At 62.6% G+C, this 228,823-nt stretch carries 201 protein-coding genes, 1 tRNA gene, 1 other RNA gene and 8 pseudogenes (2 of these 211 only partly in view); 106 read left to right on the top strand and 105 right to left on the bottom strand.

The annotated features are described in order from the left end of the window. Together AC0L2P_RS03855 and AC0L2P_RS03850 are read left to right on the top strand one after the other, a co-directional pair. A protein-coding gene (locus AC0L2P_RS03855; RefSeq protein ID WP_473499918.1) for a TIGR02186 family protein crosses the window boundary here: on the top strand, positions 1-190 show its final stretch. The gene continues 602 nt to the left of window position 1, outside the view; only the last 190 of its 792 coding nucleotides appear in the window; its start codon lies off the left edge, out of view; its stop codon occupies positions 188-190. Between the two features lie 103 nt (positions 191-293). Continuing rightward, positions 294-1,550, top strand: coding sequence for an Hsp70 family protein (locus tag AC0L2P_RS03850; RefSeq protein WP_473499917.1), 1,257 nt, complete (start codon positions 294-296; stop codon positions 1,548-1,550). Between the two features lie 5 nt (positions 1,551-1,555). Here the strand turns inward: AC0L2P_RS03850 and AC0L2P_RS03845 are convergent, their stop codons facing one another. Beyond that, positions 1,556-2,458: a LysR substrate-binding domain-containing protein gene (locus AC0L2P_RS03845; protein ID WP_473499916.1), complete on the bottom strand. Its 903-nt coding sequence runs from the start codon at positions 2,456-2,458 to the stop codon at positions 1,556-1,558. A gap of 280 nt (positions 2,459-2,738) precedes the next feature. Between AC0L2P_RS03845 and AC0L2P_RS03840 the strand changes: the two genes are divergently transcribed. From AC0L2P_RS03840 to AC0L2P_RS03830, 3 genes are read left to right on the top strand one after another with little or no spacing between them, the layout of a single operon-like run. Further along, positions 2,739-5,669 carry a molybdopterin oxidoreductase family protein gene (locus tag AC0L2P_RS03840; RefSeq protein ID WP_473499915.1) on the top strand — a complete coding sequence of 977 codons (2,931 nt, stop codon included), beginning with the start codon at positions 2,739-2,741 and terminating at the stop codon, positions 5,667-5,669. Then, positions 5,666-6,400, top strand: a complete 735-nt coding sequence (locus AC0L2P_RS03835) for a 4Fe-4S dicluster domain-containing protein (protein WP_473499914.1) — start codon at positions 5,666-5,668, stop codon at positions 6,398-6,400. The genes AC0L2P_RS03840 and AC0L2P_RS03835 overlap by 4 nt, the downstream gene beginning before the upstream one ends. 11 nt (positions 6,401-6,411) lie before the next feature. Then, complete coding sequence (locus AC0L2P_RS03830; protein ID WP_473499913.1) at positions 6,412-7,347, top strand: dimethyl sulfoxide reductase anchor subunit family protein; 936 nt, start codon at positions 6,412-6,414, stop codon at positions 7,345-7,347. Positions 7,348-7,349: 2 nt separating this feature from the next. Here AC0L2P_RS03830 and pdeM read toward each other — a convergent pair whose 3' ends face one another. From pdeM to AC0L2P_RS03805, 5 genes are all read right to left on the bottom strand, one after another. Beyond that, positions 7,350-8,066, bottom strand: a complete 717-nt coding sequence (gene pdeM / locus AC0L2P_RS03825) for a ligase-associated DNA damage response endonuclease PdeM (protein ID WP_473499912.1) — start codon at positions 8,064-8,066, stop codon at positions 7,350-7,352. Next, entirely contained in the window at positions 8,063-10,585 is a 2,523-nt protein-coding gene (locus tag AC0L2P_RS03820; protein ID WP_473499911.1) for a ligase-associated DNA damage response DEXH box helicase, read from the bottom strand. The genes pdeM and AC0L2P_RS03820 overlap by 4 nt, the downstream gene beginning before the upstream one ends. A 67-nt stretch (positions 10,586-10,652) precedes the next feature. Further along, entirely contained in the window at positions 10,653-11,564 is a 912-nt protein-coding gene (locus AC0L2P_RS03815) for a C40 family peptidase (protein WP_473499910.1), read from the bottom strand. Next, the gene (locus AC0L2P_RS03810; protein ID WP_473499909.1) at positions 11,527-11,877 is read right to left on the bottom strand and encodes a MarR family winged helix-turn-helix transcriptional regulator; all 351 of its coding nucleotides are present in this window, start codon (positions 11,875-11,877) and stop codon (positions 11,527-11,529) included. The genes AC0L2P_RS03815 and AC0L2P_RS03810 overlap by 38 nt, the downstream gene beginning before the upstream one ends. A 69-nt stretch (positions 11,878-11,946) precedes the next feature. After that, the gene (locus tag AC0L2P_RS03805) at positions 11,947-13,311 is read right to left on the bottom strand and encodes a leucyl aminopeptidase family protein (protein ID WP_473499908.1); all 1,365 of its coding nucleotides are present in this window, start codon (positions 13,309-13,311) and stop codon (positions 11,947-11,949) included. A gap of 121 nt (positions 13,312-13,432) precedes the next feature. On the opposite strand from AC0L2P_RS03805, the gene AC0L2P_RS03800 reads away from it, so the two are divergent. Next, positions 13,433-14,254 (top strand): tetratricopeptide repeat protein, encoded by an 822-nt coding sequence (locus AC0L2P_RS03800; RefSeq protein ID WP_473499980.1) that lies wholly within the window; start codon positions 13,433-13,435, stop codon positions 14,252-14,254. A gap of 114 nt (positions 14,255-14,368) precedes the next feature. Here the strand turns inward: AC0L2P_RS03800 and AC0L2P_RS03795 are convergent, their stop codons facing one another. From AC0L2P_RS03795 to AC0L2P_RS03755, 9 genes are all read right to left on the bottom strand, one after another. After that, positions 14,369-15,385: a type II secretion system F family protein gene (locus AC0L2P_RS03795; protein WP_473499907.1), complete on the bottom strand. Its 1,017-nt coding sequence runs from the start codon at positions 15,383-15,385 to the stop codon at positions 14,369-14,371. A 9-nt stretch (positions 15,386-15,394) separates the two neighbouring features. Continuing rightward, complete coding sequence (locus AC0L2P_RS03790) at positions 15,395-16,408, bottom strand: type II secretion system F family protein (RefSeq protein ID WP_473499906.1); 1,014 nt, start codon at positions 16,406-16,408, stop codon at positions 15,395-15,397. A gap of 29 nt (positions 16,409-16,437) precedes the next feature. After that, complete coding sequence (locus AC0L2P_RS03785; RefSeq protein WP_473499905.1) at positions 16,438-17,946, bottom strand: CpaF family protein; 1,509 nt, start codon at positions 17,944-17,946, stop codon at positions 16,438-16,440. 29 nt (positions 17,947-17,975) lie between these two features. After that, the gene (locus AC0L2P_RS03780) at positions 17,976-19,259 is read right to left on the bottom strand and encodes a CpaE/TadZ family protein (RefSeq protein WP_473499904.1); all 1,284 of its coding nucleotides are present in this window, start codon (positions 19,257-19,259) and stop codon (positions 17,976-17,978) included. 55 nt (positions 19,260-19,314) lie between these two features. Continuing rightward, entirely contained in the window at positions 19,315-20,049 is a 735-nt protein-coding gene (locus AC0L2P_RS03775; RefSeq protein WP_473499903.1) for a CpaD family pilus assembly protein, read from the bottom strand. 14 nt (positions 20,050-20,063) lie between these two features. Beyond that, positions 20,064-21,593, bottom strand: coding sequence for a type II and III secretion system protein family protein (locus tag AC0L2P_RS03770; protein WP_473499902.1), 1,530 nt, complete (start codon positions 21,591-21,593; stop codon positions 20,064-20,066). Further along, on the bottom strand, positions 21,590-22,405 hold the full coding sequence (gene cpaB, locus AC0L2P_RS03765; RefSeq protein ID WP_473499901.1) for a Flp pilus assembly protein CpaB: 816 nt from the start codon (positions 22,403-22,405) through the stop codon (positions 21,590-21,592). Before cpaB ends, AC0L2P_RS03770 begins: the two co-directional genes overlap by 4 nt. A gap of 190 nt (positions 22,406-22,595) precedes the next feature. Next, entirely contained in the window at positions 22,596-23,114 is a 519-nt protein-coding gene (locus AC0L2P_RS03760) for an A24 family peptidase (protein WP_473499900.1), read from the bottom strand. Between the two features lie 154 nt (positions 23,115-23,268). Then, positions 23,269-23,448, bottom strand: coding sequence for a Flp family type IVb pilin (locus AC0L2P_RS03755; RefSeq protein ID WP_473499899.1), 180 nt, complete (start codon positions 23,446-23,448; stop codon positions 23,269-23,271). 333 nt (positions 23,449-23,781) lie between these two features. Here AC0L2P_RS03755 and AC0L2P_RS03750 point away from each other — a divergent pair, with 333 nt between their 5' ends. The 12 genes and pseudogenes from AC0L2P_RS03750 (at position 23,782) to AC0L2P_RS03695 (ending at position 35,285) form a co-directional block, all read left to right on the top strand. Continuing rightward, complete coding sequence (locus AC0L2P_RS03750; RefSeq protein WP_473499898.1) at positions 23,782-24,204, top strand: pilus assembly protein N-terminal domain-containing protein; 423 nt, start codon at positions 23,782-23,784, stop codon at positions 24,202-24,204. 155 nt (positions 24,205-24,359) lie between these two features. Then, positions 24,360-24,920, top strand: coding sequence for a TadE/TadG family type IV pilus assembly protein (locus tag AC0L2P_RS03745; RefSeq protein ID WP_473499897.1), 561 nt, complete (start codon positions 24,360-24,362; stop codon positions 24,918-24,920). A 30-nt stretch (positions 24,921-24,950) separates the two neighbouring features. Then, positions 24,951-25,562 carry a TadE/TadG family type IV pilus assembly protein gene (locus AC0L2P_RS03740; RefSeq protein WP_473499896.1) on the top strand — a complete coding sequence of 204 codons (612 nt, stop codon included), beginning with the start codon at positions 24,951-24,953 and terminating at the stop codon, positions 25,560-25,562. A 185-nt stretch (positions 25,563-25,747) separates the two neighbouring features. Then, positions 25,748-26,989 (top strand): phosphopentomutase, encoded by a 1,242-nt coding sequence (locus AC0L2P_RS03735; protein ID WP_473499895.1) that lies wholly within the window; start codon positions 25,748-25,750, stop codon positions 26,987-26,989. Then, complete coding sequence (mutM, locus tag AC0L2P_RS03730; RefSeq protein ID WP_473499894.1) at positions 26,982-27,872, top strand: bifunctional DNA-formamidopyrimidine glycosylase/DNA-(apurinic or apyrimidinic site) lyase; 891 nt, start codon at positions 26,982-26,984, stop codon at positions 27,870-27,872. Before AC0L2P_RS03735 ends, mutM begins: the two co-directional genes overlap by 8 nt. Positions 27,873-27,896: 24 nt before the next feature. After that, positions 27,897-28,670 carry an enoyl-CoA hydratase gene (locus AC0L2P_RS03725; protein ID WP_473499893.1) on the top strand — a complete coding sequence of 258 codons (774 nt, stop codon included), beginning with the start codon at positions 27,897-27,899 and terminating at the stop codon, positions 28,668-28,670. Positions 28,671-28,830: 160 nt separating this feature from the next. After that, positions 28,831-29,097 (top strand): 30S ribosomal protein S20, encoded by a 267-nt coding sequence (gene rpsT / locus AC0L2P_RS03720; protein ID WP_023676922.1) that lies wholly within the window; start codon positions 28,831-28,833, stop codon positions 29,095-29,097. Between the two features lie 911 nt (positions 29,098-30,008). Further along, complete coding sequence (dnaA, locus tag AC0L2P_RS03715) at positions 30,009-31,481, top strand: chromosomal replication initiator protein DnaA (RefSeq protein ID WP_473499892.1); 1,473 nt, start codon at positions 30,009-30,011, stop codon at positions 31,479-31,481. A 199-nt stretch (positions 31,482-31,680) separates the two neighbouring features. Further along, positions 31,681-32,799 (top strand): DNA polymerase III subunit beta, encoded by a 1,119-nt coding sequence (dnaN, locus tag AC0L2P_RS03710; RefSeq protein WP_473499891.1) that lies wholly within the window; start codon positions 31,681-31,683, stop codon positions 32,797-32,799. A gap of 26 nt (positions 32,800-32,825) precedes the next feature. Continuing rightward, positions 32,826-33,974, top strand: a complete 1,149-nt coding sequence (recF, locus tag AC0L2P_RS03705; protein ID WP_473499890.1) for a DNA replication/repair protein RecF — start codon at positions 32,826-32,828, stop codon at positions 33,972-33,974. A 76-nt stretch (positions 33,975-34,050) separates the two neighbouring features. After that, complete coding sequence (locus AC0L2P_RS03700; RefSeq protein ID WP_473499889.1) at positions 34,051-34,812, top strand: molybdopterin-synthase adenylyltransferase MoeB; 762 nt, start codon at positions 34,051-34,053, stop codon at positions 34,810-34,812. Then, a pseudogene (locus AC0L2P_RS03695) lies at positions 34,809-35,285 on the top strand (GNAT family N-acetyltransferase). The gene AC0L2P_RS03700 and the pseudogene AC0L2P_RS03695 overlap by 4 nt, the downstream one beginning before the upstream one ends. A gap of 63 nt (positions 35,286-35,348) precedes the next feature. Here AC0L2P_RS03695 and AC0L2P_RS03690 read toward each other — a convergent pair. Continuing rightward, positions 35,349-36,350, bottom strand: coding sequence for a 2-hydroxyacid dehydrogenase (locus tag AC0L2P_RS03690; RefSeq protein ID WP_254816279.1), 1,002 nt, complete (start codon positions 36,348-36,350; stop codon positions 35,349-35,351). A 157-nt stretch (positions 36,351-36,507) separates the two neighbouring features. Between AC0L2P_RS03690 and AC0L2P_RS03685 the strand changes: the two genes are divergently transcribed. Beyond that, positions 36,508-37,065: an SH3 domain-containing protein gene (locus AC0L2P_RS03685; RefSeq protein WP_473499888.1), complete on the top strand. Its 558-nt coding sequence runs from the start codon at positions 36,508-36,510 to the stop codon at positions 37,063-37,065. Between the two features lie 81 nt (positions 37,066-37,146). Here the strand turns inward: AC0L2P_RS03685 and AC0L2P_RS03680 are convergent, their stop codons facing one another. Further along, positions 37,147-37,506: a DUF4260 domain-containing protein gene (locus AC0L2P_RS03680; RefSeq protein WP_473499887.1), complete on the bottom strand. Its 360-nt coding sequence runs from the start codon at positions 37,504-37,506 to the stop codon at positions 37,147-37,149. A 10-nt stretch (positions 37,507-37,516) separates the two neighbouring features. After that, complete coding sequence (irrA, locus tag AC0L2P_RS03675) at positions 37,517-37,948, bottom strand: iron response transcriptional regulator IrrA (RefSeq protein ID WP_023676913.1); 432 nt, start codon at positions 37,946-37,948, stop codon at positions 37,517-37,519. Positions 37,949-38,187: 239 nt separating this feature from the next. Between irrA and fabA the strand changes: the two genes are divergently transcribed. The 3 genes from fabA (at position 38,188) to fabI (ending at position 40,875) form a co-directional block, all read left to right on the top strand. Further along, complete coding sequence (gene fabA, locus AC0L2P_RS03670; protein ID WP_023676912.1) at positions 38,188-38,706, top strand: 3-hydroxyacyl-[acyl-carrier-protein] dehydratase FabA; 519 nt, start codon at positions 38,188-38,190, stop codon at positions 38,704-38,706. Between the two features lie 122 nt (positions 38,707-38,828). Further along, entirely contained in the window at positions 38,829-40,049 is a 1,221-nt protein-coding gene (gene fabB / locus AC0L2P_RS03665) for a beta-ketoacyl-ACP synthase I (protein ID WP_473499886.1), read from the top strand. 13 nt (positions 40,050-40,062) lie between these two features. Continuing rightward, the gene (gene fabI, locus AC0L2P_RS03660) at positions 40,063-40,875 is read left to right on the top strand and encodes an enoyl-ACP reductase FabI (RefSeq protein ID WP_473499885.1); all 813 of its coding nucleotides are present in this window, start codon (positions 40,063-40,065) and stop codon (positions 40,873-40,875) included. Between the two features lie 36 nt (positions 40,876-40,911). Here the strand turns inward: fabI and AC0L2P_RS03655 are convergent, their stop codons facing one another. The 10 genes from AC0L2P_RS03655 to rimP form a co-directional block, all read right to left on the bottom strand. After that, positions 40,912-41,925, bottom strand: coding sequence for a class I SAM-dependent methyltransferase (locus AC0L2P_RS03655; RefSeq protein WP_473499884.1), 1,014 nt, complete (start codon positions 41,923-41,925; stop codon positions 40,912-40,914). Positions 41,926-42,014: 89 nt separating this feature from the next. Beyond that, positions 42,015-44,162 (bottom strand): polyribonucleotide nucleotidyltransferase, encoded by a 2,148-nt coding sequence (pnp, locus tag AC0L2P_RS03650; protein WP_473499883.1) that lies wholly within the window; start codon positions 44,160-44,162, stop codon positions 42,015-42,017. 408 nt (positions 44,163-44,570) lie between these two features. Further along, the gene (gene rpsO / locus AC0L2P_RS03645; RefSeq protein WP_280940423.1) at positions 44,571-44,882 is read right to left on the bottom strand and encodes a 30S ribosomal protein S15; all 312 of its coding nucleotides are present in this window, start codon (positions 44,880-44,882) and stop codon (positions 44,571-44,573) included. 140 nt (positions 44,883-45,022) lie between these two features. Further along, positions 45,023-46,117 carry a magnesium/cobalt transporter CorA gene (gene corA / locus AC0L2P_RS03640; protein ID WP_473499882.1) on the bottom strand — a complete coding sequence of 365 codons (1,095 nt, stop codon included), beginning with the start codon at positions 46,115-46,117 and terminating at the stop codon, positions 45,023-45,025. 145 nt (positions 46,118-46,262) lie between these two features. After that, complete coding sequence (gene truB / locus AC0L2P_RS03635; RefSeq protein ID WP_473499881.1) at positions 46,263-47,216, bottom strand: tRNA pseudouridine(55) synthase TruB; 954 nt, start codon at positions 47,214-47,216, stop codon at positions 46,263-46,265. Beyond that, positions 47,216-47,641 carry a 30S ribosome-binding factor RbfA gene (gene rbfA, locus AC0L2P_RS03630; protein ID WP_473499880.1) on the bottom strand — a complete coding sequence of 142 codons (426 nt, stop codon included), beginning with the start codon at positions 47,639-47,641 and terminating at the stop codon, positions 47,216-47,218. The genes truB and rbfA overlap by 1 nt, the downstream gene beginning before the upstream one ends. A 123-nt stretch (positions 47,642-47,764) precedes the next feature. Further along, positions 47,765-50,332 (bottom strand): translation initiation factor IF-2, encoded by a 2,568-nt coding sequence (infB, locus tag AC0L2P_RS03625; protein ID WP_352664270.1) that lies wholly within the window; start codon positions 50,330-50,332, stop codon positions 47,765-47,767. Continuing rightward, positions 50,329-50,979 (bottom strand): RNA-binding protein, encoded by a 651-nt coding sequence (locus AC0L2P_RS03620; RefSeq protein WP_023719562.1) that lies wholly within the window; start codon positions 50,977-50,979, stop codon positions 50,329-50,331. The genes infB and AC0L2P_RS03620 overlap by 4 nt, the downstream gene beginning before the upstream one ends. 38 nt (positions 50,980-51,017) lie before the next feature. Beyond that, positions 51,018-52,613, bottom strand: a complete 1,596-nt coding sequence (gene nusA, locus AC0L2P_RS03615) for a transcription termination factor NusA (RefSeq protein ID WP_473499879.1) — start codon at positions 52,611-52,613, stop codon at positions 51,018-51,020. Between the two features lie 47 nt (positions 52,614-52,660). Beyond that, positions 52,661-53,293 carry a ribosome maturation factor RimP gene (gene rimP / locus AC0L2P_RS03610; RefSeq protein ID WP_473499878.1) on the bottom strand — a complete coding sequence of 211 codons (633 nt, stop codon included), beginning with the start codon at positions 53,291-53,293 and terminating at the stop codon, positions 52,661-52,663. A 291-nt stretch (positions 53,294-53,584) separates the two neighbouring features. On the opposite strand from rimP, the gene AC0L2P_RS03605 reads away from it, so the two are divergent. After that, the gene (locus AC0L2P_RS03605) at positions 53,585-53,749 is read left to right on the top strand and encodes a hypothetical protein (RefSeq protein WP_473499877.1); all 165 of its coding nucleotides are present in this window, start codon (positions 53,585-53,587) and stop codon (positions 53,747-53,749) included. A 60-nt stretch (positions 53,750-53,809) separates the two neighbouring features. Here the strand turns inward: AC0L2P_RS03605 and trmB are convergent, their stop codons facing one another. The 17 genes from trmB to AC0L2P_RS03520 all read right to left on the bottom strand — a co-directional run bounded on the left by trmB (position 53,810) and on the right by AC0L2P_RS03520 (position 70,937). Beyond that, positions 53,810-54,511, bottom strand: a complete 702-nt coding sequence (trmB, locus tag AC0L2P_RS03600; protein WP_473499876.1) for a tRNA (guanine(46)-N(7))-methyltransferase TrmB — start codon at positions 54,509-54,511, stop codon at positions 53,810-53,812. An 11-nt stretch (positions 54,512-54,522) separates the two neighbouring features. After that, positions 54,523-55,812: a methionine adenosyltransferase gene (gene metK / locus AC0L2P_RS03595; RefSeq protein ID WP_473499875.1), complete on the bottom strand. Its 1,290-nt coding sequence runs from the start codon at positions 55,810-55,812 to the stop codon at positions 54,523-54,525. Between the two features lie 326 nt (positions 55,813-56,138). Continuing rightward, complete coding sequence (locus tag AC0L2P_RS03590) at positions 56,139-56,558, bottom strand: helix-turn-helix domain-containing protein (protein ID WP_473499874.1); 420 nt, start codon at positions 56,556-56,558, stop codon at positions 56,139-56,141. A 137-nt stretch (positions 56,559-56,695) separates the two neighbouring features. Next, on the bottom strand, positions 56,696-58,285 hold the full coding sequence (gene lnt / locus AC0L2P_RS03585) for an apolipoprotein N-acyltransferase (RefSeq protein ID WP_473499873.1): 1,590 nt from the start codon (positions 58,283-58,285) through the stop codon (positions 56,696-56,698). Between the two features lie 68 nt (positions 58,286-58,353). Continuing rightward, the gene (locus tag AC0L2P_RS03580) at positions 58,354-59,427 is read right to left on the bottom strand and encodes a hemolysin family protein (protein WP_254816261.1); all 1,074 of its coding nucleotides are present in this window, start codon (positions 59,425-59,427) and stop codon (positions 58,354-58,356) included. A 28-nt stretch (positions 59,428-59,455) separates the two neighbouring features. Beyond that, a complete protein-coding gene (ybeY, locus tag AC0L2P_RS03575; protein ID WP_473499872.1) occupies positions 59,456-59,953 on the bottom strand; it encodes an rRNA maturation RNase YbeY in 498 nt (165 codons plus the stop codon). A gap of 17 nt (positions 59,954-59,970) precedes the next feature. Then, positions 59,971-60,963 carry a PhoH family protein gene (locus tag AC0L2P_RS03570; protein WP_473499979.1) on the bottom strand — a complete coding sequence of 331 codons (993 nt, stop codon included), beginning with the start codon at positions 60,961-60,963 and terminating at the stop codon, positions 59,971-59,973. A gap of 83 nt (positions 60,964-61,046) precedes the next feature. Next, positions 61,047-62,456: a tRNA (N6-isopentenyl adenosine(37)-C2)-methylthiotransferase MiaB gene (gene miaB, locus AC0L2P_RS03565; RefSeq protein ID WP_473499871.1), complete on the bottom strand. Its 1,410-nt coding sequence runs from the start codon at positions 62,454-62,456 to the stop codon at positions 61,047-61,049. A gap of 63 nt (positions 62,457-62,519) precedes the next feature. After that, the gene (olsA, locus tag AC0L2P_RS03560; RefSeq protein WP_473499870.1) at positions 62,520-63,320 is read right to left on the bottom strand and encodes a lyso-ornithine lipid O-acyltransferase; all 801 of its coding nucleotides are present in this window, start codon (positions 63,318-63,320) and stop codon (positions 62,520-62,522) included. A 21-nt stretch (positions 63,321-63,341) separates the two neighbouring features. Beyond that, complete coding sequence (gene rimI, locus AC0L2P_RS03555; protein ID WP_473499869.1) at positions 63,342-63,836, bottom strand: ribosomal protein S18-alanine N-acetyltransferase; 495 nt, start codon at positions 63,834-63,836, stop codon at positions 63,342-63,344. Then, the gene (tsaB, locus tag AC0L2P_RS03550; RefSeq protein WP_473499868.1) at positions 63,836-64,528 is read right to left on the bottom strand and encodes a tRNA (adenosine(37)-N6)-threonylcarbamoyltransferase complex dimerization subunit type 1 TsaB; all 693 of its coding nucleotides are present in this window, start codon (positions 64,526-64,528) and stop codon (positions 63,836-63,838) included. The genes rimI and tsaB overlap by 1 nt, the downstream gene beginning before the upstream one ends. 158 nt (positions 64,529-64,686) lie before the next feature. Further along, a complete protein-coding gene (locus tag AC0L2P_RS03545) occupies positions 64,687-65,793 on the bottom strand; it encodes a DUF1513 domain-containing protein (RefSeq protein WP_473499867.1) in 1,107 nt (368 codons plus the stop codon). A 343-nt stretch (positions 65,794-66,136) separates the two neighbouring features. Further along, complete coding sequence (locus AC0L2P_RS03540) at positions 66,137-67,210, bottom strand: imelysin family protein (protein WP_473499866.1); 1,074 nt, start codon at positions 67,208-67,210, stop codon at positions 66,137-66,139. Beyond that, positions 67,210-68,817, bottom strand: a complete 1,608-nt coding sequence (locus tag AC0L2P_RS03535) for a di-heme oxidoreductase family protein (RefSeq protein WP_473499865.1) — start codon at positions 68,815-68,817, stop codon at positions 67,210-67,212. Before AC0L2P_RS03535 ends, AC0L2P_RS03540 begins: the two co-directional genes overlap by 1 nt. A 12-nt stretch (positions 68,818-68,829) precedes the next feature. Next, on the bottom strand, positions 68,830-69,315 hold the full coding sequence (bfr, locus tag AC0L2P_RS03530; protein ID WP_473499864.1) for a bacterioferritin: 486 nt from the start codon (positions 69,313-69,315) through the stop codon (positions 68,830-68,832). Then, on the bottom strand, positions 69,281-69,592 hold the full coding sequence (locus AC0L2P_RS03525) for a (2Fe-2S)-binding protein (protein ID WP_473499863.1): 312 nt from the start codon (positions 69,590-69,592) through the stop codon (positions 69,281-69,283). The genes bfr and AC0L2P_RS03525 overlap by 35 nt, the downstream gene beginning before the upstream one ends. A gap of 55 nt (positions 69,593-69,647) precedes the next feature. Next, entirely contained in the window at positions 69,648-70,937 is a 1,290-nt protein-coding gene (locus AC0L2P_RS03520; RefSeq protein ID WP_473499978.1) for an imelysin family protein, read from the bottom strand. Between the two features lie 426 nt (positions 70,938-71,363). Here AC0L2P_RS03520 and AC0L2P_RS03515 point away from each other — a divergent pair, with 426 nt between their 5' ends. Next, on the top strand, positions 71,364-72,617 hold the full coding sequence (locus AC0L2P_RS03515; RefSeq protein WP_473499862.1) for an NAD(P)/FAD-dependent oxidoreductase: 1,254 nt from the start codon (positions 71,364-71,366) through the stop codon (positions 72,615-72,617). 1 nt (position 72,618) lies between these two features. Here the strand turns inward: AC0L2P_RS03515 and AC0L2P_RS03510 are convergent, their stop codons facing one another. The 12 genes from AC0L2P_RS03510 to ffs form a co-directional block, all read right to left on the bottom strand. Next, positions 72,619-73,896: a 4-aminobutyrate--2-oxoglutarate transaminase gene (locus AC0L2P_RS03510; RefSeq protein ID WP_473499861.1), complete on the bottom strand. Its 1,278-nt coding sequence runs from the start codon at positions 73,894-73,896 to the stop codon at positions 72,619-72,621. 313 nt (positions 73,897-74,209) lie between these two features. Next, positions 74,210-74,956 (bottom strand): ABC transporter ATP-binding protein, encoded by a 747-nt coding sequence (locus AC0L2P_RS03505; RefSeq protein ID WP_473499860.1) that lies wholly within the window; start codon positions 74,954-74,956, stop codon positions 74,210-74,212. Further along, positions 74,953-75,786 carry an ABC transporter ATP-binding protein gene (locus AC0L2P_RS03500; protein ID WP_473499859.1) on the bottom strand — a complete coding sequence of 278 codons (834 nt, stop codon included), beginning with the start codon at positions 75,784-75,786 and terminating at the stop codon, positions 74,953-74,955. The genes AC0L2P_RS03505 and AC0L2P_RS03500 overlap by 4 nt, the downstream gene beginning before the upstream one ends. Further along, a complete protein-coding gene (nikC, locus tag AC0L2P_RS03495; protein ID WP_473499858.1) occupies positions 75,783-76,703 on the bottom strand; it encodes a nickel transporter permease in 921 nt (306 codons plus the stop codon). The genes AC0L2P_RS03500 and nikC overlap by 4 nt, the downstream gene beginning before the upstream one ends. 13 nt (positions 76,704-76,716) lie before the next feature. Continuing rightward, entirely contained in the window at positions 76,717-77,784 is a 1,068-nt protein-coding gene (locus AC0L2P_RS03490; protein ID WP_473499857.1) for an ABC transporter permease, read from the bottom strand. 18 nt (positions 77,785-77,802) lie between these two features. Continuing rightward, a complete protein-coding gene (locus tag AC0L2P_RS03485) occupies positions 77,803-79,446 on the bottom strand; it encodes an ABC transporter substrate-binding protein (protein ID WP_473499856.1) in 1,644 nt (547 codons plus the stop codon). A 199-nt stretch (positions 79,447-79,645) separates the two neighbouring features. After that, complete coding sequence (locus AC0L2P_RS03480) at positions 79,646-80,896, bottom strand: lytic murein transglycosylase (RefSeq protein WP_473499855.1); 1,251 nt, start codon at positions 80,894-80,896, stop codon at positions 79,646-79,648. Between the two features lie 28 nt (positions 80,897-80,924). Beyond that, the gene (gene recR, locus AC0L2P_RS03475) at positions 80,925-81,530 is read right to left on the bottom strand and encodes a recombination mediator RecR (protein WP_473499854.1); all 606 of its coding nucleotides are present in this window, start codon (positions 81,528-81,530) and stop codon (positions 80,925-80,927) included. Positions 81,531-81,811: 281 nt separating this feature from the next. Next, complete coding sequence (locus tag AC0L2P_RS03470) at positions 81,812-82,750, bottom strand: cell wall hydrolase (RefSeq protein WP_473499853.1); 939 nt, start codon at positions 82,748-82,750, stop codon at positions 81,812-81,814. Between the two features lie 191 nt (positions 82,751-82,941). Continuing rightward, positions 82,942-83,265: a YbaB/EbfC family nucleoid-associated protein gene (locus AC0L2P_RS03465; protein WP_473499852.1), complete on the bottom strand. Its 324-nt coding sequence runs from the start codon at positions 83,263-83,265 to the stop codon at positions 82,942-82,944. 32 nt (positions 83,266-83,297) lie between these two features. After that, positions 83,298-85,118 (bottom strand): DNA polymerase III subunit gamma/tau, encoded by a 1,821-nt coding sequence (locus AC0L2P_RS03460; protein ID WP_473499851.1) that lies wholly within the window; start codon positions 85,116-85,118, stop codon positions 83,298-83,300. Between the two features lie 104 nt (positions 85,119-85,222). Next, an RNA gene (ffs, locus tag AC0L2P_RS03455) (signal recognition particle sRNA small type) lies at positions 85,223-85,319 on the bottom strand. 517 nt (positions 85,320-85,836) lie between these two features. Between ffs and AC0L2P_RS03450 the strand changes: the two genes are divergently transcribed. Genes AC0L2P_RS03450 through AC0L2P_RS03440 form a run of 3 tightly spaced genes read left to right on the top strand, consistent with a single transcriptional unit; the run spans position 85,837 to position 87,564 of the window. Further along, positions 85,837-86,256: an HIT family protein gene (locus tag AC0L2P_RS03450; protein WP_023676868.1), complete on the top strand. Its 420-nt coding sequence runs from the start codon at positions 85,837-85,839 to the stop codon at positions 86,254-86,256. Between the two features lie 38 nt (positions 86,257-86,294). Beyond that, positions 86,295-87,236: an NAD(+) diphosphatase gene (gene nudC / locus AC0L2P_RS03445; protein WP_473499850.1), complete on the top strand. Its 942-nt coding sequence runs from the start codon at positions 86,295-86,297 to the stop codon at positions 87,234-87,236. Positions 87,237-87,261: 25 nt separating this feature from the next. Further along, the gene (locus tag AC0L2P_RS03440; protein WP_023676866.1) at positions 87,262-87,564 is read left to right on the top strand and encodes a Dabb family protein; all 303 of its coding nucleotides are present in this window, start codon (positions 87,262-87,264) and stop codon (positions 87,562-87,564) included. Positions 87,565-87,587: 23 nt separating this feature from the next. On the opposite strand, the gene AC0L2P_RS03435 is transcribed toward AC0L2P_RS03440, so the two are convergent. The 9 genes from AC0L2P_RS03435 to AC0L2P_RS03395 all read right to left on the bottom strand — a co-directional run bounded on the left by AC0L2P_RS03435 (position 87,588) and on the right by AC0L2P_RS03395 (position 97,694). Next, positions 87,588-88,529 carry a 2-hydroxyacid dehydrogenase gene (locus AC0L2P_RS03435; RefSeq protein ID WP_473499849.1) on the bottom strand — a complete coding sequence of 314 codons (942 nt, stop codon included), beginning with the start codon at positions 88,527-88,529 and terminating at the stop codon, positions 87,588-87,590. A 95-nt stretch (positions 88,530-88,624) separates the two neighbouring features. Next, complete coding sequence (locus AC0L2P_RS03430; RefSeq protein ID WP_473499848.1) at positions 88,625-90,253, bottom strand: ABC transporter ATP-binding protein; 1,629 nt, start codon at positions 90,251-90,253, stop codon at positions 88,625-88,627. Then, the gene (locus tag AC0L2P_RS03425) at positions 90,250-90,504 is read right to left on the bottom strand and encodes a hypothetical protein (protein WP_473499847.1); all 255 of its coding nucleotides are present in this window, start codon (positions 90,502-90,504) and stop codon (positions 90,250-90,252) included. The genes AC0L2P_RS03430 and AC0L2P_RS03425 overlap by 4 nt, the downstream gene beginning before the upstream one ends. Continuing rightward, a complete protein-coding gene (locus AC0L2P_RS03420; protein WP_473499846.1) occupies positions 90,504-90,737 on the bottom strand; it encodes a hypothetical protein in 234 nt (77 codons plus the stop codon). Before AC0L2P_RS03420 ends, AC0L2P_RS03425 begins: the two co-directional genes overlap by 1 nt. A 120-nt stretch (positions 90,738-90,857) precedes the next feature. Next, the gene (locus AC0L2P_RS03415) at positions 90,858-91,997 is read right to left on the bottom strand and encodes an ABC transporter permease (protein ID WP_473499845.1); all 1,140 of its coding nucleotides are present in this window, start codon (positions 91,995-91,997) and stop codon (positions 90,858-90,860) included. Then, the gene (locus AC0L2P_RS03410; protein ID WP_473499844.1) at positions 91,997-93,091 is read right to left on the bottom strand and encodes a microcin C ABC transporter permease YejB; all 1,095 of its coding nucleotides are present in this window, start codon (positions 93,089-93,091) and stop codon (positions 91,997-91,999) included. Before AC0L2P_RS03410 ends, AC0L2P_RS03415 begins: the two co-directional genes overlap by 1 nt. Before the next feature lie 30 nt (positions 93,092-93,121). Next, complete coding sequence (locus tag AC0L2P_RS03405; protein WP_473499843.1) at positions 93,122-94,990, bottom strand: extracellular solute-binding protein; 1,869 nt, start codon at positions 94,988-94,990, stop codon at positions 93,122-93,124. After that, positions 94,990-96,873, bottom strand: coding sequence for an extracellular solute-binding protein (locus tag AC0L2P_RS03400; RefSeq protein WP_473499842.1), 1,884 nt, complete (start codon positions 96,871-96,873; stop codon positions 94,990-94,992). Before AC0L2P_RS03400 ends, AC0L2P_RS03405 begins: the two co-directional genes overlap by 1 nt. Before the next feature lie 173 nt (positions 96,874-97,046). Further along, on the bottom strand, positions 97,047-97,694 hold the full coding sequence (locus AC0L2P_RS03395) for a c-type cytochrome (RefSeq protein ID WP_473499841.1): 648 nt from the start codon (positions 97,692-97,694) through the stop codon (positions 97,047-97,049). 193 nt (positions 97,695-97,887) lie between these two features. On the opposite strand from AC0L2P_RS03395, the gene AC0L2P_RS03390 reads away from it, so the two are divergent. After that, positions 97,888-98,616: a 3-deoxy-manno-octulosonate cytidylyltransferase gene (locus AC0L2P_RS03390; RefSeq protein ID WP_473499840.1), complete on the top strand. Its 729-nt coding sequence runs from the start codon at positions 97,888-97,890 to the stop codon at positions 98,614-98,616. A gap of 33 nt (positions 98,617-98,649) precedes the next feature. After that, positions 98,650-99,513 carry a prephenate dehydratase gene (locus tag AC0L2P_RS03385; RefSeq protein WP_292662275.1) on the top strand — a complete coding sequence of 288 codons (864 nt, stop codon included), beginning with the start codon at positions 98,650-98,652 and terminating at the stop codon, positions 99,511-99,513. A gap of 7 nt (positions 99,514-99,520) precedes the next feature. Here AC0L2P_RS03385 and AC0L2P_RS03380 read toward each other — a convergent pair whose 3' ends face one another. Both AC0L2P_RS03380 and AC0L2P_RS03375 read right to left on the bottom strand, forming a co-directional pair. Then, positions 99,521-99,877 carry a hypothetical protein gene (locus AC0L2P_RS03380; protein WP_473499839.1) on the bottom strand — a complete coding sequence of 119 codons (357 nt, stop codon included), beginning with the start codon at positions 99,875-99,877 and terminating at the stop codon, positions 99,521-99,523. A 116-nt stretch (positions 99,878-99,993) separates the two neighbouring features. Continuing rightward, complete coding sequence (locus tag AC0L2P_RS03375) at positions 99,994-100,938, bottom strand: methyltransferase domain-containing protein (RefSeq protein ID WP_473499838.1); 945 nt, start codon at positions 100,936-100,938, stop codon at positions 99,994-99,996. A 108-nt stretch (positions 100,939-101,046) separates the two neighbouring features. On the opposite strand from AC0L2P_RS03375, the gene AC0L2P_RS03370 reads away from it, so the two are divergent. Then, positions 101,047-102,057 (top strand): ligase-associated DNA damage response exonuclease, encoded by a 1,011-nt coding sequence (locus AC0L2P_RS03370; RefSeq protein WP_473499837.1) that lies wholly within the window; start codon positions 101,047-101,049, stop codon positions 102,055-102,057. Positions 102,058-102,292: 235 nt separating this feature from the next. Beyond that, entirely contained in the window at positions 102,293-103,894 is a 1,602-nt protein-coding gene (locus AC0L2P_RS03365) for a cisplatin damage response ATP-dependent DNA ligase (protein ID WP_473499836.1), read from the top strand. Here AC0L2P_RS03365 and AC0L2P_RS03360 read toward each other — a convergent pair. Then, on the bottom strand, positions 103,891-105,054 hold the full coding sequence (locus tag AC0L2P_RS03360; RefSeq protein ID WP_473499835.1) for a hypothetical protein: 1,164 nt from the start codon (positions 105,052-105,054) through the stop codon (positions 103,891-103,893). The two genes, AC0L2P_RS03365 and AC0L2P_RS03360, sit on opposite strands and share 4 nt — an antisense overlap. Positions 105,055-105,409: 355 nt before the next feature. On the opposite strand from AC0L2P_RS03360, the gene AC0L2P_RS03355 reads away from it, so the two are divergent. Both AC0L2P_RS03355 and AC0L2P_RS03350 read left to right on the top strand, forming a co-directional pair. Next, positions 105,410-105,485: transfer RNA gene (locus tag AC0L2P_RS03355), tRNA-Thr, on the top strand. An 871-nt stretch (positions 105,486-106,356) separates the two neighbouring features. After that, the gene (locus AC0L2P_RS03350) at positions 106,357-106,590 is read left to right on the top strand and encodes a DUF2946 family protein (protein WP_473499833.1); all 234 of its coding nucleotides are present in this window, start codon (positions 106,357-106,359) and stop codon (positions 106,588-106,590) included. Positions 106,591-106,666: 76 nt separating this feature from the next. Here the strand turns inward: AC0L2P_RS03350 and AC0L2P_RS03345 are convergent, their stop codons facing one another. Next, positions 106,667-106,900 (bottom strand): hypothetical protein, encoded by a 234-nt coding sequence (locus AC0L2P_RS03345; protein ID WP_473499832.1) that lies wholly within the window; start codon positions 106,898-106,900, stop codon positions 106,667-106,669. A gap of 609 nt (positions 106,901-107,509) precedes the next feature. Between AC0L2P_RS03345 and AC0L2P_RS03340 the strand changes: the two genes are divergently transcribed. The 6 genes and pseudogenes from AC0L2P_RS03340 to AC0L2P_RS03315 all read left to right on the top strand — a co-directional run bounded on the left by AC0L2P_RS03340 (position 107,510) and on the right by AC0L2P_RS03315 (position 112,320). Continuing rightward, positions 107,510-108,304 (top strand): calcium-binding protein, encoded by a 795-nt coding sequence (locus AC0L2P_RS03340; protein ID WP_473499831.1) that lies wholly within the window; start codon positions 107,510-107,512, stop codon positions 108,302-108,304. Beyond that, entirely contained in the window at positions 108,285-108,677 is a 393-nt protein-coding gene (locus tag AC0L2P_RS03335; RefSeq protein WP_473499830.1) for a hypothetical protein, read from the top strand. Before AC0L2P_RS03340 ends, AC0L2P_RS03335 begins: the two co-directional genes overlap by 20 nt. A 79-nt stretch (positions 108,678-108,756) precedes the next feature. Then, a pseudogene (locus AC0L2P_RS03330) lies at positions 108,757-109,331 on the top strand (AraC family transcriptional regulator ligand-binding domain-containing protein); the annotation flags it as partial. Continuing rightward, positions 109,314-109,904 carry a helix-turn-helix transcriptional regulator gene (locus AC0L2P_RS03325; RefSeq protein WP_473499977.1) on the top strand — a complete coding sequence of 197 codons (591 nt, stop codon included), beginning with the start codon at positions 109,314-109,316 and terminating at the stop codon, positions 109,902-109,904. The pseudogene AC0L2P_RS03330 and the gene AC0L2P_RS03325, both read left to right, overlap by 18 nt. Positions 109,905-110,008: 104 nt before the next feature. Beyond that, positions 110,009-111,595: a glycosyltransferase family 2 protein gene (locus AC0L2P_RS03320; RefSeq protein WP_473499829.1), complete on the top strand. Its 1,587-nt coding sequence runs from the start codon at positions 110,009-110,011 to the stop codon at positions 111,593-111,595. After that, complete coding sequence (locus tag AC0L2P_RS03315; RefSeq protein ID WP_473499828.1) at positions 111,592-112,320, top strand: HlyD family secretion protein; 729 nt, start codon at positions 111,592-111,594, stop codon at positions 112,318-112,320. The genes AC0L2P_RS03320 and AC0L2P_RS03315 overlap by 4 nt, the downstream gene beginning before the upstream one ends. Positions 112,321-112,634: 314 nt before the next feature. Here AC0L2P_RS03315 and AC0L2P_RS03310 read toward each other — a convergent pair whose 3' ends face one another. Beyond that, positions 112,635-114,335 (bottom strand): SulP family inorganic anion transporter, encoded by a 1,701-nt coding sequence (locus tag AC0L2P_RS03310; RefSeq protein ID WP_473499827.1) that lies wholly within the window; start codon positions 114,333-114,335, stop codon positions 112,635-112,637. A gap of 356 nt (positions 114,336-114,691) precedes the next feature. Here AC0L2P_RS03310 and ydiK point away from each other — a divergent pair, with 356 nt between their 5' ends. Next, the gene (gene ydiK, locus AC0L2P_RS03305; RefSeq protein ID WP_473499826.1) at positions 114,692-116,077 is read left to right on the top strand and encodes an AI-2E family transporter YdiK; all 1,386 of its coding nucleotides are present in this window, start codon (positions 114,692-114,694) and stop codon (positions 116,075-116,077) included. Positions 116,078-116,122: 45 nt separating this feature from the next. Here ydiK and AC0L2P_RS03300 read toward each other — a convergent pair whose 3' ends face one another. The 3 genes and pseudogenes from AC0L2P_RS03300 to AC0L2P_RS03290 all read right to left on the bottom strand — a co-directional run bounded on the left by AC0L2P_RS03300 (position 116,123) and on the right by AC0L2P_RS03290 (position 119,800). Further along, complete coding sequence (locus AC0L2P_RS03300) at positions 116,123-117,886, bottom strand: Orn/Lys/Arg family decarboxylase (RefSeq protein ID WP_473499976.1); 1,764 nt, start codon at positions 117,884-117,886, stop codon at positions 116,123-116,125. A 110-nt stretch (positions 117,887-117,996) separates the two neighbouring features. Next, positions 117,997-118,404 (bottom strand): annotated as a pseudogene (locus AC0L2P_RS03295) (Orn/Lys/Arg decarboxylase N-terminal domain-containing protein); the annotation flags it as partial. A 277-nt stretch (positions 118,405-118,681) separates the two neighbouring features. Next, positions 118,682-119,800, bottom strand: a complete 1,119-nt coding sequence (locus AC0L2P_RS03290; RefSeq protein ID WP_473499975.1) for a cysteine peptidase family C39 domain-containing protein — start codon at positions 119,798-119,800, stop codon at positions 118,682-118,684. Positions 119,801-119,986: 186 nt separating this feature from the next. Here AC0L2P_RS03290 and AC0L2P_RS03285 point away from each other — a divergent pair, with 186 nt between their 5' ends. Continuing rightward, on the top strand, positions 119,987-121,285 hold the full coding sequence (locus tag AC0L2P_RS03285) for a hypothetical protein (RefSeq protein ID WP_473499825.1): 1,299 nt from the start codon (positions 119,987-119,989) through the stop codon (positions 121,283-121,285). Between the two features lie 70 nt (positions 121,286-121,355). On the opposite strand, the gene AC0L2P_RS03280 is transcribed toward AC0L2P_RS03285, so the two are convergent. Beyond that, positions 121,356-122,246, bottom strand: a complete 891-nt coding sequence (locus AC0L2P_RS03280; protein ID WP_473499824.1) for a hypothetical protein — start codon at positions 122,244-122,246, stop codon at positions 121,356-121,358. 382 nt (positions 122,247-122,628) lie between these two features. On the opposite strand from AC0L2P_RS03280, the gene AC0L2P_RS03275 reads away from it, so the two are divergent. The 12 genes and pseudogenes from AC0L2P_RS03275 to AC0L2P_RS03220 all read left to right on the top strand — a co-directional run bounded on the left by AC0L2P_RS03275 (position 122,629) and on the right by AC0L2P_RS03220 (position 138,442). Beyond that, positions 122,629-123,291 (top strand): VIT1/CCC1 transporter family protein, encoded by a 663-nt coding sequence (locus AC0L2P_RS03275; RefSeq protein ID WP_473499823.1) that lies wholly within the window; start codon positions 122,629-122,631, stop codon positions 123,289-123,291. Between the two features lie 256 nt (positions 123,292-123,547). Next, positions 123,548-125,818, top strand: a complete 2,271-nt coding sequence (locus AC0L2P_RS03270; protein WP_473499974.1) for an Orn/Lys/Arg family decarboxylase — start codon at positions 123,548-123,550, stop codon at positions 125,816-125,818. After that, positions 125,805-128,168 (top strand): ornithine decarboxylase, encoded by a 2,364-nt coding sequence (gene speC / locus AC0L2P_RS03265; RefSeq protein WP_473499821.1) that lies wholly within the window; start codon positions 125,805-125,807, stop codon positions 128,166-128,168. Before AC0L2P_RS03270 ends, speC begins: the two co-directional genes overlap by 14 nt. Before the next feature lie 32 nt (positions 128,169-128,200). Further along, complete coding sequence (gene potE / locus AC0L2P_RS03260; protein WP_473499973.1) at positions 128,201-129,559, top strand: putrescine-ornithine antiporter; 1,359 nt, start codon at positions 128,201-128,203, stop codon at positions 129,557-129,559. Positions 129,560-129,593: 34 nt separating this feature from the next. After that, a complete protein-coding gene (locus tag AC0L2P_RS03255; RefSeq protein WP_473499819.1) occupies positions 129,594-130,538 on the top strand; it encodes an amino acid ABC transporter substrate-binding protein in 945 nt (314 codons plus the stop codon). Between the two features lie 245 nt (positions 130,539-130,783). Beyond that, positions 130,784-131,398 carry a MarC family protein gene (locus AC0L2P_RS03250; RefSeq protein WP_473499817.1) on the top strand — a complete coding sequence of 205 codons (615 nt, stop codon included), beginning with the start codon at positions 130,784-130,786 and terminating at the stop codon, positions 131,396-131,398. A 128-nt stretch (positions 131,399-131,526) separates the two neighbouring features. Further along, a complete protein-coding gene (locus tag AC0L2P_RS03245; protein WP_473499816.1) occupies positions 131,527-132,384 on the top strand; it encodes a TorF family putative porin in 858 nt (285 codons plus the stop codon). 104 nt (positions 132,385-132,488) lie between these two features. Further along, positions 132,489-133,413, top strand: a pseudogene (locus AC0L2P_RS03240) (cation diffusion facilitator family transporter). A gap of 397 nt (positions 133,414-133,810) precedes the next feature. After that, entirely contained in the window at positions 133,811-135,037 is a 1,227-nt protein-coding gene (locus tag AC0L2P_RS03235) for an arginine deiminase (RefSeq protein WP_473499972.1), read from the top strand. 36 nt (positions 135,038-135,073) lie between these two features. Next, positions 135,074-136,078: an ornithine carbamoyltransferase gene (locus tag AC0L2P_RS03230; protein ID WP_473499815.1), complete on the top strand. Its 1,005-nt coding sequence runs from the start codon at positions 135,074-135,076 to the stop codon at positions 136,076-136,078. A 3-nt stretch (positions 136,079-136,081) separates the two neighbouring features. Beyond that, the gene (arcC, locus tag AC0L2P_RS03225; RefSeq protein WP_473499814.1) at positions 136,082-137,017 is read left to right on the top strand and encodes a carbamate kinase; all 936 of its coding nucleotides are present in this window, start codon (positions 136,082-136,084) and stop codon (positions 137,015-137,017) included. 108 nt (positions 137,018-137,125) lie between these two features. Further along, complete coding sequence (locus AC0L2P_RS03220; RefSeq protein ID WP_473499813.1) at positions 137,126-138,442, top strand: amino acid permease; 1,317 nt, start codon at positions 137,126-137,128, stop codon at positions 138,440-138,442. A gap of 19 nt (positions 138,443-138,461) precedes the next feature. On the opposite strand, the pseudogene AC0L2P_RS03215 reads toward AC0L2P_RS03220, so the two are convergent. Continuing rightward, a pseudogene (locus AC0L2P_RS03215) lies at positions 138,462-139,728 on the bottom strand (DUF2254 domain-containing protein). A gap of 334 nt (positions 139,729-140,062) precedes the next feature. On the opposite strand from AC0L2P_RS03215, the gene AC0L2P_RS03210 reads away from it, so the two are divergent. The 6 genes and pseudogenes from AC0L2P_RS03210 (at position 140,063) to AC0L2P_RS03185 (ending at position 147,800) form a co-directional block, all read left to right on the top strand. Further along, positions 140,063-141,478 (top strand): DUF3300 domain-containing protein, encoded by a 1,416-nt coding sequence (locus tag AC0L2P_RS03210; RefSeq protein WP_473499971.1) that lies wholly within the window; start codon positions 140,063-140,065, stop codon positions 141,476-141,478. 20 nt (positions 141,479-141,498) lie between these two features. Continuing rightward, a complete protein-coding gene (locus AC0L2P_RS03205; protein WP_473499812.1) occupies positions 141,499-142,449 on the top strand; it encodes a DUF2950 domain-containing protein in 951 nt (316 codons plus the stop codon). A 137-nt stretch (positions 142,450-142,586) separates the two neighbouring features. Next, the gene (ppk2, locus tag AC0L2P_RS03200; RefSeq protein ID WP_473499811.1) at positions 142,587-143,474 is read left to right on the top strand and encodes a polyphosphate kinase 2; all 888 of its coding nucleotides are present in this window, start codon (positions 142,587-142,589) and stop codon (positions 143,472-143,474) included. 69 nt (positions 143,475-143,543) lie between these two features. Further along, on the top strand, positions 143,544-144,014 hold the full coding sequence (locus AC0L2P_RS03195; protein WP_473499810.1) for a histidine kinase: 471 nt from the start codon (positions 143,544-143,546) through the stop codon (positions 144,012-144,014). 207 nt (positions 144,015-144,221) lie between these two features. After that, positions 144,222-145,214 (top strand): CHAD domain-containing protein, encoded by a 993-nt coding sequence (locus AC0L2P_RS03190; protein WP_473499809.1) that lies wholly within the window; start codon positions 144,222-144,224, stop codon positions 145,212-145,214. 813 nt (positions 145,215-146,027) lie between these two features. Next, positions 146,028-147,800: pseudogene (locus AC0L2P_RS03185) on the top strand (B12-binding domain-containing radical SAM protein). A gap of 521 nt (positions 147,801-148,321) precedes the next feature. Here the strand turns inward: AC0L2P_RS03185 and AC0L2P_RS03180 are convergent. The 3 genes and pseudogenes from AC0L2P_RS03180 to AC0L2P_RS03170 all read right to left on the bottom strand — a co-directional run bounded on the left by AC0L2P_RS03180 (position 148,322) and on the right by AC0L2P_RS03170 (position 150,997). Next, the gene (locus AC0L2P_RS03180; RefSeq protein ID WP_473499970.1) at positions 148,322-148,507 is read right to left on the bottom strand and encodes a ribosome modulation factor; all 186 of its coding nucleotides are present in this window, start codon (positions 148,505-148,507) and stop codon (positions 148,322-148,324) included. Between the two features lie 943 nt (positions 148,508-149,450). Next, positions 149,451-150,521, bottom strand: a pseudogene (locus AC0L2P_RS03175) (DUF2092 domain-containing protein); the annotation flags it as partial. Positions 150,522-150,685: 164 nt separating this feature from the next. After that, entirely contained in the window at positions 150,686-150,997 is a 312-nt protein-coding gene (locus tag AC0L2P_RS03170) for a potassium channel family protein (protein ID WP_473499969.1), read from the bottom strand. Positions 150,998-151,671: 674 nt separating this feature from the next. On the opposite strand from AC0L2P_RS03170, the gene ccoN reads away from it, so the two are divergent. The 12 genes and pseudogenes from ccoN (at position 151,672) to AC0L2P_RS03110 (ending at position 159,955) form a co-directional block, all read left to right on the top strand. After that, on the top strand, positions 151,672-153,312 hold the full coding sequence (ccoN, locus tag AC0L2P_RS03165; RefSeq protein ID WP_473499808.1) for a cytochrome-c oxidase, cbb3-type subunit I: 1,641 nt from the start codon (positions 151,672-151,674) through the stop codon (positions 153,310-153,312). Positions 153,313-153,316: 4 nt separating this feature from the next. Next, entirely contained in the window at positions 153,317-154,069 is a 753-nt protein-coding gene (gene ccoO / locus AC0L2P_RS03160) for a cytochrome-c oxidase, cbb3-type subunit II (protein ID WP_473499807.1), read from the top strand. A gap of 17 nt (positions 154,070-154,086) precedes the next feature. Then, entirely contained in the window at positions 154,087-154,257 is a 171-nt protein-coding gene (locus AC0L2P_RS03155) for a cbb3-type cytochrome c oxidase subunit 3 (RefSeq protein ID WP_473499806.1), read from the top strand. Further along, positions 154,248-155,129: a cytochrome-c oxidase, cbb3-type subunit III gene (ccoP, locus tag AC0L2P_RS03150; protein ID WP_473499805.1), complete on the top strand. Its 882-nt coding sequence runs from the start codon at positions 154,248-154,250 to the stop codon at positions 155,127-155,129. The genes AC0L2P_RS03155 and ccoP overlap by 10 nt, the downstream gene beginning before the upstream one ends. A 26-nt stretch (positions 155,130-155,155) precedes the next feature. Further along, the gene (locus AC0L2P_RS03145; protein WP_473499804.1) at positions 155,156-155,320 is read left to right on the top strand and encodes a hypothetical protein; all 165 of its coding nucleotides are present in this window, start codon (positions 155,156-155,158) and stop codon (positions 155,318-155,320) included. Positions 155,321-155,329: 9 nt separating this feature from the next. Continuing rightward, positions 155,330-156,148, top strand: a complete 819-nt coding sequence (locus tag AC0L2P_RS03140) for a DUF2189 domain-containing protein (protein ID WP_473499803.1) — start codon at positions 155,330-155,332, stop codon at positions 156,146-156,148. 4 nt (positions 156,149-156,152) lie between these two features. Beyond that, a complete protein-coding gene (locus tag AC0L2P_RS03135) occupies positions 156,153-158,402 on the top strand; it encodes a heavy metal translocating P-type ATPase (protein WP_473499802.1) in 2,250 nt (749 codons plus the stop codon). Beyond that, positions 158,399-158,665 carry a cbb3-type cytochrome oxidase assembly protein CcoS gene (gene ccoS, locus AC0L2P_RS03130; RefSeq protein WP_473499801.1) on the top strand — a complete coding sequence of 89 codons (267 nt, stop codon included), beginning with the start codon at positions 158,399-158,401 and terminating at the stop codon, positions 158,663-158,665. The genes AC0L2P_RS03135 and ccoS (AC0L2P_RS03130) overlap by 4 nt, the downstream gene beginning before the upstream one ends. Beyond that, positions 158,649-158,780 carry a hypothetical protein gene (locus AC0L2P_RS03125; protein ID WP_473499800.1) on the top strand — a complete coding sequence of 44 codons (132 nt, stop codon included), beginning with the start codon at positions 158,649-158,651 and terminating at the stop codon, positions 158,778-158,780. The genes ccoS (AC0L2P_RS03130) and AC0L2P_RS03125 overlap by 17 nt, the downstream gene beginning before the upstream one ends. Beyond that, positions 158,768-159,153 (top strand): annotated as a pseudogene (locus AC0L2P_RS03120) (nitrogen fixation protein FixI); the annotation flags it as partial. The gene AC0L2P_RS03125 and the pseudogene AC0L2P_RS03120, both read left to right, overlap by 13 nt. After that, on the top strand, positions 159,050-159,295 hold the full coding sequence (gene ccoS, locus AC0L2P_RS03115) for a cbb3-type cytochrome oxidase assembly protein CcoS (RefSeq protein ID WP_473499799.1): 246 nt from the start codon (positions 159,050-159,052) through the stop codon (positions 159,293-159,295). The pseudogene AC0L2P_RS03120 and the gene ccoS (AC0L2P_RS03115), both read left to right, overlap by 104 nt. A gap of 477 nt (positions 159,296-159,772) precedes the next feature. Continuing rightward, positions 159,773-159,955 (top strand): hypothetical protein, encoded by a 183-nt coding sequence (locus AC0L2P_RS03110; RefSeq protein WP_473499798.1) that lies wholly within the window; start codon positions 159,773-159,775, stop codon positions 159,953-159,955. Between the two features lie 9 nt (positions 159,956-159,964). Here the strand turns inward: AC0L2P_RS03110 and AC0L2P_RS03105 are convergent, their stop codons facing one another. The 5 genes from AC0L2P_RS03105 to AC0L2P_RS03085 all read right to left on the bottom strand — a co-directional run bounded on the left by AC0L2P_RS03105 (position 159,965) and on the right by AC0L2P_RS03085 (position 166,747). Further along, positions 159,965-161,554, bottom strand: coding sequence for an indolepyruvate oxidoreductase subunit beta family protein (locus AC0L2P_RS03105; protein ID WP_473499797.1), 1,590 nt, complete (start codon positions 161,552-161,554; stop codon positions 159,965-159,967). After that, the gene (locus tag AC0L2P_RS03100) at positions 161,547-163,700 is read right to left on the bottom strand and encodes a thiamine pyrophosphate-dependent enzyme (RefSeq protein ID WP_473499796.1); all 2,154 of its coding nucleotides are present in this window, start codon (positions 163,698-163,700) and stop codon (positions 161,547-161,549) included. The genes AC0L2P_RS03105 and AC0L2P_RS03100 overlap by 8 nt, the downstream gene beginning before the upstream one ends. A 48-nt stretch (positions 163,701-163,748) precedes the next feature. Further along, positions 163,749-164,228, bottom strand: coding sequence for a MarR family winged helix-turn-helix transcriptional regulator (locus AC0L2P_RS03095; protein ID WP_473499795.1), 480 nt, complete (start codon positions 164,226-164,228; stop codon positions 163,749-163,751). Then, complete coding sequence (locus tag AC0L2P_RS03090; RefSeq protein WP_473499794.1) at positions 164,228-165,799, bottom strand: phytoene desaturase family protein; 1,572 nt, start codon at positions 165,797-165,799, stop codon at positions 164,228-164,230. Before AC0L2P_RS03090 ends, AC0L2P_RS03095 begins: the two co-directional genes overlap by 1 nt. A gap of 156 nt (positions 165,800-165,955) precedes the next feature. After that, complete coding sequence (locus AC0L2P_RS03085) at positions 165,956-166,747, bottom strand: cyclase family protein (protein WP_473499793.1); 792 nt, start codon at positions 166,745-166,747, stop codon at positions 165,956-165,958. A gap of 116 nt (positions 166,748-166,863) precedes the next feature. Between AC0L2P_RS03085 and AC0L2P_RS03080 the strand changes: the two genes are divergently transcribed. The 16 genes from AC0L2P_RS03080 to AC0L2P_RS03005 all read left to right on the top strand — a co-directional run bounded on the left by AC0L2P_RS03080 (position 166,864) and on the right by AC0L2P_RS03005 (position 183,801). After that, positions 166,864-168,438 (top strand): phytoene desaturase family protein, encoded by a 1,575-nt coding sequence (locus AC0L2P_RS03080; RefSeq protein ID WP_473499792.1) that lies wholly within the window; start codon positions 166,864-166,866, stop codon positions 168,436-168,438. Positions 168,439-168,546: 108 nt separating this feature from the next. Beyond that, positions 168,547-170,073 carry an ABC transporter substrate-binding protein gene (locus AC0L2P_RS03075; RefSeq protein WP_473499791.1) on the top strand — a complete coding sequence of 509 codons (1,527 nt, stop codon included), beginning with the start codon at positions 168,547-168,549 and terminating at the stop codon, positions 170,071-170,073. 64 nt (positions 170,074-170,137) lie between these two features. Continuing rightward, positions 170,138-171,145: an ABC transporter permease gene (locus AC0L2P_RS03070; protein WP_473499790.1), complete on the top strand. Its 1,008-nt coding sequence runs from the start codon at positions 170,138-170,140 to the stop codon at positions 171,143-171,145. Next, positions 171,138-171,986 carry an ABC transporter permease gene (locus AC0L2P_RS03065; RefSeq protein ID WP_473499789.1) on the top strand — a complete coding sequence of 283 codons (849 nt, stop codon included), beginning with the start codon at positions 171,138-171,140 and terminating at the stop codon, positions 171,984-171,986. The genes AC0L2P_RS03070 and AC0L2P_RS03065 overlap by 8 nt, the downstream gene beginning before the upstream one ends. Beyond that, positions 171,983-172,873 (top strand): ABC transporter ATP-binding protein, encoded by an 891-nt coding sequence (locus AC0L2P_RS03060; RefSeq protein WP_473499788.1) that lies wholly within the window; start codon positions 171,983-171,985, stop codon positions 172,871-172,873. The genes AC0L2P_RS03065 and AC0L2P_RS03060 overlap by 4 nt, the downstream gene beginning before the upstream one ends. Then, positions 172,866-173,696 (top strand): ATP-binding cassette domain-containing protein, encoded by an 831-nt coding sequence (locus AC0L2P_RS03055; RefSeq protein WP_473499787.1) that lies wholly within the window; start codon positions 172,866-172,868, stop codon positions 173,694-173,696. Before AC0L2P_RS03060 ends, AC0L2P_RS03055 begins: the two co-directional genes overlap by 8 nt. An 83-nt stretch (positions 173,697-173,779) precedes the next feature. After that, a complete protein-coding gene (locus AC0L2P_RS03050) occupies positions 173,780-174,379 on the top strand; it encodes a VOC family protein (protein WP_473499786.1) in 600 nt (199 codons plus the stop codon). Positions 174,380-174,523: 144 nt separating this feature from the next. Continuing rightward, complete coding sequence (locus AC0L2P_RS03045) at positions 174,524-176,818, top strand: bifunctional salicylyl-CoA 5-hydroxylase/oxidoreductase (RefSeq protein WP_473499785.1); 2,295 nt, start codon at positions 174,524-174,526, stop codon at positions 176,816-176,818. Beyond that, complete coding sequence (locus tag AC0L2P_RS03040) at positions 176,815-177,588, top strand: SDR family NAD(P)-dependent oxidoreductase (protein WP_473499784.1); 774 nt, start codon at positions 176,815-176,817, stop codon at positions 177,586-177,588. Before AC0L2P_RS03045 ends, AC0L2P_RS03040 begins: the two co-directional genes overlap by 4 nt. Next, positions 177,582-178,052, top strand: coding sequence for a MarR family winged helix-turn-helix transcriptional regulator (locus tag AC0L2P_RS03035; protein WP_473499783.1), 471 nt, complete (start codon positions 177,582-177,584; stop codon positions 178,050-178,052). Before AC0L2P_RS03040 ends, AC0L2P_RS03035 begins: the two co-directional genes overlap by 7 nt. Beyond that, positions 178,049-178,861, top strand: coding sequence for an enoyl-CoA hydratase family protein (locus AC0L2P_RS03030; protein WP_473499782.1), 813 nt, complete (start codon positions 178,049-178,051; stop codon positions 178,859-178,861). Before AC0L2P_RS03035 ends, AC0L2P_RS03030 begins: the two co-directional genes overlap by 4 nt. 245 nt (positions 178,862-179,106) lie before the next feature. Further along, positions 179,107-180,255, top strand: coding sequence for an acyl-CoA dehydrogenase family protein (locus AC0L2P_RS03025; RefSeq protein WP_473499781.1), 1,149 nt, complete (start codon positions 179,107-179,109; stop codon positions 180,253-180,255). A 74-nt stretch (positions 180,256-180,329) separates the two neighbouring features. Continuing rightward, the gene (locus AC0L2P_RS03020) at positions 180,330-180,725 is read left to right on the top strand and encodes a RidA family protein (RefSeq protein ID WP_473499780.1); all 396 of its coding nucleotides are present in this window, start codon (positions 180,330-180,332) and stop codon (positions 180,723-180,725) included. Between the two features lie 177 nt (positions 180,726-180,902). After that, positions 180,903-181,694 carry an ABC transporter substrate-binding protein gene (locus AC0L2P_RS03015; protein WP_473499779.1) on the top strand — a complete coding sequence of 264 codons (792 nt, stop codon included), beginning with the start codon at positions 180,903-180,905 and terminating at the stop codon, positions 181,692-181,694. A 109-nt stretch (positions 181,695-181,803) separates the two neighbouring features. Continuing rightward, positions 181,804-182,478 (top strand): amino acid ABC transporter permease, encoded by a 675-nt coding sequence (locus AC0L2P_RS03010; RefSeq protein ID WP_473499778.1) that lies wholly within the window; start codon positions 181,804-181,806, stop codon positions 182,476-182,478. Between the two features lie 30 nt (positions 182,479-182,508). After that, the gene (locus tag AC0L2P_RS03005; protein WP_473499777.1) at positions 182,509-183,801 is read left to right on the top strand and encodes a cysteine desulfurase-like protein; all 1,293 of its coding nucleotides are present in this window, start codon (positions 182,509-182,511) and stop codon (positions 183,799-183,801) included. Here the strand turns inward: AC0L2P_RS03005 and AC0L2P_RS03000 are convergent. Beyond that, complete coding sequence (locus tag AC0L2P_RS03000) at positions 183,732-184,604, bottom strand: NAD(P)H-dependent oxidoreductase (protein WP_473499776.1); 873 nt, start codon at positions 184,602-184,604, stop codon at positions 183,732-183,734. The two genes, AC0L2P_RS03005 and AC0L2P_RS03000, sit on opposite strands and share 70 nt — an antisense overlap. A 93-nt stretch (positions 184,605-184,697) precedes the next feature. On the opposite strand from AC0L2P_RS03000, the gene AC0L2P_RS02995 reads away from it, so the two are divergent. Continuing rightward, complete coding sequence (locus AC0L2P_RS02995; RefSeq protein ID WP_473499775.1) at positions 184,698-185,618, top strand: LysR family transcriptional regulator; 921 nt, start codon at positions 184,698-184,700, stop codon at positions 185,616-185,618. A gap of 18 nt (positions 185,619-185,636) precedes the next feature. Here AC0L2P_RS02995 and AC0L2P_RS02990 read toward each other — a convergent pair whose 3' ends face one another. The 6 genes from AC0L2P_RS02990 to AC0L2P_RS02965 form a co-directional block, all read right to left on the bottom strand. Further along, entirely contained in the window at positions 185,637-186,467 is an 831-nt protein-coding gene (locus AC0L2P_RS02990) for a dipeptide ABC transporter ATP-binding protein (RefSeq protein WP_254816240.1), read from the bottom strand. After that, positions 186,464-187,339, bottom strand: a complete 876-nt coding sequence (locus AC0L2P_RS02985) for an ABC transporter ATP-binding protein (protein WP_473499774.1) — start codon at positions 187,337-187,339, stop codon at positions 186,464-186,466. The genes AC0L2P_RS02990 and AC0L2P_RS02985 overlap by 4 nt, the downstream gene beginning before the upstream one ends. A gap of 4 nt (positions 187,340-187,343) precedes the next feature. Next, positions 187,344-188,261, bottom strand: a complete 918-nt coding sequence (locus tag AC0L2P_RS02980; RefSeq protein WP_473499773.1) for an ABC transporter permease subunit — start codon at positions 188,259-188,261, stop codon at positions 187,344-187,346. A 1-nt stretch (position 188,262) separates the two neighbouring features. Next, entirely contained in the window at positions 188,263-189,270 is a 1,008-nt protein-coding gene (locus AC0L2P_RS02975) for an ABC transporter permease subunit (RefSeq protein ID WP_254816243.1), read from the bottom strand. A gap of 58 nt (positions 189,271-189,328) precedes the next feature. Then, positions 189,329-190,921, bottom strand: coding sequence for an ABC transporter substrate-binding protein (locus AC0L2P_RS02970; RefSeq protein ID WP_473499772.1), 1,593 nt, complete (start codon positions 190,919-190,921; stop codon positions 189,329-189,331). Positions 190,922-191,160: 239 nt separating this feature from the next. Beyond that, on the bottom strand, positions 191,161-191,568 hold the full coding sequence (locus tag AC0L2P_RS02965) for a hypothetical protein (RefSeq protein WP_473499771.1): 408 nt from the start codon (positions 191,566-191,568) through the stop codon (positions 191,161-191,163). Positions 191,569-191,656: 88 nt separating this feature from the next. Here AC0L2P_RS02965 and AC0L2P_RS02960 point away from each other — a divergent pair, with 88 nt between their 5' ends. Together AC0L2P_RS02960 and AC0L2P_RS02955 are read left to right on the top strand one after the other, a co-directional pair. Next, positions 191,657-193,360, top strand: coding sequence for a long-chain-fatty-acid--CoA ligase (locus tag AC0L2P_RS02960; RefSeq protein ID WP_473499770.1), 1,704 nt, complete (start codon positions 191,657-191,659; stop codon positions 193,358-193,360). 7 nt (positions 193,361-193,367) lie between these two features. Further along, on the top strand, positions 193,368-194,102 hold the full coding sequence (locus tag AC0L2P_RS02955; protein ID WP_473499769.1) for a class I SAM-dependent methyltransferase: 735 nt from the start codon (positions 193,368-193,370) through the stop codon (positions 194,100-194,102). Here the strand turns inward: AC0L2P_RS02955 and AC0L2P_RS02950 are convergent. Together AC0L2P_RS02950 and pgi are read right to left on the bottom strand one after the other, a co-directional pair. After that, positions 194,086-194,808, bottom strand: a complete 723-nt coding sequence (locus AC0L2P_RS02950; RefSeq protein WP_473499768.1) for an HAD family hydrolase — start codon at positions 194,806-194,808, stop codon at positions 194,086-194,088. The genes AC0L2P_RS02955 and AC0L2P_RS02950 overlap by 17 nt on opposite strands. 5 nt (positions 194,809-194,813) lie before the next feature. Then, positions 194,814-196,457 carry a glucose-6-phosphate isomerase gene (gene pgi, locus AC0L2P_RS02945; protein ID WP_473499767.1) on the bottom strand — a complete coding sequence of 548 codons (1,644 nt, stop codon included), beginning with the start codon at positions 196,455-196,457 and terminating at the stop codon, positions 194,814-194,816. Between the two features lie 254 nt (positions 196,458-196,711). Here pgi and pdxR point away from each other — a divergent pair, with 254 nt between their 5' ends. Both pdxR and AC0L2P_RS02935 read left to right on the top strand, forming a co-directional pair. Beyond that, positions 196,712-198,205, top strand: coding sequence for a MocR-like pyridoxine biosynthesis transcription factor PdxR (gene pdxR, locus AC0L2P_RS02940; RefSeq protein WP_352488079.1), 1,494 nt, complete (start codon positions 196,712-196,714; stop codon positions 198,203-198,205). Positions 198,206-198,399: 194 nt separating this feature from the next. Further along, on the top strand, positions 198,400-199,989 hold the full coding sequence (locus AC0L2P_RS02935) for a trimethylamine methyltransferase family protein (protein WP_473499766.1): 1,590 nt from the start codon (positions 198,400-198,402) through the stop codon (positions 199,987-199,989). Positions 199,990-199,992: 3 nt separating this feature from the next. Here the strand turns inward: AC0L2P_RS02935 and chrA are convergent, their stop codons facing one another. The 5 genes from chrA to AC0L2P_RS02910 form a co-directional block, all read right to left on the bottom strand. Continuing rightward, positions 199,993-201,381, bottom strand: a complete 1,389-nt coding sequence (gene chrA, locus AC0L2P_RS02930; protein ID WP_473499765.1) for a chromate efflux transporter — start codon at positions 201,379-201,381, stop codon at positions 199,993-199,995. Continuing rightward, positions 201,378-202,217: a chromate resistance protein ChrB domain-containing protein gene (locus tag AC0L2P_RS02925; RefSeq protein WP_473499764.1), complete on the bottom strand. Its 840-nt coding sequence runs from the start codon at positions 202,215-202,217 to the stop codon at positions 201,378-201,380. Before AC0L2P_RS02925 ends, chrA begins: the two co-directional genes overlap by 4 nt. A gap of 203 nt (positions 202,218-202,420) precedes the next feature. Then, entirely contained in the window at positions 202,421-202,933 is a 513-nt protein-coding gene (locus AC0L2P_RS02920) for a hypothetical protein (RefSeq protein ID WP_473499763.1), read from the bottom strand. 14 nt (positions 202,934-202,947) lie between these two features. Then, positions 202,948-204,753 carry an IlvD/Edd family dehydratase gene (locus tag AC0L2P_RS02915; RefSeq protein WP_473499762.1) on the bottom strand — a complete coding sequence of 602 codons (1,806 nt, stop codon included), beginning with the start codon at positions 204,751-204,753 and terminating at the stop codon, positions 202,948-202,950. 237 nt (positions 204,754-204,990) lie between these two features. Continuing rightward, a complete protein-coding gene (locus tag AC0L2P_RS02910; protein WP_473499761.1) occupies positions 204,991-206,175 on the bottom strand; it encodes an Mrp/NBP35 family ATP-binding protein in 1,185 nt (394 codons plus the stop codon). Here AC0L2P_RS02910 and AC0L2P_RS02905 point away from each other — a divergent pair. The 11 genes from AC0L2P_RS02905 (at position 206,174) to AC0L2P_RS02855 (ending at position 216,665) form a co-directional block, all read left to right on the top strand. Next, positions 206,174-206,296: a hypothetical protein gene (locus AC0L2P_RS02905; RefSeq protein ID WP_473499760.1), complete on the top strand. Its 123-nt coding sequence runs from the start codon at positions 206,174-206,176 to the stop codon at positions 206,294-206,296. The genes AC0L2P_RS02910 and AC0L2P_RS02905 overlap by 2 nt on opposite strands. 75 nt (positions 206,297-206,371) lie before the next feature. Continuing rightward, the gene (locus AC0L2P_RS02900; RefSeq protein ID WP_473499759.1) at positions 206,372-206,749 is read left to right on the top strand and encodes a VOC family protein; all 378 of its coding nucleotides are present in this window, start codon (positions 206,372-206,374) and stop codon (positions 206,747-206,749) included. Between the two features lie 99 nt (positions 206,750-206,848). Further along, positions 206,849-207,748, top strand: a complete 900-nt coding sequence (locus AC0L2P_RS02895; protein WP_473499758.1) for a LysR family transcriptional regulator — start codon at positions 206,849-206,851, stop codon at positions 207,746-207,748. 133 nt (positions 207,749-207,881) lie between these two features. Further along, a complete protein-coding gene (locus tag AC0L2P_RS02890; protein ID WP_473499757.1) occupies positions 207,882-208,361 on the top strand; it encodes a formate dehydrogenase subunit gamma in 480 nt (159 codons plus the stop codon). Further along, positions 208,358-209,914: a formate dehydrogenase beta subunit gene (locus AC0L2P_RS02885; protein WP_473499756.1), complete on the top strand. Its 1,557-nt coding sequence runs from the start codon at positions 208,358-208,360 to the stop codon at positions 209,912-209,914. Before AC0L2P_RS02890 ends, AC0L2P_RS02885 begins: the two co-directional genes overlap by 4 nt. Before the next feature lie 12 nt (positions 209,915-209,926). Further along, on the top strand, positions 209,927-212,839 hold the full coding sequence (fdhF, locus tag AC0L2P_RS02880) for a formate dehydrogenase subunit alpha (RefSeq protein ID WP_473499755.1): 2,913 nt from the start codon (positions 209,927-209,929) through the stop codon (positions 212,837-212,839). Positions 212,840-212,842: 3 nt separating this feature from the next. Further along, positions 212,843-213,673 (top strand): formate dehydrogenase accessory sulfurtransferase FdhD, encoded by an 831-nt coding sequence (gene fdhD, locus AC0L2P_RS02875; protein ID WP_473499754.1) that lies wholly within the window; start codon positions 212,843-212,845, stop codon positions 213,671-213,673. After that, a complete protein-coding gene (locus AC0L2P_RS02870) occupies positions 213,663-213,968 on the top strand; it encodes a formate dehydrogenase subunit delta (RefSeq protein ID WP_473499753.1) in 306 nt (101 codons plus the stop codon). Before fdhD ends, AC0L2P_RS02870 begins: the two co-directional genes overlap by 11 nt. A 106-nt stretch (positions 213,969-214,074) precedes the next feature. Then, positions 214,075-215,628, top strand: coding sequence for an alpha/beta fold hydrolase (locus tag AC0L2P_RS02865; protein ID WP_473499752.1), 1,554 nt, complete (start codon positions 214,075-214,077; stop codon positions 215,626-215,628). 110 nt (positions 215,629-215,738) lie between these two features. Continuing rightward, positions 215,739-216,218, top strand: a complete 480-nt coding sequence (locus tag AC0L2P_RS02860) for a carboxymuconolactone decarboxylase family protein (protein ID WP_473499751.1) — start codon at positions 215,739-215,741, stop codon at positions 216,216-216,218. Positions 216,219-216,302: 84 nt separating this feature from the next. Then, positions 216,303-216,665: a nuclear transport factor 2 family protein gene (locus AC0L2P_RS02855; protein ID WP_473499750.1), complete on the top strand. Its 363-nt coding sequence runs from the start codon at positions 216,303-216,305 to the stop codon at positions 216,663-216,665. Positions 216,666-216,841: 176 nt separating this feature from the next. Here AC0L2P_RS02855 and AC0L2P_RS02850 read toward each other — a convergent pair whose 3' ends face one another. After that, the gene (locus tag AC0L2P_RS02850; protein ID WP_473499968.1) at positions 216,842-217,342 is read right to left on the bottom strand and encodes an MmcB family DNA repair protein; all 501 of its coding nucleotides are present in this window, start codon (positions 217,340-217,342) and stop codon (positions 216,842-216,844) included. Between the two features lie 74 nt (positions 217,343-217,416). Further along, the gene (locus tag AC0L2P_RS02845; RefSeq protein WP_473499749.1) at positions 217,417-217,716 is read right to left on the bottom strand and encodes a DUF1330 domain-containing protein; all 300 of its coding nucleotides are present in this window, start codon (positions 217,714-217,716) and stop codon (positions 217,417-217,419) included. Between the two features lie 150 nt (positions 217,717-217,866). Between AC0L2P_RS02845 and AC0L2P_RS02840 the strand changes: the two genes are divergently transcribed. Together AC0L2P_RS02840 and AC0L2P_RS02835 are read left to right on the top strand one after the other, a co-directional pair. After that, positions 217,867-218,193: a GYD domain-containing protein gene (locus AC0L2P_RS02840; protein WP_473499748.1), complete on the top strand. Its 327-nt coding sequence runs from the start codon at positions 217,867-217,869 to the stop codon at positions 218,191-218,193. A 328-nt stretch (positions 218,194-218,521) separates the two neighbouring features. Beyond that, a complete protein-coding gene (locus tag AC0L2P_RS02835; RefSeq protein ID WP_473499747.1) occupies positions 218,522-219,139 on the top strand; it encodes a L,D-transpeptidase in 618 nt (205 codons plus the stop codon). 111 nt (positions 219,140-219,250) lie between these two features. Here AC0L2P_RS02835 and AC0L2P_RS02830 read toward each other — a convergent pair whose 3' ends face one another. The 5 genes from AC0L2P_RS02830 to AC0L2P_RS02810 all read right to left on the bottom strand — a co-directional run bounded on the left by AC0L2P_RS02830 (position 219,251) and on the right by AC0L2P_RS02810 (position 226,341). Further along, on the bottom strand, positions 219,251-219,820 hold the full coding sequence (locus AC0L2P_RS02830; RefSeq protein ID WP_473499746.1) for a NifU family protein: 570 nt from the start codon (positions 219,818-219,820) through the stop codon (positions 219,251-219,253). Positions 219,821-219,959: 139 nt separating this feature from the next. Further along, positions 219,960-220,451 carry a universal stress protein gene (locus AC0L2P_RS02825; RefSeq protein ID WP_352681359.1) on the bottom strand — a complete coding sequence of 164 codons (492 nt, stop codon included), beginning with the start codon at positions 220,449-220,451 and terminating at the stop codon, positions 219,960-219,962. A 94-nt stretch (positions 220,452-220,545) separates the two neighbouring features. Then, positions 220,546-221,622 (bottom strand): tryptophan--tRNA ligase, encoded by a 1,077-nt coding sequence (gene trpS / locus AC0L2P_RS02820; protein WP_473499745.1) that lies wholly within the window; start codon positions 221,620-221,622, stop codon positions 220,546-220,548. A 275-nt stretch (positions 221,623-221,897) separates the two neighbouring features. Continuing rightward, entirely contained in the window at positions 221,898-223,496 is a 1,599-nt protein-coding gene (gene murJ, locus AC0L2P_RS02815) for a murein biosynthesis integral membrane protein MurJ (protein ID WP_473499744.1), read from the bottom strand. A 46-nt stretch (positions 223,497-223,542) separates the two neighbouring features. Next, entirely contained in the window at positions 223,543-226,341 is a 2,799-nt protein-coding gene (locus AC0L2P_RS02810) for a [protein-PII] uridylyltransferase (RefSeq protein ID WP_473499743.1), read from the bottom strand. 217 nt (positions 226,342-226,558) lie between these two features. Between AC0L2P_RS02810 and AC0L2P_RS02805 the strand changes: the two genes are divergently transcribed. Continuing rightward, positions 226,559-228,823, top strand: the 5' portion of a protein-coding gene (locus AC0L2P_RS02805; RefSeq protein WP_473499742.1) for a heavy metal translocating P-type ATPase. It continues 240 nt past the right edge of the window; only the first 2,265 of its 2,505 coding nucleotides appear in the window; its start codon is at positions 226,559-226,561; its stop codon lies beyond the right edge, outside the window.

Raw genomic sequence — 228,823 nt, 5'->3', positions numbered from 1 at the left:
CCGCGCCTTCCTGTTCAAGAGCGGCCTGTTCATCAAGGAAAGCTCCGCCCAGCTCGAAATCCGCAAGTCCGGTTTCGAGCAATCGATCTTCCGCGTCGCCCACGACTATTCCTTCCTCTACGGTGTCTTTGCCGTATCGCTAGCCATGCTGACCGGCTGGCTCGGAAGACTGGTGTTCAGGAAAGACTGAACTCTCGTAAAAGTAGTTTCCCTTTCCGAGGGTATGGGTTAGACCGCGACCCCCGGCCCGACACGAGCTGCTGCTCCCCAAATCAGAAATACAGGAACGCACGATGCGACCAGCATTTGCCGGTATCGACTTCGGCACTTCGAATTCCACCGTAAGCGTGGTCAGGAACGGGCAGCCGCGGCTGGTGGCGTTGGAAGACGGCCAGGTCACGCTGCCCAGTGCGGTGTTTTTCAATTTCGAGGACAACCGCACCTATTTTGGGCGACGCGCCATTGCCAACTATACGGACAGTATCGAAGGCCGCCTGATGCGCTCGCTGAAGAGCGTGCTCGGCAGCTCGCTCGCTCACGAAAAGACGCGCATCAAGGCGCGCTCGGTCGGCTTCATGGAAATTGTCGGCCTGTTTGTCGGGCACCTGAAAAAGAAGCTTGAAGAAAACGCCCTCGACACAGTCGAAAGCGTCGTGCTCGGACGGCCGGTACAGTTCGTCGACGACGATGCCGGGGCCGACGCCGAGGCCGAGCACGAACTCGAAAATGCCGCTCGCGCTCAGGGCTTCAAGCATATCGCATTCCAATTCGAGCCGATCGCGGCGGCACTCGATTACGAGCAGAAGGTGACGCGCGAGGAACTGGCGCTGATCGTAGATATGGGCGGCGGCACGTCCGATTTCTCTATCGTGCGGGTCTCGCCCGAGCGCGCCCGCTCGCTCGACCGCAAGGACGACATCCTGGCCAGCCGCGGCATCCATATCGGCGGCACCGATTTCGACCGGCTGCTGAGCATCGCCCATGTGATGCCGCAGCTCGGCTATCTGACGCCGACCAAGGATGGCAAGCGCAATCTGCCGGCGAGCTACTTCATCGACCTGGCGACATGGCAGCGCATAAACCTGGTCTACACCGCAAGGGCGATGACGCATCTTCGCCAGATCCGCTACGAGGCGGAGCGCGCGGACCTGGTCGACCGCTTCATCCACATCGTCGAGCATCGTTACGGCCACGCGCTGGCGGCGCTCGTCGAAAGGGCCAAGATCGAGCTGACGGACCGATCGTCCGCCGATATCGAGGTCGCATTGCCTGAGGTGAGGTTCACGGCAGAGATCACGCGCGAAGGTCTCGAAGCCACTATCGCTCGGGATATTGAGCGCGTTGCAGCGACCGTCGAGCAGACCGTCCGCGACGCGCAGGTGAAGCCCTCCGACATCACGGCGGTGTTCCTGACCGGCGGATCGACCGCAATCCCGCTGGCCAGACAGCAGATCCTGGCTCTGGTGCCGCAGGCGTCGGTAATCGAAGGCGATGTGTTCGGCTCGGTCGGACTTGGGCTGGCGCTCGACGCGCAGCGGAAGTTCGGCTGATCGGCTTAAAACGGCGCGGCTCTCCCACCTTTGCCGCCGAGATGCGCCTTGAGCGCCATCTGGGCCAGGCTTGGCTGCCGGTCGCGATGCGTGATCATGGCGAATTCGCGCTTCGGCAGATCGATCGGCACGGAACACAGGGTACCTTCGGCGACCGCGCGCGCCACGACGAGTTCCGAAATGATGGTGGCGCCGGCGCCGGCCTCGACTGCCTGGCGAATAGCCTCATTGCTCGGCAATACCAGGAATATCTGCAGGTCCGCGAACGAAATCCCGTCGCGTCGGGCAAGGTCCTCCAGCGCCTCGCGCGTGCCCGACCCGCCTTCGCGAATGATCCAGCGAAGCCCGCCAAGGTCCGGATGTCCAGGCGAAACTTCCGCGATCTCAGGATGCGAGCGCGCCACGACCAGCATCATGCGATCGATATCGACCTTGGCACGCCGCAAAATGTCGGATTCGGTGCGCCCCTCGACCAGGCCAAAATCCGCTGCGCCATCAAGCACATTGGTCTCGACCTGCCTGGTATTGCCAATGCTCACGCTCAGCCTGACGGCAGGATAGGCTTCGTGGAAAGAGGCGAGCCGGCGCGGCAGCCAATAGCTGGCGATGGTCTGGCTGGCAGCGATCGAGAGACTGCCTGATATTGTCTGCGAGACATGCTCCAGCACATTATGGGCGGCCGCCGTCCGCTCGAGGACCGCCTTGGCCTCGGGCAAGAATCGGTGTCCGGTCTCGGCGAGCTCGATATTGCGGCCCACTCGGTTGAACAACTGGACGCCGTGCTGCTGTTCGAGCGAGCGGATGGCGGCCGACGCGGCCGACTGAGAAATGCCTAACAACTCGGCCGCTTTGGTCATGTGCGCCCGTTCGGCTACGGCGACGAAGATCCGCAATTGGTCCAGAGTCATGCCGGCATTAAGAAGCAAATCCGATTGGAATTACAAGAGCAAGTTGTTAGACAGATCGATTGCTTTGTTCTAAATTTTGGCCCGAAACTGGAAAAAAGTCGCACCAGAACAGTCGAGGGTAGAAATTGGTGAGGCTGTTCAAATCCGTGTTCACGCATTGGACCCGCAGCCTGCGGTGGCGACTCGTCGGTGAACGCTATCGTCCGGAACAGCATTACATGCGTGGCCCAGGCCCGAAGACAAGAGCCAAGGCCGCGGAACGCAAAAGCATCGCCGGATCATGACCAACGAACCGCTACGCGGCGCAAACTCAGCACCATCCCAACGGCCGCTTGCCGATACGCGCGCGCCCGCTGAAGGCGACGGCGTCGATACGTCGCCTGATGTCTCCGACAGCATCGCCAAGACCACCTGCTACATGTGCGCCTGCCGCTGCGGCATCGACGTCCACATCAAGGACGGCAAGGTCCGCTACATCAACGGCAACAAGGACCACCCGGTCAACCGCGGCGTGCTGTGCGGCAAGGGGAGCGCCGGGATCATGCAGCATTACAGCCCGGCCCGGCTGAAGAAGCCGCTACTGCGCACCGGTCCGCGCGGCTCGGGTGAGTTCCGCGAAATCGAGTGGGAGGAAGCTTTGTCGATCGCGACGAAGCGGCTTTCGAATATCCGCCGAACCGATCCGAAGAAACTCGCCTTCTTCACCGGGCGCGACCAGTCGCAATCGTTGACCGGCTGGTGGGCGAGCCAATTCGGCACGCCGAACTTTGCCGCCCACGGCGGCTTCTGCTCGGTCAATATGGCAGCCGGCGGCCTCTACACGATTGGCGGCTCGTTCTGGGAGTTCGGCGAACCTGATTGGGACAACACCAAATACTTCATGCTGTTCGGGGTTGCCGAGGACCATGATTCCAATCCGATCAAGATCGGCCTCGGCAAGCTCAAGGCGCGCGGCGCCAAGGTGGTCTCGATCAACCCCTGCCGCACCGGCTATAATGCAATTGCCGACGACTGGATCGGCATCCGGCCCGGCACCGACGGCCTGTTCGTGTTTGCCCTCATCCACGAATTGCTGAAGGCAGGGCGCGTCGATCTCGACTACCTCTTGCGCTACACCAACGCCCATCTTCTCGTCATTCAGGAGCCTGGTGCTGCCGACGACGGGCTGTTCATGCGTGATGATGGCGGCAATCCACTGGCTTGGGACAGGGTGGCGACGATGCCTATCGATGCCAGTAATGCCGATGTGAAACCGGCATTGACCGGCAGCTTTCTCGTCGACGGCCGCCGCTGCGTGCCGGTCTTCCAACTCGTCGCCGACCGCTATCTGGACGAGAGCTATTCACCGGAAGCCGTCACTGACCGGTGCGGCATCTCCGCCGACACTATCCGACGCATTGCCGCAGAACTCGCTCATGTCGCCTTCGAACAGCAAATCGAATTGCCGGTAGCCTGGACGGACTGGGCTGGCCGCCGGCACGAAACCATCAAGGGCCGCCCGGTGTCGATGCATGCGATGCGCGGCATCTCGGCCCATTCGAACGGTTTTCACTCTTGCCGGGCCATTCATCTGCTTCAGGTGCTTCTCGGCACGGTGGACGTGCCGGGCGGCTTCCGCTTCAAACCGCCTTATCCACGGTGTGCACCGCCGGGTCCGAAGCCAGCCGGCAAGAATGTGAAGCCGATGACGCCGCTCGAGGGCATGCCTCTCGGCTTCGTCTGCGGACCGGAGGACCTGCTGATCGATGAAGGCGGCAAGCCCATTCGCATCGACAAGGCCTACTCCTGGGATGCGCCGCTTGCAGCACACGGCCTCATGCACACGGTCATCCGCAATGCATGGGCCGGCGATCCCTACACGATCGACACGCTGTTCATGTACATGTCGAACATGGCCTGGAACTCGTCGATGAACACGGTCGAGACGATGGCGATGCTGACCGATGTGGATGAATCGGGTGAGTACAAGATCCCGTTCATCATCTATTCCGACGCTTATTATTCCGAGACCGTGCCTTTTGCCGATCTGGTGCTGCCGGATACGACCTATCTCGAGCGTTATGACTGTATCAGTCTGCTCGACCGGCCGATCAGCCACGCCGACGGGCCGGGCGACGCGATCCGCCATCCCGTCATCGAGCCGGACCGCGACGTCAGGCCGTTCCAGACGGTGCTGATCGAACTCGGCGCGCGGCTCAGCCTGCCCGGCTTCGTCGACGACGATGGTTCCGCCAAATACCGCGACTATGCCGACTACATCGTCAATCACGAGCGCACGCCAGGTGTCGGTCCGCTCGCCGGCTGGCGCGGAAAGGATGGGGGCTCGGTCGGCAAGGGCGAGGTCAATCCTGACCAATTGCACCGCTACGTCGATAATGGCGGCTTCTGGCACCAGAATTTCGCCGCCGATCAGCGCTACTACAAAATGGCCAACCGCTCGTATCTCGAATTCGCCGAGAGCATGGGTTTCCTCCCGAAGGCCGAGCCGATCGTGTTCCAACTCTATTCCGAGCCGATGCAGCGCTTTCGCCTCGCGGCGCGCGGCCATGGCCGGGCGCTGCCGCCGGAGGCGGAGCGCAGCCGGGTCGAGACCTATATGGATCCGCTGCCGTTCTGGTACGCACCCTTCGAAGAGGCGGCGGTCGATAGCCAAGCCTATCCGCTGCACGCGCTGACGCAGCGTCCGATGCACATGTATCATTCCTGGGGTTCGCAGAATGCGTGGTTGCGGCAGATCACCAGCCAGAACCGGCTGTTCGTGCACTGCCGGACAGCAGCCGGCCTCGGCCTTGTCGACGACGATTGGGTTTGGATCGAGAGCATCAACGGCAAGGTCAAGGGACAGATCAAGCTGGTCGACGGTGTCAACGCCGATACGGTGTGGACCTGGAATGCGATCGGCAAACGGCGCGGCAGCTGGGGGCTCAAGAATGACGCGGCCGAATCCAATCGCGGCTTCCTGCTCAACCACATCATCGGCGACCTGACCTCCGCCGATACCAGCGGCAAACGTTATTCGAATTCCGATCCGGTGACCGGCCAGGCGGCGTGGTTCGACCTGCGCGTGCGCATCGTCAAATGCGCGGCCGAGGAAGCTGGCTTCACCGAACCGCAGTTCGAGCGGTTCCGACAGCCGCCGCACTCTGAGCCCTCGCCCGACAAACTCAGTTTCGGCGCGGAATTCCGCCGGGAGAGAGAGGCTGCCGAATGACTTGCCTTCCCGCTCACACCGACAAGAAGCTCGGCCTCGTCATCGATCTCGACACCTGCGTCGGCTGCCAGGCATGCGTTACCGCCTGCAAGGAATGGAACACCGGCGGCCATATGGCGCCGCTAACCGACATCGACCCCTATGGCGGCAATGTCGATGGCGTCTGGTTCAACCGCGTGCACAGTTATGAGTACATGACCGAGATGGGCGGACGTACGGTGAACTTCCCGCGCTCCTGCCTACACTGCGACACACCGGCCTGCGTCACGGTCTGCCCGACCGGCGCCTCCTACAAGCGGGCGTCGGACGGCATCGTGCTGGTCGACGAGGACAAATGCATCGGCTGCAAACTGTGTAGCTGGGCCTGTCCCTATGGAGCGCGCGAATTCGACACCGATGTTGGCGTGATGAAGAAATGCACGTTGTGCGTCGACCGCATCTACAACGACAATCTGGCGGAAGAAGATCGCGTGCCGGCCTGCGTCGCCGCCTGCCCGACCAGCGCGCGGCATTTCGGCGATCTCGGCGATCCGACATCGGCTATCTCGCAACTGGTGACCGAGCGCGGCGGCGTCGACCTGATGCCGGAGATGGGCTACAAACCGACCAACAAATATCTGCCGCCGCGCGCCCATACCACCCGCGCCGCATCGGTGCCGGCGCCGCCGCTTGAAACGGTGCGTGCCGAAGGCGGCTTCCTCGGCTGGGTCGACCGCATGCTTTCGAACTGACCAGCGCCTTCATGCATCCAGCGTTCTCCGTCGTCCTTTTCACCACCGCCACGGGCGCCGGTTACGGCCTGCTCGCGCTGCTTGGCGTGCTCGCCGGACAGGGCTTTGTCCCGCCCGATTTCTGGCTTGGCCTCACCGGCATGGGACTGGCGCTTGGCCTGATCTCGGCGGGCCTGCTGTCCTCGGCCGGCCATCTCGGCCGGCCCGAACGCGCCTGGCGTGCCTTCTCGCAATGGCGTAGCTCATGGCTGTCGCGCGAAGGCGTTGCCTCGGTCGCCACCTTCGTGCCGGCGGGACTGTTCGGTATTGGCTGGGTGGTCCTCGGCCATACGAGCGGCTGGGTGGCTGTCGCCGGGCTGCTCGCTGCCCTCGGCGCGGTCGCCACCGTCTCCACCACCGGCATGATCTATGCGTCGTTGAAGCCGATCGCCCAGTGGCACAGCCGCTTCACCCTGCCCGGCTATTTGATCTTTTCGGCGATGACCGGCTGCATGCTACTTAACGCCTTGCTGCAGGGATTCGGCGTCGGCTCGGCGGCCGTGCTGGCGTGCGCGCTGCTTGCAACGCTTGCCGGCTGGGGCTGGAAGCTGGTGACCTGGCGGTACAACGACCGGCTGGAGATCCCGACCACGACCAACACGGCAACGGGCTTGGGCGGCGGCACGGTGCGGTCCATCGAATGGCCGCACACCGAAGAAAACTACCTGCTCAAGGAGATGGGCTTTCGCATTGCGCGCAAGCACAGCGCTAAACTCCGCCAGATTACGCAGGTGCTGGCCTTTGCTTTGCCCGCGTTACTGCTGGTCGCGGCGTTCGCCTTGCCGTGGCGCTATGCGGTGGCTTCGTCGATACTCGCCGCAATCGCCCAACTCGCGGGCATGTTGGTCGAGCGCTGGCTGTTCTTCGCCGAGGCCAAGCACACCGTCACTTTGTACTACGGCAGATAGGTTCAGCCTGGCCTGAGCATCGCGTGGGAGATTGCGAAAATGCGCTCGGTGCCGAGCATGTAGGCCATCAGGGTTTCGCGGCGGAACAGCCCGGCATAGGCGCGGTCAAGCAGATTGAGCGAACCGGTGTAGGCGCCGAAGGCCGGCATGATCATGCGGCCGCCATCGCCGGCAAAGCAACGACGCCGCACTGACCGGCCTTGCTGCACGATGCGGGCACAAGGATGCAGGTGACCTGATATCTCGCCTTCCACTCTCACCGCTGAGGGCTCGTGCCGGAAGAGTAGCGAGCCTATGGCCAGCTCGCGCACGGTCTCGCCGGGCAGGTCGGCCGGCGCTTCAGGATCATGATTGCCCGCGACCCAGAACCAGTCGCGCCCGACCATCAGCCCTTCCAGCCTTTCGCGAAAGCTCGCGTGCATGCGCGCGGCGCCGCCGCCATCGTGAAAACTGTCGCCTAGGCTGATGACGATCGCAGGCTGATAATCGGCAATCACCGCCTGCAGCCGGAGCAGCGTCGCGCCGGTGTCGTAAGGTGGGACCAGCGTGCCGCGCCTGGCCAGTGAGGAGCCTTTTTCCAGATGCAGGTCGGACACGGCCAGAAGCCGGAATTCGGGAAAATAGAGCACGCCGCGACGGTCGCAGATCGCGCGTTCACCGGCGATATGGACAGACCCCGCATCCGCCAGAGGCGCAGCCATGGCCAGCGCGACAGTCATTTCGTCCCCATCGCCTCCTCGACCAGCGTGGCTGCATCCATCAGCAGCGTGTCATCGGCCTCGCCGTGCACCGGCATTTTGCCGATCTCCAGCATGATCGGCACGGCGAGCGGCGAGATCTGCTCGAGGTTCTTATGCATGATTCGGCCCTGGACGCGCGAGAGCATCTCGGCAAGTCTGCTGACATCCAGCAGACCGGTCGCGGCATCGGCCCGCGTGGCCTGCAAAAGGATGTGGTCGGGCTCGTGGCTGCGCAGTACGTCGTATATGAGATCCGTCGACACGGTTACCTGGCGGCCGCTCTTCTCCTGCCCCGGGTGGCGTTTCTCGATCAATCCCGAGATCAGCGCGCAATTGCGAAAGGTGCGCTTCAATAACCAGCTGCCGGCGAGCCAGGCTTCGAGGTCGTCGCCCAGCATGTCCTGATCGAATAGCTGAGCCAGCGACGGTTTCTTCGCCCTGAACATGTGGCCCATATCGGCCAGCGACCATATGGCAAGCGCATAATCGGTGGCGACGAAGCCGAGCGGCTTGGCTCCCGCCCTGTCGAGCCGGCGGGTCAGCAGCATGCCGAGCGTCTGATGCGCCAGCCTGCCCTCGAACGGATAGGCCACAAGGTAGTAGCGGTTGCCGCGCGGAAAGGTCTCGATCAGCAGATCGTCGCGTTTCGGCAGCACCGACTTGTCGGCCTGGAAGCGCAGCCAGTCTGCGACCTGCTCCGGCAGCTTCTTCCAGCGCTGCGGATCGTCCAGCATGGCGCGGACCTGTTCGGCTAGGTACGTTGAAAGCGGGAATTTGCCACCACCATAATACGGCACCTTGGGGTCGCTGCCGGGCGCGTTCGAGACGAAGCACTCATTCTCGCGGATGCCTTCGAAGCGCAGCACCTTGCCGGCGAACATAAAGGTATCGCCGTGGGTCAGCGTTTCGAGGAACGCCTCCTCGATCTTGCCCAGCACCCGGCCGCCACGCGAAGCCGCGCCTCTGCTGCCGGCCTGGACGAAGCGGACGTTGAGCGCTGGCACTTCGATGATCGTGCCGACATTCAGCCGGTATTGCTGGGCGACGCGAGGATTTGAGACCCGCCACAGCCCGTCCTTGTTGAGACGAATACGGGCGTAGCGTTCGTAGTTCTTCAGCGCATAGCCGCCGGTGGCGACGAAATCGACGACGCGCTCGAATGTCGGCCGATCGAGATCGGCATAGGGTGCTGCCGTCCGCACCTCTTCGAACAAGTCATCGGGATGGAAAGGCGCACCGCAGGCGCAGCCCAGCACGTGCTGCGCCAGCACGTCGAGTCCGCCATCGACCAGCGGCGGCGTGTCCTGGGCGCCGAGATAATTGGCGTCGAGCGCCGCCCTGCATTCCAGCACCTCGAAGCGGTTGGCCGGTATCAGGATCGCCTTTGACGGCTCGTCCATACGGTGGTTGGCGCGGCCGATGCGCTGCGCCAGCCGGCTGGCACCTTTCGGCGCGCCGACATGGACGACCAGGTCGACGTCGCCCCAGTCGATGCCGAGGTCGAGCGTCGAGGTGGCGACGATCGCACGCAAGGCATTCTCGCCCATCGCTTTCTCCACGCGCCGGCGCTGGGCGACATCGAGCGAGCCGTGATGCAGCGCGATCGGCAAGGTGTCCTCGTTGACCCGCCACAACTCCTGGAACAGCAGCTCCGCCTGGCTGCGCGTGTTGACGAACAGCAGGGTTGTCTTGTGGCGCTTGATCTCGTTGTAGATCTCCGGCGTTGCGTAACGGGCCGAATGTCCCGCCCAGGGCACGCGCTCCTCCGAATCGAGAATAGAGATCTCGGGCTTGGCGCCGCCGATGACGACGATCAGTTCGGCCATCGGCCCCGGCGGATTCTGGCTGACCAGCCAGCGCCGCAATTCGTCGGGCTCGGCGACCGTCGCCGACAGGCCTATCGTCTGCAGGGCGGGCACAAACGAGCGCAGCCGGGCCAGCCCGAGCGACAGGAGATGCCCGCGCTTCGAGGTCACCAGCGAATGCAATTCGTCGAGCACGACATAGCGCAGGTCCTCGAAGAAGCGCCTGGCATCGGGCGCGGCGATCAGCAGCGCCAATTGCTCGGGCGTGGTCAGGAGAATGTCGGGCGGCGCCAGCTTCTGGCGCTGGCGCTTGTGAGCGGGCGTGTCACCGGTGCGTGTCTCGACGGTGACCGGCAGCCCGATTTCTTCGACAGGTTTGCCGAGATTGCGCTCGATGTCGACGGCCAGCGCCTTCAGCGGCGAGATGTAGAGTGTATGGATGCCTCGATGCGCCTGCCCCGGCCTTCTCCTCGATCGGCCGGCCAGTTCGATCAGCGATGCCAAGAACCCGGCCAGCGTCTTGCCGGCGCCGGTCGGGGCGATCAGCAATACCGACTGCCCGCCCTGGGCTTTGGCCAGCAAATCGATCTGGTGGACGCGCGGCGACCAACCCTTTTCCGCAAACCATTTGACGAATGGCTCGGGCAGGACGACGGCGGCATTCTGTTCGGCAAGGCGCGGCTGCTCTGTCACGCGCCAGAGGTAGCGCGGCGACGCGCAATCGCCAAGGACAATCAGAACAAAAGGTGATCGATTCGCGTTACGGCCGGCGAAACCCGGTCGGGCCGCCATAGAGATAACCTATACGGGCGATCGCCTCCCTCAGTCCTTCACGCGACACCAGCATGGTGTGGCCGTTCGCGTGGATCATGGTCTCCGGGTCCGTCATGATTGCGACGTGGCCTTTCCAGAAGACCAGGTCGCCGCGCCGCAACCCGGCAAAATCCGGCCCGGGGTCGAGCGGCTCACCGACGGTCGCCGCCTGCATGTCGGTGTCGCGCAGCACTTGCCTGCCAGCCATATGCATTGCAAGTTGTACGAGACCGGAACAATCGATGCCGAAGCCGGAGACGCCGCCCCACAGATAGGGCGTGCCGAGAAACGCCTCGGCGACCGCGACGTAGTCCGGGGCAACGTCGGCGACAGGCCTGAGATGGCCAGATATGACCGCCTCGCCGGATGGCAGCAGAGCATAGTGCGTGCCGCGCGTTTCGGCTGAGCCCGTCACCGTCACCAACGATCCCATCGAGAGCTGCGCGCTCACCGGGAAGCGCAAGTCGGGTCCTGAATAGAGAAAGGTGCGCGGCACCGAGACAACATGGATTGGCGCATGGTCCCGGCCGCCCAGCATGCTGTCGGCGACATAGCCGACATAGCCGTCGCGCTCGGCCTGTATCCAGGCCCAGCCCTCAACGTCCTCGAAGACGAGGATGTCTTCGCCGAACAGAATCTGGGTATCAACGCCGGCATCCGGGCGCGGAGCTTTGCGGACATCGGCCACGGAGGATGATATGCGAGCCGGCCGGCCGGCGACGAAACGGTCGGCGGAAACCTCGCCTTTCAGCCTGGCGTCGGCGAGATCGGAGCGGAAGGCATGGAGGCGGGCATCCCTGGCGGTCAAATCGGCAACTCGTTCAAATGGGCAACTCTTGAGCTCTGGCAATGATAACATCGCCAAAGCGCTCGACAAAGAGCGCGCCTTCGACTGTGCGCCTGACCAGCACGTTGCGCTTGTCGAGCTCGTCGCGGTGGCGCGAGACCAGTTTCAGCGCCCCCATCGTATCGAGCGCACGGGTTATCACCGGCTTGGTGACGTTGAGGCGGGCGGCGAGCCCGCGGACCGTGTGCGGCGGCGGATCGAGATAGATGGTGAACAGGATCGCCGTCTGGCGCATGGTGAGATCGGCCGCGTCGTCACGCACCTCGGATAACACCACCTGTTGCCATAGTCGCAAGGCCTGACTTGGACGCATGATAATCGACATCCGTCCAGCATGGCGGAAAATTGTTTCGGTTCCGTTTCAGTCAATACCTTCGTCGGCTATGCCCGAGAATCAGCCGTAGCGGTTCGAAATGACCTGCTCCAGCGCCCGGATGCTTTGCGCTTCGCCACCGGCAAGGCCGTGCGAGCGGTCGGTCGGGTTCCAGGCGAAGATGTCGACATGCGCCCAGCCGGCGGTCTTTTCCACGAAGCGCTTCAGGAAAAGCGCCGCGGTGATCGAGCCGGCGAAACCGTCCGACGTGACGTTGTTGATGTCGGCCACCTTCGACGCAAGCTTCGCGTCATAGGGCTTCCACAACGGCATGCGCCATAGCGGATCCTCGACCACGACGGACGCCTCGGCCAGTTCGGAAGCAAGCGCCTCGTCACTTGTATAGAAGGGCGGCAGGTCGGCGCCGAGCGCAACACGGGCAGCGCCTGTCAGTGTTGCCAAATCGACCAGCATCTGCGGTTCCTCGTCATCGGCCAAGGCCAAGGCATCAGCGAGCACCAGCCGCCCTTCTGCGTCGGTGTTGCCGATTTCGACGGTGATGCCCTTCCGGCTCACCAAAACATCGCCTGGCCGGAAGGCGTTGCCGGCTATCGAATTCTCGACAGCGGGGATGAGCACGCGCAACCGGACCTTCAGCCCGGCGGCCATAATCATGGAAGCGAGGCCCAACACATTGGCAGCGCCGCCCATGTCCTTTTTCATCAAAAGCATGCCCGAGGACGGTTTGATGTCGAGACCGCCTGTATCGAAGCAGACGCCCTTGCCGACCAGCGTTACCTTGGGGGCATTCTTCGGCCCCCAAATCATGTCGATCAGCCGCGGCGCGTCGGCAGAAGCCCGACCAACGGCGTGGATCATCGGAAAGTTGGCGGTAAGAAGATCGTCGCCCTTGGTCACCGATATTTCGGCCTTGTGCGTCGCGGCCAAGGTCCGGGCGGCTTTCTCCAACTGCCCGGGGCCCATATCACTGGTCGGCGTGTTGACCAGATCGCGCGCCAGGAAAATGCCATCGGCGAGGCGGCGGATGCGGGCGGCGTCGGTGCCTGCCGGCAGTGCGAGGCGAAGCGTCTTGCCTGGCTTTTTGCCGTAGCGGGTGAAGACATAGCCTCCGAGCGCCACGGCGAGTGCCGTAAGCTCCGGCTTGGCCGGTGCCGACGCAAAATGCCAGTTGCCTTCGGGCAAGGCTCTCGCCAGTGCGCCGATGGCCAGTGCGCCCTCGCCGTCGCCGGTGCCGAACAGGGCTCCGGCAATCGCGCCGTTGTCGCCAGGCACGATCAACGTCCTGCCGGCCTCGCCGGAAAAGCCGTTGGCCTTGGCCCACGCAACCGAGGATGGCGCAAGGCCCACCGCGGCCAGAGCATCCTTCGCCACCAGATGGACCGGCAGCGCATTGGTCAATTCTTTCTCGACGAGTTCGACAGGCATTTGCTGGTCTCCGGCTTCCGAGTCGGCTTTTTTAACCCTCCGTTAGGGTTAACAGAATATTTCTGCGGGAGGAAAGATGACCACGCAAATGGTCACGCGCACGAACGGAGCCCTGGTGCCGATGCCGACCAACCGCAGGATGAACGCCAGCGCAAATGGGCTGATCACCACGGCGTTGATGATGGTGCTTGCCGCAGGCGTCGCCGGCTGCGGAACCAGCAAATTGACGACTGGCTCGATTTCTCGTCCAAGCGGCAAGCCGCTGGAAACAATGTCGGCGGGCGAACTGCACAACGCTACGATGGCGCTCGGCCAGTCCTATTCGAAAAACCCCAGCGACAAGCGCATCGCGACGAACTATGCCGCGGCACTGCAGATGGACGGCGACGCAGACCAATCGCTTGCGGTGATGCGGAAGCTGGCGATTGCCTTGCCGAAGGATCGCGACGTGCTCGCCGCCTATGGCAAGGCGCTAGCCGCCAACGGGCAGTTCGAGCCGGCTCTCGATGCCGTGCGCCGCGCACAGACCCCTGAATACCCTGATTGGAAACTGGTGTCGGCTGAGGCTGCCATTCTCGACCAGCTCGGCCAGAAGGACGAGGCGCGCCAAGGCTATCGCAAGGCGTTGGATCTCAGGCCGAACGAACCGTCGATCCTTTCCAATCTCGGCATGTCGTACGTGCTGGAAGGCGACTTGCGTACGGCCGAAACCTATATGCGCTCGGCCGCCCAGCAGCCGAATGCCGACAGTCGCGTCCGCCAGAACCTGGCGTTGGTGGTCGGTCTGCAGGGACGGTTCGAGGAAGCCGAGAAGATCGCCTCGCAAGAGCTGTCGCCTGAGCAGGCGCAGGCCAACGTCGCTTACCTTCGCCAGATGCTGGCGCAGCAGAATGCCTGGAGCCAGCTCAAGGAGCAGGACAAGGCAAAGCCTGCCACCAACTGACCGCTTCGAGCGCCAAACCGGCGCGAATTCCGCAATACGTCGAACGCAAAGAGCCGCGCTGCACCGGCAGCACGGCTCCGAATCATATCAGCGTTTCTGGCAACGCCGCTGGCGCTACTCGCTGCTGGATTTCGGCTGGTCGCCAAAGATGCCGCGCTGGCTCACCTGGATGCCGGCGGGACCCAGAATGATGGCGAACAGTACCGGCAGGAAGAACAGGATCATCGGCACGGTGAGCTTCGGCGGCAGCGCGGCCGCTTTCTTCTCGGCGGCATTCATGCGCATATCGCGGCTCTCACTGGCAAGCACCCGCAACGCATGCGCCACGGGCGTGCCGTAGCGCTCAGCCTGAACCAACGCCTGGGACACCGACCTGACTGATTCCAGGCCAGTTCGGCTTGCAAGATTCTCGTAGGCCTGTTTGCGCTCCTGCAGATAGGAAAGCTCGGCGTTGGTCAGGATGAATTCTTCCGCCAATGCTACCGATTGGGCGCCGATCTCATCGGCGACCTTGCGAAGCGCCGCTTCCACCGACATGCCGGACTCCACGCATATCAGCATCAGGTCAAGCGCGTCCGGCCACGCCATCTGAATCGACTGCTTGCGCTTGGTAGCGCGGTTGTTGACGTAGAGCACCGGCGCGTAGAACCCCGCATAGGCAACCACGATGCACACGAACAGCTTCACGAAAAACGGCTGCTCGGGCAATCCGCCGAGCACGAACAGATACATCGCCGCCAATGCAAAGCCGATGAAGGGCAGGACGAGGCGGAAAAAAAGGAAGCGCGTCAGCGGATTTTGCCCGCGAAAACCCGCTACTTTCAATTTCTGCAAGGTACCTTCGTCCGCTAGCGCACGCCTGAGATCCAGGCGATCGACAATATTGCGCATGCCGACCGACTGTTCTTCGCGCAGGCCCTTGCGGCGGCGGTCGGCTTCGACTGCCAGTCGCGCGCGCTGCTTGGCGCGCAGCTCATCCCGCTCCAGCGCCACGGATTTCATGCGCGCCTTGAGCTGGTTCCCGCCAAAGGCGGGCAGCAGCGTGAAGACGGTCGCAAACACCGCGATGCCGACCAATAGTGCGATCAGCAGGGACGGGTCGGTGAGAGTTCTGATGACGTGATCGGTCATACGCGAGTCCTAGACTTCGAAGTTCATCATCTTGCGCATTACCAGGATACCCATCGACATCCAAATGCCGGAACAACCGAGGATCAGATTGCCGGTGCTGGTTGTGAAGAGGGGCATGATGTAGTTCGGGCTCGTCAAATAGACGAGAAAGGCGACGACGAAAGGCAACGCGCCAATGATCACCGCCGATGCCTTGGCTTCCATGGACAACGCCTGAACCTTGGCTTTCATTTTCTTGCGGTCGCGAAGCACGCGCGAAAGATTGCCCAGCGCTTCGGAAAGATTGCCGCCGGCCTGAGACTGGATCTGGATGACGATGCCGAAGAAGCTCGCCTCGGTGCACGGCATCGTTTCCGGCATGCGCATGGCCGCGTCGGGGATCGATAAACCCATTTGCTGCGAATCGACGATGCGGCGGAACTCGGTCTTGACCGGCTCGGGGGATTCGTTGGCGATCAGGCGCACCGCATCGTTCAACGGCAGGCCGGATTTTACCGCACGTACTATGATATCGAGCGCGTTCGGAAATTCATTGAGGAACGCTTTGACGCGGCGCGCGCGGCGAAACGAGACGAACCAGCGTGGCAGACCCAAGACGCCGACCAGCAGCGCAGCCGGCAGGACCAGCAGCGGCGCGCCGAGGAAATAGACCAGAGCCGTCGAGACGACGCCGCAGACCGCTGAGTAGACGTAGAAGCGCTCAAGCGAGATCTTCATGCCGGCCTGACGGATTTGGATCTTCAGCGGTGGTTTCTTGACCAGGCTCTGATTGGACTTTTGCTTTTGATCGAGATCCTTCAGCGAATCCTGGACGGACTTGCGACGCTTGGCCGCTTCCGCCATGCGATCGCGCGAAGCCTTGACGACGGAACGATCCGTCTCGGCGGTCTTGATCGATTCAAGCCGCTTACCGACCTGCTTCTCGGTGCTGATCCGGTTGAACAGGAAAGCATAGGCCACAGCGCCGGCGCTGAAGCCGGCGAGCACGACTAATGCCAATACGGTGCCGTCAATTCCAAACATCAACCCTGGCCCCAACGCTTCCAGACGGATCAGTCAGCGCGTTTCTCCATCGCCTCTAGTGCAACCGCGAGGCGCTGCTCCTCGCCGTAATAGCGGGCGCGTTCCCAAAAATGCGGACGGCCGATGCCGGTCGACACGTGCTCGCCCAGCAGCCTGCCATTCGCGTCTTCGCCCTTGATGTTATAGAGAACGATGTCCTGGGTGATGATGACGTCGCCCTCCATGCCGATCACCTCGGTGATGTGGGTGATGCGCCGCGATCCGTCGCGCAGGCGTGCAGCCTGTATGATCACGTCGACGGAGCCGACGACGATTTCGCGCACGGTTTTTTGCGGCAGCGTGTAGCCGCCCATGGCGATCATCGATTCTATGCGGTTGAGGCATTCGCGCGGGCTGTTCGAGTGGATCGTTCCCATCGAGCCGTCATGGCCGGTGTTCATCGCCTGCAGCAAGTCGAACACTTCGGGTCCGCGCACTTCGCCGACGATAATGCGTTCGGGGCGCATGCGCAGACAGTTCTTGACCAGGTCGCGCATAGTCACTTCGCCCTCGCCTTCGAGGTTGGGCGGACGGGTTTCGAGACGCACCACATGCGGCTGCTGCAATTGCAGCTCGGCCGAGTCCTCGCAGGTGATGACGCGTTCCTCGCGGTCGATATAGTTGGTCAGGCAATTGAGCAGCGTCGTCTTGCCGGAGCCGGTACCACCCGAGATGACGATGTTGCAACGGACACGGCCGATGATCTTGAGAATCTCGGCCCCTTGCGGCGAAATCGAGCCGAACTTGACCAGCTGGTCGAGCGTCAGCTTGTCCTTCTTGAACTTGCGGATGGTAAGTGCGGTGCCGTCAATAGCCAGGGGCGGTGCGATGACGTTGACACGAGAGCCATCTGGAAGACGCGCATCGCAGATCGGGCTTGATTCATCGACGCGGCGGCCAACCTGGCTGACGATACGCTGGCAGATGTTGAGGAGCTGCTGGTTGTCGCGGAAACGGATGCCGGTCTGCTCGACCTTGCCGTTGACTTCGATGTAGACGTTCCTGGAGCCATTGACCATGATGTCGGCAATATCGTCGCGGGCAAGCAGTGGCTCCAGCGGCCCATAGCCCAAAACGTCGTTGCAGATATCCTCGAGAAGCTCTTCCTGCTCGGCGATGGACATCGCGAAATTCTTGATCGCGATGATGTCGTTGACGATGTCGCGGATTTCCTCGCGCGCGCTTTCGGGATCGAGCTTGGCGAGCTGCGACAGGTCGATCGTGTCGATCAGTGCGGCGAAGACCTGGCTTTTGGTGTCGTAGTAGGTTTCGCTCTTTTGGCGCTGGATAGGTTTCGGCTCCGGCGCCAATGGCGGCGGCTCGACCGCACGGCGAACCGGCGGCGCGGCATGTGCGCCGGATGGCGGCAGCGTCGCGGGCTTGGCAGCGACAACGGCTTCCACAGGATTCGCGGCGGCCGGTGCAGCAGGTGCGGGTGCTGGCTGACGGAATTCCGGGATGGTCCGGTTGCCGTCGTCGCTGCCTCTTTTACCAAACATGATCGCTTACCAATTCCACCGCCGAGGCATCACTTCTTGTTGCGCGAAAGCTTGCCGATCAGGTTGCCGAGGCCAGCCTTTTTCCTCACCTTGATTTCGCTGCGCCCTGTCAGAACATGGGCGATCTCGTTGATCGTGGCGACGACCGGACTCTTGGCATCCATTTCACCGAGCATACGTCCGTTGTTGGCAGCATTTCCGAACAAAAGCGGCTCGAACGGGATGACCGACATCGGCGAAAGGCCGAGCGATTCGGAGAAGTCGGACGGCGTGATCTCGGGACGTTTCGGCACACCGGCCTGGTTGATAACAAGCTTTGGCGCAGGATCGTTCGGACGAAGTCGCTTCAGCATGTCGACCAGGTTCTTCGTGTTGCGCAGATTGGCCAGTTCGGGCGTCGCCGTGATGACGATCTCGTCGGCCTTGACCAGCGTGTTCTTGGTCCAGCCGACCCACACGTGGGGTACATCGAGCACGAGGAGCGGCGCGCTACGCTGGGCTATGTCGATAAGCTGGGTGAAGGCGTCGGGATCGAAATCGTAGACCCGCTCCAGGGTCGAAGGTGCCGCAAGTAGCGACAGATGCTCGGCGCATTGGGCGAGCAGCCGGTCGAGATAGACCTCGTCGACGCGTTCCGGCGAGAAGACCGCCTCGGCAATGCCTTGCGCCGGGTCCTGGTCGAAATTGATGTTGGCCGTTCCGAAGGCGAGGTCGAGATCGGCGACAACCACTTCGGATTTGAAAAGGGACGACATGGCCCAGGCCACATTATGGGCTATGGTCGAGGAGCCGACGCCGCCCTTGGCGCCGATGAAGGCAATCGAGCGGCCGATTGGCTCAGCTTCCGGATCAACGAAGATCGAAGACACCACGCTGACGATGTCGGCCATCGATACTGGCGCGATGACATATTCGGAAATGCCCGAACGGATGAGCTCGCGGTACAGGCCGACATCGTTGTAGTGGCCGACAACCACCACCTTGGAGGTCGGGTCACAATGCTCGGAAAGCTCGGCGAGTTGTTCCAGCAACAGCTTCGGCTCGCTGCGCGATTCAAGCAGAATCAGGTTCGGCGTCGGCGCCGACTGATAGAATTCGATGGCGGTGGGGATGCCCCCCATATGCACCTTCAGATGGGCCTTGGCCATGCGGCGATCCTCGCCGGCGCGCTCGACCGGATTGGCTACGCCTTCGGTCTCGCAAAACGCCTGGATCGAAATGCGCGGGATCGGCCGCAACGCCTGCATCGCGGCAATATCCTGCTCTGAGGTTTCGCCGCCCGGTACCTCTGTGTCATAGGCAAGATTGCTCATTGTCATCACTTTCCGTGACTTGCGCGGCTTAGGGTTTGTTGAGCCTCAACACTCGTTAATATTCGACTTCCGAATTGCCGAGGAATTCGTCCGAAATACCTCTGTCACGATAGACGTCGATCACCGCGCCGCGATTTTCCGCGTCGATCGGCGTCGGTTTGCGTGGCCCGATCAGATCGGACGGATTGGCCATCTGGGCAGCCAGGTTGTTCTGATACGAACAGCCGAAATCGGCATAGTGCTTGTTTTCCGAAGTCTCCAGCAGGTCTTCGGGCCAGCGCCCGCATTTATCCGTTTGGGCCTTCACCGAGACGTAGGCGACACGGACCGGGGCGGACGCTTCGGGCGAAAGAGACTGATAGGACCGAATGGCGATCCGCTTCCGGCTGATGCCGCTGGCTATGGCCAGCCTGGCGAAATCGCGGCCGGCCGCGGCCGCCGCGATCTCGTTGGCCGAGCCACTCGGAATCTCGATTGTCAGCACCGGAGCTGCGCTCCTGTCGTATCCTTCCAGGAAGCCCAGGAGCGTGTCGCGCTGGGATTTGGTCATGCCGCGGTCGCCGGCGCCGACCGGAAGATCGATCTTCTGGATCTTCTCGGCGATGACGATCGGATGAGTGGTGCGATAGTCGTCCGGTATGGCACCGACCGTGACGCTGTCGCGATTGGCGCAGCCGGCCAGTGATGCCGCTACCGCGATCGCGATGATGGGAACGGCCGGCCGCCAGATTCGCGAATGGACGGACCGTATCGCGGTGACCGCCCTTGCCTTCGATACTGACTGAGACATGTCCACTTCCCCGCTTACTTGTAGATAAAGCCGACAACGCCGTGGTAACGGCCGTTGGGCTTGTCGGTCTGCATGGTGCCGTAGACACGGTTCACGCGGCCAAGGAACATGCCGGCGCCATCGCTGGCGGCGTTGAAATTGTCATCCGGCTTGGCAAGATCGTTGCGCGCCACCGGCTTCACCAGATAGGGCGTGATGATGATGACGAGTTCGGTCTCGTTGCGGACGAAATCCCTGCTGCGGAACAGCGTGCCTAGCACCGGTATTTTGGTCAGGCCGGGCAGCCCGGCGACCGCCTGCCTGATGTCGTCGCGGACAAGGCCGGCGATCATCATGGAACCGCCTGAGGGCAATTCCACCGTGGTGTCGGCCAGGCGTTTGCGGATCGACAGAAAAGTGCTGCCGGGTAAGTCGCCGGCTCCTTCCAGGACTGCGGCGCCTTCGGTTGTCGGCTCCGAAACCGACGTCCTCACCTTAAGGCTGATGCGGCCTGCCGAAAGCACCACGGGCTGGAATTCAAGTCCAATACCATATTCCAGCTTCTCAATGGTGTAGGTGACCTGACCCGTTTGATTGTCGTTCGAAACATTGTTCGTTCGGCTTGTGACAAGATTGAATTCACCGCCGACCTTGAACGTCGCCTTCTCGCCCGAGACGGCGGTGAGAGTCGGCTCGGCCAGCGTCTTCATGACACCGCTTTGCTCCATGGCGTTTATGTACGCTTGAAGGGTTGAACTGCCGATCGCGGCCCCCGAATATTGCGACAGTGGCTTTCCCAATCCGTAGGCGGGCGTGGTGAGAGCGCTCCAACTGATGCCGTTGCTGCTGCCGTTGCCGACCATGTTGACGCCGAGCTGCTTCATCACCGTGCGGCTGACCTCGGCAACCGTCACCTTCAGCGTTACCTGGTCGTCGCCGATGATCTGCAGCAAGTTGACGATCTTGCTGACGCGGCGCTCGGCATCCGGGTTATCGATGGCGACGCCGGCTTCGGCCGAACCGCCGGCAGCGGTCTGCGAATATTGACCCGTGGTCGCCTCGCCGCCGGACACGAAGATGTTTGCCAGATCGGCCGCGCGCTTGGCATCCAACGGGGTGTCCACGGTTCCGGTCAGAACGACGTTGTCGTTCAGCAACTCGATCTTGACCTCCGACGACGGGATGAAGCGCTTGATGTAGTCCTCCAGCCCGGCAACATCGCGTTCGACCGCCAGGTCAAGGCTGACGATCTGCTCGCCATTCGGCCCAAAGACGAAGATGTTGGTCTCGCCGACGGCCTTTCCGAACAGATAGATGCGGCGGGCGGTGCGGGTCACCGCGTCGGCTACAGCGGGGTTGGCGACGAGAATGTCATAGGCATCGCTCGGCAGGTCGATAACTACCGATTTGTTCAGTCCGAGCTTGACCCGCTGGATGGCGGTCGAAGCCGTGACCCTGGCATTGCTCGCCGCACTGGCATCGAGGATGCCATATGCATTCGTTCCAAGGAGAAACAGGCCGATCGCCGCTGCCAGGGTGGGCGGCAGTTTGGTTTTTAGGCTCATTTCCTTGCCCCCACCTCGGAAACTTCGCCCGACTTGATCAACCGCACCGTTCCGCGCCGGCCATTGCCGGAAACCAGATAATCGGCCTCGCTCACATTTTTGTCCTGGCTGTCCTTGATCGAGCGCAGCGCCAGTGTCAGGCGATCGGCCATCTGCTGCGCGACGGTGATGATCTCGGCTTGCTGCGGCGTCAGTTCCAGCGTGGCGGTCTGGCCGACTCTGGTCTTCTTGCCTTCCTCATCCTCCTGAATTGTCTGATCGATCGCCAGCACGCGAATGTTCTTGAGGATGGTTTCAGTGGTGAAGCCGGGAGCCCCGCCATTGGCTGCGTCGGCTCTGCGGGTCATGATGACGTCGACGAAATCGTTGGGAAGAATGAAGCCGCCGGCCGAGGTGTCGGCCGAAACGCTTGTGGCGACAGCCCGCATGCCGGAGGGCAGGATCGACGACATGAAGCTTTGCCCTTCACCGATCAGTTTCGAGCGGCGCAGCGGCTCACCGGCATAGAGCGCCACGCGGGCGACCGCGCCCTTCAGCTTGTCCAGCGCTTCAGGCTCGGCGGCGCGGGTGATGAAATTTGCGTTGATGCCGGCGGACGGCCATGACTCCCAGGAAATGTTGTTTTCAAGCGGACTGCCCATCGGGACGTCGCCGGAAAGGACAAGCACATCCTGCAGCGCGATCGCCGGCGCCTGGGGACCGGAATCGACAACGGGAGGCGGCGGAGCCACAACCATGTTCTTCGCGACATAGCCTGCACTACCGGCCGCGGCTATCGCCACGCCTAGAATAATCAATCGGGATGCTGGCATCTGTCCGAACCTCGCCCTTGGCAAACCACGTAGCCAAGCCGGACTTTGCAGCGGCAATCGTCAAAACAAGGTTAATGTTATACTTACGATCGTGATTAATTTAAGGTTTACATAAACTAGAGTGACAAGCCCGGCCCGAAGGAAAAACGTCCCCAACTCGCCTGCCCGGCGCTAACGAAATAAAGCAAATTCAGCCCGCCAGCCTGGTAAGTGCCCAGGCCATCAACGGCGAGTCCGGATAGGTAAGCAGACCGCCAATGCCAAGCGCAATGCCGTACGGAACGCCGGTCGCTTCATCGGCGAAATGGCGCAGGAACCGGTTGTGGCTTGTGGCAGCGGCAAGCGGCGATTTTCGATAGGCAAGGATGGCAAGCGTCAGCAGACCGCCGATGAGTGTCGAGGCTACGAGATATTCAACGAGATGGATGTTCAGTCCCATCCACATGGCAGTAGCGGCAAGAAGCTTGGCGTCGCCGCCGCCCATGCCGCCGAGCGCGAACAGGCCGAACGTCATCGCGAGTACCAGGCCGCCCGCGGCGAAATGCCAGCCATAGGTGGCCCAGTCCATGCCTGTCAAAGGCGCAACCAAGGCGAAAACAACGACAAGCAACACCGGCACGCGATTGGCGATCGTCATCGACAGCATGTCGGAGATCGCGGCAAAAAGCATGCAGAACGGAAAGACGACGAAGATCAGGGCTTCAAGCATTGGCGAGCGCCTATGGTCAAACTGTAGCTGGTCTCAGCTTAGGCATGTTCAATAACGATTGATGAGGCCGAAGTTTCAGATCGTGCAGTACGATTAGACAAGGGCCGCCAGTGCGGCGGCCCTTAGCTGGAAAACAACTGGACGTCGTTGTCGATTACGGGGCTACACCGGTGTTGACCGCGGTTGAGATGTCCGTGAACTTGTCGTTCAGGGCATTGCCGAGCTGGCCTGCGCCGACCATGATGGCGAGTGCGATGAGAGCGGCGATCAGACCGTATTCGATAGCGGTCGCGCCGGATTCGTCCTTCACAAAACGTGCGATGAGGTTAGACATTTGAGCTCCTACTCCAATTGTTACAGCACTTCCGTCAGCTTCTCTTGGTGGCTGATCGGATGCTGCGAATCTATGGAGAAGCTGTTTCAATCGGCTTAATAAACAGGCTTACCGATTCCTTTCCCGCTTCGATGACGTTGCGTGGTTAACCAAGAACTAAAATACCTGCCGCTGGGCCACGGGCCAACAAAGGGCGCAATTAGGCAAAGACGTTCGAGCCGCGCCGGCTAGCCTAATGCCGGTTCCGGTTTGATCCTGACCTACAGCCGCTTAACGGTTGGTTCACCAATCTCATTCATGTTCTGTTGAACAGTTTGCCAGGGGAGCGCCTCAATGGCCGGGCCGAGATCGTCATTCGCAGTTGCCGTGCTTTTTGCCGCAGTGGCTTTCGCCGGTCCAGCCAAGGCGGGCGCCGGCATCGAGGTTACGATGAACCAGGCAAAGATCGTCAAATTGTCGCGCGCGGCCGATACGATTGTCGTCGGCAACCCAGCGATCGCCGACGCCTCCGTGCAGGACGCATCGACGATCGTACTGACCGGCAAGGGATTTGGCGTCACCAATCTTGTTGTCCTCGATCAGGAGGGCAAGCCGATTATCGATGAGCAAATAACCGTCGTGCGCCAGGCGGCGTCGTCGGTGCGCATCTATCGGCGTGCCGAGGTACAGACCATGTCGTGCGCGCCATATTGCGAAAGCTCGTACAAGAGCGATGCCGAGAAGGCCTCTGAAGCAGAGATGAGCGCCGGGCATTAGCCAGCCGACTTCCTCCGCCTTTCTGCGGGAACGCACTTGCGTTATCGGCCGGTTAAGGCCTTTCTGCCGAATTTAACGGTCATTCCAACCCGACTTCAATGGGTTCCGGCTAATGGTGGGGTCCGATACAGAACCGGAATCGGCGGGCAGAGAACATGAGCAAGTCAGGACGAGCAGGTTTTCCCGGACGGCTTTTGGGCGACCGCCGCGGAAGCATGGCGATCGAATTCGCCATGCTTGCAATTCCTTTCGCGCTTCTTGTGTTCGCCATCCTGGAGAGCTGCATTTCATTTGCCGCACAGGAAGTGATGGCAAACGCCACAGACGACATCGCGCGCCAGCTGCGTACCGGCCAGTTAAGACCGGCCGACGTGTCCGGGACCAAGCTGCGGGACAAGATCTGCGCCAAGCTGGAGATCATGGTCGCCAAGACCTGTCCCGGATTGCTGGTGGATTTGCGCGAATATCCGACGTTCGCCGATGCGGCGCTGGCCGGTTTCAAGATCCAAGATGGCGACGTTGTGCTGACCAAGGGCACGAGCACACAGAGCTTCACCGTCGCACCGGGCCTGGCGGAGTCGAGAAACATGCTGCGGGTTTTTTACAAATGGCCGGTGATGACCGACTTCATGGCCAAATCGATGGCCAATCTGAAGGACGGCAAAACGCTGCATTTTGCTTCGATCACCTGGCAAAACGAGCCGTTCGACAACTGAACCACGTAGTCGCTTGAAAAGGGCAAAGCCATGTTTCGTGCGGGGGCACAGCTGGGCATCGCAGGAATTTGTACAAGGCTTTGCTCGGACCGCCGCGGTATTGCGGCTGTCGAGTTTGCCCTCATCGTGCCTGTCCTGTTGATCATGTACTTTATGACCATGGAGGCCTCGCAAGCCATCGAGACCAGCAAGAAGGTCAGCCGCATCGGCAGCATGGTAGCGGACCTTGTCACACAGCAGCAGACCATCAAGGCGGCCGATCTCGATGCCATCATGGCGATCGGCAGTTCCACGCTTCAGCCCTACAGCCGCTCGAAACCGAAGATCATTATCACGGCGATACAGGTGACGAACGAGACGACGCCGAAAGTCCTGGTGGTGTGGTCGCGCAAAGTGGTCAATGGCGTCTCTAGTGTCGACGCCGTTAAGGATTCCACCACAACGGTCCCGAGTGCGCTCAAGATCAAAGGCACTTTCCTCATTCGGGTCGAAAGCGACCTCGCCTACAAGCCAATCATCACCTGGTCGGCGGACGGCCAAAGCCGGTTTGGGTTGACCTCGGTTTTCAACAACATATCGATGTCCGAAACTTACTATCTTCGGCCGCGCAGGAGCCCGACCATTCCGTGCAGCGACTGCTGACGCGTAGCTTTCAGAGCAGGCCTCATGCGAGCTCCACGCCGCGCATTTCGATCGGCAGATCGATCATGCGCAAATCGTCGCTCCCGGACCAGCACGCCAAGCCGTGCTGTTTGGGTTTCCGAATTGCCAATGGCGGCGCGGAACCCTATGTCTGAGCCAACACACAGGCAATGATGAACCTTTCGATGGCACGCGCCTTCCTTTTTGTCCTTGACTCCTTCGGCATCGGCGGCGCGGCCGATGCCGAACGCTATGGCGACACCGGCTCCAACACGTTCGCACACATCGCAGGGGCCTGCGCGGAAGGCCGCGCCAATCGCGAAGGCCTGCGTGACGGACCCCTTCTCGTACCAAACATGCTCGTGCTCGGCCTCGGCGAAGCCGCGGCAACGGCGACGGGTTTCAGGTTCGAGAATGGCGGCAGTGCCCCGCTTGCCGCCGCCTTTCACGGTGCGGCCCAAGAGGTTTCGAGCGGCAAGGACACGCCATCGGGCCATTGGGAAATAGCCGGCCTGCCGGTCCGTTTCGACTGGGGTTACTTCCCGGACACGATTCCCGCCTTTCCGGCCGAGTTGACCGAAGCAATGGTGCGTGAAGGGAAGGTGCCCGGCATCCTCGGCAATTGCCATGCTCCGGGCACCGAGATCATCGAACGGTTCGGCGAAGACCATATTCGCACCGGCAAGCCGATCTGCTACACCTCGATCGACTCCGTCCTGCAGATCGCCGCGCATGAGGTTCATTTCGGCCTGGAACGGCTTTACGAGTTCTGCAAGGTGGTGCGCAGGCTCGTCGATCCGCTGAATATCGGCCGCGTCATCGCACGGCCGTTTATCGGTGAAACCGGCGCCACGTTTGAGCGAACGCATAATCGTCGCGACTATGCCGTACCGCCGCCGGAACCGACGCTGCTCGACCGGCTGACGGCGCGCGGCAGCCGGGTTATCGCGGTCGGCAAGATCGGTGACATTTTCGCCCATCGGGGGATCTCGGAAATCCGCAAGGCTGCCGGCAACATGGCGATGTTCGACAAAGCGCTTGGCGCCATGGAAGACGCCTGCGACGGCGACCTCGTCTTCGCGAACTTTGTCGATTTCGATACCGAGTTCGGGCATCGGCGCGACGTTGCGGGGTATGCCGCCGCACTCGAAGCTTTCGACCGGCGCCTGCCCGAGGCATTCGCACGGCTGAGGTTAGGCGATCTGCTCATTTTGACCGCCGATCACGGCAACGATCCGACCTGGCGCGGCACCGACCACACGCGCGAGCGTATTCCGGTTATCGGGACACGGCCGGGTTTCAAAGGCGCAGACATCGGACTGAGGACGACATTTGCCGACATCGGCGAAACCGTGGCCGAACATCTCGGGCTGGCGCGCGGTCGTTACGGCACCTCGTTCCATGCCACGATAGGCGGTCATGCCTGAGCTGCCGGAGGTCGAGACAGTCAGGCGCGGTCTGCAGCCGGCCCTTGAGGGTGCCCGCATTGTCGGTGTCGAGGCACGCCGGCCGGATTTGCGGTTTCCGTTCCCCGAGAGATTTTCGGAGCGGCTGACCGGCAAGACGATTGCGGCGCTCGGACGCCGTGCCAAATATCTGACGATGCACGTGGACAACGGCCCGGTTCTGATCTGCCATCTCGGCATGTCGGGTTCGTTTCGCATCGAAACGGCAGACGAGAGCGCAACGCCCGGCGCGTTCCACCACGAACGTTCGAAAAACACCGCTCACGATCACGTCGTCTTCGATATCGTATCACCTGCCGGCGTCCGCTCTCGCGTGATCTTCAACGACCCGCGCCGCTTCGGGTTCATGCTGTTTTCGGAAGGCGAGCCCGACATGCATCCGATGCTGGCGGGATTAGGCGTCGAGCCTACGGGCAATGAACTGGACGGCGCGCTGCTCGCTTCGTTGCTGAACGGTCGCAAGTCGCCGCTGAAAGCGGCACTTCTAGACCAACGGCTGATCGCCGGGCTAGGCAATATCTACGTCTCGGAAGCGCTTTGGCGGGCCGGCCTGTCGCCGCTGCGCGAAGCGGGCACCCTCGCGAGAACCGGCAAGAAAGCCAAGGAGCAGAGTGAACGCCTGGCCGAAGCAATCCGCTCGGTCGTCGCCGATGCGATCGCCGCCGGCGGCTCGTCCTTGCGCGATTATATGCAGACCGATGGATCGCTGGGCTACTTCCAGCATTCCTTCGCGGTTTACGATCGCGAGGGGGAAGCCTGCTCCAAGCCTGGTTGTGGCGGCCACATCGAGCGTATCGTGCAAAGCGGTCGCTCGACTTTCCACTGTCGAACCTGTCAGGCTTGAACCAGAAGCGAGGAGGAGCAAAGCATGGGCTACGAAACCATCATCATCGAAACCCGCGGCAAGGTCGGGCTGATTACGCTGAACCGGCCGCAGGCGCTCAATGCGCTGAATTCACAAGTGCTGGCGGAACTGGTCGCGTCGGTGCACAGCATGGGCGCCAATGCCGACATTGGCGCCATTGTTATCACTGGTTCGGAAAAGGCTTTCGCGGCAGGTGCCGATATCAAGGAAATGCAGTCGATCTCCTATGTGGATGCCTATCTGCAGGATTTTTTCGTCGGCTGGGAAGAATTTACGCGGGCACGAAAGCCGATCATCGCGGCGGTGGCGGGTTATGCGCTGGGGGGCGGCTGCGAACTGGCGATGATGTGCGACTTCATCATAGCCGCCGACACCGCCAAGTTTGGCCAACCCGAGATTACGCTGGGCGTCATGCCCGGCATGGGCGGATCGCAGCGCCTGACCCGCTTCGTCGGCAAGTCGAAGGCGATGGATATGTGCCTGACGGGGCGAATGATGGATGCAGCCGAGGCCGAGCGTTCCGGCCTTGTGTCGCGCGTCGTGCCAGCCGGCGAGTTGATCGGGGAAGCGCTTGAGGCAGCGGCCAAGATCGCCGATTTTTCCTTGCCGTCGGTGATGATGGCGAAGGAGGCCGTCAACCGCGCCTATGAGACGACCCTCACCGAGGGTCTGCGGTTCGAGCGCCGGCTGTTTCATTCGCTGTTTGCGCTGGATGACCAGAAGGAAGGCATGGCGGCTTTCACCGGCAAGCGGAAGCCGAATTTCACGAATCGATGAGATGACGAAGGCGTGGGTCAAAAAGAAAGCACTGCAGCGTTGACGCGCCGGAAAAGCTGAACTATAAGCCGCACCAACTGAGGCGGCCCTGTGGCTGCCCGTTTGTTTTTTGCGCCCTGCGGTATCCCGCAAGCGCCCACCAGATCAGAAGAGAGGCACCATGGCCAATACCTCCTCGGCCAAAAAGGCAACGCGCAAGATCGCCCGTCGCGCAGCGATCAACAAGAACCGCCGCTCCCGCGTCCGGACCTACATCCGCCAGGTCGAAGAGGCGCTCGCGGCTGGCGACAAGGCGGCCGCACAGGCTGCCTTCAAGGTGGCCGAGCCGGAGCTGATGCGCGCCGCGACCAAGGGCGTGGTGCACAAGAACACGGCATCGCGCAAGGTGTCGCGGTTGGCCCAACGGGTCAAGGTGCTGTCGGCCTAATATACCTTTTCCTGAACTGCGCTTCTTCAAACCCGGCCAATCGCGCCGGGTTTTTTCGTTTGCCGGCAAGTACTTAAAAGAAAGCCCGTGAAACGGCGCTGCGCGAGCGTTGCAAAGTTCGAAATGCTTTGCCGGCATCTACATGCCCGCTCATATTCGGAGCCTCCGAAACTGCCAATACGAAAATTCCGAGCGTCACAGATTTCGTTTTCTTTTCAGAAGCTTACCGACAGTGATCCACAGCTTGTTCACATCAGCTGCGGCCGAGAGGCGGCAATTGGCTGTCAAGTGAATTATTTCAGAAAATTTCGCATTGTGTGGCCTTTTTCATATTCGCCGGAAAAGGGTTTGAATCACAATGGCTTTGTCAAAATCAACTGTTGCAGCTTAGCGTTCGAAACGTCCCTTACTAGTCAGATTCCTTAAAAATCCGTTAGGGGTGGCCTTGCCCTATCCACAGCGATTTCGGTAATGTCTGTCCATCGAAGGGACGGGCCCTTGGCCCTTGACCAGCCTGAAACCGGCCAGCTCAAATTGGCAGAGTTTACAGCGCGGATTCAACTCCGCGGACGGGGTTGGTTTGTCTTTTCGATACGGTAGGGGACTGGCGTAATTGTACATGGCAGGTCGACGGTGCGCCGGCGGTTTTCGCCGGACGGCATTTTATTGCCCTGACATGACCAAAGCGGATCGGCTCTTCGGCGCCGGACGACAACGAGGCGATTCATCAGCCGGCGGCGGCGATGGTGTCGCAGGGAAGACACGGTCGCCGGAAACATGGATGCAGGAGGCGCATCCCCGGCGGAAAACAGGTACAAGAGACAAGGAACTCGATCATGCAGAGCGGCGGCATCGAAAGGGAGCTTACAGGCGACCTCCCATTTCCTGGGACGTTAATCGGAAGGAACGACATGGCGGCTTCCAATGAAGCTGAACAGAAGTTCGATCGGGTCAAGGCCCAGTTGAAGGCGCGTCTGGGAACCGAGGTTTATTCGAGTTGGTTCGGGCGCATGAAGGTCGCTGAATCTTCCAAGGGCATTGTCCGCATCTCAGTGCCAACCGCATTCCTGCGTTCGTGGATCAACGGCCACTATCTCGATCTCATTACCGAGTTGTGGAAGCACGAGGATCCGGAGATCCTCAAAATCGAGATCGTCGTTCGCACCGCCACACGCCAGGGCCGCAATAGCGTCGAGCCAGAAGTGACCCCGGCGCGCAAGATGACCAGGCAGACGCAAACCGCGCTCTCTGCGGGCACGGCGAATCCCAGCAGGGTCGAACGGGTCCAGGTACCCCGCCCGGGGATGCCGGCAGAAACCGAGTTCCGGCACAATGTTCTTGGTTCGCCACTCGATCCTCGCTACACTTTCACCTCCTTCATCGAGGGACCATCGAACCGAGTGGCTTTTGCCGCCGCCAAGGCGGTCGCGGAATCGCAGTCGAGCGCGGTTCGTTTCAATCCGCTCTTTCTTCACGCGACGGTCGGGCTGGGCAAAACGCATCTGTTGCAGGCGATCGCCGCAGAATCGCTGAAGCAGAATCCGAAATCGCGGGTCGTCTATCTGACGGCTGAGTATTTCATGTGGCGGTTCGCCACCGCGATCCGCGACAACAACGCGCTGACGCTGAAAGAACAACTGCGCGACATCGACCTCCTCATCATCGACGACATGCAGTTCCTGCAGGGTAAGTCGATCCAGCATGAATTCTGCCATCTGATCAACATGCTGCTAGACAGCGCCAAGCAAGTGGTGGTCGCTGCCGACCGGCCGCCGTCCGAATTGGAGTCGCTGGAGCCACGCGTCCGCTCGCGCCTCAACGGCGGCGTCGCGCTGGAAATGTCAGCCCCGGATTTCGCCATGCGTATCGGTATGCTCAAGCTCAGGCTTGCCACCGCCAAACACGACGATGCGTCGCTCGACATTTCCGACGAGATACTCAACCACGTCGCCCGCACGGTGACCGGCAGCGGGCGCGAGCTCGAAGGTGCCTTCAACCAGCTTTTGTTTCGCCAATCCTTCGAACCGCAGATCACCATCGACCGCATCGACGAGATCCTCGGCCATATCTATCGTTCGGGCGAACCCAAGCGGGTGCGCATCGAGGACATCCAGCGCATCGTTGCGCGCCACTACAATGTGTCGAAGACCGAACTTCTGTCCAACCGGCGCACACGCACCATCGTCAAGCCAAGGCAGGTCGCCATGTATCTGTCGAAGGTGATGACGCCGCGCTCGCTGCCGGAGATTGGGCGGCGGTTCGGCGGCCGTGACCATACGACCGTGCTGCACGCGGTGCGCAAGATCGAGGATCTTTCCGGTGCCGACAACACACTGGCGCAGGAACTCGAATTGCTGAGAAGGCTGATCAACGACCAGGCCTGACGGCCCAAAAAATGCCGGCTCGCGGACTTCGGCCTTTTTATCCCCAGAAAGCCCGCGCAGCCGGTCCGAACCGGTGGCGCGGGCTTGCGTTGGCCGGGCTTTTCCTGTCAGTTTACGCAGATTCTGAGCCTGTTCAGACCTTTCGCGGGGCGCCGCTTGCCGGAGACCCGTTCATTCATTCAAGCGAGCCTGTTTCGTCATGCGTGTTATCCTGGAACGGTCAAATCTCCTGAAGTCGCTCAACCATGTTCACCGCGTGGTCGAGCGGCGCAACACCATTCCGATACTGTCGAACGTGCTGCTCAGCGCCGAGGGGGCCAGCCTTGAAATGAAGGCGACCGACCTCGACCTGGAGGTGACCGAAGCGACGCCGGCAAAGGTCGAGCGAGGCGGGGCGACGACGGTTCCGGCGCATCTGCTCTACGATATCGTGCGCAAGCTTGCCGACGGCGCAGAGGTGGCGCTGAAGACCGACGAAGACGGCAACGCCATGACGGTGACGTCGGGGCGCTCGAGCTTCCGCCTGCAATGCCTGCCGCAGTCCGACTTTCCCGAGCTTTCAGCCGGGTCGTTCTCGCACATTTTCCGGCTCGATTCGGTCGGACTAAAGGGCCTCATCGAAAAGACCCAGTTCGCCATCTCGACCGAGGAGACGCGCTATTATCTGAACGGCATCTATCTGCACACGCACGAGGTCGGCGGCAAGCTGAAGCTGCGCTCGGTCGCGACCGACGGCCACCGGCTGGCGCGCGCCGAGATCGATGCGCCGGCAGGCTCCGAGGGCATGCCTGGGGTCATCATCCCGCGAAAGACAGTCAGCGAGCTGCAAAAGCTGGTCGACGATCCCGATGTTGCAGTCACCACGGAGCTGTCGGACACCAAGATCCGTTTCACCATCGGCAGCGTCATTTTGACCTCAAAGCTGATCGACGGCACTTTCCCGGACTACCAACGCGTCATTCCGACCGGCAACGACAAGAAGCTGATTATCGATCGCCAGAGTTTCGCAGCTGCCGTCGATCGAGTTTCGACCATTTCGTCCGAACGCGGCCGGGCGGTGAAGCTTTCGATCGCCGAAGGGCAGGTCACGCTTGCGGTCAACAACCCGGATTCGGGCAGTGCCACTGAGGAACTGGCGGCCGACTATTCGTCCGATCCGATCGAAATCGGCTTCAACGCCAAATACCTGCTCGACGTTGCCGCGCAACTGACCGGCACGGAGGCGAAGTTCATGCTGGCGGATGCCGGTTCCCCGACGCTGATCCACGACATGGCCGACGAGACCGCGCTCTACGTGCTGATGCCGATGCGGGTATAGGGCCCGAACGAGGCCATCTTGCTGTCGTGACCAGATCTGCAAAACCGCAGCAGACCTACATAAGTAAGCTCACACTTACGAATTTCCGCAACTATGCGGCGTTGGCAATCGACCTTGATCCCGGCGCTGTGGTTTTCTCCGGCGACAATGGCGCCGGCAAGACCAATCTGCTTGAAGCGATCTCGCTGCTCACGCCAGGCCGTGGCCTGCGCCGCGCACCCTATGCGGAGGTGGCGCGCGAAGGCGGCGACGGTGGCTTTGCGCTGCATGCCCGGCTTGACGGGCCGGAAGGCCAGATCGAGATCGGCACTGGGATACCGGGCAGCGACGGCGAAGGCGGCAGGCGGGTGCGGATCAACGGCGCGGCGGCGCGCTCAGCCGAAGACATGCTGGAATGGCTGCGCGTGGTCTGGCTGACACCGGCCATGGACGGCCTGTTCCCTGGGCCGGCCGCCGACCGCCGGCGCTTCCTCGACCGGCTGGTACTGGCGATCGATCCCGGCCACGGTCAGCGCGCGCTTGACTACGAAAAGGCAATGCGCGGCCGCAACAGACTGCTCGCCGACGGCTCACGTGACGGTGCCTGGTTCGATGCGATTGAGATGCAAATGGCCGAGACCGGCGTGGCAATTGCCGCGGCGCGTGCCGAACTGGTGCGCCTGCTCGCCGCCATGATCGACCGTCTGCCCGGTGACGGACCGTTTCCGCAAGCCGACATCGGCATCTCGGGCGAACTGGAAGGCGAAATCGGTATTTTGCCGGCCGTCGACGTCGAGGAACGGTTCCGTCATGCGCTTGCCCAAGGGCGCGACCGCGACCGCACTGCCGGACGCACGCTCGATGGCCCGCACCGTTCCGACCTCGTGGTGCGCCACCGGCCCAAGGCGATGCCGGCCGAGCTCTGTTCGACCGGCGAGCAGAAGGCGCTGCTGGTCGGCATTGTCTTGTCGCATGCGCGGCTAACCGGCGAGATGTCGGGCATGACGCCGATCCTGCTGCTCGACGAGATTGCCGCGCATCTCGACAGCGGTCGACGGGCGGCCTTGTTCTCGATTCTGGAGGAGCTGAACTGCCAGGCTTTCATGACCGGGACCGATGCCGCGTTGTTTGACAGCCTCAAGGGACGCGCGCAGTTCCTGACCGTCGATCACGGTAAGGTCAGGCCGACCACTTGAACTTGGTTCATGGCCCGCTTCTGCGCGGCATGCATTGGTGCCTGACAAGCCTTTTCCTCCGCTATATGGTCCGGCGATGACCACAGCCGCCCTCACCGATGAAGAGCTCGAACGCTACGCCCGCCATATCGTACTGCCCGAGATCGGCGGCGCAGGCCAGCAGCGGCTGAAGCGGGCGCGGGTGCTGGTCATCGGCGCCGGCGGATTGGGAGCGCCAGTGCTCGAATATCTCGCCGCCGCAGGGATTGGCACCCTCGGTGTCGTCGACGACGACATCGTTTCGCTTTCCAATCTGCAACGACAAGTGATCCACGCCACCGGCGATGTCGGCGTGGCGAAAACTGGCAGCGCCAGAGTGGCGATCAGCCGCATCAATCCAAACGTCGTTGTGGAAGAGCACAATTTCAGGCTGACCGTAGACAACGCCCCTACCCTTATTGCCCGTTATGACATCGTCGTTGACGGTTCCGACAACTTCGAGACGCGCTACGCGGTGGCCGACGCCTGCGCCGCCGAGAGCCGGCCGCTCGTGCATGCCGCCGTTGGCCGCTTCGACGGCTCGGTCACCGTACTGAAGCCGTTCGAAACCGGCCCGGACGGCAAGTTGAACCCAAGCTACCGCGATCTCTTTCCGGAGGCGCCGCCGCCGGGACTGGTGCCATCCTGCGCGGTGGCCGGCATTGTCGGCGCGCTGACCGGGGTCATCGGCACGCTGCAAGCCATGGAAGCGATTAAGCTGATCACCGGGATTGGCGAGCCGCTGGTCGGGCGACTGCTGCTCTACGATGCGCTGGCGGCACGCTTCGACACCATCCGCTACAAGCGAACCAGCCCGTGAGTCTGCCTGCCGACGTTTCCATTGTGCAGCTTGCGGCCGATTTCGACCGTTGGGACGAGGTGCTGGCGCTGGTCAAGCGCGCCTTCGCTTTCATGGACGGGGTTATTGACCCGCCGTCCTCGGCGCATCGGCTCACCGTCGAAAATCTCAGCGCTAGAGACAGCATTCCTGGCGCTGAAGGAAAACGAGATCGTCGGTTGCGTCTTCGTCCTGAAGCGCGCAGACGACTTTCATATTGGAAAGCTCGCGGTCGAGCCGGCTCTTCGGGACAAGGCATTGGAAAACAGCTGATGGAGGCCGTCGAAGATCTTGCCCCCAGCCACAACGGGACCGCCATCGAGCTCCAGACCCGCATCGAGCTGACCGGAAATCACGCAGCCTTTGCCCGCTTCGGCTTTCGTGAAACCGAACGGACAGCGCACAAGGGGTACGACCGGCCGACCTCAATCAGCATGCGCAAGGCGCTTTCGTGAGCCAACCTATCCAACGACAAACGCGCGGTTGCCGCGGCAAGACAATGCCGGCGTGATGGCAGGTCACGCCCGCAGCGGCAGCACGCGGTCGGGCGGGCGATGACCGTCGAAGAAGGCGCGGATATTGATGATCACCTTCTCGCCCATATCGATACGGCCTTCGAGCGTCGCCGAGCCCATATGTGGCAACAGCACGACCTTGCCTTTGTGAGCAAGCTTCAGCAGCTTGCTGTTCAGCGCCGGCTCATGCTCGTAGACGTCGAGGCCGGCGCCGGCGATCTTGCCGTCATGGATGAGCTTGACCAGCGATTCCTCATCAATGATATCGCCGCGCGCCGTGTTGACTATGTAAGCCGACGGTTGCAGAAGCGCCAGCCGCCGCGCCGAAAGCAGGTGGAAGGTTGCCGGTGTCGATGGGCAATTGACCGAGATAATGTCCATGCGGGCGAGCATCTGATCGAGGCTTTCCCAATACGTCGCCTCCAACTCGTCCTCGATTGCCGGCAGCACGCGGTGGCGGTTGTGGTAGTGGATCGAGAGGCCAAAGGCCTTGGCGCGCCTGGCGACGGCGGTGCCGATGCGGCCCATGCCGACAATGCCGAGCCGTTTGCCCCAGATGCGCCGGCCGAGCATCCAGGTCGGCGACCAGCCCGCCCATTTCTTGTCGCCGGTCAGCACGTTGGCGCCTTCGGCCAGCCGCCGCGGCACGGCCAACATCAGCGCCATGGTCATGTCGGCCGTATCTTCGGTCAACACGTTTGGCGTGTTGGTGACGGTGATGCCTTTCTTGGCCGCTGCCGCAACATCGATCTTGTCGACGCCATTGCCGAAATTGGCGATCAGCTTGAGGTTGTCGCCAGCCTGGGCAATCAGCGCCGCATCGATATTGTCAGTCACGGTCGGCACCAGCACGTCAGCCTCCTTGACTGCCGCCACTAATTCCGGCTGCGTCATCGGCCTGTCCTCGACATTCAAGCGGGCGTCGAACAACTCGCGCATGCGGGTCTCGACCGGGTCAGGCAACTTGCGCGTGATGATGACGAGGGGCTTCTTTTTGCCTGCCATTGTTTCCTCGAACCCGATCTCGTTGAGACCTCTTTAACCAAGAACGGCGAAACTGAGAGCCGATCGCGGTACCGGTCATCCATGTAACAAGCGGTTCCGCCGAAGACAAAGAAAAAGGGGCGCGAAGGCCGATGCGCCGGCGCCGAAAGGAACGAAAGTGTCTGGTTTCGCGTCGCTCCGCCTGACCCTCAGTGCAGCATTCCTCGGCGCTCTCATCCATAGCCCACTGGTGATGGCCCAAAGTGCCGCGGCACCCGCCCAGAGCGTCACGCTCGGACCAAGTGGCTTGCCGCTACCGCGCTTCGTCAGTCTGAAATCCGGCCGCGTCAACTCGCGCGTTGGGCCGGGCGTCAATTATTCCGTCGACTGGATGTATATGAAGCCAGGCCTGCCGATGGAGATCATCCAGGAGTTCGATACGTGGCGCCGTGTGCGCGATGCCGACGGCTCGGAAGGCTGGATCAATCAGTCGCTGCTTTCGGGCCGCCGCACGGCGATCGTCGCCCCCTGGCAGCGCGGCAAGGACGCTCGCGTCAACCTCCTCGACGACCCGGCAAAAGATGCAGGCGTCATCGCGATCCTCGAACCGGGGGTGATGGGAACGATCAAGTCCTGCGATGGCCAGTGGTGCGAAATGACCTTCGACGGCCATACCGGCTGGCTCGCGCAGTCGCTCGTCTGGGGTGCCTATCCCGGCGAGAAGTTCAAGAACTGACGTTTCCGAACCAGAGGTCGGGCCAGCGCTGAAAGCACCGGATCCGGCGTTTGTATCGCTGATCGTCGGTTCGGGGATGGTTTAGCGGCCGATACGGCCGAGATGGGTATCCTGGAAACTGCTCGACAGCTTCAAGCCATAGCCCAGAGCGCGGTCGATGGCGATGTGGGCGATCCAGATCAGCGCAACAGCTATCGCCATTGCATTGTCAAAGACGCTGCCGGCAAGCGCCAGCAGAACGGGCAAGATCAGCATGTGCAAGGCGTTGTAAGCGACGGCCCCGACGCGCGGTCCTGCCATGTAACCCAGCATCGACAGGTCGGGCGTCAGAATGAGCACGGCAAATAGCCACCAGGAAACACCGGCGATTGCATAGAAGACAAGGGCCGCCACCGCAACGGCGACCCATTCGAGCCGGAGCGTCAAATCCAGGAATTTCATAAGGCGCCGGTCAGTCGCAGCGTTTCGGGCGCAGTCTCACCACGATATCGACATTGGCGATCTCCATGCCTTCCGGCGGTTCCGGCAGGTTGGAAACCGTCACAGGGCCGCTATCGATATCGAAGATCCTGTTTTCGCCCTCGATATAGAAATGATGGTGATCGGAGGTGTTGGTGTCGAAATAAGTCTTCGATCCCTCGACGGCAAGGATGCGCAGAAGGCCGGCCTGGGTAAACTGGTGCAGAGCATTGTAGACGGTGGCCAGAGACACCGGCACGCCGGCGGCAAGCGCCTCCTCGTGCAGTTCCTCGGCCGAAAGGTGGCGGTCGCCCTTGGCGAAAAGCAGATCGGCCAGCGCGATGCGCTGGCGTGTCGGCCTCAGACCGGCCTCGCGAACCCGCTTGTCCACAGCGACATTATCCTTCCGGCAACCCAGATCCATCTATCCGTCGCGCTCACAGCTCGCCTCAGACACGCCCAAAATGACAGAAATTGAGCATCTGCGGAAATTGGACATGTGCTGACATATATTCTGTCGGCCGAATGCGATCAATAGCGCGCATTGACCCGGACAGACGGGCAGGTTAAGCGCAAACGCCGGTTTCCGGCCTGAAACAGATTGTGTTAGGAAACCACCGACAAGGGCGCCTATCGCCCGGGACGATCACGGGGACGAGATTGATGGCGGGTTCGAAATCCAGCTACGGTTACGAGGAATTGCTTGCCTGCGCCCGCGGCGAGCTGTTCGGACCGGGAAATGCGCAGCTGCCCTATCCGCCGATGCTGATGTTCGACCGCATCACCGAGATCAGCGAAACTGGCGGCGCGTTCGACAAGGGTTTTATCCGCGCGGAATTCGATATCAAGCCGGATTTGTGGTTCTTCGCCTGCCATTTCATCGGCAATCCGATCATGCCGGGATGCCTGGGCCTGGATGCCATGTGGCAGTTGACGGGGTTCTATCTCGGATGGCTCGGCGAACCCGGCAAGGGGATGGCGCTGTCGACCGGCGAGGTGAGGTTCAAAGGCATGGTCACGCCTTCGGTCAAGAAGGTGGAGTATGGCGTCGACTTCAAGCGAGTGATGCGCGGTCGGCTTGTGCTTGGCATCGCCGATGGCTGGTTGAAGGCAGATGGCGAGCCCATATATGCGGCAACGGATCTGAAGGTCGGTCTGTCCAAGCAATCGGCGGCCGTCTGAACGAAGACCCTACAGTGCCAGGTCTTGGACGTCCAAAGGACGCTGTAGCACTTTAATTTTGCGCATGGTTCCGTTCCGGAATCAATTTCAGGTTTCGGGGTCCGCACTGGAAGGAGTTGCGAATGAGACGGGTCGTAGTCACAGGTCTCGGCATCGTGTCGTCGATCGGTAACAATGCCAACGAGGTGCAGACCTCGCTGCACGAGGCAAGATCCGGCATCAGCTTCTCCGACTCTTTCGCTGAGCATGGCTTCCGTTGCCGGGTGTGGGGTGCGCCGACGCTGGATCCATCGGGCATGATCGACCGTCGCGCCATGCGCTTCCTGTCGCAGGGTGCTGCCTGGAACCATGTCGCAATGGACCAGGCGATCGCAGACGCCGGCCTCAACGAGACCGACATCACCAACGAGCGCACCGGCATCGTGATGGGCTCCGGCGGACCGTCGACCCGTGCAATCGTCGAAGCGGCCGAGACCACGATCAAGAACGGCAGTCCCAAGCGGATCGGCCCCTTCGCGGTGCCAAAGGCGATGTCGTCAACCGCGTCGGCGACGCTTGCCACCTGGTTCAAGATCCACGGCGTCAACTATTCGATCTCATCGGCCTGCTCGACGTCCGCGCATTGCATCGGCAATGGCTACGAGTTGATCCAGTGGGGCAAGCAGGACATCGTCTTCGCCGGCGGCCATGAGGATCTCGACTGGACGATGTCGGATCTCTTCGATGCCATGGGCGCCATGTCGTCCAAGTTCAACGACAGGGCATCGGTCGCCTCCCGCGCCTACGATGTCGATCGCGACGGTTTTGTCATTGCCGGCGGAGCCGGCGTGCTGATTCTTGAAGAGCTCGAGCATGCCAAGGCACGCGGCGCCAAGATCTATGCCGAGATCGTCGGCTATGGCGCGACCTCGGACGGCTACGACATGGTGGCGCCGTCGGGCGAAGGCGCGGCGCGTTGCATGAAGCAGGCGCTCGCAACGGTGTCCTCGCCGGTCGACTACATCAATACGCACGGCACCTCGACGCCGGTCGGCGACTCCAAGGAAATGGGCGCCATCCGCGAGGTGTTCGGCGAAAAGATGCCTTTCATCACGTCGACCAAATCGCTCACCGGCCATTCGCTGGGTGCCGCCGGCGTGCAGGAATCGATCTACTCGATCCTGATGATGCAAGGCGGATTCATCGGCGAGAGCGCCCACATTGACAACCTCGATCCGGAATTCGAAGGCATGCCGATCGTGCGCAAGCGCATCGACGAAGCCAGGATCAACACCGTTTTGTCCAATTCGTTCGGTTTCGGTGGCACCAACGCTACGCTGATTTTCCAGCGCTATCCCGCATAAGGATTTGCCGACCATGGACGGATTGATGAAGGGCAAGCGCGGGCTTGTCATGGGTGTTGCCAACGATCATTCGATCGCCTGGGGTATCGCCCGCAAACTGTCCGAACATGGCGCGGAACTCGCCTTCACCTATCAGGGCGAGGCCTTCGGGCGCCGGGTCAAGCCTCTCGCCGATAGACTGGGCGCATCGCTGGTAGTGCCTTGCGACGTAGAGGACAGCGCATCGGTCGCTGCTACCTTCGAGACCCTTGGCACGGCGTGGGGCGGGCTGGATTTCGTCGTCCATGCCATCGGCTTTTCCGACAAGAACGAGCTGAAGGGCCTCTACGCCGACACCAGCCGCGACAACTTCATCCGCACCATGGTGATCTCCTGCTACTCCTTCACCGAGGTCGCCCGCCACGCCGCCAGGTTGATGAAAGCCAGCGGTTCGATGATCACGCTGACCTATGCCGGTTCGGTCCGCGTCATGCCGAACTACAACGTCATGGGGGTCGCCAAGGCCGGGCTGGAGGCCAGCGTCCGTTATCTAGCCAACGACTACGGCCCGCGCGGCATCAGGGTGAACGGCATATCGGCTGGACCGGTGCGGACGCTTGCGGGCGCTGGTATTTCCGACGCACGCCACATGTTCTCGTACCAGCAGCGCAACTCGCCGCTACGCCGCACGGTGACGATCGACGAAGTCGGCGGCTCCGCGCTCTATTTGCTGTCCGACCTGTCCTCCGGCGTCACTGGCGAAATCCACTATGTCGATTCCGGCTATCACATCGTGTCCATGCCGACGCTTGACGAGTTGAAGCAGACCGACGGCGGGCGGGAATAGCGCGAGCGACGTGTCGCCGGCTTGCCCCGCAGCGTTTCAGCGTCGCGCCGAGAAGACCGTGAACATGCCGTCGCGGGCGAGCTCCGCATGGCTGGAGAAGGCGGCCGCCAGCACCGGTTCGTAGGGAAGCTGACGGTTTGCCACCATGAACAACCGGCCGCCCGGCTTCAGCGCCTTGCCTGCCGCGCGGATCATGCCGGCACCGATTTCCGGCTCAGTCGCTCGGCTGCGGTGAAAGGGCGGGTTCATGACAACCCCGTCATAGCGGCGCTCGACCGGTTCGCTCAAAAGATCCATCCAGAAGAAACGTGGCTCCACGCCTGTGTTGCCGATATTGGCCTTCGCCGCCTCCAGCGCCTCGAAATCCGCTTCGTAAAGGTCAAGCGCCGATATGCCGGGTGAGCGGGCGGCGACCTCGGCGGCGACATAGCCCCAACCGGCACAGAAATCCGCAACGCTGCCACGCAGATCGTTGGGCAGATTTTCGACCAACAGCTTCGATCCCACATCGATCTTGTCGAAGGAAAACATGCCTGGGGCCGTGCGGAAGCGGTCCTCGACCACCAGGCCCGGATTGGCGGCGCGAAGCGTTGCCGCGGCAACGGTACCGGCCGGCCGGCGAAACCAGAAGGCAATGCCGTGATGCTTCGGCAGGTGGCCTTCGAGCGGCACAAGGGCGCCGACATGCTTGCGCAGGCTGGCGGTGCCATCGTCCTTGCCGCCGGCGACGACGATTAAGCCGCCTGGTGCCACGCATTGGACCGCTTCGGCGACGCGCAACTCGTTTTGGCCGCGATGGCGGCCAGCGAGCACTAGCGCTGCGTCGAAAGCCTCGCCTCCCGCTCGCGGCGTGATAGTGAAGCCGGATGACTGCAAGGCGCGAAAATGCGGCCTGAAGCCTTGGACGAGATGAAGCTTGGCATCAAAGCCTTCGGGCAAGCGAAAGCCGGGCTCGGCACCGAGAAAGAGAATGCGTTCATCCTTTCGTGGCAAGGAAACAGCCCCGGCCTCGAATGGATGGAAAAGCGTCTTCAGCGGCTTGGCGGACATTCACCACTCTTGAACTGCAAGGCGGTTGTTGAAATGCAGACGGGCGCGACCTTCCGGCGCGCCCGCTTCGATTGCATAGCTAGATCAGCTTAGGCGGCGTTTTCTTCGCCTTCGCTCTTCTTGTCGCGCGCGATTTCCTTGCCGGTGGCCTGGTCGACGACTTTCATCGACAGGCGGACCTTGCCACGCTCGTCGAAGCCCATCAGCTTGACCCAGACCTTGTCGCCTTCCTTGACTACATCGGAGGTCTTGGCGACGCGGTCATTGGCGAGCTGCGAGATATGGACGAGGCCGTCACGCGGACCGAAGAAGTTGACGAAAGCGCCGAAGTCGGCGGTCTTGACGACCGTGCCTTCGTAGATTTCACCGACTTCCGGCTCGGCGACGATGGTGTGTATCCACTTCTTCGCCGCCTCGATCTCCTTGGCATTGGCCGAAGCGATCTTGACCGTGCCGTCGTCCTCGATGTTGATCTTGGCGCCGGTCTTTTCGACGATCTCGCGGATGACCTTGCCGCCCGAGCCGATCACGTCGCGGATCTTGTCGGTCGGGATGTGCATGACCTCGATGCGGGGCGCGAACTCGCCGAGCTCGGCACGCGCGCCGGAGAGCGCATGGGCCATTTCGCCGAGGATATGCTGGCGGCCCTCCTTGGCCTGGTCCAGCGCGATCTTCATGATCTCTTCGGTGATGCCCTCGATCTTGATGTCCATCTGCAGCGAGGTGATGCCATACGCGGTGCCGGCAACCTTGAAGTCCATGTCGCCGAGGTGGTCCTCGTCGCCAAGGATGTCGGAGAGCACGGCGAAGCGCTCGCCTTCCTTGATCAGGCCCATCGCAATGCCGGCGACCGGCTTGGCAAGCGGCACGCCGGCGTCCATCAGAGCCAGCGAGGTGCCGCAGACGGTCGCCATCGAGGACGAGCCGTTGGACTCGGTGATCTCCGAAACGACGCGCAACGTATAGGGGAACTGGTCGGCGGTCGGCAGCATCGGCCGGATGGCGCGCCAGGCGAGCTTGCCATGGCCGATTTCGCGGCGGCCCGGCGAACCCATGCGGCCGGTTTCACCGACCGAATAGGGAGGGAAGTTGTAGTGCAGGAGGAACTTCTCCTTGTACATGCCGGTCAGCGAATCGACATACTGCTCGTCCTCGCCGGTGCCGAGCGTGGCGACGACCAGCGCCTGGGTCTCGCCGCGAGTGAACAGCGCCGAGCCGTGCGTGCGCGGCAGCACGCCGACTTCCGAGACGATGTTGCGCACCGTCTTCAGGTCGCGGCCGTCGATGCGCGAGCCGGTGTCGAGGATGTTCCAGCGTACGACCTTGGCCTGGAGTTCCTTGAACACCGTGCCGATCTGTTCGGACGTGTATTTGGCCTCTTCGCCTTCTGCCGGCGCGAACGCGGCCTTGACCTTCGCCTTGACAGCGTCGACGGCGGCATAGCGCTTCTGCTTGTCGGTGATCTTGTAGGCGTCGCGAAGCTCGCCTTCGACGATCTCGAGCATCTCGGCTTCAAGTGCGGAATAGTCCAGCGCGGTGAAGTCGCGCGGGTCCTTGGCCGCGACTTCGGCCAGCTTGATGATCGCGTCGATCACCGGCTGGAAGCCCCTGTGGCCGAACATGACGGCGCCGAGCATAAGGTCCTCGCCGAGTTCCTTGGCTTCGGACTCGACCATCAGCACGGCGTCGGCGGTGCCGGCGACGACCAGGTCGAGCTTCGATTCCTGCATCTCGTCGACATGCGGGTTGAGAACGTATTCGCCGTTGATGTAGCCGACGCGGGCGCCGCCAACCGGACCCATGAACGGCACGCCGGACAAGGTCAGGGCGGCGGAGGTGGCGACAATCGACAGGATGTCCGGGTCATTTTCGAGATCGTGCTGGACGACGGTGACGACGATCTGGGTGTCGTTCTTGTAGCCTTCGGCGAAGAGCGGGCGGATCGGGCGATCGATCAGGCGGGAAACCAGGGTTTCCTTCTCGCTCGGACGGCCTTCACGCTTGAAATAGCCACCCGGGATCTTGCCGGCGGCGTAAGTCTTTTCCTGGTAGTTGACCGTCAGCGGGAAGAAATCGAGGCCGGGCTTCGGCTCTTTCATCGAGACGACGGTGGCGAGAACCTTGGTTTCGCCATAGGTGGCCAGCACCGCGCCGTCAGCCTGACGTGCGATCTTGCCGGTTTCGAGAATGAGCGGGCGGCCGCCCCATTCGATTTCCACTTTGTGGTAATTGAACATGTCTTGTCCTTCGTATGCGGAAAGGGCCGCGCCGTTCAGCGTGCGCGGATGCCCCTTTCCCTTGGCTTCCTTTCTCGGGCAGCCACGGGCAAGACAACGGGAGGCTCGGCTTTTCGGCGCGGTGCCGCACGAGCGTCCTGCAATCCTGCCCCATGACCGTCCATGGGCGGTTTCGAGTGGCCCTCTGCTGTTTCGAAACCGGGTTGGCCAATCGATCCGACTGGCCTTGCGCGTGAACCCGAAAACCAGGTTTTCGGAAAGTATCCTGCGCAAATCTAAAACTTCAGAGCGTCCTTTTTCGCGTCCAAACCGGTGCGCGGCGCTCTGCTTTCTTCATTGGAGCCTTGGATGATCCGATGCTCCAATGCGCGACCGGCGGGCTCTCGAAAGAACCCGCCGGTCAATTCGTCAACGGCGCAGACCGAGCTTCTCGATCAGCGTCTGATAGCGCGCGTCGTCCTTGCGCTTGAGATAATCAAGCAGGCTGCGGCGCTGGGAAACGAGAGCGAGCAGACCACGGCGGGAATGGTTATCCTTCTTGTGGTCCTTGAAATGGTCGGTCAGGTTCTTGATGCGCTCGGAAAGGATGGCGACCTGTACTTCCGGAGACCCGGTGTCGCCCTTGGCGGTCGCGAATTCGCCCATCAATTCCTTTTTGCGTTCGGCAGTAATCGACATCGTGTTTTTCCTTGTCTGTTTGAGGAAACGGGACGCCCTCAGCCGGGATGTCGTCCAGCAGGGGCCGGTGCAAGCAACGCGTCAAAGCGCGAAGCTGCGGCGCATATAGTGCAATTCCGACAAAAAGGCCAGCCCAATTCACAAGCCGGCTTTTTGCTGCATAAACGGGCACTTCCGCTCGGTCAGAGCCATTTCTTCCATTTGAAGTACGCGTAGAGCCCGACCGCAACGAGCAGCATGAAGACGAGCGACAGGGGATAGCCGTAATAGGCTTTTAGCTCCGGCATGTTCCAGGGCGAAGTTTCGGGATCGAAATTCATGCCCCACACGCCGACGAGAAAGGTGAGCGGCATGAAGATCACCGAGACGATCGTCAGATAGCTGATGACGTCATTGGTGCGCGCCTGGCTGAGCGACAGGTGCATCTCGATCAGGCCGGTCAGCATGTCGCGCTGGGTTTCGACCAGTTCGATCAATCGCAGCGAATGATCGAGCGTGTCGTTCAGGAATGTCTTGGTTTCGGCCTTTACATAAGAGACGTCGTTGCGGATCATGGTCGCCAGCGCGTCGCGCATCGGCCAAAGCACGCCCTTCAGCACATTGGCATCGCGCCGCATTTCATGAAGCTGCCGCATCTGGTGCTTGTGCGCCTGGTTCAGCATCTGGTCCTCGATGCTGTCGACCAATTCGCCGGCAGCCTCGATCGGCGGAAAATAGCTGTCGACGATCGCATCGATCAAAGCGTAGGCGAGATAATCGGCGCCGCGCGAGCGCAGGCGGTTAGGTACCGAGCTTGCGATCCGCTTGCGCACGGGATCGAACGGGTCGCCTTCGCGCTCCTGGAAGGTGACGACGAAGTTCTTGCCTAAGAAGACGGTGATCTGTTCGTAGCGATGCGCGGTGACATCGTCGATCATCCTGACGACGACAAAGGCATGGTCCTCGAAGAAATCCACCTTCGGCCGCTGGCCCGTGTTGACGACATCTTCCAGCGCCAGCGGATGCAGGTTGAAGATCCGGCCGATCTCCTCGATCAGCTGGATGTTGGCGAGGCCCGTGCAGTCGAGCCAGATAACCGGCCAATTGTGGCAATGGGTGTTGACGTCGTCGATGCTGGCATTGTCGATCGTCTTGAACTTCTCAGGCGAGATCAACGTCAGCCTGAGGTCTGAACGGCGTGCCGCCGGGTCGGCGATCAGCGTGCCGGGCGAAGCCCCGACCGGCGGCCGCCGTGTGTTGAGCACCGCCCGCTTCTTGACCGTCCCAGCCTTTGCCATGTGCCCCCTCGAGTGCAGCGTCGGATGGCACTACAGCGCCGCGCATCCCCTCGCGCGGCAAACGACGCCGTAGCCCTGTTGATTTAGCGCATGATCCTTTCCCAAAATAGAATCGGTTTGGAGATCATGCGCCGAGAGACAGCTGTTACCCGACAAAGACCCGCTTTGGCTTGAACATGCCTTGCTCGATGGCGCCGATGGCGACCAGCTTGCCGCGCGCGGTGGCGCAGGCCTCGTCAGCGTCTACCGGCGCGTCACGGCCGCGAATGATGACCGGATTGCCGAGGCGTATTTTGGTTGCCGCATCATCGCTGATCGCGACCTGCGGCAGGCATTCGAGCGCCGCGGCGGTGTCAACCAGAAGTGCATCGATGGCACCGAAGTCGATCGGGGCGTCTGCTGCTTGCGGCTCGCCCTGCTCGCCGAAGCGGGCGGCTTCCAGCTCGGCCAGGGTGACGAAATCTTCCTGCGTGAACGGCTCGACCTCGACCCGCCGCAGCTCGGCGATGTGGCCGAAGCAGCCAAGGTCGCGGCCCATGTCGCGGGCCAGCGAGCGGACATAGGTGCCCTTGCCGCATTCGACCTCGAAGATAGTGCGGTCGGCCTTATGCTCGACCAGATCGAGCCGGCCGATCTCGACCTCGCGTGCCGGAATGTCGACCGTCTCGCCATCGCGGGCAAGATCATAGGCGCGCTCGCCGGCGATCTTGATTGCCGAAAACTGCGGCGGCGTCTGCATGATGACGCCGGTATATTTCGAAAGCAGCGCCAGCACGTCGGGTTCCGCCGGACGGCGGCCCGAGCTTTTGGTCGCCGGGCCTTCGAGGTCGTCGGTCGAACGCTCCTCACCCCAGGCGACAGTGAAGCGGTAGACCTTGGCGCCGTCCTGGACGTAAGGCACGGTCTTGGTCGCCTCGCCAAGCGCAATCGGCAGCATGCCGGACGCGAGCGGGTCGAGCGTGCCGGCATGGCCGGCCTTTTCCGCCTGGAACAGCCATTTGATCTTGGAGACGGCCTCGGTCGAGCCCATGCCGACCGGCTTGTCCAGTATCAGCCAGCCCGAGATCGGCCGGCCCTTCTTCTTGCCGCGACGCGCCACTATTCGCTGTCCTTCCGGTCGCCTTTGTCTTTGTCGTCGGCGCTAAGATCGCGCGCCACTTCGGGCGAGTGCAGCAATTCGTTGATCTTCTGGAAATTGTCGTAGCTGGTGTCGAGCCGGAAGCGAAATTCCGGCATGTACTTCATCTGCCGCAGCGCGCCGGAAACGCGGCCGCGAACGAACTTCGCATGCTTGTTGAGCGCCTCGACCACCACGCCGGCATCCTTGGCGCCGAGCGGCGAGACGAAGGCGGTGGCGATCTTCAGATCGGGCGACATGCGCACTTCCGAGACCGAAACCACAGCGTTCTCGATCAGCGGATCGAGGATCTCGCCGCGCTGCAAGCTCTCGGACAGCGCATGGCGCACCTGCTCGCCGACGCGCAGCATGCGCTGAGACGGGCCTGATGTGGTTGAACGGGGCATTTTTCTCTATCCTGAAATCGTGGGACGCGGGATAGGACCGCGCCACATGTCTCATATGGTTTGGGCGGCGGTCTTTCGACCACCGCCCGGTCTCGATGGATGCCTGAACTCGAAAGTTCGAGCTCAGAGCGTCCTGGTCACCATCTCGACGCGGAAGCACTCGATGACGTCTCCGACGCGCATGTCTTCGTAGTTCTGGAAGGCCATGCCGCATTCCTGGCCGCCCGGAACTTCCGAAACCTCGTCCTTGAAGCGCTTCAGGGTCTTCAGCGTGCCTTCGTGGATGACGACATTGTCGCGGATCAGGCGCACGCCCGCACCACGTTCGACCTTGCCTTCCGTGACACGGCAGCCGGCGATCTTGCCGACCTTGGTGATGTCGAAGATCTCGAGGATCTCGGCATTGCCGATGAAGGTCTCGCGACGCTCCGGAGAGAGCAGGCCGGAGAGCGCCGCTTTCACATCATCGACCAGATTGTAGATGATCGAATAGTAGCGGATCTCGATGCCTGCCGCAGCCGCGGCCGCGCGGGCCTGCGCATTGGCGCGAACATTGAAGCCGATGATCGCAGCTCCCGAGGTTTCCGCCAGCGACACGTCGCTTTCGGTGATGCCGCCAGCCCCCGCATGGACGATTCGGGCGCGCACCTCGTCGGTGCCGAGATTGTCCAGCGCCGCATTGATCGCCTCGATCGAGCCCTGCACGTCGCCCTTGATGACCAGCGGGAATTCCTTCAATCCGCTGGTCTGCAATTGCGACATCATCTGTTCAAGCGAGCCGCGCTGGCCGGCATGCCTGGCCACCGCCTTCTCACGCGCCAGACGTTGGCGGTATTCGGTGATCTCGCGGGCACGGGCTTCGTTGTTGACAACGGCGAAGCGGTCGCCGGCTAGCGGCGTACCTTGCAGACCAAGGACTTCCACCGGCATTGCCGGCGGCGCTTCCTTGACCTGCTCGCCGCGATCGTTGACGAGCGCGCGCACCCGGCCCCATTCGTTGCCGGCGACGAGAATGTCGCCCGGCATCAACGTGCCGGTCTGCACCAGCACGGTGGCGACTGGGCCGCGGCCCTTGTCGAGCTGGGCTTCGATGACAACGCCTTCGGCGGTGCGGTCCGGATTGGCCTTCAGGTCGAGGATTTCGGCCTGCAGCAGGATCGCTTCGAGCAACTTGTCGAGATTGATGCCCTTGGTCGCCGACACCTCGACATCCAGCACCTCACCGCCCATGGATTCGACGAACACCTCGTGGCGCAGCAGTTCCGAGCGCACCTTCTGCGGATCGGCGTCATGCTTGTCGATCTTGTTGATCGCCACGATGATCGGAACGCCGGCCGCCTTGGCGTGATTGATCGATTCGATCGTCTGCGGCATGACGCTGTCGTCGGCGGCCACCACGAGGATGGCAATATCGGTCGCCTGGGCACCGCGGGCACGCATCGCCGTGAAAGCGGCGTGGCCGGGCGTGTCGATGAAGGTGATCTTGTGACCGTTCTTCTCGACCTGATAAGCGCCGATATGCTGGGTAATGCCGCCGGCTTCGCCGGACACGACGTTGGCATTGCGGATGGCATCGAGCAGCGAGGTCTTGCCGTGATCGACATGGCCCATGATCGTTACCACCGGCGGACGCGGCTGCAGGTCCTCTGGACGATCGGCGATGTTGAACAAGCCCTCTTCGATATCGGACTCGGCGACACGGCGGACCGTGTGGCCAAATTCGGTGGCGACCAGTTCGGCCGTGTCGGCGTCGATCACGTCACCAGGCTTCAGGATCTGGCCCTGCTTCATGAAGAACTTGACCACGTCGACAGCGCGCTCGGACATGCGCTGCGCCAGCTCCTGGATAGTAATGGTTTCGGGCAGGATCACTTCACGCATGACTTTCTCGCGCGGCTCGTTATGCAACGCGCGCTTGAATTTCTCCTGACGGCGGCGCATCGACGACAGCGAGCGGGCGCGCGCATCCTCGTCGGAAAGAGCCGAATTCAGCGTCAGCTTGCCGCGGCGGCGGTCTTCCTCGCCCTTGGTCGGCTTGGCAGGACGCGCCACTTCGGGCGTGACCAGACGGCGCACTGGTGCACCGGCACCGGTCCGCTTCGGCTTGACCTCTTCCTCGTCATCGACTGTTGCCAGTTCGGCGGCGAGCGGCGCACGGCGGCGTGCCTCTTCCTCGGCACGGCGGCGGGATTCAGCCTCGGCTTGCAGCCGTGCCTCTTCCTCGGCCTGACGGCGAGCCGATTCCTCGCGCTCGCGGCGGCGGCGCTCTTCGTCCTCGCTGCGGCGCTTGGCCTCCTCGATGGCGCGCTGGCGATCCTCGACGTCGCGGACCTTCGAGCCCTCGAGAGCCCGGCGGCGTGCTTCCATTTCCTGGCGCGATAACTCGTTCAGCACCATGCCGCCGCGTTCGACCGGCGGCGGAGGCGGCGGCGCCTTGGGAGCTTCCTGCACGGCAGGCGCTGCCGCGACCGGCTTCGGCGTGAAGACGGACACAGGCGCTGCCGCCGGCTCCGGCTTGTCGCCGGGCAGCGAGAACTTGCGCTTCTTGGTCTCGACGACCACCGACTTGGTGCGGCCGTGCGAGAAGTTCTGGCGCACCGTGCCCTGTTCCATACCGGGGCGCTTCAGCGTCAAGGTCTTCTTCGGCGTAACACTCAGCGTCTTGTCGTCGCCCGATTTCGTATCGCTCATTCCATATCCTCTGCGGCATCATCTTCGTCAGCAACGGCCGCAAGCATTGCCAGATCGTCCGGGGAACCGCCCCGATATCGGTCGAGCGCAACCATGCGCTTCTGGACCGCCCTGCCCGCGTCTCCCGCGAGAACGGCAGCATGTATCACATTTGTACCCCCCAATGCCAAGCTCAACTCGGCCTCGGAGAAAAGTTTGTAAGCACGGATCGCAGGCCCGCCGAGGTGGACGGTTGCCCGTCGCGCCTGGCTTATCTTGCGGACGCCATCGTCGGAGGCCTCGGTCGCGTGCAGCACGAAAAGTGCAAGTCCGCCGCGCACGGCACTCTCGACCTTGGTCGCTCCGAGCGCTATGGCGCCCGCCTTGCGGGCCAGGCCAAGCATGCCCAGAGCGGACCTGGAAAGCAGCGCATCGACCATACCGCCAAGATCGGCCGGCACGGTCACCTGCGCCTTAAAAGCACGGGCAAACAGGTTCTTCGCCGCTGCCTTGTCTATATGTAGGCGGTCGGCCGTCACCCAGCAACCGCGGCCGGGCAGGTTTCTCTTGATGTCCGGAACGACGGCCGAATCCGGGCCGACGACGAAACGGATCAGTTCATCCGGTTCGGCTTGCCTGCGGGTGACGATGCAGGTGCGATCGTTCATCTCGTCCAAGGGCGGGTTCGGTGCGATGCGGTTTCACCTCACGCACCGACGGTTTCGTCAGCCGGCACGCCCTCGGCGGCAAGCTCGTCTTCGGTGATCCAGCCAGCCTTCAGGCGAGCGGCCAAGACCATCTGCTCGGCATCGGCGCGCGACACGCCGTGGTTGGCGAGCACACCCGGGAATACCTTCGTCTCGCCGTCCTTGCGTTCCTTCCAACCGGTCAGGTCGTCGGCGGCGTAGCCGGCGAAATCCTCGATCGTCTTCACGCCGTCCTCGCCGAGCGTCACCATCATGGCGGTGGTGATGCCGGGAATCTCGCGCAATTCGTCCTTGACGCCGAGCGCCTTGCGCTTCTCGTCGTGCTCGGCTTCGATCTTCTCCAGATATTCGCGGGCGCGGGTCTGGATTTCCGAAGCCGTGTCCTCGTCGAAGCCGTCGATCGACGCGATTTCACCCGAATCGACATACGCGACCTCCTCGACGCTGGTGAAGCCTTCGGAAGCGAGCACCTGGCCGACCATCTCGTCGACGTCGAGGGCTTCCATGAACAGCGACGACCGTTCGACGAATTCCTTCTGGCGGCGTTCGCTCTCTTCCTGCTCGGTCAGGATGTCGATATCCCAGCCGGTGAGCTGCGAGGCAAGACGGACGTTCTGCCCGCGGCGGCCAATCGCCAGCGACAGCTGATCGTCGGGAACGACGACCTCGATGCGCTCGGCATCCTCGTCGAGCACGACCTTGGCGACTTCCGCCGGCTGCAAAGCGTTGACGATGAAGGACGCCGCAGAAGGCGACCACGGAATGATGTCGATCTTCTCGCCCTGCAATTCACCGACGACCGCCTGGACGCGGCTGCCACGCATGCCGACGCAGGCGCCGACCGGATCGATGGAGCTGTCGCGCGAAATGACGGCGATCTTGGCGCGCGAACCCGGATCGCGGGCGACCGACTTGATCTCGATGATGCCGTCGTAGATTTCCGGCACTTCCATGGTGAACAGCTTGGCCATGAACTGCGGATGGGTGCGCGACAGGAAGATCTGCGGGCCGCGCTGTTCGCGGCGCACGTCATAGACATAGGCGCGGACGCGATCGCCATATTTGTAGTTTTCGCGCGGGATCAGCTCGTCGCGGCGGATGATCGCTTCGCCACGGCCGAGATCGACGATGACGTTGCCGTATTCGACGCGCTTGACGGTGCCGTTGACGATCTCGCCGATGCGGTCCTTGTATTCGTCATACTGACGGTCGCGCTCGGCCTCGCGGACTTTCTGCACGATGACCTGCTTGGCCGACTGGGCGGCGATACGGCCGAAATCCATCGGCGGCAGCTGTTCGGCGATGAAATCGCCGAGCTGGGCGTCCGGATTGCGCTCGCGGGCCGAGGAAATGGCAATCTGGGTCGCGTAGTCGTCGACCTTCTCGACCACTTCCATCAGCCGCTGCAGCTTCATCTCGCCGGTACTCGGATTGATATCGGCGCGGATGTTGGTTTCCTGGCCGTAGCGCGAGCGCGCGGCCTTCTGGATCGCATCGGCCATGGCGGCGATGACGATCGACTTGTCGATCGACTTTTCACGCGCGACCGCATCGGCGATCTGCAGCAGTTCAAGCCTGTTGGCGCTTACAACCATCTTCTTTCTCCCGAGCTTGTTGCCGACCTTTACGGCCGGCAGCCCAATCACATTTCCTGTTCGGTTTCGTCTTCCGCACCCTCTGGTGCGTCTTCGGATTCGCCGCGGCGTTTCCTGGCTTCCTTGCGCGCCCGGTTGTCCCTCGACAGGGCATCGCGGATAAGATCGTCGGTCAGAACCAGCCGCGCTTCGGCAATCGCATCATAGGGAACACGCACCGTCGGCTCCTCGCCGTAAGCGGCCTTGTCGCGCTCGATCAGCACACTGTCCGCGTCGCTTTCGGCGATCTTGCCCTTGAAGCGCTTGCGGTCGGCGACGAGAACCGACGTTTCCATCTTCACCAGATGGCCGGTCCAGGTTGCAAAGTCCGATTTGCGGACCAGCGGCCTGTCGATGCCCGGCGATGACACCTCGAGATGATAAGCCTTCTCGATCGGATCATCGACATCGAGCGCCGGCGACACCGCCCGGCTGACCTCTTCACAATCCTCGACCGTCATGGTGCCGTCCTCGCGCTCGGCCATGATCTGCAGCGTCAGGCCGTTCTGGCCCGACAGGTGCACACGCACCAAGCGGAAGCCGATGGCGCGCAGTACCGGCTGAACGATCAGCGCGATGCGCGCATCCATGCCGCTTTCGCGGATGATGCGGTCATCGCCTTCGCTTGCCGTCACTGTCATTCGGTCCCTGTCGCTCGATTCCTGTTTGGTCGGCAGGTAATAAAAAAGAGCGGGACCGGGTGGACCCACTCTTCGTCATACCGACCAAGAATTTGAAGCTGATATAGACGATCATGGTCCTCGTTTCAAGCCCGTCATGCATGACGGCAAGGCGCCGAGTCCGCAGCGCTGCGCCAGGTGCATGGCGGCCATGCAGTGATCCCCCTTTGAGCACCGGCTACGCACGACTATCTATGTTGCATTGTTGCATTGCACAATTGGAGCGCTCATTGCGCTCGAAAGGGTACCATCATGAACAATCGTGGATTTTTTTCAGCCATAGGCGATGTCTTTAGCGTGTTCGGCAGCGCCGTAGTCGCGTCGCGGGCTGTGGAAAGCGGTCGCAAGCCGCGTGCGCATGATCTGCGCAATCTCGGCATGGAGCCGGCAGCCTTCGACAAGATCCGTCGCTTCTGAGCCAGGTGAGCGCCGAGAGCCTTCGGCCCGCTCGCCTTGTGCCTAGTTCGGATTTCCCGCTTATTTCCGCACGAAGGTGAGATAGGCTGGCCGTCGGGCTTCGCGAATGGCCTTGGCCTCGTAGCGCGTCCCCGGCCAGCCATCATAGGGCCGGTGCCAGTCGGCCGCTTCGCTGGCCTGCCATGTGAAGGCGCCGTGCGCCCGGCAATGCAGGAGCGTCCAGTTCACATAGCTGTCGATGTCGGACGCAAAGCGGAACTTTCCGCCGTGCTTCAGGACGCGCGCGAAGCGGTCGAGATTGACCGGGCTGACGAAGCGCCGTTTCCAGTGCTTCTTCTTCGGCCAGGGATCCGGGTAGAGAAGATCGATGCCGTCGAGCGAAGCCTGCGGCAGCCAGTCCAGCAGGCGTGTGGCATCGTCGTCATAGACGCGCAGATTGGCAAGCGGCCGCTCCCGGACCGCCATCATCATCTTGGCCATGCCGTTGACGAAAGGCTCGACGCCGATAAAGCCGGTCGCCTGGCTGGCCGTGGCACGGTGCAGAAGATGTTCGCCGCCGCCAAAACCGATTTCGAGCTGGACAGAAGAAACTTCGGCTTCGAAAAGGCTGCGCAGATCGACCGGCGGTTCGACGGTCAGGTCGAGCCTGTAGGCGGCGAAGCCGCTCTCCAGTGCCGCCGCCTGCTGAGGCCGGATGGTCTTGCCGCGCCGGCGACCGAAAAATGCCTCGGTCGCACGGCTTGGCCGGTCCTTCGGGTCCATAGCCGCCGCGGTTAGGCGGCGACTGCTTCGGCGACCGGTTCGGCGAGAGCGTCCTTGAGCGCCTTGGCGAGATCTGTCTTCTCCCAGGAGAAGGATCCGTCGCGGCCGGCCTTGCGGCCAAAATGGCCGTAGGACGACGTCTTGGCATAGATCGGCTTGTTGAGATCGAGATGGCGGCGGATGCCGGACGGCGACAGGTCCATCACGGTGCGCAGCGCACGCTCGAGCTTTGCCTCGTCGATCTTGCCGGTGCCGTGCAGGTCGACGTAGATCGACAGCGGCTGGGCGACACCGATCGCATAGGAAAGCTGGATGGTGCAACGATCCGCGAGCTTCGCGGCAACAACGTTCTTGGCGAGATAACGCGCCGCATAGGCGGCCGAGCGGTCGACCTTGGTGGTGTCCTTGCCGGAAAAAGCGCCGCCGCCATGGGGCGCAGCCCCACCATAGGTGTCGACGATGATCTTGCGGCCGGTCAGGCCGGCGTCACCGTCAGGCCCGCCGATGACGAACTTGCCAGTCGGGTTGATGTACCAATTGCAATTGTCGGCGATCTTCAGGTCGCCCAGTGCTTCGCGAATGTAGGGCTCGACAACATTGCGCACCTTCTTCGAATCCCACGTCTCATCGAGATGCTGGGTGGACAGCACGATCTGCGTGACTTCGGCCGCTTTGCCGTCGACATAGCGGACTGTAACCTGGCTCTTGGCATCCGGCCCGAGCCTGCCCGCATCACCGCTGCCTTCGTGGCGCGCAGCGGCCAGCAGTTCGAGGATCTTGTGGCTGTAATAGATCGGCGCCGGCATCAGGTCCGGCGTTTCGCGGCAGGCATAGCCGAACATGATGCCCTGGTCGCCGGCTCCTTCCTCGCCTTGCCGGTCGGAAGCGTTGTCGACGCCTTGGCCGATATCCGGCGACTGGCCGTGCAGCAGGACCTCGATCTTGGCCGTCTTCCAGTGGAAGCCGGCCTGCTCGTAGCCGATTTCGCGGATTGCCTTGCGGGCGACCGACTTGAACTTGGCCGGGTTGACAATCGGATGGCCAGCCGCGTCCTTCAGGACGTTGCCCTCCTTGTCCTTCTTGAGCAGCGTCTCGGGGACGCGCACCTCACCGGCGATGACAACGCGATTGGTCGTCGCAAGCGTCTCGCAGGCAACGCGGACCTTCCACGGGTCCATGCCGGTCTTTCTGGCTTCGCGATAGACGAGATCGACAATCTCGTCGGAGATGCGGTCGCAGACCTTGTCGGGATGGCCCTCGGCAACGGATTCCGAGGTGAAGAAATAATTGTGCCGCGTCACGGGTGTCCCCTCTTGAAAAAATATCGGCAGGCCGCCGATTTTGGCGCGCCAGTTGTTAACGGTGCCGGGCGCCGCTCGTCAAGCCATGCAGCCGTTCTGGCATGAATTTTGACGTTATTATCTTTGCATCCCGAGACGGCGGCAGGGCGCACGGCGATCAGCCCCTGCACCAACAGACTGAGCAAACGGCTTCGAGGAAGCGTGTCGAGCAAAATCGATCCGCGCTTTGGCGCACCGCGGACTACACATCCCTCGATGCGCACAGCCGCGAGAAATTGCATGCCCAGCTACGACGACCTCTTCTCTTTGAACTCTTCACGGGCCAGTCAATCGACCTCGTCGGCGGAGAGCGACTTCACAAGCTCAATGATCTTGCGGCGCACTTTCACGTCGGCGATCTTGACGAAGGCGCGGTTCAGCTGGAGGCCTTCCGGGCTGCCGCAGAATTCGACGGCGGAGGTCATCGACGCATCCTCGGCAAATCCACGGTTGCCCACGGGCTCCTGACCGGGCGCATCCTCGAAAAAGAAGGCGACGGGCACGCCGAGTATGGAGGCGATTGCCTGCAAACGGCTGGCGCCGACGCGATTGGTGCCCTTTTCGTACTTTTGGATCTGCTGGAACGTTATGCCGAGGTTTTCGCCCAGTTTTTCCTGGCTCATTCCCAGCATATTGCGGCGAAGCCGGATGCGGCTTCCGACGTGGATGTCGATCGGATTCGGCTTTTTCTTGTTTTCTTCTGTCATTTTTTCCTCGCCGAATTTTTCCGGCTTTTTCTATTTTGCTGCCCAAACGACGCCGCGGCCCGTGCCCCAACAGAACGACCTTATCGACTTCGAAAATTTTCAGGCGCTTACAGTATGAGTTTCTAATGTGTCGGCTGTCAATTCGCCCGTAGCCTTTGCCTTACGTTCAAAATGCATGCCGCAACGGCAAGCAAAAACATGATCAGCATTCCGTTAATGCGTCGTTGGCCGGAGGAAACGATGGCTTGGTTGGAGATCGGCACACGCACATCGATCGCGCCGCGTGCATCGATTGCCAGCGCGTCGACGATGCGACCGCGCGGGTCGACAACGGCCGAAATGCCGTTATTGGCCGCGCGCAACAGAGGCACCCCATTCTCCACCGCCCGGATCTGTGCCTGCCTGAAGTGCTGGTACGGCCCCGGCGTGTCGCCGAACCAGGCGTCATTGGTGACGTTCACAATAAGCTCGGCTGCCGTGGCGTCAACCGCGACCAGATCGGGAAAGATGACCTCGTAGCAAATAAACGGCAGCGCCCGGATACCGCCGGGCAGCGCGATCGGGTGCCGCTCATTGCCGGCCGCGAAGGTCATCGGGCCGGCAACAAGCTGCTCAAGCCCGAAGCGGCCGAGCAGATCGGCGAAAGGCAGGTATTCGCCAAAGGGTACTAGGTGGACCTTGTCGACGGCATCGACGATTTCGCCCCTCTCGTCGATCGCCACTACCGAGTTGTAATACCGGCTGCCGGCCGCCGAGCCGCCTTCCTCGCGAACGACCCCGGCGACCAGCATCTGGCCATCACCAAGCATCTCTCCGATCGCAGGCAGGGCATCCGGACGTTCGGTGAACAGAAACGGCACGGACGTCTCCGGCCACAGGATCAATTGCGGCCTGTCATGGCCGGGTTCCGGCGCCTTGGCCGAAAGCCCCATCATGGTAGCGAAGATGCGGTCACGCACCGAGGCGTCCCATTTTTCCGTGAGGTCGACGGCAGGCTGCACGATACGGACGTCGAGGCTGCGGGCGGCGGCCGGCTTTTCGGGGGCGGCGAGCCGGATATAGCCGAAGCCGGCATGGGCCGCGACGAGAACGACGAGCAGTGCCGCGCCTAGGCGGAGATGGCAGCGCGCCGCAAGCAGCGCCGGCAGCGCAAAGACGAAGACCGCAAGCGCGTCCATGCCGATCATGCCGATCACCGATACGCTCTGCATCAGCAAAGGCACCGGCATCGCCGCATAGCCGACGGCATTCCACGGAAAGCCGGTAAACAGGAAGCCGCGCAGCCATTCCGCCAGCGCAAAGCCGAAGGCGAGCGCGGCGATGCGGCCAATGTCGTTGCTCCACAACAGCCGGGCAACCACGGCAGCGAAGCCATAGAAGAAGGCGAGCGCGAGGGGGATGCCGACCACCGCGAACGGCAAGGCCCAGGCGAAGCTGTCGGCTTCGACCAGCAGCGCCGAGCCGACCCACCACAGACCGGCAAGAAAGTAGCCGAAACCGAACCACCAGCCGGTGGCGAAAGCCGGCCGCAAGCGCCGCAGAAAACCGTCCGAGGCTTCGCCGGTCGCGCCATCGAGGAGCCACACCAACAGCGGGAACGAAACGAAACAGACGGCGAAAAAATCGTAAGGCGCCTGGGCAAGAACCGCCAGCGCCCCGGCAAAAAACGCCACCAGCGCGCGCCGCCAGCCCCAAAGCAGAATTATCCGGCCGGCCTGGCGCTCCATCTATGCTCCCGAGTCGTGCGAATCAGGAAGCAAGATTTATCAGCCCGCGGCCTTGGCTCCAAATGAACCTAAGCCTGCTCGGTGCGGACGGCGCGGCGCCGCCGCTCGCCCTTCAGGGTCTCGACGATGCGCACGCGCTTGACGCGGCGCGGATCGGCGTCGAGCACATGGAACTCGAATCCGGGTATGGCCTGCACCACTTCGCCGCGCGCCGGCACCCGGCCGAGCGTGTTGAAGATCATGCCGCCGATCGTGTCGACATATTCGCCGTGCTCGCCGGCGGCGAAATCCTCGCCGATCATCTTGGCGACGTCATCGATCTCGGCCTTGCCGTCGACGATGAACACACCTTCGCCGGCCTGGGTAATCATCGGCTCGTCCTCGTCGTGCTCGTCCTCGATGTCGCCGACCACCATCTCGACGATATCCTCGAGCGAGACGAGACCGTCGGTGCCGCCATATTCGTCGATGACCAGCGCCATCTGGGTGCGCGTCGTCTGCATCCGCCCCATCAGGTCGGAGGCGAGCATCGACGGCGGCACGAACAGCACCGGTCGGATCAGGTTGAGATCGCCGATGGTGCGCGCCAGATCGACCTGGGCGAGATCGAGAACCGTCGCGACCGGGGTTTTCCTGGTCGTCCTGCCCTTTCTGACGCGGGCGACCTTGGTAATGTGCGCCAGCACGTCGCGGATATGAACCATGCCGCGCGGGTCGTCGAGCGTCTCCGAATAGACCGGCATGCGGGAATGGCCGGACTGCTCGAACAGCCCCAGAAGATCACCCAGCTTCGTCGTGATCTCGACCGCCTCGATGTCGGCGCGCGGCACCATGACGTCCTCGACCCGCACTTCGCGCAGGCGCAGGATGTTGTTGAGCATTGCGCGTTCGCCGGGCGAGAAGGATTCTGCATCGCTCGCCGTTTCGGCAAGCGCACCGGCAATCTCCTCGCGCAGGCTGGTGCCGTTGCGGTGCCTGAAAAGCCCGAGCACGCGATCGAACAGGGAAGGACCGGCAGGCGATGCCTCGCTGGCGAAGCTGCCGGTCGTGGTACTCGGACTCGAGCCCTCTTCCGTCGTTTCGGAAGGCTTGATCGCACTGCCGGCGTCGGAGCGGGCGGCAGTCTCTGGTTTGTCGTTCATCATCGTCCGGTCAATTGGTCTTTTGTAATTACGTGTAGGGATCGGGAATGGCAAGCCTCGCAAGTGCTGCGCGCTCTGTCTCTTCCATCAGTTCCGCTTCGGCATCGGTTTCGTGATCAAAGCCCAGCAAATGCAGCAGGCCATGGATAACGAGATGGGAGATATGGTTCTCGACGGGCTTGTCTTCCAGTGCCGCCTCGCGCGCAACAGTCTCGGCGGCCAGCACGATGTCGCCGAGCATCGGCGGCAGAGGCCCGCCCCTGGCAAACGGAAAAGCTGGAAAAGACAGGACGTTGGTCGGCTTGTCCTTGCCGCGCCAGCCGGCATTGAGCGTACGGATATGGGCATCGTCGGAAAAGACGATGCTGAGCTCGGAACGCCCCTCCGCACCGGTTTCGGCAAAGGCGGCCGAGACGGCGTGGTCGACCAGCCGCGTCAGCGCCGCCTCGTCGGGCCAGTCGCCCGCCTCGATCGCGATATCGATCTCGACGGGAAGCGGGCCCCCCGCCTTTTGCTCGTCAGCCATGTGGCCGCATAATCATATCAGCCTTCGACACCCAAGCCCCTGGCCAGCTTGCCATCACGGTCGTAGGCCTTGACGATCTCGGCGACCAGCGGATGCCTGACGACGTCGCCTTCATTGAAGCGGACCGTCACCATGCCGGTGACGCCGTCGAGGATTCTCAACGCCTCGACCAAGCCGGACTTCGTGTTTGGCGGCAGATCGATCTGGGTCGGATCGCCGGTGACGATCATGCGCGAGTTCTCGCCGAGCCGGGTCAGGAACATCTTCATCTGCATCGGCGTGGTGTTCTGCGCCTCGTCGAGGATGACGGCGGCGTGCGCCAGCGTACGGCCGCGCATGAACGCCAGCGGCGCGATCTCGATGACCTCGGCGGCAATCGCCCGCTCGACCTTGTCGGCCGGCATCATGTCGTAGAGCGCATCATAAAGCGGCCGCAGATAGGGATCGACCTTCTCCTTCATGTCGCCCGGCAGAAAGCCAAGCCGTTCACCGGCCTCGACCGCGGGGCGCGACAGCACGATGCGTTCGACCATGCCGCGTTCGAGCAGCATTGCCGCATGCGCCACCGCCAGATAGGTCTTTCCGGTGCCGGCCGGGCCGATGCCGAAGACGAGTTCCGACCGCTCCAGCGCGCGCATATAGGCGTCCTGGTTCAGTGAACGGGCATAGATGGTCTTCTTGCGTGTCGATATCTGGGCGGCGGACACCTTGCCCTTGCGCTCCAGCGTCGGCAGCGTCAGCTGGTCGTCGGTGGCGATCGCCATGCGCACGGCGCCGTCGACATCGGACTGGCCGATATCGGTGCCTTTCTGCAGAATGCCGTAAAGATTGTCCAAGGCGCGGCGCGCCTGCTCGGCGGCCGAGGAAGAGCCTTTGATTGTCAATTGGTTGCCACGCGAGCGGATGTCGACGCCGAGCTTCTGCTCGAGCCTGGCCAGATTCTCGTCGAACTGGCCGTAAAGGGCGCTGGCAAGCTTGTTATTGTCGAAAGTCAGTACGATGTGCGCCATATCCGAGGCCCCGGAGGTTAGATTCTGGGGCAAATTCTTGACTTCAGCAGCGCTCAACCGTCTCTCCTCATCTGCCGAGGCCTTCAGGCCAATTCGGCGAACAGGCTGTTGTAGCCCGTCTTCGTGATTCGTACCTGGATAATGTCACCGATTTCACCGGCATTTTCATCAACAATAACCGGCTGCAGCCAGGGCGAGCGGCCAACCTTCTGGCCGGCCTGGCGGCCCGGCTTTTCGATCAGCGTGTCGATGCTCCTGCCGACCAGGCTTGCGCCGAAACGCTGCTGCTGTTCCAGAAGCAGCGCCTGCAGCCGCTGCAGGCGCGCGTCCTTGACAGCCTCCGGCACGTGATTGCTCATCCCGGCGCCCGGCGTGCCGGGGCGCGGAGAGTATTTGAACGAGAAGGCCGAGGCATAGTTGACGTCTTCGACCAACTGCATCGTCGCCTCGAAATCCGCTTCCGTCTCACCGGGAAAGCCGACGATAAAATCACCCGACAGCGCGATGTCGCTCCGAGCGGCACGGATGCGGTCGATCAACGTCAGATAGTCCTTGGCCATATGCCTGCGGTTCATCGCCTTGAGTATGCGGTCGGAGCCGGACTGCACCGGCAAATGTAGATAGGGCATCAGCGTAGGCAAATCACGATGGGCGGCGATCAATTCATCGTCCATGTCGCGCGGATGGCTGGTCGTGTAGCGCAGCCGCGCCAGACCTGGAATCTCTGCCAGCCTGAACAGCAGCCGGCCAAGGCCCCATTCCTCGCCGTCTTCGCCTCTTCCGTGCCAGGCATTGACGTTCTGGCCGAGCAGCGTCACCTCGCGCACGCCGGCATCCGCCAGGCGCTCGGCCTCGGCGACGATCTGTGCCACCGGCCGCGAGATTTCCGAGCCGCGCGTATAGGGCACGACACAGAAGGTGCAGAACTTGTCGCAGCCTTCCTGAACGGTCAAGAACGCCGTCACGCCGCGCCTGATCAGTTCGGCGCGCTTTGGCTGCGGCAGATGCTCGAACTTGTCCTCGACGGCATAGTCGGTCTCGACGATCTTTTCGCCGCCGCGCGCCCTCGCCAGCACACCGGGCAGCCGGTGATAGGTCTGCGGGCCGATGACCAGATCGACGGCCGGCGAGCGGCGGATGATCTCGGCACCTTCGGCCTGCGCCACGCAGCCGGCGACGCCGACCAGCATTTCGCGCCCGGCCTTGGCACGTTCCGCCTTCAACTCACGGATGCGCCCAAGTTCGGAATAGACCTTTTCCGCCGCTTTTTCGCGGATGTGGCAGGTGTTGAGCAGCACCAGATCGGCCTCGCCGATGGCATCGGTCGCGGCATATCCGTCGGCCGCCAGAGCATCAGTCATGCGCTGCGAATCGTAGACGTTCATCTGGCAGCCATAGGTCTTGACGAAGACCTTTTTGGTCGCCGCGGGCGGAACGACCAAGCCTTCGGCGGCAGCGCCGATGTCGTCGCGTTCTATCGTGTTCAATTCCATTTCGCGGCTTCTAGCGCCTTTCCCTGACAAAAAACAGACGAATCTGGCCGGAACCTGCGCAGACTACCGGCTTGGGCGCGGTTCGGCGAGCGCCGCCTGCACCATCTCGCGCACCTGGCGTTCCATCTGCTTTGCCGTCTCCTTGCGGCTGGAGCCCTTGGAGAAAGCAATCGCCTCGCCAAAATGCACCTCGACGTCGAGGGCGCCCTCGGCCATCAGCACCTTGAGGTGCGGCATCATCTCCTCATCGCCTATCCAGGCGGCAACCGGCCGGTGCCGGCGGCCGAGCGGCACGCCATGCAGGCGCGTATAGACGATCGCCACCGGCTGGATGAAAACCTGTTCGGCCGCCCCTTCCGCAATCGCCATTGTCGCGGCGCCGAACAGCGTACTCTTGAACGGCAGGATCATGTTGCCGTCGCCGGTCGAGCCTTCGGCGAACAGCACCATGGCATCGCCCCTGGCCATGCGGGCGGCGATCTCGCTAGCCTGGTCGCCCGACGAACGTTTGCGCTCACGTTCAATGAAGACGGTGCGCTGCAGCTTCGAAAGCATGCCGATCAGCGGCCAGCCGGCCATGTCGGCCCTGGCGATGAACGTCACGTCGACCATCGACCCGAGCACCATGATATCGGTCCAGGAGATGTGGTTGGCGGCAACCAGCAATGGGCGCTGGCCGGACAGCGCCCCCTTGACATGGATGCGCAGCCCCACCGCCCTGACGATCATCCTGTGCCAGATCTTCAGGATGAAGGTCTCGCGCCAGAGCCCGGTCTTCATCGATAGGATCTGCAGCGGGACAAGCACCAATGAGCCGACGATAACCAGCCCCAGCGCCAGAAAAATCCTGATTTTTCCGATCATCCGTACCACCCCGGCGCCTGGCTAGCGAAGATCGCGGCGCATGACAAGCGCGCCGGTCGGGCCGTGTTCCGGCGACTTGTAATAGTTGGCGCGCTTGCCGACCTCGCGGAAGCCGAGCCGCCGGTAGAGCGCCATCGCGGCGACATTGGTCTCGTCGACTTCGAGGAAAAGTGCCTCGGCGCGCTGTGCGTGCAGTTCACGCAGCACCGCATCCATCAATTGCCAGCCGAGCCCCCGGCGCCGATGCGAGCGTGCCACTGCGACCGTCAGGATCTCCCCCTCGCCGGCCGCCAGCCGCGCCAGCACGAAGCCGACCGGCGGCTTGGCGCCCTGTCCGGTCTCGCGCGCGGCATAGCCGAACACCGTGTCCTGCTCAAGCAGCGCGGCGAATTCATCGTCGGTCCACGGCCGCGCGAAATCCTCGCGATGCAGCACCGACATGGCCGCGCTGTCGGCAACCGTCAGCGGCTCGATCGCATAGTCCCTGCGACGCGGCTGGAGGAAGGGAATGCGCATCAGTTTTTTTGCCTGGATATAATAAAGCCGGCCTGCGGCTTGGCGTCGGCGCCGCGCAGATAGAACGGTTTCGGTTTTGCGCCCTCGCCGTGTTTACCGACACCTTGGGCCGCGGCCAGCCGGGCATAGACGGCGATGTCTGCGGTGCCCGCCGTCCCGCCGACATCGAAGCTGCGCCCGGCCGCCGCGGCAATTTGGGTTGCCGCCGTGCCGGCCAGAACCGGAGAGATGTCGATCGCCATGGCTGCGGCTTGCGAGAGCGTGGTCACAGCCGGACCATAGATCAGAACCGACCTCTCATCGTAAAGTGCCGCATGGATCTCCTCGCGACCTGCATCGAGCGCGGCGAGTACGGCGCGGCGGGGAAATATCGCTGCGGCTTCTGCGGCCAGCGCCTCCAGAGTCGTCACGCCGATCGCCGGGATTTTCAGCGCCAGCGCAAGGCCGCGCGCCGCCGAGACGCCGACGCGCAGACCGGTGAAGGAGCCCGGACCGGTGGAGACGACAATGGCGCCGAGGCCGGTAAATTCCGTTCCGGCCGCCTTCAATGCCCCTTCGATGACACCCATTAGATGCTCTGCATGACCCTTACCGAGGTCGAGCACCGAACGGCCGAGTTCTTTCCCGGCCGCCGCGTCGTAGACGCAGGCGGCGCAGAGATTGGCAGCACAGTCGATGGCAAGCAACTTCATGAAGCGGCCGGTTGAGACAGTTTCGAAAACAGGTTCCCTCTGCCCGCCAGGGCTGATCCCCGCAAGGGAATAATGGATAAATCGGCAGGCGACTTTGCTTCGGTTGGCCCACGAAGGTAAGTTTCGACGAACCCAACTGCCGCAAACCGACGCCAGGACTAGCCGACCTGCCCGATACGCAGCACGTGATTGTCCCAGACATAGTCCGGCTCGGAACGGATCGTGCCATCGCCCTCGACAATTTCGCCGCCGCCCGTCGTCGCCATGAAGCTTTCCCCATCGGGCGCGACGCCGCAGACCTCGACCAGCGCCCTGGCGGCGACGATGCGGCTGCTGGCCGTGTCGATCACGACAAGCGAATTCCCTTCAGGCGAAGACACGGCGATAGTGCCGGCGGCAGGGTTGGCGGCTACCGAGCCGATATAGTTCCTGAAGCCGGAGAGCACATCCTGCGACATGTCGAGCAGTTTCAAGTCCTTGCCGCGCGCCGCGCGGCCGACCAGCGGCGGACGATCGGTACCCGGCCCCCTGTACTGACAGCCGAACCAGACGGTGCCGGAGCGGTCGGCATCCATATGGCGGATCGACAGTTGGTGCAGCGACGGCGGCAATTCATGCTTTTCGGTGAGATCGCCGGTGAGGCGGTCGACCAGAACATAGGAGGGCTTCATCGTTGCGATATTGAGCTCGGCGCGGCCATAGTCCGGATGGGTTTCGATGCCGCCATTAGCCACAGCAATCGTCCTGCCATCCGAAAGCAGCAAAAGCTCGTGTGGGCCCATGCCGTAGGTCGGGAACTCGCCGATGCGCTTGAATTTCGCATGCGCGTCATAGACGCCGACGACGCCCGCGGCATTGTCGAAATCGTTCTCGGTTGCGTAGAGCAGCGTGCCATCGGCCGAAAACACGCCATGGCCGAAGAAATGCCGGCCGGCAACGCTGGCAATCGTGTGCGGTTCATCGCGGCCGGTATGGTCGAAGACGACAGCAAAGGTGCCCGGCTGCCTGGCGAACACCACCGAACGCTTGGACACAGGGTCGAAGGTAACGTCGTGGCCTCGATCGGGCAGATCGATCGTGTGCAACAACTTGCCGGCCTCGGACAGGACGGCCGCGCCATAGCTGCCGTCGCGCTTGACGAAAGCAGTGGCGAAGACCGCGTCGGCGTCGAGTGTCTTCGCCCATGCCGACGGCGCCATCGCCGCGACGAAACCAGCGCCTGCGGCCCTCAGGAAATCGCGCCGATCGATTAGTGGCGTCCTCATGAGACAGCCCTCTCGGGCACGGTCCCATGCTCCAACTTCGTCATCCTTGGGCGGAGCAGGAGCGAAGCTCCGTCGCGGAGACCCAAGGATCCATGCCGTAATCTCAGCCGGGGAGTAAGGCGGAGCAGAATTCTGCACTTAAGCAACGCTTCGAGGTCACGGCATGGATCCTGGGATCTGCGCCCCGTCGCTGCGCTCCTTGCTCCGCCCCAGGATGACGACGCGATGGGCCTTTCGGCAAATGTCCAAAGCGAGCGATCTGTCAACGCAACCGCGTCCGGCCTGTCAAAACTTCCTCGCCAAGTAACTCGCCCCAAAAGTCGATACCGCTTCGGAACCATTCTTAGTCCCCGTCCAGTGACGAAAACCCGGCGGTCAGGCCGAATTCGGCGGTCAGCCTGGTGGCGATCAGGGTTGTCAGGCTGGATGTCACCAGCGAGAAATAGTCGAGCTTCTGGCGCAGCGCCGGATCGGCAAGTGCCTTGTCGATCGGGCCTCTGATCGCCTTGGCCGCTTCGATCCCGTTGGTGAGCTGGATGTGGACCGATTCGGCCATCCAGCGCGTCTCGGGCGGCAGCGCGTCGCCAAGCTGCGAGGCCTGGAACAGCGCGTCCATTCCCGCCAGATTCCCGGTCAGCGAGCGGGCGGTGTTTTGCGAGCGCCAATAGATCGCCTGTTTCGGTTTGTCGGCCTCCGGCTTGGCGCCCAGGAAGCCTTTCAGGCGCACATCGCGGACCATTTCCAACTCGTTGATGAAGACGCCGACCAGTTCGGTCACCGCTTCAGTGCCGTCGTGGTAGAGCGCGTTCTGCGGACCCGGATTGGCCCAGAGCGCGGCAAAGCCGTCGGGCTTGGTCCAGGCATCGCCGACCTCGCCGGCAATCGTCTCAACATTGCCGGCGATGGCCGCGCCGTAGGCGCAGCGATATGCGTCGTCCCTGCCGGCCAATTGATCGGCGCCGTCGCCGTAGAGGACGAATTCCAGTGCGCCGAGCCCTTGCATGGCGACGCTCTTTGTCGCCAGTTGGGCCGGATCGGCGGCGACCGGATCCTTGCTGGCCAACGCCGCCTGCACCTGCTTCAGGCCGATACTCTTGCGGTCCGGCCAAAACAGCATGCGCTCAAGCCAGTTGTTTTCGGAGATCGGGCCGAAACGGATGATTTCCACCACCGACCACGCATCCACGACACCGGCGAACTCGGCGCGTGCCGCATCGAGATTGTCTTGCGAGGGCGCCTGGCAAAGCGTGTGCATTGCCTCGGCCAAGCTGTCTGTATGGTCATGCAGCCTGGCATAGGCCGGGCGGACGAAGCCGTCGATCGCGCGCTGGATCACATCCGAAGCCTTCACCGCGGCGGATGCCGGCAGCGCACCGGCAAGAACCAGCATCAGAGCGAGTGCAAGACGCTTCCGCATCAGAGCGACTCCAGAAACTTGATCAGCGCGGCGCGGTCGGCCGCATCGGCAGCGGCAAAGCGGTCACGCGCCTTCTGGCCCTCGCCGCCATGCCACAGAATCGCCTCGGCCAGGCTGCGTGCGCGCCCGTCATGCAGGAAGAAGGTGTTGCCGCTGACGGTCTGGGTGAGCCCGATGCCCCACAGCGGCGGCGTGCGCCATTCGCTTCCTGTGGCCTCGCCCACCGCCTGTCCGTCGGCAAGGCCGGGTCCCATGTCATGCAGCAGGAAATCGGAATAAGGCCAGATCAGCTGGAAGGCCTGCGCCTTGTTCGGGGTGCCGCGATGGGTGACGAATTTCGGCGTATGGCAGGAGATGCAGCCCATATCGTAGAACAGTTTTTTGCCGGCGAGCACGTCCGGTCTGTCGAGGTCGCGCCGGGCCGGCACGGCAAGGTTTTGCGAATAGAAGGTCACGAGGTCCATGACCGGCGGCGGCGCTTCGATCGGACCGAGGCGCTCCTGCACACCGTTGGGTAGGGCAAGGCAGGTCTTTTCTGCGGCGCTGCAATCCCCCCAGTGCTTCGGCACCTCAGGCGTCGAAATGCCGATATCGCCGGCAAAAGCGTCCGCCGATTGCTGGCGGATCGATGCCGCCTGCGCCTTCCAGCCGAAACGGCCGAGCGTCAGTTCACCGCTGCTGCCGTCGCGTATTATATTGGGCCTGCCGGAAATCCCGTCACCATCGCGGTCGGCCGCATCGGCACGGGCAAGGATGTCTGCAGGAGCGATCTGCTCGACCAGGCCAAGGCCGATCATAGGCGGTGTCATGCGCGGCGACAGCGTGGTGTGTGGATCGAGCGGCCCGTAGGCTAGACCCTCGACCGAATAGCTCGGCTTGCGCAGCGACACCGTGCTGCCGTCCGCCAGTTTTACCGTTTGCTCCTGATAGTCGACATGCATCCTGCCTTCGCCCCTCAGGCCGGGAACGGCTAGCTCCTGAAGTTGTGTGCCATAGACCGGGTCGGGGAAGTTGAGCACCTTGTGATCGGCGAGCGCGGCTTTCTCCTCCTCGGTACTGGCTTCCCTTGCCAGGCGCAGGAACATCGAGGTGGTGCCGCTGTCGCCTTCGGGCGGATGGCCGCGGCCGTCCTTCAGATGACAGTTCTGGCAGGCGCGCTCGTTGAACAGCGGACCGAGCCCATCCGAGGCCTGCGTCGAGGATGGCGAGGACACCCAGTTCTTGCGGAAAATAGCATTGCCGAGCTTGAAGGTACCCTCTTCCTCGAAGCTGATGTTGGCGGAGGATTGCGAGAAGGCGTCCTTGTTGACGTCCTTCTTCGAGGTGCCGGCGCCGCCCTGCATCAGTTCGAATTGCTCGGGCTTGGAAAAATCGCTGGTTGGCCTGGTAATGGCGATGACGCGCGCCAGATCCTTCGGCGTCAGATCGGTGCGGTTGGTGGCAAGCCCCACCGGTTGCGGCGCCCCGGCCAGCGCCGAGGCTGTGAGCGTCGCCACAACTGCAAGAAAGGCGCCGCGAAGGATATCGTATCGTGGCTTCTTCTGAGGCGGCAGGCCGCTGTGCTCGGCCGGCCGCAAGCGGCGTACGAAATCTAGAGGGCGCCGCATTCCCGCATATCCTTATTCCGCCTCGTCCGCCGGCGCCGCGTTGAGCTGGCCGTATTTTTCCTCGCCGATCGAGGCCAGCAGGTCGAGTTGCGTCTCGAGGAAGTCGATATGATCTTCCTCGTCAGCCAGCAATTCCTCGAACAGCTTCATCGTCACGTAGTCGCCTGCTTCGTTGCAAACCTCCCGCGAACGTTTGTAGGCGGTGCGCGCGTCATATTCGCCGGCAAGATCGGATTCGAGCACTTCCTTGACATTCTGCCCGATGCGCAGCGGCGCCACGGACTGCAGGTTCGGATGGCCCTCGAGGAAGATGATGCGCGCCACGAGCCGGTCGGCATGGTGCATTTCCTCGATCGATTCGGCGCGTTCCTTCTTGGCCAGCTTGGCGTATCCCCAGTCTTCCAGCAGCCGGAAATGCACCCAATACTGATTGACGGCGCCAAGCTCCAGGAACAGAGCCTCATTAAGCCGCTCGATGATCTGCTGCTCGCCTTTCATGCGTTCTGCTCCCGTATTGGACGCGCAGGCCTCTGACGCGATCCAGGTGTGAAACGATGTCCACGCCGCTCGCCGCCGAGCGGGCGTGATAATTTTCGGTGACCCGAATGATCGTTTCGACCACATTTGGGAAGCAGCCGCAACAACGACCGCGCTTGTGCATAGCATGATAGACCATCGCCGGCACGATAAGCTGCCAAGGGTCCTGATCCAGCAGTTCGACGATCGTCTGCTCTATCTCCTTATCGGTGATGATGTTGCAATGGCAGATCAGCATATTTCGCTCTGGCTGACGGCGCTTCGTTGCGTCGCGTGGCTGGTGGTTCGATAGTTTACTGGAACACTTTGTCCGGTGAATCGAGGCTGTCCGAGCCCTCGAAGGCTATGGCATTGAGCTTCAGGGTGCCGACGGCGCGTTCGATCGACTTGGTCTGATCGACCAGCGCGTCGATCGCCGCCTGCACGGTGGCATTGCCTTCAGTGTTGCCTTCTCCGATCTGCTGGTCATAGGCCTCGCCGGCAAGCGCCCGCGCCTTGATGGCCTCCATCTTGGCGATGGTGACATCCAGCTTAGCCGACAATTCTTTGTCGATCGCCGGATCGGCTTGCCTGACCATGTCGGCCACCGACGGCCCCTCGACGACCGTGCCGTCAAGCCGCGTGTAGCTGCCGTGATAGGCGGCACGGATGCCGATCGCGTCATAGAGATGGGAGTTGTAGGTGTTGTCGGAGAAGCAATCGTGCTCCTCTTCCGGATCGTGCAGCAAGAGGCCGAGCTTCATCCGCTCGCCGGCGAGTTCGCCGTAGGACAGCGAGCCCATGCCGGTGAAGATGGTCGAAATGGCGGCGTTCGGCTCGCCATCGGTAAGGTTCTTGCGGGCGGCGCCGCCTTCCTTCCAGTCGTCGACCATGTCCTCGAGATCGGAAACCAGAAGGTCGCTCGCCGATTTCAGGTATTGCGCGCGGCGATCGCAATTGCCGCCGGTGCAATTGGCGAGGTCGTAATCGGTGTAGGGCCGCTCGCCGGCGCCCGGACCGGTGCCGTGCAGGTCTTGCCCCCACAGCAGGAATTCGATGGCGTGATAGCCGGTCGCCACATTGGCCTCGATGCCGCCGGCCTCCTGCAGCGTGCCGGAGAGGAATTCCGGCGTCAGATTGGCGGCGTCGACCTTCTTGCCGTTGATCTCGATCGACTTGTTGGCGATCACATTGGCGGTGTAGAGCGCGTTGGCATCCGACTCGGTGCCGTAGCTCTTGGCGACATAGTCAATCAAGCCTTCATCGAGCGGCCAGGAGTTCACCTTGCCTTCCCAGTCGTCGACGATGGCATTACCGAAGCGATAGACCTCGGTCTGCTGATAGGGAACACGCGATGCCTTCCACGCCTCGCGGGCGGCGTTCAGCGTTTCGGCGGATGGCTTGGCGAGCAGCGCATCGACAGCCTTGTCGAGCGCCTCGGCCGTGATCAGCGAATCCTCGTATTTGGCGAGCGCGATGTCGGAATAAGTCTTGATGACCGCCTCGGCATCGGTTTGCGCCTTGGCCGGCAGCACGAACACCGCCGCCGTGAGCATCGCGGTGGCGCCGATCGCCGCAAGCCTGCCGCCATACCGCGCGGTCATCATCGTTCTCATGACTGTCTCTCCTCGGGAATCAATGAAATGCCGGCGCCGCGGCGGGGAGCTGCCAGCGGGCAAAGAAGGGTCGCGCCATCGCGCGGTTCGCGGAAGAAAGACACCGAAATGCCTCCAATCGAAAGGGTTCAAGGCCCAGACATCAAAGGGATGCGCTGACGCGCGAGCTTCCATAAAACGGCGAAGAAGCCGGATGTCAACTGGCGCCGTAGGAAAAATTCAATTGAAACAATAGTTTAGAATTATTCTAAACTAGAACTGTCAACTTTAACACCGGCGTATCAGGAATGCCGGCGCATGACGCGATTGACAGGCGGCCGTTCCGGGTGCGACCCGGATCGGCGCTCTTGCGGCGGCGCCGGACAATCGCCACCTGGCGGGACGTCCTAGATTGGGATGAGGAATCGGGCTGTTATGAGGAACGGAGTCGTCATTGTCGGTGCGGGTCATGCGGGCGTGCAAGCGGCCGCCAGCCTGCGCGAAGAAGGCTATGACGGCCCGGTGATCCTGGTCGGCGACGAAAACGAATTGCCCTACCACAAGCCGCCGCTGTCAAAGACCTTCATCAAGGATCAGCAAGCAAAGCCGCAGCCGTTGCGCGGCGAGGCTTTTTATACCGGCAGCGCCATAGACTACCGGCCAGGCCTCCAGGTCGAGCGCATCGACGTAGGCGGCCGCGGGCTGGAGATATCGGGCGGCGGCGTGCTGCCGTTCGACCGGCTCGTCCTCGCCACCGGCGCGCGGCCGCGCCTGCTGCCGCTGCCGGGGTCGGAGCTCTCCGGCGTTGTGTCGCTGCGCTCGCTCGGCGATGCCCGCCTGATCCGCGAATTGAGCGCGCAGAGCGAGGAGGTCGTCATCCTCGGCGGCGGCTTCATCGGCCTGGAGATTGCCGCGACGCTCACCGCGGCCGGCCGCAAGGTTACGGTGGTCGAGGCGGTCGATCGGCTGCTCGGCCGCGCCGTGGCACCGGTCATCGCCGGCCATGTGCGCCAGCGGCTGGAAGCCACCGGGGTGCGCATTCTTACCGGCACCACCATCGAACGGCTGGAGGGCGAGAACGGCCGTGTTTCGGCTGCGATCACCTCATCCGGCGCAAGATTGCCGGCGCAGATGGTCGTCATCGGCATCGGCGTCGTGCCGAATGTCGAATTGGCCGAAGCCGCCGGCATCGCCATCGCCAACGGCATCCGCGTCGATCAGCAGATGCGCACGTCGGTGCCGGAAATCCTCGCCATCGGCGACGCCGCCTCCTACCGGCACTGGTTCACCGGCGGCGACGTGCGGCTGGAATCGGTGCAGAACGCCACAGACCAGGCGCGGCTCGCCGCACGGACCATAGTCGGCCACGCCGACAATTATTCGGCGGTGCCCTGGTTCTGGTCCGACATCGGCGACATGAAGCTGCAGATGGTCGGCCTGATTGCGGGCGGCGACAGCCATATCGTGCTGGGTGACGTGGCCGAGAACAAGTTCTCCATCTACCACTATGCCGGAAGCCGGCTGCTCGGCATCGAATCGGTCAATCGGCCCGGCGACCACATGCTTGGCCGCAAAATGCTCGGCGCCGGCTTTTCGCCGTCGCCGCAGATTGTCGCGGCCGGGCCCGACTGGCTGAAGGCGGCGCTCGCCGCCTTCCAGCAGGCAGAGCCTGCAACAGCGGCCGGATAGCTCAGGCGGCGCGGGCTTCGCGGATCGAACTTTCCAGGATGTCGAGCGCCTCGTTCATGACGCCGTCCTGTATGGTGATCGGCGCGAGGAAGCGGATGACGTTGCCGTAGACGCCGCAGGTCAGCAGGATCAGGCCCTTGTCGAGCGCCTTCAGCCGCACCGCGTTGGCGAGTTCCGGCGACGGCAGGCCCTTCGTCACATCGTTGAACTCGACCGCGTTCATGAAGCCGGGGCCTCTGATATCGACGATCTCCGGCGCTTCGTCGCGGATCGATTGCAGGCGCTGCTTCAGCCGGTTGCCCAGCGTATTGGCGCGGTCGCAGAGCTTCTCCTCGTCGATGACGTCGAGCACTGCATGCGCAGCGGCGACGCCGATCGGGCTGCCGCCATAGGTGCCGCCGAGCCCGCCGGGGTTCGGGGCATCCATGATCTCGGCAAGCCCGGTGACCGCCGCCAGCGGGAAGCCGCCGGCCAGGCTCTTGGCCATGGTGGTGATATCGGCTGCGACCTCATGGTGGTCCATGGCGAACATCCTGCCGGTGCGGGCAAAGCCGGTCTGCACTTCGTCGGCGATCAACAGCATGCCGTGCTGGTCGCAGATCTTGCGCAATGCGCTCATGAAGTCGCGCGGCGCCTCGTAGAAGCCACCCTCGCCCTGCACCGGCTCGACGATGATCGCGGCGACGCGGGCCGGATCGACATCGGCCTTGAACAGCCGGTCGAGCGCGGCGAGCGAATCGGCGACCGACACGCCGTGCAGCGCCACCGGGAACGGCGCATGGAAGACATCGGCCGGCATGGCGCCGAAGCCGACCTTATAAGGCACGACCTTACCGGTCAGCGCCATGCCCATGAAGGTGCGGCCGTGAAAGCCGCCGGAAAAAGCGATGACCGCCGGCCGGCCGGTGGCGTTACGGGCGATCTTGATGGCGTTCTCGACCGCCTCGGCGCCAGTGGTGACAAAGATCGTCTTCTTGTCGAACTTGCCGGGTAGCATGCCGTTCAGCCGTTCGGCCAGCCTGATATAGCTCTCATAGGGCACGACCTGGTAGCAAGTGTGGGTGAAGCGGTCGAGCTGCGCCTTGACCGCTTCGATTACCCTTGGATGACGGTGGCCGGTGTTGACGACGGCGATGCCGGACGAGAAATCGATGTAGCGGCGGCCTTCCACATCCCAGATCTCCGAGTTTTCGGCGCGATCGGCATAGATCTGCGTGGTCATACCGACGCCGCGCGAAATCGACTGGTTCTTGCGTTCGGAAATGGCTGAGTTCTTCATGGTGTTCCCTGGCCGGGGCCGCGCCCGTTCTCGTTTGATGGTGGCTCAGACGTGTTCTGGCGTTATTTCATATTTTCCTCAAGTTGGCACCGTCGCCGGCTCGTTGGGCCTGCCGCCGCGTCGCATTCCTTCGCGCCCCCTCTGGCGTGCCGGCCATCTCCCCCACAAGGAGGGAGATCGGCAGCTTCGCCGGCAGCGCTGCTTCTGCAAGGGTTCGTGATTGGCGAAACCATCAATGACAGCCAATCTCCCCACCCGTGGGGGAGATGGCCGGCACGCCAGAGGGGGGCGCGACAGAGCGGGGCGTGGGGATCTACACCCTGACGAACCCCTCGCTCGCTCGCAACAGATTGCGCGTATAATCTTTTGTCACGTGACGCTCGACAAGATCGTTGGCCGCCAGATTCTCCACTGCCTCGCCGTTCTGCATCACCATCAGCCGCTCGCACATATGGGTGATGATGGCGAGGTCGTGGCTGACCATCAGGAAGGTCAGCTTGCGGCGCCGCCGGATCTCCTCCAGCAGGTTCAGCACTTCCGCCTGCACCGAAGCGTCGAGCGCCGAAGTCGGCTCGTCGAGCAGCAGGATCGACGGTTCGAGGATCAGGGCACGGGCGATCGCCACGCGCTGGCGCTGGCCGCCGGACAATTGATGCGAATAGCGAAAACGGAAACCGGTGCCCAGGCCGACCTCGTCCAGAGCCCGCTGGATGCGCTTTTCGCCGTCGGCGAAGCCGTGGATGGCGAGCGGCTCCTGCAGCAGGCGGTCGACGGTCTGGCGCGGGTGCAGCGAACCGTACGGGTCCTGGAAGACCATCTGCACCTCGCGGTAGAACGCCTTGTCGCGACGCGCGCCGAGCGTTTTGCCGTTGACGGTGATAGTGCCCGATGCGGCCGGCGCCAGCCCGGCGATTGCCCTGAGCAGCGTCGACTTGCCGGAGCCGGACTCGCCGACCAGGCCGAAAGATTCACCGGATTGCACCTCGAGGCTAACGCCTTTCAGCGCGCGGAAGCGGTCGAAGACCACCTCCAGCCTGTCGACGGAAAGGGCTGCCGTCATGCCGCCCACTCCGGCTTGCGGTCGAGTACCGGCAGCGGGTGGCGGTCGGCGCCGATCTTGGGCATGCAGTTGAGCAGGCCGCGCGTGTAGGGATGCTGGGCGCGGCCGAGCTCCGAGGCTTTGAGCTGTTCGACCACCTTGCCGGCATACATGACGATCACCCGGTCGCAGAAAGACGAGACCAGGCGCAGGTCGTGCGAGATGAAGATCAGCCCCATGCCGCGCTCGCTGACGAGCCGGTCGAGGATGCCGAGCACGTCAAGCTGCACGGTGACGTCGAGCGCCGAGGTCGGCTCGTCGGCGATCATCATTTCCGGCCCGGCGATCAGCATCATGGCGATCATGGCGCGCTGGCCCATGCCGCCGGAAACCTCGTGCGGATGCAGGTCGAAGACACGGGCCGGATCGCGGATCTGCACAGCCTCCAGCATGGCAAGCGCGCGGTCTCGAGCTTCGGCCCTGGAGACTTTCTCATGCGTACGCAGCGTCTCGACGATCTGGCGGCCGATGCTCATCACCGGGTCGAGCGAATATTTCGGATCCTGCAGGATCATGGCGATACGCTTGCCGCGCAGCGCGCGGCGCTCGCGCGGCGAGGCGGCAAGCAGGTCGATGCCGTCAAAAGCGAGCGTCTTCGCGGTCACCTCGGCCTGCGGCGGGGTGAGGCCCATGATGGCGCGGCCGGTCTGCGACTTGCCCGAACCGCTCTCGCCGACAATGCCGAGCCGCTCGCGGCCGAGCGAGAAGGAAACGCCGCGCACCGCCTCGATCAGGCCGGTGCGCGTCGGGAAGGTAACGCGCAGGTCGTCGACTTCGAGAAGCGTGCTCATTGGTCGCCGCTTCGGGGATCGAGCGCGTCGCGCAGGCCGTCACCGAGCAGGTTGAAGCCGAGGCTGACGATGAGGATGGCAAAGCCCGGCGCGCCCGCCACCCACCACTGGTCGAGCACGAAGCGGCGGCCCGACGCGATCATTGCGCCCCATTCCGGCAGCGGCGGCTGCGCGCCGAGACCGAGGAAGCCGAGGCCGGCGGCGGTCAGGATGATGCCGGCCATGTCGAGCGTCACCCTGATGATCAGCGAGGAGACGCAGAGCGGCATGATGTGGCGAAGCACGATGCGGAACGGCGAGGCGCCCATCAGTTGAACGGCCTTGATGTAATCGGAATTGCGCACCGTCAGCGTTTCGGCGCGCGCGATGCGGGCATAGGGCGGCCACGAGGTGATGGCGATGGCAAGCACGGCGTTTTCGATGCCGGGGCCGAGTGCGGCGACAAAAGCCAGCGCCAGGATCAGCTTCGGAAAGGCGAGGAAGATGTCGGTGATGCGCATCAGGATCGCATCGGTCCAGCCGCCGGCATAACCGGCGACGGTGCCGACCAGCAAGCCGATGGGTGCGGCGATGACGGCAACCAGAACGACGACGTACAGTGTCCAGCGCGAGCCGAAGATGATGCGCGAATAGATATCGCGGCCGAGATCGTCGGTGCCGAACCAGTGGGCGGCACTCGGCGCCAGCAGCCGCGAGCCCTTGAGGTCGCCGAACGTCGGCGAATAGGGCGCCAGCACATCGGCGAAGGCTGCGACCAACAGCAAGGCGATGATGATGAGCAGGCCGAGAAACGCCAGCCGGTTGGCCGAAAAGCGCCGCCAGGCCACATAGGCGCGGCCGAGCCTTGCCTGCATGCGCGACGCCGGCCGCTCGCTGAGCAGCCAGTCGCGGCGGGTTTGAATCGCTTCTGCGCTCATCCTGCTTTGGTCCTCATCCTGCCTTGGTCCTGGGGTCGAGCAGCCGGTAGAGCAGGTCGGACAAAAGATTGATGCCGATGAAGACCGAGCCGATGATGATCGTGCCGCCGAGCACGGCATTCATGTCGGCGTTCTGCAGCGAGTTGGTGATGTAGAGGCCGATGCCCGGCCAAGAAAACACCGTTTCGGTCAGCACCGAGCCTTCGAGCAGCCCGGCATAGGACAGAGCGATCACCGTGACCATCGGCACCGCGGCGTTGCGCAGCGCATGGCCCCAGATGATGCGCGTTTCCGACAGGCCCTTGGCGCGCGCCGCGACGATGTATTCCTGGGTGAGTTCGTTCAGCATGAACGAGCGCGTCATGCGGCTGATGTAGGCGAGGGAGAAATAGCCGAGCAGCGAGGCCGGCAGGATGATGTGGCGGAAGGCATCGGCGAATACGTCCCACTGCCGTTGCCACAGTGCATCCAGCAGGAAAAATCCGGTAATCGGCGTGAACGTGTATTCGTAGACGATATCGAGACGGCCGGGAAAGGCGACCCATTGCAGCTTGGCGTAGAACAGCACCAGCGCCAGCAGCCCCAGCCAGAAGATCGGCACGGAATAGCCGACAAGGCCGATGATGCGCACGATCTGGTCGACGATGCTGCCGCGCCGGACCGCGGCCAGGACACCGAGCGGCACGCCGATGAACGCACCGATCAGCGTCCCCAGCGTTGCCAGTTCGATTGTCGCCGGAAAGGCGCGGCGGATATCGGTCATCACAGGATTGGTGGTCAGCACCGAGGTGCCGAAATTGCCGTTCAGGGCGTTTTTCACATAGATGTAGAACTGCTCGACCAGCGGCAGGTCGAGGCCCATCTCGCGGCGCGTTCGTTCGACGACATTGGCCGGCGCCCGGTCGCCGAGCACCGCCAGAACCGGATCGATAGGGATGACGCGGCCGATGAAGAAGGTCACCGCGAGCAGACCAAGATAGGTCGTTATCGCGATGACCAGGAACCGGGCGATCGACGAGGCCACGGCAACGGCGCGGGCGCTGCCGCGCCGCGCCGTCGCTTCGCTTTCAGCCAAGCTCATGCGGCGCGTCCGCCGGCATCACTCCTTCGAGACCGGGCCGACGAAGTTGGTGTCGAAGCTCGGGCCGAGCGCAAAGCCCTTGAGGTTCTTGCGCAGGCCGGCCACTTCCAGCTGCTGGTGGATGATGACGAAGGGGCTGGTGTCCAGGATCTTCTTCTGAAGATCCTGGTACATTGCGGCGCGCTTGGCCGCGTCCTTCTCGAGCAGAGCGGCTTCGGTCTGTTTGGTCAGGTCCGGAATGTCCCAGGCGTTGCGCCAGGCCAGCGTCTTGGTCTTGCCTTCATCCGAATTGTCCGGGTTGCTGGCAAAGGTCTGCGCATTGGAGTTCGGGTCGAAATAGTCCTGGCCCCACTGGCCGATATAGATGTCGTGGTTGCGGGCGCGATATTTGGTCAGCGTCTGCTTGCCGTCGCCGGGGATGATCTCCAGCTTGATGCCGGCCTGCCCCAACGTCTGCTGGATGGATTCCGCCATGCCCGTCGTCGGCTGCCCGGTGCGCACGTCCATGGTGACGCTGAAGCCGTCGGCGAGACCCGCCTTGGCAAGCAGTTCCTTGGCCTTGGCGACGTCCAACTTGAACGGATTTTCATCCAACTCGCCTAGCACGCCCTTGGGCAGGAAGGTCTGGTGGATCTCGCCGATGCCCTTGAGGATTGTCGTGCTCAAGGCATCGTAGTCGACCAGATATTTGAACGCCTGGCGAACCTCGGGCTTGGCGAGGTTCGCGTTCTTCTGATTGAGGCTGATGTAATAGACCGTGCCCTTCGGCGCGCTGGTGGTTGTGAGGTCGGCATTCTTGGCGATGGCGTCGAGATCGTTCGGCTCGAGATTGCGGGCAACGTCGATGTCGCCGGCTTCCAGCGCCAGGCGCTGGCCCGAGCTTTCCTTCATGTTGCGATAGATGACGCGGGCAAGCTTGGCCTTCTCGCCGTAGTAATTGTCGTTGCGCTCGAGGACGACGACTTCGTTGGCGCGCCATTCGCGCAGCTTGAAGGCACCGGAGCCGGCATAGCCGGTCTTCAGCCAGGCATTGCCGAAATCATTGTCCCATTTGTAGTCGGCGCTCGGCGTGACCGCGGCGACATGCTCCTTGACCAGCTTGGCGTCGACGACCGAGGCGACAGTCGCCGATAGGCAGTTCAACACGAAGCTCGGCGCATAGGCTTTGTCGACGGTGAACTGGAAGGTCGTGTCATCAACGGCCTTCGCCTTCTCGGTAACGTTGCCGCCATCGATGCCGAACTGGCCGATGATGAAGGCCGGGCTCTTGTCGAGCTTGATGGCGCGCTCGAATGAATAGGCAACGTCCGCCGCCGTGATCGGATTACCCGAGGCAAACTTCAAGCCGGGCTTGAGCTTGAACGTGTAGGTCAGGCCGTCGTCGGAGACGCTCCAGGTTTCGGCGAGATCGGCCTTGACCTTGGAGGTGTCGCTGAGGTCGAGGCGGACAAGAAGATCATAAGTATTGCCGGTAACCTCGGCGGTCGACAGTTCGAATGCCTCGCCCGGATCCATGGAGATGATGTCGTCGATGGCGAACCCCTCGACCAGCGTGTCGGCGGGCGTGACCGCGAAGGCAGGCGCACCGGCCAGAAGCAGCGCGGACATGGCCGCGCCCGCGAGCAAGAAGCGGGAGCGTAGAGCAAACTTTTCCATCATCATTTTGACTGTTCCCTGTTTTTGTTGACCTGAGTTCCCGGCTCAGGGTTGTGGCATTTCTTGCCGCGTCGAACGGTGATCCGGTACCGTCGTCTTGGCAATTTTTTGTGCGTTCCGGTTCACCATATCCGGCGGTTTCGAGCGCGGCAACGAGCATTTGCGGAACGGTCGATTGGGCCAGACCGGCGGTGCGGAAACCCGGCTATTTCAGCGCGGTAACCAGCTCGGCGTCGGGAAAGCAGGTGGCGGAACGGCCGTTGCTGGCCTGCCATTTGCCGATCGAGCGGCGCGTCTTGAAGCCGGGCAGGCCGTCGGCGCTGCCGACATCGTAGCCCTTCGCTTCCAGCGCCCGCTGCAAGGCGGCGATGTCGGAGCGGTAGAGCCCGCCGACTGCGCCCCAATTACCCGAGAAATTGCTGTCGCCATGGGCGATGCGATCGGCGCCATGGCCGATGAACAGGGCATAGAGATCGCTGGTGTTATACTGCTTCAGCACATAGAAATTGGGGGTGACGATGAAGGCCGGGCCGCTACGCCCGGCCGGCATCAAAAGAAAGCCCTCGGCCTTCAGTTCGCTCGCCGGAAACGGTTTGCCCGACACACGCCTGATGCCCATATCAGCCCATTGCGAAATCTTCTTGCCCTGGTCGGGACCTTCGAGCGAGCAGGACACGCTGTCCGGCACCGTCACCTCGAAGCCCCAGCCGCGGCCTCTGACCCAGCCATAATGCACGAGGTAATTGGCAATGGAGGCCAGTATGTCGGGCGTCGAATTCCAGATGTCGGTGCGGCCGTCGCCATCGAAATCGACGGCATGCTTGAGGAACGAAGTCGGCATGAACTGCGGCTGGCCGAGTGCACCGGCCCAGGACGATTTCATCACACCGACCGGGGCAAGCCCGCGCTCGACGATCTCCAGCGCCGCCAGGAGCTCGGTGCGGAAGAATTCCTTCTTGGTCGACATGAACGCCTTGGTGCCCAGCACTTCAAAGGCGTCATAGGGCAGCTTTGCCGCTCCGAAGCCGCTCTCGCGGCCCCAGATCGCCAGCAGCACTTCGCCGGGCACGCCGTAACGCTTCTCGATCGCGGCCAGCGTGCTGGCGTTGGCTGCCTCACGGGTGCGGCCGCCGACGGTCACCGCACGGACTATCCTTTCGGCGAAATAGGCGCCGGGCGAACCGAACTCGGCCTGATGCTGCTTCCGCGGCGTCGTCGCCTTCTCCCCCGGCTTCACCAGGTCGGGCAGTTTGAGGTTAGGCTTGACGCCCTCGAATGCGGCATCGAAGGTTTTCCTGGAGATGCCTTTGGCCCTGGCTTCGGGCCAGAGATCGTTGCCAAGCCAGGCGCGGAACTGTTCGTCGATTGGTGCTGCGGAGGCGGGAGTGGCGGGGAGGAAGGCAAAGAGAACTGCAAGAAAGATCGCCAATCCGCAAAGCCGACGGAACGCAATCATCTCGGAAGTACCCTCCCTGCAACTCGCCTCAAAACACCGTCCGCGAGCGGAGCGCCGCAGCCAGCGTGCCTTCGTCGAGATAATCGAGCTCGCCGCCGACCGGAACGCCATGCGCCAGGCGCGTCACCTTGATGTCGAAGCCGGAAAGCTGGTCGGTGAGATAGTGCGCGGTGGTCTGGCCCTCGACGGTGGCATTGACGGCGAGGATCACTTCCTTGACCTCGCCGCCGGCGACGCGGTCGACCAGCGAACGGATGTTGAGTTCATCGGGACCAATGCCGTCGAGCGGCGACAGCGTACCGCCGAGCACATGGTAACGCACGTTCATGGCGGTCGCCCGCTCCAGCGCCCAAAGGTCGGCTACGTCCTCGACGACGATGAGCGTGGTGGGGTCGCGGCGCGGGTCGGTGCAGACAATGCATGGATCGGAGGTGTCGACATTGCCGCAAGTCGAGCAGATACACACCTTGTCGACCGCCTCGCCCATGGCGGCGGCGAGCGGCGCCAGCAGCTGTTCCTTCTTCTTGATGAGGTGAAGCGCGGCGCGGCGTGCCGAACGCGGGCCGAGCCCCGGCACCTTGGCCAGCAGCTGGATCAGGCGTTCGATCTCGGGACCGGCGATTCGCTTCGACATCGCACCGGTTTAGACCATGATCCCGAAAAGTGGAAACCGGTTTTCGGAAAAGATCATGGTCAAACAAGACGATAGAGCCCCATTTCGGTCTATCGGAATGGATCAGGCTCTAGGATTTTTCAACGGGTTTTGGAACAGCGCTGAAGCGCGTGCTGTTCAGCCCGAAAAGAGGCAATCGCTTTAGGTTTGCGCCGCCCTTCATTGCCCTGCCCGTCCTCCGCAGCAGCTGCGGAGGGTGGACCGGGCATTTCTCCCTGTATGGCGCGCCGACGTCGACCGCCTCAGTTTTCCTCCAGCGGCCGGGTCTGGCCGGCGATCATCGCGCCGATGGCGTCGGTGTTCTCGGGCGTCGTCTCGAACGACATTGTCGGCTCCGCCGGCGCGGCCTGGAACGACGTGACAGGCCGGGCGCTCACGGTTCCGCCAAAACGAGCCGCGTCCGGTTCCTGCATTGGCTCTTGCAGCGCCACAAGTATCGGCTTCTCCGCCGGCGCCCTCTCAGTGGTCGCTATCCCGGCAGTCACCCTTGTCTGCTTTGCCGGCTGCGATGCGGCGGCGGTCACATAGGTTGCCTTGGCGAATATCGGCTTGGCCTCGCGTGCCGGCTCGGCCGAGGCGACACGTATGACCTGAGCGGCCGGCGCTTGCGGCTTGGCCTGGGCCACCGCGACCACCGGCTCGTCCGGCAGCGGCTGCCAGTTGCGGCCGCGCTTTTCATAAAACGCGTTGCCGCCGGCGACCATGGTGTAATGCATGTTGTTGTAGGGGAAACGCAGGCCGGCGGTGTGGAAATACATGGTGTTCTTCAGCTTGGCTTTGCGTTCGCCCTTGAGCACCGCCTCGGCGGCTTCCTCGACATCGGGCATCGCCTTTGAATTCATCGGCCGTGTCATAACGCCCGGCGCGAACTGGCCGCGCTCGCCGACGACCTCGCAGATGGTGCTGCCATGCTTGCCCGACCGCAGCCGGTTCATCACCACGGTGCCGACCGCGATCATGCCGTCACGGCTCGACCGGTTGGACTCGAAGAACATCGCCCGCTCCAGGCATTCCTTTTCTTTCGGTGTGGAATGGTAGGAGCGCGAGCTCAGGAAACTCGGCGTAATGGCATCGGTCAGGCTGGACATGCCGTGCGAGGCGGTCTGACTGCAAGCGGCCAAAAACAGCGGCGAGATAACGACGCCGAGCCGCAACGGCGTCTTCCATCGGGTAGAGATCAACAGGCGTCCCCTCATTCTGCTGCCAGCCCGCCCCTGGTTGCGGCAAGAATGAGACACTTTCAGGCAAAAAGATGGCTAAAGCGTTATTAAGTGTGGGGTGTTGCCCAATAGACACAGACGGCGGGGAGTATTTCAGCGGAAGCAGAACGGGCCTGGCGGACGGCTCCTCGGTCATGGGGCTGTTAGCGTTTCTAGAATGGCAGCTTCATTCCCGGCGGTATCGGCAGTCCCGCGGTCAGCGCCTTGGTCTTTTCCTGCATGATCTGCTCGACCTTGGTCCTGGCGTCGTTGTGGGCAGCGAGGAGCAGGTCCTCGAGAATCTCGACCTCGTCCTCCTTGAACAGCGACGGGTCGATCTTCAACGACTTCATCTCAAATTTGCCGGTCAGCGTCACGCTGACCAGGCCGCCGCCGGCCTGTCCGGTGGCTTCCAGCGTGGCGATCTCATCCTGCATGGCCTGGAACTTGGCCTGCATTTCCTTTGCCTTGCCCATCAGGCCGAGAAGATCCTTCATCGCACGGTCCTTTGCAGTTGGTGCTGGTTGTTTCAGGTTTCGTCGTCGTCGGCCGGCGGCTCGACCGGCACTTCGGCCTCGGCCGCATCGGCTTCCGGCGCGTCGGGAATGCGCACGTCGATGATCTTGGCGCCAGGAAAGCGTGCCAGGATGGCGGCGACCGTCGGGTCGCTCTTGGCATCGAGGAAAGCGTTTTCGCGCTTTGTCGATTCCATCTCGGCCAAGGTCTGGCCGCCCTCCTCCTTCGACAGCGACACAAGCCAGTTGCGGCCGGTCCAGGCGCGCAGCTTGGCGGTCAAATCGTTGAGCAGCATCTTCGGCGCATCGTCGGTCAGGCTGACGTCGATACGGCCGGGCTCGATGCGCACCAGGCGCACGCAACGCTTCACCAGCACCTTGAAGGCCATGTCGCGCTGGGCGTCGGCAAGGGCGACAATGTCGGCCAGCGATTTCATCGGCACCGGCGGCGCCTCGACCACCGGCTCCGGCGGAGCAACGAAATTGGTCGGCACCGGCTCGGCCTCGACCAGGCGCATGGTCTGCGCGCCGCCATTGGCCGTCGGCATCCGCGTCTGCGCCACGGCGCCGCCGCCTGCAGGCGCATGGTTTGCCGGGCCGGGGCTTGCCGGCGTGCCATTCACGCGCGGCGCGGCGCCCGGCAGGGCACCGCCGCTCTCCAGCGATTTCAGCGCCTCGTCCAGCGTCGGCAGGTCGGCGGCATGCGCCAGCCGGATCAGCACCATCTCCGCGGCGCTGACCGGGCGGTTGGAGGTCTGCACCTCGGGAATGCCTTTCAAGAGCATCTGCCACGTCCGCGACAGCACCTTGACCGACAGCGTGCTGGCGAAATCGGCGCCGCGACGGCGCTCGTCCTCGGACAGCGAGGCGTCGTCGACGGCAGCCGGCACGAAACGCAGGCGGGTGACCAGATGGTTGAACTCGGCAAGGTCGGTCAGCACAGCGGCAGGATCGGCGCCGGTGTCGTACTGGGCACGGAATTCGGCAAGTGCGGCGGCGACATCGCCCTTCATGACATGTTCGAACAGGTCGACGATGCGGGCACGGTCGGCGAGGCCGAGCATGGCGCGCACCGCTTCGGCGCTGACCGCGCCGCCGCCATGGGCGATCGCCTGGTCGAGTATGGACTGCGCATCGCGCATCGAACCTTCGGCCGCGCGCGCGATCATCGCCAGCGCATCGTCTTCGACTTCGATGCCCTCCAGACCGGCTATCCTGGCAAGGTCGGCCTTGATCATCGCCGCATCGATGCGCCTGAGATCGAAACGCTGGCAGCGCGACAGGACGGTGATCGGCACCTTGCGGATTTCGGTGGTGGCGAAGATGAACTTGACGTGCGGCGGCGGCTCTTCAAGCGTCTTCAGCAGGCCGTTGAAGGCCTGGTTGGAAAGCATATGCACTTCGTCGATGATGTAGACCTTGTAGCGCGCCGACACCGGGGCGTAGCGCACGCGCTCGATGATGTCCCTGATGTCGTCGATGCCGGTATGCGAGGCAGCGTCCATCTCGATGACGTCGACATGGCGTCCTTCCATGATCGCCTGGCAATGCTCGCCGAGCACGGCAAGGTCGACGGAAGGCTGGTCGACGGTCGGTGTCTTGTAATTCAGGGCCCGCGCCAGTATGCGCGCGGTCGTCGTTTTGCCGACGCCGCGCACGCCGGTCAGCATCCAGGCCTGGGCGATGCGGCCGGTGGCAAAGGCATTGGTCAAGGTGCGGACCATCGGCTCCTGGCCGATCAGCTCGGAGAAATTCGACGGTCGGTATTTGCGCGCCAGCACGCGATAAGCGGCAGGCTTGTCCAATTTTCCGGCCTCGTTTCCGGCTTCGCTCATTCGCCCGTTAAGCTCCAAGGGCCGCCACTGGAGGCGGCCGATTCCTGCGCATAGTTTCGCCCGCACGGCTTGGCGCCGTCAATGTCTGGGCAAAAGGCGAAGAGGCGGGAGGCTGGAACAATGACCCGTTCCGGGCTCGTTAGGGCTGCTTCCTTCCGGACCTGACCCGGTTGGCGAGTGGACCGTCCACCACCAACCTCCCAGCCTCCATATCGGCAATCCGGCGGTGAAATGCAAGTGCGGATAATAGGCGACGGCGAAAGCTGAAACCAAAAACCCGCCTCGGCGGGCGGGTCGTTGGAGCCAATTAGCACCATACCCAGATTAGTAGCATAGCTGCCGGCAGCGCCGTCGGAGAAAATCGCGGATGCGCCTTTGTGAAAGGAGCCGGGAGGCAGGCCAGAGGGGGCGCAAAGAATCGTGGCTTCATTCCAGCTTGGGTTCCTCGCCCCCACGAAAGTGGGGGAGAGGTGCTCGGCGAAGCCGAGACGGAGAGGGGACTGCGCCCTACGAAGGCCCCCTCTCCGGCCGCTTCACGGCCACCTCTCCCCCGCTTCGCGGGGGCGAGGAACCCAGGTCTTGACCGGCCATACCTTCACTTCTTCGCACACAATCAGCGCCAGGACGGCCAATGTTGCCTGCTGCCCCTTGCGGCCCCCCGGCAGCCGCTCTAGCGTCCATAAAGTTCAAAAAACGTCAAAATGTGAGGAAAACGCCGATGCTGCCGGGCCTCAAGGCCGGATTCACGCTTGATGCCCAGTTGGAAGCCGACAGCGAACAGCTGATGTGGCTCGGCCTGTGCGAATTGCGCGTCATGAACGACCGCCGCTGGCCGTGGCTGCTGCTGGTGCCGCAGCGGCCGGGCATCGAGGAAATCCACGACATGACGCCGCTCGACCAGGCGATGCTGACCTTCGAGACCAACATGGTGGCGCTGGCGCTCAAGCGGGTGACCGGCTGCACCAAGATCAACACCGGCGCACTCGGCAACATCGTGCGCCAGCTGCATGTACACGTCATTGCGCGCTCGGAAGGCGATCCCGGCTGGCCCGGCCCGGTGTGGGGGCACGGGCTGCGCGAGCCCTATCAGCGCTCCGACCTTCGCAAGTTTGCGGAAAAGATCAAGGCAGCGCTATAAGCCTCTCTCGTGTCCACCTTGAACCTTCCCGAGTCTGCATGAGCTTTCGCCTGTTTGACGCGCCCTTGCGCGAGCCGAGCCAGTTCGTCGGCTTCGCCGGCAACATTATCGATCGGCAGTCCGAAAACCGCGCCGACGATTCCGTCGGAAAAGCGCTCGCCGATCCCTCGGCGCGGCTGTTGCTGATGCGTGGCGGCCGGCTCTATTTGAAGCTTGCGCAAGGCGCATTCGACCCCTGGTTCGGCGCGGCCGAAAGCCGGCCGCTCGAGGCATCGCTCGAAAACGGCGTCCTGCTTGGCTTTTCCGAAAGCGGCCCGGTGCTGGCGGTGCCAGCCGGGGTCGAGCCCGAGCAGCTTCCCGAGACGATCAAGGCCATCGACTATCGCTCGGTCTATATGCAGGGGCTGATCGACGAAGCGGCGGCCGGCGCGCTGGCGCAGGGGGCGGCGCTGCTCGCCTGGCATGCCAGCCATCGCTTTTGCAGCAAATGCGGCACCGAAGCCGAGATGCGGGCCGGCGGCTACAAGCGGCACTGCCCGGCCTGCGGGACGGAGCACTTTCCGCGCACCGACCCGGTGGCGATCATGCTGACGGCAACGCGCGAAAAATGCCTGCTCGGCCGCGGCCGTCATTTCGGGCCCGGCATGTATTCGGCGCTCGCCGGTTTCATCGAGCCGGGCGAGACGATCGAGGCGGCGGTGCGCCGCGAAACGCTGGAGGAGGCCGGCATCAGGCTCGGGCGCGTCGTCTACCACGCCAGCCAGCCTTGGCCGTTCCCCTATTCGCTGATGATCGGCTGCTTCGGCGAACCGCTCAACGACGATATCCACCCCGACCTCAACGAGCTGGAAGATTGCCGCTGGTTCTTTCGCGACGAGGTGCTTTCGATGCTGGCCCGCGAGCATCCAGGCGGCCTGGTGACGCCGCCGAAGGGGGCGATCGCCTATAACCTCATCCGCGCCTGGGCCGACAGCGCCTAACGCAGGGACATCGCAGGAGCAGTAAATGATCCGTCATACCGTCGTGTTCACGCTGAAACACCCGCCGCATTCGCTCGAGGAAAAAAGGTTCCTCGCCGACGCCAAGAGAATCCTCACGGCGATTAAGGGCGTCACGCATTTCGAGCAGTTGCGGCAGGTCAGTCCCAAGAACGACTACCGCTTCGGCTTCTCGATGGAGTTCGCCGATCAGCGGGCCTATTCCGGCTACAACGACCATCCCGACCACGTCGCCTTCGTCCGCGACCGCTGGATCCCGGAGGTCGAGGCCTTCATGGAGATCGACTACGTGCCGCTCGGCTGGGGCTGACTGAGAAGCGGCGCTTTGAAAAATCAATATCCCGCGTCGCGGTTCACCACATTTTCCAGCGCTTCGCCGCGCTCGAAGGCATCCATCTGACGCAGCATGATCGGCGCCAGGTGGACCGGATCGGAAGTCGCCGCCGCGTGCGGCGTCACGAACACTTTCGGATGGCTCCATAGCGGGCTGGTCTTCGGCAGCGGCTCGACCTCGAACACGTCGAGGCTGGCTTCCTTCAGCGTGCCGTCGTCCAGCGCGCGCAAAATGTCGGCGTCCTTCTGCAGCCTGCCGCGCCCGGCATTGATCAGCACCGAGCCGCCGAGGCCGTTGCGCTTGCGCAGCTCCTTCAGCACGCCGTGGTTGATGATGCCGTGCGTCTGAGGCGTCAGCGGCAGAAGCACCACCAGGATGTCGGTGGCGTTTAGGAACGGGATCAGGCCGGCCTCGCCCGCGTAAGTCGAGACACCTTGCATCGGCCGATCGCTGCGCGACCAGCCATTAACGGGAAAGCCGAGCGACAACAGCACCGATGCCGCCGCGCGGCCAAGCGTGCCGAGCCCCATAATGCCGACCGAGATGTCGCCGGCCGGCCGCTGCTGCGGTTCGTGCCAGATCTTCTTCTGCTGCTGGGCGCGGTAGAGCATGCCCTGGCGATGGTGGTCGAGCACCCGCCAGACGACGTATTCGGTCATGTACTGGGTAAGGTTGTCGGCCACCACCTTGACGACCGGTACGTCGGGCAAGGTGGGATCGGCGAAAATGTGGTCGACGCCTGCGCCGATCGAGAAGATGGCCCGCAGATTGGGCAGCGACGACAACAGGTTCGGCCGCTGTTTCCACACCACAGCATAGGTGATCGAAGGATCGCCGGCACCATTCGGCTCGAGCACCACTTCGCGCTCCGCTGACAGCAGTTCGCGCCAGCGCAGCGGATGAATACCGGTGAGGGCAAGCAGGATGCGGCCTTTTTCCATTGCGGATTGTTTTTCCCTTTTACCAACAGCGTTCGCGTCCCGACGCGCAAGGGCGCGGCAGCGTTTTGACTTTGTGCATGATCTCTGGCGAAAATCTACTCGCTGACGATGCCGACCGGCGCCGTTTCGATCTTGAAGGCGGCCGAGATCAACGCCTTTGTATAGTCGGTCCGCGGATTGCCAAAAATCTGTTCGGAAGGGCCGGCCTCGACGATCCTGCCATTGCGCATGACGATGACTTCGTTGGCGAGCGCGCGGATGACCCTCAGATCGTGGCTGATGAAGAGGTAGGCGAGGTCGTGCTTGGCCTGCAGGCTGCGCAAGAGATCGACGACCTGCGCCTGCACGCTCATGTCGAGCGCCGACGTCGGCTCGTCCAGCATGACGAAGCGCGGGTTGAGCACCATGGCGCGCGCGATGGCGACGCGCTGGCGCTGGCCGCCGGAGAATTCGTGCGGATAGCGGTTGCGCGTCGCCGGATCGAGGCCGACTTCCTTCAGCACGTCGACGACACGCTCGTCGCGCGCATCGGGCGACAGCTTCGGCTCGTGGATCTTCAACCCCTCCTCGATGATCTCGGCGACCGACATGCGCGGGCTGAGCGAGCCGAACGGATCCTGGAAGACGATCTGCAGCTCGCGCCGCAGCGGCCGCATTTCGTTGAAGGACAGCTGATCGATGCCGCGTCCGTTGAACTCGATGGCCCCGGTCGACGAGATCATCCTGGCCAGCGCCAGGCCGAGCGTCGTCTTGCCTGAGCCGGATTCGCCGACGACGCCAAGCGTCTGGCCGGCCCGCACGGTGACGTCGATACCATCGACTGCCTTCACATTGTCGACGGTGCGCCGGAAGAAGCCCTTCTTGATCGGGAACCAGACCTTGACGTCCTTGCCGACCATCACCGGCTTGGCGGCTTGGTTGGCCGCCGGCGGCTTGCCTTTCGGCTCGGCGGCAAGCAGATGCCGCGTGTAGGCGTGCTGCGGATTAGCGAATATCTCCTTGGTCGGGCCGGTCTCGACGATCTTGCCCTTGGTCATCACGCAGACCCGGTCGGCGATCTTCCTGACGATGCCGAGATCGTGGGTGATGAACAGCATCGACATGTTCTTGCGGCTTTTCAGGCCGGCCAGCAATTCGAGGATCTGCGCCTGAACGGTGACGTCGAGCGCCGTCGTCGGCTCGTCGGCGATCAAAAGTTCGGGCTCGTTGGCGAGCGCCATGGCGATCATTACGCGCTGGCGCTGGCCGCCCGAAAGCTGGTGCGGATAGGCGTCGAGCCGTTTCTCCGGTTCGCGGATGCCGACCTCGTGCAGAAGTTCCAGCGTGCGCGCCTTGGCTTTGCGATCGCCCAGGCCCTGGTGCAGCTTCAGCACCTCGACGATCTGCTGCTCGATCGTGTGCAGCGGGTTGAGCGAAGTCATCGGTTCCTGGAAGATCATGGTGATCTTGTTGCCGCGCACGCGGCGCAGGTCTCTCTCGTCGGCGGCAAGCAGGTCCGCACCGAGGAACAGGATCTTTCCCGACGGGTGGCTGGCGGTCGGATAGGGCAGCAGTTTCAGCACCGACAGCGCGGTGACCGACTTGCCGGAGCCGGATTCGCCAACCAGCGCCACCGTCTCGCCCTTGGCGAGGTCGAAGGAGATATGGTCGACGGCGATAGACTGGTCGCCGCCTTGCGTGAAGGCGACGCTGAGATCCTGGACGGAAAGGAGAGGGACGGTCATGGCTCGACTTCCGCGACAACCCTGTCCAAGGACGAAATTTCCGGTCGTATGATCGAAATTTTGGCTGCCATTTGAGGGGGAACGAGACGATTTGATGCGATAGAATAGGTCTCTTTCAATCTCGTGTCCGCGGTCTGCTTTCTGCCGTCGTTCAGTGAAATGAGCTGAAGCAGTTTTTTCGCAAGCGCATCGTTGTTTTCAAAGGCATAAATGAAAATATTGGTGTCGACATAAGGCCGGACTGCAGCCATCAATCCTCCCACTCATCGCGGAGGGCACGAACACGCGCGACAGCCTCGTCGAGGCTTGTTCCCGGCGCGTTGGCCTGAGCATTCCGCATGAGTTCAAGCAATTGTTCGCGGCCAAGAGGCCTGTTGGCCTCCTCTTCCACTGTCACCTTGACCGAGGCGCTCGGAGCTATGCCTCTTCGCAGTTCATCCGGGAGCTTCGATGCCGGGTAGTGTTCAAGGATAACCTTATTCATAACCCTTTCCTTTCCCAACGTGCGGATTGACGGACTGAACGGACGCCAACACCGTTATGGGTCCAGGTTCGCTCGATATCGGCCGGAATATAACATGCCGGATGCCAGCCCGCATCGCTCTCATCTGAACGTCTTGCGCGGATCGAAGGCGTCGCGCGTCGCCTCGCCGACGAAGACCAGCAGCGACAGCATCAGCGAGATGACGACGAAGCCGGAAATGCCGAGCCAGGGCGCGTTGAGGTTGCGCTGCGCCTGCTTTAACAGCTCGCCGAGCGAGGCGGAGCCGGGCGGCAGGCCGAAGCCGAGATAGTCGAGGGAGGTCAGCGTCGAAATCGATCCACTGAGCAGGAAAGGCAGGAAGGTCAGCGTCGCCACCATGGCATTGGGCAGCAGATGCCGGAACATGATGGTGATGTTGGACACGCCGAGCGCGCGCGCCGCATTGACATATTCGAAGTTGCGGGCGCGCAGGAATTCGGCCCTTACCACGCCGACCAGCGCCACCCAGGAGAACAGCAGCATCAGCCCAAGCAGGATGAAGAAGCCGGGCGGCAGGATGGCAGCGACGATCAAGAGCAGATACAGCACCGGGATCGCCGACCAGATCTCGATGAAGCGCTGGAACAGAAGGTCGGTCCAGCCGCCGAAATAGCCCTGCAGAGCGCCGGCCGCCACGCCGATCAGCGCCGAGCCGGCAGTCAGGATCAGGCCAAACAGCACCGAGATCCTGAAGCCGTAAATGACGCGCGCCAGCACGTCGCGGGCCTGGTCGTCGGTGCCGAGCCAGTTCCAGTTGCCGACGATGCAATTGGGGTCCGCCTCGCCTTTCGGATACTGGTTGCAGCGCGTTTTCTTGTCGTAGAGCCAGGACGGCTTGGTCGGTGCTGCCTCTGGAATGGCATTGTTGACGGTCTGGTAGGAGTAGCGCACCGGCGGCCAGACCATCCAGCCATTGGCATTGATCTCGTCCTGGATGACCGGGTCGCGGTAGTCGGTGACGGCATAGAAGCCGCCGAACTTCTCCTCGGGATAGGCGACCAGGACGGGAAACAGGATCTCGCCCTTGTAGGAGGCGATGATCGGCTTGTCGTTGGCGACCAGTTCCGAACCCAGCGACAGCACGAACAGGAACAGGAAGATCCACAACGACCAGTAACCGCGCCGGTTGGACTTGAAGTTCTGCAGGCGCCGCTGGTTGAGCGGCGACAGAAAGGGCCGCGCGATCCGAGGCGGTGCCGTTTCGGCGGTGGCCTGCGCCATCAGACGTCTCTCCGCTCGAAGTCGATGCGCGGATCGACCCAGGTGTAGATCAGGTCTGACAACAGCCCGACGAACAGGCCAAGCAGCGAGAAGATGTAGAGATTGGCGAAGACCACCGGATAGTCGCGCTGCACCACCGAGTTGAAGCCGAGCAGGCCGAGGCCGTCGAGCGAAAAGATGTTCTCTATCAGTAGCGAGCCGGTGAAGAAGGCCGAGATGAAGGCGCCGGGAAAACCGGCGATGACGATCAGCATGGCGTTGCGAAAGACGTGGCCGTATAGCACCTGCCGCTCCGACAGGCCCTTGGCGCGGGCGGTGACCACATATTGTTTGCGGATTTCCTCGAGGAAGGAATTCTTGGTCAAAAGGGTCGTCGTGGCGAAGGCCGACAGCACCAGCGCCGTCAGCGGCAAGATCATATGCCAGAAATAGTCGACGATCCGCTGCGGCCACGACAGCTGGTCCCAATTGTCGGAGGTGAGGCCGCGCAGCGGAAACCAGTCCCAGAACGAGCCGCCGGCAAACAGCACCATCAGCAATATGCCGAACAGGAAGCCGGGAATGGCGTAGCCGACGATGACGACGCCGCTGGTCCAGACGTCGAAGGTGGAGCCGTCCTTGACCGCCTTGCGGATGCCGAGCGGGATCGAGATCAGATAGGACAAAAGCGTGATCCACAGCCCGATCGAGATCGACACCGGCATCTTTTCCAGGATCAGGTCGAGCACCGATATGTCTCGAAAATAGCTGTCGCCGAAATCGAAGCGGAAATAGTTCCACAACATCATGCCGAAGCGCTCGAGCGGCGGCTTGTCGAAGCCGAACTGCTTCTCAAGCTTCTTGATGAATTCAGGGTCGAGCCCTTGCGCGCCACGGTATTTCGAGCCGACGTCGCCGGCGACATCGAAATTGGCGCCGCCGGCATCACCCCCGCCGCCGCCTAGGCGATCGCTGCCGCCCTGGTTGGTCAGCCTGGCGATGACCTGCTCGACCGGACCGCCCGGCGCGAACTGGATGACGGCAAAGGACACCGCCATGATGCCGAACAGCGTCGGGATCATCAACAGAATGCGGCGCAGTATATAGGCGCCCATCAGGCTCCCTGCCTCGCTTGTGCGAAAATTTCAGGCTTTGCCAATCTCTGCCGCCTTGTCTTTATCGAACCACCACGACGTCTCGACCGGGAAGTCGTAATCCGGCTTTTGAGCGGGAAAACCGAACATGTCCCAGAACGCCGCTCGGTGATTCGCCAGATGATATGTTGGAATCCAGTCCAGCCGTGCGCGCAAGACCCGATCGAGCGCATTGAGCGCGGTGACGAGTTCGATGCGGCCCTGCGCCTTGCCGACTGCCTCGATTAGCACGTCGATGGCTTTGTTTTCCGTACCCGGATAGTTGCGCATTCCCGGCGTTTTCGCCATCCGGGAAGCGTAGAGGATCTCCAAACCGTCGATGGTGGGCGTCGCTCCGATCGACCATGCGAGCATGTTGAAATCGAAGTCGAAATTGCTCTGCCGCGCTTCGAATTGCGTCGAATCGACCTGCCGGATCGAAGCGTCGATGCCAATCGCCTTCATATTCTCGGACCACGGGGCGAAGATGCGAACGAGGCCTTCGTCCTCGGCCAGCATTTCCACCTGCAGTCGCTCGCCCTTGTCGTTGACGACGAAATTGCCCACTCGCTTCCAGCCGGCTTCGGCAAGCAGCGTCGAAGCCTCGCGCAGCAGCTTGCGGTCGTGTCCGGAACCGTCGGAGACGGGTTGCATCACCGGTTCGCCGAAGGTCTCCGGCGGCAATTCGGCTCGAAACGGCTCCAGGAGTTTCAGTTCCTGGGATGAGGGCAGGCCCTCGGCCTTGTAGTCCGATCGCTCGAAGTTCGATTGCGAACGCTCGTAGGAGTCGAAAAACAACACCCGCTTGGTCCATTCGAAGTCGAAGCAACAGGCGATTGCCCGTCTCACGCGTATGTCGCGGAACTGAGGACGGCGCTGGTTGAGCGCGACAGCCTGCATCGAGGGCGTTTTCTCGCCGGGAAATTCGCGCTTGACGACCCTGCCGTCCTTCAGCGCCGGAAAGTCGTAGCCGGTCGCCCATACCCGCGAGGTGAACTCCTCGCGAAAATGCGTATCGCCTTTCTTGAACGCTTCAAAGGCTGCCTGGCGATCAAGGTAGAAATCGATACGGATGCGGTCGAAATTATAACTGCCGCGGTTCACGGCCAGATCGCGGCCCCAATAGTCGGCGACGCGCTCATATTCGACGGTCTGCCCGGCCACCACCCGTCCCACCCTGTAAGGTCCGGAGCTGAGCGGTGGAATCAACGTCGAGGCGTCGAAATCATTGGCGGTGTAGAAGGCTTTCGACACGATCGGCATCACGACGATGGCGAGGATGTTCTGAGCGGATTGCTGGCCGTTGAAGGTAAGGTTGACCGTAAGCGGATCGATTGCGACCGCATCCGTCATATGCCGCAGGGCTTGGGAAAGGTTCGGATGTCCGCGGTCTTTGTAGAGGTTCAAGGCGAAAGCAATGTCTTCGGCGGTCAGCGGCGAACCATCATGGAAACGCGCTTGTGGCCGCAGGCTGAAGCGGTAGCCATTGCGGTCCTGCGACAAGGTGACGGATTTGGCAAGCAGACCGTAGACCGCATCCGGCTCATCGACTGCCCTTGCCATCAGCGTATCGAAGCAGAGCTCGGTGCGCGGCGGCGAATCCCCCTTCAACACCAGCGAGTTCAGCGTGTTGAAAGTCAGGAAGCTCTGATTGAGGGTGGAGTTCGGCGGAGCGAAATTCATCCGGCCGCCCTTGGGAGCGTCCGGATTTACATAGTCGAAATGCGCGAAATCCGGTCCGTATTTGAGATCGCCGAAGGCCGACAGGCCGTGCAGTTTCACGCCGCTCGGGATGGTGGCGAAAGCCCGGCAGGGCAGCAGCGCTGCGGCCGCCGCGGCACCGCCCAGGGCGAGAAAGTCGCGACGGGGCAGCGCAGCCATCAATTGCCACTCTTGTATTTGGCCGCCAGCGCCTTTTCCTTGACCGGATCGATCCACCAGGAATTCTGGTCGACGCCGCTATAGGCGGGCTGCTTTTCCGGCATACCGAACTTGTTCCAGTAGGCCAGCCAGACCACGGCGCGGTAATATTGCGGCACGACGTAGAAATTCCACAACAGCACCCGGTCGAGCGCATGGGTGGCGGCAACGAGATCGTCGCGGTCGGTGGCATAGATGATCCGGTCGACCAGCGCATCGACGACCGGATTCTTGATGCCGGCGTAATTGCGCGATCCCGGCGAATCGGCGGCCTTGGAGCTCCAGAAATCGCGCTGTTCATTGCCGGGAGAGTCGGACTGGCCGAGTATCGAAGTGACCACGTCAAAGTCGAAATGGGTGACGCGGTTGATATACTGGGTCTGGTCGATCAGGCGCAGCGTCGCGTCGACACCGATTTTGCGCAGATTGGCGACATAAGGGCTGGCGATCACCTGGTCGGTGTCGTTCCAACCGAGCATCTCGAATTTGAACGGTTCGCCGGTCTTGGCGTTGACCATCTTGCCGCCCTTGATGACCCAGCCTGCCTTGGCGAACAGATCGACCGCCGTCTTCAGGTATTTCCGCTCCGCCTGCGGGGTGTCGTAGACCGGCAGCTTGAATTCCTGGGTAAAGACTTCAGGCGGCAGCTTGTCACGGTACTGCTCGAGTATTTCCAGTTCCTTGCCTTGCGGCAGGCCACTCGACGCCAGTTCCGTGCCCTGGAAATAGCTGCTGGTGCGGGTGTTGGAACCGAAGAACAGGGTCCGGTTCATCGTCTCGAAATCGAACGGATACATCAAGGCGGCGCGCACCAGGCGATCTTGGAACAGCGGGCGCCTGGTGTTGAGCATGAAGGCCTGCATCGGTTCGGGCGACGCGGTCTTGAATTCCTTCTTGATGACATCGCCGGCCTGGACTGCCGGGAAATTATAGGCCGTGTTCCAGCGCCTCGAACTGTTCTCCGGCTTGATGTCGTCAAGCCCGCCCTTGGTGAAGGCCTGCCAGGCGGCATTGTCGTCGAGAAAATAGGTGAAACGCTGCCTGTCGAAATTCTCGCGGCCGATCTTCACGGGCAGCTTGGCCGCCCAGTAATCGGGCACGCGCTGCCAGATGATTTCGGTCCCCGGCTTGAAGCTGGCGATCTTGTAGGCGGCCGAGCCGAGCGGCGGCTCCTGCGTCGGTCTGGTGACGTCGCGTTTCTTGCCGCTGGCGTCGGTGCCTTCCCACCAGTGCTTGGGCAGCACGACGAGATCGCCGATGATCTTCGGTAGCTCCCGGTTGCCCTTCTGGTTGAAATGGAACTCGACCTCGCGGTCTGAGATGGCGACCGCGTCGGTGACGTTTTCGAAATAGCGGCTATATTGCGGGCTGTTGGCCTTCAGCACCTGGAACGACCAGATCACGTCGTCGGTGGTGATAAGCTGGCCGTCATGCCATTTCGCCCGCGGATCGAGCCGGTAGGTGGCCGAGGAATAGTCAGCCGGATATTTGTAGGCGTCGGCGATCAGCGGATGGCTGGTGCTGCCCTCGTCGGTCGCCTGCTCCATCAGCGTGTCGTAGAGCAGGCCGCCGCCGAACTGCGCGAAGCCGGCGGCCGGCGAACCCTGCACGATGTAGGGATTGAAGCTATCGAACGTGCCGAGCACCACCGAATTCATCGTGCCGCCCTTGGGTGCATCCGGATTGACGTAATCGTAGCGCTTGAAATTGTTGCCATATTTGGATTCGCCGATCAGCGACGAGGTCGTGCGCCATTCGTCCGCTAAGACCGCCTGCAGGCCGCCGGCAAAAGCAGCCAGCATCAGCACTGATTTCAGAAGCGTCCGCGCTCGGCCACCCGTCATGCGTTCTCCTCTTCGCGATATAGCGCCGTCACCATAGCGTCTGGGCCCAATCTAGATCATTTGGCGCCGCTGAAAACCGCAACCGAGCGGCTTTGTCGTCGCATATGCATTTTTCCTAACGAAAAAGCCGGGCTGAACCCGGCTTTTTCAAGGATTATGTCATTACAGTTTTGTTATTTTGCGGCCGGAGCGGCTGGCGCCGCACCTTCTGCCGGCTTGGCAGGGGCTGCACCTTCGGCCGGCTTGGCGGGCGCGTTTTCGGCCGAGACGCCGGGCGCCGGCAGCGGCTTCGGATTATCCGACAGCGTGCGCAGATAGGCGATGACGTTGGCGCGGTCCTCATCCTTCGGCAGGCCGGCGAAGCCCATCGCCGTGCCCTTCACGAACTTCTTCGGCGAGGTGATGAAGTGGTTGAGATTGTCGTAGGTCCACTTCTCGCTGCCGCCCTTGGAGAACTCCTTCATGCCGGCCGAATAGGCAAAGCCCTCATGCTCGGCGACCGGACGGTCGATAATGTCCCACAGATCGGGGCCGACCTTGTTGGGGCCGCCCTTTTCGCCGGAGTGGCAGGCCTGGCATTTTTTGAAGATGGCGGCGCCCGCTTCGGCGTTGGCGGTGGCCAGCAGTTCGGCAATCGGCTTGGCCTCCGCGGCGGGAGCGGCCGGGCCGCCTTCGGCGGGCTCGGTTGCCTCGATGGCGAAGCCGGGCTTTTCCGGCGCCGGCGAGGCAAACAGCGCGTCGGACACGATGCCAACGGAAAAGACGATGAACACCGTGCCGAGGAAACCGGCGAGCAGCTTGTTGACTTCGGTGGAATCCATACGCCCCAGGCTCCCTTTTCCGGCGGACCGATCCGTCCACTCCGTCCGTCGGTATCGTGGACCACCCTGCGGGGCGGTCAAATCGCGCGGAAACTAGGTCTTTTGCTCCGGCGTTGCAACACCTATAAGGGCGCTGCCAGTGAGACCTTTTGCCACTTTTGTCCTCCTCTTTTTTCGAGCCCCTGCCCGCCTCATGTCCACCCTCATCCTGATCCCGGCCCGCATGGCCTCGACGCGCCTGCCGGGCAAGCCGCTGGCCGACATTGCCGGCACTCCGATGATCGTCCACGTCGCCCGCCGCGCCGCCGAGGCGGGGCTCGGCCGGGTGGTCGTCGCCACCGATACGCAAGGCGTCGCCGATGCCGTGCGCGCGCATAATTTCGAGGCGGTGATGACGCGGGCGGACCACGAAACCGGTTCCGACCGCATCTTCGAAGCGCTGACCATTCTCGACCCTGGCAACAGCGTCGAGACCATCGTCAATGTGCAGGGCGATCTGCCGACCATCGACCCCCTTATTATCGGCGCCGCGCTGAAGCCTTTCGAGAACGCAGCGGTCGATATCGCCACGCTCTGCGTCGAGATCGTCCGCGACGAGGAAAAGACCAATCCGAACGTCGTCAAGCTGGTCGGCTCGCCACTCTCGGCGACACGGCTCAGGGCGCTCTATTTCACCCGCGCCACCGCGCCCTGGGGCGAAGGCCCGCTCTACCATCATATCGGCCTCTATGCCTATCGCCGCGCCGCACTCGAGCGCTTCGTTGCGCTGAGGCCGTCACCGCTGGAGCGCCGCGAACGGCTGGAGCAGTTGCGGGCGCTTGAGGCCGGCATGCGCATCGACGCGGAGATCGTGCAGTCGGTGCCGCTTGGCGTCGATACGCCGGACGATCTCGAACGCGCCAGGGCGCTCCTTTCCAACTAAGAAATTCTTACCCCAATCCCCGAGACTCTGCGCATGCCTGAAAAGACCAACAAAATATCCTTCCAGGGCGAGCCGGGCGCCAATTCCGACACCGCCTGCCGCAACATGTTCCCGTCGATGGAGCCGTTGCCGTGCCCGACCTTCGAGGACGCCTTCAATGCGGTCGAGACCGGCAAGGCCGATCTGGCGATGATCCCGATCGAGAACACCATTGCCGGCCGCGTCGCCGATATCCATCACCTCTTGCCGGAATCGAAGCTGCACATCATCGGCGAATACTTCCTGCCGATCCACTTCCAGCTGATGGTGCTGCCCGGCGTCAGCCGCGACGAGATCAGGACCGTGCACAGCCACATCCACGCGCTCGGCCAGTGCCGCAAATACATCCGCAAGAACGGCTGGAAGGCGACGGTGGCCGGCGACACCGCGGGCGCCGCCAAGATGGTCGCCGCGATGAAGGACCGCACCATGGCCGCGCTGGCGCCGGCGCTCGCCTCGACCCTCTACGGGCTCGACATCATCGAAGAGAATGTCGAGGACACCGACAGCAACGTCACCCGCTTCGTCGTGCTGACCAAGAACAAGCAATGGGCCGAACGTCCCTCCGCCGACGCCAGGATGATGACGACCTTCATCTTCCGCGTCCGCAACGTGCCGGCGGCGCTCTACAAGGCGATGGGCGGCTTCGCCACCAACGGCATCAACATGACCAAGCTGGAAAGCTACCAGCTCGGCGCGTTCACGGCGACGCTATTCTACGCCGACATAGAGGGCCATCCCGACGATCCGCTGGTGAAGCTGGCGCTCGACGAGTTGCGCTTTTTCTCGCGCGAAATGCGCATCCTCGGCGTCTATCCCGCCAGCGCCTCGCGCGAGCAATGGAAGGTGGCGGATTAGGATCCGGTCAGGTCAGGCCGAGCTTGTTCTGCTTGGCCGGCTTGCCGCATTCGCGGCGGCTGATCGACCGGTTCATGGCGTCGATCTTGCCGCTTGCCTGGTCGGCGTCACGCTTGGCTTTTGAGCGCATATCCGGCGTGAACGGGCCAAAACCCGTCGCCGGGTTAGGGAAGGACGGCTTGGCGTCCACCGGCAAACGATATTGCTGCGCCAGGCCGTTTCGTTGCGCCAGCAATTGATCGCAAGGCACCTTGTCATACAGCAGCGAGGACTGGACGTTTTCGTCCTGCCGTTCGGACATCGAATTGCCGACGCAGCCGGCCATCGCCAGGCAAGACGCCAAGACCATCATGTTCCAGCGCATGAACGTGCTCCTTGTCGATCCCCGCATGATCCGGACATGCGATTCGGGCTTTTTCGCAGCAAACATTACACCGAGGTCGGCGGGACAGAGGGGGGTGGGGAGGATCGCCGCGTTGGTCATGATTGTGAATGCTTCAAGCGGCGTTTCTCCGCCACCACCGCCAACCCGTCGACCGGTTCGCGGCGATCCTGCCGGATAATCGTTGCCTGCAGCGACAGGATCGAAAAGCCGTTGGCGTCCAGAACCCCCTCTACATAGCTTTGCGAATGCGCGTAGCGGCGCGACGGTTGCAAGGCGAAATCGCCGCTGCCGGACGAGTCCCCGCCAAGGAGCGTCTCGACGGAGAACGCAAACAGACCGCCACCGGCAAGCATTCCGGCAATCTTGGTCACCACCTTTTCGAGTGCGCCGACATAGATGAACACATCGGCCGCCGTCACCAGGTCGGCTTTCGGGCCGGAATAGCAAAACTCCTGCAGGTCCGTCTTGACAAGCAGATCGTAGATGCCTTTGGCGCGCGCCTGCCTCAGCATGCCGACCGAGATATCGTAACCCTCCAGCCGATCGGCGACCGGCCGCAGCTTCTGGCCCATGAGGCCGGTGCCGCAGCCGAGATCGAGCGCCAGCGAAAACCGGTCCGGCCGTGCTGCCCGGATGGTGCGGTCGAGGCATTCGGGCAGACGGTAGCCTAGCCTGTCGACCAGCTCACCCTCGAAGCTTCCGGCATAGTGGTCGTAGAGCGTCTCGACAAACGCGCTGGGCGGCGCCGGGGCGGCCGCTGCCCTGCCGATCAATTGCAGCTTGAGCACCGCGCCGAGCCTGTCCGCCGGGTCCAGCCGCAGCACTGTCGTCCAGGCCTGGGCGGCGAGATCGGGCGCGCCCGCCGCCTCCTGCATCTCGCCGAGACGGAACCAGCCGGCCGCCCATTGCGGCGCCAGTTCGAGCGCGCCGAGCAGCAATTCCGCCGCCGCCGCATGATCGCCGGATGCATAGAGCATTTCGGCATAGTCGGCGCGGCGGTCGGCGATCGGATCGCCGGACGAGGTCTGGAGCGGTTTCATCCTGATCAGGTTCCGCCGGGTGTGTGCAGCCGGCTTGCGCTCTATGCTTGAGTCAGCAGTGACTTACAACAGGCTTCCCGCGCCGGAATTAGCGCCTATCTTGGGGCCATGCGCGCCAGCGACCTGCTTCATCCTCGGCCGGAAGGGCTGTATTGCCCGCCCTGCGATTTCTTCATCGACCCGGTGCGGCCGGTCAACCGGGCGCTGATCACACATGGCCATTCCGACCATGCCCGCTCCGGCCACCGCTCGGTGATGGCGACACAGCAGACGCTCGACATCATGGCGCTGCGCTACGGCGACGGTTTTGCCGGCACGACGCAAGCCGCCGTGCTTGGCGAGACTATTGCGCTTGGCGGTGTCACCGTCAGCTTTCATCCGGCCGGTCATGTACTGGGCTCGGCGCAGATCAAGGTGGCGCATCAGGGCACATGCATCGTCGCATCGGGCGACTATAAACGCCAGAAGGATGCGACCTGCGAGCCGTTCGAGCCGCTCAAATGCGACGTCTTCATCACCGAGGCGACGTTCGGCCTGCCGGTGTTCCGCCATCCGCCCGATAGCGAAGAGATCGCGCGGCTGCTGAAATCGACCGAGCAGTTTCCCGAGCGCACGCATCTGGTCGGCGCCTATGCGCTGGGCAAGGCGCAGCGCGTCATGCGGCTGCTGCGCGTTGCCGGCTACGAAAAGCCGATCTACATCCATGGCGCGCTGGCCAAGCTCAGCGAGTACTACCAGAGCCAGAATATCGATCTCGGCACATTGGAACCGGCGACCGTCGAGACCGGCGCGAAAAGCGATTTCGCCGGCGTCATCGTCATCGGCCCGCCATCAGCCTTCGCTGATCGCTGGGCGCGGCGTTTTCCCGATCCGATGTCGTGCTTCGCCTCAGGCTGGATGCGCATTCGCCAGCGCGCCAAGCAGGGCGGCGTCGAGCTGCCGCTGATCATCTCGGATCACTCCGACTGGGATGAGCTGACGGCGACGATCAAGGAGACCGGCGCCGAGGAAATCTGGGTGACGCATGGTCGCGAGGAGGCGCTGGTGCGCTGGTGCGAGCTCGAAGGCATCGCCGCCAGGCCGCTGCATCTGGTCGGCTATGAGGACGAGGGCGATTGAGAATGCGAGGTTCGATGGTCACCTGGGCAGAGCTCTACGGCGCCCCCCTCTGTCCTGCCGGACATCTCCTCCACTTGGGGGGAGATTGGATGTCGCGCCGGCTTTCGCCAACCACTAACGTTGCAGGACGGGTGGCAAGGATGAAACTGCCAATCTCCTCCCTCGTGGGGGAGATGTCCGGCGGGACAGAGGGGGGCGCGGAGGATCGCAAGCTTCCCTCCTTGGCGCTCCGCCCATGAACCGCTTCGCCGAGCTTCTCGACCGGCTGGTGCTGACGCCGTCGCGCAACGGCAAGCTGACGCTTTTGACCGATTATTTCCGCAGCGTCGAGGACCCGGATCGCGGGCTGGCGCTGGCGGCCATCACCGGCGATCTGTCCATCGCCGCGGTCAAGCCGGCGATGCTGCGCACGCTGGTCGTCGAGCGCATGGATCCGGTGCTGTTCGGCTATTCCTACGACTATGTCGGCGACCTGGCCGAGACCGTGTCGCTGGTCTGGCCGCAAGCGCCGGTCGACATTGCGAACCACGCGCCGACGCTGGCCGAGGTGGTGGCGAAGCTGCAGGCGGCGAGCCGTTCCGACGGGCCGCAGGTGCTGGCCCGGCTGCTCGACCGCGCCAGCACGTCTGCGCGCTTTGCCATCATAAAGCTGGTCACCGGCGGCCTGCGCATCGGCGTCTCGGCGCGGCTGGCCAAGCAGGCGCTGGCCGATTTCGGCAAGGTCGACATCGCCGAGATCGAGGAACTCTGGCACGGGCTGACGCCGCCCTATACGGCGCTGTTCGCCTGGTTGGAGGGCAAGGGGGAAAAACCCAGGAAGACGGCGCTGGCGCTGTTCAGGCCGGTAATGCTGTCGAATGCCGTCGGCGACGGCGACCTCGAAAAGCTGGACCCGGCCGACTACGCGGCCGAATGGAAATGGGACGGCATCCGCGTCCAGGCGGTTTGCGAAGGCGGTATTCGCCGGCTCTATTCGCGCACCGGTGACGATGTCTCCGGGGCCTTTCCGGATCTTGCCGAGGCGATGGATTTTTCAGGGGCCCTCGACGGCGAGCTTCTGGTCGGTGACCCCAGGCAGGCGACGGGCACGTTTTCGGACCTGCAGCAGCGGCTGAACCGCAAGAGCGTGTCACCCAAGATCCAGCAGCAATACCCGGCCTTCATGCGCTGCTACGATGCGCTGCAGATTGGTGACGAGGATGTGCGCGGACTTCCCTTCCGCGAACGGCGCGGCCGGCTCGAGGCCTTCGTCAGGACACTCGATCCGAGCCGCTTTGATCTGTCGCCGCTGGTCGAATTCACCAACTGGCAGGCGCTGGAGGAGTTGCGCCGCAAGCCGCTGCATCCGGTCATCGAAGGCGTCATGCTGAAGCGCTGGGATTCGCCCTATGTGGCCGGGCGGCCGAAGGGCCCGTGGTTCAAATGGAAGCGCGATCCGCACACCGTCGACGCGGTGCTGATGTATGCCCAGCGCGGTCATGGCAAGCGCTCGAGCTTCTATTCCGATTACACATTCGGCGTCTGGTCCGGGCCGGAAGGATCGGAGGAGCTCGTGCCGGTGGGAAAAGCCTATTTCGGCTTCACCGACGAGGAACTGAGACAGATCGACAAATATGTCCGCGACAACACGATCGAGCGCTTTGGCCCGGTGCGCTCGGTACGGGCCGACCGCAGGAACGGGCTGGTGCTCGAGGTGGCGTTCGAAGGGCTCAACCGCTCGACGCGGCACAAATCCGGCGTCGCCATGCGCTTCCCGCGCATTTCACGGCTGCGCTGGGACAAGCCGGCAGCCGAAGCCGACCGCATCGAGACGCTGCAGGCGCTGCTCGACGCTTAGGGAACGACTGAAACGCGGATCTCGTAGATGTCGACCGACTTGCCCTGCTTGTCGAAGTCGGAATTGATGGCGATGGTGCCGGCAGCGCCCGGATGCTTGTCGGGAAAACGCACGTCGAACAGATATTCATTGCGCTCGCGACCGACGCCATAGCGCTTGCGGCCGCAGTCGCCGAGCTCGCCGAAATTGCAGTCGACGGAAATCTGCGTCTCCTGCCCCTCCTCGGAGCGTGCGATGATGTCGAATGTGGCTTGCTTGCCGGCGAGTTTTTCCAGCACGCCCTGCCCGACGTCGAAGCTGATGGCCGAACCGGAGGCTCCCGAACGGATGCGCAGGAAGGAACCGCTTTCGTCCTGGATAACGTCGGCCTTGGCGTCCGACGGTGCATTGACCTGCGTCGGGTCACCCGGCGAAAAGACGTTGATCCAGTCGCGCGCCTGGTCCTGCTCGCCCTGCTTCGGCGGCGAAGCGGTGGCGTCCGGCGTGAAATCATCGCCATCGACCGTTGGCGGGGCTTCCGGCGGCGCCGTATCGAGCTCGGTCGCCGATTTGAAGACGCCGGTCTGGTTGGCGAAATAAAGGCCGATGCCGGCGGCGGCGAGCAGCGTCACACCGAAGAAGATCGCGGTCAAAGGCAGGCGCCGCCGCCTCGCCCGCCGGTCGTCGCGGTCGGGCGTCACTTCCGCGTCGTCGATTTCGGCTTCGGTCGGAGCCGAGGCCCCCATGTCGATCACCGGCGCCTCGGGAACAGGCGCATCGGGCATGATATCGGGGACAACCGGCAAGACGCGCGACCGGGGCGCATCGGATTCGGACGGCTGCGCCGGACCGTCAACCACCACGTCGGGCGACGGCGTGGGCTCGGCTTCGGCTTCAGCGTCGGTTTCAGCCGGAGGCTCCACCGCCGGTGCAGCCTCCAAACTGTTGGCGGGCGCGGCAATGTCGGCAACCGCCGGCAGGAATTCCGATTCGATTTCGGTGATCTTCGCCTGGACCGCCTTGCGGCGCTTGATGGCGACTTCCACCGTGACGTTTGGATTGGCCTGCAGGGCGCGGTCGAGTGCCGCGAAAGCCGATCGATAGACCCGCTCGCGAAACGCCCGGTCGTCGGCATTGCCTTTCTCGAAGGCATTGCGGATCGCTTTTTCGATCGCGTCCAAGCGAATTCCCTCTGCAATTTCACTCACATTGTCATGATCGTTAGCCGCAGGCGACCAATCAATCAACAAGCGAGCGGCCGCATTCTGTCTTGCCGACGGGTACAAACCCGATTTCGGTGGTTTTCGGTAAAGGAATCAACATTTTTCGCTGATTTTCCCGTCACCGCGCCAACGTGGCGGTCGCGCGGCCCACCGAGGCGGCATCGCACGGCCTATGGCGGATCGGATCAGCGGCTGCGCTTGCGCCCAAACGGAGGCGGCACGAATTGCCTCGTCCTGAATTCGCGGCTGCCATCTTGAATTCGCTGCCGGTTGCGTCTATCACGCAGCCCATCTTGGAAGCTCGGCTTCCCGGGCCGCTTTAGCTCAGTTGGTAGAGCACATCATTCGTAATGATGGGGTCGCGTGTTCGAGTCACGCAAGCGGCACCAAATTTTCGCGGTAAAACCAAGGGTTTATATCCAACCATCCGGCGGTTCGAGTTGGAGACATCGCTTTTCGCCAAGCCTTTGTCTCCACGTTGTCTCCAGAAAAATGCGGGCTGCCGGATACGGATGGCGAACTGCGGCGGCGTTCCTGGCCTCGACGCTCCGCGCCAACCGCGATTCGGCGTGGGCGAAGCGGCCGATGGCGTACACTGGCCGAAGACGACGGCGGCGCTCGTCAGTCCCGTGCCGGAGCGGATCTAGAATCCGCGGTCCTGACGGATTTGTCGGCTCGAGCCGACCGCCAGCACCATCCCCTTCAGACTACGAATCTGGGGTCAGGAGTTCGAATCTCTTCGGGCGCGCCATTCTAACTAGCTGAAATTCATGATCTATCTGGCAGCCAGCACTGCCTCGTCCCGGCTTAATTTTCGAAATTAAGCCGGTTTTGGAGACCTGGCGGCATTCGGCGCCGAAATCGTGCTTCTGCGGGAATGGGAGGGCGAGCGATGAAAAGCATCCCAATTGCCAGAACCGATCGTTCATGCCCTAGGGGGTTAGTTTCTTCGCCCGTGAGGTCTGCCTGTGCGTGAGTGAAAAGTCCACTGCTGATCGAGAGAACCGCGCCGGCTACAGTCCAGGAAAGGACACGACCGAGGCGACCCTGCCCACCGGCACAACAAGCCGCAGGCATTCACAGGGGTAGTATCAAGATCGCGCCGGCTCAAGGACCATGGCTTGGAGACTAGAACGGCTACGCCGACGAGCCGGTCTACAAACACCGGTGCTGGACCGGCCACGCGTGTACCAGCGCGACTCTCTCGGAGGCGGCTACTACGGAGACAACTACGACGACAGCCTGCAATAAGAGTGTCTTTTGCCGCCGACCTTGCACGAGGTAAGAGGCAATACCGGGCACAGTCGCGCCAACCATCCGCGCGATGGCTCCGGCCAAGCGCGTCACAACCACGAGCACTGCCTGCTGTGCAACACCGTTACGGCCGGCTGCCCTACATATGACCTGTCGCTGTTGTTGTCGGCCACTCTCCAAGAATTACTCACACCGGTCCCCGCGCCGGCGATCGGTCCGCCCCGCCATGAAGCGGCTTGAGGCGGGCCGCCGGCTCTTCCTTCGATCTAGCTCAACGCCGAGCCCTGTTCGGGCGGTATCGATCCGCTTGGCTGCGTTACCGCCAGTAATAACCGGTGCCGCGCCTATAATACTTGTTGTAGTAGCCCCGGTGGTAATAGCCGTTCCCGTAGTGGCGGTTGCCGTAGTAGCGGTTGCCGTAGTGCCGGCGGTAAACACGCGGCCGATAGATCGGTTCGTCGTAGTAGCCGGGATCATCGTAGTATGAGCCCGGATAATAGCCGTCATAGCCGCCATAGTAGCCGAGCGGCACGCCGAGGCCGAGACCCAAGGCAAAGCCCGGACCCCAACCTCCCCATCCACCACCCCAGCCTCCGTGTCGCCAGCCACGACCCCAGCCTCCTCCGTGACGACCGCCCCAGCCACCATGCCAGTGGCGCCCGCCGACGCTGAGCACACACGAGTGGCTCGGTCCGCAACTGGAACCGTTGAGAGCACTGTCAGCGAGGCCCGGTTGGTTGATCGGACCAACTGGCGCCGCAGTGGATGCAGCGGGCAGCGAACAAACTGCTGTGAGCGCGATCATGCCTGAGCGCGCGAATGATGAGATCGTAGAAAACATTTCAGCACTCCTCGACAATGCCCCCGGCCCTGGGGATGTCCTTGCCGAAACTACTCAGTTTCCGGGTGTGCCAGCTGTACGACAAGGTCGTAATTGCGATGGGAAACAAGTATCAGATTTTAGAGATATACACCAGAACTTCCCTAAGGCAGATGATCGGTAGCTTTGACTTGGAAGACCCGCTGTTGGGACAGAAGGCCACACGCACGGATTGGCAATACGTCGGGGTCGCGTGAGCGGTAGCCCGTCATGGGCGTCCGCGTTTGTAATGGGCATGCCAGCAAATATGATTCACTCAAGCCTATACGGAGATCCATCTTGGCGACCGTCGACACATACATGCCGTTGAACATGCTGAAGGGATTTGACTTCAGCACTCTCGGGACCGGAACCGGTTTCATGAACATTCAGGATGGGGCCGGTTACCTCGGCACCTACCATTCCGGAAGCGACATCGCTGACGTCGTCTTCGGTCATGATTTTGAGCTCGACAGCGGGGGCCTGCTCGTCAGTCTCGCAGGTACTATTACCGAATATAGAGTGGATGACGGCACATACGGCAATCTGGTCGACATATCCGGTATCAGCGTGTCGTTCAACAGCATCTGGACCGCGGCACTAACCCCCTCACTTGCCGACGACATTGTCGTCGTCAGAGCCGCTCTCGCGGGCAACGACACAATCTACGGAAGCTACTATGCCGACGTGCTCGACGGGTTCGATGGCAGCGATGCGATCTACGGCTACGCCGGCAACGATACTATTTACGGCGAAACGGGCAGTGACTATCTCAGCGGTATGGACGGCAACGACTACCTCAACGGCGGTGAGGGGGCAGACACGCTGATCGGCGGTTTGGGCAACGATACCTATGCATTAGAGAACGGCACTGATGCGGTTTCGGACAACGGCGGCATCGACACGATTACTTGGATGATCAACCGCAACCTGGGCGGCTATGCGGCTATCGAGAACCTCACGTTAGTCAGCGTCGCCATCGCTACCACCGGCACCGGCAATGCGCTGAACAACGTGATCATCGGCAATAATTTCGCCAATGCGCTGTCGGGCGGAATCGGCAACGACAGCCTGATTGGCGGCGGCGGGCAATGATGTCCTCTACGGCGGCGCCGGCAAAGACACCCTAACCGGCAGCGCTGGCTACGACTACTTCGTCTTCAACACCGCCATCAACGCATCTGCCAACGTCGACCGGATCACCGACTTCAATGTCGCGCAGGACAGAGTCCGACCCGAAAATGCGGTAATGCCAGGCCTCGGCTCGCATCTAGGCACGCTGTCTTCCGCGGCGTTCTGGAAGAGCACGACAGGGCTCGCCCATGATGGCAACGACCGCATCGTCTACGAGACAGACACTGGTTGGCTGAACTACGATAGTAACGGCAGCGCCGCCGGCGGTGCAGTTCACATCGCCCAGTTGACCCCAATGTTGGCGCTCACCCACGCCGACTTCATCGTGATCTAGGTGCTGCATGCACACGAAGATTGGCGCCGAGCTGCCAAAAGCCCATACTGTCCGCTAGCCGCGCTGCCGGTGGACGATCGTGACTGAAACAAATGAAACAGTCGCCCGAAGACTAGCTGCGGTCCCGACCGCAGCGGGGTTGGCCACGCGCCTCGCGGTGGCCGAGCTCACCCGTCGCGGCGTCGAGCCCCGCAGCCTCCTCGCCGGTGCCGGGCTCTCGCCCGTCGTCCTCGATCACGGCGGTCGGATCGATGCCAGGTCCCAAGTCGAATTCCTCGAGCTAGCCTCTCGCGCCCTCGGGGACGATTTCCTTGGGCTGACGCTCGCCCAGCAATTCGATCTGCGTCAGCTCGGCATGCTCTACTATGTCGCCGCCTCCTCGCATTGCCTCGGCGATGCGCTGCGCCGCCTCGAACGGTATGCTCAGGTGGCGAACGAAGCGTTGATCGCAAAGCTGCACAAGGGCATTCCGTTGCGTCTCGAGCTATCCCGCCGCGGCACCTGGATCGTCATCAGATGGAGTGCTTCGCACTGACTTTCGTCCGGCTTTGCCGGCAACTTGTCGGTCAAAGGATATCGCCGCTCGTCGTCAACTTCGTCCACCAGCGGTCGAGGGCTTCGCGCCGTGCGCAAGACATGTTCTGCTGTGAAGTCAATTTCGGCGCCGGCTCGGACGATCTGAGCTTCGATCCGGCGCTGCTGAACCGCCCGCTGGTATCCGATGATCCATTCCTGAATCGCCTGATGGTTGAGAATTGCGAGCAGGCGATGGCGATCCGCCCCACCAACGTGAGCGCTTTCCGGACAGCGGTCGAAAGCGCCATCGCGCCCCTCCTACCGCACGCCGAAGCGGATGCGAAGAACGTGGCGAGGCGCCTCGGCTTGAGCGAGCGGACCTTCGCACGCCGACTTGCTTCCGAGGGGCTCAAGTTTGGAACTATCATGGATGAGCTTCGGCGGGATCTCGCTGTTCGCTACCTGCAGGAGCCTGATCTGCAAATCTCGCAAATCGCATGGCTACTGGGCTTCCATCAACCAAGTGCGCTCAGTCACGCGTGCCGTCGATGGACCGGCACGAGCCCACTCCAGTTCCGGGAGAGGCCTCGCTCGACGGCTCTGCCCTGGTCCAAGCGCGCAAGTGTCGGCCGCGACAAACGCGTTCGCCATTACCCCATGGCGGACGTCGCTGCTGACCATGAGCTCCTCTTGCAATTTCCGGCCCGTTAAGCACGCCGGACAATTGAACGCTCCTCGACCTCGTGGCCACCGCATATCTGTGGTTAGCTGCGCGCTGCAGCGCTTAGCTACAGGGCTGCGTTCCGGTGGCCGGCATGCTCGAAGTCGTGCAGACGCTCTCCCACTCCAACTTATTCTTACTCGCCTTCTCGGCGCTGCTCTTTGATATACCGCGTTACACCCTGTCCCTGGTCTCGCTGGCCCTGTTCGGTGCGTGGGGAAAGGCTCGGCATAGACCGATCCATGGCGGCCAGCTGTCGGTAAGCGTGATCGTCCCGACATTCAACGGCGGGCGCGGTCTCCATCCCACGATTGCCTCGTTGCATCGCCAGACCCAGCGGCCGGTCCAGATCATCATCGTCGACGATGGTTCGACGGATGATACCCGCGCGACAGCCGAGCGAGCTCGCGCTCTCGGCCAGGTCAACATCGTGATTTGTCATGGCACCCGCTGCGGGCGTAGCGCTGCAATCAACGCTGCGGCGAGATTTGCGGGCGGCGACTTGCTCATGACGGTCGATGCAGACACTGTGTTCGAGCCGACAGCCGTCGCGCGGCTCGCCTCTGTCTTCGAGGACCCGCGCGTGGCTGGCGCGAGCTGCAACATTGCCATCATGAACGATCGCGACTCGCTTTGGACCGGCCTGCAGAGCGTCGAGTATCTGATGTCGATCAGCGCCGGACGCTCAGTGCTCGACATCGTCGGGGGCATCGCTTGTCTTTCCGGAGCCTGCTCCGCCTACAGGCGCGACGTATTTCTGCAGCAGGGCGGGCTCGACACAGGACCCGGCGAGGATCTGGAATTCACGCTGAGGCTGCGGCGTCTAGGCCACGTAGTCCGATTCGTTCCCGACGCTTGGGCGGAAACGCTTGGGCCTGTAGGTGGCGTGAGCCTGCTGCGCCAACGCGCCAGGTGGGATCGTGATGCATTGCGGGTCCGTCTCCTGATGTATGGCGAGCTCAGCTTGTTCCAGAGCCGCGAGCGTCTGCGCGATACGCTGCAGCGGCTGGATTTCATCATCTCCGACCTCGTCCCGACGCTCAGCCTTCCGTTCTATCTGGCCTATGTCGTGCTGATGTTCGGCGGCGACGCATTCTGGTTTCTGCTTGCAGTCTACCTTCTGCTGCTATGGATATCATTTTTCAACATGGCGCTGGCCTTCCTCATGTTCGGCCGATCCACCAGCCTGTTTGCACTCTCGTTGTCGCTGCTCTTTCCGCTGCACCAAGGCGTCTACCTCAAGTGTGCGCGATTCTTCTCATATTCGTCTGAAATCCTCTTCGCCACCTCGCGGCGTGACGATTTGTGCCGCCTCGCGTCCGGCGCGCCCTGTTGGGAGATCCCGTCTGAAAGGTACGTCATGAACGTTACGATCAACCGTCTCGATCCGAACGTGCCTGATCCGATAGAGAGCCGGCGGCGCGCCGCGGGACGACTGGTCCGCTTTGCGTATGGTACCACGGTGTTCGGTGTGCTGGCGTTCTTTGTCGTCTATTTCGGCGCGCCGTTCGTGTTCCTCAGCGGACCTGGCACTGTAACAGCTCCCCGCTACGTGGTCTCGCTACCCCACATCGTGCAGGTCCAAACGATGAGCGTGGCGCCCGGCGCAACGGTCAAGGCTGGCCAAGAGATCGGCACGGTCAACTCGCCACAGATCGACGCATACTCGCGACCTACATGAACTCCCTGGCGGACATCGCGGTCCGCCGGGCCGAACTGCGCGTCAAACTACGGGTGGCGCAGGAGTCGCTCGCGTCCACCCGCTCGTATTTGGATCTCACCCAGCAGACCATCACACAAATCGAAAAGACCTCGGCCGCCAGCCTGACCTTTCGCGTCGAAATGTATCGCGAGCGAGCTCAGGCCCTCGGGACCCTTGTCACGCACGAAGCCGAAATTTCGGAGTCCACTGTACAGCTCGCCGACCTGGACAACATCAGCCAGCAGGTTCGCGGCCACACGGACGCCATTGATCGCAGCTTCGCGGGCGGCAAAGTCTTTGCGCCAATTGCCGGGGTGGTCTCGACCAATGTCGCCTATCCCGGCCAATCCCTGGTGGCCGGCGCGCCAATCGCCGAGATTCTCGATACGACCGACATCTTCGTCGACTGGCGCATTCCCAATGAACGGCTGATCAATCCCCGGGTGGACGATCAGGCCATGGTGTTGTTCGGCAACCGACGAATCCCGGGCACGATAGTCGACATCCTGCCGGTGTCCGACGTCTATGCCGGCCGGCAGCCGCAGTTCGGGCGGGACCGCCAGGCCACGCAGATCGCCCGCATCCGCTTCAATGCGGGCGCGGCGCTGCCTGCGCCTAATTCAACAGTGTACGTGCATATGTACTATACACGCTTCACTGCACGCTTCGCGGAGTGGCTGATATGGCTGTTCGGACTCGACTGAGCCGAGCGATGCGCGATGCAGATTGAAGCCGACCAGCTTGCATGCCCAGCCTGCAGCGGCCGCCTCGAATTCTTTCCGGTGTTCCATCACATGATGTGCGCATATGTCGGCCTCGAATATGACTTTGCCCCCGATAGCCAACGGATACGACTGCCCAAAATGCCGGCGCTCCATCATGTCGGGAGATCAAGCCTGCGAGATCACCGCAACGAGCGCACGGTGCAGCCAATGTCATCACGAGATGGTGGTCTCGCCGCCAGGCAGGGCGCAGTTGTGATTCAGTACTCAATCCGAGGCTGCCTAGGCTGCAAGGGTCAGGCTGCAGAGCGCCCGCCTCCGCTGGACTCAGCGTTCGTCACGTAATCCCGGACCGCACCCTGGGCGTTGAAGAACAGCCTATCGGGCCCCAGCCGATCGGCCAGACCTGCGGCACGGACGTATTCGAGCACGGTGGGATTCAAACCAGCCAGCCACAGCGTGATGCCCTGCCCGGCCATGCGACGCTCGCCCTCGGTGAGCATCTGGAGCGCCGAATACTCGATGTCGAAGACGCGGCTCATGTCGAGCAGGAGGATGCGGGGATTGTGGGTGGCAACCAGTTCCCGCATCTGGTCCGCGACCTGCTGCGCGTTGACGAAGAACAGCCTCCCCTCCGGGCGCAAGACAAGCAAGCCCTCGAACGTCTCGTCGTCCGGGTGCTCGGCCGATACCGCACGGAGCACGTCGGTACCCCGTTTGCGCCCGACGACATAAACCTTTGGGTTCGCCGCCTGGCTAGCCAAGCTAATCAGGGAGAGGACAATCGCCACGACAATTCCCTGCAGGGTACCGAATACAAGCACGCCAATGAAAGCCGCCAGCGCCCAGCGAAACTCCATCCGGCGGATATTGCGGATCGAGGCGAATTCCGCAGGCTCGATCAATCCCATCGAATAGACAATCACGATCGCCGCAAGCACGGCCTGGGGCAACAATCCGAGCAGCGGAGCGAGCGCGAGCATCGTGGCCGCCGAAGCAAGGGCGGTGACCAACGACGCTTTCTGGGTCCTCCCTCCGACGGCGCGGACGACGGCCGTTTGCGAGGTGCCGCCGCCGGCAGGCATGGCGCCGAAAAATGCGCCCGCCAGGTTGGCGGCGCCGATTGCAAGAAGCTCGCGATTGGCCTTGATCGGCGGGTCCGTGCGAGCCGCAAAAGCGCGGCCGGCCGCGATCGTTTCGGTGAAGCTCATCAACGCGATACCAAGCGCGCCCGGCAAGAGTTGCCAGACAAGGGCCGGGGTGGGAATGGTGATCGCGGGCAACGACTGGGGGATGAACCCCACTGTTGCGACACCCGCTGCGTCTAGACCGAACAACCACGAGAGCCCGATTCCTGCGCCGACCGCTGCCAGAGGAGCAGGCGAATGCGGCCAGAGCCGCTCCATCGCCAGCAACGCGATCAACGCCGCGACGGCAATAGCCAGGGTAAGAAAGGATGTCTCGGGCAGGTGATGCACCAAACTCAGGAGGTCGCGGAAGAACCCTTCCTTCGAGATGTGAACGCCGAGCAGCTTGGGCACCTGATCGAGCACGATGACCAGCCCGATGCCAGCCTTGAAGCCGGTCAGGACGGGCGATGAGATGAAATTGGCAACGAACCCGAAGCGAAGCACGGAGGCCGCGACAAGCAGACTACCGGTGAGCGCGGTGAGCGTGGCAACCGCGGTGATCAGCTTTGCCGGATCGCCATCAGGGACAACAAGCCCGAGCTCTGTTCCGGCGAGGATGGCGAGGGTGGTGGTCGAGCTGACGCTCAGCACGCGCGAGCTCCCGAGCAGCGCATAGATCAGCATCGGAACGAAGGCCGTGTAGAGTCCCACGCTGACCGAAAGCCCGGCAACCGTCGCATAGGCCATCGCCTTGGGCAGGACGACGGCGGCAGCCGTCAGGCCCGCGATGAGGTCAGGCCGAAAGCCTGCGGCAGACCAGCCGGCACCCGGACCGTCGCTGTTAGCGGGCTCTAGCTCATTGGCCATCAGACGGCCCTCCGCATCCCCCTCTGCCCGTCCTCCATGGAGCGGCGCCATCACGCCGATGAGCCCTGGCCATCATGCTGTACATCGCAAGCGGTCGCGCCGGCGTTGATCAATAAAGGAGGAGGACCTTGCGTGACCTTCCATCCCAACGGGCTGTCCGAAGGAGCGTAGCTTGTAGCCTAGCAATACTGAACGTTCCCCGACATTGGCCGCAGGGACAATAATCGCACAGTGCGCCTCAGTTCGTGATTATCAATGCATATCCCCGCGGCATGTCCGGCAGGGTTCTTCGACGGCATCCTGGCCTTTGCTACATCAACTAAAACACGCAGATGCCATGATGGCCCGGAGTACAATTGCCCGGGTCCACGCAGCCGTTACGATATCGCCGCCGTGACCTGCGGAAGGGTGGTACTGAGCGTGGCACCGGCGACCTCGATCGCAACGGCGTCGTCCCCGACAAGGATGCGCCGATCGTCGTCGCGATAGCGCGGTTGGTTGTGCTATTAGCGTGGAAGAAGGCGGCTGGCGGCGACGGAATGACCTTGTGCTTCCCTGCATCCGACCGACTCGCAGGAGCGGACCGCAAAGGTAGCGAGTCGGGAGGAGTGCACATGACGTCATCTCACCAGGACCTTGGCCGAATAACCCTCACGGTGCTGTTCATCGGCGGACTCCTGATCGCCAGCTTCTGGGTGATGCAGCCTTTTCTGCCGGCAGTGTTGTGGGCAGCCACGTTGGTCCTGGCGACGTGGCCATTGATGCTTTGGGTACAGCGCCACACCGGCAACCGCCGCGGTGTTGCCGTGCTGCTGATGACGTTGACGATCCTGCTAGTTCTGCTCATTCCGCTTTGGCTGGCTATCAGCACGGTCGTCACCAATATCGACATCATCAGCGGCCTGGTGAGCTCAGCGCTATCCATGCGCGTTCCGCCGCCGCCCGACTGGGTCGCCCAGATTCCCCTCCTCGGTGAAACTATTGCCAAGGCGTGGCAAAAGCTGACGTCGGCCGGCGTGCAGCAGCTGGCACCCAAGCTCGCGCCATACGCCGGAACGCTGACACAATGGCTGGCATCCGCGGCCGGGAGCGTTGGCGGCATGTTCCTTCAATTCCTGCTCACGACCGCGATTGCAGCGGTCATGTATGCCGGCGGGGAAGGAGCGGCCGCCTATCTCGTGCTGTTTGGCCGACGGCTCGGCGGCGACCGCGGAGAAAGGTCCATCTATCTGGCCGGCCAGGCGATCCGGAGCGTGGCGCTCGGAGTCGTGGTGACAGCCTTGGCGCAGAGCGTCATCGCGGGTATCGGCCTTGCGGTGGTCGGCCTACCGTTCGCGGCCTTGCTGACGGCGCTGATGTTCGTCCTGTGCCTGATCCAGTTGGGCCCTGGCCTGGTTCTCGTTCCAGCCGTGATCTGGATGTACTATTCCAACGATATGCTGTGGGGAACAGTGTTGCTGGTTTTCGCCATAGTCGCGATGACCGTGGACCAATTCATCCGGCCTGTGCTGATACGAAAGGGCGCCGATCTGCCCCTACTGCTCATACTCGGTGGAGTGGTGGGCGGTTTGGTCGCGTTCGGGGTCTTGGGCATCTTCATCGGCCCGACCGTGCTCGCTGTCACATACACGCTGCTCAACGCCTGGATGGCCGAGGATACCAGCGCCGAGATATCCTCGAGCGAGGAGAACTCGCCCGCGACTCAGTGGATCCAACCCGACAGATCGGCGGCGGCATCCTAGTCTAAGTCTAGGAGTGGCGGCTGGGCGCCGCCCAGCCGGCCTATGCTAACGGACGCAAAGTACGTGATAAGTGCCGTCGATTGCCTCGGCACCCTCCGTCACATGCCCGAACCCGGGAAACTGTTTATCCCACGCTGCCAGGCCGCGCATATAGCCGCTTTGCGGCCCGTCATCGTCACCGAAGTTCTCCCCTGACATCAGAATGGGGATACCCGGCGGATAAGGCATGACGCCGTTCGCTGCCGTCCGATGTGCCAGAGCCTCGACTGGGACGTGCTCGATCTCGTTTGCAACGATGCGGGCGTACGCCTCTCGTGGAGTCATATCCGGGACCGGCAGGGTTGCGAATGCACGGTTCAAGAGTTCCCCGGGGGGATTGAGCCTGATGTATTCGAGCATCTCGTCGCCAAGGTCGCGCAACCCGATTTTTCGGTACCTTTCAGGATGCTGAGCGGCAAGCTCAGGCAGCACATCTGCAACCCTGTTGTTCGCGTCGTAGTGGCGTTTGAAGGAAAGCAGATTCATTATGAGGGTGCCCCACTTGCCCTTGGTGATTCCAATGGAGAAGAGAAACATTATCTGGAAGTCGGTAACACGCGTGGGGACAATACCGAAACGCGTGAAAAAGGCGTTCACCAAGGCGGCGGGCACGCCGGTTTTTTCAACCTGACCGTCTTCGCCCATTCCGGGCGCGAGGATGCTCACCTTGACCGGATCGAGCATACACCAGTTCGGCGCCATGCCCTCGAAGCCATGCCAGCTATCGTCGGGATGCATGACCCAAGGATCCTGCTGCGTGCAAAGCATCTCAGCAGGAGCGTCCTCGAAGGCGATCTTGCGGCCCGTCTTTGGATCCGGGACCGTTTCCGCGTTCCAGGGCTTGAAGTACCAATCGTTCTTCTCCTGAAACCGCCTGCGGATGCGCCCAACCGTCTGCCGGAAGTCGACTGCCTCGCGGATCACTTCCTGTGTGAGAGAATAGCCCGACCGACCGTCCATCATCGCCGAAGCTATGTCGTTCGACGCCACGATCGGGTAGAGGGGCGACGTGGTCGTATGCATCATGTAGGCTTGATTGAACCGTTGATGGTCGATAGCACCGCGACCATCCCGAATGTGGATGTACGAGGCCTGTGACAGGGCTGCCAATAGTTTGTGCGTGGAGTGGGTGGCGAAGATGGCGGAGCCCTTGTGCGTCGCAGGATCACCCCGCATCGCGAAATGGCCCTCATACATCGGATTGAAGCGGGCATACCCGTACCACGCTTCATCGAAATGAATGCGGTCACAGCTCTTTTCGAGCAACTCCTGCGCGGCCGTGGCATTGTAGCAGAGACCGTCATACGTGCAGTTGGTTATTACGGAATAGGCAGGCTTGCGCATGGTCAACCCGCGCATGAGCGGACTGGATTCCACCTTGGCCTTAAGAGACTCGGGTTCGAGTTCCGATGGGAGAATAGGGCCGATGATGCCGTGGTGGTTGCGTGTCGGGACCAGGTAGACGGGACGGGAACCCGTCAGGATGAGGCCTTGCTCTATCGACTTGTGGCAGTTCCTGTCGAGGACCACCAGATCGCCCTCATTCGCACAGGCTTGCATGATGGTCCGGTTGGAGCCTGAGGTCCCGACGACACCGGCGTAACTGCGATGTGCACCAAAGACCCGAGCCGCGTATTGCTCGCTTTGCAATACGGGTCCGGTATGGTCGAGCAGAGACCCGAGTTGACCTCGTTCGATACCCATGTCGGTGCGGAAGAGATTTTCCCCGTAGAAATCAAAGAATGCCCGGCCGGCGGAATCTTGGTGAATGCCACCCCGCCCTGATGGCCGGGGGCCGACCAGGAATGCTCGCGGACGCGCGAATAGTCGGCAAGCGCTTTCGCATAAGGAGGAAGCACGGATGCGCGATAGCGCCCGATCGCAGCGAGGATGCGGCCTGCCAGAAAGTCCGGGGTATCTTCCAGAATCCGCACGAACTCATCCATCATTTCGGCGACTTCGATCGTGATTGTCTGTGTGGCGGTGCTGCGTTCTGCCGAGAGAAACACCGGTACCTCGCCGTGGCGTTCGCGCAGCTTCTCCAGCAGTTCCGTCGCCTGGAGATGCGAACCGTCGTCGTTATCGCCAAGGTCCCAGTCCAACAGCACGGCCTGAATCGATGCGTCGGCGACGACGACAGCCAGCCCGTCTTGCAGCGAGTATGCCCGCGCGACGTCGACGCCTCGCTCCTCGAGCACGCGTGACAGGTTTTCGGTAGCCCGGCCGAGGCTGGTCTCGAGCTTGCCGAGATCATTATCGATTATGAGAGCGCGTGCTCGGAACGGCATGGCGCCTTAGTTGATCATTGCCGTATCCTTCCATGCAACGAGCCGACCCGACGTGTTCCTGGTAGGACAATGCTGCGACGTCGACGCGGAGCGGGTCGATACCGACATGGCCTCATGCGGAGCGGCTCTTGGATTGGCCAACCATCTCGTATTGGCTTCGCTCAGCACAAGAACTGGTGGGTAACTTACGGTAGCCCAGTCCAGTCGCGGTGCAGTTCCATTCGGTTGCCCGCTTGCATCGAGTGTGCCTACCGGCGGAGCTCGGCTCACCCGTCGCTTAGCCAAAATTGTTTCCAAGTCTGGCAATCGCGGCGGCAGTCATCAGCCTCTGATCCGTCAGCGTGCCGTTGTACCTCCGCACCGTCTCCCGGAACCTGCGCTCCCAAACGTTTTCGAACAGGATGATGATTTCCGAATGACCGGCGGTTAAGCTTTCCGCCAGTCGACGGAGGTCCCTGGCCGAGAACCCGAAGTCCGCCATTGAGGCCGCACGAACCGCTGCCTGCATGCTCGATTGAATCTTGTCCACGCTCGCGCCCGTCGCCTGGGCGGCCATCGCGGCAATTAGCGCGTTGACCTCGAGCGCATCCTGTGCGTCTCGCAGGCGTCCTCCCTGCATAGCCGACACCCGACCTTCGCCATCCTTTCTGATAAGCACGAAAGCATCGGGTCGAAGAATTTCCTCATTGTCGACAAGCCACGACCTCAGATCGTCGAGAAAGTCGAAGGGCATCAGGTGCTCCGGGAAGCTCACGTTGAGAACGTTGATGGAGCCTAACCGACCCAGATCCAGCGTCGCCGGCGTGTCGCGCCCACTCGGCTTTCGCGACGGCTCTTCGCCGCAGATAAAGATTGCCAGATGTATCAGTTCGCCGGACTTGGCCAGGTCGCGGCCACCCATGATCTGGTGCCAGTGATCCTCAAAGGTCTTTCTCGGCACAAAGCCCTTGCCCATCCGGACATAGGGATCTTGAAAGTAGACAAAGTCGTCGTCGACTGCGAGCACCACGATATAGTGTCCGCAGTCCCATTCGTCCGCTGCCGAGGCAGGCGTGTCCTTTTGGCTTCTCCACAATTGGGCAAGGGCGATGACGGGATGCCCGAGGCTCGTCGCCTGGCGGACATCTTCGAGTGTCAGACCCGCTTTCGCCTCGGCGTCAAAGCCCAGGGAGCGCGCACCGCGTACGAGGTCCTCCGGAAAAGTCCCGACCTCCGCATTGGTGCCAATGAGCCCCATCAGCGCTTCCTCGTCGACGTCACGACCCCAGTAACTCAGCACCGACTGCAGGGCTGAGGCCCCGCAGGAATATTCGGTCATTTGCCGGGTCTGCCTCAACAGGCGGAACTGCGTCTGGCTTGCTTTTCCAAAGCGTCGCGCTTGTCGTTGCTTGGTCATCCGTCGATTGATCGTCGCCTTGCCAATAGCGATCAAGGAGGTAGACGTAAGTTACCCGTAGCACCCGCCAAGATGCTCCGTACCAGACGGCTGGTGCGACTTGGCCGCAGGCCCTTTGGTCTCGCCGCTGACTGACCTGTGTGATGCCCGGTCCGCAACGACGGCCGTTGGCGACTATGCCGCGAGTTGCTTCTTTCAGTGACCCGACAGGACAAGCGTTCGCACGGGGAGCACCACTGCCTGCAGCCGGATAATCATGGCATGCACCAACCCCAAGGCATCAACTGCGTGAAGAGAGAACCGCTGAATCGAGCTCAGGTTCTGGTCGGTGGCGAGGATTTCCTCATTGCTGGCGATGGGTTTACCCGCCAAATCCTGGTTGGCCTAAGCCGATTTCCAGAGCTTTGCATTTTCGGCCCGATCGCTATGGTCGGAGACAATTCGAAGCCGAGCGGCGAGCCACCCCGTGATAGTCCGCAGGTTGATTTCGTGTTGTCCGGCAGCACCGCCGCTTTCGCGGACATCCTCAACGTGAAGGCCATGCTCGCGAACACGGGTACGGGCGAGGTCATCTGGGGACAGACCTTCGAGCAAGAGCTGGGGACGAAGGGCGTTCGCAGCGCAGGCGACAGCATCGCGGACTGCATCGTGCGTACTTTGGCCCAGCCCTTCGGCGTGATCTTTGCCAATAGCTGCGGGCTGGACCGAGATGTGAAGGCCGCAGATCTGGCGGCATATGAGTGCCTGGCCAGCTTCTACAGATATCGGCGCTCGTATCGTCGCGACCTTTTCGCGACGGTTCGCGAGCGCCTCGAGCGCAGCGTCATTGCGGAACCCGTCCATTCGGAGATATTCGCCTGCCTTTCTCAGATCTACACCGACGGGCATCGTTTTGGTTTTGCGCCCGGTTTGGACTGCGCAGGCAAGCGGCGGAGTTCGCCCAGAGGGCAGTCGATCTCGCCCCGACCTCGAGCCGCGGCTATCACGCTCAAGGCCTGGCGCATTGGTTCCTGCAGGACGTGGAGCCAAGCCTGGAGGGCTCTGCAAATCGCGTTGAAGCTCAATCCGAACGCCATCGAGGTAGCGGGCGACCTGGGCTTGCACTGGTCACTGCTCGGGGATTGGGACCGCGGTATTTCCCTGCTCCAACAAACGCTGGAACGAGACCCGTTTCAGGCAGACTCCGGCCGCGTCGCCATTTCTCTGTATCACTTCGTGAACAGCCGCTTCGAGAAGGCCCTTGCCGAAGCGAGGCGGATTCGATCACCGCACATCACCTACGGACTTGTGTGCAGGGCCATCGCTCTTGTCCGGCTCGGCCGCCGCGAAGAAGCGTCGGCGTCCGTCGCTCGCATGCTGAGCATCAATCCGCACTGTGGCAGCGGCGCGCTACTCGAATTGGGCGGCGGCAATATCGACGCGCACCTCGCCGCTGAAATCGAAACTGCGCTGGCAGACGCCGGGCTTCCCATGCAAGTCGCGTGATACCATAATGATTTCAGCTTTCCGGCCGAAAGAACCGACAGACTTTCGTGGGTCAGCCAGGCCCGGCCCTTCAGGCCTCCGATAACGGAGGCCGAACCTTGCGACCGAGATAACAGACCTCTTCATGGAGCCTGGTTTCACTCGGCTTCATGGGGATGAGCAGGTAGCTGTCCTCGGGCACAATCATCGGCTGGCCATCCTGGTAGGCGAAGGGCTCCCCCTTTCTCACGAACTGGAAATTTCCCGGTTCACCCGCATAGCGAAAGTCATCGAACTCCTTGGTCACGACCGAGTGCATTTCAAACACGTCAGCTCGAGCCGTCGCCGGCTTTTCATCACTCTCGATCATTCCCAAGAGCGACACGAGTGAAATCGCGGCTGCATAGGCGACATCGTTCGACGCCTTGTCAAAATGACTTCCCGACTCCAGCGTCGCCGACAGAGCGCCCCGGGCGTTGGCATAGTTCTCTGTGTCCCCGCCGATAGCACCTGACGAAAACTTGCTCCACCCTGTCATGATGCGCGATATTCCCAGCTTGCTGTAGAACTCCACAGCCTTTTCTTCCGCGACCAAGAATGGCACGTCGGCGATTGGCGCGGAATGAAAGTCCATGAAATAGTCACAGCTTTCGAGAACCGACTTCAGCTCTTGGGTCCGACGAAATTCGTACGAATCGTTGTCTATTTCGGATCCATAGTCTTCACGAAACATCCGGTTCATGTTGTGCTTGACGTATCGGCGCTCCGCCGCGATCGCTTGCTCGTTCGCACGGGCCAGCGTCAGAGAACCCCGTAGCAGCACGCGCTTGCCTCCAAAGAAGTCGAACAGCACCTTTTCGATGGCGTGGATGCCGCTCACCTCGTCCCCATGGATGCCGCAGAACATGATCACATGCGGTCCCGGCGCATCGCTGGTGATCCGCACGACACCTTGAATCACAGGGTCCCTGAGAATAGCCATGGGGCTCACTCTTTCCGGCGAGGCCGACATTGTGCGAACGCGTGCGGAACCGGTGGCGCCAACCTGCCGCGCACCATCGATGCGTCGAGTTCGGAGTCAGAGGCCGACGATTGGCACTCTAAGATACTTCTGAGCACCGCTATCTTCCGGCCGGCTTGGGCGCAAGATGCGTCTGCTTTTGCTACAGTAACTTACGTTACACATTTGCGGGCAAGTATATCCATTGGGCGCCGGCTCGGTTGTTTTGGAGCACTGGGCAGAGCGCCGACACTTGGGTCGACCGCAGCTCTCCTCTGAGCGGCGGTTCTGTGTCGCGTCGGTGCAGTCGTGACGTCGACCATCGGGGGAAGTGCTAGCGCGTTCGCAATCATGGGCACAACTGATGAGCGCAACACACAAGACGTCCTCTGTGAGGGTGCTCGAGCCGATCGAGCGCATATCCGAAGTGCTGTTCGGCCTTATCATGGTGCTTACGTTTACGGGATCGCTGAGCGCGGCAGAGTCCGGTCAGGCTGAAGTTCGGGCAATGCTGATCGGGGCCATCGGCTGCAACCTGGCCTGGGGCCTCATCGACGCCATCATGTACCTTATGAGCAGCCTTGCGGAGCGGGCATCGGATCGCCGTATGCTCGAGGCGGTCCGGCGGGCCGAGACGGCCGAGCAAGCCGGAGACATCGTTGCTCGCGCCCTGCCCTCACCCGTGGCGACCATCCTGACCACTGGCGATCTCGACCGAATACGCCTCGGGCTGTCGCGCTTGCCCGATAAGGCCGAACGGGTTGGGCTCGAAAGAGAGGATTGGCTTGGGGCAGTGGCTGTGTTCCTGCTGGTATTCGTGTCCACCATCCCTGTCGTGTTGCCGTTTGTGATCCTGGACAATGCCGGGGTGGCGCTACGGATATCCAACGCAATCGCCGTCGCGATGATGTTTGTCACCGGCTATGCCTTCGGGCGTGCCGCAGGATACCGGCCGGGGATAATGGCTGGCTCGATGGTTCTGCTCGGTGCTTTCCTGGTTGCCCTGACGATCGCGCTCGGCGGTTGAGCGACGAGCGACGACGTGCGCGAACGATCGACCTTGGTCGCCCTGCCGAACTCCCGCGCAAGATCGCCCGCACCAATACGATCGGGCAGCCCACCCGAGATACGCGGCAGTCCGAGCACTACGGTAACTTACACTTCGCCGCCTTGTTCGGCGTCCTGCAGGCGACAATGATTTGAAGCGAATTTGCAAGGAGCGCCTCTTCGCCGCCGTGCGGCTGCGGAAGTGTTCTGTCCTGTGGGGCAAACGGAAGCTGTCAATGCAATCGGTTCAAGCGTTCCCAATTGCCATCATCGACGAGGACTATGAGGGCAAGAATGCTGCAGGTCGCGGCATGCAGCAACTCGCTGCCGCGATCGAAAAGCTGGGCTTCCGTGTCGTCGCCGGCGTCACCTACGAGGACGCGCGGCGCCTCGTCAAAATCTTCAACAACGAATCCTGCTGGCTGATCTCGGTCGACGGTTCCGAAGACGCCGAAACCCGATGGCAGGTGCTCGAGGAGGTGCTGGCCGCCAAGCGCAAGCGCAACGATCGGCTGCCGATCTTCCTCTTCGGCGACGAACTCACCGCCGAGATGATTCCCATCAGCGTGCTCAAGCACGCGAATGCCTTCATGCGGTTATTCGAAGACTCACCCGAATTCATGGCACGCGCCATCGTGCGCGCAGCCCAGCTTTACCTGGAGCGTCTTGCCCCGCCGATGTTCAAGGCGCTCATGGAATACACGTTTCATGCGAGCTATTCCTGGCATACACCCGGCCACGGCGGCGGCGTCGCTTTTCGCAAGAGCCCGGTGGGCCAGCAGTTCTACGAATTCTTCGGCGAGAACACCTTGCGGTCCGATATCTCGGTGTCGGTGGGCAAGCTTGGATCCCTGCTGGACCATACGGGTCCCATCGCGGAAGGCGAGCGCAACGCCGCCCGAATCTTCGGAGCCGATGAGACGCTCTTCGTAGTGGGCGGCACATCCACCTCCAACAAGATCGTATGGCACGGGACCGTCAGCCGTGACGACCTCGTTCTGTGCGATCGCAACTGTCACAAGTCGATCCTGCACTCCCTGATCATGACCGGGGCTACGCCGATCTATCTCTTGCCCTCCCGAAATGGCTTGGGGATCATCGGTCCGATATCCAGGGAACAGTTCACGCCCCAGTCGATCAAGAAGAAGATCGCAGCAAGCAAATTCGCCAAGAAGACCGACGGCAAGGTCCGCCTGATGGTCATAACCAATTCGACGTATGACGGTCTCTGCTACAACATTGATGCGATAAAGGAGACGCTCGGCGATTCTGTCGAAGTGCTTCATTTCGACGAAGCCTGGTATGCCTATGCTAACTTCCACGAGTTCTACGACGGCTATCACGGTATCTCGTCGTCAAGCCGCGCGCGGTCGGCCAACGCAATCACCTTCGCGACCCACTCGACGCACAAGCTGCTCGCGGCATGGTCACAGGCGTCGATGATCCATGTGCAGCACGGCGAGAACAGGCGGCTGGACATGGCACGCTTCAACGACGCCTTCATGATGCACACCTCGACATCGCCCCAATACGGCATCATCGCATCGTGCGACGTCGCGGCGGCGATGATGGAACAGCCGGCTGGCCGCGCTCTCATACAGGAAACCATCGAGGAGGCGCTCAGTTTCCGACGTGCGATATCGGCCGTCAAGAAGCAGGTTCAGGGTTCCTGGTGGTTCGACGTCTGGCAGCCTGACACCATTGCCGATCGGCCCATCGAGACTAGATCGGAATGGGTGTTGAAGCCGGGCGATCGCTGGCACGGCTTCGAGGGCCTGGCTGAGAACCATGTATTGGTGGATCCCATCAAGGTTACGATCCTCAGCCCCGGCCTGTCGCCGAACGGTGATATGCACGAACACGGCATTCCTGCTGCTGTGGTGGTGAAGTTCCTATCGGCGCGCCGCATCGAAATCGAAAAGACGGGACTCTATTCTTTCCTCGTCCTGTTCTCGATGGGCATTACAAAGGGCAAGTGGAGCACGCTGGTTACAGAGCTGCTCAATTTCAAAGAGCTGTACGACGCCAACGCACCTCTGAAGGGTGTCCTACCGGCTCTCGTCGATGCGCATGCGGAAGCCTACACGGCAATGGGCCTCAAGGACTTGTGCGAGGGGATGCACAAGGTCTATCGTGAGGATAATCTGCCAAAGGCGCAGCGGCAGATGTATACCACGTTGCCCGAGATGGCGATGCTGCCCCGCGACGCTTACGAAAACCTCGTGCGCGGCCGCATTGACAGCGTCGAGATCGACGACCTGATGGGACGTATCCTCGGCGTGATGGTTGTGCCCTACCCACCCGGCATCCCGCTCATCATGCCCGGTGAACGTGTCACCGAGGCCACCAAGTCGATCCACGAATATCTTCTCTACGCTCGTGACTTCGACAAGAAGTTTCCCGGGTTTGAAACGGATATTCATGGACTGCGGTTCGAGCCGACCTCAGATGGAAGACGCTACCTGATCGACTGCGTGGCGAGCGGAGTTGGCGATGATCCCGCGTGACGTCAGGTCGCCGACCAGGGCGATCCCGTTCCACAAGCTGCTGAAGATCGTCGCGATCGTCGACGACAGCAACGCGCTGACCAAGACCTTGCTCGAGCAGATCGCGGCCGACGGCTATGAGATCGAGATCGCCGACAGTCCCGACCGCGACGTCTCGGAGGATGCATCGGTCGGCGCCTATATCGCTTCGGTTGACGCTGGCGGCCTGGAGGGGGCACGCAACCTGGCCCGCGCGGTGCGCGCGATCGGGTTCCGCACGCCGTTGTGGGCGCTGGCCGATTCCCACCAGCTCGCGGACATGGCGGTGCTCGCCCAGACGGGCGAGGTCGACGGTTATATCTACCTCGGACAGCAGACTCCTGCCTTCTATGCCAAGCAGGTCGTCGCCAGCCTGCTAATGTACGGAAAGACGCTGCTGCCACCGTTCTTCGGCGGGCTGATGGCGTATGACGGCGAGGCAAACATCGCCTTCGATTGCCCCGGGCATCAGGGCGGCCAATTCTATCGGAAGTCTCCCGCCGGCCAGCTGTTCTTCAAGCATTTCGGCGAGAACGTCTTTCGCAACGACCTGTGCAACGCCGATGTCGATCTCGGCGATCTCCTTATCCACGAAGGCCCGGCCGTGGAGGCGCAGCGCTATGCCGCGCGAGTGTTCGGTGCGGACAAGACCTACTTCGTGCTGAACGGGACGAGCACCTCCAACAAGATCGTGGCGAACGCCGTGCTTAAGCGCGGCGATCTGGTGCTGTTCGACCGCAACAATCACAAATCGCTGCACCAGGGCGCGCTGGTGCAGGCCGGTGCGATCCCCATCTTCCTGCCCACGGCACGCAATTCCTTCGGCATGATCGGCGCTGTCGACTGGAACGCCTGGGACGAGAAGTATCTCCGCAAGCAAATCCGCGACAACCCGCTGGTGAAGGACCCTGGCCGGCACAAGGCAGAGCGCCCGTTCCGGCTCGCCTGCATCCAGCTCGCCACCTATGATGGCACCGTCTTGAACGTCCGCAAGGTTCTGGAGCAGATCGGTCACCTCTGCGACTACATCCTGTGGGACGAAGCCTGGATCGGCTACAACGCCTTCCACCCACTCTTCGAAGACCACAGCCCGATGCGGATCGAGAACCTTGGGCCGCAAATGGCCGGCCTGTTTTCGACCCAATCCGTCCACAAGCAGGGGGCTGGCTTTTCGCAAGCGTCGCAAATCCACAAGCGCGACGAGCATATTAGTGGCCAGCGCCGGTTCGTCGAGCACAAGCGGTTCAACGAATCCTTCCTGATGAACGCGTCGACCTCGCCGTTCTATCCGCTGTTCGCCTCGCTCGAGGTAAACGCCAAGATACATGAAGGCAGGGCGGGCGAGATGCTGTGGGATCGCTGCATCGCGCTCGGCATAGAATGCCGAAAGAAGCTGCGCGAGTTCTGCCTATTCTACGAGGAGAACGGCGAGGGCGACGAGGAGAAGTGGTTCTTCGACCCGTTCGTGCCCGACAAGGTGACGATCCGCGATTCCGCGACAACCACGGATGTCACCGACGTACCCTGGGAGAGCCTTCCCACCGACGTGCTCAAACGGGAACAGCAGTGCTGGAACTTCCATCCGGAGGCTACCTGGCACGGGTACTCGGGCTACGCCGACGGCTACGCGATGGTCGATCCCAACAAGCTGGCGCTGCTCACGCCAGGGATCGATCGCGCGACAGGCGGATACCGGGACTTCGGTGTGCCGGCGACCGTGGTCGCCAACTATCTGCGCGAGCAGCGGATTGTCCCGGAGAAGTGCGACCTGAACAGCGTGCTTTTCCTGATGACGCCGGCGGAGGACGAGAGCAAGCTCAACACGCTGATCGCCAAGCTGGTCAGATTCAAGAACCTGTGGGATCGCGATGCGCCGTTGCCCGAGGTTCTGCCGACCGTCTGCGCGGCCAACGGCGGTCGTTACGCCGGCTATACGATTCGCAAGATATGCAACGAGATGCATGACTTTTACCGCAAGGCAAACGTCAAGGAGCTGCAGCGCCAATGCTTTAGGGCGTCCAGTTTTCCCGAACTCGCGATGCCTTCCGAGGAGGCCTACGAGGCGCTCGTCGCGAACAATGTCGACTACGTTCCGCTCGACGCCATCAAGGATCGCGTATCCGCCACGCTCGCGCTGATCTATCCGCCGGGCATCGGCGTCGTGGTGCCCGGCGAACGTTGGGACGATAGGGCGCGTCCGATGCTCGACTACTTCCTTGCATTTCAGGAGTCGTTCAACCGCTTCCCGGGATTCAACTACGAGGTCCAGGGCGTTTTCCAGGAGCGCGTGAACGGTCGCATCAAGTTCCATACCTACGTCGTTCGCCAGTGAAGGTCGCAGACAAGGCCGCGAAGGAGCAGCAAATGCCGCAAGAGAGCCAGCCAAAACGCATGAGCCTGATGCAGCTGACCTTCATCGTTGCGGTCAACATGATGGGCTCCGGAATAATCATGTTACCGACCAACATGGCGCAGGTCGGCGCGATTTCCTTGCTGTCGTGGTTCGTGACGGCGCTCGGCTCCATGGCGATTGCGTACGGCTTCGCGCAGGCCGGTCTTTTCAACCAGCGTCCCGGCGGCATGTCAGCCTATGCCGAAGACGCCTACGGCAAGTCAGGCTACTTCCTCGTCTTCATTCTCTACTTCCTCTCACTCGCCATCGGAAATGTCGCGATCGGCATCTCGGCGGTTGGGTATCTTGCGACCTTTTTCCCATGGCTGTCCTCCACTCCCGTGACGACCTGCATCGGAGTGATAGCGCTTCTCTGGCTGACGACGGTTGCAAACTTCGGCGGCCCGAGCATCACGGGGCGCATCGGATCGATCACCGTATGGGGTGTCATCATACCCGTTGGATTGCTTTCCATCATCGGCTGGTTCTGGTTCAGTCCGAGCGTATTTGCAGCCGCATGGAATCCGGGCGGGCTGAGCCTCGCGCAGGGCATGGGGTCGAGCATCTCGCTGACGCTGTGGGCATTCCTTGGCATGGAGTCGGCTGCGCAGAACTCCGCTGCCGTCGAGAACCCGAAACGGGACGTGCCACTGGCCTGCATGTTCGGTACGCTTGGTGCCGGCGTCATCTACATCTTGTCGACTACGGTCATCCAGGGAATCGTCCCGAATGCGGATCTGGCCAAGTCGACCGGCCCGTTCGGCCTCGCCTACGCGCAGATGTTCAATCCGACCATCGGATCGATCATCATGGTGCTGGCAGTCATGGCCTGCCTCGGCTCACTCCTCGGATGGCAATTCACGATAGCCCAGACCGGCAAGGCGGCGGCCGACGAGCGCATGTTCCCGTCCTTCTTCAGCAAGATGAACCGGCTCGGCGCACCGGTCACAGGGATGATCGTACTTGGCGTGGTCCAGTCCCTGCTCGCGTTGTCCACCATGTCGCCGACCCTTAGCGAGCAATTCGCTGCCCTGGTCAATCTGGCGGTCGTGACCAACGTCCTGCCCTACATCATCTCTCTGTCTGCGTTGGTGGTGATGATGAAGGCGGCTGGCGTCGCCCGCCAAAAGTTCCGGCTGAATGTGGCAGTGACCCTGGTGGCCATGCTCTACAGCACCTACGCGCTTTACGCGTCCGGCTTCGGAGCGGTCATGGGCGGCATGCTGGCCACCGCGCTTGCCTTCGTGGTGTGGGGCTTCATCGCTCCGCGTTTCGCCGCAAAACCCCTCGTGATCCCGGAACAGACTCCCGAGCTGGCCAAGGCAGCCTGACCCGGGTCGTCGTCCTGTCAATAGGAGATGAAGCATGGAACACGAAAGGTCGAAAGGTTGTGCCGGCCGGCGAACAGTCATCCAGGCCGGCTTGGCGCTCCTGTTCTCGGCAGGGCTGTCGCTTCTTCCCGTGTTTCCAGCCGCCGCGGCAACCTTGGATCGCGTCCGCGAGACGGGCAAGCTCATGATCGGCTTCCGGGTCGACGCACGGCCGTTCTCCTACCAGGACGCCTCGGGCAAGGCGATCGGCTACTCTATCGCCCTGTGCGAGCAGGTGGCGGCAGAGGTGAAGAGGGAGCTTAGGCTTCCGGCCCTCGCGCTCGAATGGGTTCCGGTCACTTTGGACCAACGTTTCCAGGCGATCGCGCAGCGCAAGATCGACTTGATGTGCGCGGCCGACAGCGCGACGCTGGAAAGGCGCAAGGAGGTGTCGTTTTCGCTTCCGATCTTTCCAAGCGGGATTGCGGCTGTCCTGAGAGCAGATGCCCCAGCGCCGCTGCGCGACGTTCTTGCCGGGCGACCGGCTTCGGGGCCTATCTGGCGCGCCTCTCCAGCTCGAATCCTCGAAGACAAGACCTTCTCCGTGGTCAGCGGTACGACCGGCGAAACCTGGTTGTCGGGCCGTTTGAAGGACTTCCAGCTCACCGCCAACGTCGATCGAGTAGCAAGCTATGACGACGGCATCACGCAGGTCCTCGACCGGAACTCCGACGTCTTCTTTGGGGACCGGCCGATCCTTTTGGAAGCCGCTGCGGAAAGCGCATCGGCCGCAGATCTTGTCGTGCTTGACAAGCTCTTCACATACGAGCCGGTCGCCCTGACGCTGGGCAGGAACGACGATGATTTCCGGCTCGTTGTCGATCGGGCTTTGAGCCGGGCTTTCAAGTCCGATGACTTCCCCGATGTCTATTCCAAATGGTTCGGGGCGCCGGACGATGCCATATTGGCTTTCTTTCGACAGAGCGCGATGCCTGAGTGATCTACGCCCTTGCGCCCGGTGGAAGCGCTGGCCCATCTGGGTCAGAGCCGACGTTCGCCAAAAAGCGGCAATCGTGGCGGCATGGCGAGCGCGAAGCATTTTCCGGTCCTTGCCCCAGCCACCTTCCGACATTCCTTTCATACGCGCTGGCACTTGCTGCGCTGGCGGCCGTGCCCGCGCACGCGCAAATGCTTGACGTTCCGATGACCACCGCGTCCGATTTCGGCGCCCGCAAGATATTCCTCATGCTGTTCCTGATGATCGGCCCGATCAAGATTCTCGTTCCGTTTGTCGAAATCACACATGGCGCCGATCGCGCGTTTCGTCGAACCTTGGCGAGGAGGGCCATTTTGTTCTCCGGCGCAGCGCTCGCACTTGCCGGCGTGCTTGGCCGCAGCATGCTCGAAAACTTCGAAATCTCATTGCCTGTGCTCGCGCTGACGGGCGGCGTGGTTCTGTTCCTCGTGGCTCTGCGAACCGTGCTTCAGCAATCGGCTGGTGCATCCGCTTCCGCGAGTCTCGCTGCCCAGCCGCTAAACCTGAAATCAGCCTTCGCGCCGCTCGCATTCCCGACGATCGTCACGCCTTATGGGATCGCCGCCGTGATTGTCTTCGCAACCCTTGCTGCAGACCGGGAGGGCGCGGAGCTCACTATGGCCGGCATGGTGTTGCTCATATTGGCCCTTGATTGGGTGGCGATGCTGTTTGCCGAGACGATCCTCCGACGAATCGGCACGGCGCTACAGGTGTTCGCCGTCGTGCTCGGCGTCACCCAGATCGCTCTCGGCCTACAAGTAATTCTGCACAGCCTATGCATGATCGGCGTTCTTGTCGGATGTACGAGCCAGGCACAGCCGTGATCCGTGATGCAATTATGACACGCCGAACCGCGAAAAACCTGCGTGGAAAAAACGTGATTTTCCGCAAGTACCGCCAGGTGTAATATCAAAAACGCGCAACGATAATCATTCTTGCAAGGGATAAAAAAATGATAAAATCGGCTCGTGACTTTCTGCGCATCAGCACTTGGAAAGTATCAATACAAGCAATGGTTGTAACATTGCTGTCCCTGATTGTGGCAAGCGCCGAGGCCGGGGAGCGAGACGCGGCCGACGCAGCACCGCCGGTTCTGCCTCTCGCTGCGACGCCGGGAGTGCCCTTCGACGTCGCGTTCGGCGTCTCATTCACGAACGACTATGTCTCGCGCGGCATAACCAATTCGAATAGCGAACCGGCCATCCAGGGCTATATCGAGCCCAGCGTCGAGATCCCTGATATTGGCACAGCCTATATCAACGTATGGTCCTCAAACGTCGACTATGGAGAAGGCTTCTCAGGTGCCGAGATCGACCTCGCCGCTGGCCTCCGGCCGCAATTCGGGCCGGTTTCACTCGACGTGGGCTACGTCCACTATCTCTACACGCCTGAACACGTGAGCCCTGACTACGGGGAGATCTTCGCAAAGGCAGATTATAATTACAATGACGTTGTTACCTTCGGCGGCCGAATATACTTTGCGCCCGACTTCAATCAGAGCGGAAATACGGCAACCTGGGTTGCCGGTGGCGTGAGAGTGCCCCTGCCGCACGATTTCTCCGTGTACGCCGGATTGGGCTACCAGTTCATCGATGACCCGGATGCGTTCGAACAACTCGCCTGGACTGCCGGCATCTCATACAGTTGGAAAGCAGTGACGGTCGACGTCCGCTACTGGGGCACGGATCTCTCCGATGAGGGGTGCGTCGTCCGCAGCGGATTCGCGGACGGTTGCGATTCACGTGTCGTCGCTACTCTTTCTATCGATACGAGCTGGTCGGAACTGAAGGATTGGATGTCCGGAAAGTGATCGCTTGAAATGGGCTGCTCGCGGTCTCCGCAGGGTGACACCGATACTCTGGCGGGCGGCGAATCGCGCAGACTGGCGGATTGGACGCGCGCGGAGACGGAACAATGCGCAGCGAACAAAGCTTCCTCCGCGCCTCGATCGTCGCGACGGTGCTCGTAGCGACGCTGGGCATTGCCTTCGGCCTGCTGTCGGGTTCGTTCTCGATCGCCTTTGATGGTGCCTATTCGCTGATCGATGCCGGTATGACAATGCTGGCCCTGTGGGTTTCAAATCTGATCCTGAGATCGGGACAGGGCAACGGCTTATCCGGCGCGCTTGTTAGCCGATTCACCTTGGGGTTTTGGCATCTGGAACCTATCGTCCTCGGGCTGAACGGGACGCTGCTGATCGCTGTTGCAGTCTACGCGCTGATCAATGCCGCGACCAGCGTCCTGAACGGAGGGCATGAACTCCGGTTCGACCTTGCCATCCTCTACCCCTCTTCACACTCGCCTCCTGTGCAACCATGGCTCTGATCGGAGCACGAGCGAACCGAAGCCTGAAATCGGATTTCATAGCTCTCGACGTGAAGTCATGGATCATGTCGGGCGGCATAAGCTCGGCCCTGCTCGTTGCGTTCATCATAGGCCAGACAGTGGCGGGGACGCGCTTCGATTTCATCTGCGTTATGTGGACCCGGTCGTTCTGGCGCTGGTGTGCCTTGTTATTATTCCCATACCCGTCGGCACCGTGCAGCGGGCCCTGTCCGACATCCTGCTTATCGCTCCGCCCGATCTGAAAGCCCACGTCGACCGGATGGCCAGCGAGGCTGTACGAAAGCATGGATACCTTTCCCACCGTGCGTATGTCGCGAAAGTTGGCCGGGCGATACGGGTGGAGTTGTATTTCATCGTGCCGAAAGACTTTCCTGCGACCGGCATCATGGAATGGGACCGCATACGCGACGATGTGGGCGCGGCTGTCGGGGGTGAGAGCCACAATCGCTGGCTGGTCGTTGCCTTCACGGCGGATATTCGCTGGGCCGAATAGTCGCCGACCGGTGGGGTCCTACTGAGACCTGGCCCAACTGTCGATGCTGGCTTTGAGGCCGCAATTGCCGCTCTTGTAAGAGCGATCAGAGCTCGCGATCTACTCCAATGCACCAAGGCCCAGGCCGTGAAGCTGCAAACCGCTTCGAAGCTGGAGAAGGTCAAAGATCGCTCAAGCCGCGACGACGTCTGAACGCTACGGTAACTTACCCCTTGATCCTTGATCGGCGCCAGCTCCGCGATGATCAATGTATTGCAGGATGCGATCGCCGCCTCGGCGGGCGGCTTTGCCAGAACACCTCTTTGGTGTCGAGAATATCCGCAAGCAGACTGTCGAACGGCCTTCGACGCCACGTGGGTCGGCGCCGTTTCTGGTGCGCGTGAGAGAGCGGGAAAAGATGAGACAGGTCGGCGTGCACTCGGAGGTCGGGAAACTGAGGACCGTATTGGTCTGCAAACCTTCCCTTGCCCATCAGCGACTGACCCCCGGCAACTGCCACCAACTCCTCTTCGATGATGTGATGTGGGTACACGAAGCACAGAAGGATCACCACGACTTCGTGCTCAAGATGCAGCAGCGCGGTGTCGAGGTGCTGGAACTGCACGAGCTCCTCGCCGAAACCGTTGAACAGCCCAAGGGCCGGCGTTTCCTGCTCGACCGCCTGATTACACCGAATTCGGTCGGCTTTCAGAATGCCGCCTTCATTCGCCCCTGGCTCGACGAATTGCAGCCGACAAAGCTGGCGGATCATCTGATCGGCGGAATAACCATCTCCGACTTGCCCGACAGTATTGGGAAGGGCATGATGGAAGAGGCCTTCGGCGGTGTAGAATTTATCCTGCCGCCAATACCCAACACCCTGTTTCAGCGCGACCCGTCATGCTGGTTATACGGCGGGGTGACATGTAACGCGATGTATTGGCCTGCCCGCAAACCGGAAACGTTACTGCAGAGGGCGATCTACAAATTTCATCCGTCGTTTAGGGATGCCGACTTCAAAATCTGGTGGGGCGACACTGATGAGCCATTCGCAGCGGCGTCGATCGAAGGTGGGGACGTTATGCCGGTTGGCAACGGCGTCGTACTCATTGGGCTGGGCGAACGCACGACGCATGAGGCCGTGGGCCAGGTGGCCCTCGAGCTTTTTCGCAATAAGGCGGCGAGTCGCGTGATCGGATGCCTGATGCCCAAGAGCCGCGCGGCCATGCATCTCGACACCGTGTTCACGTTCTGCGACCGCGATCTCGTCACTGTCTTTGAGGACGTGGTCAACCAGATCCGCTGCTACAGCATTTACCCCCTCAACGATGGCGGACATTTCGAAGTACGTCCGGATCAGAAGCCGTTGCTGGCCGTCGTTCAGGAGGCCCTTGGGTTGAGCAAGCTGCGGACGGTAGCCACCGGCGGAAACGCCTTTGAAGCCGAGCGCGAGCAATGGGACGACGGCAACAACGTCGTCGCCCTCGAGCCCGGCGTGGTCGTCGCTTACGACCGCAACGTCCACACCAACACGCTCCTGAGAAAGGCCGGGGTCGAGGTCATCACGATCCGCGGCGCAGAACTCGGCCGGGGACGTGGAGGCGGACATTGCATGACGTGTCCGGTGTGGCGTGACGCCGCCTAGCGAGGCGGGTTTCGCGGACTCCAATGGAGAGAACCAATGAGCTTCAATCTTCGCAACCGCTCGCTCCTCACGGTGCAGGACTATACGACGCGGGAGTTTCAATACGTGCTCGATCTCGCCCGCGATCTGAAGCGGGCCAAGTATGCACGCACCGAGCAAATGCACCTCAAGGGCAAGGAAATCTGCCTGATCTTCGAGAAGACGTCGACGCGCACCCGCTGTGCGTTTGAAGTTGCCTGCTATGACCAGGGCGCCAACGTCACCTATTTGGATCCAGCAGGCTCGCAGATCGGTCACAAGGAGTCGTTCAAGGACACCGCCCGCGTGCTCGGTCGCATGTTCGATGCGATCGAATATCGAGGCTCGGCACAGAAGGGCGTGGAACAGCTGGCAAAATATGCCGGAGTTCCCGTCTACAACGGTCTGACCGACGAATACCATCCCACGCAGATGCTCGCGGACGTCATGACGATGCGCGAACACAGCGACCGGCCCATCCCCGATATCAAATATGCCTATCTGGGAGACACCAGGTCCAACATGGGGCACTCTCTGATGATCGCCGGCTGCCTGATGGGCATGGATGTTCGCATCTGCGGCCCGAAACAGCTCTGGCCCTCCGACGAATACGCCAAAATCGCCAATGAACTGGCCGAGAAATCCGGTGCGCGCCTGAACATCACGGACGACATCGCCGCTGCGGTAAAGGGCGTCGACTTCATTCACACCGACGTCTGGGTCTCGATGGGCGAACCCAAGGAAGTGTGGGCCGAGCGCATCAAGATGCTCAAGCCCTACCAGGTGAACCGGGCCATGATGAAGGCGAGCGGCAATCCCCAGGTCAAGTTCATGCACTGCTTGCCTGCCTTCCACGATACCGAAACAGTCCTGGGAAAGCAGATCGCTGAGAATTACGGCATGTCGGATGGGCTTGAAGTCACGGACGACGTCTTCGAATCCGAAAGCAACGTTGCGTTCGAGCAGGCTGAAAACCGCATGCACACGATCAAGGCGCTGTTGGTCGCCACCCTGGGAGACTGAACGATGCGGATCGTCATTGCGCTCGGAGGCAACGCGTTGCTGAAACGAGGCGAGCCAATGACTGCGGACGTCCAGCGTCGGAACGTCCGCGTCGCCGCCGAAGCCATGGCACCGGTTGCGGCGGAGCATCAGCTTGTGATCAGCCACGGCAATGGTCCGCAGGTAGGGCTACTCGCCTTGCAAGGCGCGTCCTACAACGCCAATGAAATCTATCCGCTCGATGTCCTCGGCGCAGAGACGGAGGGGATGATCGGCTACATGATCGAGCAGGAGCTCGGTAACCTCCTGCCCTTCGAGATGCCATTCGCCACGCTGCTGACAATGGTCGAGGTCGACGGCGACGATCCCGGCTTCAAGGACCCGACCAAGTTCGTGGGGCCCGTCTACGACGAGTCGGAAGCCCGGCGCATCAAGACAGACAAGGGGTGGACGTTCAAAATGGACGGTGCGAAATGGCGCCGCGTGGTGCCCTCGCCTCTCCCGAAGCGGATATTTGAGATACGGCCAATCAGATGGCTTTTGGACCAAGGCACAGTAGTGATCTGCGCGGGGGGTGGCGGCATCCCGACCATGTATGACCGTGGCGCCGATCGCAAACTTGTCGGTGTCGAGGCAGTCATCGATAAGGATCTGTGTTCGGAGCTGCTGGCCCGCGAGCTCGGTGCTGACCTCTTCGTTATGGCGACAGACGCCGACGCGGTGTTCGTTGGTTGGGGTACGCCCAAACCGAAGGCCATCCACACAGCCAATCCGCGGGCCATTCTGGAGCACAAGTTTCCCGCCGGGTCGATGGGACCGAAGGTAGAGGCTGCCTGCCGCTTCGCCGAAAGTACCGGACACAGAGCCGCCATCGGCGCGCTGGCCGACATTGCAGCCATTGTGCGCGGCGAGAAGGGAACGATCATCGGAAAGGACTTCGAAGGTCTGACCTGGCACTGACGATTCGGCAACGCGACGATTCCGAGCACTCTCAGCACAAACGGAAGCGCGATGGAAACCGGCAATCGAACTCCAGCCGCCAGGCGCGCGAGCCCGGTCGCAGATCACGTGCGAGCACCTGACAAGGGCAAGAGCCTCGGGATGGCAGCGTGCACAGCCATCGTGGTCGGAAACATGGTCGGGTCGGGCTTCTACCTTTCACCCGCTGCCGTCGCTCCCTATGGCAACCTCGCCATTCTTATCTGGATCGTGATGGGCGCCGGGGCGATCTGTCTTGGCCTGACATTCGCGAGGCTGGCGCGCCTGGCGCCGGCAACCGGCGGACCCTATGCCTACACGCGGCTGGCCTACGGGGACTTCCCTGGCTTTCTCATCGCGTGGGGCTATTGGATCTCGATCTGGGCCTCTCTGCCAGTGATCGCCGTCGCTCTTGCCGGTGCCGTGGTCGACCTACTCCCCATACTGCGGGTACGGGCGATCGTCATTGTCCTGACCGTCGGCGCGATCTGGGCTGTCGTGCTCATCAATTTGCGAGGCGTCAAGGCCGCGGGACTGATGGCAGAGGTGACGACATACGCCAAGCTTGTGCCGTTCGGTGCCGTTGCGCTCGTCGGTCTGTTCTTCATCGACACATCGCATTTCAGTGAGTTCAACCCCAGCGGCGTGCCGTTACTGCAGGCAAGTGCCGCTCTCGCCCCGCTGACGATGTTCGCGTTCCTTGGACTCGAATCGGCAACCGTTCCGGCAGGCGACGTTCGCGATCCCGAGCGCACGATACCTCGGTCGACGGTCCTTGGGATCACGATTGCTGCCACGCTCTACGTGCTTGGAACGATCGTTGTGATGGGCGTGCTGCCGCGACAACAACTCGTCCATTCGCTCGCTCCTTTCTCCGACGCTGCTCAAATGATGTGGGGACGCGCCGGCCAGATCTCGATCTCGATGGCGGTCATTCTGTCGTCGATCGGCGCTCTGAATGGCTGGACCCTGCTGATGGGTCAGGTTCCAATGGCGGCGGCACGCGACAAACTGTTCCCGCCAATGTTCAGCCGCTTATCGGAACAAAACGTGCCGGCGATCGGAATCGTCATCTCGGCCGCACTGGCAACGCTGCTCATCCTCGTTCAGGCGATCGGTTCGGGAGGGTTCGCGGCGTTCTACAATCTGGTCGTCGGGCTGAGCACGATGGCGGCAGTGGTCCCCTACGCATTCTGCGCATTGGCAGGCAGCCTGGTCTCGGCCCGTGTCAGCGGCGGGACGCGCGTCCCCCGCGTCACGGCCGTCGAGCTTGTGGCATTCGTTTTTGCCATGTTCACGCTCTACGGCTGCGGCGCTGAGCCGGTCCTTTATGGACTGGTCCTTTTGCTGCTCGGAATTCCTGTGTTCGTATGGCAACGCCGGCGCGCGGGGCTTGTTGAGAGTTAGACATTCGCCATGCCACTGTTCATGGTCCAGATGCTGCGCCCAGACCCTGGACATCGGACAAAGAAGCGAGGGCCAGATCTTCCGCCAGCACGTGGATCGATTTGAGAGCGCTGTCCAATAGTTTCAGTTCGGTACGCAGTGCGGGTTTGCGCTCGTTCGGCAGCGTCTGGATAAGGTTCTCGATCATCGCGCGCAGCCGGCGCGCCACCTGGAAATTCTCCGCGCCGTAATAGCGTATTTCCCTGACAGCCAGCTGCACAAAATCGTCCCAATCCGGGGTCCGGAAGATCAGGCGCAACTGCCCTGAACCGTCGACGACTTCATCGCCGTGGAGGCGCCGGCCGCCGACCTTTCGGAGCAAGCGATGCAACTGGTCGATGGCGACCACTGCGGTTGTCGGGTCGTTGATCGCCTTTGACAATGCCTTGATCCCTACGTCGACAATGATGCGAAATGCAAAGGCGGAATCTTGCTCGATGGTGCGCTCGGGCCCAAAGGCAACATTGCGAACGAGCCGGCGTTCGGCGATCTTTCCGGCATCGCCATACAGCCGAAAAAGCGGTTCATCCGATGCCACGAAACTGCCCACACGCTGGGTCAGCTCGATGACAAGGCCCGATCTCCGCGCCTCGCCAACAAGGGCCTTCAGGTTCACCGCCAGGATGATTCCGGATCCGCCCCGATGGAATATCGTGCGGTCTGGCACGAGGTTCAGTTGCGTCTCGTGGCGAACATCCCGGCTGTCGAATAGGTCAGGATATACGTCTTCAATCACGCCGCTTCCCAAATCGCCGATGCGTTGGACGATGCTGACCGGCCGCAACAACCGTGCAGCATGGTCGATCAAATAGAGAAAGCCTATGATGGAGCAATATCCAAGAACACCGGCGATGCCTATCAAGAAATATCGCGCTTCCTCTGCAATTCTTCCTAATACTCCGACCGAAAACAAGAGAGTAAAGATGAACAATCCGACCGTCATTCGGATAACGTTATCACGCAGAAGCGATGATCCTAGGTGTCAATTGACCGCTTGCCACCTGAATAGCTACAAGCAGCGATCCAAACGTAAAAACTATGAACGTAAGAGTAAGAGTTACAATAGTCTGGAGAACGGCTTCTGCACCTGACGGATCCCCCGGCCACAACTGTACCAAGACAAATTTTTCCTTGATCAAATCAAGCGTCTGGATGGTTGTTATGTATAGCAAGAGCGCTACAAAAGGAACTATCCATAGCGTGGATCTGATGTAGCTCCTGAAGCTATACCACTGGTTCCATTGCATCTGCGTTCCCTCATCTTGAACGGGAAAACACGTCGGTCGACAGCGACGAGTGCCATCCGATTGCGCAAGATACAGCGCACCACTGCCACACGCTGATCGCCCATGCAGGAGCTAAACACGCGCCCACAGGAGTCGCCATACGGTGGAAGGTGAGGCCGCCGACGCTACGGTAACTTACCCCTTGATCCTTGAACGCGCCTCGACCGGCGACAATCAATGAGATCAGAGAAGCATGCGTGCTGCGTTGCGTAGTGCGCGCCATCTGCAGCGCAGGCGAAGTCGTGGAAGCCGACCTCTGGCGCCGACGCTGCCGCGATTTCGGAAGGGTGGTGTCATGACCATTGTTAACGTGGGACTGACTCGAGTTGCCGCGATCGCATTGGCCCTGCTGATGGCGTGCGGCGTTTCAGCTGCCGTTTCGGCTGAGACCCAAACGCCCAGCGAGGCACCCGCCACTGAGGCTGAGGCACCCGAGCCGCTGTCCGCCGACGAGATGGAAGTCCTCGTCGCGCGCATTGCGCTCTACCCTGACGAACTCGTGGCCGTCATCTCGGAAGCTTCGCTCTACCCGCTGCAGATCGTCGAGGCGGCCCGCTTCCTTGATAAACTGAAGAAGGACAAAAACCTGAAGCCGAAGGAGGACTGGGACGGCAGCGTGATCTCACTGCTGAATTACCCCGAGGTCGTCAGGATGATGAGCGACGACCTCGACTGGACGCAGTCGCTTGGAGATGCCCTGACCTACCAGCAGAAGGACGTCCTGATTGCGATCCAGCAACTGCGCGATGAGGCGGTTGCCAAGGGAATCATCAAGAGCGACGAGAAGGTTCAGGTCGTCCAGAGTGGCGGCAATGTCGTCATTCAACCGACTGTCGCGGAGACGATCTACGTGCCGCAGTATGAGCCGCAAATGCTCTATGCGCCCGATTACCCACCGCAACCGATTTCCTATTATCCGGAGCCGTATCCCAGCTATTACTACCCGACCGCCGGGTACTTCGCAGGCGCCGTGACCGGTGTCCTTTGGGGCGCCGCCATGGACTGGGATAACTGGGACGTCTGGGGCGGAGGCTGGAACGGTGGCGACCTCGATATCGACTGCAACAACTGCTTCAACAACATCAACGGCAAGGTCAACTGGAAGGACGTCGACTGGAAGAACGTCGACCGGTCGAAGATCAACTTCGATCGAAATCAGCTGGCCAACTTCGACCGCACGAAAATCAAGGACGGCATCAAGGCGAACGGCGCCAACTCCATTCGAAGCAGAGCGGCTGACGTCAACAGGGAGCGCGCCGGCAACCGCGCCGACCGGACACCCAACCGGGACATACGAAAGAGCGCGCTGGGCGACCAGCAAAGGCTGGCCGGCGACCGCCGGGGCGCAGGCACCGGCGCGAATGCGAAAAGGCCGAACGCCGGCGTCAACAAAGGCAACGTCGGGAAGCAGGGTGGCGTCAATCGCCCTTCAGGCAAGCCGAAGGCCGGCGCCAAAGTCGACCGCCGGCCAAGCAAGCCGTCGGGGCTGGGCAACGTCAACCGCGGCAAGGTCTCGCAGGTCAATTCGAACCGCGGCCGTCAGAGCATGGGTGGTGGGGCACACGGCGGCGGCCAGCGTGCCGCCACGCGAGGCGGCGGCCGTCATCCCGCGGCACGAAGCGGCGGCCATCGTCCCCAGGCGCGAAGCGGTGGTCACCGAGGCGGCGGGGGCGGCGGCGGTCGTGGTGGTGGCGGCGGACGCCGGCGGTGACTTGAACGGAGGATCGGACGATGACTTGTCTTTCCACCATTCTGCGTTCGGCCTTCGCTGCCGCCATTCTTGCGGTGCTTGCGGCCTCAGACACGCGTTCCGCCTCTGCGGCGGAACAGATCGACATCTCCTCATTCGCGGCGTCGGAGAAGTCGCCGACCTTCGATGATCCCGCGGCGGCGGTCGGCGCCTTCAAGGCAGCGCTCGTCGCTAATGATCTCCCTGCCCTCGCGAAGCTTGTGGGGCTCGATGCTGAGAAGCTGAAAGCCGATGAAGACGCGGCGTCGACTTTTGCCCAGATCCGCGAGGCTGCGGCCAAGCAACTGACCATCGAAGATCTGGGTGACCGAAGGGTGCTGCATCTGGGTGAAAAGCTTTGGCCCTTCCCGTTTCCGCTGGTCAAGGACAAGGACGCGAAGTGGGCCTTCGACACGACCGCTGGACTGGAGGAGATCGTCAACCGGCGTGTCGGCGAAAACGAGCTCGAGGCAATTAACACCATGCGGGCGTATGCCGATGCCCAGCGCGAGTATGCCTCCCAGGACCGAGATGGCGACGGCATGCTGGAGTACGCGCAGAAGCTGATCAGCACGCCAGGCAAGACCGACGGACTGTACTGGCCGCCTGACCAGGGCGACGGCGACAGCCCGGTGGGAGAGTTTGCCGATCAGGCAGCCCTGGGCAAAGCAAAGAAGGGCGAAGGGTACTTCGGGTACAGGTTCCGCATCCTGACCGGCCAAGGCGACAACGTCGCCGGCGGGCGCTACGATTACGGGATCAATGGCAACATGATCGCCGGGTTCGCGCTTCTCGCCTGGCCGGTCAAATACGCCGAAACTGGCGTTGCCACCTTCGCCGTAAACCAGCAGGGCGTCGTCTACCAGGTCGATCTCGGCCAAACGACCGAATCGATGGCGAATGCCATCAAGCGCTTCAACCCCGGCGACGCCTGGAGCATCGTGAACGACTGAAAGGAGCTGGGCGTCGAAATGACGCCTCTGAGCGGATGATGCGCTTAACAACCCAAATAGACGACCCGCATCAATCAGGGATCAGGTTCACGGCGAGATGGCACGTCAAGAGCCGATGACAGGTCTGGAGAAATGGCATGAGCAAGGACAAAGAGAAGAACAGGAAGGGTGAACGCGACGGCGAGGAGGAGAGTCGGGGAGACATTGCGAATCCCGCCGAGGGGACCGACGGCGTTTCGGACACGGCCGGGGAAAAGTCGGGCGGTAAATACAGCAAGAAAATCGCCCGGCTGCAGGTCGAGCTGGCTCACCTCCAGGCGTGGGTAAAGAAGTCCGGCGCGCGTATTGCAATAATCTTCGAGGGCCGTGACGCCGCCGGCAAGGGCGGGGTGATCAGGCGCATCACCGAGCGGGTCAGCCCACGTGTGTTTCGCGTCGTGGCACTGCCCGCGCCAACCGATCGTGAGAAGTCCCAGATCTATATGCAGCGTTATGTCGCCCACCTGCCGGCCGCGGGCGAGATCGTGATCTTCGACCGCTCCTGGTACAACCGTCCAGGCGTCGAGCGCGTGATGGGCTTTTGCCCGGAGGGAAAGGCGCGTCGCTTTCTCGAATTGGCGCCGCGTTTCGAGGCTGCGATCGTCGAAAGCGGCATAACGCTGCTGAAATACTTCCTGGACGTCAGCGAAGACGAACAGGAGAAGCGTTTTCGCCAGCGTATCGATGATCCATTGCGGCAGTGGAAGCTGAGCCCGATGGACGTCGAATCATACCGGCGTTGGTGGGACTACACCAACGCCTACAACGAGATGATCAGCATGACCGACACCCGCCACGCGCCGTGGTGGATCGTCCCGTCCAACGACAAGAAACGCGCGCGCATCAACTGCATCTCGCACATCCTGAGTTCAATTCCCTACGAGCGCGTCGCGTTCGAAGAACCCAAATTGGGCAAGCGCCAGAAGCGCCCGGACGACTTTGTGGAGGGCACGACCGCCAGAAACGTGGTGCCGGACGTGTTTTAGCAGAATGCCTTCGCAAGTCGATTCAAGTCAGGATCCCAGCAGACGGTATGTCAATTCGGAGGACAGGAAATGGCCGACATAAAAGGCACAGAAATGAACGCGGCGCCCCCGAGCGCGAGCGAGCTCCGGATGCTCCTGCTGAAGGAGCAGATGGCGGAAGCAAAAAAACGCGAAAGTCAAGTGAAGCGGGAGCAAGACAAGCTCACGGAGTTCACAGAAAATTTCCTCAAGAACCAAGTTACCGAAGGCGAAGTGGCGATGGTACGCCGGCTCGTCATGAACGCCGTCAAGGATGGCAAGTTCGAGGCGCTTGTTTACAGCTTCCCCTCGGAACTTTGCACCGACAGCGGGAGGGCCATCAACAGCGGCGATCCGCAGTGGACCGAAACGCTGCAAGGCAAGGCGAAGGAGTTCTACAATCGCTATGTCGAGTTTGGTCGGCCGCAAGGCTTCAAGCTCAAGGCGATGATCGTCAATTTCCCAGGTGGTATGCCCGGCGATGTCGGCTTCTTTCTGAGTTGGGCGCCCGAGGCGAAGTAGGCGAGCCCCGGGCAGCAACGGTCAGGTTCCCAAATGGGTCTAAAGGACTCTACTTCACTGTGGAACGGCCCTGCTCCGGAATCCGGGGGCGAGACTGTGGACGCGAGCTCTGGCCGCTTGGCGTGCGTCCTGCCGCCACTCTCGCCAGTTCAACTGTCGGCGCTCTCAAAGTCGACTCAATGCTATCAGTTGGCGGTTGAGGGACGAATGGAACTGCCGCTCGTTCCCCGAGCAGCGGAGAAAGTCGTCATCGATCCGGATCAAGGTATCGACATTGCCGTCCATGATGCTCTTCGCGAATGCCTTGAACAAATAGCGACCAATCTACTGGTCGTGGTGAAACTGGCTGATACCGAAGGTCCACACCAGCTGCGAACCGGCTTGCGGCGGCTACGATGCGTGTTCTCGATCTATGCTTCGATCTTGAACAACGCCGAGTCAGCCCGGCTGGCCGGGGAAGCGCGATGGCTCGCGCGTGCGGTAGGCAGTTTGCGCGATCTCGACGTCGCAGCCAACAAGATCGCGTCCGAAACCGAAGCCAATCCGGATGAGCCATCGCTCCGACCGATTGCCGAGCGGTTCGCGCGGAAAGCCGAGGACCGACGCCAGCAACTCCGCCGCCGACTGGCGCTGCCATGTTCGCGATATTTCCTTATCGACCTGGTCCGTCTCGTGGAGAACCGGGGCTGGACTCGCAACCGAGAATGCCGAGGCAGCGGTGATGTGCCGGCAACGATCAACGAGTTCGCCAGGATTGCCATCAGCGACTGCTGGAAGGCCAGTTGCGAGGCATCTCGAAGACTCGATGGACTGGATTTCGACCGGTCTCACGAATTCAGGAAGGAAATCAGGAAGCTGCGATACACAGTCGAGTTTCTGAACTCGCTGTTCGCGGAGTCACAGACCCGCCCGCTTCTCGGCTCCCTGCGGAACCTTCAAACGCTGCTCGGCAGCGTCAGCGACGCATCGATGATCCAAGCCATGTTGACGAAGGAAGCGCTGACCAAAAGACATACCAGGCTAGAGTACGCGGCCGGCTGGCTGATTGGCACCCAGAATTCGCACGCCCGGTCGGAATGGATGAGGGCAAAATCTGTCTGGTCAAAAATCGAGAGAACCCGCCCGTTCTGGAGTTGTAACGCCGGCTCCCTTGCTACGGGCGATACGGCAAACTCCCGAACTCTAACCAACGAGCTTTGAAAATGTCGGGCGTCTGCCTTGCGGGAGAATTTGTCATGAGAAAATTGCTGGCTATCTTCTTCCCGATTCTCTCCGTAGTTGTTGCTGGCTGCGGATCTCTCGACGGCGCATCGATTGCCAGTGCCTATGTGTTGACCGCCCACTGCTACACACACGACTACACAAATATCAGGACCGGCGGGTGCTCAGGCCATACGTGGCATTAGGCAGGCGGCGATGAGCAAGCTTCAGCACTCCTCTCTTTTCGCAATCGCCGTCGCGACCGGCCTGTCGATGATTTCGACCGAACAGGGCTCGGCCGGCGGAACTCTGACTGGACGACAGCTTCAGCGGAAGATGGCTGGACACGCCTGGGCGTGGAAGTCGCAAGCATTCGGGTCAAGCGGCGTGGCAACCTGCTATCGAGACGGTCGGCTGGTAATGACAGTCGACGGGGTTGACGGCCTCAAAAGAGGGAGATGGCGGATAGAGGGCAATCGATTTTGCACTACCCTGGCCGGAAGTACGGAAAGTTGTTTTGAAGGGATAAGCCAACCCGGCAAAGAGACGCTCTTTTCGGCCAAACCACGAACGACCTTCACATTGAGGGACTCAGACTAGGCATTTGACAGGTGAGTGCTTTGATCATGACGCGGGTCGCTGTGCGGGGGATCGTTTGGCTCGTTATGCAACTCCGCGGCACTGGCTGGCGATCCTGCATGATGTTACTGGAAGTTACATGGTTGGTCCGGGCGCGCTGCTTCACAGTTGAACCTGCAGTGCCGATCGGCCAAGCACTCCGGCTAGTGCCGCACGCTATACAAAGGGCATAGTTTGCCAGAATCCGGCGCAACTCGGCGGCGTTTTCAGCTCGTCCTGATCAAGCCGTCGCACTATGACGATGATGGGTATGTCATCCGCTGGTGGCGGGCCATAATCCCGTCGAACTCGCTCGCCGCTCTTTATGGCATCGCGGCCGACGCTGCCGCGCGCGAGGTGCTGGGACCGCGCGTCACTGTCGACATAACCGCGATCGACGAGACCAACACGCGCGTCCACATCTCCAAGCTGATCGCGAAACTCAGATGCAACGACAATTTCGGACTTGTCGCTTTAGTTGGCGTCCAGTCCAACCAGTATCCCCGTGCGCTGGATATAGCTCGACCATTCCGCGATGCAGGGATGTCCGTCGTCATGGGAGGCTTTCACATTTCAGGATGTCTCGCCATGCTCGACGGCAAGGCCGTTGGGCTCGACGAGTGCCGCCGAATGGGAGTCTCGATGTTTGCAGGCGAGGCCGAAGGACGCCTTGAGATAGTGTTGCGCGACGCCGCTGCAGGAGAGTTGAAGCCGCTGTACAATTTCATGAACGACCTGCCTGATATCGAGGGGTCGCCGGTTCCGTTCCTGCCGAAAGCGAGTGTCGAGCATACGCTGGGGCTCTCCACCAGCTTCGATGCCGGCCGCGGCTGCCCCTATCAGTGCTCCTTCTGCACCATCATCAAAACGTGCAGGGCCGCAAGTCGCGCTTCCGTTCGGCGGACGATGTCGAGAAGCTCGTGCGTTTGAACTGGAAGGAGGGAATCCACAAGTTCTTCATCACCGATGACAATTTCGCCCGAAACAGGGACTGGGAAGCCATCCTGGATCGGCTGATCGAGCTGCGTGAGAAGCACACGATCCCGCTCGGCCTGATGATCCAAGTCGACACGCTATGTCACAAGATTCCGAATTTCGTCGTAAAGGCCAAGCGTGCCGGCGTTACGCGCGTCTTCATCGGGTTGGAAAATATCAACCCTGACAATCTCGCGGCGGCGAAAAAGCGCCAGAACAAGATCACCGAGTACCGCAAGATGCTGCTCGCGTGGAAAGCGCAGGGGATTATTACCATACATTCTCGGCTTCCCTGCCGACACCCCCGAGACAATTCGGCGGGACATCGCGATCATCCAGCGTGAACTGCCGCTCGATATCATCGAGTTCTTCTGCCTAACTCCGTTGCCGGGCTCGGAAGACCATCAGGTTCTCTGGAAAGACCGAGTCGAGATGGACCCCGACCTTAATTCCTACGACGTCGAGCATGTCTGCACGTCGCATACCTTGATGAGCAAGCAGGCGTGGGAGGATATTTATCGGGAAGCCTGGTCGCTCTACTATTCGCCGGAGCATATGCAGACGCTTCTGAGGCGCGCGGTAGCGACAGGAGTGCCTGTTGCCAGCCTCGTAAAGCTCCTAGTGACTTTCGGGACCTCCGTTCCTCTCGAAAACATGCACCCCCTGCAGACCGGCATTCTGCGACTCGTCCGCCCATCCGAGCGCCGGCCCGGCCTGCCACGCGAAAACGCCCAAGTCTTTTGGCTCCGTCTGGCCTGGCGAACCGTGACGAAGAACATTGTCATCATGAGCCGGATCGTCCGTCTATTTCTGACGGCGCGGGCGATCGCGCGTAAGGCGGGTGCGACAGCCTACATGGACCGGGCGCTCACTCCCGTGCGTGACGACGGCGATGCGACATTGGACCTGCTCACCAAGACGACCGGTGGTCGCGCTGCGGTCCGCCACGCGAAGAAGGTGGCCAGGCTGGTAAGCACCGGTCGCGCCTTGTGATTGCAAAGATGTGCTTGGGGGCCATGTTTGCGAAGGCAGTTCCAGTGCGGGCGCAGCGTGGTGTCATCAACAATGTCGACGGGTCATGAGGCGGCCAACGAAAGGGGCCGCGCCGGTCACCTTTGAGAGGAGGAAACGTGGCGCGGCCAACGTGTCGCCTCGATGGACGGGGGTATCCTATTGAGGCCCGGTTCGGTCCCTGTGCGGCTGGCCGGAGGGAATGGATGGCCAGTTCGCAGTGGCAAGGGACATAGCTTCATTAGGGAAAGCCGATTATTCTGGCTATTGTCCAATCAGACATTGTACTCTTGGACAGCGTGCAGCCCATTGTTCTAACAATTGTTGCGATGCTACGCGGCTTTCACTTTGGCTCGGGGCTGTCGTCGTCGGGAGGCCGGAACGATCTTCCATCGCAGGGCGATTTCTTTGGTGGCGCTAGCGATGCTGTCCAAGCTCCGCGAAAACGTGCCGGATGGTTTGTAGGTGGCCGCGGTGCGCTTGACCGCGAACGGCGCTGCTGATCACGTCGGCGGGGCGCTTGCGGTCTTTAGGTCCGGTGGGCGTATTTCCTCTTTGGCAATTTGTTGAGCGTCGTCCCAGCCTCGCAGCCATTCCTCGCGTTCGCTAGTTCCTGGTCGGTAGGGGCAGCTACCGCGAGGCCAGCCACGACAGAAAGCGTCGGTCCCTTCCGTGAATGGGTCGTGCATGGCGGTAAGCATAGGCACAGGATCGCTGATTCCAGCGACGGCGGCCTCACCGGCGTCAAATTTCAACCTGAGACATTACCCCCGGCGGGCTGACTTGCGTCTGAGGACATTGTCCCGGTGAACAAGGCTCACAAGTACAATTGGAGAACTGCGCCCGCTGATTACAATGTGCCCAGGCTGGTAACATTGCCATCTGGCGATCGTCATTCGAGCAACGCCCAGAATCGAATGTGTCTTGGACGCCGCGCTCACGAGACGCGAAGCGTTGAGGGTTAGGGTCATGGTATGCACCGCGTCAACTCATGCTCAATCGACTTCCACTCACGCTTCCTTTCTGCTTCTCGCTCTGCGCCAGCGTTGTCGGAACTACCCGATTGCGATGTTTAGCGGCCTCGTTCTCGCGGCGTTCGTGTGGACGCTGGTGTCGACCGGATCCGTCTTGGAGCAGCTCTCGGTCTCAAGGGGGTACACTGGCTCGGCGCAGATCCCCAGGACCACCGCCAAGACGTCAAGGCTGCCGAGGCGTGACGTCGTCCGTACCTGCCCGGAGCAAGACCGGGGTGGCGACTGGCTCGAGTGTCTCACCGCGATCGCGCACGAGGGCGGCAAGGTTGACGCGCTCTCTGGTTGATCAGCTCGGCGTCGCTGAATGAAGGTTTTAGTCCGCCGTAGAGCCGCACGTGTTTCTCGATGCGGTCGGCCAGCTTGGTGAGGATGCACTAGCCACCATCGTTGCTAGCAATTGTAAACACCGGCGGCACAACGCCGGGTCGTCCTGCGAGCGACGCCGGCCACGCTGACCGGCGTCAGCGGTCGACCGACCCTGGCAATAGCGGAAGAGACCAGCTGGGGAACGGAGCAATCTCCCACTCCTTTGTGAGATCGCCGACATATACCACAGACACCCCAGCAAGGCCGATAATCCCTGCGCGTCTCCAAAAGGTCATTTTCCATCTCCTGCTACGAAATTCTCAGGCAAATCACCAAACTTGCCCTTAAGGTCCTTTGCGTCAATCTTCTCGGCATCGGGCGGCTGCTTGAAGCCAAAATCGGCCGCCGCTACCGCATCCCCGGTCTTCCAATCGCTGATCTGGACGCTGTATTCCGGTCCACCGCCAACCTGCGTAGACGTGATGATCAAACGGCAGGGGTACGATTGTTCTCCCTGGGCTACCCAGATCTGGAAATCCACGTCGTCCTTGCGGAAGGCAAGAGAATCGCACTCGGCACCATTGATGACGCCGCTTCCCAAGTCCTTTGAGTCGTAAACACCTTGCATCAGCTCGTCGTATGAATTGGCCATCAGCAAGTCGGCCGCCGGCAGGGGCAATCCATACTTGTCCTTCAGCTCGTCCACCAAGTAATCCACCGTGCCGGGAATTTCGACTTGGGTATATTTGTTGGCGTTCTTTCCAAAAATCGTGAGCGTCTTTCCATCGAAGACAGTCTCGACATCGACGAAACCCCCGGAACGGCTCGTGCGAACCTTGTCAGGCCGGCTGAGGCTCACAGTGCCTGAACTGGTCAGCCCAAGTTTTTGATCGGAATTGGTGACAATCTGGAGGTTGGCATCGTAGCCGAACGATATCGCCTTCTGCGCTGTCAGATAGTCGGACATCGCCTTGAGCATCTTCTTTGCTTCTGCTGAATCGGTGAACCTCACGAGCTCGACCCGACGGTTGAGAGGACGGTTGAGAGCTCGTCCCTCGGGTGTCGCGTTGCTGGCAACCGGGCGTTTTTCTCCAAGGCCTGCCGCTTGCAATTTGTCTGCGGCGACACCCCGTTCGACAAGCGCTGCCTTGAGGGCGTTGGCACGCTGAACCGAGAGAGCCTCGTTGGCTGCTGGATCGCCGGTCGCGTCAGTATGGCCGACAATCCTCAGGCCCCAGTCGGGGAAGTTCTTCAACGCCGTCGCTATGTCGTCGAGCAGCGGGCCGGCGGGTGGCTGCAATATGGACTGGTCGCTGTCGAAATGGATGCCATAGAGGTCATAGTGCTCTCTAGTCTGAAGCGACGCCTAAAGTCTGCGACATATGAAGACTGCGACTTTACAGCATCGCCCCATCAACAGGCACGTAACATCCTGTAAGATCGTGCGTTGACTGAAAGTGCACCTGTGGCGCGGAGATGGGGTCGTACCGTCGCGCTCGTTCTCAGGCTGTGCCCATCGGAGCCACCTTACTCCGCGCTGTCGCGACCCGCCGCATTAAGGGCTTGCACGGTAACAGCCGCGACGACGCCAGTCAGTACAATCCCCGTAAAACCGATCACCAACGCCAACAACCGCGCCGAGAGATGTTTGGGAGTAAAGTCACCATAGCCGATGGTGAGCCCTGTCACGAAGGTGAAGTAGAGGGCCTCGTCGAGGCGCCAATTCTCTATGCGCCAAATTGCAAGCCCGGATCCGACCATTACCACGAGGATCCCGGAGAGGATCGGCCAGATAACGCGAAGCTGATCGACGAGCTCAGCAAGAAAGAGCCGCCTCATTTGCATCGATGGCGGCCTCGTGCGTTTTTCTGCCGGCACGACCTTCGACCTTTCTGTTGTATTGCGTCAGGAGAGCCGCCGGGGCTGCTAACCTAGTCTGAGAGCAAGACTGATCCCTAGGCCCCGTCGAGCAAAGCTTGCACGCGAGGACACGATCTTCGGTCACGAGCTCTCGATCCACTCCTCTTGCCGTCTTCGTCTGACGATCCCCGCCGCTTCTTCAACAAATATAATCGATCTTCAGAGAAAGCCCGTCAATTGGGCATGGTGTCGGCAGAGGAGGGCTGGGTCAATAGCCAAGTGAACGCTCGAGCGCACCCGCCATGATGATGGGAAATCTGGCCGAGAAATCCCGTGGCGCTCACACTTCAATCGTCCAAAGGATCGCGCCGGCAACAGGTCGCGCTCCCTCCCCCATCGCTACTGTAACTTACAACACACCCCTTCACGGGAGCGTATGAATGTCGCAACGCTCTCCACGGCGAATTGCGCCCGGGATGCATGCACATGCCGCTGGCTTCACTCCGATCGGCATCCCACCAACGCGGTACCCATACACGTATTGGTGCCCTGGGCTGTCGACAACCGGGCGCACTTGCCGCACTGCTTGACATCTGCGGCCGTTCTCGAGAGGCGGCGTGAATGAACTGCCATGTGCGCCGGGAGGAGAGAGAATGATCACGCAACTTACGTCCTCGGAGCGCCGGGGCGCCTTGGTCATCGCAGCCGCTGTCGCAATAGCCGGCGGAGCAATGGCCGCTGTCGGCAGCTCGGATCCTTTCGGGGTCCACGGCGTGATCGTCATGCTGTTTGCGGGCGGGCTCCTCTATCTGGTCATGTCCTCTTTCTACGAGCCCGAACCGTCGGAGGACCGGGAGGCGTCATACTACGACGATCCCATCAAAGTCGGCATCGCGCTGGCGATGGCCTGGGCGGTTTTCGGGATGTTCATGGGCGTCTGGGTGGCGGCGCAGCTCGCCTGGCCGGATCTTGCGTTCGACGCCGGGTGGTCCAGTTTCGGGCGGCTGAGGCCCACCCACACCACCGGCGTCATCTTTGGCTTCGGCGGCAACGCGCTGATTGCGACCTCCTTCCACGTCGTTCAACGGACCTCAAGGGCGCGCCTCGCGGGGCAGCTCAGCCCATGGTTCGTGCTTTTCGGCTACAATCTGTTCTGCGTGCTGGCCGTCTCGGGCTATCTGATGGGCGTCACCCAGTCCAAAGAGTACGCCGAAGCCGAATGGTACGCCGATTTGTGGCTGGTCATCGTCTGGGTCACCTACTTTATCCTTTACGTCAGGACGATCGCGCGCCGGAAGGAACCGCACATCTATGTGGCCAACTGGTATTTCATGGCGTTCATCCTGGTCGTCGCGATCCTTCACATCGTGAACAACATCGCCCTTCCGGTCTCGTGGGGACACGCCAAGAGCTATACCGTGTGGCCGGGCGTGCAGGATGCGATGGTGCAGTGGTGGTACGGGCACAACGCGGTCGCCTTCTTCCTGACGGCCGGTTTTCTCGGGATGCTCTACTACTACCTTCCCGTCCGGGTGCAGCGACCGATCTTCTCCTACCGGCTTTCGATCCTGAGCTTCTGGGGCATAACGTTCTTCTACATGTGGGCCGGTTCCCATCACCTCCACTACACCGCACTTCCACATTGGGTTCAAACGCTCGGCATGACATTCTCCGTGATGCTGCTGGTTCCATCCTGGGCCTCGGCGGGCAATGCGCTCCTAACGCTGAATGGCGCTTGGCACCGCGTGCGGGATGACGCGACGCTGCGCTTCATGGTGGCCGCGGTGGTTTTCTACGGGCTTACGACCTTCGAGGGCTCATTCCTCGCCATCAGGCCGGTGAACGCGTTGTCGCACTATACGGACTGGACTGTCGGCCACGTCCACGCGGGAGCGCTCGGGTGGGTCGCGCTGATCACCTTCGGCTCGATCTACACGCTGGTCCCTGCCCTTTGGAAGCGCGAGCGCATGTATTCGGCGGGCCTTGTCGAGGTCCACTTCTGGCTGGCGATTGCGGGAACGCTGATCTACGTCTTCGCGATGTGGAACTCCGGCATCATCCAAGGGCTGATGTGGCGAACCTACACCGAGGAAGGGACACTCGCCTATTCTTTCGTCGATTCCCTGGTGGCGATGTATCCGTATTATATCGCACGTACCTTCGGGGGCCTGCTCTTCCTGCTGGGCGCGATCGTCGGCTGCTTCAACATCTGGATGACGGTTCGGTCCGTGCCGCTACGTGTGGCGCGAGAAGCGGACATGCCCGCTGTCCCCGCCGCCGTGCCGGGGGAATGACGAGATGCCTGAGCTTTTCCACCGCAAGCTTGAGCGCTCCGCGATCGCATTCATGCTCGCCATCATCGCCGCCGCGAGCGTCGGCGGCATCGTCGAGATCGCGCCTCTCTTCACGATCGACGAGACGGTCGAACAGGCACCGGACATGCGGGTATATACGCCTCTGGAGCTAGCCGGGCGCAACATCTACATTCGCGAGGGGTGCTACGCCTGCCACAGCCAGATGATCCGCTCCCTCCGCGACGAGGTGGAGCGGTACGGGCCGTACTCGCTAGCCGTCGAGTCTCAGTACGACCGCCCGATGCTTTGGGGGTCCAAGCGTACGGGACCGGACCTCGCTCGCATCGGCGGCAAGTATTCCGACTTCTGGCATGTCGCACACCTCACCAATCCACGGGACGTCGTTCCGGAGTCAAACATGCCCGCCTACCGCTGGCTGGCCCGCACCCCGCTCAAGATGGACGACCTACCGTTGCATCTCGCGGCGCAGCAAGCGCTTGGCGTCCCCTTTACCGACGAGATGGTGGAGAACGCGGCGCGAGACGCCTACGGCCAGGCCACACCCGACACGGACTTCGCCGCCGGCGTCACCGAGCGTTACGGCGAGAAGACTCAGGTGAGCGCGTTCGACGGTGTAACGACGCACGTCACCGAAATGGATGCGCTGGTCGCATATCTCCAGGTTCTGGGACGGCTGACGGGAGCTGCATACGAGAATACGGCCGCTCCCGAGAAAAAACCGGATCCACCAGGCTGATGGCGGAGGATTTCGGGATGGACCTCGATCATGACGCCGTCGTTGCGTTCTCAAAGAGCTGGGGGCTGTTCTACCTGATCGCTCTTGCCCTTGGCGTGCTCGTCTACACGTTCTGGCCATCGAATCGGAACCGCTTCGACCGAGCCAAGCACAGCATCCTCGACCGGGACGACAGGCCATGGAAGTAATGGAACGCGATCCCGTCAGCGGCCGCGAGACGACCGGCCACGAGTGGAACGGCATCAAGGAGCTGGACACTCCGGTTCCGCGCGGCGTCCTCATGTTCCTAATCATGACCCACATCTGGGCGTTCGTCTGGTGGTTTTTCGTGCCAGCCTGGCCACTGGGCACGACCTACACGAAGGGCTTTCTTGGCGTTGACCAAAGGCAAACGGTCGTGGCGCAGTTAGTCGAAGCTCAGCACGATCGTGTCAATTGGACGAGCCGCATTGAGAGCGAAAGCTACGATGCGATCCTCGCCGACGAGGGTCTCATGCGGATCGTGCGCAGCACGGGGCGCGAGCTGTTCGGCGACAACTGCTCCGCCTGCCATGGCAGGGATGGCAAAGGCGGAGCGAACTACCCCGACCTTACCGACGACGACTGGCTATGGGGCGGAGGCCCGGAGCTGATCGAGCAGACAATGCGCGTAGGTATCAACTCACTGCATCCGGAAAGCCGGGTCGGCCAGATGCCCGCCTTCGGACGCGACGAGATGCTCGACCGCAAACAGGTCCGGAGCGTGGCAGCCTATGTTTACTCGCTGACCCATCCCGAGTATTCGACACCGCAGGATGTCGACCGCATAGAAGCCGGGCGAAAGGTGTTCCTCACGACTTGCGCGCCGTGCCACGGCGAGAACGCCAAAGGGAACCGGGACGTAGGCGCTCCTAACCTTACCGATGCCCACTGGATCTACGGCGGGGACCTGGACTCGATAATTGCTTCCGTGCACGGTGGACGGCAGGGCCATATGCCGACCTGGGACGAGAGGTTGACGACAGCTAAGATCCGGATGCTCGCGCTTTACGTCCACGACCTCGGGACGCAGCAGCCGTGACGGGTCGCGCAAGAATATCTCGCAGAATGGCATGGCTCGCTTGGGTGCTCGTGCCGGTGGGCATTCTGCTAGTGGCCGGCGCCAACGCGCACCTCCTCTACGTGGCCGTCCAGTCGCAGCCGGACTGTGTCGAGCACTTGATGGGCGCGGGTCACGGCCACGGCTATCGCGCCGCCAAGCCGGCGTGCTGAGGAGGCGAGATGAGCGAGACCGACAAGTCGTACTGGCTGCTCAGCGAAACTTCGGGCATCGGAGATACACGCGATCCGCGCCTCAACCGGGGGCTGTCGCTCCTGGAGGGGCTCCGCTGGCTGTCGGCAGGATGGCGGGACTTCTGGACCCGGCCGGCCTCTAGCCTCGCCTACGGTGTGGCCGTGTTCCTGCTGTCGGTCGCCTTCGTGTGGACGCTCGTTGCGTTCGGGCTTGATTACATCCTGTTTCCCGCGCTTGCCGGGTTCATGATCGTGGCGCCATTCCTCGCGATTGGTCTCTACGAGAAGAGTCGGTCGATCGAAGAAGGAGGGACAATCGGCTTAGGCTCCATGCTGCTTGTCCGACCCCGCGCCGGCGCGCAGGTTTTCTTCTCGGGCCTGCTGCTCTGCCTCCTGATGCTTCTGTGGACGCGCGCGGCGGTGCTCCTCTACGCTCTCTTCTTCGGCGTGACCCCGTTCCCGGGCCTCGACCATATCGTCGGCATGCTCTTCGGAACGGTATACGGATCGGCGATGCTCGTCGTCGGGGGTGCGATAGGAGGCCTCTTCGCTGCGTTCGCCTTCGCCATTAGCGTCTTCTCGGTGCCGATGCTCCTCGACCAGCGGGTTGACGCGCTGACCGCTATGGCCTCGAGCTTGAGGCTGGTGTGGAACAACCTCGCTCCCATGCTGGCGTGGGGCGCAATGCTGCTTCTGCTTTTTGCAGCCTGCGTGGCGACCGGCCTCATCGGGATGATCGTCATCTTTCCCTTACTGGGCCACGCCACCTGGCACGCATATCGGGCCGTGGCACGTCCGAAGGACTGATACGATGAGTTGCTGCGCGCCGGGAACAGAGGCTGCACTGCTGCTCGCGCCGGGGCGGGAGATTCCCATGCGTGAAATCGTGCTTGCCAGCCGCGGCCTCGGCGACGGCGTTTTCCAGACAGACCTCTCGGTACCACAGGCGCGCTGTGCCGCCTGCATCGCTGCGATTGAGGGCGCCCTGCAGCGTCTCGATGGTGTCGTCGCGGCGCGTGTGAACCTCACCTCCCGGCGCGTCGCCGTGAGGTGGAGAGGCAAACGCCAAGTTCCTCCGATGATCGACGCCCTGAAAACCGTCGGATACGATGCCTGCCTCGCGGAACTGGAGGACGGTGGACGCGATCCCGAGATGTCGCGGCTGCTGCGGGCAACAGCGGTTGCAGGCTTCGCCGCCATGAATATCATGCTGCTGTCGGTGTCTGTCTGGTCGGGCGCTGATCAGGAGACGCGGGAGGCATTTCACCTCGTATCAGCGCTGCTGGCCGTCCCCACCGTCGCCTATTCGGGACGGGTGTTCTTCCTAATGGCGTGGAGTTCGCTCCGGAAGCGAACGGCCAGCATGGATCTCCCGATCTCCGTGGGCATCGTGCTCGCTGTTGGACTCAGCCTCTACGACACCTTCGCCGGAGGACCACACGCCTACTTCGATGCGGTGACCTCGCTGATCTTCTTCCTCCTTGCCGGGCGGACCCTAGATCACGCGATGAGGCGGAGGGCACGGAATGCCGTCACGGGCCTCGCACGCATGATGCCAAGGGGGGCAACAGTGATCGGGGCGGATGGCGGCCGCGAGTTCCGTGATCTCTCCGAAATCGAACCCGGTGACTTGATCCTTGTATCGCCTGGAGACCGCATACCCGTGGACGGGACGGTCGTTGCGGGCACGGGCAAGCTGGACGTTTCGGTGGTGAGCGGCGAATCCGCGCCCGAAAACGCGCGACCCGGTAGCGATGTTCTTTCCGGCGCGTTGAGCGTCGACGGCGCGCTCACTGTCCGCGCAAACAAGCGGGCGCGGGACTCTTTCCTTGCCGATATGGTGAGGCTGATGGAGGCGGCGGAGGATGGTCGCGCCCGCTATCGCCGGATCGCCGACCGCGCTGCTGCGCTCTACGCCCCGGTCATCCATCTGGTCGCACTCGCCACTTGCGTCGCGTGGATGCTGCTGACGGGCGACTGGCATCGATCGGTCACCGTGGCGATCTCCGTGCTCATCATTACCTGCCCGTGCGCGTTGGGGCTGGCGGTCCCCATGGTCCAGGTCGTGGCGGCGCGCCGGCTGTTCAACCTCGGCGTCACCCTGAAGGATGGCAGCGCGCTGGAGCGCCTCGCCGAGGTTGACACCGTGGTCTTCGACAAAACCGGCACGCTTACGATAGGCGCCACGCGCGTCACCGGCCACACGGTTGCCGCTCGGGACCTAGTCGCCGCGGCCTCGCTCGCTGCACTTTCGAGGCATCCGGCATCGCGTGCCGTGGCCGCCCTGCGACCTGCCGAAGTCGAAGTTGAAGATTTCCGCGATGTGCCGGGTTTCGGGATCGAAGCGCGGGTGGGTGGACACGTCTACAGGCTGGGAAGAAAGGAATGGGTCTCCGGCGGCGTTTCCCATGACCCGAGTGAAGCCGCCACGTGGCTTTCGAAGGACCGCCAGCCGGCCGGCTCGTTTGCCATCTCGGACGAAGTGCGGCCCGGCGCGAGGCTCGCCGTCCAAAAGCTGGCAGGCCTCGGACTGGCAACGGAGGTGCTTTCCGGCGACCATGCTGAGGAGGTGGACAGGGTAGCGGCCGCGCTGGCAATCGCTAAGGTCCGCCACGGTGCAGTGCCCGAGGACAAGGTCGAACGCCTGAGACAACTCGAGGCGGCCCGCCGTCGCGTCTTGATGGTCGGCGACGGGTTGAACGACGCCCCGGCGCTCGCCGCCGCGTATGCCTCCATGGCTCCCTCGTCGGCGGCGGACGTCGGGCGGAACGCCGCCGATCTCGTGTTCCTGGGGACGAGCCTGGAAGCTGTGCCGCAGGCGATAGGCGTCGCGCGAGCTGCCGCTCAACTGGTGCGGCAGAACCTCGCTCTTGCCGTCGTCTACAATCTTCTGGTCGTGCCGCTCGCGATCTTGGGCTGCGTAACGCCCCTCATGGCCGCGGTCGCGATGTCGACGTCGTCGATCCTCGTGGTGGGCAACGCGTTGCGTCTTTCTGGCGACGGATCCTCGGCCTCACGATTTCCGGCCCGGCGCGGTTTGAGTGTCGCGGAGGCGGCATGAGCTATCTCGCTTGGCTAGTGCCGATTGCCTTGGGGATGGGCATCGTGGGCCTTGTCGCATTTCTTTGGTCGATGCGCAGCGGCCAATACGAAGATCTCGACGGCGCTGCCGAAAGGGTGCTGCTTGCGGACGCGGCAAACTCCCCCCTTCGTCAGGCTCGGTGGGACAGCGATCAGGCCCTGAAAGAATCCACGACGGGAACGCGCGGGACCGTTCGTCGAACGGGCACAACCCAAGGAGCAGACTATGACCGAGGCCGGTAACAGGTCATTCGACTGGGTGGCGGCGCTAGCTGTGGTTTTAGGAGCCGCAGTCATCATTCCGAGCCTCATCGCCTTGGCTGCTACCATTTTCGCGGTCGCTGCGGCGTTGGTCTGAACGACACCGCTGCGCTGTCGGCTACCCATCCTTCGATGGCACCTGCCACTGCTGCTGACGTCGGCCGCAGCGCTGCTGACTTCGTCTTCGTGCGCGAAATCCTGTCGGCGCTGCCGCTGGCGCTGGAAGTCTCAGACGCGTAGACCGTCTGATAAGGCAGAATTTCGCGCTTGCTGCAGCCCAATTGCCGTTCCGGTCGCTGTGCTGGCTATGTCACGTCGCTGATTGCGGCGGCAGCGGTATCGATGTCGTCGCTACTGGTCATCGCAATGCGATGCGGCTCCGCCCAAAAGACAGCAGAGCGCCAATGGATGCTACCAGACGCGGTGACGCCCAAACCAACCCGTCGGCGCACCTTGTGGCTGCAGAATGAATACGCTCGTCTTCTCATCCCGGTCGCGATACTCCTCGGTGGAGTGGGGCTCGCCGCTTTCGTTTGGGCGTTGCGGAGCGGCCAATATGGGGATCTCGATGGAGCGGCGGAGCGTATTCTTCTCCTTGGCGTCGACGACTGAAAAGCGATACTTCGCCTTTTTAGCTCGCCACCACAACTCGTTGGAAATTTCAGCGAACTGTTGTGACGTCCTGAAGTGCGCCTGGCCGGCTGGTCCGACCCGTTTAGTCGGTCGCCAGAGGGGCGGAAGGCTCATCAGCCGACCACCACATCCGGAATGCACGCCGTCGTCGGGCGCTGGCACAGGCCGATCGGGTTAATGTCGCCTACCAGCTACCAAATGCGGTACTGTAATTGGTACAGCATGGACTATCCGATTTGCCTTAAGCATTGATTTTTAATCGATTTTCCGCGTCGATTCGTCCAATCAATCATGGGACGGTGACCGATGATGGTGCGGACCCTCCCCGACCCGAAAGCGGGCTGGATAGCCTCACGTCCGTGATGACAGCGTGAAAAAACGCGTTCCATCGATCCAGCCCAAAGCCCATCTCATCGTCGGCCGTTCCGGCCTGACGTTCAACAGGGGGAGAAAATCATGGAAGAGGAAGACGATATCCTAAGCGACCTGAGCTATGTCGCCGAGAATTTCGATGATGTGGCGAAGGAAACGATCGTCCTGGTGCTGCTGCGATCGCCGAGATCATTGGCCTCAGAATTGCTCTGCAGACTGCCGCGTCGAAGGCGCCATGGACGACAGACTGAGTTGCAGCCGGGTTGAACGAGCGCTTCAGCTCGGCGAGGTGTCGCCCAGCGACGCCACCGTCTTCAGCGCGCCGTCGAGCATGTCGCCCTTTTCGTCCTTTAACGCCGCTTCGCGCAGGCGTCTGATCCAGTCGGCGGCGTCCGGGCGGCCCTTGACCAGGTCGAGCGCCGACAGCACCCGGTCGAATTTCGACTGCGCGCGGGCATGGGTGTCGCTGTAGCCTTTGATCAGCCGGCGGCAGTTGAGGATCTCGACGGAGAGCCCGTAGTCTTCCCTGACATGGCCGAGCGCCAGCGCGTACCAGCGCTCGATATGCGCGGTCTCGACCTTGTGGCGCAGCAGCCGGCGGCGCCAGCGGCGCAGGCCGCCGATGAACCACAAAGCGGCAAAGCCGGCAAAACTGTCGGTGCGGATATGGCGGCCGCGGTTGATGCGGCGATCGAGGAAGGCAGCGAGCTTTGGCCGGCTTTCGATGTAGCTGCCGAGCCTGGCCGGCAGCGTGCCGCAGAATTCCTCGATGCGCGGATGGAAATATTCGGTCACCTGCAGGACCGAGCCGTCCTTGACGCCGACCTCGCGGCGTACGCGTCGGTCGCGGCTCGAGCGCGTCTTCAGGTCGGCGACGCGGATCATGTCATCGTAGCACATGGCGTTGGCCAGATGCTTGGCGGCGGCGATCGACAGCGCGTAGGCGTGTTCGGCATCGTCCAGAGCGACGGCCCGGTCGAGCCTATCGAGATACTCACCGCCATAAGCAACGTCCTGATAGTCGACCACTTTTTTCAGGCCGCGAAGCGCCATGTCGCGCACGGATACAGGCAGCTCGGCGACGCGCGCCGCGAGTTGTCGCCAGCCGCTCAACAGGCTTTCCGGACCGCTGACTTTTGTCGCCGCGCGCGAGCCGGTTTCAGCCGCCGCCGGCTGTTCAGTCTTGTCGCCCGAAGGCGCACTCGCGATGCCGCGCGCCCGATCATAGGCGGCGCCGAAGGCGGCGAGGCTGGCCTTCACACCGCGGCCGCCGGCACTGACCGCCTGCTCGTAGCTCTCGCGTGTGAACGGCAAGGCATCGGAGCCGGCCAGCGCGCCGAGCAGGCTGGCCGAGATCATCGAGCCATTGTCGGCGGCGATCTTCTCCATGTCGAAGGCGATGAAGCGCTTGGCCGCTGCCTCCGCCGTGGCGTGCACCTTGGAGGACGAGGCGCGGCCGTCGCCGGGCTCGATCTTCTCCGAGACGGCGGCGATGCGGTGCGACGAGGCGATCAGCGTGGTGCGCTCGGGCGTTACGAAGCCGCGGATGATGGCGCGGCCGGCTTCCATCAGTTCGGCGGCGATCAATATATCGACGTCGCCCTGCGACGGCGACAGCGCGAAGACCGGCAGGCGGCCGGTGTCGCGGCACATCTCGACGTAATAAATGGTGGCGCCGGTGCGTTGGGCGACGCCGGCGACCGAGGTCGATTGCGCGACATAGAAGTTGCGCTCGGCAACGTCGGTGATCCAGTCGGCCAGCACGCCGCCGCCCTGGCCGCCGACCGCCAGCACGGCAAGCTTGATGACGCGCTCGTCGTCCGGCGCGCCGGCCCGGGAAGGAGCTGATGGGACAGCGTCAAGCATCGGCGAATATCAGGCGCCGGCTTTCGCGGCGCCGCTGCAAAAGGCTGATCACGGCGCGGCGAGCGGCTTCAAGGAAACGGTCCCAGCGGCTCGGATTGTGCACGACATCGGCGCGGTAGAAGGACGGGCAGAGCACCGCCGCGTCGGCGACCTCGCCGCAATTGCCGCAACCGACGCAGCTCTGGTCGATATGCGCCACCGGATCGTCGCGCAACGGATCGTCCAGCGATTTCACCGATAGCGACGGGCAGCCGGACAGCCGCATGCAGGCATGGTCGCCGGTGCAGATATCCTCGTCGACGCCGAATTTCGGCTTGACGATGCGCGTCCCGCCTTTGATCGCCTTGTCGACCAAGGGCTTTTCGCGGCGCTGCCGGTTGAGCATGCATTCGGACGAGGCGACAATGACTTTTGGCCCCTTCTCATCCGTCGTCAGCGCCTCGCGCAGCGTGTCCTGCATTTTGGTTACGTCATAGGTGCGGTCGATGTGGCGCAGCCATTTGACGCCCATGCCTTTCACCGCCTCGGTGATCGGATGCTTGGTCGACCTGGTCTTGTTGCCGGCGCGGGACGACAGGATGTCCTGCCCTCCGGTCGCGGCGGAATAGAAATTATCGACGATGACGATGACGCCGTCGTTCTTGTTGAACACGGCATTGCCGATCGAGGAGGTCAGGCCGTTGTGCCAGAAACCGCCATCGCCGACGAAGGAGATCGAGCGGCGCTTGGCATCGGGCGAATTGAACGCCGAGGCCGAGGCCGGCCCCAGCCCGTAGCCCATAGTGGTGGCGCCGAGCTCGAAAGGCGGCATGATCGAGAACAAATGACAGCCAATGTCGGAGGCAATGTGGTGCTTGCCCAACTCCTGCTCGACCAGCTTGGTCGCGGCGAAGATCGGCCGCTCCGGGCAGCCGACGCAGAAGCCGGGCGGACGGCCGGGGACGACGTTGATCAGATCGGCGGTATCGAGCCCGTCGCCGATCTTGTTCGGCGCGCGGACTTCGCCCGGCAAAAGATGGGGAATGGTGGCGCGCAGGAACGATCCGATGCCGTCGAGCATCACCTGGCCGGTATATTCGCCGGCCATCGGCAGATGCTCCTTGCCGACGAGTTTCGTGCCGCGCCCGGCCTTGTGCAGCATCGCGGCAAAGGCTTGCTCGATATAGTTGGGCTGGCCTTCCTCGACGACGAGCACAGCGTCCTTGCCCTCGCAGAAGGACAGGAACTCGTCATCGACCAGCGGGTAGACGGCATTCAGCACATAAAGCGGCACGTCGGTCTCGCCATAGGTGTCGGCGAGGCCTAGGCGCTGCAGCGCCCGGACGACCGAATTGTACATGCCGCCCTGCATGACGATGCCGACCGCGCCGTGGTCCGGGCCGAAGAACTCGTTGATCTTGTGGTCGCGGATGAAATCCACCGCCGCCGGCCAGCGTTTCTGCACCTTTTCCTTCTCGTGCAGGAAGGACGCGGGCGGCAGCACGATGCGGCCGGTGTCGCGGCGCGGCGCCTCGAGCGCATCGGCGACCGTCATCGCCGGGCGCTTGTTGTCCTTGGCGATGAAATGGCCGTGGACATGGCAGCAGCGGATGCGGACCTGCAGCATGACCGGCGTGTTGGAAACCTCGGACAGCTCGAAGCCGTCCTCCACCGCCTTGACGATGGACGGCAGGTTCGGTCGCGGGTCGAGCAGCCAGACCTGGCTCTTCATGGCAAAGGCGTGGCTGCGCTCCTGCATGATCGAGGAGCCCTCGCCGTAATCTTCGCCGACGATGATCAGCGCGCCGCCGGTGACGCCGCCGGAAGCGAGATTGGCGAGCGCGTCGGACGCGACATTGGTGCCGACCGTCGACTTGAAGGTCGCCGCGCCACGGATCGGATAGTGCACCGATGCCGCCAGCATGGCGGTGGCGGTCGCCTCCGAGGCGCTGGCCTCGAAATGCACGCCGAGCTCGCCCAGGATATCCTGCGCGTCGGCCAGCACGTCCATCAAATGGCTGATCGGTGCACCCTGATAGCCGCCGACATAGCCGACGCCGCATTGCAGCAGCGCCTTGGTGATGGCGAGAATGCCCTCGCCGGAAAACTCCTCGCCGGCGCCGAGTCTGAGCTTTTCGACTTCCTTGACAAAAGACCGTTCGGCCATTTTGGGCTCCTTCCGTTGCCGCCAGGAATCTGGCGGCGCGTAAGATTGTCAGATGTCGTGCTTGCGAATGTTCTTCAGCATCTTCTGCAGCGTGGCGATCAGCGCCGCGTATTCGGCATCGTCGATGTCGTCGAACATCGTCTCGAAAGCGTCGTGCATGGCCGGCCAGGCGCGCGCGAACTCGGCGCGGCCATCGTCGGTCAGGAACACATGGCGAATACGGCTGTCGATGACCCCCTGCTCGCGCCGCACAAACCCTTGCCCCTCCAGCGTGTCGAGCGTCCGGCTCAAGGTCGACTGCTCGATGACGGTATAGACCGAGAGATCGTTGACGGTGACGCCATCGGTGACCGACAGCACGGCCAGCGTCCTCACCTGCGGAATGGTCAGGCCCTGCCTGCGGAAATTGTCGCGCAAGGTGGCGTTGTAGCGGCCCATGATGCGGTTCATCAGATAGGGCGCGAATTGCTGCAGGCCGATCTGGCCCAAAGTCGAGATGCGCTGGCGCTTTTCAACCTTCTGTTCCATCACAACCTCCCCGCCAGCAGGAAGCCGGAGCCGCCGCCAAGCCCCGCGCCGGGATGGGTCGAAGCGCCGATATGATAGAGCCCCTTGACCCCGGTGGCGTGATTGCGGCTCGTCTTGAACGGCCGCCACAGGAACGATTGGTCGATGGTCGAGGAGCCGCCATAGGGATCGCCGCCGACCAGATTGATGTTCATCGCTTCCAGGTCGGCCGGCGAATAGGCGCGACGTGCGATGACGCTGTCCTTGAACCCGTCGATATGGCTGGCAAGGATGGCTTCGGCACGGTCGGCATAGGTTTCGCGCAGCGTCTCGGTCCAGCGGCCGTCCGCAGACGTCTCGAGCTTGCCGGCTGCATCACCGTTTATCTGCCGTGGCGCCTCGGGAAGTTGCAGCCACAGGATCGCCTTGCCGTCCGGGCAGCGCGACGGGTCGAGCGCGTGCGGCTGGCCGACGCAGATGGTCGGCACCTCCGGGAGCATGCCGCGCACGGCCTCGTTGCAGGCCTTCGAGACGCCGTCGAGCCCCGGCGTCAGATGCAGCAGCGCGACCTTGTCCAGGCCCTCGCCGCGCCATGCCGGCGGCCTGTCCAAGGCATAGTGGATCTGGAAATTGCCCTTGCCGTAGCGGTATTTTTGCGCTGCCTCGACGTCGGTTTTCGGGGTCGCGTCGCCGAGCAGCCGCCCGTAGAGTTGGGTCGGCGTGACCGAGCAGATAACGCTCTTCTTCGCGTTGATCGTTTCGCCCGAAGTCAGCCGCACACCGGTGGCGCGGCCTCCGCTTTGCACGATGGCCGCGACGTCGGCACCGGTGCGGATTTCGCCGCCACGTTCCCTGATCAGGGCTTCGAAGGCGGACAGCAGGTTCCCAGTGCCGCCCTTGACGACCGGTGCGCCGGCCGCCTCTAGCGCGAAGGCGATAACCCTAGCGATCTGGCCGGAGAACGCGTCTTCAGGCCCGAGGCCGGCATGCAGCACCCAGGGCGCCCACAGCGCGCGCATGGTTTCCGACTGGTAGGTGCTTTCCAGCCAGCCACGCGCCGGCACCAGCGCGTCGCCGAGAAAGGTGGCAAGGCCGCGCGGGCCGCGCCGCCAGGCTTCGCCCGCCAGCAGTTTCATCGTCGGATAGGACCACAGGCTGCCGCCGAGCAGCTCGAACAGCAGGCCGGCATTGCGCTCGATCTCGCCGACATCGTTGGCGTGCCGGTCGCCGTCACCCGCGGCGATTGCATTGATCGCCGCTACATTGGCGGTGCGGTTGGTGCGCAGGACGGCATGGCTGCCGTCCGGGCGCAGCACGCCGGTCGGCGTGGAGGTGTTGCAAAACTCCAGGCCGTGCCGCGCCAGATCCTTACCCAGAGCCGCATAGGCCGGTGAGGTGATGAACAGAACGAAGGTCGTCGCCATCACATCGTGGATGAAGCCGGGCGCGGTGATTTCTTCGGTACGCACGCAGCCGCCGATGCGGTCGTTGCGCTCGAGCACCAACACCTTCGCCCCCTTGCCACCGAGCATCGCCGCGCAGACCAGCGCGTTGATGCCGCTGCCGACGATGATGTGATCGGGAGCGCTCATCAATGCGTGCTCCTAGCCGGCAGGAGGTGGGATTCAATCGCGCAAGGTCGCGTTCCTTCGCGCCGTAGAGCCGCAGCCTTGCAGGTCTGCTGCTCCCAATTCGTCACCACATGGCTGCCTGCAAGCATGATCTTCTCCCGAAGACCGCCACCCGTCCTATTGTCTCGGCACCAGCGCCAGCGCGCGGATCGGACTGCCGGTGCCGTGCTCGATCTTGAGCGGTGCCGCGATCAGGATCGCGCCTTTCGGCGGCAGCCGCTCGAGGTTGCAGAGGCTGGCGAGGCCGTAGCGGTTGGCCTTGTGCATCAGGCTGTGCGCCGGGAACGGCGGCTCCATTCCCCCTGCTTTGCCAGCATCAGTCCCGATCGTCTCGCTGCCCCAGCCTTTGATGTCCTTGCCGATCAGGTACTGGATAGCTTCGGCGGTCGGGCCGGGCGTGTGCGGGCCGGTCTCGTCGGCGTTCAGGAATTCGGCTTCCGAGCCGTTGCGCTTGTACCAGTCGGTGCGCATCACCACCCATTCACCGGCGTTGATCGTGCCGTGCTCGGCTTCCCACGCCTTGATATGATCGACGGTGAGCAGGAAATCGTGATCGGCTGCCGCTTGCTTCGAGCAGTCGATGACATTGACCGGGCCGACGAAATTCTGAACCGGAATGGTGTCGGTGGCACCGTCCGGATAATCCTTGCCGGTGATCCAGTGCTGCGGCGCGTCGAAATGCGTGCCCGAATGTTCGCCGAGCTTCAGCCAGTTCCATGCCCACCACGGACCGTTCTTGTCATAGTGGGAGATGGCGTGGATCTCGATCTTCGGCGTGTCGACCGCCAGTTCCGGCGGCAGCTTGATCAGCGGCGTGTCGGGCCCGAGCGGCGCCGTCAGGTCGACCACCTGGATGGCGCCAGAAAGCAGCTGGCCGGCGACTTCGCCGAGGAGTTGTTGTGTGTGCATGGTCTCTGTTCCCTCTTTCTCGATGGTGCTGAAGGCTCTCGCGGCCCTTAATATCCTACTAGACGAAAACATATGCATCTGCAATTATCTTTAAGCATAAAGGAAATGGGACGGGCGTGAGCGAGTTCGACGCCATATTTGTCGGGGCAGGCCACAACAGTCTGGCATGCGCCGCGCATCTGGCGCTTAAGGGCTGGAAAACAGGGGTTTTCGAACGCAACGCAGCGATCGGCGGCGCCGTCCAGACGCGCGAATTCACGCTTCCGGGCTTCCGGCACGATTTCGGCGCAATGAATCTCAGCCTGTTCGCCGGCTCCGCCTTTCACAAGAAATATGCAAATGAATTGAAAACCCACGGGCTGGAATTCGTGCCGGTGGCCGACTGTTTTGCCAGTGCCTTCCCCGACGGCCGCTGGTTCGGCATCAGTAGCGATCTGGAAGAAACCGCTGCACGGATGGCCGCGTTCTCGGCGACCGACGCCGCCACGTGGCGCCGCTTGGTTGCGGCATTCCCGGCGGAGGCCGAGCATCTGTTGCGGCTGCTGGGCTCGCCGATGAGCGGCCGTGCGCTCGCCGGCACCGCCTGGAACCTGTGGCGCAAGAAGGGTTTTGCTGGCGCGCTCGATACCGGGCGGTTGCTGCTTTCGTCACCCCGTGCCTGGCTCGAGGAGACTTTCCAGTCACCGCATGTCAGGGCGACGCTCGCCACCTGGGGCATGCATCTCGACTTCGCCCCCGATATCGCCGGCGGCGCGGTGTTTCCTTACCTCGAATCCATGGCCAACCAGTGCTTCGGCATGGTGCTCGGCAGGGGCGGCGCCGACACCATCATCCGCGCATTGTCGGGCGTGCTCACGGCCGCCGGCGGCAAGATCGTCACTGGGGCTGATGTCGCCGAGATCACGGTTTCCGCCGGCAAGGCGACCGGCGTGCGGCTTGCTTCAGGCGAGACCCACACCGCCACCAAGGCCGTCATCGCCGGTGTCGCGCCCAAGGCGCTGACCGGGAAACTGTTGCCTAATGGATCGGGCGACGCTGCCTTCGACACGGCCATGAAAAAATTCCGCCACGCGCCGGGAACGATGATGATTCACCTGGCGCTCGACGATCTGCCGGACTGGCGTGCCGGCGTCGAGCTTCGGCAGTTCGCCTATGTGCATCTGTCGCCGTCCCTCGACGCCATGTCGCGAACCTACCAGCAGGCGATGTCCGGCATGCTGCTGGACGAGCCGGTGCTGGTCGTCGGCCAGCCGACGGCGGTCGATCCCTCGCGCGCGCCGGACGGCAAGCACGTGCTTTGGGTGCAGGTGCGGATGCTGCCAGCCGAGATTGTGGGCGATGCGGCGGGCACCATCGAGGCGGCTCACTGGGACGAGGCTAAGGAGCACTACGCCGAGCGCGTCCTCGACATTATCGAGCGCTATGCGCCCGGCCTTCGCCGGAAGGTCCTCGGCCGCGCCGTGTTCTCGCCCATCGACCTCGAACGCGAGAACCCGAACCTTGTCGGCGGCGACCAGATCTGCGGCAGCCATCATCTGACGCAGAATTTCCTGTTTCGGCCGGCGCGCGGTTACGCCGGCTGGAACACGCCGGTCGGCAATCTGCACCTGACCGGGGCGGCAACATGGCCGGGCGCCGGCACCGGGGCGGGCTCGGGCTTCATGCTCGCGCAACAACTTGGCGGGAGGTAAAGCCGTAATTTTCAACTAGGGTGAAGGAGGACAAGGCGCGGTTGCCCAAGGAGCCTGAACCCACGAAACGACAACGACACCGCGCATAAAAGCAACAGGGGAACGACCATGACAATCAACAGACGAGAATTGCTCGGATACGGCGCGGCCGCGCTTGGCGCCACGGCGCTCGGCCTGCCGCAGATCGCCAAGGCTGCCGGCGAACTGACCATCGCCTACAATGTTAACCTGCCGTCCTGGGACCCGACCACCGGGCCTTCGGCGGTCAACCCGACCATCCAGGGCCTCTACCAGTCGGTGTTCGACCAGTTCATCCCGCAGAAGCCGGACCTTTCCTTCGCGCCCGGCCTGCTCACCGAATGGGGCTGGAACGAAGATCGCAGCAAGATCATGATGACGGTGCGCGAGGGCGTCACCTGGCATGACGGCTCGCCATTCACGGCCGAAGACGTGGTCTGGTCGCTGCAGCGGGCGGGCGACGAGAAGACCGGCAACCCGATCCAGTTCGTCTGGAAGAACGTCAACAACTTCAAGATCGACGGCAACAAGGTCACCGGCGACGTCGTGCAATTCGACCCGGTGTATTTCAAGTGGATGTCGTTCCTGACCGGCTACATCATGCCGAAGGCCTATTACGAAAAGGTCGGCGCCGAGGGCTTCGAGAAAGCCCCGATCGGCACCGGGCCTTATATGGTCGACAAATTCGAGCGCAATGCCTTCCTGCAGCTCAAGGCCAACCCGAACTACTGGGGCGGCAAGCCGGCCTTCGAAAACGTGACCATCAAGTTTGTCACCGATGCGGCGAGCCGCGTCGCCGAGATCGAGTCCGGTTCCTCGCAGGTGACGCTGGAAATCTCCTATGAGGAATATGACCGCCTGATCGCCAAGGACGGGCTTGCCGGCTCATGCAAGAACGTTTCCGACATCGGCATGATCTTCTTCAACGATATCGATGTGATGCTGGACAAGAACATCCGCCAGGCGGCGGTCATGGCGGTCGACAAGAAGCTGCTGGTCGATCGGTTGCTGCGCGGCTACGGCCGGCCCATCGATACGCTGGAGACGCCGGAATACGCCGCCTACGATGCGTCGATCAAGGTGGAGCACAATCCGGACAAGGCCAAGGAACTGCTGGCCGCCTCCGGCTATTCGCCGGAAAAGCCGGTCAAGTTCACGATACAGACGACCAAGGGCTTCAAGCCCAAGGATTATGAGATGATCCAGGCGATCGTCGGCATGTGGCGCAAGGTCGGCATCGAGGCGACGATCGAGGTCTACGAGATCGCCAAGCACTACGAGCTGCGCGCCGCCGACAAGCTGGCGCCAGCGGCCTTCTACAATTGGGGCAATGCCATCGGCGATCCCACCACCTCGACCGGCTTTGCCATGTATGGCCCAAGCCCGCATTCGGTGTGGGACAGCCAGGATCTGATCGACATGATCAATCCATTGTGGGGCGAGAAGGACGAGGCCAAGCGCATCGCCGGCTGGAAGGCCGTCGACAAATACATCGCCGAACAGGCCTATGTGCTGCCGCTGATCCAGTATGCGCAACCGATCGTGCATGCCAAGGGCGTCAATGTCGTGCAGCATGTGTCCGGCGCACTTCTGCCGGCGCTGATGAGCCCGGCCTGAGACGGTCTTCGGCTTGCCGCGCGCCGTCCGGAATGACGGCGCGCATTTTCCGCCACGGGCGACCATGCTGCTGCATAGATTCCTGATCCGTCTTCTGACGATGGCGATCACGCTGTTCGGCGTGGCCGTCGTCGTCTTCGTCGTCATCCGCGTGGCGCCGGGCGACCCGATCGCGATGATGCTGCCGCCCGGCGCCACCGGTGCCGACATCGCGCAGCTGCGCGCGCTTTACGGGCTCGACAAGACCATCGTCCAGCAGTTCTTCATCTGGCTGGCTGGTGTCGTCAGGGGCGATTTCGGCACTTCGATCTCGTTGCGGCAGGACGTGCTGGGGTTGGTCTTCAATCGCCTCCCGGCAACGCTGGAACTCGCCGTCGTCGCGCTCCTGATGGCGGTGGCGATCGGCGGCACGACGGCAATCCTCGGCGCGCGCGAGCGCGGCACCGCGGTCGAAGCCGGCATCGACATTGCCAGCGGTGCGGCGCTTTCGATTCCCGATTTCCTATGGGGCCTGGTGCTGATCCTTCTGTTCGGCGTCCTGGTGCCTATCTTCGACATTTCCGGCCGGGTGTCGCCGCAGCTAGACCTGCCCTTCGTCTCCCAGTTCTACCTGTTCGAGAGCATCGTACGGTTGCGATTCGACCTGACCAAGGACCTTTTGGCGCACATGCTGATGCCGGCCGTGGCCTTGGCGCTGCCGCTGGCCGCGATCATCTCGCAGCTCTTGAAACAGTCGCTGAAGGAAGTGCTCGACCTCGACTATGTCGTGCTGGCGCGGGTAAAGGGCTTTTCGGAAACGCAGGTCATCCTACGCGAAGCGCTGAAGAATGCCGCCCTGCCGACACTGACGCTAGTCGGCGTGCAGTTCACCTTCCTGATCGGCGGTACGGTCATCGTCGAGCGGCTGTTTTCCTATGAGGGTCTCGGCAACATGGCAATCGATGCCGTCATCAACCGCGACCTGCCGCTGATCCAGGGCATCGTGCTGGTCTTCGCGCTGCTGTTCGTGCTGATCAATCTTGGCGTCGACATGATGTATGCGCTGCTCAATCCGAGGCTGCGCCATGGATGAGGCCCGTATTTCAAGACATGGCTCGCGGGCACGCCTATGGCTGGCCGGCGGCTGGCTGCTGATTGCGCTGCTTGCCGCAATTTTCGCGCCGCTGGTCGCACCGCAGGACCCGCTGGCGCAGGATTTGATGCTGGAGCGGCTGCCGCCGATCTGGCTGAACGGTGCAGAGCCCGGCTATTGGCTCGGCACCGACAGCCTCGGCCGCGATCTCCTGTCGCGGCTGATCTTCGGTTCCCGCATCGCCTTCATCGTCGCCTTCGCGGCAGCTCTTGCCGCCTGCCTGGTCGGCTCGACCCTCGGGCTGATCGCCGGCTATTTCGGCGGCTGGGCCGACCGCATCATCTCGCGCGTTGTCGATGTCTGGATGGCGTTTCCGCCGGTGCTGTTTGCCATCCTTTTGGTTGCCGTGCTCGGCACGGGCTTGAGCTCCGTCATCATCGCCATCGCCGTCATCGACTGGACGCGCTTCTGCCGAGTGGTCCGCGCCGAGACCATGGGCCAATCGCGCATGGATTATGTCGAGAACGCCCGCATCGCCGGCTACGGCCGCATCGGCATCATGCTGCGCGAAGTGCTGCCCAATGTGGTGCCGTCGATCGTCGCACTGCTGTCGCTGGAGATGGGCATTGCCATCATCGTCGAGGCGATCCTGTCCTTCGTCAATCTGTCGATCTCGACCGACGACCCGACCTGGGGCGGCATCATCGCAGAGGGTCGCCTGTCGATCCATCAGGCCTGGTGGGTGCTCGTGTTCCCCCTGGTCACCCTGATCCTGACGGTGCTGTCGTTGAGCCAGTTCGGCGAAGGTCTCAGGGCACGTTTCGATCCGGTGCTGCGATGAGCGCGCCGGCGAAATCCTGCCTCGACATACGCGACCTTAGCGCGGTGCTGCCTAATGGCTTGCGCGTGCTGCGCTCGGTATCGCTCTCCGTTCAGCCCGGCGAGGTCCGCGCGCTGGTTGGCGAGAGCGGTGCCGGCAAGACGATGATCGGCAAGGCCGTGCTCGGCGTGCTGCCGCCGAGCGTGCGTATCGTCGAAGGCGATATGCTGCTCGAGGGCGAGGATCTGGGCCGGCTGGCACCCAAGGCAAGGCGCACACTGATCGGCGCACGCACCGCGCTGATCCCGCAAGACCCGCTCACGGCGCTCAATCCGTCACGGCGCATCGGCCCGCAAATGACCGACCGGCTGGTGCGCATCCTCGGCTGGAGCGGCGAGAAGGCCGATGCGTGCGTCCGCCAATTGCTGGACGAGGTGCAAATCCGCGACCCCGAGCGTGTCCTCAAATGCTATCCGCACGAGCTGTCCGGCGGCATGCGCCAGCGCGTGCTGATCGCCGCGGCGTTCGCAGCCGAACCAAGGCTGATCGTCGCCGACGAGCCGACCACGGCGCTCGACGTGACCGTGCAGAAGCAGATCCTGCGGCTGATCGCGCAATTGCAGCGCGAGCACGGCACGGCGATCCTGTTCGTCACCCACGATCTCGGCGTCGTCGCCAAGATCAGCCAGAAAGTTTCCGTGCTCTATGCCGGCAAGGTGGTGGAGGAGGCCGAGACGGCTGCCCTCTTCGCCGCCCCGCGGCACCCCTATACGCGGGCACTGATGTCTGCGACGCCGCGCTACACCGATCCGCTTGCATTGCTGAAACCGGTGGACGAGGCGGTGCTGGCCGGGCTGGCGGCCGAGATCGCCGCCGCTGATCACGCATGGATGCCGCTCCATGGCTGAGCCGCTATTTTCTGTGCGCGGGCTGAAGGTCGCGCTACCCGACATGACGCGCAAGCCGCTGATCGGCCGGCCGCCGCTGGCCGAGATCCTGAAGGGCCTCGATTTCGACTTGCCCAGGGGCTCGGTGACCGGCATCGTCGGCGAATCCGGCTCCGGCAAATCGACGCTTGGCCGCGCCTTGGTGCGGCTTTTGGAGCCCAGCGCCGGCAACGTCATCTTCGACGGCCGCGACATTACGCATCTCCCGGAGGCGGAGCTCCGACCGCTGCGCCGCCATCTGCAGATGATTTTTCAGGATCCGATGTCGTCGCTCAATCCGCGCCGTACCATCGCCAGCATCATCGCAGCGCCGCTCAAGCAGAATGGCCTTGGCGACAATCTGAAAGCCCGAGTTGCTGAAGCGCTTCACCGCGTCGGCCTGCCGCAAGGCTTCGCCAGCCGCTACCGTCACGAATTGTCGGGCGGCCAGCGCCAGCGCGTCGGCATTGCCCGGGCGCTGGCGCTGTCGCCGAAATTCGTGCTGGCCGACGAAATCGTCTCCGGCCTCGACGTCTCGACACAGGCGCAGATCCTGACGCTGCTGGAAAAACTCGCCGCCGAAATGGGCCTGACCGTTGCCTTTATCAGCCATGATCTGTCTGTGATCCGGCGGCTCTGCCGGCAAGTGGTCGTCATGCGCGAAGGCGCGATCGTCGAAGCCAGCGCGACGGATACTTTATTCCAGAAACCGCAGCAGGCCTACACGCGCGACCTGCTCGCCGCCATTCCGCTGCCCGAGATCGATAGCGATTGGCTGCTGCCGGCCGCGAAATCCCCGGCATGAGAAAGCTCAACGCATCAGCACGGCGAAAAGCGGGCCTCGGACGTGCATCGACAAGTCAGCTCGCGAAACGGAGGAGAACTGGAATGAAATACGCAATCAGAAACACGATGCTCGCGGCCGCTCTGCTCGGCCCGATGGGAGCAGCCTCGGCTGATTCGATTCCCGGCATGCGCGGCCACGACCACACCGGCGTCACCGTCCCCGACATGCAGCAGGCGGTCGATTTCTTCACCGAAGTGGTTGGCTGCAAGAAGGCGATGTCGTTCGGCCCGTTCGCCGACGACAAGGGCACATTCATGCAGGATCTGCTGGGGGTCGATCCCAAGTCGGTGATCGAGGAGATCACGTTGGTCCGCTGCGGACACGGGTCGAACATCGAGCTGTTCAAATACACCGCGCCGGACCAAAAGGACCTGACGCCTCGCAACAGCGACATAGGCGGCTTCCATATCGCCTTCTATGTCGACGACATCGCCGCCGCAAAAGCCTATCTTGACGGCAAAGGCGTCAAGACGCGGATGGGGCCGCTGCCGGTTACCGAAGGCCCGGCTGCCGGCCAGACCATCCTCTATTTCCAGGCGCCTTGGGGCTTGCAGTTGGAAGCGATCAGCTATCCCAATGGCATGGCCTATGAAAAAGATGCGGAGACGGTGCTGTGGAGCCCGAAGGACCCGGAAAAATAGCCCGGGGCGTCCATGGCCTCGGCAAGCCGACTTCCGCCAAGACGGGTTATCTGGGGCCGATTGTTTCAATCCTGAAACTTCAAGCTTGAATTAATCCGCCTCAGGCGTAAACTCGACAGAAAGAAGCGAAGAGGAGATCGCACGATGAAAGTTGCGGTTCTCGGCGGCGGACCAGCCGGGCTCTACTTTGCAATTTCGCTGAAGCTCAGGGATGCCGCGCATGAAGTGACGGTGTTCGAGCGGAATCGTGCCGATGATACGTTCGGCTGGGGCGTCGTGCTGTCGGCCGAAACGCTGGAGAACCTGACCAAAAACGACCCGGTCAGCGCCGTCTGGATCCGCAAGCATTTTGCCTATTGGGACGATATCGCCGTTATCCATGACGGCGTGCGCACGGTCTCGACCGGTCATGGCTTTTGCGGCATCGGCCGCAAGCGGCTGCTCACGCTGCTGCAGCGGCGGGCGCGCGAACTCGGCGTCAAGCTGGTCTTCGAAACCGACATCGCCGATCCAAAGCCCTATATGGAGACGCACGATCTGGTCGTCGCCGCCGACGGGCTGAACTCGAAAGCGCGGGGCGCCTTCGTCGACGTGTTCAAGCCCGATATCGACGTCCGTAAATGCAAGTTCGTCTGGCTCGGCACCCACCAGAAATTCGATGATGCCTTCACTTTCATCTTCGAGAAAACCGAGCATGGCTGGGTATGGGCGCATGCCTACCAGTTCGACAGTGACACCGCGACCTTCATCGTCGAATGCAGCGAGCAGACCTGGCAGCGCTTCGGCTTCGGCGCGATGTCGCAGCAGGAATCGATTGCTGTTTGCGAGCGTATCTTTGCCCGCCATCTCGGCGGCCACGCGCTGATGACCAACGCCAATCATATCCGCGGCTCGGCCTGGATCAATTTCCCGCGCGTCTTGTGCGAACGCTGGTCCTACAAGAACCTGGCGCTGATGGGCGACGCGGCGGCGAGCGCGCATTTCTCGATCGGTTCCGGCACCAAGCTGGCGCTGGAAAGCGCGGTGGCGCTGGCCGACTATGTCGAGTCCGAGCCGGACCTGGAGGCCGCGTTCCGCAAATATGAGGACGCCCGGCGCACCGAAGTGCTGAAGCTGCAGTCGGCGGCGCGTAATTCGCTCGAATGGTTCGAGGAGGTCGAGCGCTATCTCGGCCTCGATCCGGTGCAGTTCAACTATTCGCTGCTGACGCGTTCGCAGCGCATCAGTCACGAGAATTTGCGGCTGCGCGATGCCGAATGGCTGGCCGGCGCCGAGGAATGGTTCCAGCGTCAGGCCGGTGCCGGCGGCAACAGTCTGCGTCGCGCGCCGATGTTCGCGCCATTTCGGCTGCGCGACATGACGCTGCAGAACCGCGTCGTCGTCTCGCCGATGGCACAGTACAAGGCGGTCGACGGCTGTCCGACCGACTGGCATTTCGCCCATTACGCCGAACGGGCCAAGGGCGGCGCCGGCCTCCTCTACATCGAGATGACCTGCGTCAGCGCGGAGGGCCGCATCACGCCTGGCTGCCCCGGTTTCTATGCGCCCGAGCATGAGGTCGCCTGGAAGCGGCTGGTGGATTTCGTCCATGCCGAGACCGAGGCCAAGATCTGCGCCCAGATCGGCCATTCCGGCGGCAAAGGATCAACGCGACTCGGCTGGCAAGGAACCGACGTGCCGCTGCCTTCGGGCAACTGGCCGGTCATGGCGGCATCTTCCGTACCGTGGTCGCCGCAGAACCAGGTGCCCAAGGCGATGGACCGGGCCGACATGGACATGGTGCGCGACCAGTTTGTCGCCTCGGCCGAGATGGCGGCGCGCTGCGGCTTCGATATGCTCGAAATCCACGCCGCGCACGGCTATCTCCTGTCCTCCTTCATCACGCCCCTGACCAACCGGCGCACCGACACCTATGGCGGCTCGCTGGAAAACCGCATGCGCTACCCCTTGGAAATCTTTCATGCGGTGCGCGCCGCGTGGCCGGCCGAGAAGCCGATCTCGATGCGCATCTCCGCCAATGACTGGCTAGGTATCGAAGGCGTGACGCCGGCCGATGCCGTCGAGATCGCGCGGCTGCTGCGTGAGGCCGGCGTAGACATCTGCGACGTATCGGCCGGCCAGACTTCGGCCGTGGCAAGGCCGGTCTATGGCCGCATGTTCCAGACGCCGTTTTCCGATCGCATCCGCAACGAGGTCGGGATGGCGACGATGGCGGTCGGCAATATCTATGAGCCGGACCACGTCAACTCGATCCTGATGGCCGGCCGCGCCGATCTCGTCGCACTGGCTAGGCCGCATCTTACCGATCCCTATTGGACGCTGCACGCGGCCGTCACGCTTGGCGATCGCGGCGTCAAATGGCCGGATCCCTATCTGCCCGGCCGCGACCAGCTCTACCGGCTGGCCGAGCGCGAAGCGGCAGCGGGGTTGAAAGTATGAGTGCAGCCGCGACGATTTCGGGGCGCCATGCGCTGGTCACCGGCGGCGGCTCCGGCGTCGGCCGCGCGATCGCGCTGGCGCTGGCCGGCGCCGGCGTCGACGTGACCATCTGCGGCCGGCGCGAAGCGGCGCTGGCTGCGGTCGCCGCCGAGAACAAACGCATCTTCGCCAATGCCGCCGACGTCACCGACGAGGCATCGATGGCGTCGCTCTACGAGGCCGCGGAAGCGGCGCGCGGACCGTTCGACATCGTCGTTGCCAATGCCGGCATGTCCGGCAGTGCCCCGGCGCAGCGGACCTCGCTGGCGGACTGGCAGCGCACGTTCGACGTCAACCTGACCGGTGCGTTCCTGACGGTGAAGCCGGCGTTGGCCGGCATGGTCGCGCGCAAGACTGGCCGTATCATCTTCGTCGCTTCCACCGCCGGACTGAAAGGCTATCCCTATGTCGCAGCTTATGTCGCAGCCAAGCATGGCGTCGTCGGCTTGATGCGGGCACTAGCCGTCGAGACCGCCAAGTCCGGCATAACAGTGAATGCCGTGTGCCCAGGGTTTGTCGAAACCGAGATGCTGGAGAATGCCGTCCAGCGCATCGTCGAGACGACCGGCCGCTCGACCGAGCAGGCGCGAACAAGCCTTGCCGCGACCAACCCGCAAGGCCGCTTCATCCAGCCGGAGGAAATTGCGGCCGCCGTGCTTTATCTGTGTGGCGACGCCGCGCGGTCGATCACCGGACAGACGATTTCGATCTCCGGAGGTGAGACATGGTAGCAGGTCCCCTGCCCGCCCCGTCCGGACCCGGCAAGGACCGCCTGCGGCTCTGGATACGCCTGCTGCGCGCCTCGCGCACCATCGAGGCCGAGCTGCGCGAGCGGTTGCGGCGAGAGTTCAACACGACGCTGCCACGCTTCGACGTGATGGCCGCGCTGTACAGGGCGCCCGAGGGCATGCTGATGAGCGATCTTTCCCGGTTCCTGCTGGTGTCCAACGGCAATGTCACGGGCATCATCGACCGGCTGGTCTCGGAAGGATTGGTGATGCGGGCCCGACGCAATGGCGACCGCCGCACCTCGATGGTGCGGCTGACGGAAGAGGGATCGAAGACTTTCGCCGTAATCGCCGCCGCGCATGAAAGATGGGTCGGCGAATTGCTGGGCAATGTGAGCGAGGACGAGGCCCGCCGGCTGACCGGCATGCTGACCTCCTTCCGCAGCAATTGGGAGGGACGGGAATGACGAAGCTGGCCGGCCGCAAGCCGAAGCATTTCCTCTGGCAGGTCGAAGGCAAGATCGCAAGGATCCGGCTCGATCGGCCGGAGCGCAAGAACCCGCTGACCTTCGACAGCTATGCCGAATTGCGCGACATTTTTCGCGACCTTGTCTACGCCGATGACATCGATGCCGCGGTGTTCCTGCCCAATGGCGGCAATTTCTGCTCGGGCGGCGACGTCCACGAAATCATCGGCCCGCTGGTCAAGATGGACATGAAGGCGCTGCTCGCCTTCACCCGCATGACGGGCGATTTCGTCAAGGCGATGCTGAATTGCGGCAAGCCGATTATCGCGGCGGTCGACGGCGTGGCGGTCGGCGCCGGTGCCATCATCGCGATGGCCTCCGATATCCGCATCGCCACGCCTCAAGCCAAGACGGCTTTCCTGTTTACCCGCGTCGGCCTTGCCGGCTGCGACATGGGCGCATGCGCGATCCTGCCGCGCATCATTGGCCAGGGCCGCGCCGCCGAGCTGCTCTACACCGGCCGCACGATGAGCGCCGAGGAAGGCGAGCGCTGGGGCTTCTACAACCGGCTGGTCGATGCCGCAACGCTCGAGGCCGACGCGCTCGACATGGCCGCCCGCATCGTTTCCGGTCCGACCTTCGCCCATGGCATGACCAAGACGCAGCTGAATCAGGAATGGTCGATGGGTCTCGACCAGGCTATCGAAGCGGAAGCGCAGGCGCAGGCGATCTGTATGCAGACCCGCGATTTCGAGCGGGCGTACACGGCTTTCATGGCTAAGGAGAAGCCGGTGTTCGAGGGGGATTGAGATGGAAGGTTCGGCTGAGTCCACAAAAAAAGACAGGTTGGCGGGACAGCGCCCCCCTGTGTCCTGCCGGACATCTCCCCCACGAGGGGGGAGATTGGCAGCTTCAGCGACCCGCCCACTCTTGCACCGTCAGAGATTGGCGAAAGCCGGGGTGACGGCCGATCTCCCCCCCAGTGGGGGAGATGTCAGGCAGGACAGAGGGGGGCGCCGTAGAGCGCAGGGGCTGGAGAGCGGCGGAGGCAGAAATGCCTGACCGTTCCTTCCTTACCTGGCCGTTCTTCGAGGACCATCACCGCGAGTTGGCGGAGCGGCTGGAGGCATGGTGCGCCAAGAACCTGCCGGTCGCGCATGACGATGTCGACGCGGCCTGCCGCGAGCTGGTGGCCAAGCTCGGCCAAGACGGCTGGCTGAAGCCGACGGCGCTCGATACCGACAATCCCTCACCGCTCGACGTGCGCACACTCTGCCTCACGCGCGAGACGCTGGCCCGGCATGACGGGCTGGCCGATTTCGCCTTCGCCATGCAAGGGCTCGGCACCGGTGCGCTCAGCCTGTTCGGCTCGCCCGAGCAGCAGAGCTGGTTGGCGAAGACGCGGGCCGGCAAAGCGATTTCGGCTTTCGCACTGTCGGAGCCGCGCTCGGGCTCGGACGTCGCCAACATGGAAATGACGGCCAGGCGTGACGGCGACAGCTATCTTCTATCCGGCGAAAAGAGCTGGATCTCCAACGGCGGTATCGCTGACTTTTATGTTGTCTTTGCCCGGACCGGCGAGGCGCCCGGCGCCAAGGGGCTTTCCGCCTTTGTCGTGCCTTCCGAAACCGAGGGGCTGATCGTTGCCGAGCGGCTGGAGGTGATTGCGCCGCACCCGCTCGCCCGGCTGTCCTTCGACAATGCACGCATTCCAGCCTCGGCGCTGATCGGCAAACCCGGTGACGGTTTTCGCATCGCCATGTCCGTGCTCGACGTGTTCCGTTCGACCGTCGGCGCAGCGGCGCTCGGCTTTGCCCGGCGCGCGCTGGACGAAAGCATCGCAAGAGTGGCCGAGCGCAGCCTGTTCGGTGCACCGATGGCCGAGCTGCAGATGGTGCAGGGCCACATCGCCGATATGGCGCTGGATGTCGATGCCGCCGCGCTGCTGGTCTATCGTGCCGCCTGGACCAAGGACATGGGCGCGGCTCGGGTTACCCGCGAAGCCGCCATGGCCAAGCTGTTCGCTACCGACAAAGCGCAAGGGGTGATCGACAAGGCTGTGCAGCTGCATGGCGGCGACGGCGTCCGCAAGGGTCATATCGTCGAAAGCTTGTATCGTGAGATCCGGGCGCTGCGCATCTACGAGGGAGCGTCCGACGTGCAGAAGGTAGTGATTGCACGGCAGGTGATGGGGGCGGCCTGAGACCGGAGTTGTGTGGAAGAATTGATTGTCTTTGAGTTTTAAGCGACCGGATTTGAGCATTGGGAGGTTTTGACATGCACACCATCCTGCAGCCGGAAGGCTGGGCGAAACCCGTCGGCTACGCCAATGGCGTCGCCGCGCGTGGACAGCTTGTCTTCGTCGGCGGGCAGGTCGGCTGGAACGGACAGGGCCGCTTCGAGACCGATGATCTTGTCGGCCAGGTGCGGCAGACGCTGGCCAATATTGTCGCCGTGCTCGCCGAGGCCGGCGCCACGCCTGATCATATCACCTCGATGACCTGGTACTTTACCGACAAGGCGGAATATCTGGCCAATCTCAAGGGGATCGGCGAGGTCTATCGCGAGGTGATCGGCCGGCATTTTCCTGCGATGGCCGCTATCCAGGTGATGGCGCTTGTCGAGGACCGCGCCAAGGTTGAGATCCAGGCCACGGCGGTTATTCCGGAGTGACGGCAACACGCGGCAAATTTTTTAAGCTTAAAACTTTCGCCTTGAAAAGCGCGGTACTTTGGATAGCATCCGATCTTACGACTGCCGTGCCGGGAGGGCTTTCCGGCAGTCCGGTCACTTGGCGTATCAAAGCCGTGCGGGGGCCAACCCGTCCGATCACAACCAGAGGGAACGAAAATGAATTTCACCCGTCGCAACCTGCTGCTTCTTGCTGCCGCCATCGGCATCGCCAGCGGCCCGGCCTATGCCGAAGGCACGCTGAATGTCGGCGCCTATCCGACCAATCCGCCTTTTGAATACAAGAACGAGAGCGGCACATTCGAGGGTTTCGAAGTCGACATCATCAATGAGGCGGCAAAGCGTATCGGCATGACCACTGATATCGCCGACCTCGGTTTCCAGGCGCTGTTCGCCGCCACCACCTCGAAGCGCATCGACGTCGCCATCTCGTCGATCACCATCACGCCGGAGCGGCTGAAGTCCCAGTCGTTCACGCAGCCCTACTATGATTCCGACATGGGCATCGCCGCGAAGGCCGACAGCCCAATCAAGGCCGAGGCCGACCTCAAGGGCAAGATCGTCGGCGTGCTGTCCGGCTCAACCGGCGAAGCCTGGGTCAAGGCCCACCAGGAAGCGGACGGGTTCAGTGACGTCAAAGGCTACGACACGCAGCAGAATTTGCTGCTCGATCTCAGCTCCGGCCGCGTCGATGCGGCGGTCAGCGATATTCCGGGCCTGGAATATTCTTTCACCAGGATGAAGGATCTCGCGGTAAAAGAGCGCATCAAGACCGGCGAGCAGTACGGTCTGATGATGACCAAGGACCACCCGCTGCTCGGCAAGCTGAACGACGCGCTGACCGCGATGAAGAAGGACGGCACCTTGGCCGCGATCCACAAGAAGTGGTTCGGCAGCGACGCACCGGCCGATTCCTCGACCGTCAAGGAAATGCCTGTACCGAAGGCCTGAGCGACAGTTCGCGCTTAAATTTCGTGCCGGCTTTCGTACCGGCACGATTTCGGGATTTCGGGCTGGGGCTCGAGCGTCGCGGGACGCCAAACGTTTCGGAAATGCTGCGATGTCGCTGCTGGACACCTTCTTCAACGCCGACGTCATGGTCTCCAGCCTGCCGGCGCTGCTGCGCGGTTTCCTGAACACGCTGCTGCTCGGAATCATGAGCATCGGCATCGGTATTCCCGTCGGCCTCGCGATCAGCCTGGTGCGGCTCTATGCGCCAAAGCCGCTTCGGCTGCTGGCTATCGGCTACATCGACATTTTCCGGGCGATGCCGGTGCTGGTGGTGCTGATCCTGATCTACTATGCGCTGCCGTTCCTCGGCATTCGCCTGTCATCGTGGACGTCCGCGGTGATGGCGTTCGCCATCATCATGGCGGCCTATTCGGCCGAGGTGTTCCGCTCGGGCATACAAAGCATTCCGCGCGGCCAGTTCGAGGCGGCGCAGGCGCTCGGCCTGCCGTTCTTGCTGACCTTGCGCAAGGTGGTGCTGCCGCAGGCGATCCGCGTCGTCATTCCACCGATGACCAGCAACTGCGTTTCGATGTTCAAGGACACCTCGCTCGCCTCCACGGTAGCCCTGCCCGAACTGCTGAAGGAAGCGACCAACGCGCAATCGCTCTATGCCAACCCCTCACCGCTGATCGGCGCGGCGCTGGTCTACCTCATCTTTCTCTGGCCGATGGTCCGTCTCGTCAGCCTCCTTGAACGCCGCTTTCAAACCGAAAAGACCCGCTGATTCTGTCAGCGCACTTCGCAGGAGACGACCTTGAACCAGCATCAGATTTCGAAAACCGGCGATGCTGCAGCTTTCCCGGTCGAGACGATCCGCGCCATGTTCCCCGCCTTGCAGCAGGCGGGCGACTTCGTCTTCATGGACAACGCTGCCGGCGCGCAGATCCCGCAAAGCGTGCTCGATGCGGTCACCAACCATTTGGTCGCGCATAATGTGCAGCGCGGCGGCCGCTACGGACGCAGCATCACCGTCGACCAAGCCGTCGCCGGCGCGCGCGAAAGCGTGGCGTTGCTGATCAACGCCACCAACCCGGCGGAGATCTGTTTCGGCATGAACGCCACTTCTTTCATCCGCCTGGTCAGCCTCGGCATCGGCCAGATGCTTTCCGAGCGCCCAAATGGGGGACGTGACGAGATCGTCATCACCGACATGGATCACGACGCCAATATCGCGACGTGGCTGGCGCTGGCGCCGGCCGGCGCCAAGTTCAAATGGTGGCGGATGCGCGAAGACGGCAATCTGCATGTCGATGATTTGCGCCCGCTGGTCTCAGAGCGCACCCGGCTCGTGGCCTGCACGGTGACGGCGCATTCGATCGGCTCGATTGTCGACGTTGCTTCAGTGGCTAGGATTGCGCATGCGGCAGGCGCCGAAGTGTTCCTGGACTGCGTGCATTATGGGCCGCACGGGTTAATCGATGTGCAGGCTTGGGATTGCGACTATCTGGTCTGCTCCGGCTATAAGAATTTCTCGCCGCATATGGGCTTCCTGTGGGGCCGCTTCGAAACGTTGAAGCGCTTGCCGACCTTCCGCGAGGATTTCATCCCCGACGAGCCGCCCTACAAGATCGAGGCCGGCACCTTCATTTACGAGAACGTCTCCGGCATGGATGCCGCGGTGCGCTACCTCGAATCGATCGGCCGCAATTTTGCTCCAGCCAATAACCGGTCGCGCCGCGACAACATCGTCGCCGGCATGAATGCCATCCGCGACTACGAGCAGGTGCTGGCGCGCGAAATGCTGGCGGTGCTCAAAGATTGCGGCGCTACGATCTACGGCGTGGCCGAAGAGGCACGCCTCAGCGAGCGCGTGCCGACCTTCTGCTTCAACATCGGCACGCTGTCGCCGCAGAGGATCGTCGAGGAAATGGCCGAGATGCAGATCGGCATTCGCGACGGCCACATGTATGCGCCGCGCCTGATGAAGCGGCTCAACCTCAGCATGGACAGCGGCGCGGTGCGCGCCTCGCTGGTGCATTACAATACGATCGAGGAAGTCCGGCGCTTCGGCGAGGCGCTCCGCACCATCATCGCCCGGCTGTCCTGATCGGGCTGACCGGCGGCGCCTGCGCGATTCTCGTGGAGCGCGAAGGCGGTCGCACCCGGGTTCTCCAGGCCGGGGCGCAATTGCATGCTCGGGATCAAGTAATCGCCGCCATTCTGCTGCCGATAAGGAACGGGCCGGATTGTCTCGAGCGTCCGCATCCTCTCGCGCAGTCGCTCCGCGACAGGCTCGAAATCGGCCTCCCCGAAACGGTCCACCCTGTAGACCACGAACGGCGGAAGCACGTCGTAGCCCGGATAGTAGAGAATCCCGTGATTGATCGGGAACAGCAGATCGTCTATCGGGCCGTTGACGCCGCGGGCGGAATAATGCTCCTCCCAGCCGCCGGTGGTCACGATCAGCATTGCGCGCTTGCCGGCGAGCGTTCCCTCACCAAAGCGGTCGCCCCACCGCTCGTCGCTGTGCTCGCCAACGCCATAGGCGAAGCCGTAGGCGTACACCCGGTCGACCCAGCCCTTGAGGATCGCCGGCATGGCGTACCACCACAGCGGGAACTGGAGGATCAGGGTGTCGGCCCATAGCAGCTTGCCGATCTCGGCTTTGACGTCATCGGTCAGAGTGTTCGTCGCGAAAGCCTTTTTGGAGGCGCCGGCCGGCAGGAAACGTGCTTCGGGCGGCCACGACGGAAAGTCGGCACGGTCCACCTCGGATTTCCAGCCGTCGGCATAGAGGTCGGACACCCGCACCTCGTGGCCCTGGGCCTGGAGTTCCCTGATGGCGACGTCACGTAACGCGCCGTTGAGCGAACGCGGTTCAGGATGAGCAAAAACAAGCAGGACTTTCATGGGTCTACTCCGAAGAAGGACGATAGACACCAAAGATAGCGAGCCATGGGCTGATCCACTATATGTAGGAAATGTATAAGATAATGCCGAATAGTGGATAGATCGGACGTCACCCTCGAGCGCATGCGCACCTTCGTTCGCGTCGCCGAGCGCGGCAGCCTCTCGGCGGTGGCGCGCGAGCTCGGAATTGGGCAGTCGACGGTCACACGGCATTTGCGGGAACTCGAGGAGGCCGTCGGCGTGCCCCTGCTCAGCAGGACCACCCGGCGTGTCACGATGACCGATGAAGGCAGCCGTTACTATGCCGACAGCGTCCAGGTCCTGCGCCTCGTTGAGCAGGCCGGCGACGAGGCGCGGGGCACGCGCGGCGCGTCGGCCGGCACGATCCGGATATCCTGCACGGCGGCGCTCGGGGTCTTGCATGTCAGCCGGCTGATCTTCGGCTTTCAGGACAGCTATCCCGACATCGGCATCGATCTCAGCCTCACCGACGAGCGCATAGATCTTGTGCGGGAGGGCGTCGACATCGCGCTTCGCCTTGGCCCGCTCACCAACAGCTCAATGAAACTGCGGGCGCTCGGCCAGTCTCGACGTTTGCTGGTGGCGGCGCCGGCCTATCTGGCGGCGCGGGGCAGACCGGCTGTCCCGCAGGATCTGCCTGGCCATGAAGGCATCCGGATGTCGAACATCGCGGGAAGCGACACGCTCACCTTGCAGGGGCCGGGCGGCGAGACCTTTGCGGCGCCCTTTGGCGGGCGATTTCGTGTGGACCATGGGCTTGCCGCGCGCGAAGCCCTTGTCGCCGGACGTGGTATCGCACCCGCGCACCACTGGCTTGTCGACGATCTTCTGACGGCCGGCCGGCTGGAGGTGGTCATGCCCGGCTATTTTCCGCCTCCCGTCCCGCTGAGCATGCTGATCGTTCCGGAACGCGCCGGTGTTGCCCGGGTGCGGCTGCTGGTCGACTTTCTCGCCGAGCAGATTGCCGGCATTGCGGGGATCCAGAAACCGTAGCCGGCAAACATCGCCGGATCAGGCGGCCTTCTTCTTCGCCAACCTTGCCTTGATACTGGCGACGTCGGCACGCGGCGTCGCCGCGAACAGGGTCCTGGTGTAGCTGTGCTTGGGGTCGGCGAAGACCTCGTCGCGCGAGCCGTATTCGACCGCTTCGCCGAAATACATCACCATCACGTCGTCGGCGATATAGCGTACCACGGACAGGTCGTGGCTGATGAAAACATAGGTCAGTTGGAATTCGTCCTGCAGGTCGGCGAGCAGGTTCAGCACCTGCGCCTGCACCGAAAGATCAAGTGCCGAGACGGGCTCGTCCAGCACCAGAAGACTGGGGTTGAGCATCAGCGCGCGGGCAATGGCGATGCGCTGGCGCTGGCCGCCCGAAAACATATGCGGGTAGCGATTGTAATGCTCGGGACCGAGACCGACCTTCTTCAGCATCTTCATGGCGAGATCGCGCCGCTCGTCGGCCGTGCTGTCGGTGTTGATGAGCAACGGCTCGCCAAGCACGTCGCCGATCTTCTGGCGCGGATTGAGCGAACCATAGGGGTTCTGGAAGACGATCTGCACCTTGCGCCGCATTTCCTTCGACAGGCCGTCCCTGGCGATGTCTACCTTCTTGCCGTCGATGAAAAGCTCGCCGGAGGTCGCCGGATCGATCAGGGTGATGATGCGGGCGAGTGTTGACTTGCCGCAGCCGCTCTCGCCGACGATCGCCAGCGTCTTGCCCTTGTCGACGCTGAACGAAACGCCCTTGACCGCATGAACCGTACGGGAGGGGCGGAAAAGCCCGCCGCCGACATGATAGTCGCGCACGATGTTCTTGCCTTCGACTACCGTCACACTCATGTGGCGGTTCCTCCTGCGGACCGGGCTGCGACTACAGACGGGGCCGGCTCGAACAGCATGTCGGAAACAGTAGGCAGCCGGTCGCCGACGGCGTTTTCCGGCAGCGCCGACAGGAGCGCGCGCGTGTAGTTGCTCTTGGGGGACTCGAACAGCGACAGCACGTCGGCCTCTTCCATCTTGCGGCCCTTATACTGGACGATGACACGGTCGGCGGTCTCGGCGACGACGCCCATATTGTGGGTGATCATGATCAGGCCCATGCCATATTTTGCCTGCAGGCCGACCAGCAAATCGAGGATCTGCTTCTGGATGGTGACGTCGAGTGCCGTGGTTGGCTCGTCGGCGATCAAAAGCTTGGGATTGCAGGCGATGGCGATGGCGATCATGACGCGCTGGCACTGGCCGCCCGACATCTGATGCGGGAAGGAGCCCAGCCGTTCCTCGGGCTCGGCGATGCCGACGAGCTTCATCAGTTCGATGGCGCGCGCCCGGCGCTGGCCGCGGTCCATGCCCATATGAAAGCGCAGCACCTCCTCGATCTGGAAGCCGACGGTAAAGCACGGGTTGAGGCTGGCGACCGGCTCCTGGAAGATCATGGAGATGTCCTTACCGACGATCTTGCGCCGCTCGGATGGGCCGAGCTGAAGCAGGTCGATGCCGTCGAAGGCCATGCGGTCCGCCCTCACCGTCGCCGTGTTGGGCAAAAGCCCCATCACCGCCAGCATCGCCACCGATTTTCCGGAACCGGATTCGCCGACGATCGCCAGCACCTCGCGCGGTTCGATCGACAGGTCGATGCCTTGTACCGCCATGAATGGTCCAGCGGCGGTGTCGAAGGAAACGGTCAGGTTCTTGATCTCGAGAAGAGGCATTGGATTATGACCTCTTCAGCTTGGGATCGAAGGCATCGCGCAAGCCGTCGCCGATCAGATTGATGGCAAGCACAGTGATCAGGATGGCAAGGCCGGGGAAGGTCACCACCCAAGGCGCGCGCAGAATGAACTCGCGCGCCGAGGCGAGCATCGTGCCCCATTCCGGCGTCGGCGGCTGCGCACCGACACCGAGGAAGCCGAGCGCCGCAGCCTCGAGAATAGCGTTGGAGAAGGACAGCGTCGCCTGCACGATCAGCGGCGCCAGGCAGTTCGGCAGGATCGTCCTCACCATCAAGCGAAGATGACCGGCACCAGCCACCTTGGCGGAGATCACATATTCGCGGTTCTTTTCGGCCATCACGGCGGCGCGGGTGAGACGCGCGAAATGCGGCTGCAGCACCAGTGCGATCGCCAGCATGGCGTTGAACAGGCCGGGGCCGAGGATCGCCACCAGCACCAGCGCCAGAAGCAGCGACGGGAAGGCCAGGATGATATCCATGATGCGCATGATCAGCGTGTCGACCCAGCCGCGGAAATAGCCGGCGAGCACGCCAAGCACGATGCCGCTGGTGAGCGAGAAGACGACAACCACCAGGCCGATGAACAGCGAAAAACGCGCCCCGAAGATCAACCGTGAAAGCATGTCACGGCCGACAGCATCGGTGCCGAGCAGGAACATCGTTTTGCCGCCTTCCTGCCAGGCAGGGGGCGCCAGCAGCGCATCGCGAAACTGCTCGTCGGGCGAATGTGGGGCGACGAACGGCGCAAAGATCGCCACCAGCACCAGCGCCGAAAACACGACAAGGCCAATGACGGCCCCAGTGTTCATCGAGAAGTAGTGCCAGAACTCGGCGAAAGCGCGTTGCCTGCCACCTGTCGGGATGGAGGCGGCGGTAGCTTCGGCGGCGGATTCGTCGGTCATCTCACTGCACCCGGATGCGCGGATTGATGACGGCGTAGAGCACGTCGACGATCAGGTTCACCGCCATGACGATCAGCGCGATGATCAGCAATCCGCTCTGGACGACGACATAGTCGCGCTTGCCGATGGCGTCGATCATCCATTTGCCGATGCCTGGCCAGGAAAAAATGGTTTCGGTCAAAATGGCGCCCGCCATCAACGTGCCGACCTGCAGTCCAATGGTGGTGACCACCGGGATCAGCGCGTTGCGAAAAGCGTGCAGCCCGATGACACGGCGCGGCGCCAGGCCCTTGGCGCGCGCGGTGCGGACATAATCCTCGCCCAGCACCTCGAGCATCGCCGAGCGCGTCTGGCGTGCTATGACGGCAAGCGGGATCGTCGCCAGCACGATCGAGGGCAGGATCAAATGGCTGACGGCGGATTTGAAAGCGCCGCTCCTGCCGGAGATCAGGCTGTCGATGAGCATGAACCCGGTTGTCGGCCTGAAGAAATACTGCAGGCCGATGCGGCCGGAAACCGGCGTCCAGCCGAGATAGCCGGAGAAGAAGATAATGAGCAGCAGCCCCCACCAGAAGATCGGCATCGAATAGCCGGTCAGCGCGACACCCATCGTCGCCTGGTCGAACCACGAGCCGCGCTTGACCGCAGCGAAAATGCCGGCGGGGATGCCAAGCAGTATGGCGATGATCAACGCCACCGTCGCCAGTTCCAGCGTGGCCGGAAACAGCGCCTGGAATTCGCCGAGCACTGGCCGCTTGGTGGCAATCGATATGCCGAAATCGCCGGTCAGGACCCTGCCGATATATTCAAGGTACTGGATGACATAGGGCCGGTTATAGCCAAACTGCTCAATGAGCTGGGCGTAGCGCTCGGGGCTGACACCGCGCTCGCCGGCCAGGGCCAGGATCGGATCGCCCGGCAGAAGCCGGACGAAAGCGAACGCCGCCAGCGATATGCCGAACACGGTCGGGATGATCAAAGCGAGCTTGTGGAGGAGATAACGGAGCATCTTGCTTCATAGAACGGCGGCGCTGGGAGTCCAGCGCCGCCGTTCAATTTCTCAGAACTTATTCGCTGACGTCGACGCCATCAAACCGATGAATGCCAAGCGGGTCCATAGCGAAGCCCGCGACCTTCTTGTTCATCGGCATGAAGACCTTGGAGTGGGCGATGGTCAGCCACGGGGCCTCACGCTTGAACACGGCCTGAGCTTCCTCGTAGATCTTGGTGCGCTCGGCGACGTCGGTCGTCGCCTTGCCCTTCTTCAGCAGGCCTTCGAACTCCTGATTGCACCAGATTGCATAGTTGGACTGGCCGATGGCATCGCAACCGAGCAGGAAAAAGAAGTTGTCCGGATCGCCATTGTCACCGGTCCAGCCCAGCTGGAAGGCGCCGTCGCGATCCTTAGCCTTGCCGCGCTGGCGGTACTCGGTCCATTCGTAGCTGACGATCTCCGCCTTGACGCCGACGGCGGCATAGTCGGCCTGGATCAACTCGGCGACGCGCTGGGCGTTCGGGTTGTAGGGACGGCTGACCGGCATAGCCCAGATCTTCATCGACAGATCCTTGACGCCCGCGTCGGCCAGCATCTTCTTGGCCGCCTCTGGATCATAGGGATCGTCCTTGATGTCCTTGTTATAGGACCACATGGTCGGCGGGATCGGGTTGATGGCCGGCGCGCCGGCGCCTTGATAGACCGCGTCGATGATCGCCTTCTTGTTCACCGCCATGTTGAGGGCCTTGCGGACCTCGACCTTGTCGAAGGGCGGCTGCGTCGTGTTGTAAGCCATGTAGCCGATGTTCAGGCCTTCCTGCTCGTCGACCTTGAGGTTCGTGTCGGCCTGCAGTCCGGCAATGTCGGCCGGCGCCGGGTATGACATGATATCGCACTCGCCCGCCTTCAGCTTCTGCGCGCGTACTGCCGGGTCGGGCGTGATGGCGAAGATCAGATCATCGATCTTCTGGCGGCCGCCATAGTAGCCGTCCCATGCCGCATAGCGCACGACCGCATCGACCTGATAGTCGACGAACTGGAACGGACCAGTGCCGACCGGCTTCTGGGTGAACTGCTGCCTGGTGCCGGCCTTGTCGAGCTGGTCGGCATATTCCTTGGAGACGATCGAGGCGAAATCCATGCCGAGATCCGGCAGGAACGCGACTTCAGGCTTGTTCAGTACGAATTTGACCGTCAGGTCGTCGACCTTGACGATTTCCTTCAGGAGATCGGGGAAGCCCATGCCGGTGAAATATTCCCAGCCGGTACCTTCCAGATAGCTGTACCACGGGCTTTCTTTCTTCCACTGGCGTTCGAAGGAAAAGATCACGTCGTCGGCGTTGAGGTCGCGCGTTGGCGTGAAATAATCCGTCGTCTGGAATTTCACACCCGGGCGAAGCTTGAAGGTGTATTCGAGACCGTCGTCAGAAACTGTCCAGCTCTCAGCCAGGCCGGGCGAGATGGTGGTCTTGCCATGCTCGAACTCGACCAGGCGCGAATAGATGGTGCGCGACGAGGCATCGAAGTCGTTGCCGCCGCTCCATGGCGACGGGTCGAAGCCGGCCGGCGAAGCCTCCGAGCAATAGACCAGTTGTTTTGCATTGGCCACGCCGCCGAGGACGCTTGCAGCCAGCAACGCGGCTGCAAAAGTCAGTTTCTTTTTCATTGAGCACTCCCTGATGTTCTTCCAAGCCCCTCTATCAGGCTCGCGAAGGCCGCATATAAGCACCGTTTTTCTAGCTTTGGAACTGCTTGTTTGCCTAACCCACGGGAAGCAGAAAAAAATTCCGGGACGCGGCAAATTGTGGAAAAAACGAGCCGAATCCGCAGATCACGACATTATTAGCGACTTCATTTTTTTGTTGATCGGCAATGCCGCCAATTGCGGGAATCGAGCCGTTCGGTTCAAGAGATGCGCGTCTGAAAACCGGTCGTGGCCGAGAGGTTTGACGGCAAGTCTTGCCGCACTCCAGGTGGCGAGGCTTGCACGGCCGCCGCTTGTGGCAATACATAGATAGACGGACAGCGGTGCCGGATTTTCTCAGGTCCGGACATTGCGGCAAGCGTGGCATACCTTTGTTCGTCAGCGGCGGCGGTGGCGCGCAAGCGTGCCGAAACAATAAGAACATTGAGGGAGCGACAGGTGGCAAAACCGGCAAAGACAACCACCGCGGCCAAAGCAAAAGCCGAGGCGACATCGAAGGCGGCCAAGCCAAAAGCCGCCGCCGCCAAGCCGACGGCTACCGCGAAGGCAAGCGCAAAGCCCGCGGCGAAGACCACGGCTGGAACGGCTGCTAAACCGGCAACCGGCAAGACGGCGCCTGCCGCAAAGTCTGCCGCCAAGCCGGCGGCGAAGGCAGTGCCGACAGCGCCTCGACCGTTGGCAGGTCCGGCCAAGAGATTGCCTAAGGCGATTACGTCGCTGGCCGCCGGCCTGCCGGAAAAACCGTGGCTCAAGAGTTATCCAAAAATCGTGCCGGCCGAAATCGGCGCCCTGCCCTCCAGCTCGATCGGCGACTTTCTCGTCGCCGTGTGCCAGCAGTTTGCGAATCGGCCGGCCTTCGTCTGCATGGGCAAGTCGATCACCTATGCCGACCTCGAACGACAGTCGGCCGCCTTCGGCGCCTATCTGCAATCAACCGGGCTGCAGAAAGGGTCGCGCGTCGCGCTGATGATGCCGAACGTGCTGCAATATCCGGTGGCGATGATGGCAGTGCTTCGCGCCGGCTATGTCGTGGTGAACATCAATCCGCTCTACACGCCGCGCGAGCTGGAGCACCAGCTCAAGGATTCCGGCGCTCAAGCCATTGTCATCCTCGAAAATTTCGCCTGCACCCTGCAGGCGGTGATCGCCAGGACCGCGGTCAAGCATGTCGTGGTCGCCACGATGGGCGACATGCTCGGTGGGCTCAAGGGAACGATCGTCAACTTCGTTGTACGTCGCGTCAAGAAGATGGTGCCGGCATGGTCACTGCCCGGCCATGTCAAATTCAACGCCGCATTGAAGGCCGGCTCCGGCGTGACCTTCAAACCCGCGGAGGTCGTGGCCGACGACATCGCCTTCCTGCAATATACAGGCGGTACGACCGGCATCTCCAAGGGCGCGATGCTTTTGCACAGCAATGTCTTGGCGAACGTCGCGCAGAACGCGCTCTGGGTCGAAGACGCCTACACGGTCAAACCGAAACCGGCGCATATGAACTTCCTCTGCGCGCTGCCGCTCTACCATATCTTTGCGCTCACCGTGAACGCGATTATGGGCATGCAGCAAGGCGCGCAGAACGTGCTCATTCCCAATCCGCGCGACATTCCCGGCTTCGTCAAGGAGCTGCAGAAATTCCCGATCCACATCTTTCCGGGCCTCAATACGCTGTTCAATGCGCTGCTCAACAATGAGGATTTTCGCAAGCTCGATTTCAAGCCGCTGATCCTGACGCTGGGTGGCGGCATGGCGGTGCAGAAGGGCATCGCCGAGCGTTGGAAGGCGCTGACCGGCTGCCCGATCAGCGAGGCCTACGGACTCTCCGAAACTTCGCCGGGGGCGACCGCCAACAAATTCAGCGATGGCGTTTACACCGGCACGATCGGCCTGCCGCTGCCCTCGACCGAGCTTGCCATCCGCGACGACGACGGCAACAATTTGCCGCTCGGCGAAGTCGGCGAAATCTGCATCCGCGGACCGCAGGTGATGGCCGGCTACTGGAACCGGCCGGACGAGACCGCCAAGGTGATGACCGAGGACGGCTTCTTCAAATCGGGCGACATGGGCTTCATGGACGAGCGCGGCTACACCAAGATCGTCGACCGCAAGAAGGACATGATTCTTGTTTCCGGCTTCAACGTCTATCCGAACGAACTCGAGGAAGTGGTGGCGCAACATCCGGGCGTACTCGAAGTGGCGGCGATCGGCGTGCCGGACGAGCATTCGGGTGAAGTGCCGAAGCTGTTCGTCGTCAAAAAGGACCCCGCACTGACCGCCGAGACGCTGACGGCCTATTGCCGCGAGAACCTGACCGGCTACAAGCGCCCCAGATATATCGAGTTCCGCACCGAACTGCCGAAGACACCTGTCGGCAAGATCCTGCGCCGGGCGTTGCGGGGCTAGGCGCAGCTTGAGCGATTGCATCGCCGGCGCCAACGCCGTGGGTATCGGTTCGCGCCCAGACCCGGCAGAGTTCATCCGGGCGAACATGCGGATCGCGGCAGTGCCTGCGATTCCCGAAATTCGGCTTTACACCGCCCATCCGGGAAGCGGGCTCAGGCGGCTTGTCGAGTGCAACCAACAGGCGACCGAAGAAGACGGACCTGAACCGGAGCCACCGTACTGGGCATATGTCTGGGCCGGCGGTGCGGTGCTCGCCCGCTACATACTCGACCGGCCGGAGACCGTGGCCGGGCGTCGAGTGCTCGACCTCGGCGCCGGTTCGGGTCTCGTCGGTATCGCAGCGGCGAAAGCCGGCGCAAGCGCGGTCGTCGCGGCCGAGATCGACCGTAATGGCGTGGTTGCGCTCGGCCTCAATGCGACGGCGAACGGCGTTGTGATCGCGATGATCGGCGAGGACATCACCAGCGGTCCGCCGCCACCGGTGGATGTCGTGGTGGTCGGCGACCTGTTTTACGCCCATGATCTTGCCGGCCAGGTCGTCCCTTTCCTCGACCGCTGCCTTGCAGCCGGCATCGCCGTGCTGATCGGCGATCCGGGCCGCGCCTATCTGCCCCGCTCGCGGCTTCGCCTGCTGGCCGAATACGAGGTGCCAGATGTCGGCGAAGGCAGGAATGCGGCGATGAAGCCGAGCGGCGTGTTCTCGTTCGGACCAGATAACTGCCAATCTAGACCGTCTCCTTGACCCTTGCCGCAAGAAAATCGGGCAGGTCGGCAACCGAATCCAGGATGACGTCGGCGATCTGCGACAGCGATTCACGTGTGCCGGTGCCGGACAGCACGCCAATCGCCAAGCCGCAGCCGCCGGCGCGCGCCATTTCCAGATCGTGGCGGTTGTCGCCGACCATTGCGATCGTCGCCGGCCTGAGCCCCGTCAGGTCCGAGAAGGCAAGGATTGTATCCGGCGCCGGTTTTGGGTTGGCCACCGCGTCGTAACCATAGGCGGCTTCGAAAAGCTGCGCGACGCCCAGCGTGACCAAAGTCTTTTCCGCGCCGCTGGTCGAGTCGTTGGTGGCGACGCCAAGCCGGTAGGATTTCCTGTGAAGCAGGCCGAGCGTCTCGACCACGCCCGGCAGCGCCACCGCCATTGCCGATCCTTGCGCCGAAGTGATGGCGTTGAAGCGGGCGACGGCAAGCATCTGGTCCTCGTCGGACAGCCGTGGAAACCACAGCTCGACGACGTCCATGTTGGTGCCGGAGGCAAAAATCGAATCCGGCTTGAAGCGCTTGGCTGCGAAATCGAAGCCCGCCGCGGCAAGCAGCCTGTCTGCTTTCCAGCGATCGCCTTCGGCCGCATCCATCGCCATGAAGTCGGCGATGCCCAGCCATGTCGCGTTGAAATCTACGAGCGTGCCGTCCTTGTCGAACAATATTCCCTTGATGTCCGCCAAGCTTTTCACTCCGGGCCGCGCAAGCGGTGGATGTATTCCACCAGTCCGGCGGTCGAGGCATCCCGCTTTGCGGCGTTCTCCTTGCCTTCAACGACGGGCAGCAGTCCGGTCGCCAGTTCTTTGCCGAGCTCGACGCCCCACTGGTCGAAGGAGTTGATGTTGAACAGCGTGCCTTCGACGAAGACGCGGTGCTCGTAAAGCGCAATCAGCCGTCCGAACGTGTGCGGGTCGAGTTTCCTGTAGAGGATCGTCACCGAGGGGCGGTCGCCGGAGAAGACGCGGTGCGGAGCAATCCTGTCGACATCAGCGGGTTTCATGCCTTTCGCCAGCATCTGCGCGCGGGCTTCCTCAAGCGTGCGGCCCTTCATGAAGGCTTCCGATTGTGCCAGGCAATTGGCGAGCAGGAGGTCGTGGTGATGCTTCAGTTCCGGCTCGTGGCCGACGGCAGCGGCAAGGAATTCGACCGGAATGAAATCGGTGCCCTGATGCAGAAGCTGGAAAAAGGCATGCTGGCCATTGGTGCCGGGCTCGCCCCAGACCAGCGGGCCGGTCGGCGTTGTTACAGCGCCACCATCCAGGGTGACGCTCTTGCCGTTCGATTCCATGTCGAGCTGCTGCAGATAGGCCGGCAGCCTGGACAGACGCTGATCATAGGGGATGACGGCGCGAGCCGGGTATTTGCAGACCACCCGGTGCCACCAGCCGATCAGCCCCATCAGCGCCGGCAGGTTCTTCGCCAGCGGCGCGGTGCGGAAATGCTCGTCCATCTCATGCGCGCCGTCGAGAAAAGCGCGAAAATTCCTTGGCCCGATGGCGATCATCACCGGCAGGCCGATCGCACCCCAGACGGAATAGCGGCCGCCGACCCAGTCCCAGAAGCCGAAGACGCGGTCGGACGCGATGCCGAATTTGGCGACAAGGTCGAGCGCCGTCGAGACAGCGGCGAAATGCTTGCCGACCGCTTCCTTGCCGAGCGCCTTCTCGACCCATCCGCGCGCGGTCTCGGCATTGGTCATCGTCTCGACCGTGGTGAAGGTCTTGGAGGCGATGACGAACAGGGTGGTTTCGGCGGAAAGACCCTTCAGCGTGTCGTGGATGTGGGCACCGTCGATATTGGACACGTAATGCGCGCGCGGCCCGTCGTGGTAGGGCGCCAGCGCCAGCGTCGCCATGGCCGGGCCGAGATCGGAGCCGCCGATGCCGATGTTGACGATGTCGGTGATCTTCTTGCCGGTCGCGCCGGCCGCCTTGCCGGAACGCACCGCGTCGGCGAAGGCACCCATCGCGTCGAGTACGGCAAGGACTTCCAGCTTCACGTCCTGGCCGTCGAGCACGATGCCCTTTCCGGTCAAGTTGCGCAGCGCCGTATGCAGCACGGCGCGGCCTTCGGTGACGTTGATCTTCTTGCCAGCAAACATCGCGTCGCGCCGGCCTTCGAGGTCGGCGGCCTCGGCCAGCTTCTCCAACAACTCCATCGTCCGCGCATCGACCGCGCATTTCGACCAGTCGAGCAACAGGTCGCCGGCGCTTGCGGAGAATTTCTCGAACCGCTGCGGATCGGCGGCGAAAGCCTCGCGCATCGAGCCCGATTTGGCCGCACGATGATCGCGCAATGCGTCGAGCTGCTTTTGAAAGGACGATTGATCCACTGCTTCGCTCCGGTCTCTTGAGATGCATCTTATCAGGCCGGATGTTTCCGGCGCGTGTCGTCGCGGCAAACTATCGGGTCGAATTCCATCTGTTTCAATGCGCAGCGATGCCGCAGCGCAGCATGGGCCGGCGCAAAGGATCACTGGCATAAATCCCAGCGATCAGAAAAATTGATTGGCGCAACACCTTGTGCCACCGGTACATTCGACTGGTCCAGTCAAATGAAAAAACTGGCCATCGAGGAACATCTCCCATGCCACAGCGAAACGACACGGCCATATGGTCCGGCCTGTTCCGGATTTCGGCGGAATCCGGTCAGACCCTGCAGGCGCAGATCCGCCAGGCGATCGTCGCCGCCATCCTCGACCGGCAGATCGCGGCTTCCATGCCGCTTCCGTCCTGCCGGATTCTTGCCGAAAAACTCGGCGTGGCGCGCGGCACCGTGGTGCTGGCCTTCCAGCAGCTGGTCGACCAGGGCTTCCTGGTGGCGCGCGAGCGCCGCGGCCATTTCGTCAATCCCGAAGTGCTGGCGACGCCGGCCAAGCCGCACCAGAAAGCGCCCGACCAGGCCAACGAGATCGACTGGAAGGCGCGCCGGCAGATCGCGGCGAGCGACATGCCACCGCCAGCCAAGCACGACAACTGGATCAAGTCGTCCTACCCGTTCGTCTATGGCCAGTTCGACCCAGCGCTGTTCCCGACCGCCGAATGGCGCGAGTGCAACCGCATGGCGCTGGCGGTGCTCGAAATCCGCAACTGGGCGTCCGACATGGTCGACCGCGACGATCCGCTCCTGATCGAGCAGATCCAGGCACGGCTGCTGCCGCGACGCGGCATCTTCGCCAATCCGGACGAGATCATCGTGACGCTGGGCGCGCAGAACGCGCTTTACATGCTGGCGACGCTGTTGATGACCAAGGGCTCGAAGGTGGCGATGGAGGACCCGGGCTATCCCGATGCACGTTCGATCTTCCGGCTGGCCGGCGCCGACATCCAGCCGGTTCCGGTCGACCACTCCGGCATCGTGACCTCGGCCATTCCCAATGATTCCGGCTTTGTCTTTGTCACGCCCAGCCACCATTGCCCGACCATGGTACCGCTGTCGGCGGAGCGGCGGCAGGACCTTTTGGCGCGCGCCAACCGGCACAACCAGATCATCATTGAGGACGGATACGACAGCCAGCTCCTGGACGAGGCGCCGCAGCAGGCGCTGAAGAGCCTCGATCGCTCCGGCCGCGTCGTCTACGTCGGCTCGATGTCGAAGACGCTGGCTCCGGGCTTGAGGCTCGGCTACATCGTCGCCTCAGCCGGTCTGATCTCCGAGCTTCGGGCGCTGCGCCGCTTCATGCTGCGTCATCCGCCGGCGAACAACCAGCGCGCCGTTGCTTTGTTCCTGTCGCTCGGCCATCACGAGGCGCTGGTGCGGCGGCTGTCGAGTGCCTTCGACGAGAGGCGCAAGCGTCTGGTCCATGCGATTTCCGCCTTCCTGCCGGAGTGGCGCTCGACCGATTCGGCCGGCGGCACGTCGCTCTGGCTCGAGGGACCGCGCGGCACCGATTCGCGTGGGCTGGCGGAAGCCGCAGCCTCGCGCAGCGTCATCATCGAGCCCGGCGACCGCTTCTTCGACCGCACTGAAAAGCCTTCGCGTTTCATGCGCTTGGGCATTTCCTCGATCGCGTTGCAGCACATCGAACCCGGCATCCGCGAACTGGCGACGGCAGCTGGACGCAGGCCGGCAGCGGCCTGATCTCCCTTCCCCGACCCGGAGCCTGGCGCATGTAGTGCAGCTCCGGTTCTTTAGCTCCTTGGCATATGCGACGGGACCGGCTGGCACATAGTCTGTGCCAATGCCGGCGGCATAGTCGCTGTATAAAGGGGACGAAGCAGGCCGATGGTGGACCAACCGCCCGCCCGCTCCGCAGCTGAAGTTGGAGTGCCTTCATGCCAATGGCCCATGAGAAGCAGGACGTGTCCGCAGACCAGCGTTCGCGGCGGTCCGGCGGGCGCGAGGCGCGCCGCGCCATGCGGGCGGCACCGCTCGCCGACGACGTCAAGCCGGTGCGCGCCGGCATCGAAGGCGGGAGCTACAGCCCGCTCAGCGGCAATGATTGCGAACGTATCCACGAGGCCGTGCTTACCCTTCTGGAGACGGTCGGCTTCGCCAACGCTATCCCCTCCTGCATCGAGGCACTGACCAAAGCCGGCGCGACCTTCAGTGAGGACGGCCGCCTGCGCTTTCCTCGCGGCCTTGTGCTCGACACCATCAAGAGAGCGGCGCGGCATTTCACCCTGCACGGCCAGGATCCGAAGCACGACATGGTGATCCAGGGCAAGCGTGTGCATTACGGCACGGCTGGTGCTGCGGTGCATCTTGTCGATGTCGAAAAGCGTGAGTACCGCGAGTCGCTGCTGCAGGACATTTACGATGCCGCGCGCCTGGTCGACGGGCTCGACAACATCCATTTCTTCCAGCGGCCGATGGTGCCGCGCGACATTCCCGACCCGCTCAATATGGATTTCAACACGCTCTACGCCTGCGTCATGGGCACGTCGAAGCATGTCGGCACTTCGTTTACCGTGCGTGAGAACGTCAAGCCAGCGCTCGACATGCTCTATGCGATCGCCGGCGGCGAAGAGAATTTTCGCGCCCGGCCTTTCGTCTCCAATTCGAACTGCTTCGTCGTACCACCGATGAAGTTTGCCGAGGACGCCTGTGGCGTGCTCGAGGCCTGCGTCGACGGCGGCATTCCGATCCTGCTGCTGTCGGCAGGCCAGGCGGGTGCGACGGCACCGGCGGCGATTGCCGGCGCCGTGGTGCAGGCGGTCGCCGAAGTGCTCGTCGGCCTCATCTATGTCAACGCCATCAAGCCAGGCCATCCGGCGATTTTCGGCACCTGGCCGTTCGTCTCGGACCTCCGGACCGGCGCCATGTCAGGCGGTTCGGCCGAGCAGGCAGTGCTGACCGCGGCCTGCGCGCAGATGGCGCAATTTTACGACCTGCCGGGAGGTTCGGCCGCCGGCATGACAGATTCGAAACTGCCTGACATTCAGTCCGGCTACGAAAAGGGCATAACCGACGTGATGGCCGGTCTTGCCGGCCTCAACCTGGTTTACGAATCGGCCGGCATGCACGCCTCGCTGCTCGGCTTTTGCCTTGAGAGCCTGATCATCGACAACGACATGCTCGGCCACTGCCTGCGCTGCGTGCGCGGCATCGAAGTGACAGACGAGTCGCTGTCGATCGACACCATTGCCGATGTCTGCCTGAAGGGCCCCGGCCATTACCTCGGTAACGAGCAGACGCTGCGGCTGATGCAGACCGAATATTTCTATCCGGCCGTCGGCGACCGCTTTTCGCCGAAGGAATGGAATGAGAAAGGCAGGCCCGATATCCTGCAGCGGGCGATCATCGAGAAGAAACGCGTGCTTGCCGAACGCTTCCCGCGCCATGTGCCGAAGCCGGTCGACGACAAATTGCGCGCCCGTTTCGGCGATATGATCAAGCTGCCGCGCGGCAGGATGGGCGGCTGAGCGTTACCCACTTACCGCCAGCAACAAGACACCGGCCAGCGCCGATCCGGCAAGCGTCGGCAGCATGCCGATCTTCAGCTTCAGAATGGCGATCATCGAGGCACAGGAAAGCAGCGCCGCGCGCCAGTCTATCGATGAAAGCACCGGCACGTCCATTCCAAGCCCGACATTGCGCACTTCGCCGAAGATGACGTGCAAGCCAAACCATAGAGCGAGATTCATGATGACGCCGACGACGGCGGCGGTGATCGCGCCGAGCGCCGCCGACAGCGCCTTGTTGCCGCGCAGCGCTTCGATGTAAGGCGCGCCAAGGAATATCCATAGGAAACATGGGGTAAACGTCGCCCACAGCGTGAACAGCCCGCCAAACAATCCGGCAAGCAGCGGCGCAAGCAAGCCCGGCTGGCGGAACGCGGCAACGAAGCCGACGAACTGCAAGACTAGGATGAGCGGACCCGGCGTGGTTTCGGCAAGTCCGAGGCCGTCGACCATTTCACCGGGTGCCAGCCAGCCGAAGGACTCGACCGCTGCCTGCGCGACATAGGCAAGCACGGCGTAGGCGCCGCCAAAGGTGACGACCGCCATGACACTGAAGAAGCCACCGATTTGTGTCCAAACGCTGGCAGGGCCGGTGACAGCCCAGACCACCAGTACCGGCCCGAGCCAAATCGGCAGCCAGATCGCCAAAGTGCGCGGCGCGTGCCATCGTGTCGGCCTGACGTGGGTCAGTTCGCCGCGCTCGAACATCAGATCGACCGCGCCCTTGATGTCGGGAACATCGCCCTTGCCCTGCGAGGCGCCGGAAAAAAATGCCGGCGCACTACGATTGCCGATCCAGCCTGCCAGGCCGGCAAGCAGCACGATCAGCGGAAACGGCACGTTCAACGCGTAGATGGCGATGAAGGCGGCGAGTGCGATCGACACCATGACCGGGTTTTGCAGCGCGCGTCTGCCGATCCGGATCACCGCCTCGATGACAATGGCGAGCACGGTCTCCTTGACCCCGAAAAACAGCGCCGCGACGAGTGGTACGTCGCCATAGAGCGCATAGAGGCTGCTCAGGACGAGCATGACAAGCGCGCCCGGCAAGACGAAGAGAATGCCGGCAACAAGGCCGCCGACCGTTTTGTGCAGCAACCAGCCGATATAGATGGCGAGCTGCTGGGCCTCGGGGCCAGGCAGCAGCATGCAGTAGTTCAACGCATGCAGGAAACGCTGTTCGCCGATCCAGCGCCGTTCCTCGACCAGTTCCTTGTGCATGAGCGCGATCTGCCCGGCCGGGCCGCCAAAGCTGAGCACCCCGATTTTCGCCCAGACCTCCACGGCCTGCCGGAAGCTCGGCACAGCGGGCTCCTGGACCTCCGCCGGCTTCTTCGAAAGGACGGCGCTCACGATGGTTTGCCCGCCCCGGGACTGACTGCGCCAGGTGCCGGCCAGTTATGCGTCTCCTCGGTGGCATCGCGGCACCAGCGGAAGAACGCATCATAAAGCAGCATGCCGGCCTCGAGCTGCTTCAGATCGTCGCGAAACATCCGTGACAGGCCAAGCGAGGCGGCCAGGAACCCGGCCGCCTGCGGAACAAGATCGAGGCTGGCAGTATCGGCAGCGCGTATGATCGTGGCCAGGCGATCGAGCGCTTCGGATTTAAGCCCGAACTCCTCGATCATGGTGTCGAAGGTGCAGCGTTCGCCGCGATGGCTCCAGAACACGTTCTCGATGTCGAAAGGCACGGCCTGAAAGCGATCGGCGACGGCCGCTACTTCGGCCGGCTCGACGAAGAGAAAGACCGCGCGAGGATCGATGAAGCGCCGGATCAGCCAGGGGCAGGCGATGCGATCGACCTTCGGGCGCGTACGCGTCACCCACACGGTGCGGCCCTTGGCATCGGCGGGCGGTATCTTGTCGGCGTGAACGAGAAGGCCCTTGGCATCGCGCCATGCCTCAAACCCGCCGTCGAGCGATTCGGCGGCAATGCCCTCCTGCCGCAGCCATGCGGCCACGCCTTCCGAGAGCTTTTTTCCCTGCTGGCAGACGACTGCCACTTGCCTGCCGGCGAAGTCGGCAGCCCAGTTCGAGACAGTCCTGAAATTGCGCCGGTCCGACCCCGGCAGCAGGCGCGGATCGGAATTGTAGTCATCATCGATGCGGACGTCGATGATTGCGGGTGCACCCGGCAGCCCAATCAGACGGGACAGTTGCGATACAGTGATAGCGGTTGTTGACGGCATGGCGTCCACCTCCTTGAAAGAGAAGCTTGGACGCGAACGTTGGGCTGACGCCTCACGGGGTCGTCGCGATGCACCCCTTGCGATGATCGTGGATTTGTCACGCCCGCTTGTCAAGCATTCTGCCTGATCTTGACACGTCCAGCTTGCCGGACGCCCGATGAAAAGCGGAACCGCCGAGACGAAATTCCTGCTGCAGGCGGTCCTCACTCCTGCTCGATCGACTTGGCGCACTCGTTGAGCAGCACCAGCGCTTCGGCAAGACCTTCGGTGCGAAAGACCAGCGGCTGTTCGACACCCGTCACCCGCACCGTCATCGATCCGGCGCCGGCGATGGCCTTCTGCTCGTCCGTCGTCAGCGCATGGTCGAAGTCGACGATGTAGTCGACCGTAGTCATCGCAGTCATTTCCAGCGGCGTGTCGGCATTGCCAAGTTGCAGCGTCGCGGTGACGGGCATGTCGTCCTTGACGGCACCCGGCCACAGGAACACGCGCATGACAATTCCCGTCCAGTCGCGCGTGCGCCCCAAGTTCAGGCCGTTATAGGGCGTGGCGGCGAATTCAACCGGATCGCGGTTGGACGCGTTGCACCAGCGCCCAGCGACCGCAACCGTCCAGCCGTTGGCCGTTACCGGAAATTCGGTGGCTGAAGCGACGAACGGCAACAACGAAGCAGCCGGTAAAAGAGCTGCACGCAGCAGTTTTCCCGGCCGCCTCATGCGACGAATCCTGGTCAGTGATTGTCCCTCGGTACGCCGCTCGTATGAGCCACATCCTGGTATTTCACCGCCGGCTTCAGCACCATGCCTTCGGAAAACTGGTCGACCATGCCACGCTGGATTTCCTGCCATGGCGTCTGGTGCTTCGGATAGTGATAGCCGCCATTGTTTTGCAGCTCGGTGCGGCGCCGCGTGATCTCGTCGTCGCTGACGAGGATGTCGGCGGTGCCCTTGCGCAGGTCGATGCGGACGCGGTCGCCGCTCTTCAGCAGCGCCAGGCCGCCGCCGATGGCGGCTTCCGGCGAGGCGTTGAGGATCGACGGCGAGCCCGACGTGCCCGACTGGCGACCGTCGCCGATACAGGCCAGCGCGTGGATGCCTTTTTTGATCAGATAGGCAGGCGGCTGCATGTTGACGACTTCGGCGCCGCCGGGATAACCGATCGGGCCGGCGCCGCGCATGAACAGGATAGTGTGCTCGTCGATACCCTGTGCCGGGTCGTCGATGCGGGCGTGATAGTCCTCGGGGCCGTCAAAGACCATGGCGTTGCCCTCGAAGGCTTCGGGGTCCTTCGGGTTCGACAGATAGCGCTCGCGGAATTCGGGCGAGATGCCGCTGGTCTTCATGATCGCCGAATCGAACAGATTGCCCTTGAGATTGATGAAGCCGGCATTGGCTTTCAGCGGCTCGCCAACCGTGCGGATGACGTCGAGGTTCTCGTTGACGGCGCCGCTGCAATTGTCGCCGATGGTCTTGCCGTTAGCCGTCATGGCTTCCGGATAGGGCAGCAGGCCGCCCTTCATCAGTTCGGCAACCACGGCCGGGACGCCGCCGGCATGGTGATAGTCCTCGCCGAGATATTCGCCCGTCGGCTGCAGATTGACGATGAGCGGTATGTTGAGGCCGACCTTCTGCCAATCGTCATTGTCGAGCGGCACGCCGAGATGGCGGGCGATGGCGTTGAGGTGGATCGGCGCATTGGTCGAGCCGCCGATCGCCGAGTTGACGACGATGGCGTTCTCGAAGGCCTTGCGGGTCATGATGTCGGAGGGCTTCAGATCCTCATGCACCATGTCGACGATGCGCTTTCCGGTCTCGTAGGCGATCTGGCCGCGTTCGCGATAGGGGGCGGGGATAGCGGCCGAGCCCGGCAATTGCATGCCGAGCGCCTCGGCCAGCGAATTCATCGTGGTGGCGGTACCCATCGTGTTGCAATAGCCGGTCGACGGCGCCGAGGAGGCAACGATATCCATGAACTCGTCATAGCCAATCTCGCCGGCCGACAGGCGCTGGCGCGATTCCCAGACGATGGTGCCGGAGCCGGTGCGCTTGCCCTTGTGCCAGCCGTTGAGCATCGGGCCGACCGAGAGCGCGATAGCCGGAATGTTGACGGTGGCCGCGGCCATCAGCATGGCCGGGGTCGTCTTGTCGCAGCCGATGGTGAGCACCACGCCGTCGAGCGGATAGCCGTAGAGCACCTCTACCAGGCTGAGGTAGGCAAGGTTGCGGTCAAGTGCAGCGGTTGGCCGCTTGCCGGTTTCCTGGATCGGGTGGCAAGGGAACTCGAAAGGAATGCCACCCATCGAGACGATGCCTTCGCGCACGCGCTTGGCCAGTTCGATGTGATGGCGGTTGCAGGGCGACAGGTCCGAGCCCGTCTGGGCGATGCCGATCAGCGGCTTTCCGGACATCAGTTCGGCCCGCGTCAGCCCGTAATTCAGGTAGCGCTCCAGATAGAGTGCGGTCATGCCCGGATTGTCGGGATTGTCGAACCACTCCTGCGAGCGAAATTTTTTCTTGCTGGTGGGGGCGCCTGCCATCGTGGTCTCCGTATTTGTATGACAAATCGATATGACAACGCGCGCAAGCAGGCAAGGGGCACGCGCCGTCCGAATCCGCACTTTGGTGCGATAGACACACATCTGCCTCCGCGCTAGACGGGATCGTGGCTTATCAGCCCGCTATCCCGGAAAAGTTGGAGCGTGTCGCCGCGGACCCCACCCGGCCCTTCGGGCCACCCTCCCCTCAAGGGGCCAAATTGGGGAGGGACATCCGCATCACTCGAATACGATGCTCGGCACTGCAGCCTCGGCCGCGCCACGCTCTTCATTGACGCGGTCCCAGACCTTAGCGGCGATGTCGCGATAGATTTTCGCCTCGGCGCCATCGGGTTTCGAGACCACCACCGGCGTGCCGGCATCCGAGCTTTCGCGGATGCCCATCTCGAGCGGCACTTCACCAAGGAAGGCGACGCCGAGACGCTCGGCCTCGCGGCGCGCGCCGCCGTGGCCGAAGATGTCGTAGCGTTTTCCCGTATCGGGGGCGAGAAAATAGCTCATGTTTTCGACAATGCCCAATAGCGGCACGTCGACCTTTCTGAACATGTTGAGGCCTTTGCGCGCATCGATCAGGGCCAGGTCCTGTGGCGTCGAGACGATGACGGCGCCGGCCAGCGGCACCTGTTGGGCCATGGTCAGCTGGGCGTCGCCGGTGCCGGGGGGCATGTCGACGACAAGCACATCGAGTGGTCCCCATTCCACTTCGCGCAGCATCTGCGTCAATGCCGACATCACCATCGGCCCGCGCCAGATCATCGGCGTCTCCTCATCGACGAGGAAGCCCATCGACATGACCTTGAGGCCATAATTCTGCATCGGCTTCAGGATCTTGCCGTCGACGGTCTGCGGCCGGCCACGAATGTTGAGCAGACGCGGCATGGAGGGGCCATAAATATCGGCATCGAGCACGCCGACCCGCAGCCCGTTGGCGGCAAGCCCAAGGGCAATATTGACGGCGGTGGTCGACTTGCCGACGCCGCCCTTGCCGGAAGCGACGGCGATGATCGCCTCGATGCCGGGCACGCCGCGCTTGCCTTGGCTGTGCGAGGCGGGCGCCTGCGGCGCGGGACGTGCAGGTGCGGCCGGCGGAGCGGGCCTCTGAGCCGGTCTTTGCGGAACCGGCGCCTCCATCCCGCCGCCCTTCTTTTCTGCCGTCAGTGCGACCACGGCGCCGGCGACACCGGGGATCGCCTTGACCACACGTTCGGCCGCCGCACGCAGCGGCTCCATCTCCTGGGCGCGCGCTGCGGGAACGGTGATCGAGAAGAACACCTTGGCATCGGCGATGAAAATCTCGGAAACCATGTCGAGGTCGACGATATTGCCGGTGAAATCCGGCCCATTGACCGTCTTCAGGCGCTCGATAACGATTTCCTTGGTCACGTTTAGATGGGCGGCGGGCATGAGTTTTTTCCTCTACTTTTCCGCTCCAGATAATGCAGTTCCGGAACAGAACCAAGCGATGGACCAACAGTTGCAGCGGCGCATCGGGGAGGCGGCGACCATACGACAGGATTTCCAGTAGGAGTAGCCGTCGCCAAATCGTCAACGCAGCCTATTTCAATGAGCATCGAATGACCGCCAGGGAAGGAGACGAATCATGCTCGCAAACAGCAACGCAACGGCCAATGTCGCTGTGAAGGACCTGGCCAAGGCCAGGGCTTTCTACGAAGGGGTTCTCGGCCTCAAAGAGGTGCACAACGAGGGTGGCGAACTGATCGTCTATAAAAGCGGCGATACCAGCATCAATGTGTACCGTTCGACCTTCGCTGGGACCAACAAGGCGACAGCTGTGACCTGGACGGTCGGCGACGAGCTCGGCAAGATCGTTGAGGCGTTGAAATCGAAGGGCGTGACCTTCGAGCATTACGACATGCCCGGCCTGATGCTGGAGGGTGACGTTCATGTCGGTCAGGGCATGAAGGTCGCATGGTTCAAGGATCCGGACGGCAACATCCTGAACCTTGTGGACAGGTAGATACGGCGTTCACGCACCGTCTGCCGCGCAGTGCGATAGGACGTGACTGCCAGCAGCAAGCATCTGGCGTAAGGTCGACGCGCCGGGTAGCGTCCGTCCATGATCGACAAGCTGGAATTCTTCATAGCACTTGCCAGGGAAGAACATTTCGGCCGGGCGGCCGAGGTGTGCGGCGTCACCCAGCCGACGCTTTCGGCCGGCATCAAGCAGCTGGAGGGCCAGCTCGGCGTGATGCTGGTGCTGCGTGGCTCGCGCTTCCAGGGGCTGACGCCGGAAGGCAAGCAGGTGCTGGTGTGGGCGCGCCGTATCGTTGGCGATAGCAGGACCATGCGCGAGGAGATGCGGGCGGCACGCCACGGCCTGTCAGGGCGCATCCGCATCGCCGCCATCCCGACGGCGCTCGCCATGGTGGCGCGATTGACGACGCCATTTCGGGCAAAGCATCCCGGCGTCACCTTCTCGGTGTTGTCGCGGACCTCGATCGAGGTGCTGTCGCTCCTCGGCAATTTCGACATCGATGCCGGCGTCACCTATCTCGACAACGAGCCGCTCGGACGCGTCACCAGCGTGCCGCTCTACGACGAGCGCTACCAGCTGATCACAGCCGTCGGGAACCCCTATTTCGACCGCGACAAAGTGACATGGGCGGAACTCAGCCAGCTGCCGCTCTGCCTGCTGACGCCGGACATGCAGAACCGCCGCATCATCGACCAGCATCTGGCCGAAGCCGGCGTGCAGGTGCGGCCGACATTGGAATCCAACTCGATGATCGTGCTGTTCTCGCATATCCGGACCGGCAAATGGTCGTCGATCATGCCGCTTAACCTTGCGGAAACGTTCGGCTTTTCCGAGCCGATCCGGGCTATCCCGATCGTCGAGCCCGATGCCAGCCACACCGTCGGGCTGGTGGCGGCGCCGCGCGAACCGCACACGCCGCTGGTCTCGGCGCTGTTGGACGAGGCAATGGCGCTGGCGGACGATTTCCGCGCCCGTCGCTAGGCTAGACAATGCTGGTGAAGGCGCTCGATAGAAAATTTCTATTGAGCAACGGATCGGCTTTATTGATTCAGCGGGTTTCCTCTGATTTCCTAAGCACTTAGCGGAACACCGCCACGACCAGGGAGGGCGCTGCATGACGATGCAGCCTGCAAGTACCGAGATCGCATCGCGCACGGCGGCGATCATCCACGAGCTGAATGGCCTCGAAGGCCCGATGTTGCCGATCCTGCACGGCATACAGGAAGAGTTCGGCTATGTACCGCAGGACGCGCTGCCGGTCATCGCCGAGGCGCTGAACATCTCCAGGGCCGAGGTGCATGGCGTCGTCACCTTTTATCACGATTACCGCAGCCAGCCGGCCGGCCGCCATGTGCTGAGGCTCTGCCAGGCGGAAGCCTGCCAGTCGATGGGTTCGGATGCGATCGCCGCCAAGCTCAAATCATTGCTGGGCATCGGCTTCCACGAGACAACCCGCGACGGTTCGGTGACGCTGGAGCCGGTCTATTGCCTTGGCCTTTGCGCCTGCTCGCCGTCGGCGATGCTGGACGGTGAGGTGATCGGTCGGCTCGACGACGAAAAGCTCAATGAAATCGTTGCCGAGGTGCGCTCATGATCCCGCGTATCTATATTCCCGGCGATTCCGGCGCGCTGGCGCTGGGTGCGGAAAAGGTCGCCAAGGCGGTTCGGGCGGAATTGGCCGAGCGCGGCATCGATGCCAAGATCGTGCGCAACGGCTCGCGCGGCGCCTATTTCCTCGAGCCGATGGTCGAAGTGGCAACAGCTAATGGCCGCGTCGCCTATGGGCCGGTGAAGCCATCCGACGTCAAAAGCCTGTTCGACTGCGGCTTTTTTACCGGCGGCCACCACAAGCGCTGGCTGGGTGCGCCGGACAAGATCCCGTTCCTGGCCGGACAGACGCGGCTGACGTTTGCGCGCTGCGGCGTCACCGATCCGCTGTCGCTCGATCACTACAAGGCGCATGGCGGGCTCAAGGGCCTGCAGAATGCAGTGGCGATGACGCCGGCGGACATCGTCAGCCAAGTGACCGAGTCCGGGCTGCGCGGTCGTGGCGGCGCCGGCTTCCCGACCGGCATCAAATGGAAGACGGTGCTCGATACGTCGGCCGACCGCAAATACATCGTCTGCAATGCCGATGAAGGCGATTCCGGCACGTTCGCCGACCGCATGATCATGGAAGGCGACCCCTTCGTGCTGATCGAAGGCATGACGATCGCCGGCATCGCCACCGGCGCGACCAAGGGCTTCATCTATATCCGCTCCGAATATCCGCATGCGGTGGCGGTGATGCAGAAGGCCGTCGAGATCGCCCGCAAGGCCGGCGTACTCGGCGTCAACGTGCTCGGCTCGGCCAATTCATTCGACATGGAAGTCCGCGTCGGCGCCGGCGCCTATGTCTGCGGCGAGGAAACCGCGCTGCTCGACAGCCTCGAAGGCAAGCGCGGACAGGTGCGGGCCAAGCCGCCGCTGCCGGCGCATAAGGGCCTGTTCGGCAAGCCGACGGTGATCAACAACGTCATCTCGCTGGCCTCGGTGCCGGTGATCATGGACAAGGGCGCCGCCTTCTACAAGGATTTCGGCACGGGCCGTTCGCGCGGCACCATCCCGATCCAGATTGCCGGCAACGTCAAGTATCCCGGTCTCTACGAGGCCGCGTTCGGCATGACGCTGGGTGAGATCGTCGACGATATCGGCGGCGGCACGGCGACCGGGCGTCCGGTCAAGGCGGTGCAGGTGGGTGGCCCGCTCGGCGCCTATTTCCCGCGTGCCTTGTTCGACACGCCGTTCGACTACGAGGCGTTTGCCGCCAAGGACGGGCTTATCGGCCATGCCGGCATCGTCGTTTTCGACGACAGCGCCGACATGCTGAAGCAGGCGCGCTTCGCCATGGAATTCTGCGCTATCGAAAGCTGCGGCAAGTGCACGCCGTGCCGCATCGGCTCGACGCGCGGCGTCGAGGTGCTGGACCGGCTCGCCCAGAACGTCGAACCGGAAAAACAGATCGCGCTGGTTACCGACCTTTGCAACACGATGAAGTTCGGCTCGCTTTGTGCTCTCGGCGGCTTCACCCCATATCCAGTGATGAGTGCACTCAACCATTTCCCGGACGACTTTCGGCCGACGCCGGTCGCCGAAGCAGCGGAATAGGAGCTGACAGGCATGAACGCGGCATTCGATATCAAATCGCTGGTCCAGGAAATCGACTACGGCACGCCCGCCTCGGAAGCGGAACAAAAGGTGACGCTGACCGTCGACGGCAAGTCGGTGACGGTGCCGGCGGGTACCTCGATCATGCGCGCTTCGATGGAAGCCGGCGTCGAAATCCCGAAACTCTGCGCCACCGACATGCTGGACTCGTTCGGCTCCTGCCGGGTCTGCCTCGTCGAGATCGACGGTCGCGGCGGCACGCCGGCCTCGTGCACGACGCCGGTCGGCGAAGGCATGGTCGTGCATACGCAGACCGACCGGCTGAACGCCATCCGCCGCGGCGTGATGGAACTCTATGTCTCCGACCATCCTGCGGCGTGGGGCGAGAAGGCCGGCACCGGCGCCAGCGAGTTCGACAAGGTCGCCAGGACCGTCGGCCTGACCGAGAACCGCTATGGCGTGGACGGCCGCAACCACGTGAAGCAGGAAAACGGCGTGGCGCCCGGCCATGGCTCGCTGACCATCGACTATATCGCGCGCGATGAATCGAACCCCTATTTCACCTATGATCCGGCACAGTGCATCGTCTGCTCGCGCTGCGTGCGCGCCTGCGAGGAGGTGCAGGGCACGTTCGCGCTGACCATCGAGGGGCGCGGCTTCGAATCCAGGGTCTCGGCCGGCATGCACGAGGCGTTCGTCGATTCCGAATGCGTGTCGTGCGGGGCCTGTGTGCAGGCCTGCCCGACCGATGCGCTGAGGGAAAAGACCGTGCTGGCGAAAGGCCTGCCTGAGCGCTCGACCGTCACCACCTGCGCTTATTGCGGCGTCGGCTGCTCGTTCAAAGCCGAGGTCAAAGGCGACGAGGTCATCCGCATGATGCCCTACAAGGCAGGCAAGGCCAACCACGGCCACTCCTGCGTCAAGGGCCGCTTCGCCTATGGCTACGCGACGCACAAGGACCGTATCCTGAAGCCGATGATCCGCGAGCGGGTCAGCGATCCGTGGCGCGAAGTGTCGTGGGAAGAGGCGCTCACCCATACGGCGAACGAATTCCGCCGCATCCAGTACCAGTACGGCCGCACGTCGATCGGCGGCATTACCTCCTCGCGCTGCACCAACGAGGAAACCTACCTCGTCCAGAAGCTTGTCCGGCAAGGCTTCCGCAACAACAATGTCGACACCTGCGCCCGCGTCTGCCATTCGCCGACCGGCTACGGCCTCGGCCAGACCTTCGGCACCTCCGCCGGCACGCAGGATTTCGATTCGATCGAGCAGACGGACGTCATCCTGCTGATCGGCGCCAATCCGACCGATGCGCATCCGGTGTTCGCCTCGCGCATGAAAAAGCGCATGCGCCAGGGCGCCAAGCTGATCGTGCTCGATCCGCGCCGCACCGATATCGTGCGCTCGGCCCATGTCGAGGCGCAATTCCATCTGCCGCTGAAGCCGGGCACCAACGTCGCCATGCTGACCGCGCTTGCCCATGTTATCGTCACCGAGGGCCTGTTCGACGAGGCCTTCATCCGCGAGCGCTGCGACTGGGACGAGTTCCAGGATTGGGCATCGTTCGTGGCGCTGCCGGAAAACAGCCCGGAGGTCGTTGGCCAGCTTGCCAATGTCGATCCCGACGACATACGCGGCGCGGCGCGGCTCTACGCCCGCGGCGGCAACGGCGCGATCTATTACGGCCTCGGCGTGACCGAGCACAGCCAGGGCTCGACCACCGTCATCGCCATTGCCAACCTCGCCATGGCGACCGGCAATATCGGCCGGCCAGGCGTGGGCGTGAACCCGCTGCGCGGCCAGAACAATGTGCAGGGCTCCTGCGACATGGGCTCGTTCCCGCACGAGCTTCCCGGCTATCGCCACATTTCAGGCGACGCCGTGCGCGCCATCTATGAGAGCCTGTGGGGCGTCAAGCTCGACGACGAGCCCGGCCTGCGCATCCCCAATATGCTGGATGCGGCCGTCGACGGCTCGTTCAAGGGGCTCTATGTACAGGGCGAGGACATCCTGCAGTCGGACCCCGACACCAAGCATGTCGCCGCCGGTCTCGCGGCGATGGAGTGCGTCGTCGTGCACGACCTCTTCCTCAACGAAACGGCCAACTACGCGCATGTCTTCCTGCCCGGCTCGACCTTCCTCGAGAAGGACGGCACCTTCACCAATGCCGAGCGCCGCATCAACATGGTGCGCAAGGTGATGGAGCCGAAATGCGGCTATGCCGACTGGGAAGCGACGCAGGAGCTCGCCAAGGCGCTCGGCCTCGGCTGGAACTACACGCATCCGTCTGAGATCATGGACGAGATCGCCAGGACAACACCGAGTTTCGCCGGCGTTTCTTTCGACCTTCTCGACCGGGTGGGCTCGGTGCAGTGGCCCTGCAACGAGAAGTCGCCGGAAGGCACGCCGATCATGCATATCGGCGGCTTCGTGCGCGGCAAGGGCAAGTTCATCCGCACCGAATACGTGGCGACCGACGAGAGGACCGGACCGCGCTTCCCGCTGCTGCTGACCACCGGCCGCATCCTGTCGCAGTACAATGTCGGCGCGCAGACCCGGCGCACCGACAACGTCGTGTGGCATAGCGAGGACCGGCTGGAGATCCATCCGCACGATGCCGAAAATCGCGGCCTGCGCGACGGCGACTGGGTGCGGCTGACCAGCCGCTCCGGCGAGACGACGCTGCGCGCGCTGATCACCGACCGGGTGTCGCCGGGCGTCGTCTATACGACGTTCCACCATCCCGACACCCAGGCCAACGTCATCACCACCGATTTCTCCGACTGGGCGACCAACTGCCCGGAATACAAGGTGACCGCGGTGCAGGTGGGCGCGTCCAACGGCCCGTCGGAGTGGCAGCGCGACTATGACGAGCAGGCGAAGCAAAGCCGCCGCATCGCGAAGCTGGAAGCGGCGGAGTAGTCCTTGACCGCGCGCCGCAAAGCCATTGCGCAAATCTCGCGGCTGGCGCGCCGCGCCGGCGGCACCGCGGCCGCCAATCGGATGGTGCCGGAAGAGACGCCGGTGGCGTTCTCCTTTGCCGGCACCACGCATGCGGTGATGATGGCAAGCCCGGCCGATTTCGAGGATTTCGCGCTCGGCTTCTCGCTGACCGAAGGCATCATTGCCTCGCCGGACGAAATCGAAGCGATCGAGGTCGAGGATCACGGTGCCGGCATCGATATCCAGATCCGGCTGAAGGACAGCGCCAACACCCGCTTCGAAGCGCGGCGGCGCAGGCTGGCCGGGCCAGTCGGCTGCGGGCTGTGCGGCATCGAATCCATCGAAGAGGCGATGCGCTCGGTAAACCCGGTCGGTGCGCCGCAGCTTACACTTCAAGCCGACGATATCGTCCGCTCGGTCAAGCTTTTGTCGAAGCTGCAGCCGCTGCACGCCGAAACCGGTGCCGTCCACGCCGCCGGTTTTTACCTTCCCGGCAAGGGCATCGTCATGGCGCGCGAGGATGTCGGCCGCCACAATGCGCTGGACAAGTTGGCCGGCGCGCTGGCCAGGGCCGGTATCGACGGCGCCGGCGGTGCGGTCGTCGTCACGTCGCGCGTTTCGGTCGAGATGGTGCAGAAGACCGCGGCAATCGGTGCTGCCGTCATCATCGCCGTCTCGGCGCCGACCGCACTTGCCATCCGCACCGCGGACGATGCCGGCATGACGCTGGTGGCGCTGGTGCGCGGCGACGATTTCGATATTTTCACCCATCCCGACCGTGTGGTTTCCGGAGTTGCCAAGCATGTCGCATGACGAAGACCACCTCATGAGCACCAGCGAAAAGCTGGTTCGCATGGCCAACCAGATCGCCGCCTTTTTCCACTCCAAGCCGCGCGAGCAAGGCATTGCCGGCGTCGCCGAGCACATCAACAAGTTCTGGGAACCGAGGATGCGCCGGCAATTGTTCGAGATGCTTGACAGCGGCGGTGAAGGCTTCAACGAGCTTGTTGTCGCGGCCGCGCCACACATCAAGCGTCCGGGCGCGCCCGAGGGCGCAGGTTTTAGCGTCGGCGGCGCGAACATCGAGACCGCCGCGTCACAGAAGTAGTCGCCGCGGGCCCACATTCACTCTCTCTAAAGTTCCATCTGCCGCAAGCTGCGCGCCTCTGCTATGATCCGGCGACAAGAAATCGTCGGGTCGGGCGGACAACCTCGTGAGGCCGATCGAAACTCGATACGCGCTCAGTGGCGACGTGCGGATCGCCTATCAGGTGGTCGGCCAGGGATCGATCGATCTCGTCTTCGTGCCCGGCTTCATTTCCAATCTCGACCTGCACTGGGAAGACGAAGGCTACAGCCGGCTGTTGAAGCGGCTTTCGACGTTCTCTCGGCTGATCCTGTTCGACAAGCGCGGCACCGGTCTGTCCGACCGCGTCGACACCCACCACCTGCCCAGCCTCGAAACCCGCATGGACGATGTGCGCGCGGTAATGGATGCGGCCGGCAGCGGCCGCGCCGCCTTGCTCGGCGCTTCGGAAGGCGCGCCGATGGCAATGCTGTTTGCCGCCACCTACCCGGAGCGGACGCGGGCGCTGGCGCTTTATGGCGGCTATGCGCATTTCCACAAATGGGTGATGCCGCCGGAACGCCTTGAGGCCTTCATCGCGACGGCGGAGAGCGCATGGGGCACCGGCGCCACCCTGCCGCATTTTGCGCCCGGCCGGGTCGAGGATCCGCATTTCACTACGTGGTGGGCGCGCTTCGAGCGGCTGTCGGCGAGCCCGACGGCGGCAATCGCCCTGGCCCGCATGAATGCGGCAATCGACGTGCGCGGCGTACTGGAAGCGATCAGCGCACCGACGCTGCTGGTCCACCGCCGCAACGATGCGCGCGTGGACCCGGAGGCCAGCCGCTTTCTGGCAAGGAAGATCTCGAATTCGCGGCTGGTCGAGGTGCCCGGGCGCGACCACCCGATCTGGACCGGCGATGTCGACCGGGTGGCCGATGTGATCGAGGAATTCCTGACCGGAGCGCGCGCGGTCGCCGAGGCCGAGCGCGTGCTGGCAGCACTGCTGGTCACCCGGATCTACGACACGGCCCGGCTTGGCGACCGCATGTGGAGCGAGCGCAGCCAGCGTTTTCAGGAAACGTGGCGGCTGCTGGTCGGGCGCCATGGCGGCCGCTCGGCCGGCACGCATGGCGAGCTGATGATGGCGCGCTTCGACGGCCCAGCGCGGGCCGTACGCTGCGCGGCGGCGCTGCGCGATGCGGCGCAGGAGATGGGCGTCGCCAGCGCGCAGGGCGTGCATGTCGGCGAGGTCGAGTTGCGCGGACCGCCGACGGGATTGACGGCGCGCGTGACGATGCAACTCGCCGCGCATGCCGGGCGCGCCGACATAATCGCATCGCGGCTGGTCGCCGAACTTGCCGCTGGTTCAGGCCTTCATTTCAACGACGCCGGACGCATCGTATTTGACGAGCTGGATGAGCCGCTGGCGCTGGTGCAGGCGACCTCGGAACAGCATCTGGAGCCGGCCTGCCGGCCGAAGGCCAAGGCGGCCGAGCCAGCCGCACTGACGGCGCGCGAAAGCGAGGTGGTGAACCTGATCGCCGATGGCAAGAGCAATGCCGCGATCGCCGCCGAACTCGGGCTGAGCGAACACACGGTCAAGCGTCACGTCGCCAATATTCTGCTCAAGCTGGACCTGCCCTCGCGGGCAGCGGCGGCGGCGTTCTCGGCCCGGCACGCTGGCCCGCACGGGCCATAGGAGCCATGGCGCTTTCGGGCGAAGCGGCCGACCGTACGCAAGTACTATCGTTTTCCCCATGCAGGCCAGGCGGGTGCCGCCGAAAGATGGCGCTGCAAACGGAGGATCAAATGCTGAAATCAAATTGGACACTCAAATCACTGGTGCTGGCGGTAGGCGTTGGCGCGCTGTTGGCGATAGTCCCTGCCAAGGCCGAGGACGCCTCGGCGACGGCTGCCTACAAGGATATCCAGGCGACGCTCGGCTCGGTGCCTGACATGTTCAAGACGCTGCCGGACGTCGCTGTTGCCGGCGCCTGGGCCGAGATCAAGGGCGTGCAGCTCAACCCGAACACCGCGCTCGACGGCAAGACCAAGGAGTTGCTGGGCCTCGCCGTCGCCTCGCAGATCCCCTGCCAATACTGCATCTATTTCCACACCCAGGCGGCCAAGCTGAATGGCGCCAGCGACGAGGAGATCAAGGAGGCGGTGGCGATGGCGGCGATCGTGCGCCACTGGTCGACGATGCTCAACGGCAGCCAGGTCGATCTCGCCACCTTCAAGACGCAGTCCGACGAGGTGTTCGCGGCCGTCAAGGCGAAGTCGCAGTGAAGAAACCACTGCCCGGCGGCGAGCGCCGGGCAGCGCCTGATCAATAAACCGCCCGATCGAGAAGACGGGCCCATGGAGGGTAAAATGCTGACCAAGACAGCGACGATAGACGGAGCTGCGATCAAGAAAGCGATCGAGGGCCGTGATGGAAAATTGCTGGCGAGCTTCTATGCCGACGACGCATTGGTGCGGGTGATCGACCGCAACAACCCGCCGAGCAAGCCGCGCGAAATCCGCGGGCGCGCTGCGATCACCACGTTCTGGGACGACATCTGCAGCCGGGCGATGACCCACAAGGTCGACACCACCATCGCCGACGGCAACAATCTCGCCTTCACCCAGGCCTGCGCCTATCCGGACGGGACCAAGGTGTTCTGCGCGGCGATGCTGGAGCTGAAGAACGGCCTGATCGCGCGGCAGACCGTCGTGCAGGCGTGGGACGAGTGAGGCGGCCAGGTTCGCCAATCGACGCGCGCCAATTGGGTCGAGGAGATGGAGCTCTACCGCATCGTGGAATAGCTTCCCGCCGGTTCGCTCCCTTCTCCCCGTCACTTACGGGGAGAAGGTGGCGGCAGCCGGATGAGGGGCAGCGCCAGATCTACAATTACGCGGAGTGCAAAAATCTACTCGCTCTCACCCTCCAGCGCCGGCACCGACACACCGGCAAGTTCCGCCGCCAGCAGCCGCGCGGCACCGGCGCGCGCGATCCTCAGCATCAGCGCCTTGCGCGTCGCCGCCGCCATCCGGTGTTCGGGCGCATCGCGCAAAATCTCTGCACCATAGCCGTCGGAGAGAATGAAGCCGCACTCTTGCGGAAAGACTTCCTGGGGTACGCCGGGATGCGTGGCGAAAAAGAAGCGGTCGGAATGCAGCCGGTAGTCCGGCCATTTGCGGTCGACCCTGAAATCCTCGATCGAGGATTTGATCTCGATGATCCAGACGTCGCCCTGGCGGGTCAGCGCCACGAGGTCGGCGCGGCGCCCGGTCGCCAGCGACAGTTCGGGCAAGACATGCGCGCCCATCTGCTTGAGCAGCCGCTGCACGCCACGCCTGACCAGCATGGCGCGCTCCGACTGGCGACCGTCGATGAGCGGGTTGAGGGGTAGAGGTGAAATGATCGGCATGGCCGCACCATGCCAGATTTTGTTCACGGTTTGAACCCGGTTTTTTCGGGCGATTATCTGGTTGACAACTCCCTCTAACTAACCGGCATCACACCCTCCAGAGCAATGATCCTCGTCTTTGCGCAGCGTTCGCGGATGGCTTTGAGGCGGCCGTATTCCGGAGAGTCGTACCATGCCATGAGGGAAGCCATGTCGGGGAATTCGACAATGACGAGGCGATGAGGTTCCCAGTCGCCTTCCAGCACTTTGGTGGCTCCGCCACGAGCGATGTACCTGCCCCCGTAGCGGGCTTCGGTTGCCGGCACGTCCCGGCGGTATTCTTCGAAAACCGCGGCGTCGGTTATGTCGACATCGGCAATGAGATATGCGGCCATGGACCTTACTCCCCTGAAAAAGACATTGAAGCAGGTCCATTAGCGGTCCTGCAACTAAGTCAACTGTACTACGCCTCTGAAACGACTCGCCTTCTCCCGGATTGGGGCGCTTAACTGTCTTGGTGGGGCAGCTCTGGGAGGAGACGAACCATGCCGATGTATCTCACGCGATTCAGCTACAGGCCCGAAACGTGGGCGCGCTTGATGGATAATCCCGAGGACAGACGCGAGGCTGCCCGATCCTACATCGAGTCGGTCGGCGGCAAGCTGCACGGGTTCTGGTATGCCTTCGGAGAGCACGATGGCTGGAACCTGTGGGAGGCGCCGGACAATGTGTCGATGGCATCCGTCATGCTTGCCATTGGTGCGGGAGGCGCGCTCAGCTCTTACGAGACCACCGTGCTGCTAACTGTCGAAGAGACGATGGACGCTCTCGGGAGGGCGAAGTCGATCCGGTATCGCCCACCGGGATCGTGACGGCCGCCCCCGCTTTGCGGAGTGTCGAAGTCTGGTAACGCTTGCTCTAGACCTGCGCGCGTTCCTAAACTTTTTGATCGCTGGGCAGCGTCACCGACATTGACGGTGATTTCCTCCACTTCCTGGTACTTGTCCTTGGCCCATTGATTTTGCAGCATAATCCTGCGGGGGCTGTTGCCGAAATGTCATAGTCGCAGGTTTACCAGCACGCAAGCCCAAGGATATAGGCATCGGCCGCTTGGCAAGCAAAGCAAATGCCAGCATGAATGAAGATGAAAAAGCGGCCGACTCGAGCCGCTGTTGTTTAGGCGGGGCATCGGACCTTTTCATGCGCATAAAGTCACTTGCAATCGTCGCGGCCCTGGCGCTGTCGACGGCTGTCGCCGGTTGCAGCACCATCGGCTCGCAGGTCTTTACCAACAACTATGGCGCGGTGACCGATGCCGGTTATCATTTGCCGCGCGTCCCGATCGAAAAGGTGCCGTTCAAATACCGCCGGCAGATCGTCGACTATGACACCAAGGAAAAGCCGGGCACCATCATCGTCGATACGCAGAACAAGTTCCTCTATTTCGTCATGGGCGACGGTGAGGCGATGCGCTACGGCATCGGCGTCGGCCGTGAAGGTTTCGAATGGCACGGCACCGCCCATATCGCGCTGAAGCGCGAATGGCCGACCTGGACGCCGCCTTCGCAGATGATCAAGCGGCAGCCGGAATTGGCCAAGTTTGCCGCCGGCATGGAGCCGGGGTTGAAGAACCCGCTCGGCGCGCGCGCCATGTACCTGTTCAACAAGGGCGGCGACATGGGCTACCGCCTGCATGGCAGCCCGGAATGGAATTCAATCGGCAAGGCGATGTCGTCGGGCTGCATCCGGCTGATGAACCAGGACATTATCGACCTCTACGACCGCACCTCGGTCGGCGCCAAGGTCATTGTCTTGTAGAAACCTTTATGCGCGGACCGTCTAGGCAACAACACAGACGTCGCAAACAGAAAACCGGGCACTTTGGCCCGGTTTTTTGTTGTCTATCGACGTTGACGATGGAACGGTGCGTCAGGAGACCTGTTCGACATGCTGCACTTCCGGCACAAAGTGCCGGAGCAGGTTCTGGATGCCGTGCTTCAGCGTCGCCGTCGATGACGGGCAGCCGGCGCAGGCGCCCTTCATGTGCAGGAACACGGTGCCGTTCTCAAAGCCGCGGAAGGTGATATCGCCGCCGTCCTGGGCGACGGCCGGGCGCACCCGCGTGTCGAGCAGCTCCTTGATGGTGACGACCAGCTCCTCGTCGGCCTTGTCGTAGAATTCGCCGGTCTGGCTGGTCTCGGCGGCGGCGCCGGCCTTGGCCATCACCGGGGCGCCGGACATGAAATGCTCCATGATGGCGCCGAGGATTGCCGGCTTCAGATGCTGCCAGTCGGGGCCGTCCTTGGTCACGGTGATGAAATCATAACCGAAGAAGACGCCGGTGACGCCGGGGATCTCGAACAGCCGGCCGGCCAACGGCGAAGCCGTCGCGGCGCTGTCGGCATCGCGGAAATCGGCGGTGCCTTCTTGCAGCACTTCCTTGCCGGGCAGGAATTTCAGCGTCGCCGGGTTTGGCGTCGACTCGGTCTGGATGAACATGGCCGTCTCCGTGCCCGTTTCGGGCAGCTAGTTTGGAATAATTCTAATTAGGCTTTATCTGCCCGACATTCAAGCGAAAGACATCGCCGGTAAGGGCGGCAGGCGGAATGTTTTACCCTTGGCCTTGAGCGAGGCGCGCTCAGGCGAGGCTGTCGATCTCTTCGTCGGACAGGTTCTGCGGCACCACCGTGACCGGGATGGGAAAGGCGGCGCCCTTGCCGGCGACCGCACCGACCAGCGGCCCAGGCCCTTCCTTGCCGGCGCCTGCCGCCAGCACCAGGATGGCGATGTCCTGGTCTTCCTCGATCAGCTTGTGGATCTCTTCGGTCGGCTTGCCTTCGCGCACCACCAGCTCCGGCTCGATGCCGAGCTTCTGGCGCACCTTGTTGGCGTAGCTGTCGAGTGCCGCGCGCGCCGTGGCGTTCGCCTCCTCGCGCATGATCTTCTCGACGCCGAGCCAGTGCTGGAAATCATCCGGCTCGATGACATAGAGCAGCACCAGTACGCCGCCCGTGCTTTGCGCCCGCTTCGAGGCGTAGGCGACGGCGCGCTCGCATTCGGGTGTATCGTCGATGATCGCCAGGAACTTGCGGCGATGACCGACTTCGCGGCTGAGGCGTTTGGAGACCATATTCACCCTGTTCGATGGTTTCGGCCGCAATCTGCCACCGCCACAGCCCGCCCGCAAGCGACCGGCGGCTGTGGCGACGTCGGTGCAGCTTAAATTAGCCTTGCAGCAGGCCGATAATGTCGCGCACGGTCTTCATCGTCGCTTCAGCCAATGTGCCGGCGCGCTCGCCGCCGTCCCGCAGCACCGCATCGACATAGGCGCGGTCGCCGGAGATGCGGCGCATCTCGCCGGCGATCGGCGCCAGCTTTTCCACGGCGAGATCGGCCAGCGCCGGCTTGAACACCGAGAACTGCTGGCCGCCATATTCCTTCAGCACCGCCTCTTTCGATATTTCGGCGAGGCCGGCATAGATGCCGACGAGGTTTTCCGCTTCCGGCCGGCCGGCAAGCCCGTCCAGTTCGCCGGGCAAAGCCTCCGGGTCGGTCTTGGCCTTGCGGATCTTCTTCGAGATGGCATCGGCATCGTCGGTCAGATTGATGCGCGACAGGTCCGACGGGTCTGATTTCGACATCTTCTTCGAACCGTCGCGCAAGCTCATGATGCGCGCCGCCGGGCCGCCGATGACCGGCTCGGTCAGCGGGAAATAGCCGTTCACCGTCTCTTCGCCGACCTGCATCTCGACGCCGACGCCAAGCGCTGCGATGCGGTCCGAAAAGTCGTTGTTGAACTTCTGCGCAATGTCGCGGGTCAGCTCCAGATGCTGCTTCTGGTCGTCGCCGACCGGCACATGAGTGGCGCGGTAGACGAGAATGTCGGCGGCCATCAGGGAGGGATAGGCGAGCAGGCCGAGCGAGGCGTTCTCGCGGTCCTTGCCGGCCTTGTCCTTGAACTGCGTCATGCGGTTCATCCAACCGATGCGCGCCACGCAGTTGAAAATCCAGGCAAGCTCAGCGTGCTGCATCACCCGCGACTGGTTGAAGACGATGTGCTTGGTCGGATCGATGCCGGAGGCGAGAAACGCCGCGGTGATCGAACGCGTCTGGTCCTGCAGATCCTCATGGACGAGCTGCGCGGTCAGCGAATGCAGGTCGACGACGCAATAGATGCAGTCGGAGGTGTCCTGCAGGGCGACGAATTTCTTGATGGCACCGAGATAATTGCCGAGATGCAGATTGCCGGTTGGCTGGACGCCGGAAAAGACGAGCGGTTTGAAGGCGGGCTGATCGGTCATGGTGTTTCCCTGGCTTGTGGAGGGCCGTTTCGCGCGCGGCGAAAGTCTTGCGACGGCGCGCTTATGGACGAGAGCGAGGAGACGATCAAGAGGGGCGTTGGCCAGGGCGCGGGGCTTTGGCTTCGGCCGAACAGAAGGCTGTTTGAGGGGATGGCGCCGACCAGAAACAAAAACCCGCCTCGAAGGGCGGGTCGTTGGAGCCAATTAGCACCATACCGAGATTAGTAGCATAGCTGCCGGCACAAAGCAAGAACAAAATTGGCGAATTTTCCGCTTCACAGATCTGGAGACGGTTCCTTGACCGGCTCGGACCCCTTCCGCCCGATATTGCGGCGGATCATGCCGAAATCCGCGCCGCCGGTGGCGAAGGCGGTGACGAAGTAGAGCAGCGCCCCGCTGGCGACGAGCGCAAGCACGGTTACCGCCTTGATCACCAGCGGCGAGCCGGAAGCCAGCCTTGCGGCGAACCAGTGCTCGGCAAAATAGAGCGCGGCGGCCATCACCGCCGCCGACAGCACCAGCCGCGGAATGCGTTTCATGAGCGGCACGTCGCGGCCCCAATGGCCGCGCCGGATCAGCACGGCGAGCAGCATCGCCGCATTGACCCAGCCGGCGACGGCGGAGGCAACGGCAATGCCGGGCGCGCCCATGGTCGGAAACAGCGTCAGCGCCGCCGTAATGTTAACCGCCACCGAGATGGCGGCGAAAATCATCGGCGTGCGCGTGTCCTCGCGGGCGAAATAGCCTGGGGTGAACGCCTTGATCAGCACGAAAGCCGGCAGGCCGAGGCCGAAGATCGCCAGGATTGCCGCGACCGTCGGCGTCGAATTGTTGGCGGCGAAGGCGCCGCGCTCATAGACCAGCCGCACGATCGGCTCGGACATGACCAGCAGCGCCGCCGCCGCCGGCAAGGTCATGAACAAGGTGAACTCGACCGAGCGGTTCTGCAGATTGGCCGCTTCGACCAGATTGCCTGACTTTAGCGCCCGCGACAGTTCCGGCAAAAGCACGATGGCGACGGCGACGCCGACGACGCCCAACGGCAGCTGGTAAACGCGGTCGGCATAGGCCAGCGACGACACGGCGCTGTCCTGCGCCGAGGCGATCGCCGTCCCGATCAGCTGGTTGATCTGGGTGATGCCGCCGGTGATCGCCGCCGGCAGCGCCAGGATCAGCAGCCGCTTGACATTCGGCGTCATCTTCGGCCGCCGGAAGCCGATCGAAATGCCGGCATGGCGCACCGCCGCCCAGACGATCGCCAGCTGCACCAGGCCGGCGGCCAGCACGCCCCAGGCCAGGCCGAAACCGACGGTGCGGGCGTCCGAACCCTTGTACCAGGCATAGGCGAGCACGGCGATGAGGATGACGTTGAGGAACACCGGCGCCACCGCGGCGGCGAAATAGCGGCGCAGCGAGTTCAGCATGCCGGCCATCATGGCGCCGAGCGACATGCAGATCAGGTAGGGGAACATGACGGTCGCCAGCGCCACCGTCGTCTCGAATTTTCCAGGCGTGTCGGCAAAGCCCGGCGCCACCAGATAGCGCACGATCAGCGGCATCGCCAGTTCCATGGCGATGGTCAGCGCCAGAAGCGCCGTGAACAAGACGCCGAATACCTCTTCGGAGAAGCGCTTGGCGCCCTCGGTGCCGTGTGTTTCGATCTCCTTGGCAAACAGCGGCACGAAGGCGGCGTTGAAGGCGCCTTCGGCGAACAGCCGGCGAAAGGTGTTGGGGAACTGGAAGGCGGCGTTGAAGGCGTCGGCGACCGGCCCGGTGCCGAGTGCGGCAGCCATCAGCATCTCGCGGCCGAAGCCGAGGGCCCGGCTCATCAGCGTGCCAGAAGCGACCGTGGCGAATTTCTTGACAAGGCTCATGCGCTTGAAGACTGCCTGTGGGATTGGGGCAAATGGAAGGTAACAGTCACTCGGCGGCCGTTTTGGTCTTGCCGCGCTCGGACGCCGTGCCCTCGAGCACCGCGATCAGCCTGTTGCGGATGGTCGCGATGCGCGACGGGCTGTCGATCTTCTGGCCGGTGAGATCGGTGACGTAGAACGTGTCGATGACTTTTTCGCCGAAGGTGGTGATGTGGGCCGAGGCGATGTCGAGCGACAGGTCCGACAGCATGCCGGTTATCTCCGACAGAAGGCCTGGCCTGTCCAGCCCCTCGACCTCGATCACCGAGAACCGGTTCGACAGCGTGTTGCGGATCTCGGCGCGCGGCGGGATGCGGAAGACCTTGGCGCCGCGCCGTGGCTTGGTGCGCTTCTCGATCATTTCGGGCAGCCAGCTCTTGCCCGACAGCACGTCCTCGATCAGCCGGCCGACGCGCTCGGCACGGCGGCGCTCGTCCTCGTCGCGGTCGAACTCCCTCGAGATCAGGATGGTGTCGAGCGCGCGGCCATCCGAGGTGGTGAAGATCTGCGCGTCGACGATGTTGCCGCCGGCGGCAGCACAGGCGCCGGCAATCACCGAAAGCAGGCGCGGATGGTCCTGCGCCAGCACGGTAATCTCGGTCACCGCCTCAAATTGGTGGGTCTTGACCATGGTGGCGAGCTTCTTGCCGGCGTGATCGGCCTCGCGGATGAATTCGGCATGGCGGAGCTGGTCGGGAAGATCGACCGCCAGCAGATAGTTCTCGTAGTGCTGGCCGACATAACGCTTGCGGGCCTTTTCCGGCCAGTCGGCGAGCGCCTCGGCCAGTTGTTCGCGCGCCGCCGCCGTCCGCTTGGCGCGCGACACCTCCGAAAACCCGCCGGTCAACAAAAGCTCGGTCTCGTAGTAGAGGGTGCGCAGCAACTGGCCCTTCCAGCCGTTCCAGACCCCAGGCCCGACGCCACGGATATCGCAGACGGTAAGCACAAGCAGCATCTTCAGCCGTTCGACCGACTGCATAATGGCGGCAAAATCCTCGATCGTCTTGCGGTCGTTGAGATCGCGGGTCTGCGCCGTCATTGACATGACGAGGTGGTTCTCGACCAGCCAGGCGACCGTTTCGGTGTCGGCCGGCGAGAGCCCCATATGCGGGCAGATGCGCCGGGCGATCCTCGCGCCGGCTTGCGAATGGTCATCCGGCCTGCCCTTGGCGATGTCGTGCAGCAGCACGGCGACATAGAGCGCTTCGCGGCTCTTCTTCAGCCCCGGCATCAGCGCGTGGGAAAGCGGATGGACCTTTTCGCCGTCGCCGCGTTCGATCTCGGCCAGCACGCCGATGCAGCGGATCAAATGCTCGTCCACAGTATAGTGGTGATACATCGAGAACTGCATCATGGCGACGATCCTGCCGAAGTCCGGGATCAGCTTGGCCAGCAGTCCGGCCTCGTTCATGCGCCGCAGATTGAGCTCGGCATTGCGGTCCGAGGTCAAGATGTCGAGGAATAGCCGGTTGGCCTCTTCGTCGCGCCTGAGCGCCTTGCCGACAAGGCCGAGCGAGCGGGTCAGAAGCTTCAGCGCATCCGGGTGGAATTCCAGGCCGTGTCTGTCGGCGAACCAGAACAGCCTGAGCAGGTTGACCGGATCGCGCTCGAACACCTCGTCGTCGGCGATGTTGATGCGGTGGTTGTCGACGATGAAATCAGCCGTGCCGGCGAGCTTGCGCTTGCGCCGCGAAAAGGTGAGGAAAATGCGGTTGAAGCCCGGCACATGCTTGGCCTGCTCTTCTTCCAGCGCGGCGCAGAAGATGCGGGTCAGGTCGCCGACATCCTTGGCGACGAGGAAGTAGTGCTTCATGAAGCGTTCGACCGCCGACAGCCCGGGATGGGTGGTGTAGCCGAGCCGCTCGGCGATGTCGCGCTGGATGTCGAAATGCAGCCGCTCCTCGGCCTTGCCGGTGAGGAAATGCATGTGGCAGCGCACCGCCCACAGGAAGTCCTCGGTCTTCCGGAACTCCCTGTATTCGGCGTCGGTAAAGACGCCCTTGTCGACCAGTTCCTCGCCGGTGCGCACCCGGTAGAAATATTTGGCGATCCAGAACAGCGTCTGCAGGTCGCGCAGGCCGCCCTTGCCGTCCTTGACGTTGGGTTCGACCAGATAGCGGCTCTCGCCGGCCTTGGCGTGGCGCTCGTCGCGTTCGGCTAGCTTGGCCTGGACATATTCTGGGCCGGTGGTGCGCACCACCTCGTGGTCGAAGCGCTGCAAAAGCTCGTCATAGAGTTTTTGCTCGCCCCACAGGAAACGCGCCTCCAGGATCGAGGTGCGGATGGTGATGTCGGTGCGCGACAGCCTGAGGCACTCGTCGATGTTGCGAGTGGCGTGGCCGACCTTCAGCCCCAAGTCCCACAGCATGTAGAGCATATATTCGACGATCTGCTCGCCCCACGGCGTTTGCTTGTAGGGCAGCAGAAACAGCAGGTCGATGTCGGACCCCGGCGCCAGCGTGCCGCGGCCATAGCCGCCGACGGCGACGACGGCCATGCGCTCGGCCGATGACGGGTTTTTCACGCGATAGACATGGGTGACGGCGAAATCGTAGAGCGCGCGGATGATCTCATCCATCAGGTGCGACAGCCGGGCGGCGCAGGCGGTACCGCTGCCATCGTCCATCAGCATGCGTTCGGCGACCGCGCGGCCGTCGGCGAGCCGGCTTTTGAGCAACTTGAGAACGCCGCTGCGCGCGGCCTTGCCGGAACCGTCGCCTACCGTGGCCTTGGTCAGTTCGGTCATCTCGCGGCGCAAGGCTTCGCCGTCGATCAGTTCCTCGAGCTTCAGGGATATTCTTGCCATAAATGCCGTTCGGCCTCGCCGTTTCGGCGGCGTCTATAGCGCGTTTTCGCGGCGCTGGGTATGGGGCGGACGGACGCGTTCTCCACGGCCGCCGGCATTTCGCGCCTGCGGCCGGTTCGGATATGGCTTGGCCACCAAAAATCGAAATTGGCCCTTGACCTTCCAGTCACTGGAAGCACTACCTCCGCCCCAACATCGAAATACAGGGGCTTCCAACATGACGCATTCCGACCACCATCATCAGGCCCATGGCAGTTGCTGCTCGGCAAAGGGTGTCTCGGCCGCCGCGGACGCCGTCATCCGCGATCCGGTCTGCGGCATGACCGTCGATCCGGCAGCCGGCAAGCCGACGGCCGAGCATGACGGCCATCGCCATCATTTCTGCAGCGAAAGCTGCCGCGCGAAATTCGTCGCTGATCCCGAAAAGTACCTGACCGCGACCGATCCCGTCTGCGGCATGAGCGTCGATCGTGCCACGGCGAAGCACTTTTTGCGGCACGAGGGCCAGGGCTTCTATTTCTGCTCGGCCGCTTGCCAGGCGAAGTTCGAGGCCGAGCCGGCAAAATATCTCGGCGACAGGCCGGCGCCGCAGGCAATGCCGAAAGGCACGCAATACACCTGCCCTATGCATCCCGAAATCATCCGCGACAAGCCCGGCTCGTGCCCAATCTGCGGCATGGCGCTGGAGCCGATGGGCGTGCCGACCGGCGACGAGGGTCCGAACCCGGAACTGGTCGACTTCACCAGGCGCCTCTGGGTGAGCGCGGTGCTGTCCGTGCCGTTGCTGCTCATCGCCATGGCGCCGATGCTCGGCCTGACGTTTCAGACTTTCATGGATGACCGCGCGAAGGTCTTGCTGGAGCTGGCGCTGGCCAGCCCCGTGGTGCTGTGGGCGGCATTCCCGTTCTTCCACCGCGGCTGGGATTCGATCCTCAATCGCAGCCCCAATATGTGGACTCTGATTTCGCTCGGCGTCGGTGCCGCCTATCTCTACAGCGTCGTCGCCACGCTGTTTCCGAGCCTCTTTCCGCACCAGTTCCGCGGCCATGACGGCACCGTGCCGGTCTATTTCGAGGCGGCGGCGGTGATCGTCGCGCTGGTGTTCCTCGGCCAGGTGCTGGAATTGCGTGCCCGGGAGAAAACCGGGTCGGCGATCCGAGCGCTGCTCGACCTGGCGCCGAAGACGGCGCGGCTGATCGGCGCGGACGGTTCCGAAAACGACGTGCCGCTCGAAACCGTCAAGACCGGCGATCGCTTGCGCATCCGCCCAGGTGACGCCGTGCCGGTCGACGGCATTGTGCTCGAAGGGCGCTCTTCCATCGACGAATCGATGATTACGGGCGAGCCGCTGCCGGTCGAGAAGACCGAAGGCGACAACCTCACCGGCGGCACACTCAACAAGAACGGTTCGCTGGTCATGCGCGCCGAAAAAATCGGCGCCGAGACGACGCTGGCACGCATCGTCGAGCTGGTCGCCAAGGCGCAGCGTTCGCGCGCGCCGATCCAGGGCTTGGCCGACCGCGTCTCGTTCTACTTCGTCCCGGCCGTCGTGCTGGTCGCCATCATTGCGTTTATTGCCTGGGCGATCGTCGGACCGGAACCCAGCCTGGTCTTTGCCATCGTCTCGGCGGTCTCGGTGCTGATCATCGCCTGTCCCTGTGCGCTCGGCCTGGCCACGCCGATGTCGATCATGACCGCCACCGGACGCGGCGCGCATGCCGGCGTGCTGATCAAGGAAGCGGCGGCGCTCGAGCGCTTTGCCTCGGTCGATACGCTGATCGTCGACAAGACGGGAACGCTGACCGAAGGCCGGCCGCAACTGACCGACGTCGTTGCCGTCGAGGGCATGGCGCAAGACGAGTTGCTGGCGCTCGCCGCCGGACTGGAAAAAGGCTCGGAGCATCCGCTGGCCGAGGCGATCGTCGAAGGCGCCGTCGAACGCGGCGTGAAGATTGCCGACGCGAGCGGTTTCGAGGCGGTTACCGGCAAGGGCGTTTCCGGCACGGTTTCGGGACAGACGGTGGCGCTCGGCAATGCCGCGATGATGGCCGATCTCGGCATCGACACGGCGGCGGTCCTGGCCACCGCCGAGACGCTGCAGGCCGACGGCAAGACCGCGATGTTCGTCGCTGTCGCAGGCAAGCTCGCCGGCCTCGTTGCCGTCGCCGACCCGATCAAGGCGACCACCGCCGAGGCGATCAAGGCATTGCATGACAGCGGGCTGAAGATCGTCATGGCGACCGGCGACAATGAGCGCACCGCCAAGGCCATCGCCGCCAGGCTCGGCATCGACGCGGTGCGTGCCGGGCTCTTGCCCGAACAGAAGAATGCGCTCGTCGAGGAGTTGCGTGCCGGCGGTGCCGGGGTTGCCATGGCCGGCGACGGCGTCAACGATGCGCCCGCACTTGCCGCCGCCGATGTCGGCATCGCCATGGGCACAGGCGCCGATGTTGCGGTCGAAAGTGCGGGAATTACGCTGGTC

This window comes from Mesorhizobium sp. WSM4836 (assembly GCF_055811815.1).
The sequence above is the reverse complement of the archived record's forward strand: the minus strand, read 5'-3'. Positions and strand labels throughout refer to the sequence as shown.

Excerpts from the sequence above, each read along its gene's own strand:
- AC0L2P_RS03850 (WP_473499917.1), top strand. The coding sequence starts at position 294 with ATGCGACCAGCATTTGCCGGTATCGACTTCGGCACTTCGAATTCCACC.
- AC0L2P_RS03845 (WP_473499916.1), bottom strand. The coding sequence starts at position 2,458 with ATGACTCTGGACCAATTGCGGATCTTCGTCGCCGTAGCCGAACGGGCG.
- AC0L2P_RS03840 (WP_473499915.1), top strand. The coding sequence starts at position 2,739 with ATGACCAACGAACCGCTACGCGGCGCAAACTCAGCACCATCCCAACGG.
- AC0L2P_RS03835 (WP_473499914.1), top strand. The coding sequence starts at position 5,666 with ATGACTTGCCTTCCCGCTCACACCGACAAGAAGCTCGGCCTCGTCATC.
- AC0L2P_RS03830 (WP_473499913.1), top strand. The coding sequence starts at position 6,412 with ATGCATCCAGCGTTCTCCGTCGTCCTTTTCACCACCGCCACGGGCGCC.
- pdeM (WP_473499912.1), bottom strand. The coding sequence starts at position 8,066 with ATGACTGTCGCGCTGGCCATGGCTGCGCCTCTGGCGGATGCGGGGTCT.
- AC0L2P_RS03815 (WP_473499910.1), bottom strand. The coding sequence starts at position 11,564 with ATGTTATCATTGCCAGAGCTCAAGAGTTGCCCATTTGAACGAGTTGCC.
- AC0L2P_RS03810 (WP_473499909.1), bottom strand. The coding sequence starts at position 11,877 with ATGTCGATTATCATGCGTCCAAGTCAGGCCTTGCGACTATGGCAACAG.
- AC0L2P_RS03805 (WP_473499908.1), bottom strand. The coding sequence starts at position 13,311 with ATGCCTGTCGAACTCGTCGAGAAAGAATTGACCAATGCGCTGCCGGTC.
- AC0L2P_RS03800 (WP_473499980.1), top strand. The coding sequence starts at position 13,433 with ATGCCGACCAACCGCAGGATGAACGCCAGCGCAAATGGGCTGATCACC.
- AC0L2P_RS03795 (WP_473499907.1), bottom strand. The coding sequence starts at position 15,385 with ATGACCGATCACGTCATCAGAACTCTCACCGACCCGTCCCTGCTGATC.
- AC0L2P_RS03790 (WP_473499906.1), bottom strand. The coding sequence starts at position 16,408 with ATGTTTGGAATTGACGGCACCGTATTGGCATTAGTCGTGCTCGCCGGC.
- AC0L2P_RS03785 (WP_473499905.1), bottom strand. The coding sequence starts at position 17,946 with ATGTTTGGTAAAAGAGGCAGCGACGACGGCAACCGGACCATCCCGGAA.
- AC0L2P_RS03780 (WP_473499904.1), bottom strand. The coding sequence starts at position 19,259 with ATGAGCAATCTTGCCTATGACACAGAGGTACCGGGCGGCGAAACCTCA.
- AC0L2P_RS03775 (WP_473499903.1), bottom strand. The coding sequence starts at position 20,049 with ATGTCTCAGTCAGTATCGAAGGCAAGGGCGGTCACCGCGATACGGTCC.
- AC0L2P_RS03770 (WP_473499902.1), bottom strand. The coding sequence starts at position 21,593 with ATGAGCCTAAAAACCAAACTGCCGCCCACCCTGGCAGCGGCGATCGGC.
- cpaB (WP_473499901.1), bottom strand. The coding sequence starts at position 22,405 with ATGCCAGCATCCCGATTGATTATTCTAGGCGTGGCGATAGCCGCGGCC.
- AC0L2P_RS03760 (WP_473499900.1), bottom strand. The coding sequence starts at position 23,114 with ATGCTTGAAGCCCTGATCTTCGTCGTCTTTCCGTTCTGCATGCTTTTT.
- AC0L2P_RS03755 (WP_473499899.1), bottom strand. The coding sequence starts at position 23,448 with ATGTCTAACCTCATCGCACGTTTTGTGAAGGACGAATCCGGCGCGACC.
- AC0L2P_RS03750 (WP_473499898.1), top strand. The coding sequence starts at position 23,782 with ATGGCCGGGCCGAGATCGTCATTCGCAGTTGCCGTGCTTTTTGCCGCA.
- AC0L2P_RS03745 (WP_473499897.1), top strand. The coding sequence starts at position 24,360 with ATGAGCAAGTCAGGACGAGCAGGTTTTCCCGGACGGCTTTTGGGCGAC.
- AC0L2P_RS03740 (WP_473499896.1), top strand. The coding sequence starts at position 24,951 with ATGTTTCGTGCGGGGGCACAGCTGGGCATCGCAGGAATTTGTACAAGG.
- AC0L2P_RS03735 (WP_473499895.1), top strand. The coding sequence starts at position 25,748 with ATGGCACGCGCCTTCCTTTTTGTCCTTGACTCCTTCGGCATCGGCGGC.
- mutM (WP_473499894.1), top strand. The coding sequence starts at position 26,982 with ATGCCTGAGCTGCCGGAGGTCGAGACAGTCAGGCGCGGTCTGCAGCCG.
- AC0L2P_RS03725 (WP_473499893.1), top strand. The coding sequence starts at position 27,897 with ATGGGCTACGAAACCATCATCATCGAAACCCGCGGCAAGGTCGGGCTG.
- rpsT (WP_023676922.1), top strand. The coding sequence starts at position 28,831 with ATGGCCAATACCTCCTCGGCCAAAAAGGCAACGCGCAAGATCGCCCGT.
- dnaA (WP_473499892.1), top strand. The coding sequence starts at position 30,009 with ATGGCGGCTTCCAATGAAGCTGAACAGAAGTTCGATCGGGTCAAGGCC.
- dnaN (WP_473499891.1), top strand. The coding sequence starts at position 31,681 with ATGCGTGTTATCCTGGAACGGTCAAATCTCCTGAAGTCGCTCAACCAT.
- AC0L2P_RS03700 (WP_473499889.1), top strand. The coding sequence starts at position 34,051 with ATGACCACAGCCGCCCTCACCGATGAAGAGCTCGAACGCTACGCCCGC.
- AC0L2P_RS03690 (WP_254816279.1), bottom strand. The coding sequence starts at position 36,350 with ATGGCAGGCAAAAAGAAGCCCCTCGTCATCATCACGCGCAAGTTGCCT.
- AC0L2P_RS03680 (WP_473499887.1), bottom strand. The coding sequence starts at position 37,506 with ATGAAATTCCTGGATTTGACGCTCCGGCTCGAATGGGTCGCCGTTGCG.
- irrA (WP_023676913.1), bottom strand. The coding sequence starts at position 37,948 with ATGGATCTGGGTTGCCGGAAGGATAATGTCGCTGTGGACAAGCGGGTT.
- fabA (WP_023676912.1), top strand. The coding sequence starts at position 38,188 with ATGGCGGGTTCGAAATCCAGCTACGGTTACGAGGAATTGCTTGCCTGC.
- fabB (WP_473499886.1), top strand. The coding sequence starts at position 38,829 with ATGAGACGGGTCGTAGTCACAGGTCTCGGCATCGTGTCGTCGATCGGT.
- fabI (WP_473499885.1), top strand. The coding sequence starts at position 40,063 with ATGGACGGATTGATGAAGGGCAAGCGCGGGCTTGTCATGGGTGTTGCC.
- AC0L2P_RS03655 (WP_473499884.1), bottom strand. The coding sequence starts at position 41,925 with ATGTCCGCCAAGCCGCTGAAGACGCTTTTCCATCCATTCGAGGCCGGG.
- pnp (WP_473499883.1), bottom strand. The coding sequence starts at position 44,162 with ATGTTCAATTACCACAAAGTGGAAATCGAATGGGGCGGCCGCCCGCTC.
- corA (WP_473499882.1), bottom strand. The coding sequence starts at position 46,117 with ATGGCAAAGGCTGGGACGGTCAAGAAGCGGGCGGTGCTCAACACACGG.
- rbfA (WP_473499880.1), bottom strand. The coding sequence starts at position 47,641 with ATGCCCCGTTCAACCACATCAGGCCCGTCTCAGCGCATGCTGCGCGTC.
- infB (WP_352664270.1), bottom strand. The coding sequence starts at position 50,332 with ATGAGCGATACGAAATCGGGCGACGACAAGACGCTGAGTGTTACGCCG.
- AC0L2P_RS03620 (WP_023719562.1), bottom strand. The coding sequence starts at position 50,979 with ATGAACGATCGCACCTGCATCGTCACCCGCAGGCAAGCCGAACCGGAT.
- nusA (WP_473499879.1), bottom strand. The coding sequence starts at position 52,613 with ATGGTTGTAAGCGCCAACAGGCTTGAACTGCTGCAGATCGCCGATGCG.
- rimP (WP_473499878.1), bottom strand. The coding sequence starts at position 53,293 with ATGACAGTGACGGCAAGCGAAGGCGATGACCGCATCATCCGCGAAAGC.
- AC0L2P_RS03605 (WP_473499877.1), top strand. The coding sequence starts at position 53,585 with ATGAACAATCGTGGATTTTTTTCAGCCATAGGCGATGTCTTTAGCGTG.
- trmB (WP_473499876.1), bottom strand. The coding sequence starts at position 54,511 with ATGGACCCGAAGGACCGGCCAAGCCGTGCGACCGAGGCATTTTTCGGT.
- AC0L2P_RS03590 (WP_473499874.1), bottom strand. The coding sequence starts at position 56,558 with ATGACAGAAGAAAACAAGAAAAAGCCGAATCCGATCGACATCCACGTC.
- lnt (WP_473499873.1), bottom strand. The coding sequence starts at position 58,285 with ATGGAGCGCCAGGCCGGCCGGATAATTCTGCTTTGGGGCTGGCGGCGC.
- AC0L2P_RS03580 (WP_254816261.1), bottom strand. The coding sequence starts at position 59,427 with ATGAACGACAAACCAGAGACTGCCGCCCGCTCCGACGCCGGCAGTGCG.
- ybeY (WP_473499872.1), bottom strand. The coding sequence starts at position 59,953 with ATGGCTGACGAGCAAAAGGCGGGGGGCCCGCTTCCCGTCGAGATCGAT.
- AC0L2P_RS03570 (WP_473499979.1), bottom strand. The coding sequence starts at position 60,963 with ATGGCGCACATCGTACTGACTTTCGACAATAACAAGCTTGCCAGCGCC.
- miaB (WP_473499871.1), bottom strand. The coding sequence starts at position 62,456 with ATGGAATTGAACACGATAGAACGCGACGACATCGGCGCTGCCGCCGAA.
- olsA (WP_473499870.1), bottom strand. The coding sequence starts at position 63,320 with ATGATCGGAAAAATCAGGATTTTTCTGGCGCTGGGGCTGGTTATCGTC.
- rimI (WP_473499869.1), bottom strand. The coding sequence starts at position 63,836 with ATGCGCATTCCCTTCCTCCAGCCGCGTCGCAGGGACTATGCGATCGAG.
- tsaB (WP_473499868.1), bottom strand. The coding sequence starts at position 64,528 with ATGAAGTTGCTTGCCATCGACTGTGCTGCCAATCTCTGCGCCGCCTGC.
- AC0L2P_RS03545 (WP_473499867.1), bottom strand. The coding sequence starts at position 65,793 with ATGAGGACGCCACTAATCGATCGGCGCGATTTCCTGAGGGCCGCAGGC.
- AC0L2P_RS03540 (WP_473499866.1), bottom strand. The coding sequence starts at position 67,210 with ATGCGGAAGCGTCTTGCACTCGCTCTGATGCTGGTTCTTGCCGGTGCG.
- AC0L2P_RS03535 (WP_473499865.1), bottom strand. The coding sequence starts at position 68,817 with ATGCGGCGCCCTCTAGATTTCGTACGCCGCTTGCGGCCGGCCGAGCAC.
- bfr (WP_473499864.1), bottom strand. The coding sequence starts at position 69,315 with ATGAAAGGCGAGCAGCAGATCATCGAGCGGCTTAATGAGGCTCTGTTC.
- AC0L2P_RS03525 (WP_473499863.1), bottom strand. The coding sequence starts at position 69,592 with ATGCTGATCTGCCATTGCAACATCATCACCGATAAGGAGATAGAGCAG.
- AC0L2P_RS03520 (WP_473499978.1), bottom strand. The coding sequence starts at position 70,937 with ATGACCGCGCGGTATGGCGGCAGGCTTGCGGCGATCGGCGCCACCGCG.
- AC0L2P_RS03515 (WP_473499862.1), top strand. The coding sequence starts at position 71,364 with ATGAGGAACGGAGTCGTCATTGTCGGTGCGGGTCATGCGGGCGTGCAA.
- AC0L2P_RS03510 (WP_473499861.1), bottom strand. The coding sequence starts at position 73,896 with ATGAAGAACTCAGCCATTTCCGAACGCAAGAACCAGTCGATTTCGCGC.
- AC0L2P_RS03505 (WP_473499860.1), bottom strand. The coding sequence starts at position 74,956 with ATGACGGCAGCCCTTTCCGTCGACAGGCTGGAGGTGGTCTTCGACCGC.
- AC0L2P_RS03500 (WP_473499859.1), bottom strand. The coding sequence starts at position 75,786 with ATGAGCACGCTTCTCGAAGTCGACGACCTGCGCGTTACCTTCCCGACG.
- nikC (WP_473499858.1), bottom strand. The coding sequence starts at position 76,703 with ATGAGCGCAGAAGCGATTCAAACCCGCCGCGACTGGCTGCTCAGCGAG.
- AC0L2P_RS03490 (WP_473499857.1), bottom strand. The coding sequence starts at position 77,784 with ATGAGCTTGGCTGAAAGCGAAGCGACGGCGCGGCGCGGCAGCGCCCGC.
- AC0L2P_RS03485 (WP_473499856.1), bottom strand. The coding sequence starts at position 79,446 with ATGATGATGGAAAAGTTTGCTCTACGCTCCCGCTTCTTGCTCGCGGGC.
- AC0L2P_RS03480 (WP_473499855.1), bottom strand. The coding sequence starts at position 80,896 with ATGATTGCGTTCCGTCGGCTTTGCGGATTGGCGATCTTTCTTGCAGTT.
- recR (WP_473499854.1), bottom strand. The coding sequence starts at position 81,530 with ATGTCGAAGCGAATCGCCGGTCCCGAGATCGAACGCCTGATCCAGCTG.
- AC0L2P_RS03465 (WP_473499852.1), bottom strand. The coding sequence starts at position 83,265 with ATGAAGGATCTTCTCGGCCTGATGGGCAAGGCAAAGGAAATGCAGGCC.
- AC0L2P_RS03460 (WP_473499851.1), bottom strand. The coding sequence starts at position 85,118 with ATGAGCGAAGCCGGAAACGAGGCCGGAAAATTGGACAAGCCTGCCGCT.
- AC0L2P_RS03450 (WP_023676868.1), top strand. The coding sequence starts at position 85,837 with ATGCTGCCGGGCCTCAAGGCCGGATTCACGCTTGATGCCCAGTTGGAA.
- nudC (WP_473499850.1), top strand. The coding sequence starts at position 86,295 with ATGAGCTTTCGCCTGTTTGACGCGCCCTTGCGCGAGCCGAGCCAGTTC.
- AC0L2P_RS03440 (WP_023676866.1), top strand. The coding sequence starts at position 87,262 with ATGATCCGTCATACCGTCGTGTTCACGCTGAAACACCCGCCGCATTCG.
- AC0L2P_RS03435 (WP_473499849.1), bottom strand. The coding sequence starts at position 88,529 with ATGGAAAAAGGCCGCATCCTGCTTGCCCTCACCGGTATTCATCCGCTG.
- AC0L2P_RS03430 (WP_473499848.1), bottom strand. The coding sequence starts at position 90,253 with ATGACCGTCCCTCTCCTTTCCGTCCAGGATCTCAGCGTCGCCTTCACG.
- AC0L2P_RS03425 (WP_473499847.1), bottom strand. The coding sequence starts at position 90,504 with ATGGCTGCAGTCCGGCCTTATGTCGACACCAATATTTTCATTTATGCC.
- AC0L2P_RS03420 (WP_473499846.1), bottom strand. The coding sequence starts at position 90,737 with ATGAATAAGGTTATCCTTGAACACTACCCGGCATCGAAGCTCCCGGAT.
- AC0L2P_RS03415 (WP_473499845.1), bottom strand. The coding sequence starts at position 91,997 with ATGGCGCAGGCCACCGCCGAAACGGCACCGCCTCGGATCGCGCGGCCC.
- AC0L2P_RS03410 (WP_473499844.1), bottom strand. The coding sequence starts at position 93,091 with ATGGGCGCCTATATACTGCGCCGCATTCTGTTGATGATCCCGACGCTG.
- AC0L2P_RS03405 (WP_473499843.1), bottom strand. The coding sequence starts at position 94,990 with ATGGCTGCGCTGCCCCGTCGCGACTTTCTCGCCCTGGGCGGTGCCGCG.
- AC0L2P_RS03400 (WP_473499842.1), bottom strand. The coding sequence starts at position 96,873 with ATGACGGGTGGCCGAGCGCGGACGCTTCTGAAATCAGTGCTGATGCTG.
- AC0L2P_RS03395 (WP_473499841.1), bottom strand. The coding sequence starts at position 97,694 with ATGGATTCCACCGAAGTCAACAAGCTGCTCGCCGGTTTCCTCGGCACG.
- AC0L2P_RS03390 (WP_473499840.1), top strand. The coding sequence starts at position 97,888 with ATGTCCACCCTCATCCTGATCCCGGCCCGCATGGCCTCGACGCGCCTG.
- AC0L2P_RS03385 (WP_292662275.1), top strand. The coding sequence starts at position 98,650 with ATGCCTGAAAAGACCAACAAAATATCCTTCCAGGGCGAGCCGGGCGCC.
- AC0L2P_RS03380 (WP_473499839.1), bottom strand. The coding sequence starts at position 99,877 with ATGCGCTGGAACATGATGGTCTTGGCGTCTTGCCTGGCGATGGCCGGC.
- AC0L2P_RS03375 (WP_473499838.1), bottom strand. The coding sequence starts at position 100,938 with ATGAAACCGCTCCAGACCTCGTCCGGCGATCCGATCGCCGACCGCCGC.
- AC0L2P_RS03370 (WP_473499837.1), top strand. The coding sequence starts at position 101,047 with ATGCGCGCCAGCGACCTGCTTCATCCTCGGCCGGAAGGGCTGTATTGC.
- AC0L2P_RS03365 (WP_473499836.1), top strand. The coding sequence starts at position 102,293 with ATGAACCGCTTCGCCGAGCTTCTCGACCGGCTGGTGCTGACGCCGTCG.
- AC0L2P_RS03325 (WP_473499977.1), top strand. The coding sequence starts at position 109,314 with ATGTTCTGCTGTGAAGTCAATTTCGGCGCCGGCTCGGACGATCTGAGC.
- AC0L2P_RS03320 (WP_473499829.1), top strand. The coding sequence starts at position 110,009 with ATGCTCGAAGTCGTGCAGACGCTCTCCCACTCCAACTTATTCTTACTC.
- AC0L2P_RS03315 (WP_473499828.1), top strand. The coding sequence starts at position 111,592 with ATGAACTCCCTGGCGGACATCGCGGTCCGCCGGGCCGAACTGCGCGTC.
- AC0L2P_RS03310 (WP_473499827.1), bottom strand. The coding sequence starts at position 114,335 with ATGGCCAATGAGCTAGAGCCCGCTAACAGCGACGGTCCGGGTGCCGGC.
- AC0L2P_RS03290 (WP_473499975.1), bottom strand. The coding sequence starts at position 119,800 with ATGACCAAGCAACGACAAGCGCGACGCTTTGGAAAAGCAAGCCAGACG.
- AC0L2P_RS03280 (WP_473499824.1), bottom strand. The coding sequence starts at position 122,246 with ATGGCTATTCTCAGGGACCCTGTGATTCAAGGTGTCGTGCGGATCACC.
- AC0L2P_RS03275 (WP_473499823.1), top strand. The coding sequence starts at position 122,629 with ATGAGCGCAACACACAAGACGTCCTCTGTGAGGGTGCTCGAGCCGATC.
- AC0L2P_RS03270 (WP_473499974.1), top strand. The coding sequence starts at position 123,548 with ATGCAATCGGTTCAAGCGTTCCCAATTGCCATCATCGACGAGGACTAT.
- speC (WP_473499821.1), top strand. The coding sequence starts at position 125,805 with ATGATCCCGCGTGACGTCAGGTCGCCGACCAGGGCGATCCCGTTCCAC.
- potE (WP_473499973.1), top strand. The coding sequence starts at position 128,201 with ATGCCGCAAGAGAGCCAGCCAAAACGCATGAGCCTGATGCAGCTGACC.
- AC0L2P_RS03255 (WP_473499819.1), top strand. The coding sequence starts at position 129,594 with ATGGAACACGAAAGGTCGAAAGGTTGTGCCGGCCGGCGAACAGTCATC.
- AC0L2P_RS03250 (WP_473499817.1), top strand. The coding sequence starts at position 130,784 with ATGCTGTTCCTGATGATCGGCCCGATCAAGATTCTCGTTCCGTTTGTC.
- AC0L2P_RS03245 (WP_473499816.1), top strand. The coding sequence starts at position 131,527 with ATGATAAAATCGGCTCGTGACTTTCTGCGCATCAGCACTTGGAAAGTA.
- AC0L2P_RS03235 (WP_473499972.1), top strand. The coding sequence starts at position 133,811 with ATGAGACAGGTCGGCGTGCACTCGGAGGTCGGGAAACTGAGGACCGTA.
- AC0L2P_RS03230 (WP_473499815.1), top strand. The coding sequence starts at position 135,074 with ATGAGCTTCAATCTTCGCAACCGCTCGCTCCTCACGGTGCAGGACTAT.
- arcC (WP_473499814.1), top strand. The coding sequence starts at position 136,082 with ATGCGGATCGTCATTGCGCTCGGAGGCAACGCGTTGCTGAAACGAGGC.
- AC0L2P_RS03210 (WP_473499971.1), top strand. The coding sequence starts at position 140,063 with ATGACCATTGTTAACGTGGGACTGACTCGAGTTGCCGCGATCGCATTG.
- AC0L2P_RS03205 (WP_473499812.1), top strand. The coding sequence starts at position 141,499 with ATGACTTGTCTTTCCACCATTCTGCGTTCGGCCTTCGCTGCCGCCATT.
- ppk2 (WP_473499811.1), top strand. The coding sequence starts at position 142,587 with ATGAGCAAGGACAAAGAGAAGAACAGGAAGGGTGAACGCGACGGCGAG.
- AC0L2P_RS03195 (WP_473499810.1), top strand. The coding sequence starts at position 143,544 with ATGGCCGACATAAAAGGCACAGAAATGAACGCGGCGCCCCCGAGCGCG.
- AC0L2P_RS03190 (WP_473499809.1), top strand. The coding sequence starts at position 144,222 with ATGGAACTGCCGCTCGTTCCCCGAGCAGCGGAGAAAGTCGTCATCGAT.
- AC0L2P_RS03180 (WP_473499970.1), bottom strand. The coding sequence starts at position 148,507 with ATGCACGACCCATTCACGGAAGGGACCGACGCTTTCTGTCGTGGCTGG.
- AC0L2P_RS03170 (WP_473499969.1), bottom strand. The coding sequence starts at position 150,997 with ATGAGGCGGCTCTTTCTTGCTGAGCTCGTCGATCAGCTTCGCGTTATC.
- ccoN (WP_473499808.1), top strand. The coding sequence starts at position 151,672 with ATGATCACGCAACTTACGTCCTCGGAGCGCCGGGGCGCCTTGGTCATC.
- ccoO (WP_473499807.1), top strand. The coding sequence starts at position 153,317 with ATGCCTGAGCTTTTCCACCGCAAGCTTGAGCGCTCCGCGATCGCATTC.
- AC0L2P_RS03155 (WP_473499806.1), top strand. The coding sequence starts at position 154,087 with ATGGACCTCGATCATGACGCCGTCGTTGCGTTCTCAAAGAGCTGGGGG.
- ccoP (WP_473499805.1), top strand. The coding sequence starts at position 154,248 with ATGGAAGTAATGGAACGCGATCCCGTCAGCGGCCGCGAGACGACCGGC.
- AC0L2P_RS03145 (WP_473499804.1), top strand. The coding sequence starts at position 155,156 with ATGGCATGGCTCGCTTGGGTGCTCGTGCCGGTGGGCATTCTGCTAGTG.
- AC0L2P_RS03140 (WP_473499803.1), top strand. The coding sequence starts at position 155,330 with ATGAGCGAGACCGACAAGTCGTACTGGCTGCTCAGCGAAACTTCGGGC.
- AC0L2P_RS03135 (WP_473499802.1), top strand. The coding sequence starts at position 156,153 with ATGAGTTGCTGCGCGCCGGGAACAGAGGCTGCACTGCTGCTCGCGCCG.
- ccoS (WP_473499801.1), top strand. The coding sequence starts at position 158,399 with ATGAGCTATCTCGCTTGGCTAGTGCCGATTGCCTTGGGGATGGGCATC.
- AC0L2P_RS03125 (WP_473499800.1), top strand. The coding sequence starts at position 158,649 with ATGACCGAGGCCGGTAACAGGTCATTCGACTGGGTGGCGGCGCTAGCT.
- ccoS (WP_473499799.1), top strand. The coding sequence starts at position 159,050 with ATGCGATGCGGCTCCGCCCAAAAGACAGCAGAGCGCCAATGGATGCTA.
- AC0L2P_RS03110 (WP_473499798.1), top strand. The coding sequence starts at position 159,773 with ATGGAAGAGGAAGACGATATCCTAAGCGACCTGAGCTATGTCGCCGAG.
- AC0L2P_RS03105 (WP_473499797.1), bottom strand. The coding sequence starts at position 161,554 with ATGCTTGACGCTGTCCCATCAGCTCCTTCCCGGGCCGGCGCGCCGGAC.
- AC0L2P_RS03100 (WP_473499796.1), bottom strand. The coding sequence starts at position 163,700 with ATGGCCGAACGGTCTTTTGTCAAGGAAGTCGAAAAGCTCAGACTCGGC.
- AC0L2P_RS03095 (WP_473499795.1), bottom strand. The coding sequence starts at position 164,228 with ATGGAACAGAAGGTTGAAAAGCGCCAGCGCATCTCGACTTTGGGCCAG.
- AC0L2P_RS03090 (WP_473499794.1), bottom strand. The coding sequence starts at position 165,799 with ATGAGCGCTCCCGATCACATCATCGTCGGCAGCGGCATCAACGCGCTG.
- AC0L2P_RS03085 (WP_473499793.1), bottom strand. The coding sequence starts at position 166,747 with ATGCACACACAACAACTCCTCGGCGAAGTCGCCGGCCAGCTGCTTTCT.
- AC0L2P_RS03075 (WP_473499791.1), top strand. The coding sequence starts at position 168,547 with ATGACAATCAACAGACGAGAATTGCTCGGATACGGCGCGGCCGCGCTT.
- AC0L2P_RS03070 (WP_473499790.1), top strand. The coding sequence starts at position 170,138 with ATGCTGCTGCATAGATTCCTGATCCGTCTTCTGACGATGGCGATCACG.
- AC0L2P_RS03065 (WP_473499789.1), top strand. The coding sequence starts at position 171,138 with ATGGATGAGGCCCGTATTTCAAGACATGGCTCGCGGGCACGCCTATGG.
- AC0L2P_RS03060 (WP_473499788.1), top strand. The coding sequence starts at position 171,983 with ATGAGCGCGCCGGCGAAATCCTGCCTCGACATACGCGACCTTAGCGCG.
- AC0L2P_RS03055 (WP_473499787.1), top strand. The coding sequence starts at position 172,866 with ATGGCTGAGCCGCTATTTTCTGTGCGCGGGCTGAAGGTCGCGCTACCC.
- AC0L2P_RS03050 (WP_473499786.1), top strand. The coding sequence starts at position 173,780 with ATGAAATACGCAATCAGAAACACGATGCTCGCGGCCGCTCTGCTCGGC.
- AC0L2P_RS03045 (WP_473499785.1), top strand. The coding sequence starts at position 174,524 with ATGAAAGTTGCGGTTCTCGGCGGCGGACCAGCCGGGCTCTACTTTGCA.
- AC0L2P_RS03040 (WP_473499784.1), top strand. The coding sequence starts at position 176,815 with ATGAGTGCAGCCGCGACGATTTCGGGGCGCCATGCGCTGGTCACCGGC.
- AC0L2P_RS03035 (WP_473499783.1), top strand. The coding sequence starts at position 177,582 with ATGGTAGCAGGTCCCCTGCCCGCCCCGTCCGGACCCGGCAAGGACCGC.
- AC0L2P_RS03030 (WP_473499782.1), top strand. The coding sequence starts at position 178,049 with ATGACGAAGCTGGCCGGCCGCAAGCCGAAGCATTTCCTCTGGCAGGTC.
- AC0L2P_RS03025 (WP_473499781.1), top strand. The coding sequence starts at position 179,107 with ATGCCTGACCGTTCCTTCCTTACCTGGCCGTTCTTCGAGGACCATCAC.
- AC0L2P_RS03020 (WP_473499780.1), top strand. The coding sequence starts at position 180,330 with ATGCACACCATCCTGCAGCCGGAAGGCTGGGCGAAACCCGTCGGCTAC.
- AC0L2P_RS03015 (WP_473499779.1), top strand. The coding sequence starts at position 180,903 with ATGAATTTCACCCGTCGCAACCTGCTGCTTCTTGCTGCCGCCATCGGC.
- AC0L2P_RS03010 (WP_473499778.1), top strand. The coding sequence starts at position 181,804 with ATGTCGCTGCTGGACACCTTCTTCAACGCCGACGTCATGGTCTCCAGC.
- AC0L2P_RS03000 (WP_473499776.1), bottom strand. The coding sequence starts at position 184,604 with ATGAAAGTCCTGCTTGTTTTTGCTCATCCTGAACCGCGTTCGCTCAAC.
- AC0L2P_RS02990 (WP_254816240.1), bottom strand. The coding sequence starts at position 186,467 with ATGAGTGTGACGGTAGTCGAAGGCAAGAACATCGTGCGCGACTATCAT.
- AC0L2P_RS02985 (WP_473499774.1), bottom strand. The coding sequence starts at position 187,339 with ATGCCTCTTCTCGAGATCAAGAACCTGACCGTTTCCTTCGACACCGCC.
- AC0L2P_RS02980 (WP_473499773.1), bottom strand. The coding sequence starts at position 188,261 with ATGACCGACGAATCCGCCGCCGAAGCTACCGCCGCCTCCATCCCGACA.
- AC0L2P_RS02975 (WP_254816243.1), bottom strand. The coding sequence starts at position 189,270 with ATGCTCCGTTATCTCCTCCACAAGCTCGCTTTGATCATCCCGACCGTG.
- AC0L2P_RS02970 (WP_473499772.1), bottom strand. The coding sequence starts at position 190,921 with ATGAAAAAGAAACTGACTTTTGCAGCCGCGTTGCTGGCTGCAAGCGTC.
- pdxR (WP_352488079.1), top strand. The coding sequence starts at position 196,712 with ATGCCACAGCGAAACGACACGGCCATATGGTCCGGCCTGTTCCGGATT.
- AC0L2P_RS02935 (WP_473499766.1), top strand. The coding sequence starts at position 198,400 with ATGCCAATGGCCCATGAGAAGCAGGACGTGTCCGCAGACCAGCGTTCG.
- AC0L2P_RS02925 (WP_473499764.1), bottom strand. The coding sequence starts at position 202,217 with ATGCCGTCAACAACCGCTATCACTGTATCGCAACTGTCCCGTCTGATT.
- AC0L2P_RS02920 (WP_473499763.1), bottom strand. The coding sequence starts at position 202,933 with ATGAGGCGGCCGGGAAAACTGCTGCGTGCAGCTCTTTTACCGGCTGCT.
- AC0L2P_RS02915 (WP_473499762.1), bottom strand. The coding sequence starts at position 204,753 with ATGGCAGGCGCCCCCACCAGCAAGAAAAAATTTCGCTCGCAGGAGTGG.
- AC0L2P_RS02905 (WP_473499760.1), top strand. The coding sequence starts at position 206,174 with ATGAGTTTTTTCCTCTACTTTTCCGCTCCAGATAATGCAGTTCCGGAA.
- AC0L2P_RS02910 (WP_473499761.1), bottom strand. The coding sequence starts at position 206,175 with ATGCCCGCCGCCCATCTAAACGTGACCAAGGAAATCGTTATCGAGCGC.
- AC0L2P_RS02900 (WP_473499759.1), top strand. The coding sequence starts at position 206,372 with ATGCTCGCAAACAGCAACGCAACGGCCAATGTCGCTGTGAAGGACCTG.
- AC0L2P_RS02895 (WP_473499758.1), top strand. The coding sequence starts at position 206,849 with ATGATCGACAAGCTGGAATTCTTCATAGCACTTGCCAGGGAAGAACAT.
- AC0L2P_RS02890 (WP_473499757.1), top strand. The coding sequence starts at position 207,882 with ATGACGATGCAGCCTGCAAGTACCGAGATCGCATCGCGCACGGCGGCG.
- AC0L2P_RS02885 (WP_473499756.1), top strand. The coding sequence starts at position 208,358 with ATGATCCCGCGTATCTATATTCCCGGCGATTCCGGCGCGCTGGCGCTG.
- fdhF (WP_473499755.1), top strand. The coding sequence starts at position 209,927 with ATGAACGCGGCATTCGATATCAAATCGCTGGTCCAGGAAATCGACTAC.
- AC0L2P_RS02870 (WP_473499753.1), top strand. The coding sequence starts at position 213,663 with ATGTCGCATGACGAAGACCACCTCATGAGCACCAGCGAAAAGCTGGTT.
- AC0L2P_RS02860 (WP_473499751.1), top strand. The coding sequence starts at position 215,739 with ATGCTGAAATCAAATTGGACACTCAAATCACTGGTGCTGGCGGTAGGC.
- AC0L2P_RS02855 (WP_473499750.1), top strand. The coding sequence starts at position 216,303 with ATGCTGACCAAGACAGCGACGATAGACGGAGCTGCGATCAAGAAAGCG.
- AC0L2P_RS02850 (WP_473499968.1), bottom strand. The coding sequence starts at position 217,342 with ATGCCGATCATTTCACCTCTACCCCTCAACCCGCTCATCGACGGTCGC.
- AC0L2P_RS02845 (WP_473499749.1), bottom strand. The coding sequence starts at position 217,716 with ATGGCCGCATATCTCATTGCCGATGTCGACATAACCGACGCCGCGGTT.
- AC0L2P_RS02840 (WP_473499748.1), top strand. The coding sequence starts at position 217,867 with ATGCCGATGTATCTCACGCGATTCAGCTACAGGCCCGAAACGTGGGCG.
- AC0L2P_RS02835 (WP_473499747.1), top strand. The coding sequence starts at position 218,522 with ATGCGCATAAAGTCACTTGCAATCGTCGCGGCCCTGGCGCTGTCGACG.
- AC0L2P_RS02830 (WP_473499746.1), bottom strand. The coding sequence starts at position 219,820 with ATGTTCATCCAGACCGAGTCGACGCCAAACCCGGCGACGCTGAAATTC.
- AC0L2P_RS02825 (WP_352681359.1), bottom strand. The coding sequence starts at position 220,451 with ATGGTCTCCAAACGCCTCAGCCGCGAAGTCGGTCATCGCCGCAAGTTC.
- trpS (WP_473499745.1), bottom strand. The coding sequence starts at position 221,622 with ATGACCGATCAGCCCGCCTTCAAACCGCTCGTCTTTTCCGGCGTCCAG.
- murJ (WP_473499744.1), bottom strand. The coding sequence starts at position 223,496 with ATGAGCCTTGTCAAGAAATTCGCCACGGTCGCTTCTGGCACGCTGATG.
- AC0L2P_RS02810 (WP_473499743.1), bottom strand. The coding sequence starts at position 226,341 with ATGGCAAGAATATCCCTGAAGCTCGAGGAACTGATCGACGGCGAAGCC.